The organism is Martinezella paranaensis (genome assembly GCF_014200235.1).
Lineage (GTDB): Bacteria > Pseudomonadota > Alphaproteobacteria > Rhizobiales > Rhizobiaceae > Rhizobium > Rhizobium paranaense.
In genome coordinates this window covers 540,240-768,355 of the sequence record NZ_JACHBI010000001.1, presented here as the reverse complement: position 1 = coordinate 768,355, position 228,116 = coordinate 540,240, and the positions used below count along the sequence as shown (strand labels likewise).

Here is a 228,116-nt window from a genome sequence, read left to right as displayed (position 1 = left end):
GCCTGGCCAACCCAATCGTCGCGTCGGATACGGCCATCGAAACCGAGTTCCGCATCGATCCGCTCGACATCCGCCTCGTTCCAGGCGGCGATATCGGCAAAGCGCAGAATACCGCGCCCGTTCAAAACCTGCTCCAGCTTCGGACCGATGCCCGAAATCCGCTTCAGGTCATCCGTCTTCACGGCGACTTTGCTGCTGCGTGCAGGCGCCGTGGTCGGCTTTGCCGCAACCGGCTTTACGGCAACAACCTTGGCCTTGACTGGGGCCTTCGTGGGCGCCTTTGCCGGCTCCACCTTCACAGCAACGGGTTTCGGCTCGGCCTTCTGCACCCTCGCCGGCTTTACTGTCACCGGTTTGGCAGCAGGCGATGCCTTCACCGGCGTCGCCTCCCCTGCCACTTCGCTCTTTGCCGCCGGCTTTTCTTCCACAGCGACATTGTTCTTCTCGTCCAGCGAACCAGCGAACTTGTTGGTCGCCTCGACCGCGCTTTGCAGCGCGCCGAAGAATGCACCGGCCATTTGCGACGAGAAGCCGAACCCGATTGCGGTCGCCGCAGCAAATGCAGCAGCCGGATGTGCCATTAGCGGATTGATCGACAAGACTGGCGAATTCCGCAGCATATCCGCAGCAATACGGCCGAGATCAGCCGATGCATCGGCCACTCCGCTGTTCTGCCTTGTATCCGTGGTCTTCGCCATCATCGTCCTTACTCGGCCGCTTCCAGCACCGCGCCGTGGCTTGTGGCATTGGCCGTGTATTGGTCAATGCGCTTTTCGATTTCCGGGCGGAAGTTGCGGATCAGACCCTGTACCGGCCATGCGGCGGCGTCGCCGAGCGCACAGATGGTGTGGCCTTCGATCTGCTTCGTCACCTGGAACAGCATGTCGATTTCGCGCTTCTGCGCATTGCCCCGAGCCATACGCTCCAGCACGCGCCACATCCAGCCGGTGCCTTCACGGCACGGCGTGCACTGGCCGCAGCTCTCATGCTTGAAAAAGGCCGAGATACGGGCGATCGCCTTGATGATGTCGGTCGACTTGTCCATGACGATCGCAGCCGCCGTACCGAAGGACGACTTGACTTCGCGCAGACCGTCGAAATCCATCGGACAATCGATGATGTCGGCCGCCGGAACGACCGGGCACGACGCACCGCCGGGAATGACAGCGAGCAGATTGTCCCAGCCGCCACGAATGCCACCGCCGTGCTTCTCGACCAGTTCGCGGAAGGTGATGCCCATCGTTTCTTCGACCGTGCACGGACGATTGACGTGGCCGGAAAGCATGAACAGCTTCGTGCCGACATTGTTCGGACGGCCGAAGGAGGAGAACCAACCGGCACCGCGGCGCAGGATCGTCGGCGCAACGGCGATCGACTCGACGTTGTTGACGGTTGTCGGGCAGCCATAGAGACCCATATTGGCCGGGAATGGCGGCTTCAGGCGCGGCTGGCCCTTCTTGCCTTCCAGGCTTTCGAGCAGCGCGGTTTCTTCGCCGCAGATGTAGGCACCGGCGCCATGATGAACAAAAACATCAAAATCCCAACCGAGCTTATTGTTTTTGCCGAGAAGACCGGCATCGTAGCATTCGTCGATCGCGGCCTGCAGGGCTTCGCGCTCGCGCATATATTCGCCGCGGACATAGATGTACGCCGTGTTCGCACCCATGGCGAAACCGGCGATGACGCAGCCTTCGATCAGCGTATGCGGATCGTGGCGCATGATGTCGCGGTCTTTGCAGGTGCCGGGCTCGGACTCGTCGGCATTGACGACGAGGTAATGCGGACGGCCATCGCTTTCCTTTGGCATGAAGGACCACTTGAGCCCGGTCGGGAAGCCGGCGCCACCGCGGCCGCGCAGGCCCGATGCCTTCATCTCGTTGACGATCCAGTCCCGGCCCTTTTCGAGGATCTGCTTGGTGCCGTCCCAGTGGCCGCGGCTCATCGCGCCTTTCAGGGACTTGTCCTTGAGACCGTAGATATTGGTAAAGATGCGATCCTGATCCTGTAACATACCTTACCTCTTACTCAGCCTTGTCGCCGACAGCCGTATTGTCTTCTTTGGCCGGAGCCGCCTTCGGATGCTCGGCGGGCAGCGCGGTCTTGCCATCGGCCGGGCTCTTCAGCGCCGGATTGGTCTCAGCATCGCTGCTAACGGGCTTGGCTGCCTCGGATGGCGGCAGCACAACCGTTTCGGCGGCAACCTTAGCACCAGCCTTCTTCTTCGTCTTCGTCGCCGGCGAATCCAGAAGCGACGTCAAACCACCTTCCGGTGCGGAGAAAACACGATCAATCTGCGGACCGGTCTGCACTTCGCTGCCCTTGCCTGCGACAAATGCGTCGATGATCTCTTCGAGACGTTCCGGCGTCAGATCCTCATAGGTATCCTTGCCGATCACGACCATCGGTGCGTTGACGCAGGCGCCCTGACATTCGACCTCTTCCCAGGAGAGCGTGCCTTCGGCGTTGCGTTCCAGCGCGTGGTCGGCGATCCGGCTCTTGCAGACCTTCACCAGGCCTTCGGCGCCGCGCAACATGCAGGGCGTCGTGCCGCAGACCTGGATATGGGCGCGGCTGCCAACCGGATGCAGTTGGAACTGCGTGTAGAAGGTGGCGACTTCGAGCGCCCGGATATAAGCCATATCAAGCATATCGGCGATCTTTTCGATGGCCGCCTTGGTGACCCAGCCATCCTGCTCCTGCGCACGCATCATCAGCGGGATGATCGCGGATTGCTGGCGGCCCTCGGGATATTTCTTGATCGTCTTTTCAGCCCAAGCCGTGTTCTCCTGGTTAAAGGCGAAGGCGGCAGGCTGGAATTGATCTTCGGCTAGTCGACGAACGGACATCTTTCACGCCTTATCTCAGTTTAAGGACCCACACCGCGTATCCGTCAGGGACGAAAATTCGCAGGCATAGGCCGACTGGTCTTTCTGCATAAACACAACGAATTTGCCGCCGTTCGGCACGGCGGCCTTTATTTCATAGCCACGCGACACGAGATCGCCCATGGTCGATACCGCGCTCTGCGTAGCCGTATTTCCGCTCTTCGCAACATTCGAGCTTTTCGCATTCGAACCTTGCACGGAGATGCTGGGCAGCGCCTGCGCCTTACCGGCCTGCTGAGCCGAGGCTCCGGAAGCAACGAGAAGCGCAATAGCGATGACCGGCCAAAACTGCATCAGCGGTCCACCTCACCGAACACGATGTCGAGCGAACCGAGCACGGCCGCGACGTCGGCAAGCAGGTGACCGCGGCACATGAAATCCATGGCCTGCAGATGCGCATAGCCCGGAGCGCGGATCTTGCATCGGTACGGCTTGTTCGAACCATCGGAGACGAGGTAGACGCCGAACTCGCCCTTCGGCGCTTCGACGGCGGCATAAACCTCGCCGGCGGGCACATGGTAACCTTCGGTGTAGAGCTTGAAGTGATGGATCAACGCTTCCATCGAGCGCTTCATCTCACCACGCTTCGGCGGCACGACCTTACCATCGAGCGAAGAGACCGGGCCGGTCTTGGCATCGCCGAGCAGGCGATTGACGCACTGCTTCATGATGCGGACGGACTGGCGCATCTCGATCATGCGGATCAGGTAGCGGTCATAGCAGTCACCGTTCTTGCCGATCGGAATATCGAATTCGAGATCAGAATAGCACTCATAGGGCTGCGCGCGACGCAAGTCCCAGGCGGCACCCGAGCCGCGGACCATGACGCCGGAGAAGCCCCAGGCCCAACAGTCTTCGAGCGAGACGACGCCGATGTCGACGTTGCGCTGCTTGAAGATGCGGTTGCCCGTAAGCAGCTCATCGATATCGTCGAGCGCCTTCAGGAAAGGATCGCACCAGTCGCCAATGTCCTGCACCAGCTTTTCCGGCAGGTCCTGGTGAACGCCGCCCGGACGGAAATAGGCAGCATGCATGCGCGAGCCAGAGGCGCGCTCATAAAACACCATCAGCTTTTCGCGCTCTTCAAAGCCCCAGAGCGGCGGCGTCAGCGCGCCAACGTCCATGGCCTGCGTCGTGACGTTCAGCAGATGCGAAAGGATGCGGCCGATTTCGGAATAGAGCACGCGGATCAGCTGACCGCGGATCGGAATTTCGATGCCGAGCAGCTTTTCGACGGCCAGCGCATAGGCATGCTCCTGGTTCATCGGCGCCACGTAATCGAGGCGATCGAAATAAGGAACGGCCTGCAGATAGGTCTTCGTCTCGATCAGCTTTTCCGTGCCGCGATGCAGCAGGCCGATATGGGGATCGACGCGTTCCACAATTTCGCCGTCCAATTCGAGGACAAGACGCAAAACGCCGTGCGCAGCCGGGTGCTGCGGACCGAAATTGATGTTGAAGTTGCGAACGTTGTGTTCTGTCATGGCGGCGATGCTCGCGTTTTCAGATATTCAGAGAATGGCAGGCTTCCGCCCGCCACACGCCATCAAATTATGCCTTCGCCTTCTCGTCACCCGGGAGCACGTAATCCGTGCCTTCCCATGGGGACAAGAAGTCGAAGTTACGGAATTCCTGCTTCAGCTCGACGGGTTCGTAAACCACGCGCTTGGCGGCGTCGTCATAGCGAACTTCGACGAAACCGGTCGTCGGAAAGTCCTTGCGTAGCGGATGGCCTTCGAAGCCGTAGTCGGTCAGCAAGCGACGCAGGTCCGGGTGGCCGGTGAAGAGAACACCGTACATGTCCCAGGTCTCGCGCTCGAACCAATCAGCGCCGGGATAGACGCTGCAGGCCGACGGAACAGGCTGATCTTCGGCGACCGGAACCTTGATGCGGATGCGCAGGTTCTTCTTCGGCGACAGCAGGTGGTAGACGACGTCGAAACGATCGGGACGCTGCGGCCAGTCGACACCGCAAATATCGATCAAGTTGACGAAGCCGCACTTGGCATCATCACGCAGGAACGTCAGCAGCGCGACGACATTTGCGGCTGTCGTCGTCACGTTCAGCTCGCCGTACTTGATCTCGGACGACGAAATCAGAGCACCGCGAACTTCCGTGAGATAGGTGACTAGCTCGTTCAGGGCTTCACTCATATTGCCTTGTCCCCTGCCTTACCGTTCGATCGTGCCGGTGCGCCGGATTTTCTTCTGCAGCAGAAGCACGCCATAGAGCAGCGCCTCCGCCGTGGGAGGACAGCCCGGTATGTAGATGTCGATCGGCACGATGCGGTCGCAGCCGCGCACAACCGAATAGGAATAGTGATAGTAGCCGCCGCCATTGGCGCAGGAGCCCATCGAGATGACGTAACGCGGTTCCGGCATCTGGTCATAGACCTTGCGCAGAGCCGGAGCCATCTTGTTGGTCAGCGTGCCGGCGACGATCATGACGTCGGACTGACGCGGCGAGGCGCGCGGCGCGAAGCCGAAGCGCTCGACGTCGTAACGCGGCATGGAAACCTGCATCATTTCGACGGCGCAGCAGGCGAGACCGAAGGTCATCCACATCAGCGAGCCGGTACGGGCCCAGTTGATCAGCTCGTCGGTCGAGGTGACCAGAAAACCCTTGTCGGCGAGTTCATTGTTGATCTCGCCGAAGAACGGATCGTTGCTGCCGACAGGCTTGCCGGTTGCGGGATCGATGATCCCTTTCGGCTGCGACGCAACGAGTGTCGTGTTGCCTTGAGCTACTCCCATTCGAGCGCTCCCTTCTTCCATTCATAAATAAAGCCGATGGTCAGCACCGCCAGGAACACCATCATCGACCAGAACCCAAACCAGCCGATCGCACCGAAGGATACGGCCCAGGGGAAAAGGAAGGCGACTTCCAGGTCAAAGATGATGAAGAGAATCGACACGAGGTAGAAGCGGATGTCGAACTTCATGCGGGCGTCGTCGAATGCGTTGAAGCCGCACTCGTAGGCCGACAGCTTTTCCGAATCAGGCGCCTTGAAGGCGACGGCAAACGGCGTGATCAACAACGCTAGGCCGATCACCACGGCAATACCAATGAAAATCGCTATCGGAATATAGGAACTGAGCAGTCCAGTCATCATGTCCATCCCTGCTTGCCATGTGCGCCGGGGCGGCGCCTCTGAGCAAATGCCCAAGCCAAGCGAAAGAGCGTTGCAACAGAGCCGTGGTTAGCGCAGCCGGAGCGCGGGCGCAAGCCTTTTGAATATGTCGTTTCAAGCACTACCGAACCGGACTTATCAACAGGCTGTAACGATATCGCGACAAATCCGCGCAAAGGCAAAACGGCTTTCTCGCAGTCGCAGCAAATTGATGATTGATTGTAATGGCTTGAAGCAAATGGCGCGAGTGACGGGGCTCGAACCCGCGACCTCCGGCGTGACAGGCCGGCACTCTAACCGACTGAGCTACACCCGCGCATCGTTTGACCTTTCGGTCGTGCGAAATCCGGCATTATGCTTTGAAATGGCGCGAGTGACGGGGCTCGAACCCGCGACCTCCGGCGTGACAGGCCGGCACTCTAACCGACTGAGCTACACCCGCACTTCATTTCAAGCATTCCGGATGCTTTCGCACCCATCAAAGCGGCCTCGCCGTTCGATGAGCGGCTAACTACGGGGTTCGCGTTTGGGTGTCAAGCAGGTTTAAATACAAATCCATGACAGAGCACGAATTGTTTTCGCGACCGCCGCCGACATGTTTCGGCTCCGTCGATTTGGCATGGCAGGTTCGCGCCCCACGCATTTCAAAAACGGCTCATAAACCCGCCCCGGCCAGGCCTGGCTTTCGCAGCAGTCGCATGTGGCGATATCGTCCACTGATGCCGCGCCATCAAAAAAATCAAAAAATCTTCACAAACACTCTTGCGGTTTTTTGTCGTTCCGCATAGATCACGGCCACCGAAACGCAGCGGTCCAACGCACCGCTTGCTGCAAGGGCGATTAGCTCAGTTGGTAGAGCGCCTCGTTTACACCGAGGATGTCGGGAGTTCGAGTCTCTCATCGCCCACCATTTTTCAGAGATATAACTGATTGATTGAAATAGCGGCTTTCCGGCTACTTGGCAGCGCTTTCTGCGTAGCTATTGATGCCGATGCGCTCTTCAGCGCCCCTCTCAATAATTCCCGGTAATCACGATCGTCAGAAGTACCGCTGAGACAAGCACGAGAGCTGCGATGATCGCCAGCAGCTCCTTCAGCATAAAACGTTGCATCTTGCTGCCATCCATGGCGTTTGCTCCCCCTGCAAACTGCGTATTCGTTCTTTGTCCCAGCATCGAATCGCTGCGTCAAATCCAGTGCGAATCTCGCATAGGCGGACGGCATGTCAATTTTGGGATCAACAGTCAAAACGGTCGCTCTTGTGAGCGGCAGATGAACACCGTCACCCTCCGAGATTGATCAAAACTGCTGACCGGCGACTAAGGAATATTGATCTTTGTCGGCCTTTGCCGTGGCGGCGGGTCGATAAAGGCGGCCGGCAGGTTGACGCTCTGCGATAGCAGGCGTTCGGCGATCTCATCCGCCGCCGCCCGTGCGCCGACTCGGGAGTAGAAATTCCCGCGCACCTGTATGGATGCGGCAAGCAGTTTCAGAAATGCACTGCGAATGTCCACCGATGGCGTCGCCGGATTGTCCCAGAACAGGTCCAGCGGCTTTTGATCGGTCAAGCCTTGGATATCGTAGATAGCCGCTCCAAGGACTTTCACCGGCCTTTCAGCCTGCAGGGCGGAAAGTGCGGCAGTGGAATTGACCGTCACCATGCCCTGGCTTGCCGAGATCAATTTTTCGAGATTACCGCCGTCGATGAAATGGATGCGGGAGGACAGGGCAAGCTTTGCGCCTATGCCGTGGATATAGCCTTTCCAGTCGACAAGCCCATTGTCGAGCGGATGAAGCTTTATCACCAAATGCCTGTCCAGCGCTGCGTGCAAGGCAAACGACTGCATGACCTGCCTGATTGCATCCTGCTGCCGATGGAAGGGCGAGTGCGCGCGCAGTTGATAATCCGTCTGAAGCTGCAGGGGGTAGACGAAGAATCGCGTTTCAGCGGCGATCAACCGCTCGATCGTAGCCTCCGATTCCCGCGCACGCCTGCCGCTCGACGGCAGCCGGCGGAGCCAGCCCGCATATTCCACCAGCGGATGATAGAGCGCATGGCGCCGATAGCCGGGGTAGAGAAACCAAAGAAAAGCACTGGGAAGATTGTAGAGGAGATCGTATGTCGCCTCCGCCAGGAAGCTGTGACTGAACCGGCGGGTCCAATCCGGCTCGGCAAGGCTCGCCGCAGCCTGGACTATATAAAGTGGATCGACGGGAAAATGCGAATTGGATGACATTCCGTCACGCTCGAGCGTCACCCAATCCGGCCGCAGGTATCCCATCTCGACGACGCTGATACTGGCGGCTCGCCGCCTCGCCTCTTCGATGGCGACCTGATGATACGGACGCTCCTCGCCGAGAAGAATCACATCCGTGACCTTATCTGCCTCGATTCGGCGGCGAACATAGCTGCGCCAGCCGGCAAAGCCGCCGCGATAATTGTAGGCTCCGCGGCGGCGCCAGAATATCCAATCGCCCGGGTTCAGGTTGATGCGGATGCAGCGATGGCCCGCGGTCTCCAGCCTTCTGGCGATCTCCATGAAAAGCGGTGAGGACGGCCCCTGCAGGAAAAGAAAGACGCGCTGGGAAGCCGCTGCATCCCCCTGCCCGTCAGCCGTCACTCCGGCACCTCGGTGCTGAGGCCAGCATAGCGCAGCAGCGTGCCGATAAGGTTCCACGGCGCTTCTTCCTGCGGCGGCACCGGCTTTTGCGAGTGCGACCGCGCACGGCCGAGCGGAACGATGATGTAGTCCGTGCGCGGATCCGGAAAGGGATCGGCAAAGGCCTTCAACAGCGGCGCATGATCGCCGTAGAACAACAGCCACACGGGGCGGTCGAGCCGGTCCAGGTGATGCGCGAGATTGCCGAGCGCATGGTCGGCGCGCATCAGCAGCTCACTATAGATATCCACTGGATTCGTCAGGTCGCCGCAACGGCCAGGTTCCCAGGGTCCATGATTCGCCATGGAAGCCACGAAAACGAAGTTTTTGCCGGCGCCTTCCCCGTCGATCGCTCGAATCACGCTTTTCGTCAGCGACAGGTCGCTGACATAAGGGCCATCGCGTTCCGGCCGGTGATCGAATTCGTCCAGCATCATCATCCGATCGAAACCGAGCTGCGGCATGGCCTTGTGGCGCAGGAAAAAAGTCTTGTCGTAAGGGTGGATGAACTGCGTCTTCCAACCCGCCTTCCGCAGCCGTTGCGGCCATACGACATCCTTGTAGTGGCTGGCGCGCAGATAAGGGTAGCTCGCGTCGATATGGACGTTCTCAGGCAACAAACCGCTCAGCACCGCAAATTCGGTGCGCAGCGTATAGCCACCTTCGAAGACGCTCGTCATCCGGCCCCACTGCGCTGCCTGATCCCGCAGCCGGTCCAGATTGGGAAGCTTGACGTTTTCCGCACCAAAATGCCGGAGGTCGATGAAGGATTCGGATTGCCATATGACGATCAACGGCTCGTCGTCGCCATGTTCCCATAGATCATGAAGGGCGGAGATGAAGCGTTCCGATAGCTGGGTGACAATGGCCTCGCGCCTGACGCCAACCCATATGACGAAATGAAAGACGACGGATTCAAAGGTACCGAACCTGACCGTATCCTTCTTGACGTCGACCTTGCCGAGAACATTCTGCGTGAAACGGCAGACGGGTCCGCTGACGGTCCTGCTGAACAAAGCGAGCCAGGGACCGAAGGCAACCGCCAGCATAACGAGAACCCAAAGGAAACCGTTGTGGTCGGGCAGGATCGACGGCTCGAAATACATATAGAGAGCGCTGACGCCGAACACATAGGAAAGCGCGATGATCCAGAAGACGATGTTCAGAGACGTCGCGTAGAAAATCTCTTTGTATTTGAAAACGTCGACCACCAGGGCGATATCGGAGAAGACTAAGGGCTCACGGATGAACTCGAATTTTGCACGCGAAATTCCGGTGAAGATGACGAAGAAACTGATCACGCCCTGCGCACCGTAAATCGGACGCCAGGAAATCGCGAAGAATAGGGCGTAGATGAGAGCGATGACGGGAATTCTTGCCGCCCACTCGAACGCCAGCCGCTTCAAACTTCTCTCTGTATGATTTTGCTTGTTGACTGCAGGAGGCATCGCAAAAGGATCGGTCAGGAAAATGACGACACAGGAAAAAGCGAAGCACGCAACCGTCAAAAGAGCCGGAAAATCATGAAGTTTCAAAACAATACCGTCCAAATGTCATAGTCTGCGGCGGCTTCCCTCAAAAACCGGAAAAAGCCGCCAATTCTCAATTCTATCGTTTTTTACGCGCATCCCATCAGGCGCGCTGAAGCATCACGCGAATTATGGAAACTGCGCTCAACCAAAGCCTTTGTCGGTCGAGCGGGCAAGGCTTTCATCTCGCCCTTCTTCAATTATTTTTCGAAGCTTGCGGAAATACCACCACATCAACAGCGGCTTTATCAACGGGCCGAAATAACCGAGTGCGGTTAGCGACAATCCAAAATGGATTCGGGTCCTGCCGCGGTCGAGGCCGCGGACGATTTTTGCGGCCACGGCTTCGGCACTCCACGGCTTGACCGTGCCCATCAGAAGCTCCGCTTCCGCAGGCCGCATCGACATTTCATGGCTATATTGCGGGGTGAGCGTATCCGGCGGAAAGCAGATGGAGACATCCACTCCCGAAACGGCCGCTTCGGCGCTCAATGCCTCTGCAAAGCCGATCAGTGCCGATTTCGAGGCGCAATAGGCGGTATAGCCGTAAATGCCGATCAAAGCGGCGCCGGAGGAGATCATCATGATCTTGCCGCCACGGCGGGTCTTCATACCCTTGTAGACGGCGCGCACGACATTTGCCGTTCCCAGGAGATTAGTGGCAATCTGCTCGTCGAAAACCGTAGCCGGCATGCTATCGAAAGCAGAAGGCTCTACGATCCCGGCCGACGCGATCAGGAGGTCGCAAGGCCCGAAAGCGCGTTCGCAGATATCAACGGCCTCCGAAACTCGATTGGCGGATGCGACATCGACAGGGGCGATCTGGATGCGAGAAAGATCGGCACCCGGCATGGCCGCAATCTCGATACGCGCCTGTTCCAGACGCCCGGGGTGGCGCGCGAAAAGAGAAACCTTGGCGCCCCTGGTGGCATAGAGCTTGGCGATCGCCAAACCGATCCCGCTTGAGCCTCCGGTGACGATGACATGCATGAGCTGAGCGCCTTAAGGTTATGGCTTACCGACGGCCTGACGCATCGGCAGCAACTGCATCACCTTGTCCATGTCGATGGAGGCCAGGCCGAAATTCCGATCCTTCAAATCTTGAAGTCTCCGAGCAGTGACAGCAACAGAACGGCGGATTTGCTCTTCGGTATGGTTGCAGGTGATGAAGAAGCGCAGACGCGCCATGCCTTCCGGCACGGCCGGATGAATGATAGGCAGCACATTGATGCCTTCGCTCAGCAGATCGTTGGAGAGCTGCACCGCTCGCAGCGAATCGCCGACGATGACAGGAACGACGGAAAAGCCCATGCTCAAACCGGTATCGAGGCCCGCCTCCCTAGCGCATCGCAGAAAGAGGCTGCCGTTGCGCCTGAGCCGGGCTGCCCTGTCCGGTTCGGATTCCAGGATTTGCAGGCCAGCCATGGCCGCCGTCGCCAGAACGGGGGCAAGACCGACACTATAGACAAAGCCACCGGCCTCCGCCTTCAGGATATCGGCGAGCGCGCTACTGCCGGCGATATAGCCGCCGCAGCTCGATGTCGTCTTCGAAAGCGTTCCCATCCAGATGTCGACATCGCGCGGATCGAGGCCGAAATGCTCGAACGTGCCGCGGCCCCTTTCGCCGAGGATGCCGAGCGCATGGGCCTCGTCCACCATCAGCCAGAAACCGTAACGGGCCTTCAGCTCCAGCAGCGCCGGGAGATCGGCGACATCGCCGTCCATGGAATAGATGCCTTCGACAATGACGAGGATACGGCGAAAATCGGAAGACAGCGTTTTCAGGATGCTTTCGAGATTTTCGACGTCATTGTGCTTGAACAGGCGCCGCGCCGCGCCGGAAAGCTTGATGCCGGCAAGGGCGCTGTTGTGGATGAACTCATCGTGGATGACGAGATCCTGTGGCCCCAGCAGACAGCCGATGGTCGCAACGTTGGTCAGGTAGCCGCTGACGAAGCAGACAGCGGCATCGACGCCATAGAGCCTGGCGAGCTGTTGCTCCAGCTCGACATGCACCGGCCGCTCGCCGGCGACAAGGCGGCTGGCGGAAGCGGAGATGCCAAAGCGGTCGATAGCCTCCTTGGCACGGGCTGCCACGAGTGGGTCGGTGTTGGTGGCCAGATAGTCATAGGAGGCGAAATTGACGAATTCCCGCCCGCCCATCTTCGTCGTCGCGCCGGCGGCGGTATCATGCGAGCGGTAGAAGGGATTGACGATGCCGGCCATCTCGCCGGCAATCTTCTGCGTCATGACGCGCTTGTACTCCGGCAAATCCTCGAAGCGCAGGGCTTGGCGAACCGGCTGTTGCGGTTGTCTGTTCAGCCGCTCCACCCGGTTGCGTCCGGAGGATTCATTGGCGCGGCGCATCTGCTCCAGCAAGCTGCTTTTCTTATCGCCGGGCGGCATGTCGTCATTGGCATCCTGCGTCATGACTGTGCGGCTCTCTTCTGCGGCGATTGCAGGGAGTGGCTTTGGACCAACCGGCTGACCACCTGATCCTCGCTCGCCGCCGAAACCTCGCCCCCCCCGCCACTGCGGTTCATGACCCGATCACGCAAGCGGCTGACGACGTCGCTGACCGTCGTCCCCTCCCCGATTCCGCTCAAGGGAATGTCAAAACCGGTCTTCTGCTGGAAACTGATGCCGAGCTCCATCGCCATCAGGCTGTCGAGGCCGATATCTTTCAGCACCTTGTCGGGTGTGATCGTATCTTCGGTCACACGCAGGATCGCAGCAATTTCCGAGGCGACGACAATGTGCAAAGCAGCCTGCGCCTCGTCCTCGGATTTGCCTTTGATCAGCTCGCCCAGATCGATGATATCGCCATCGTTCAGGGAGTTGTGATCGCGCGCGTGGCGCATCAGCGGCTCGAACAGCGACCGGGCGGCAATCGGCAGCATGCGTGCGGCACTCCAATCGATCTCGGCGATCATGACGGCCGCGGCATCGATCTTGCCGGTATCGGCAAGCATGTAGCGTTCGACCTGCTCCAACGCATCGCGCGCCTTTAGGGCGGCCTTGCCGATTCGCTTGGATAGGAGCTCGTTGACCTCGATATTGCGGGCAAGAAATCCCTTGTCCGCAATAGCGCCGAAGCCGATGGCAAGCGCCGGCAGTCCGGCAGCACGGCGTGCACGCGCCAAACCTTCGAGATAGCCGTTTGCGGCGACATAGTTCGCCTGCCCCGGATTGCCGAGCATCGTCGTCGCTGACGAAAACAGCAGGAACAGATCAAGGCGGTCATGCTGAGTCAATCGATGAAGATTGTCGGCGCCTCGGACTTTCACGTCGATGACTGGCCGATTGCGTTCCGGCGTCAGGTTGGCGAGCAGCGCATCATCCAGGACCATGGCAGCATGGATGATGCCCTTCAGCGCACCCTCGGAACGAAGTGAGCCAAGCAGTGCCTCGACAGCGACCTCATCGGTGATATCGCAGACGTGCAGTGTTGCCACGACGCCTTTCTTCTCCCATTCGCCAACGGCCTTCTCCGTCTCCTCATCGGCGACGCCCCGGCGCGAGCACAGCGCAATGCGGCGCGCGCCCTTGGACACCAGCCAGTCGGCCGCCGCAAGACCGAAACCGCCGATGCCGCCAGCCACAAGGAAAATACCGGCGGGATCGAGCCGCAGGGACTTGGCCGGCGCCGGCAAGAGATGATCGACACCAAGAACGGGCGGACGAACGACGATCTTGCCGATATGACCGGCATTTTGCATCAAGCGGAAAGCGCTGCCGATTTCGTCATAGCCGAAGGCACGATAGGGCAGCGGCGTGAGCTTGTGATCGGCAAAGAGCTGACCGATTTCCGCGAAGATCCGCTTCGTCAAGGCGGGAGCGTTGACCAGCAACTGGTCGGCGTCGATGCCGAAATAGCTGATATTGCGGCGGAAAGGGCGCAGCCCGATCTTGCGGTCGGAATAATAGTCGCGCTTACCCAGTTCCAGGAACCGCCCGAACGGCTTGACCAGCTCGATGCTCCGCTCCATCGCTTCGGAAAACAGCGAATTCAGCACGAGATCGACGCCTTCGCCTCCGGTCACATGGCGCACGCCCGCAACGAAATCGAGCGAGCGGGAGTCGAGCACATGGTCGGCGCCGAGCATTTGCAGGAAACGGCGCTTCTCGATCGTGCCGGCGGTGGCGATCACCTTTGCCCCTTTGAACTTGGCGATCTGCAGCGCGGCAAGACCGACGCCGCCAGCGGCACCATGGATCAGGATGGTTTCGCCCGGCTGGATGCGCCCAAGCTCGACCATGGCGTAATAGGCCGTCAGGAAGGCAACGGGCACCGTGGCCGCGGCGAGCGTGTCCATCGTCTCCGGCAGCTTGGTGACGCCGTCGCGGCGCACGCGCACATGGGTCGAAAACGCAGCGGGACCGATGCCCATGACTTTGTCGCCCGGCTGGAGATCGCCGACACCAGAGCCGGTTTGCAGCACGCGACCGGCGAACTCCATGCCGATCGTTGCGCCAGCAAACCCATCCTCCAGCGCCTCTTCCGGCAACAAGCCCATGGCCCACATGACGTCGCGGAAATTGAGGCCGGTCGCTTCGACGGCAATAATGACCTCGTCGTCCGACGGTGCCGGCAAATCCGACGCTTCCCAAACGACGCTGTCCAAGCGGCCGCTCGAATGTTGCCGGATCGTCGCCGCGACAACGTCGCGGCGGTTCATCTCGGTCACCGCAAACGGACCCGCAACGGCCCGGATTTCGCGGATCTCGCCGGTTACCCTGTCGAGCGCCCACTCCCGGTTATTAGTCTCAGCGAAAAGAACGGTCTCAATGGCCGCAATCGCCCACTTGTCGTCCGTTTCGGCATCAAGGAGATGCACGTCGAAGCCGTCATATTCGTTCTGCAGCACGCGCGCGAAGGCCCACAGTCCGGCATTGGCGCTATCAATCCGCTCCTTGGCAAGCGGCGAACCGCCCGGAGCCATGATGACAAGGCGCGGCCTGTCGCCCTCTGCATATCTGATAAGTGTATCGGCCAGCTCTTTGAACACCTCAAGCCGCATCTGCGACGGATCGGACGCGCCGCGGGCGCCCTCCCGTTCCGCCACATAGAGAATGCGGCGCGGATGATGGGACGTCATGACACCGGCGAGGTTCGAAGACCCTGCCCCAACGTCGACAGCGATCACCTGCATATCGGAAAAGCCGATACCCTCTCCGCGCTCGGACAGAACCAAAAGCGGCGCGTCGGCGCTTGATAAAGCAGGCTCGTCTTCGACCTGACCTTCGGATGCAGCCGCCGCGGTGATCAGCCCGCCTTCCGGGAAAACCTGCTCCTCGAGCTGTACCTTGCTGAAACCGAGCACCGCAAGAATATCCTCGACCTGCTGCAAGGTCCCCAATTGGCCGACAGGGAATTCAGACGATTGACTGCCGGCGAACCATCCTTCCGACAGGCCAAAGGCAAAATCGTTGAAGACGCTCGGTGCGCGATCGGCAAACAGGAGTTGTGCACCACGCGCGGCAGCGCTGCGGATGGCGGCTTTCAGCCCATCATCATGCGATAGAAGAAGCTGGCTCTGATCGCCACAGGCAATGATGACGTCGGCGAGCGGTTGATCGCCAAGCCTGCCGGGCTCCGTGACGATGACATGTGCAGCGCCCTCAAAAGCGATTTCAAGCGCGCGGCGCATCTGCTCTCGCGGTTCGGCGATGATCAGGCACGCACCAGCGTTGGCGGCGACCGCTGCCAACCGCTGGCTGAAGGCGGTGGATGTCGAACCAGCTTCCAAAATGTGGCCGATGCTGCCGGGATTGGCCTCGACGGCAGCCACCAGCGCCTCAGCAATCAACGAAAGCCGCTTGCCGCTCAAGGGCGAATGAACAAGCACATGCTCCAGCGTCGCTCCTCCAGCCGCATGAACTGCGGCCTCGGCCTGCTGTTGGCCAAGCACATATTTATGGACAGCGGCCAGACGCTCCAGGGCCTCGCGATAGGCATTGTTGACGAGAATGGCTTCGGCAACCCGGCCGGCATCCTCGCGATAAAGCTCCTGCAGGGCTTCGCTCACCGTCGGCAAGGTAAAATCGAGCGGAATATGCCATCCGCCATCGACACCCGAAGCAATCCCCGCATCCTCGAGAATATAGAGGCAGTTGATCAGAAACGGCCGGAATTCCGGATCGCCGGGAAGGTTTGAAAGCGAGACCGCTCCGTCTCTGCCTGCGACCGTGAGCGCGATCTCGTGGCATGCCCGGTAGATCGCCGCATCGAGAAGCAGGGTCGCATTATTGAGCGAATGATTTCCATCGAGGCGGCGCAGCGGCGAAGCATCCGGCACGACCATGTTCGACACGGACCGACGCCTAAATATCGTCGATGGCACGGTCTCATAGTGGAAGGCGACGGAATCGAGCGTCGTGTGCCGGCGCAGATAGGTGCGGCGGAAGCGGCAATCGTCGAAAACGGCAATCTCATCGCCATCGCCCCCGAACATGCGGAAGCGGGCCTTGATCGAATTATTGCTGAACCGATCGATCTCTATGATCGCTTTGACAACGGGTTTTCTCTTGCCCGCAACTCGCACGGTGCCGAAACGAACCGGAATATAGGGAGCCCCGGCCTCGTCGCCGGACAGTTGATCGAAGAGCGCGACAAGACCGTGAAATGCCGCATCGATCGACATTGGATTGAGGTTGTAGGTCACGAACGGATGGGTGGGCGCGGCAGCCGGCTTGAGGTCCACTTCAATGATATTGCGCCCGAAGGCGACAGCTTTCGACAGAAGCTGGAAATGCGGACCATATTGCAGCCCGAAACGCTCCGCCGTCTCATAGGTCTTCTCGGACGTCAGGACGGATTTCTGTTCCTCGAACCGCCGCGCGGCCTGGTCCTCGGCGCTGCCATTGCCGGTCGGCTTGCGGCCGCGGGCGACTGCATGAACGGTCCAGTCGTCGTTGCTCAGCCGCTCACGCGAGCGGATCTCGATATCACCGGTCTCCGGGGAAAGGATGGTCGACAGTTCCACCATCCGATCCTGGCGCAGCTCCAAGGGTCTGACGATTTCGAGATTGCCGATCTCAACCGCATCCGTCTGGTAATATCGCTGAACAGCGATGACCGCGATCTCGATAAAACCGCTGCCTGGCAGGATCGATTTGCCGTCGACGACATGTTCCGCAAGGTCGGCGAAGAGATGTGCATCCAGATGGTTCTTCCAGGTGGACGCGTTAGGGTCCGTACGCCAGCCGAGCAGAGTATAAGGGCTCTTGCCGTCGCGGCCGAAAATGTCGATTTCGTCCGTTGTCGGCTGCGAACGCAGCCCCACTGGTTCGAACGGCAAAGGCGGCAGCTTGACGAAGGCATTGCGCGTGGCGCTGCCGCGCGAACGCTGCGCCGGCGCACCATGCGCGACAGCGCGCGCAAAGGCCTGCGAAACCGGATCGCGGCCGGAGAGCGCCGGCTCCCGCAGCAATGTCGGTATAGCAATCGCCTGGACGGACGCCTGTTTGGCGATCTCCGTCACATAATTCGACAGGATCGGACGCGGGGCAATTTCAATGAACAGGTTGCACCCCATCGCCATCGCCGCCTGACAGGCGGCCTTGAAAAGCACGGGATCGCGGACGTTTCGCCACCAATATTCTGCGTCCAGCAGATGGCCGTCACAGGCAGCGCCGGTCACCGTCGAAATGAAGGTACCGAGGCCCGCATCCGGCGCAACATCAGGCAGATCGGCCAGAAAGGCATCCTTCGCCCGATCGATGATCGGATGATGGAAGGGATAGTTGATGTCGAGGATATGAGCGACGATCTGCGACTTGCGGGCGGCCTCCCTGAAAGCTTCGATCTCGTCGACGGGACCAGAAATCGTTATCGAATTCGGCGCGTTGATCGCCGCGATGCAGATATTGTGGAGACCGTGCGATTTGGCGAAGGCGAGTGCTGCGTCCTCGTTGAGAACGACCGCTGCCATCTTGCCTTCTCCGGCAAGAAGATCCTGATGCAGCGAACGCTTGGCGACGATCGCGACCGCCTCCGCAGCCGTCAGCGCTTTGGCCGCGTAGGCGGCGGCGATTTCACCCACGGAGTGGCCGAGGACGGCATCGGGCTTCACGCCCAGCGCCGAGAAACAGTCCGACAGGGACGCTTGAATTGCAAAAAGCAGAGGCTGTGCGATCTTGGTGTCGGCGATCTGCAGGGATAGATCGGGAGAAACCAGAATATCCGTCAGCTTCTGGCCGAGATAATATTCGAAGAGTGCGCTGAACGACTGAAAACATTGCCGGAAATGGCTATTTTCCCGATAGGCCTCGATGCCCATGCCCGCCCATTGCGAGCCGTTGCCGGAAAACACGAAAGCGATCTTAACCGCCTGACCCGGCACTTCGCCCACTTCACCGGCGGAATTCTCACCGCCGAGATGCGCATCGATCGCCGCAAGCACTGCGGCGCTGTCTTTGGCCTTGGCCGCGAAGCGGTGGCGCATCGGCTCGCGATTGGCAGCCGCGGACGCGATGATTTGCCGGGCTTCCTTGGGCTCTGCGCGCTCGAGCCGGCTCTTGTAGTCTTCAAGCAGCTTCGAGAGCGCCGAAGCCGTGTGGGCGCTTGCAATGAATGTCGTGCCTTCGCCGCGCAACTGCGGCTCGGGCGGAGCCACCGGATCAGGGTCGCTGATGACGACATGGGCGTTCGTGCCGCCGAAGCCGAAGGAATTGATGCCGGCAAAGCGTGGGCGTTTGGCCGGAAGAAGCTCGACGGCCGATGTGTTGACCCGAACGTTCAAGCCTTCGAAATCGATGGTTTCATTCGGCTGCTGGAAATGCAGCGATGCCGGCAGGAAATTGTTCTCCAGCGCAATCATCGCCTTCAGCAGACCGAAGAGACCAGATGCAGGCTCGGTATGGCCGATATTGGACTTGATCGAGCCGACCGGCACCGGCGCCCGGCGATTCCGGCCGATGACATCGCCGATCGCCCAAATCTCGGCGGGATCGCCCACCTTGGTTCCCGTACCATGGCCTTCGACGAAGGCGACGCGATTGACGTCGATGTTTTGCCCTTCATAGATCGAACGCAGCAAAGCTGCTTGCGCATCGCGCGAGGGCAAGGAAATCCCATTCGTACGGCCAGAGGAGTTCACCCCGACCGCATGAATCCGCGCGTAACTGCGATCCTTCTCGCGCAGAGCGCGATCCGTTCTGCGCAGGACGATGGCAGCGCCGCCTTCGGCGCGAACGTAGCCGCGGCCATTGTCGTCATAGGCGCGGCAAAGCCCTTCCGGCGACAGCATGCGCGCCTGCGAAAAGCCGACGAAGGATAGCGGATGGACCAGAAGGTTGATGCCGCCGACAATCGCCGTATCGATATCGGCGCATTCCAGCGCCCTCACTGCCTGATCGAGCGCCACGAGCGACGATGAACAGGCCGTATCGATCGTCATACTCGGACCACGCAGGCCGAAAATATGCGAAATGCGGTTGGAGACGATCGAGAGCGTGTTGCCCGCCATGAAATATGGGCTGCCGGCGGCCGGATCTTCGGCAGTGAGATTGCCATGGTCAAGCGACGAAGCGCCGACATAGACGCCGACCCTTTCACCCTCGAAGCCGTCGACCGGCAAATTCGCATCTTCCAAAGCCCGCCAGACGAGGTTCAGAAGGATGCGCTGCTGCGGATCCATCTGCATCGCCTCGCGCTGCGAAAGGCCGAAGACCGCTGGATCAAAGGAGTAGATGTCCGCCATGACACCGGCGGCGTAGCTATAAGTCTTTCCTTGCGTGCCGACGACGGGATGCCAAAAACGCGCGAGATCCCAGCGTTCATCGGGTATCCGGGTGACCGTGCAACGTCCTTCCTTGAGGACGAGCTGCAGCTCTTCGATCGAATCTGCCCCCGGGGCAATGCTCGCCCGCCCGATAATTTCAACCGTCATAATCTCTCGGCGTCGTCTTTAAAATTGCATGGGATGAAAGTAGCCATATTTGCTTATCAACCGTTCACACCATAATTGCCTGCGGTTGTCACCTGCAAAAAACCGGGTTCAGAACACCATATTGACAAACAACACTAACATGATCCGGGACGGAATAAGCCTAGCCGGCCACAACCCCTTATAGAAGAACCAGCATCGGAATTTCAAATATACGGAGCAGCTTGCCAGTTCCGATCATTCACTGTCGATCAATAAATTCCCGTCTTTCGACGATGGGTATGTTGACGCGGCCCTTGAAACTCCCGGCAAAGCTATTCAGCGCCACCTGACGATCAAGCCAACGTCATTGTCCCAAGTTGGCGGCCGTCGCAGCGCCCTGGGAGGCTATGTTGAGCGGTGCGCCGACAAGCGTCAGGAATTTCCTGATATCGACCGAGGGATGGCGCGATACATAGATGACGTCGCGGCTCTTGATGGGGAAGGTCTGGCCGACGATGAGGCTGTCGGGATGCGACATGTCGAATTTATAGACGATCGGATAGCGCCCCTTAGAATCCGCCACCATTCCCTTGCGCTCGAGCTCCTGGAAGCGAGCGGCGCCGAGCAGGTTTTGAACGATTTCCGGCTCTTCGTAACGGAACAGGAAGAATCCTTGCGCATTGGCGGCTTCATCGACCGCGCCATGGCCCAAAGCGACAGCCTCCAGCAGATTCAGGTCATTGGCCCCGAACTCAAGACGGCCATCGCCCTTGACGGCACCAAGAAGAGTAAAGGTCCTGGGATCACGCACGAGGAAAATCTGGTCGCCAGGCTGAACATAAATATCTTCAGTGGGATGTTCGATGATCGATTTTAGAAGAACTGTCCCGGTCCTGTTGCCGCGAACCAACGTTACGTATGTCTCATAAGGCTGAGTGACGGGTCCGCCCGCCTTGGCAATCACCTGCGTGATTTTTTCGCCGGTCAAATCCAAGGGAACCAGCGACGGACGGCCGACAGCACCGGAAACAGTCACCGTGCGTGACGATGTGCCCATGCTCGTCACGATGACGTCGGGTTCGACTGCCTTGCTCGCCAGCGCCGCCAGAATCGCCTGACGGGCCTGTTCCAACGTCTTGCCCGCAAATTTGACCGTGCCGGCATAGGGAATGGCCGCGGTCCCATCCGGTTGGACGATAATATCGAGGGACACCTGTTTCGATTGGGCCGTCGAAAACAGGCCGTCGGCGCCTGCCTCGAAGATGGTCACCTTCAGCGAATCGCCGACGCCGATCACGACCCGCCCGACAGGGCCGCCGATCCCGAACCGACGATTGAGCGCGCTAGAAACGTAATCCGAGACAAAGCGCGCCGTACGGCTGTTGATGTCGACGACATCGAAGACGGCCACATTCTTGCGCCCAAGTTCTGCGCCCGATTGCCCGGCATCACCGTCTATCGCACCGGCCAGCGGCCCTTCGCTCGAGACGGAATTACATCCCGCCAGAACCACGCAAACCAGCAACGCCGCCCCTACGCGAATCAATTGAATAACCTCAAAATCAATATCGGCTGGCCTCACCGACTCAGGTCAGGACAGCGCATTATTCATAAAATCCGTCGGCGCCCTGAAAAGCATAATGGGAGCCCCTCAACAAGCCGATTCTGCACGGGTGCCGCGAAAAAATCTGTGTGCGATCCTATGAGCATATTTCTAAACTCACGTTACGGCAGCACACTCTTTGCGATATAGACTGAAAGCAGAAACAAGGCAATTTATACGAGAAATATCTAAGCAAATTAAATTAATAGTCACTGAATGATAAAGGAATCCGTTAAATAACGACATCAAGATATATCTTAAAGCCTCTGCGTCCTATACGACGAATCGGAGCAAGCATCTCTTCCTTTTCATGAGGGCACCCTTGCTTATCATAGCCTTGCGCTCTAAACCGTGGCCAATATTGCGGGTCAAATAAAGCAATCCAAGATTGTTAAAACGATGAATTCATCCTTCGCGGGATTGCCATGATAGCAGGGAAGTTAGGCGCAAGTTTTCGTCGTTACTCAAAGGGTCTCGAAAGAAACCGCAATGTGGATTGCGCCGTCCAACAGGATGCTGTGGTGATTTGACCTCTTCCTCCGGCTTAGAGGCGTGCCCAAAACCGGACCCAAATACCGATGGAAATGAAAGTGCTGTCGATGCTCGGTTTTGCAAAGCGATCCAGAAAAAAGGTGTCCGAGAATTCTCTGGAAGCGATATTTGACCAATACGAGCAGGGCAAACCCGATCATCAGAATGCGATTGATGCCCTTCCCGGCTGGAATAGCGCCTTTCCCGTCGCCCTTAATTTGAATGCCGGAAAACATCATCTTTATGCGGACGACCGAATAGATTGGGCTCTACGGTCATTTGGCTCGATTGCGGGAAAGACGATTTTGGAAGTCGGACCATTGGAGGGGATGCATACCTATATGCTCCACCGCGAGCGTCCGGCGCGAATCGATGCGATTGAGGCAAATCGGCTTTGTTTCCTGCGATGCCTGGTGACAAGGCAGATTCTCGATATCAACACCGCTTCGTTTTTGTTGGGCGATATTCAGGCATGGCTTACCGAACACGACGAGATCTATGATTTCGCCATAGCTTCGGGCGTCCTCTATCACATGGCCGATCCCGGAGAGTTTTTGAGACTGTTGGCCAGCCGCGCGAATGCCATTTTTATCTGGACGCATTTTTTTCTCGAAGAAGCGATGCCGGCGGGCGATGTGCGCCGCAATCCCTTCAGCGGAAAAGTCGAAACGAAGATGATCGAGGGCGTTCCGGTACGCTACTACGAACGCAGCTATCAGCATGCCAACTCGAACGCATCCTTCTGCGGTGGAATGAAGGATCGCCATTTTTGGATGCACAGAGACGATATTTTAACGCTGCTGGAAAAGCTTGGATTCAGCGACATCGTAATCAAGGATCAGGACCTCAGCCATTCCGGCGGACCTTGCTTTTCTTTCTTGGCCCGCAAAGCGCATGCGGCTCCGTGATTGATACGTGGGCCGAAGCTCGGCGCCCGAGAGTATTTTGGATAATCTTAACGTGTTTGAAGGCACCTACGACAATTTGACGGTTCTTGAAGGCCCCCATTCCTTCCCTGCCGGCAAGCTTGAGACGCCGGAGGGCATCCGTGCTGTTTAATCTCGAATATGATCGGGGCACGGTCCTGGAAGGCTATCTCATTCCGGACGGATTTTCTGATCTGCCGCATATCAGGGTGTCCGATGCGGACGGCGAGCTAATGGTCTTACCTTGCGACCAGATCAAGGAGGCGGTTGTCGCTTCGGGCCGACATGAGAACGGGCGGGTAGGCTTCAAGCTGGACACATCGATCATTCCGGATATTGCCGAGCGACATACGCTCATGATCCATGATGCCAAGTCTGGATTGCTGATTTACCGGCGGCCGCAGGTGTCGCAGCCGGTTCCGCTGAAGATCCTGCGGCTGGAAACGCAGCTCCTGCCCATGGCCAAATTCGACTATCGCTGCGGCCGCCATTTCCAATATGAGCTGTCGTCCGTGGAGCGCTTCGGCCATGAAACCGCGCTCCAGGCCTTTCATCTCAATGCCATCCAGTCGATCTACATCAGCGGACGGCTGCTGCTGCGGAACTACGAGGAGTTTCTCGACAAGGGATTCAAGGCCATCGTTCTGCTCACGGACCCCTATTACGAATTGGCGCTGCGCATTTTCCTTTTGAAACGCATGGCAAAGACCCAGATCTCTTTCTTTGGCGACCGGGACAAGATCATCCTGGCGCCGGCGGCGGAACACTTCGCCGAGGTTGATCTCGAAAGCGAGGCATCCCTTAAATCCGCGCTCAAGAAAGCGTCGCAGAATGTCAGAAACGTTCTGCTGTCACCCGTGACCCGCCAATTGGTCGCCAGCACTCCGGAGCAACTCGTCAAGCGTAGCGACGTCGCCGCGGCGATCGACCTGCTTTCACGATTCACCATTGTCGGGCACGATGCCGACAGTTTTCATTTTCAGGACGCGATCGGTGAGCTGCTTGGCATTTCCATCGGCGATCTTCCGCTGCCGTCGCGGCATACCGCTCTGGAGGACGTTGCTACGAGATTACGCACGTTGCATATTGCCGAACTGATACTCGAAGAAGATTTGATTTTTGATCATTATGTGCGTGAGGCGATGAAACCCACCGCGCCGGAATTGCGGAAAGCGAATACAAGCCGACATGCCCAAAATAGCCATTGAAGAGACGATCGATCAGCAATATCCGCGGGCAAAACCGGCACGGCAGATCTTGCCGTCATTGTTTCGGCGACGGCTACCGGAACGGCACCGGCACGATGATCTGGAAGACATCGAATATTTGCCGGTACCCGGCACGCACGAACCAGCACCCCAAGCCGGTGGCAAACCGCCACTGCGGCTCCTCAGCTTTCTGTTGATCGTTATCCTGCCGTTTCTGGCGAGCTTGATCTATTACGTCTTCATCGCCTCGGATCAGTATGTTGCCGAAGCCCGTTTCGCCGTCCGCGCACTCTCCGGCACCAGTTCGGATGATAAGGGCGACGGCAGCGGCGGGTCCGAAAATAGCGGCGGCGCAGCAGGCCTTCTCAACATGCGTTCTGCATCACAGGATGCCTATGTCGTCACGAGCTTCATTCACTCGACCGAGATCCTGAAACGGATCGGCGAGAAACTCGACTATCGATCCATGTTCGCGCGGCAGGATGCGGATTTTCTATCTCGATTCCGCTCCACGCAATCCGATGAGAAGTTCCTGAACTATTGGGAAAATCACGTCAGCGCCTATATTGACGTCTCTTCCGGTATCATCACTTTGAAGGTGCGCGCGTTCACGCCCGATGATTCGGTAAAGCTCTCCGACGCCATCATTCAGGAGAGCGAATCGTTGATCAACGAACTCTCGCAGCGCGCGCGCAATGATATTGTGCAAAGCATGCAGGCGGATGTTGAGAAAAGCGGCAAGGCCTATAACGACACCCTGACCGCGCTCAACCAATTTCAGCATCAATCCGGGCTTCTCAGCCCGGAGGCTCAGGCCAAGGACAGTAGCACGCTGCTGACAGGACTGCTTGCGCAGAAGCTCGAATTCGAAACGCGCCTGTTCGTAATGAAGCAGTCACATGCCAAGGGTTCTCCGACCTATCAGCAGCTCACGCTCGCCCTGCAGAGCCTTGACGCTCAGATCGACAAGAAGAAAGCGGAGCTGACCGGGCCGGAAAATGCCAGTCTTGCCAAAGCGCTGCTGGAATACTCCAAGCTCGACACAAACCGGATGATTGCGGAGAAGCTCTACGAGGCTTCCCAGAAGAACTACGATGCGGTGCTCGCGGAAGCGCTTCGAAAGACGCTTTATTTGGCGGTGTTCGTAAAACCGGCGCTTCCGGACGAAGCTATCTTTCCGCACCGGATCACGACACCGCTGATTATATTGCTTGGCTTAGCCGTTCTCTGGGCAACGCTTTCGTTGATCTGGGCGTCGGTGCAGGATCATCAGATATAGGCGACATGCGCGATGATCCGCTTCAAGAACGTATCGAAACACTTCAAGACCCAGAATACCAAGAAAGTAATCCTGGATCGCGTGAGCTGCGAGTTCATGTCCGGCTATTCCTATGGCCTGCTCGGCGTGAACGGCGCCGGAAAGTCCACGACGATGCGGATGATCGCCGGCACCATGCTGGCAAATTCGGGCAAGATCACCAAGGACGTTCGGGTGTCCTGGCCGTTGGGCCTTTCCAGCGGCTTCAATCCCTATATGACCGGCCGCGCGAATCTTCACTTCGTCGCCCGCGCCTATGGGGAGGATGTCAGGCGCGTCTCCCGTTTTGTCGAAGAGTTCGCGGAACTCGGCGACTATATCAACGCGCCGGTACGCACCTATTCTTCCGGCATGGCGGCCCGATTGGCTTTTGGGCTTTCCATGGCGATCGAATTCGAGTGCTATCTCGTCGACGAGGTTCTGGCCGTCGGCGATGCCCGGTTTCAAGAGCGCTGCCGCGTCGCATTTGACAGCCGACGGAAACATTCCGACATCATCATGATCTCGCACAGCATGAGCATGATCAAATCGCATTGCGACAAGGGAATGGTGCTCGTCGACGGCAGGCTCATATTTTTCGATCAGGTCGAGCAGGCCATCGAAGCCTACTACAGATTGAACAGATAAGATGCGACGGGTTTTCAACTAGGTCCCATATGGCTCACGATACCGGAAAGACATCTGAAACTGTTCAGCTCAGTGCGATCCAGCACAGCCGCGACGTTGCCGCGAAACTGTCGGTGACTGCGCGCAAATTGCGCTTTTCGACATCGAAGCGAAGCCAATTTTACAAAGCAGTTGGATTGCGCCCCCGCCCGATGGAACAAATTCTCGGAAGGGCCATATTGGCTTTTACGGTGTTGTTTCTGGTTATTCCGAACGCCGTTTCGATCTATTACTTCTCACGAATGGCTTCGGATCAATTTCAGTCCGAAACGCGCTTTACCGTCCGGTCGTCGACGCCGGCGCTCGGCAAGGACCAACTGGCCAAGGTAACCGGCCTGCCATCGGCGCAGATCGTTCAGGATACGCTGATCGTTACCAATTTCATTGCCAGCAAGGACATGGTGGCCGCACTCCGGGCCAAAGTCGACTTCCAAAAACTCTATGGAAACCCGGCGATCGATCCGCTGGCGAGACTCAAGCAGGATGCGACTTCGGAGAAGATGCTCGACTACTGGAAGGACATGGTCTCAGTCAAAATCGATGCCAACAGCGGTATCGTGACGGTCAAGGTCCGTGCCTTTTCCGCCGCCGATGCGCAAAAGATATTGCAGGAGGTCGTTGCTGCCTCCGAAGCCGTGGTCAACGACGTCAACAACCGCATCTGGCGCGATGTCATCACGACAGCTCAAACCAATTTGGATAATGCCAAGAATCAACTGCAGAAAGCGCGAGAGCAGCTTCAGCTTGCCCGCAACCAAACGGGCGTCCTCAGTGTCGAGGGATCATCTGCAATCCTCTCTGGCTTGATAGCCAGCGTTCAGACGGACAAGATCAATCTGCAGCAGAAATACGATGCCTTGCTCGGGACGGTGGCGCCCAATGCGCCGCAAATGAAGGTTCTGAAGCGCGAAATCGACAGCAAGCAAAAGCAACTGGACGATCTGAACAGCCAGGTGGCAGGGCAGAATAAATCTGCGCAGAACCTTGCCGACGTGTCGGTCGACATGTCCCAACGACAATTGGAGCAAAGCCTGGCCGAACAGCAATTCGCCACCAGCATGAAAACGCTGGAGCAAGTGCAGTTCGTCAGTAAGCAGCAGCTCCTCTATCTCGACACATTTCTTGCGCCGGACCTGCCGGACGAAGCGGAATATCCCAAACGAGGACTCTGGATCGGCGGTATCTTGGCACTGACCCTGGCAATTTGGGGCATTGTCGTCGGCCTGCTGACAAGCCTGCGAAACCGCCTGGCGTGATCACGCTCCGTCAATCACCCATGCAAAGTCTGCGCGACACCATCTATGGATCAATACCCAGGCCGCAACCTTCCGCTGCGCCTATCGACGGTATTCGCCCGCCCGCGAAACGACTGCTCGTCCTGTCGCGATATCCCAACCCCAGCGTCAGCTACTATCTGGAGGAGCGGAGCAAAGCCCTTGCCGATATTCCCGTTATCGTGAAGGGGCTCGATGACGGATTGGATGACGTCGATTGCGAAGGACTGTTCGTCATCATCTGCCGCTACATCAAGAAGCCGCAACTGCGCTGGCTGGAGCACCGGCAAAAGCGTCTGGCGGGGATAGCCTATTTCGTCGACGACGATATTCCCGCCGTCATCGCGGGCGACGAAGCCAATTGGCTCTATAAATTCCGACTGCTCAATTTCGCTATCCGGCCGCTCCCGCGCCTCAACCGATTGCTTACCCATTTGTGGGCCTCGACCGAGCACCTGGCCGGCACGCTGGCAAAGTCGGGCCATAAGGTCGACATCCTCGCGCCGATGCCATCACCCCTCACCCGCGGATCGGTCGAGAGGAAGGATGAAACTGCGGCGTCGCTGAAGATGGTCTATCATGCGACCGGTATTCACCGTCACGAGCACGAGTTCCTGATGCCGATCGTCAGATCTGCGATGAACAAGCATGGGAATTTGCATTTCGAGGTCTTTGCCGATGGCTACCTTGCGCGTCGATGGTGTCGTCAGAGCATCGAGCCGGCTAGAATGACGATACACCCGCAATTGCCGTGGTCGTCCTACCTCGCAAGGACCACGGACCATGGTTCCGACATTGCCCTGGTGCCGCTCTTGGCGGGAAGGACCAACGACAGCCGCGCCGACACCAAGCGGATCGATATAAGCCGCATGGGAGCCGCCGCCATATTTTCGCAATGCGCGACGTTTGCACGCTGCGCCGTCTCTGGCGAGATTCACATCGGGAACGCGCCGGAGGAATGGCTGATGGCCATCGATCAGCTTGTGGAGGATCGAGACCAGCGAATTGCCGCGCGCAATGCAACACTGCAATCCATAGAAAAAATGCGCCAGAGCGCGACGCCGGCATTTCCAGGCATATGTTTTGACGGGCTTGGTGATATGGCTTGATGGCCAGCCATGGAGACGCTCTCTGTGGCCGGGATTTGGATATTAAGAAATCAATGACACTTAAGATTTTTCCCAATAACGATCTTCGACGCCAGATTTCCGGTGCGGATGCCAATTTATGGACATCCCTTGGCGACGATCCTGCTTTCGAAATTCGCTTTGCGCCCGTCAGAAAGAGGCTTGTCGTCGTTCATATTGCCGGCACCGATGAGCCGATCGACCCGAAGTTCTACGTCAATCGCGGTCGCGGCTTTCGGGAAAAGGATGCGGTCACGCTGTCGGCAGGGCGTCGCTTCATTATTACGGCCGATGTGGGAGCCGTCGGCACCATCTGCTCGCTCCGCGCCGATCCCGCAACTTTCCCGACGACGTTCAGCTTCAACGTTGCGGCTTTTTCTTCGGTGAAATCGGCCGAGAAGCATATTTCAACGCTACTCGGCCCCCATGGGCAAGCGGAACGGGTCGATCTCGGCAAACTGGCGCAGTATTGGACGAAGCTGCCAAAACTGCCCTTCGGAAAACGTTCTAAGAATGCTGCGATAGAATATGCGGAAACAAGTTACCGGCTTGCCGCCGATCTCGCTGCCTCCCCTGTTTCCTCGACGGCTGGGCTATGGCTCAGCGTTGTCGTTCCCGTCTATAACGCTCCGGCACGGTATCTCGACGATCTCCTGAAATCCTTCGAGGCACAAAACCAAGAGGGTACGGAACTCATTCTAAGCGACGACGGATCGACCTCGCTGGAAACACGGCGATGGTTTGAGACGCAGAGACCGAGAGACAATGTCCATTTTGTTCTGAACGAGAAGAACGGTGGCATAGCAGCCGCTACCAACGCCGGACTTTCGCATGCGCGCGGCCTATGGGTCGCTTTCCTCGACCATGACGACGTAATCGCCCCTCATGCCTTCAAGGTCGTGCGGCACACGTTGGAGCAGAATCCGGATGCCAATTTCCTTTATACCGATGAACTGGTTGTCGACGACATGCTGAAGCCCAAGGGGCTGATGTTGAAACCGGCCTATGACCCCGTTCTTCTGACAGGCGTCAACTACATCAATCATTTCTCCATCTACCGCCGTAGCCGGCTTCAGGAGATCGGCTATATCCGCACCGGATATGACGGATCGCAGGATTATGATCTCCTGCTGCGCTATCTGGAAGGACTGCCCGACAATACCATCCTTCACCTGCCCTACCCAGCCTATTGGTGGCGGCGCAATGGCCGCACCTATTCGCGGAAATTCATGGATGCCGCGACGGCCAACGCCAGAAAGGCGCTTGTCGAACGATTTGAGCGTCAACGGCAGCCCGTCCGCGTTGAGGGCGCGCTGACGAATACCCTGCATCGCGTGATGTTCGAGCGTCCGAAGATGTCATGGCCGAAGATATCCATCATCATTCCCAGCAAGGATAGCTTCGACCTGATCTCCAGGGTGTTGAAGGATATCTTCGAGCGAACGGACTATGCCGATTTCGAAGTGCTCGTCATCGACAACGGCTCTTCGGACAAGGCCGTCCTGGATCTCTACGCGCACTACCGCGAAACGCGGCCAGAGTTTTCGGCCTCGATCACGCCTGAACCCTTCAATTTTTCCCGGTCGATCAATCGCGGTTTGCGCGCCGCCAAAGGTGAGCACTATCTGATCCTCAACAATGACGTCGAGATTATCGAGCCCGACTGGCTGAAGGAGATGGTGGCCTGTCTTGCCTATGAAGGGACCGGCATCGTCGGCGCCAAGCTTCTTTATCCGAACGACAAGATCCAACATGCCGGCGTTATTATCGGCTTCGGCGGGTTGGCGGGTCATTGGTATATGAACAAGCCCAAGGATTTCGGCGGGCCGATGAACAGGCTGCACGTCCGCAATTCGATGACCTGCGTGACCGGGGCGGTCATGCTGATTTCCGGCGACTGCGCCGAAGCCATCGACACGTTCGACGAAGAAAATTTCGCCGTCGCCTATAATGACGTCGACTATTGCCTGCGCGCCCACAAGGCGGGGTTTCGCATCATATGGACGCCATTTGCCTGTCTCTACCATCATGAATCGCTTTCACGGGGATCGGACAAATCGGGAGAACGGAAAAAGCGATTTGAGCGGGAAAAAGACAATCTGCGCCGGCTGCACGCGACGCAGACTTTCGAGGACCCGGCGATCAATCCGGCATACAGCCGAGACAAATCGGACCCGAAGATCTTGATGCCAACAAAGCTGCGTATTCCATCGATGTAAGTTTCGGCAGCTATCCCACCTAAGGGAACCGTCGCGTTGTTTTACCCGCGATACTGCTCTTCGGTTACATATTCCATCCAGTCGGCGGCCTTGCCGTCCTGCATCTCCTGAATGGCGATGTGCGTCAGCGCGGTGTCCGGCCCAGCGCCGTGCCAATGCTTTTCGCCCGGAGCGAACCAGAGAACGTCGCCGGTATTGATCTCCCGGATTTCGCCGCCCCAGCTTTGCGCGAGTCCCTTGCCGGAGGTGACGACCAGTGTCTGGCCGAAGGGATGCGTGTGCCAGGCCGTGCGGGCGCCCGGGTCGAAGCTGACATTGACCACCTGGACGCGTGCCGGCGCCTCTGCCTGCATCAATGGTTCCTGACGCACGCCACCGGTAAAATATTCGGCCGGCGCATCGAAGGACGGGCGCGATCCCTTGGGCTTGATCTCCACGGCGTTTCTCCTGCTTCTGCCAGCGCGACGCTTGCCGCGCCTCTTTCTCTGCTGCCAGCCTATGCCATTCGATGACGTCATCCAAGCGACAACACCGACGCTAACGCTCTACAATTGGATCAGATCCAAATCCTTGCCGATCTCCCGTTTGGCAATCTCGACCAGACTCATTTCATGGGTGAAAAGAATGGTTTGGAAACGCTCCGCCGTGCCGGCGAGCGCCTTCAGGCCGGCGCTGACGCGATCATCGTCGAAGGTTTGGAAGATATCGTCGACAATCAGCGGCGCGGGCTCGTTGCGGGACGAATAATCTTCGAGGAAGGCGAGCCGCAGCGCGAGGTAAAGCTGGTCGCCAGTACCCTCGCTCAAGCCATCCAGCGGCACACGCTCGCCGCCGGAGCGCTCCGCCAGCAGTTGCAGAGCATCCCTTTCGTCATGTTCTTCGACCAATCGCGCAAAGCGCTGGCCGGTCAGCAACGAGAACAAATCCCCTGCCCGCGTGATGACGGGATCGGCCTGCTGCTCGCGATAGGCCTCCATCGAGCTTGCCAACATCCGTGCCGCGAGTTTCAGCACCACCCATTGCCGTGCCAGTTCCTTGGCCTCCTGCTCGGCGGAGAGCTTCTCGAACACGGCATGTTCAGCGCTGACGCCGGTCTCCAGGGCGCGCCGCTGGCGCTGGTTTTCCGACAAACGCGCGATCAGTTCGCCATGCGCAGTGAATTGCCGGAGATCTTCGGCGGTCAGCCGCTCGATTTCCAGCTCCGCGGCAACGCGCTCGAAGCCGGCGAGCTGGGTGCGGGTTTCATCTTCGCTGTCGCCGTCGGCCTGCTGGCGGAAACGGTCGCAGCTTTCCATCAGCCTCGTGTTCAGCCGGGCACGTTCGCGCAGGCGTGAGAGCAATGCCGACAGATCGGTATCCTCAGGCAGATCGGCGGTCAGACGGGCAAGATCGGCCATCACTTTTGCAACGGCGTCATCGCAACGGATAGCCTGCGCCTCGGCACGCTGGCGCTCCTCGTCGAGTTGATCGCGCTTCTTTTGGTCACCGCGCGCCGCATTGACGCGGGCGTGCAGCGCTTCGGCTGCGGCATCCGGCGGCAGGTGATCGAGTTCATAGCCGGCAGTTGCGGCAAGCGTGGCAAGCCGGCGCTCGAAATCGGCCATGTCGCGGCGCATGCCGCTGACACGGCGTCGACGGTTGTCATGCTCCGCCAAGACATCCGGAAGCTCCGTCCATGCCTTCAAGGCAGCGGCAGCCATTTCCAGCGTCGCATCTGCAGGAAGACCGAACGGCAGGACAGCTTTGCCGAACGCGTCGCTCCAAGCGGTCTGGCGCCGCTCGATATCTTGCTGCTGTTCGCCAAGACGCGTCAGCCGGTCGCGTGCCGAAGCGATCTCACCTTCGCGCGTGCGGCTTTCATTCCAGCGCTCCGAGAGCAGGCGAAGATGTTTTCGCAATCCTTCCGCCATGGCGCCTGACGGCAGGCGAGCGCTTTTATAGCCTGTGGCGTCAGCGAGATCTTTTAGTGCCGGAGCAACGCGCGCTTCAGCAAGGGTGGCTTCATCCCGCTCGTCCACCAGATCGTGCAGGGCCCGGCACTCCCGCAACAGCCCTTCGACCGCGCGCCGCCATTCCAGCATGGCCGCCGGATCGAGCGCCGCGATAGCGCAGGGCTCGAAAAGCGCCGCAAAGGCGGCGAGCGCCTGCGCCGATGTTTCCTCGTGCTGCCGCAGTCGCCTTACAGCGGCCTCGCGCTCTTGTCGCAGCCGCGCCTGACGCAAAAGATTGTCCGCATGGCGCGAAACCCGGTCTGCATCGCTCAGTGCCGCATCGGCCAGGCGATCCGCTTCCGCAAGGCTCGTCGTGAAACTGGCGATCGCTTTGCCTTCGAGAGCACGGCCACCATCCGCCAATCCATCGCGGATCGATTGCCATAGGACATTGCGCGCGTCCCGAGCGTCGGCGATCTGTTCACGCGTGACGATCGGGCCTGTACGCTCGGCATCCTCCAGCGCCCGCTCGATCTCGGCCAACTGCTCATCATAGACACGTACCTTGTCCGATGCCTCGCGCAGGCTGCCGCGGGCGGCATCAATCGTCTCGCGATGCGTGGCGATCTCGGCTGTGTCCGGCAGCGGTGCGGTGAATAGCGCCTCGACATCGGCGACGGGAGGACGCAGGCGGGCAGCGGCCTCGTGAAGGTTCGTCTCGGCGCGGCGGATCTGTGTCTCCAACGCATCGAGACGGGCAAGGGAAGCCAAGTCACCGCCCAGAGACTCCAGTTGGTCGATATGAGGCCGGGGATCGATCAAACGACCGGCGAGGCCATCCTTTTCCAGCGCCGCGAGCTGCCCGCGCTCGCTCTCCAATTGCTCCGCAATGGCCTGAGCCCGGAGCAGCGATCGCCTGCCCTCTTCCACCAGTTCGGAGAGCCGGGCGCAGTCGGCATCGCTCGGCTGCCGTTTTTCCAACTGCGCAACATCTGAAAAGCCGAGGCGGCGGCCAAGCTGTATGAGCGCCGCGTCATAGCCGGCCAATTCCTGATCGACGCGCGGCAGATCCTGGCGCTGGCTGCGATAGTTGCCGGTATCAGCAAAGAGCTGCGTAATGTCGCCCGATATCTGCAGCAGAGTTTCGTCTATCTCAATCGACGACAGTTCTTCACCGGTGCGCGTGGCCAATTGCTGGGCACGGCGCAGCTCGTCTTCGGCGGCGCGCTTATCGCTCAGGCTTTGCTCCAGCCGGTCCGCAAAACTGTCCGCTATCGCCGAGAGATCGACGAGGCGGTCGAGCGCCGCGATCTCGCCGTCGATTTCGGCCAGCAGCGGCTGCAGCGTCTTCAACCTTTGCAGCCGATCGAGCGCCTGCCGCGTCTCGCGGCGCTGGTCCTGCAGGCGCTCCAGTTCCGTTTCCAGTTCCGTGGCTTCGGCCAGCAGCTTCTTCCAGTCACCCGATTTGAGCTCATTGTCGCGTTCGGCCTTGCGGGCCTCGTCATGGCGGTCCAGTGCCCGGTAGAAGCTGCGATCCTTCGACCGACGCGGCGCGTAGATGCCGTCCGCTTCACCGTCAAGAGACTGCCGCAAGCGAGAGAGGCCGGTGAGGCCGGAGGCGGCGGAAAACAGCAGGCTACCAATCTCTCCGCCGCTATGCAGCATGGCGGTTGCTCCCTGCCGCAATCGGAGAGAATCGAGGCCGAAAGCGCGCTCGAAGACGTCGCGGCTCAAATTGCCGAGAAACAGTGCCAGGGCATCTTCGGCAAGCGGCGCCTCCTTGTCATCGGGAGCGAGCAGAGTGTTCTTGCGCCCGCGGCGGCGTCGGAAAGCGAGCGTCGCACCATCCCGCGCGCTGATTGCCGCGCCGACACGCAGGCTCGTCGGCTCATGCAGGAAGCTTTGTTCGGCCGCAACGGGAAAGCCGAAAAGCAGATCGGAAATGGCGCTGAGCGCCGAGGACTTGCCCGCCTCGTTTGGCCCGTAAATGACATGCAGCTTGGCGCCAACGCGAAAATCGAGCGTGCGCTCGGTCAGCGCGCCGTAGCGGAGAATGTCGAGCCGATCGAAGCGCATGGGTCAGCCTGCCCTCTGCCCGCGCGCCAGCAGCAATTGCCGCGCTTCCTCGATCAACATCTCGACGGTATCATCAAGCGGCAACTCCGCCGCGCCCAGACCGGATGGCAAGCGCATCGCGATCTCGCCGACGAGCTTTTCCGCTTCCGCGACAATATCCGCATCACCCGCATGTTCGGTCAGCAATTGGCCGAGATCGAGCGTGCCATTGGCCTCGACAGCGCTCGCTACGGGCGGCTCCAGCCGCAGTTCCAGCTTCTCCAGCCAGATATCCTCATGCACGCGATGGCACGCCCCCTCGACCTCGTCGCGCCATTGCTGGCGATTGGCCGCAATAGTGCCCTGCAATGGCGTGATGCCCGACAGCCGAACGCGCAGCGCCGTCATGCGTCCCGCCATATTATCGGCAAGTGGCTGCACCGCCTGCTCGATGCGGCGCAGGATTGCGGCCTGGTCATCCTCCGGATCGACGACGATATCGGCCTGCGCGAACCGCGCCTCGTCGACAATCAAGCGCTCGTGGCTGACGCGGCCCTCGTCGACCGTGACCAGCACGGCGCCCTTTGCACCGCGCTCGCGAATGCTGCGGCCCTGCAGGTTGCCGGGGAAAACCACCAGCGGGTCGCTCGCCACCACCTCGTAGTCGTGCACATGGCCGAGCGCCCAATAATCGTAACCGCGCGAACGCAGGTCGTCGACCGAACACGGCGCATAGGGAGCATGCGGCTCGCGGCCGGTCAGCGAGGTATGGAGAATACCGATATTGAACCAGCCGGACACGGGCGCGGGATAGGCAAGCGCCAGATTGTCGTTGGCAGAGCGTTCGGCAAAGCCCTGCCCGTGCAGCGCCACCTGCAAGGCATCCAGCTTAACGGAGCCAGGCTTGTTGGTGGGGAATTCATGGACATTGGCCGGCAGCGTAATGGTCTTGGTGATGACACTCGCCGCGTCGTGATTGCCGCGCAGCAGATAGACCCGGATGCCGGCCCGCTCCAGCCGCGCCATTTCCCGATTGAAGAACAGGCCGATCTTGTTGTCCTTCCAATCGCCGTCATAGACATCGCCGGCAATGAGGAAGAAATCGACCGCTTTCTCGATCGCCAGCCCCACCAGCGTCGAAAAGGCCTTGCGGCTCGCTTCCACGAAGACAGCGGCGACAGAAGCATCTTTCAACGCCAGTCCCTGAAAAGGACTGCCGAGATGCAGATCGGCGGCGTGGATGAAACTGAAAGAGGGCATAAGCTCCGGTCTTCGTCAGATATCTGGCATCTTCTTTTAGGGAAATACGGAGCCGATGAATACCGTGCGGCAGAAGTCATCCAACGCTTTCGTCTATTGCCACGCCCTGTCATCCTCCTATGTCACGCGATTGCGATCCTGCAACTTCGTCCTAAAGCGCATTGCGATCTCTTGGATTCGCTCCTTGCGCTTTAGGCTCTTGATTTTGCGCATGTCGTTATCGCAAAACCGCTACGCACTTTGCGCGACATGCTGAGGCTTGTCGGCACTCTGAGCGGCTGGTAGTGCCTTGGCATTTCATTACGAACGGAGACAATTCCATGAAACATGATGCTTTCGTCCGCACGCCTTTTGTCGTTACGAATGTCGGCTTCGGCGCCTGGCAGATCGGCGGCGCCTGGGGTGATGTCAGCGAGGCCGACGGCCGCGCCGCCTTGAACGCCGCGCTCGACGCCGGCATGACCTTCATCGATACGGCCGACGTCTATGGCGATGGCCGCTCCGAAAAGATCATCGCGGACGTACTGAAAGCTCGTGGCGGCACGCGCCCGATGGTCGCGACCAAGGCCGGTCGGCGGCTCAACCCGCACGTCGCTGACGGTTACACCAAGGCCAATCTCGAAGGCTTCATCGACCGCAGCCTGAAAAACCTCGGCGTCGACAGCCTGGACCTGGTGCAGTTGCATTGCCCGCCGACAGAGGTGCTCTACCGCCCAGAGGTCTTCGTCGGACTCGATGAGCTGCAGAAGGCCGGAAAGATCAAAGGATACGGCGTCAGTGTCTCGAACGTCGAGGAAGCCCTCAAGGCGATCGAATATCCGGGCGTGCTTAGCATCCAGATCATCTACAACATCTTCCGTCAACGTCCCGACCACCTGTTCTTCAAGGAAGCCAGACGCAGGAATGTCGCGGTCATTGCCCGCGTGCCGCTGGCCTCCGGTCTGCTTTCCGGCAAGATCACCCGCGATACCCAGTTTGCCAACGACGACCATCGCAACTTCAACCGCCACGGCGAAGCCTTCGATGTCGGCGAGACCTTTGCCGGCGTGCCGTTCGATGTCGGCCTGCAGGCGGTCGAAGAAGTCCGCAAGCTTATCCCCGCAGGCGCTAGTATGGCCGCTTTTGCACTGCGCTGGATCTTGATGAGCGACGCAGTCACGGTCGTCATCCCCGGCGCCCGCAATGCCGAGCAGGCCAAGGCCAATGCGGCCGCCGCCGACCTTGCACCGCTTTCGGCCGATGTCATGGCGGCAACGCGGGAGATCTACGAACGCCTGATTGCCCCGCACGTCCATCACCGCTGGTAACGGCAGGCGTTTCCGGGAAAATCTGTGGCCGGATGCAGATCCGGCCATAGATTTTTTGTCCAATGGCGGGCGGACGCTGCTTTGACCACCCTCTGGAATTTCGAGCCTCCAATACACACGCAATTGAGATTGCCGGGCAACGAAAGCGGTGCATAAATCACGATCGGACATCGGGCGATGGGGGCTACAAGCACCCTCCAGGCGGAATAGGGAGTTGATATGATCGTTCGTTCCTGGCGGGCCGTCGCTGGCTCTGACGAGGTGCTGGCAGCCTATGCGAAGCATCTTGAGACGACCACTTTTGTTGAAATGGCGCAGCTTCCCGGCCATCTCGGGGCGACCCTCGCCCGCAAGGTTCGAGGCAACGACAATGAATTGGTGGTGATGAGCTTTTGGGCCGATATGGCTTCCGCTGGTCATTTTGGCAAAGGCGATTTTGACGATGCGGTGGTGAAGCCGAGTACGCAGAAGCTTTTGCGCTCCTTCGATTTGAAGGTCGAGTATTTCGAGACCGTGGTTTCGACCGGGCTAGTGTCCGGTCATGATCGTCCCCGCGAGGACGAATAGGCGTCCCTGCCTAAAGCCCTTTTATGATCGCGAGTCGCGCTTCGGGCCGAACACAGCCCGTGGCTTAGATGCGCCAGACGGTCATCGCCGGTTTTGATTGAGTTCTCCGCAGCTCGAAAGAATGTCATCGACAACGGAGGAGAGCTGTGCAGTGGCATCAATGATCCTCGCGTTCCTGGGCTCGTCTTCCTTCGATGCGTGCAGTTGCAAGACTAGCTCTTGTTCGGCCGGCTTGCCGCCAAACTCGTCTTCAGGTCGCTCCGCAAGCCGCCTCTTTAAAGTGACGGCGTCAACATCGAGAACAAATACCTCGTCAAACAGATCAATAAAGCGATGAAAATTTCTTGAGCCGCCGCAGAAGAAGGAGATCGGATGGCTTTTGTCCGCCAGCAGAGATTTGACTTTGTCGACGTCCCAAAGGTGGAGCCTGTGCCGGAAGGCCACATCCAGAATATTCTGGTCTAATGCAGAGCTATCCAGCGGTTCGCCCGTCACGGGATCGCCTTCATAGGCCAATTCACGGTCACCATGAATGACGTGATAACCACGCCGCTGCAGTTCGGTGGCGACCGAGGTCTTGCCAGTCCCGGAAACACCCTCGATCAGATAGTTTCTGACACCCATGTCGCCCTCATTCGATGAGCCGTACGCTCTTTGGAAGTTTTCAATTGCACAAGTTTCGACGGCGTACTTGGTGCGAAAATCCAGGAATGAAAGTCGGCTTCGGGCCGAAAGTCGTCATTGATGGCATTTGCCAGACAAGAACGAAAAAGGGGGTCCGAAATACTTCGAACCCCCCATATCCTCCACCATCGAGCTAAAGCCTCGATAGGCGGGTGAAAACGAGATATCAGCCGTTGACGGCGTCCTTCAGGCCCTTGCCGGGCGTGAACTTCGGCACGTTGCGAGCCGCAATATCAACCTCAGCGCCGGTGGACGGGTTACGACCCTTCGTGGCTGCACGGTGAGAAACGGTGAAGCTGCCGAAACCTGCGAGACGAATGTCGCCGCCCTTCTTCAGTTCAGACTGGACGGTATCGAAAACAGCGTCAACAGCGGAAGCAGCGTCAGCCTTCGTAATACCGGCCTTCTCGGCCACTGCCGACACGAGCTCATTCTTATTCATGTTTCCACCCCTTTCTTGGTATGAAACGACTCATCTTGTAAGCGGGGCGTAGAATACGAATGCTCCAGCCCGCCGCAAACCCCAAAAGCCCTGCAAATCAAGGAAAAGCAAGCGCTGTCAAAAGCTTTTCACAAAAAAAGACCGGCAAAAATGCCGGTCTTTTCTGGTTTTATGTCAATTCGGCGCAAATGAGGCGCAACCACGCTTAGTGGGCGATAGTTGCCCCGACATCGTCGACACCTTCAACCGTTGCGATCACGGGTGTTTCGACGGTGCCGTCCCACTCGATCGGCTCGGGCCTGCGCACCAGCGCATGCTTGATGACCTCGCCCATGCGGGATACCGGGACAATCTCCATGCTGTTCTTCACGTTGTCCGGAATCTCCGCCAGATCCTTGGCGTTTTCCTCCGGAATCAGCACCTTCTTGATGCCGCCGCGAAGCGCTGCAAGCAGCTTTTCCTTCAGGCCGCCGATCGGCAGCACGCGGCCACGCAGCGTGATTTCACCGGTCATGGCGACATCCTTGGAAACCGGGATGCCGGTCATGATCGAGACGATGGCGGTCGCCATGGCAACACCGGCCGAGGGGCCATCCTTCGGTGTCGCACCTTCCGGCACGTGCACGTGGATGTCGCTCTTGTCGAAGAGCGGCGGCTGGACGCCGAAATCGACGGCACGCGAGCGGACATAAGAGGCCGCCGCGGAAATCGATTCCTTCATGACTTCCTTCAGGTTGCCGGTGACCGTCATACGGCCCTTGCCCGGCATCATCACGCCTTCGATCGTCAGCAGCTCGCCGCCGACTTCCGTCCAGGCGAGACCGGTTACGACACCGACCTGATCGTCGCGTTCGGCTTCGCCGTGGCGGAAGCGCGGAACGCCGAGATATTCGTCGATATTCGCAGCGGTGACCGCGACGGACTTGGTCTTGCCCTTGATGATCTCGGTGACCGCCTTGCGGGCGAGCTTCATCAATTCGCGCTCGAAGTTACGCACACCGGCTTCACGGGTATATTGCTGGCTGATCGCCATCAGGGCGTCGTCGCTGACCGAAAATTCATTCGGCTGCAGCGCATGTTCCTTGATGGCCTTCGGCAGCAGGTGCCGCTTGGCGATTTCGCGCTTCTCGTCTTCGGTGTAGCCGGCGATACGGATGATCTCCATGCGGTCCATCAGGGGCGCAGGGATGTTCAGCGTATTCGCCGTCGTGATGAACATCACGTCAGACAGGTCGTATTCGACTTCCAGGTAGTGATCCATGAAGGTCGAGTTCTGCGCCGGGTCCAGCACCTCAAGCAAAGCCGAAGACGGATCGCCGCGATAGTCCTGGCCGAGCTTGTCGATCTCGTCGAGCAGGAAGAGCGGGTTGGACTTCTTCGCCTTCTTCATCGACTGGATGACCTTGCCGGGCATCGAGCCGATATAGGTGCGGCGGTGACCGCGGATTTCGGCTTCGTCACGAACGCCGCCAAGCGCCATGCGGACGTACTCACGGCCGGTCGCCTTGGCGATCGACTGAGCGAGCGAGGTCTTGCCGACGCCCGGAGGGCCAACGAGGCACAGGATCGGGCCCTTGATCTTGGTCGCGCGAGCCTGGACGGCCAGATATTCGACGATGCGCTCCTTGACCTTCTCGAGACCGAAATGATCGGCTTCGAGGATCTTCTCGGCATTGTTCAGATCGGTCTTGATCTTCGACTTCTTGTGCCAGGGGATGCCCAGCAGCCAGTCGAGATAGTTGCGCACGACCGTGGCCTCCGCCGACATCGGGCTCATCTGACGCAGCTTCTTCAGCTCCGCATCGGCCTTTTCCTTGGCTTCCTTGGAGAGCTTCGTCTTGGAGATGCGCTCTTCCAGTTCAGCCATCTCGTCGCGGCCTTCCTCGCCGTCGCCGAGTTCCTTCTGGATCGCCTTCATCTGCTCATTCAGATAGTATTCGCGCTGGGTCTTCTCCATCTGGCGCTTGACGCGCGAGCGGATGCGCTTTTCAACCTGAAGAACCGAAATCTCGCCTTCCATGAAGCCGAGCGCCTTTTCGAGGCGACCCTTGACGCTGGTGGTTTCCAGCATCTCCTGCTTCTCGGTGATCTTGATCGACAGGTGCGAAGCAACGGTATCGGCGAGCTTCGAGTAGTCATCGATCTGGCTGGCTGCACCAACCACTTCCGGCGAAATCTTCTTGTTGAGCTTTACATAGCTTTCGAATTCCGAAACGACCGAGCGGCTCAGTGCTTCCAGTTCGACCGGATCTTCACTCGGCTCATTCAGGACATGGCCGAGGGCTTCATAAAAATCCTCGCGGGCCGTGTAGGAATCGATCTCTGCGCGTGCCCGGCCTTCGACCAGCACCTTGACGGTGCCATCGGGGAGCTTCAGGAGCTGCAGCACATTGGCTACGGTGCCGACCCTGTGGATTGCGTCCGGGGCTGGATCATCGTCGCTGGCGTTGATCTGGGTGACGAGCATGATCTGCTTGTCTGACCCCATCACCTCTTCCAGCGCGCGGATGGACTTCTCCCGTCCGACGAACAGCGGCACGATCATGTGGGGGAAAACCACGATGTCGCGCAATGGCAATACCGGATAGGCAATGCTCTCATTTGCCGCAGACGTTTTCTTAGTCATGTCATTTCCTTTCCGTCGTCCCGTTCCCGGGCTCTCTGCCGGCTTGGAGGGATTAGCCGGCTCTCTCACTTGGGTTAGAAGTGGAGCTTCACATCATTCATTTCAAGTCGTGCAAAACGCGCCGCAGGGTCACGAAACACGCATGTCACGAGGAGGAACGCAACAACAAACACCGGACCCCGGCTACTCGAACATCGCCGGCAATGCGGTTCCCGATGGACCGAAGCCGGACGCAAATCCACATATCCGCCGATGATCCCCAGAATCACGCCATCATGGCCGCGGCAGGCGCTCTTAACAACCGGTTTCGTCGGCGTTCCAGTGAGCTTATCCCGGACTTTATCAGGAAACTGTACGATTTTTCAAATAGAAAGGGGCCCGTCAACGACGAGCCCCGGATTTAGGCCTTAAATCTGGCGATCAGGCGGTAGCGTTGGCCTTTTCTTCCTGCCGGTCCGCGTAGATGTAGAGCGGACGGGCAGAGCCGCGAACGACCTCTTCGGAGATGACCACTTCGCGAACGCCTTCCAGCGCCGGCAAATCGAACATCGTGTCGAGCAGGATCTTTTCCATGATCGAGCGCAGGCCGCGCGCGCCGGTCTTGCGAACAATCGCCTTGCGGGCGATTTCGCGCAGCGCATCCTCGTGGAAGGTCAGCTCGACGTCTTCCATCTCGAACAGGCGCTGGTACTGCTTGACGAGCGCGTTCTTCGGTTCCGACAGGATCTGGATCAGCGCATCCTCGTCCAGGTCTTCCAGCGTCGCCAGAACCGGCAGACGACCGATGAATTCCGGGATCAGGCCGAACTTGACCAGGTCTTCCGGCTCCAGTTCGCGCAGCACTTCGCCGACGCGACGATCGTCAGGCGCCTTGACGGCAGCACTGAAGCCGATCGAGGTCTTTTCGCCGCGGGCGGAGATGATCTTGTCGAGGCCGGCAAAAGCGCCGCCGCAGATGAACAGGATGTTCGTCGTGTCGACCTGCAGGAATTCCTGCTGCGGATGCTTGCGGCCACCCTGCGGAGGAACCGAAGCAACCGTGCCTTCCATGATCTTCAGCAGCGCCTGCTGCACGCCTTCGCCCGACACGTCGCGGGTGATCGACGGATTGTCAGACTTGCGCGAAATCTTGTCGACTTCGTCGATGTAGACGATGCCGCGCTGGGCGCGCTCGACATTGTAGTCGGCAGCCTGCAGCAGCTTCAGGATGATGTTTTCAACATCTTCACCGACGTAGCCGGCTTCGGTCAGCGTCGTCGCGTCAGCCATGGTGAACGGCACGTCGATGATGCGGGCCAGCGTCTGCGCAAGATAGGTCTTGCCGCAGCCGGTCGGGCCGACGAGCATGATGTTCGACTTCGCCAATTCGACATCGCCATTCTTGGACGCATGTGCGAGACGCTTGTAGTGGTTATGAACCGCCACCGACAGGATCTTCTTCGCCTGCCTCTGGCCGATGACGTATTCGTCGAGAACCTTGATGATATCCTGCGGTGTCGGCACGCCGTCACGGGACTTCACCATCGAGGATTTGTTCTCCTCGCGGATGATGTCCATGCACAGCTCGACGCATTCATCGCAGATGAAGACGGTCGGTCCGGCAATAAGCTTCCGGACTTCATGCTGGCTCTTGCCGCAGAATGAACAATACAGGGTATTCTTGGAGTCGCCGCCGTTGCTGCCGCTGACTTTGCTCATATCATTTTCCTTCCAGCACGCCGCTGATTTCCAGATTGAAATCGCGGTCCACTCAATGCGCCCGCCGGACCTGCCCCTCGTTTCATCAGCAGATCGCGGCGCTCTTCGGGGTACTGAACGTAGCCCAGACCACATACCCGGGCTGCGGTGGCAACGAATCCCCCTTCGAATGCCCAATGCTATGTCATAAAATCGCTACATAGCATTAACGCTTACTATTACCGTGTTCTACACCACATTAAACCCCTATTCGATCACAAATGGGATAGAACTGTGGCGTAGAAGACACCGCCCTTGGATAACTCAGGCGGGGGTTTCACCTTCCATTTCAGTACGGGAGGTCAGCACCTTGTCGATCAGACCCCATTCCTTGGCCTCATCGGAGGACATGAAATGGTCACGATCGAGCGTCTGCTCGACCTCTTCGTAGGTTCGGCCGCAATGCTTGACGTAAACTTCATTCAGGCGGCGCTTCATCTTGATGATGTCGCGGGCGTGGCGCTCGATGTCCGAAGCCTGCCCCTGGAAACCGCCGGAAGGCTGGTGAACCATGATGCGCGAATTCGGCGTAGCGAAACGCATGTCCTTGTCGCCAGCCGCGAGCAGCAGCGAGCCCATCGACGCAGCCTGGCCGATGCAAAGCGTCGATACTGCGGGCTTGATGAACTGCATGGTGTCATAAATTGCCATGCCTGCCGTGACGACGCCGCCCGGCGAATTGATGTAGAGCGCGATCTCTTTCTTCGGATTTTCCGCCTCGAGGAAGAGAAGCTGGGCGCAGACCAGCGTCGCCATTTGATCTTCGACCGGGCCCGTCAAGAAGATGATGCGTTCCTTCAGCAGGCGAGAATAGATGTCGTAAGACCGTTCCCCGCGGTTGGTCTGCTCAACAACCATCGGCACCAGAGCCATAGCTGTATCGACTGGATTTCTCATGTGCGTCCTTTACCAAGCTTGCCCCGACGGCGAACTGCCGGGAATCGAATAAAATCCCTTTACCCTACATAGAGTGTCACCGCCCTGCACTTCAAGACGCGCGAAAGGATAACGTCAAAAAGGCCTAATGGCTCAGGAGATGTTGAGGAAGGGTTTCTAACCGCTGATTTCCCCATGCCAATAGATCTGATGATGCGCTGCGCGCGGTCCACCGCTTTTCCAAACCGCAGGGTGAAGGAAAGATGAAGCGCAGACGAGGTTGGCACAGCCTCATTCCCATGCACAGCTAAAATTTACCAACCGACTTAAGGAACTCACCATCTTATTCGGCGATGATGCCTCCATTGCAAGCATTACCGTGTCCTTTGCGCCGACGACATCCGCGCCACGGTAAGGGAGAAACGCATATCGTGCTCAATATCACCACGGGCCTCACCATCTGGTGTTCCGAAGCGTTTACGCTCGCAACCGTGCTTTTCTTTGCCTGGCGGCATGATCGCCAGACGCCCGCCTATTTGATGTGGGCGATGGGCTTCACCGTCAGCGGCGTCGGGTTCGCGTTGGTGGCGGCGCGCGGCTTCATTCCGGATTTCCTGTCGATCGAAGTCGGCAACGGCATTGCCCTGCTCGGCGAAAGCGCCTGGATCGCCGGCTTTTACTGGCTGGACAATCGTAGGCTGGACTGGCGGGCGCTGTTCCCGCCGCTCATCTGGTTTGCCGGCGTCGAACTGCCCTGGATTCACGAGAGCTACGTCAATCGCGTCATCCTTTACGATCTCGCCGGCGCTGTCGGCGCGACGCTGCTCGCCTCTGCGGTTCGTCCCGCGGAAGGCCGACGCGAGGGGGTGCGCGGGCAGCTCGGTTTCGTTTTCATGGCGCTCGCCTGCCTCTGCTTCGCGTCCGCCATGTCGATGACGCTCCTGCGACCCAGCCTTGAGGAAGCTCTGACCTATCGCAGCTACTCCGCCCTTAGCAGCGCGCTGCTGATCACCACGGCAATCGCACTCAGCGGCAGACTGATGATGGAACGATCCGAACGTCGCTGGCGAGCAATCTCCATTACCGATACGCTGACGGGCGTGCTGAACCGACGCGGCCTGCTGGATTATTTCGAGCTTATCGCCGGGAAAACCGACAAGGACTCGCAGAAGATCGCCACGCTGTTGTTCGATCTCGATCACTTCAAAGCGATCAACGATCGTTATGGCCACCAGACAGGCGATATCGTGCTTGCCGAATTCGCCCGCATCGGACGGCAGTTCGTGCCGCGCGGCGGCGCATTCGGCCGCATGGGTGGCGAGGAATTCACCGCCTTCGTCCTCGTCGACGACCAGTCGGAGGCCGAGGCGATCGCCGAGACTATCCGCATGGAATTCTGCCGGGTGCCGCTGCTTGCCGGCCGCTCATTGGTGCCGGCGACCGTCAGTATCGGTCTGGCGATCATGCCGTGCGACACCGCCAACTGGGACCGGCTGGTTTCCGCCGCCGATCGGGCGCTTTATGCCGCCAAGCGCGCCGGCCGCAACTGCACGATCGTCTTCAGCGAAACGGAAGCGGCAACGGCCACGGATACGCCGCCCGATCCCAACGGCGGTGAACTTGTGCCGACGCTCGACGATCAGATCCATGCTCTGCGCCGCCTCGGCACTTTGTCGCGGATGTAATGGCCTTTTCCCAGCCGATTTATTCCGATAATCCTTTCGTCATGACCACATCCTCCGTTTTCTCCATCGATCCCGTCGCGCGTCGCGTGTCCCTCAATGCCCGCGATCCCGCCTTCTACAACAATCCGAACGCCGTCTACACTGCCTTGCATGCCGAATGTCCCACCTTCTATTGGGAACAGCAGCAGCAATGGTATTTCACCGGCTATGATCATGTGAACGGCCTGCTGCGCGACCGCCGCTTCGGCCGGCAGATCCTGCATATCGCCAGCCGCGAAGAACTCGGCCTGCCCGCACCGCAGCCACATCTGAAAAACTTCGACCTTGCCGAACAGCATTCGCTTCTCGAAATCGAACCGCCGGAACACACGCGGCTGAGAACCCTCGTCAATCGCGCTTTCGTCTCGCGTCACGTCGAGAAGATGAAGCCGGAGCTGGCCGAGCTCGCCAACCGGCTGATCGACAATTTCGAGAAAAAAGGCGAAGTCGAACTGCTGTCGGCCTTTGCCGACATCATTCCCGTCACGATGATCGCGCGGATGATCGGCATTCCGGAAGAGATGGGGCCGCAGTTGCTGAAGTGGTCGCATGCCTATGTGCGTATGTACATCTTCGGCCGCACGCCCGAAGATGAGATCGCGGCGGATCAGGCGGCCAAGGAATTTGCCGACTACGTGAAAACAGTCATTCGCGAGCGCCGCGCCAATCCGCGCGACGATCTCCTCACCCATATGATCACCACTGAGCACAAGGGCCAGTATCTGACGGAAGACGAGCTGGTCTCGACGACGATCGTGCTGCTCAATGCCGGCCACGAGGCGACGGTGCACCAGATCGGCAATTCCGTTCGCGTCATCCTGGAGAGCGGCTATGCGCCGGCCGAGCTTTTCAAGGACGAGGCGACAACGGAGCGCACGGTCGAGGAAACCCTGCGGATCTGCGCGCCCGTGCATGTTTTCCAGCGCTGGTGCCTGGAGTCGGCGGAGATCGACGGCGTTTCCTTCGAGCGTGGCGACAAGGCGGCATTGATTCTCGCCGCCGCCAATCTGGACCCCACGAAGTTCTCCGATCCCCTCACCTTCAAGCCCGACCGCAATGAAGCGCCCAACCTCTCCTTCGGCGCCGGCATCCATTTCTGCATCGGTGCGCCGTTGGCGCGGCTGGAATTGAATGCGGTGCTGCCGATCCTGTTCGAGCGCCTGCGCGGCCTGAAGCTCAAGAAGACGCCGGAGGTCAAGGACCTCTATCAATTCCATGGCCTCGACAAGCTGGAATTGAGCTGGTGAGTTAAGTTCGACGACGTCGATGTCGAACGACGCGCCGGGCTCATGAATCATCCCCCAAAACGCAGATGGCGCGCCGGGTGGGCGCGCCATCGCAAAATCACTGGAAGCGGGACGGTGCCGCCTCTTCCGTATCAGCCGTAACGGCCGGTGATGTAGTCTTCCGTGCGCTTGACTTTCGGCGCCTGGAAAATCTGCTCGGTCGGGCCGTATTCGATCAGGTCGCCAAGATACATGAAGGCGGTGTTGTCGGAGATGCGGCTTGCCTGCTGCATGTTGTGCGTCACGATGACGATCGTAAACTCGCCCTTCAACTGCGACACGAGTTCTTCGATCTTAGCGGTCGAGATCGGATCGAGAGCCGAGGTCGGCTCGTCGAGAAGCAGCACGGACGGCTTGACCGCGATGGCGCGGGCGATGCAGAGGCGCTGCTGCTGACCGCCGGAAAGGCCAAGTCCGCTCTGGTGCAGCTTGTCCTTCACTTCGCTCCACAACGCAGTTTCCGTCAGCGCCGCTTCGACGCGAGCGTCCATTTCCGCCTTGGAAATCTTCTCATAGAGCCGGATGCCGAAAGCGACGTTCTCATAGATCGACATCGGGAACGGCGTCGGCTTCTGGAACACCATGCCGACCTTGGCACGCAAATCGTTCAGATCGACGTCCTTCGCAAGGATATTGCGGCCGTCCAGCAGGATCTCGCCCCCAACCGTCTGGCCCGGATAGAGATCATACATCCGATTGAAGGTGCGCAGCAGCGTGGACTTACCGCAACCCGAAGGGCCGATGAAGGCGGTGACCGCATTCTTGCGGATGTTCATATTGACACCCTTCAGAACGCGATGACCGTTCTGATAGGTGAAATCGAGGTTCTTCACCTCAAGTTTCGCGACGCCACCGACACCCGACTGAGAAACGGCGTCCTTCCCCGGCTGTGTGTTGACGCTCTGAAAATTGCTATCGCTCATGTTCATGGTTTCATTCCTATCGTTCGGCGGCTGCGTCACTGGCGGCGCCCACTCAAGACACGGGCAAGGATGTTGAGGGCAAGGATGGCAACGGTGATGATCAGCGCGCCGGCCCAAGCCAATTGTTTGAGATCCTCGCCTGCATCGGCGGCGAGCGTATTGATGGCAACCGGCAGCGTGGCGATTGGACCGGTCAGTCCCGCATTCATGAATTTGCTGTAGCCGGCCGTGAAGAGAAGCGGCGCGGTTTCGCCGCTGATACGGGCTACGGCCAGCAGGATGCCGGTGAGGATGCCCGTCCAGGCGGAACGGTAGATCACCATCATCATGGACTTCCAGCGCGGCGCGCCGAGCGCGGCGGTCGCCTCACGAAGCGCATTTGGCACCAGCATTAGCATGTCCTGCGTCGTGCGATTGACGACCGGGAGAGCGATCAGCGCCAGCGCGAGGATGCCGGCGATGGCAGAGTTGCCGTGCATGGGCACGACCACGGCACCGTAGACGAACACACCGACGATGATCGAGGGTGCGGACAGCAGGATGTCATTGATGAACTTGGCAGCTTCGGCAAGCTTGGTGCCGTTGGCATATTCCACCAGATAGGTGCCGGCGAGAATGCCGATCGGCGCGGCGATCAGGATGGCGGCGCCCGTGACCAGCACAGTGCCGTAGATGGCGTTGATCAGGCCGCCGCGCGAGCCCTGAGCTGGGATCGACATTGTGAAAACGTCGAGGCTGAGCGCCGATACACCGCGATAAACCAGGGTCACAAGGATAACGCTGAGAAAGAATATGCCGAGGATGGCCGCGAGAAAGCACAGGGCCATCATCACCCGGTTCTTCCCATAACGCCTCGACACGAGGTTCTGACGAATTGCATTTTCCATCGGTTTTTCCTCAGAGCGAGTCGCCGCGGCCGATCATCCACCTCGCCAGCGCAAGCACGCAGAAGGAAAGGACGAACAGGAGCAGGCCGAGCGCAATCAGGCTCGACAATTGCAGACCGTCGGCATCGCCGAAGTTATTCGCGATCTGGGCGGAAATGGTGGTGGATGGCGAGATGATCGACGCTTGCAGACGGCTTACCGAGCCTACAACGAAGGTGACGGCCATGGTTTCGCCAAGCGCGCGGCCGAGGCCGAGCATGATGCCGCCAACGAGGCCGCGACGCGTATATGGGATCAGGATGTTACGAGCCACTTCCCATGTGGTCATGCCCATGCCGTAAGCCGATTCACGCAGCATCGGCGGCACGGTGCTGAACACGTCGCGGGCGATCGCGGTGATGAACGGCAGGATCATGACAGCCAGCACGAGGCTTGCCGTCAACAAGCCGACACCCGGCGCCGGCGGCTGGAATAGCAAGCCGATCACCGGCACCTGGCCGATCGTCATCATAAGAAAGGGCAGGACATAATTCTGCATCAGCGGCACGAGAATGAACAGACCGACGATGCCGTAGATAATGGAGGGAACGCCCGCCAGAAGCTCGATGGCCGTGCTGATCGGACGACGCAGGCTACCGGGGCAAAGTTCCGTGAGGAAGATGGCGATGCCGATGCCGAGCGGAACGGCAATCAGCATGGAGATGAACGCACTCACCAGCGTGCCGACCACGGCAGGCACAGCACCGTAGATATCGGCTGGAGCGCTCCACTTCGTGCCCCAAAGGAACGACAATCCGAAGGTCTGGAAGGTCGGCAAGGCATCGATGACAAGAACCGCAAGGATTGCCAGCAGCAGAAGCACGACAAGAGTAGCCGAGCCAAGCGTCATAAAATAGAAAATCCGATCCTGTATCCGGAATTTTCTGGTGGCGGCGGTGGTATCCACAGCCTGGAAGCCAGCCGTCTGAATCGCGTCAGCCATCGATTTCCCCTTGTCCTGTCACGAAAGGCGGACAGGGCTTATACCCTGTCCGCCGCAACTTCTCAGCCAGCACAAATTACTTCGTGCCGAAGTCCTTCTTCCAGGACTCTTCGACAACAGCGGCAACAGTTTCCGGGACCGCCAGATAGGACAGAGCGGTCGCATCCTTCTGACCGTTCTGATAGGCCCACTTGAAGAACTTCAGAGCTTCTTCGTTCTTAGCAGCATCGGCAGGCTTCTTGTAGAGCATAACCCAGGTCGAAGCTGCAATCGGCCAGCTCTTTTCGCCCGGCTGATTGGTGATGATCAGGTTGAAGTTCTTAGCATGAGCCCAATCGGCGTTGGAAGCAGCAGCCTTGAAGGTGTCGAGGCTCGGCTCGATAACCTTGCCGGCAGCATTCTTCATCTTCGCGAAACCGATGTGATTGGCGACGACGTAGGAATATTCAACGTAGGAGATCGAACCAGCGGTCTGGTTGACAGTGGTGGAAACGCCTTCGGAACCCTTGGCGCCGAAGCCGACCGGCCATTCAACTGCCGTGTTCGAACCAACCTTTTCCTTCCACTCCGGCGAAACCTTCGATAGGTAATCGGTGAAGTTGAAGGTCGTGCCCGAGCTGTCGGCACGATAAACGACGGAGATCGCCGTGGAAGGCAGCTTCAGGTCGGGGTTGAGGGCCTTGATGGCCGTGTCGTCCCACTTGGCAATCTTGCCGAGGAAGATGTCGCCCAGCGTCTTGCCGTCGAGAACGAGTTCGCCCGGCTTTACGCCTTCAACGTTATAGGAAACGACGATACCGCCGGAGATCATCGGGAACTGGGCAATGCCGTTCTTCTCGAGGTCAGCGTCGCTCATCGGCTTGTCCGAAGCGCCGAATACGATGGTCTTGTCGAGGAGCTGCTTGATGCCAGCGCCCGAACCAACCGACTGGTAGTTGACGACATTGTTCGTCGCAGCCTTGTAGCCTTCGGCCCACTTGGACAGAACCGGAGCGATGAAGCTCGAGCCGGCGCCCGTGATGTCGGCAGCCGAGGCCGAAACGGCCATAACCGCGATGAAGCCTGCAGTCAGGCAAAGCGAACGAAATTTCTGATTCAACATGATTGAACTCACTTCCTCAAGTGATGAATGAATGGCGAGCAGGAGATAGCGTGGAGCGCCCCATCGGTTCACAACCCCACCTCAATCCCCTGGCGACAGTGATGGCTCTAATCTCGCAGTGTTTCAGTTTGATGACAGTTTGGTGAAAGGCCAGTGACACAACTTACAGCAATAGGAATGGCTGATTGCGCTGGCTCTGCCGCGAATGCCTGTCTGCATCCAATGGCGCCGACCTTTCCGGTTTGAAGCGATCGGTTTTGCGGCGGAATCCGCACGGCCTTCAGAGACGGATCACATAATCCTTTCGAGTCGTTTCAATGACTTCCCACGTCCCTTTGAAGCCGGGTCTCAGAATCATGCGATCGCCGGCGCGCAGATGAAAAGTCTCGCCGTTTTCGGCGGTCATCACCGAATAGCCCGAAAGGATATGGAAATACTCCCACTCGTCATAGACGATTTGCCATTTGCCAGGCGTCGCCTCCCATATGCCGGCATAGAGGCCGCCATCGGCTTCCTCGACACTCCAGGTCCGGAACCCTGGCGCACCGGAAAGGATGCGATCGGCGGCAGGAGCTCCGGTTTCCGGCTCGATGCCGTCGGTGTCCAATCGTAAATATGTTGTCATAAATCCTCCGTCCCTATCAGGAAACGCTCGCGTATCACACCTTCGCCAGCGCCTGCTCGAGGTCGGCGATGATGTCCTTGACGTCCTCGATACCAATCGACAGGCGGACGACATCAGGACCGGCGCCGGCGGCGATTTTCTGCTCGTCGGTGAGCTGTTTGTGCGTCGTCGAGGCGGGATGGATGACCAACGAGCGCGTGTCGCCGATATTGGCGAGATGGGAAAAGAGCTCCAGGCCCTCCACCAATCCCTTGCCTGCTTCATAGCCGCCCTTCAAACCGAAGGTGAAGACAGAACCCGCCCCCTTGGGCGAATAGCGCTGTTGCAGCGCATGGTTCGGGTCGTCCTCAAGACCGGCATAGTTCACCCAGGCCACCTTGTCCTGCTGTTTCAGCCAGCGTGCGACGGCGATCGCATTGTCGGAATGGCGCTGCATGCGCAGCGGCAGCGTCTCGATGCCCGTAAGAAGCAGGAAGGCGTTGAAAGGGGAAATGGCGGGGCCGAGATCGCGCAGGCCGAGGACGCGGCAGGCTATGGCGAAGGCGAAATTGCCGAAGGTCGCGTGCAGCACGATGCCGTTATATTCCGGCCTCGGCGTCGACAGCATCGGATAGTTACCTGAAGCAGACCAGTCGAAGGTGCCGCCATCAATGATCATGCCGCCCATGGAATTGCCGTGGCCGCCAATGAATTTGGTTAGGGAATGCACGACGATGTCGGCGCCATGTTCCAGCGGCCGGATGAGATAGGGACTGGCCATGGTATTGTCGACGATCAGCGGCAGGCCATGTCTGCGGGCAACGGCGGCGATCGCCTCGATGTCAACGAAGGTGCCGCCCGGATTGGCAAGGCTTTCAATGAAGATGCCGCGGGTACGGCTGTCGATCTGAGCTTCGAACGTCGCGGGATCGGCGGAGTCGGCCCAGCGAACGTGCCAATCGAAATTCTGGAAGGAATGACCGAACTGGTTGACCGAGCCGCCGTAGAGCCGCCTGGCAGCGACGAAATTGTCGCCGGGCTGCATGATGGTATGGAAAACGATCATCTGGGCGGCATGGCCGGAGGCGACAGCAAGGCCCGCCGTGCCGCCTTCGAGAGCGGCCACCCGCTCTTCAAGCACGGCTTGGGTCGGGTTCATGATGCGCGTGTAGATATTGCCGAACTGCTGCAGCCCGAAGAGCGCGGCGGCGTGGTCCGCATCCTGAAAGACGAAGGAAGTGGTCTGATAGATCGGCGTCGCGCGGGCGCCCGTCGTCGGGTCCGGCTGCGCGCCTGCATGGATTGCCAGCGTGTCGAAACCCGGATTATTCGTCGCCATACTCTCTTCTCCCGCCCCTGTTGTGACGGGAGGATCATAACGTCTCAGGTTTGAAAGTTAACCGCGAACTTTGCCGAGCTTTTCCACCCAAGTGAAAAACCTGCCATCTTTCAGCGATATCGCATGTCAGGTTTTTCGCAGTCGGAGGCGCTCTGCCGGCGTCAGGCGACCAGCCGCGGATATTCGATGGCCGGGCAGCGGTCCATGACGACCTTGACGCCGGCCGCTTCCGCTCTCGCCGCGGCGGCATCGTCTCGCACGCCGAGCTGGCCCCAGATGACCGGTGGCCGCGGCTCGATCATGATTGTCTCTTCGACCACCGATCGCAGATATTCCGGCGCGCGGAAGACATCGACCATGTCGACCGGCTCGGGAATATCGGCCAGATGACCAAAAACCCACTGTCCGAGGATTTCCTTGCCGGCCTGTCCGGGATTGACTGGAATAACGCGATAGCCTCGCGCCATCAGATAGGCCATGACGCCGTTGCTTGGGCGCGCGGGATTGGGCGATGCGCCAACAAGCGCGATTGTCCGCACGGATAAAAGGATATCGGCGATATAAGAATCCTCATAACGGTCATGGTTCATCACACAGCCTCCCATTGGATCAAACTTGCGTTTTGCCACAAATCCGGAAACCACGGCCGCGGCTTTCGCGTATATATAAGCATTATAACAATTTCGAGGAGGATTGCTCCGATGAAAAAATTCGTGCTGCTGAGCCTGCTGATCGCCTCCGCCGCCACACCGGCCCTGGCGATCTCGCGTTACAACTCCATGTCCTTCACCTGTGGTGAGGCCAGGGCGATCATCAACCGCGAACGGGCCGTCATCATGCGCTATCCATCCACCAGGGTACGCAACATGACGCTTTACGATCGCGTCGTCTCCGACAGCAATGCCTGCGACCCCGGCTATTATGCCTACCAGGACTATATGCCGACCAAGGACAGAGCCAATTGCCCCGTCTATACGTGCCGGCCGTCGACCGATTTCGACGACGATGATTTGCTCTTCCCGCACCACCGATAGCCGTGCGGCAAGACAGGTTGTCCCTCTTTCACGCGAGATGTGGCTCAGCCTATCAGAACCATCTCATCTGCGACGCAGAGTAGGCTCCTGCGCCTCCGATTGCTTTAAGCGACTGGAAGTAGCGGGATTCTCCGCGTTACAATTTTCCGTCTTAGTCAATGATACTACGATAACACCCTCACAGCGCTTTGAATGTTACTAAAATAACCTTGCGCCGTGCGTTCACCCGGCATGCAATTTTTGTTCTCGCTTCATTCTCCCATAAATTAGAAACACCTCATGGTTGCGCGAATAATTCGAACAAACAGAGAACACACAACCGCGCTTTTCGATTGAATTTCTTGAGAGAAAGAACAGCCAGAAGCATAAAAACCCACACATTTTGTTGCTTTTCGGTGCATTGAGGGTCAAATGGCGCCTGCATGCCCACAAATCGTCAAATCCTTGCTCGTTGCCGTGCAATCCCGAGGTCTCCGTGTCCGCTGACGTTATCGCTCTCGTTCTCTTCGGCGCGCTGCTGCATGCAACGTGGAACGCCATCATCAAGGCTGGAACGGACAAGTCGCTGGATGCAGCGATGGTCGCGGCCGGCGGCGCGGTAACCGCCCTGCCCTTTCTGCCCTTTCTGCCATTGCCGGCTTCGGCCGCCTGGCCATTCATCGGTGCGTCGGCGATCCTGCAGTTCGCTTATTTTCAATTGGTGGCCGCAGCCTATCGCGCCGGCGACATCGGTCTCGTCTATCCGCTGATGCGCGGGGTGGCGCCAATGATCATCGTGGCGACCAGCGGCTTCATCCTGCATGAGGCGCTGTCCGGCGGCGCGCTGCTCGGCACGATGACGATCTGCGCCGGGATATTGACGCTTGCCTTCGAAGCCCGGAAGGGCGGCCGGCAGGCCATTGTGCTCGCTCTGTCCAACGCGGTTGTTATCGCCACCTATACCTATGTCGACGGCATCGGCGCGCGCCTTTCCGGCAATTCCATATCCTATACACTGTGGATGTCGCTCCTGCCGCCGGTCCTGTTGTTTACGTGGGCGATCTCACGGCGCGGGGTCTCCGTTGTCGCCGCCCATGTCCGCTATAACTGGTGGCGCGGCCTGATCGGCGGTGGCGGCTCGCTGACATCCTACGGCCTGGCATTGTGGGCGATGACGAAGGCACCCGTCGCCATGGTGGCGGCGTTGCGCGAGACATCGATCCTGTTCGCGCTGGTGATTTCGGTGGTCATCCTGAAGGAGCGATCGAGCGTCTGGCGCTATGTGGCGGGTGCCATTATTGCAGGGGGCGTATTGGTTCTGAGACTGGCTTAGGGACAAGAAATATGGGGTATCAAAATACCTCATATTTAACCTATTGATTTTCATTATGAATTTTTCAGATCACAAAATCCGCTCTTATTGACCTCCTCACCCATTCCCTTTATAAGCCGCCCCAGATCGCAGCCTTTCCGGGCTGCTTTCTTTTTGGCGCGCGTTTCGCTCGCCAAACCAAGCAACAAGAAACGCCCTGATGCCTTCGGGCCCGGGGATCCAAAAGAGAGTATTCAACATGGCTACCTTCTCCCAGAAGCCTGCAGAGGTGGAGAAGAAGTGGGTTCTCATCGACGCCGAAGGGCTCGTCGTTGGCCGTCTCGCTTCTATCATCGCAATGCGTCTGCGCGGCAAGCATAAGGCTACCTTCACGCCGCACGTCGACGACGGCGACAATGTCATCGTTATCAATGCCGACAAGGTCGTCTTCACCGGCAAGAAGTACGAAGACAAGGTTTACTACTGGCACACCGGTTATGCCGGCGGCATCAAGGAGCGCACCGCTCGCCAGATCATCGAAGGCCGCTTCCCGGAGCGTGTTCTCGAGAAGGCTGTCGAACGCATGGTTCCGCGCGGCCCGCTCGGCCGTCGCCAGATGAAGAACCTGCGCGTCTACGCCGGCTCCAACCATCCCCATGAAGCCCAGCAGCCGGTCGTTCTCGACGTGGCCAAGCTGAACAAGAAGAACGTAAGGAGCGCCTGATAATGGCTGATCTCTCTTCCCTGAAGGATCTCGGCACGGCATCGGAAGCTGCTGCTCCGGTTCACGTCCGCAAGGTCGACTCGCTTGGCCGTTCCTACGCGACCGGCAAGCGCAAAGACGCCGTCGCCCGCGTTTGGGTCAAGGCGGGCTCCGGCAAGATCATCGTCAACGGCAAGGACTACACGGCATACTTCGCCCGTCCGGTTCTGCAGATGATCCTGCGTCAGCCGATCGTCGCTGCTGCCCGTGACGGCCAGTTCGACATCGTTGCCACCGTCGCCGGCGGCGGTCTTTCCGGCCAGGCCGGTGCCGTTCGCCACGGCCTGTCCAAGGCGCTGACCTACTTCGAGCCGGGCCTGCGCTCGGTCCTGAAGAAGGGCGGCTTCCTGACCCGCGACAGCCGCGTTGTCGAACGCAAGAAGTACGGCCGCGCCAAGGCACGTCGTTCGTTCCAGTTCTCCAAGCGTTAATCGCTTATCCGAGATCGGATTTTGGAAAGGCCGGGTTCGCCCGGCCTTTTTTCGTTTATGTGCAGTTGTCAGAACTGCAGTGTCCTCGGCGGCCGATGTTCCACATTGAGATGTGTCAGCGCTTTTTTCTCTGTTATCGTATGATCGACTAGGTTAGAGCGGAATAGGAACCATGCAGGGGCAGACATGAGATCCACGGGATTGGGTTTGGTCTCTTCGCTGGCATTCTCAGCCCTCTACGCAACCGCGGCTTTTTCAGCGGATGCCGTTACGACGATTGAGGCAACACCGGTCCCCATGGAAAGCATGCGGGATTTCCTGCAAGCCAATCCGGGCTGTCACGAATTTACCGATCAATGTTCGATTTGTGCTGTTGTCGACGGCAAAGCGCAATGTTCGACGCCGCAAATCGCCTGCGTGAAGCAAGCGTATCGATGCACGGTTCCACCAAGCAAATAGGCGTTCGTTGTCGCTCCCATGCTTGCATGCCGCACCCATGCTCTCTACTTCTCTTCACCTCGGGAGACACCCTATGACACGTGATCGCGCATCGCCTTTTGCCGCCACGCCGAAGCCGCCCTATTACATCGTCTCGTTTTCCTCCATCCGTACGGAGGGCGATCAGGGCTATGGGGCCATGGGAGAGAAAATGGAGGCGCTGGCGCTCGCCCAGGACGGCTGCTTCGGCCTTGAGAGCGCCAGACGCAGCGATGGCTTCGGCATCACCATTTCCTTCTGGCGGGACGAAAAAAGCATTCTGGCCTGGAAGAATGTCGTCTCGCACATGGCAGCCCAGAAGCTTGGGCGCGAGCGCTGGTACGAGCAATACCAAGTCCGTGTCGCCCGGGTCGAGCGGGCCTATAGTTTCCATGCGAACGAAGGAGAATCCTTTGCCGAGCACGTCGATTGATCACGCCTTTTCAGCAACGAGCCTGAGGTCGGCAGCCAGCGACCCGACATTTGCGGGGGCGCTCTCCTTCATGCGCCGGCGCTTCACCAAGTCGCTCGACGGCGTCGACGCCGTCGTCTGGGGCATTCCCTTCGATGCGGCGACATCCAATCGGCCTGGAACGCGCTTCGGGCCGCAGGCGATCCGTCGCGCCTCCGCGATCTTCGACAATGATCCGCAATATCCTTTCCACCGCGACCTCTTCGCCGAAATGGCCGTCATCGATTATGGCGATTGCCTGCTCGACTACGGCAACCATCAGGAGACGCCGGCGGAGATCGAGCGGCAAGCGAACACGATCCTCGACAGCGGCGCCTTTTTGCTCACGCTCGGCGGCGACCATTTCGTCACCTGGCCATTGCTGAAGGCGCATGCGGCCAAACATGGCCCCTTGGCGCTGGTGCAGTTCGACGCGCATCAGGACACTTGGTTCGACGACGGCAAACGGATCGATCATGGCTCCTTCGTTGCGCGCGCCGCCCGTGACGGCCTGATCGATGTCAATCGCTCCATCCAGATCGGCATTCGCACGCATGCGCCAGAGGATTACGGCATTCGGCTTCTCTACGGCCATGAAGTCGAGGCTATGAGCGCGGCCGACATTGCGTCGACGATCATTTCCCACACCAAAGGCGCGCCCGCTTACCTGACCTTCGATATCGACTGCCTCGATCCGGCCTATGCACCCGGTACCGGAACGCCGGTAGCCGGTGGCCCGTCGAGTGCGAAAATCCTTTCGGTGCTGCAGCGGCTGCATCAGCTCGACATCAGGGGAGCGGACGTCGTCGAAGTTTCCCCGGCCTATGACCATGCCGACATCACCGCCATTGCGGGGGCGACAGTGGCAATGTATATGCTCGGTCTCCACGCTGAAAGGCGTGCAGCAGGTCGCTAAGGCATGATCCCGAAAAGTGAGAAGCGGTTTTCGGACGAGATCATGCCCGCTCGAAAACTGCTGTTATCATTTTGAATCAACTCCATGGCAAACTGAGTCCGGAAACACTCTGAACCTATTGAAAGAGCAGGAATAAAATGGCACCGAAAATCTTCATCGACGGCGAACACGGAACCACGGGCTTGCAGATCCGCACGCGCATGGCAGACCGCCGCGATGTCGAGCTTCTGTCCATTCCGGAAGCCGAGCGCCGCAATGCCGCGATGCGCGAAGACATGCTGAACAGCGCCGATATCGCCATCCTCTGCCTGCCCGACGATGCGTCGAAGGAAGCGGTAAAGATGGTTTCGGCGAACAACAAAGTCCGCGTCATCGACACCTCGACCGCCTATCGCGTCAATCCCGGCTGGGCCTATGGCTTTGCCGAGATGGACAAGGAGCAGGGCGACAAGATCAAGGCCGCCCGTTTCGTCGCCAATCCCGGCTGCTATCCGACCGGCGCCATCGGCCTCATCCGGCCGCTGCGTGCTGCCGGCATTCTGCCGGACGGCTATCCTGTCACCATCAATGCCGTTTCCGGTTATACCGGCGGCGGCAAGCAGATGATCGCGCAGATCGAAAATGCCGATCATCCCGATGCAATCACCGCGCCGCATTTCCTTTACGGCCTGCCGCTGACCCACAAGCATGTGCCCGAGATGACGGCGCATGGCCTGCTTGACCGCGCGCCGATCTTCTCGCCGTCGGTCGGCAAGTTCCCGCAGGGCATGATCGTGCAGGTGCCGTTGCACCTTGACAATCTTGCCGAAGGCGCGACGCTGGAGAGCATCCATGCTGCGCTTGTGGCCCACTATGCCGGTCAGGACATCGTGCAGGTCGTCCCGCTGGCGGAGAGCCGCGCTTTGCCGCGCGTCGACGCCGTCGAACTGGCCGGCAAGGATACGATGAAGCTGTTCGTATTCGGCACGCCGGGTAGCACCCAGGTCAATCTCGTCGCTCTGCTCGACAATCTCGGCAAGGGTGCTTCGGGCGCTGCGGTCCAGAACATGGACCTGATGCTGAGCGCCTGACGTTTCAGCCTGATCAATAGTCAAAAACCAAAGAAGCCCAGCCGATCGCCTTATCGAGGTCGATCGGCTGGGCTCGATTTATTGCGGGCTGAAATCAGCTCCAGGCACCTGCCCTTAGGGCATCCTGGACCATTCGCGATAACGATTTGACATGCGACGCAGGCGTTGATCCGTCCGATCCGCCCCTTTCGCGCATTTTATAATACTTAATTAGCAATTATTAATTTTTGGTCACAAATCAGCCCTTATCGCCTGCTTTTCGGCTTTCGCCGCCGCAACAATCGCGGGCTTTGGCAAAAAGACAATTCCAAGATCGGGTCGGCGTAAAGGAATTGGTTACCATAATTCGGCATGCTTTCCGACAGTCGGCAAAGTGACGGCCGGACGCAGATTTCGCGTCCCGGCGTAAGCACATTTGTGAGCCGGCGTGGTGCGTATGTAGTTTGGATAACGAGTATCATGGCGTTTGCGACCGAGACGTTCGGTAATATCAATTCCCGTTCCGGCCATGCTTCCCGCCGGAAGAAATCTCCAGGGATCAGTCCCGGTACCGCCATCACTGGCGTCGCAGTGGTGGTTTTTGCTTGGGTGGCCGCGACGCTGATCACCACCCAATCGATAGTCCTGTCCCTCCCCGGTGCGGATACTACGCTGCAGGATTCGCTGACCCCGAGAGCATCCGCCTTCATCGTGCCGCAGGGGTACATCCCGCATGCGGCGCGCCTTGCCAGTCAGACCGCGCCCATGGGCGGAAGAGCACGGGTAAGCGGTATGTCCGCCGATGCGGAGAGGCAGGAGGCCATAGCACGTTCCAAAGCGATCCTGGCGCGCGGGCTGGTCAAGCAGCAATTGGCAAGCGCGCTATCGCAGCAGGCCTCGGATCTCGCACGGACTCAGACGGCTTCGGCCGTTGCCAAGAACGACGCACCGGTGTCGCCGGAAACGGTTGCGCATCTGCGCGACGCCACCGCCCTCGCCCTGACGAATGCCGGGAAATCTGTCATGCAGAGCGAGATCGCAGGAGCGGCCGTCTCGATCACGGCCCTCGGCGGTTCCATGCCGCGGTCGGCAGAAGTTGCACTGGGCAAACCCGCAATCCAAGCCGCAGGGCCAAATTTGGCTGCCCTGGATCATCCGGCCAAGGACAGTCTGCCGATCGCAGCGTCCGCAAGCGATGCGGCGCCCACGGAGATGGCATCGGCCGCTCCGTCGGCTGGAGCGATCGACCGTGCGGTTGCGGAAAGCCTCGCGACGACTGCTTCCAGCGATTCGGCTTCGCAGCCTTTCGACATCATCCCAATGCCACGTCCGGATCAGACGGACGCCGGAACCATCGACCTCGCAGAAGCGGAAGACGCGTCTGTTGTCGAGGAACTACCCAGTGTAGTGCCGCTGCCGCGTCCGGCCCATGTCGTTGCAAGGGTCACCGCCTCGGACGCAAGCACGCAGGACGCTGCTGACGAAGCTGACACCTCGCCCACCCGCGCGCTGGCCTATGCCAAGCCGGAGGAAGAGGTCAAGCGGTCACGGCCGTTCCTCAACCCGTTCGCCGCCGTTACCCCGCGCGGCGGAACCGCCATCTACGATATCTCGGCCGGAACCGTCTACCTGCCGGGCGGCGAACGCCTCGAGGCCCATTCCGGCCTCGGTCACATGCGTGACAATCCCCAATATGTCGACCGCAAGAACACCGGCCCGACGCCGCCTGAAACTTATAACCTGACATATCGGGAAAGCCTGTTCCATGGCGTGCAGGCACTGCGCCTGACACCCGCAAACGGCGCCCGCGTCTATGGTCGCGTCGGCTTGCTGGCTCACACGTATATGCTCAGAAGCGGCCGCGGAGAATCGAATGGCTGCGTGGTCTTTAAGGATTACAGCCGCTTCCTGGCAGCCTTCAAGCGCGGTGAGATCAAGCGTATCCAGGTGGTAGCGCGTCTGTCGTCGGCGCCCAGCAATGTTGCGTCGCGCTGAGTTTAGCGAAACACAAGGGCGAGGCGATCATTCGCCTCAGTTCCCCACGGTGATGACGGTCTGGTGCGGATATTCGCCATAGAAACCGCGCCAATTGGCAATGGCGAAGCCGAAGACGATGAGAGCGCCGGCCTGATGGGCCAATGCCAGATGCAGCGGCACCTCCATGAGCAGCGTCGAAATGCCGAGGATCGCCTGGATCAGCACCAGCACGAACAACACGACCGAACGGCGGGCATGCGTCGTCTGTGCGGCAGCGCGCAGCGAGATGATCATGTTGATGGCAACCACAGTGAAAAGCGCATAGGCGCCGAGGCGGTGGACATATTGCACCATCTTCGGGTTCTCGAAGAAATTGATCCAACCCGGCGATTGCGCAAACAGCCCTCCCGGCACCACCGCGCCATCCATCAGCGGCCAGGTATTATAGGAGAGGCCGGCGTCGAGGCCGGCCACCAGCGCGCCGAGATAGATCTGGAACAGCGCCATGAAAGTGATGAGGCCGGCAAGCTTTGCCGAATAGCGCGTCGGCGTCGGATCGTTCGAGTGCGGCGACAGCGCCCGCATGAACCACATGCAGGCGGCAAAGATCAGGCAGGCCGTAACGAGGTGGGTGGCGAGACGATATTGGCTGACATCGGTGCGCGCTTCCAGGCCGGATGATACCATCCACCAGCCGATCGCGCCCTGCAGGCCGCCGAGTACGAAAATGCCGCCGAGCGGCAGCCATAGCTTGCGCTCGACGCGGCCGGTCAAAACGAAGAACAGCAACGGCACGCCGAAGATGACGCCCATGCCGCGGGCAAGCAGCCGATGCGCCCATTCCCACCAGAAGATGCCTTTGAACTCATCGACCGTCATGTCCTTGTTCAACTGCTGGAACTGCGGGATGCGTTTGTAGAGGTCGAATTCCTCCTGCCATTCCTGCGCATTGAGCGGCGGGATGACACCATGGATCGGCTGCCATTCGGTGATCGACAGGCCGGAATTGGTCAGGCGCGTCGCGCCCCCGACGAGCACCAGAGCAAAAAGCGCCAGAAGCACACAGGCAAGCCAGATGCGGATGGCGCGGCGATTGCGGTCCTGGCGGGCCACTTCGTTCAAAACGGCCTGTTCCGACGTGAAATTAGCGACAACCATGGGATCTCCCTTCAATCCGGCTGTTGATTTGCCTGATAGGGGCGTGCAAAACAAGTCCCGAGACTTTGCGGCATGCCGTCGCGGCACGCCGTTGAGAGAGGAGAGACTGCCCTTGCCCCTTCGCCTGCGCAAATTCATCGGGATGATTCTGCTCGTCCTGCTGGTCGTCATCTATGCGATCGTGGCGATGATCGTGGCGGTGCGTACGCTTGGCGATCAGCCAGGCTGGGTGCAGTTCCTCTATTTCGCCGCCAGCGGCCTCATCTGGATACTGCCAGCCATGGGCATCATCAAATGGATGGCCGGGCCTCGCCCGCAATAGGTGTCGACCTATCCAAGCGATTTCGAATTTACGTGGAGATAACCGTGATCAATGGGAAATCCGCCTGATCTTCTCGCCTTAAACCAAAAATAAGCCGCCTGCCCTGAAGACTGCGTGCAAATGCTGTCCGATTGGAGACGCCGAAATGCAGGCGCAGAAGGTGCAAACGCAGAAGCTCGATATCGCAGCCATTCCCGTTGCGGGTGCGGCAGGCGACGGCATGCGCGTCGACATCTTCGACAGCATGGCGCCGTTGGAGGCCGAGTGGCGGGCGCTGGAGCAAGACGATCTCGCCTCGTTTCATCAGAGCTACGACTGGTGCGCCGCCTGGGTCGAGACCTTTCGGTATCCGCTGGCCATCGTCCGCGGCTCTTTCAATGGCCGCACCGCCTTTATCCTGCCTCTCGAAATCATCCGCAGTCACGGCATCCGCCGCGCCGAATTCATCGGCGCCCGTCATAGCAACATCAATACCGGCCTGTTCTCCAGCGAATTTCTCGAAACAGCGGAGAATGGCTTTTCGGCATCGCAGCAGGCAGAGATTGCACGGGCGCTGCAGGGCAAGGCCGACCTGATGCTCCTGCGCAACGTGCCTTTGGACTGGCGCGGCCGCAAAAGCCCCCTCGCCTCGATGCCCGCCGTCGAGAACCAGAACCATGCCTTTCAATTGCCTTTCCTGGGCGCCTTCGAAGCGACCCTGAAGCAGGTGAATGCGAAACGGCGACGCAAGAAATTCAACCACCAGTCCCGTCTTCTCAACGAGAAAGGCGGTTACGAATATGTGATCGCGGCTCCCGATCAGCGGGATGATCTTCTTGACCTTTTCTTCCGGCAAAAAGCGGTCCGCTTCGAAGCGGCTGGCCTGCCGGACGTGTTCCAGGATGCGCCGACCCAAGCTGTGCTGCACAGGCTGCTGGAGCTGGGCAACAAGGAGCGATCCTATGCTGCGCTGGAGATGCATGCCCTACGGCTGAAGGGCGAGCACGAAGGACACATCCCCGCCGTAGCTGCTCTCTCGCGCAAGGGCGATCATGTCATCTGCCAGTTTGCCTCGATCGACGAGGCGCTGGTTCCCGAAGCGAGCCCTGGTGAACTGCTGTTCTGGCTGATGATCGAACGGCTTCATCGCGAGGGTGCCGCCGTCTTCGATTTCGGCATCGGCGACCAGAACTACAAACGCTCCTGGTGCCCGATGGAAACGACGCAGCATGACCTGATCCTGCCGGTTTCCGGGATCGGCCATGCGGCGGCTTTCGCGCAACGGGGGATGACGCGCGCCAAGGCGGCCATCAAGACCAATCCGCAGCTCTATGGATTGATCCAGCGGCTGCGAGCGCGGCAAAGCGGCAAAGAGACCTCAGCCGCAGAGGCCGAGAAGGATTGATCAGGCCGCGTGCTGACGCGCGTCGGGGCCATGTTCCTCACGCCAGCCGGACATCAGGATGATGTGCTCATAGCCAGCCTTCTGGAATTCCGTCATTGCCGTCATGAACTGGTTCTCGTCCGGTTCGGGCATGGAGAGAATGATTTCCGTATCCTTGCTGCGCGTCAGTCTCGCAACCCCCGAGACGTCGGCGGCGCCGCATTCGACCAGGACGATATCATAGGCCGAGCCGAGTGCGTCGAGGATCAGGGACAGGCGGTCAGCGCCGCGCATGGCCCGGCCAAGGTCGCTGGTGCCCTGCGGCACGAGATGGGCATCGGAAAGGCGGTCGGGATGAATGGTATCGGCAAAGGCAGCCTCACCGCAAAGCAGATCGGTTACTCCGGAAAGACCTGCACTTTCGGCCATCAGGCGCGAGGGGCAGCCCGTTCCGGTCATATCGACCAGGACGATGCGGCGTCCGGCATCGGCGATGGTGCGAGCCAGCATCACGGTTGCCGTGGACCCATTGTCACCAGTCGGCGATATGGCGATAGCGAGGCGGGAGTCGCGTTCGATCAGATAATCGGCGACCGACTGGATGGAAAAATCCTCTTCGTCTTCCGCCTCTTCCGGTGGATGGCCAAGATCGACCGCTTTTTCCATCTCCTGCGCCAACGCCTCATCGGCAGCAACGGAGAGCAAGCTTGCCGGCACGTCGCCTTGACGCGCTGCGGGGACAAGTTTGGCGGGAGCGGCTTCGATTGCGGTTTCCGAACGAGCGGTTTCCTTGCGGGCCGGGGCTTCACGCTCGACCGGGCCGACCGGACGCAACGCGCGGCCGCTGAAGAGTTCGGCCAGCATGATGACAATGGAGGTCAGAATAAAGGTTGCAAGCGTGGCGACGACGACGATCGGACCGATCTTCGGGAAATAGGGATCAACCGGTTCGACGGCCTGGGAGACCACGCGGGCATCCGCCGGGCTCGAATTCTTATCGACGCGGGAAGCGGCCTCACGGTAGCGCGCGAGATAGGTTTCCAGCAATTGACGCTCCGCGGCCGCCTCGCGCTCCAGCGCATTGAGGCCGACTGCGTCTTCCCCTGCCCTGGCGCTGTCGGCCTTCAACGTGTTCGACTGGCCGAGGAGCTGCTGCTCGCGCAGTTGTGCCACCTTGGCTTCATTCTCGATGCTGGCAAGGATCTTCTTTGTTTCACGGTCGATCTGCTGACGGATGTCGGCAAGCTGGGCGCGCAGGCTCTTCAGCCGCGGGTGGCCCTCCATCAACGTCGTCGAGAGATCCGAGATCTGCGATTCCAGGCTGGACTCCGTCGCCTTCAGTCGCTGGATAGTCTGCGAGCTTGAAACATCGGCGAGCGTATCGGTGGAACGGCCGGTGGCGAGCGCGTTGCGCACGGCCTGAGCCCGCGCCTCGGCATTGGCCCTTTCGCCGCGCACCTGCGCCAATTGGCCGGAAATATCGGCAAGCTGCTGCGTCGCGAAAGTATTGTTGTCGCTGGTCTGCAGCAGGCCGTTGGCAGAGCGATAGTCGGCGACCTTCTTCTCGGCTTCGTTGACCTTGTTGCGCAGGTTGGCGATCTCGGGCTCCAGCCAGCGCGTCGCCTCGCTGTTGGAATCAAGCTTGGCGCCGCTCTGCATCGATAGGTAGACCTGCGCCATGGCGTTCGGAACGCTGGCCGCCAGATCCGGATCGCGGGAGGTGAAGCTGATGCCGATGACGCGCGAGCTGTTGATCTGATAGACCTGAAGCTTATTGGTGAAGGCGTCGAGCATCCGCTCTTCCGGCGCCTTGTCGAGCGGGCTCTTTTTCAGGTGCAGCATGACAAGAATGTCGGAAAAGGCCGAGCTCTTGGTGGCGGCATCGAACTCGGGGCGCTCGTAGAGCTTCAGGTTGGTAATCACCTGCTTGATGAGATCGGCCGATTGCAGGATCTGTACCTGGCTCGCAATGTTGAGTTCATCGAGCAGCGGAGCGGAGCTGGCATCATTATTCTGTGTCGTGGTTGCAAAAGCCGGGGCGCGCTGTTCGATCAAAATGCGCGTTTCGCTGCGGTATTCCGGCGAGACGATCTTGGCAACCGCAAAGGCCAGGCAAGCGCCGACCAACGTGATGGCGATAACGCGCACACGGCGCTGCCAAACGGCGCGAAAAAGCTGCGCGAGGTCAATATCGACATCCTGCTGGCTGCTGTTGACGCCGGGCATATACAAGAACTCCGTAATATAAAGCCGAATTAAGCGTAAACGACTATGGTAACCCAACCGTTAATAGTATTTCCTGTGTATTATTTTCGTAATTACTAATAAAGAACGTGGAATTTTTCTTCCTCTTTACCGACCGTTAACCCTAACGGATCGATAACGACGACAGTGATTTTCCTCTCCTGTGAGCGCGAAATGCCCTTCGCAACGCCAAAGATTGTCCTGGCACTCGGCATTGCTGCCGTGAGCGCTGCGCTCAGTGGCTGCAACACCTATCAGCCGGCACCGAAAGCCTTCAGTGAAGCAACGATCCAGCCCTATACGCTGGACAGCGGCGACCGTCTGCGCGTCACCGTCTTCGACCAGCAAGGCTTGACGAATACCTATACGGTCGACCAGGCCGGCTACATCGCCTTCCCGCTGATCGGCCAGGTCCCTGCCCGCGGCCGCACGCTGCAGCAACTCTCCGGCCAGATCGCGCAAAAACTTCGTCAAGGCTATATCCGCGATCCCGACGTCACCATCGACGTCGACCGCTACCGCTCCGTCTATATCATGGGCGAAGTCGGCCAGCCTGGTCAGTATTCCTACGTGCCCGGCATGACCATTCAGAACGCCATCGCGGTTGCCGGCGGCTTCAGCAGCCGCGCGAACCAGTCCAATGCCGACGTTACCCGCAAGATCAATGGCCATGTCATGACCGGGCGGGTGGGCATCTCCGATCCTGTGCTCGCGGGCGACACGATCTATGTCCGCGAACGGCTATTCTGACCGTTTCCGATCATGGCAAGACCGCTCCGCATCCTTCATTGCTTCAGGTCTCCGGTCGGCGGGATATTCCGCCATGTCCGCGATCTGGCGGAGGAACAGAGCAAGGCCGGACATGCGGTCGGCATTCTCTGCGACAGCCTCACCGGCGGGGCGCATGAGGACCGGCTGTTCGACGATGTCAGACCGTTCCTCGCGCTCGGCGTGACGCGCCTGCCGATCCGACGTCAGATCAGCCTGTCGGACGCTACGACGCTCTGGGACAGCTACAACAAAGTCAAAAGTTTGCGGCCGGATGTGCTGCATGGGCACGGCGCCAAGGGCGGCCTGCTTGCACGCATCCTCGGCTCAGCCTTGCGGGTGAACAGGTATCGCGTTGCCCGCCTTTATACCGCGCATGGCGGCAGCCTGCATTTCTCGCGCCTCTCGCCACAAGGCCTGCTGGTGCACAGCTTGGAGCGGCTGCTGGAATTTCTGACCGACGGATTGATCTTCATCTGCGAATTCGAGCGCCGAAGTTACGAAAGCAAAATCGGCAAACCGCGGACGCGCACCGTGATGATCTACAACGGCATCAGCGGGCGCGATTTTCGGAACATACCCACCCGATCGGACTCGGTGCACTTCGTCTACATCGGCATGCTCCGGGACCTGAAGGGTCCCGATCTGTTTGTGGATGCCTTTGCCAAGACCGAACGGCGGATCGGCCGGCCTCTCTCCGCTCTGATGATCGGCGACGGACCGGACAAGGACAAATACCGTACCATGATGATCCAGCGCGGCCTTGGTCATCGCATCGGCATGTTGCCGGCCATGCGCGTGCATGAAGCCTTCGCCATGTCGCAGAATGTCGTCGTCCCCTCCCGCGCCGAAGCCATGCCCTATATCGTGCTGGAAGCCCTGGCTGCCGAGAAGACGGTGATCGCCTCGCGCGTCGGCGGCATTGCCGAAGCGCTTGGTGAGCAAAGCCCTGCGCTCGCCGAGGCAGGCAATGCCGACGACCTTGCGCGCGTCATGGCGGCGGCGATCAGCGAGCCGCAATGGCGTCAGCAGACCATGCCGAATCTCGACAGAATCCGGTCAGCATTTTCGGCATCGGTCATGGCGCGAGATACTGTCGACTTATATTATGATATACTTGAATTAGACGGCAAACATTAGAATACAAGCAAGTGTTGTAAACGTTTATTAGCTCATATCTGCTAGGCCATCTCCGGTAACGACCGGATGAATTGCCATGAACCATATTGAAGAGTCCGAGCAATTTAACTTGGACAATATTCGCAAGCAGGTCTCGGAAATTCGCACTCGCGGCACTGAGGAACAGAGCGGCGATCAGGCCAGCGACATCAATGCCTATGCCCGCCAGATCGCCGAGCAATTTCGTGAGAGCAATCAGACGCCGGCAATCATCATCGGGCAATATCGGCTCTTCGAATTCCTGTCATTGCTTGCGGTAGGGCTTGCGGTTCTCTTCTTCCAGACCACACCCGGCATCCACCCCTTCCTGTCGCAGGCGGCGGTGACAATAGCGCTTTGCGGTCTCGCCATCGTCTTCCTGCAAGTCGCTGACGCCTATCAAATCCCGGTCCTGCGCGCGCCGCACCGTTTCCCGCAGCGCATCCTGGCGTCATGGGTGGCCGCGTTTGCGGTTATGGTTCTTGCTCTCCTGCCCTTCGATATCAACCATGTCTATTCGATCCACGCTCTCGGGATCTGGCTTGTTGCCGGCACGGCCTTCCTCGTCGCCGCGCGCGCGGTGTTCGCCTATGGCATCCGCAACTGGGCCCGCAATGGCCTCATGGAAAGACGCGCCGTCATCGTCGGCGGTGGCGAGCCGGCCAAGGAACTGATCCGCGCGCTGGAGCATCAATCCGACAACGATATCCGCATCTGCGGCATCTTCGACGATCGCGGCGAGAAGCGCTCGCCCGTGATGGTCGCCGGCTACCCGAAACTCGGCACCGTCGCCGAACTGGTCGAATTCGCCCGGCTGACTCGCGTCGACATGCTGATCATCGCTCTGCCGATCAGTGCAGAGGAGCGTATTCTGCAGCTCCTCAGAAAGCTTTGGGTACTGCCCGTCGACATCCGACTGGCGGCGCATGCCAACAAGTTGCGCTTCCGCCCGCGTTCCTATTCGCATGTCGGCGCGGTGCCCATGCTCGACATCTTCAACAAGCCGATCCGTGATTGGGATGGCGTTGCCAAGCGCATCTTCGATGTCTTCTTCAGTCTGCTGGCGCTCTGCCTGCTCTGGCCGATCATGCTTGGCGCCGCAATCGCCGTGAAGACCACGTCGAAGGGACCGGTCTTCTTCATGCAGAAGCGCCATGGCTTCAACAACGAGATCATCAAGGTCTTCAAGTTCCGCTCGATGTACACCAATATGAGCGACCCGACGGCCCGCAATGCCGTCACGAAGAACGATCCGCGCGTCACGCCGGTTGGACGCTTCATCCGCAAGACCTCGATCGACGAACTGCCCCAGCTCTTCAACGTGTTGCTAGGCGGTCTGTCGCTTGTCGGCCCGCGTCCGCATGCCGTATTGGCGGCAAGTCACAATCGCGTTTATGCCGACGTGGTCGAAGGCTATTTCGCCCGCCATCGCGTGAAGCCCGGCGTTACGGGCTGGGCGCAGATCAACGGCTGGCGCGGCGAGATCGACAGCGACGACAAAATCAAGTTCCGCACGGCTTACGATCTCTACTACATCGAGAACTGGTCGCTGTACTTCGATCTGAAGATCCTGTTCCTGACGCCCTTCCGTCTCCTCAACACGGAAAACGCCTATTGACCGCGATCGATCTCTCCTATCGGCGCGTCGACCGGCCTCAGCTCGCAACATTGCGCCTGATCGGCACGGCTTGCGTCGCTTTCGGGGTCTTTCTGTCAGGTTTCGTCATCGCCGAGCCGGCGCCCTATGAGCTTTGGGTCGCATTCCTCATCGGCACATGGTTCATCCTTGGGCTGAAGATCTCGCGCAATGTCGCACCGCTTCTGGCGCTGTTCCTGACGTTCAACGTCGGCGGCATGCTGTCGCTGACGCAGATGCGCGACCTCGGCGCGAACTCCCATCTCGACGGACCGATCTATATCGCTGTCTCGACCTTCCTGGCGCTGAGCTCGGTCTTCTATGCTGCGATCATCGAAGACAGCGAAAAGCGGTTGAAGCTGATCTTCAATACTTGGGTCATCGCTGCGCTGATCACCGCGAGCCTCGGCATTCTCGGCTACTTCCACGCCTTTCCGGGCGCTGAAATCTTCACCCGCTATGACCGCGCCATGGGCGTGTTCCAGGACCCGAACGTCTTTGGTCCCTATCTGGTGACACCAACCATCTATCTCATGCACGGCATCCTGATCGGTGACCTGAAGAAGGCGCCGATCAAGGGGCTGTGCTTGGCCGTGCTGGCCTTCGGCATCTTCCTCTCCTTCTCGCGCGCTGCCTGGGGATTGTTCTCCTTCGCGTCGGCGATGCTGATCTTCTGCATGCTGCTGAAACACCGCAGCAATGCCTTCCGGCTGCGCATTCTGGTGATGTCGCTGACGGCAATCCTTCTGATGGTCCTCCTCCTGATCATCGCGCTGCAGTTCCATCAGGTGAGCGACCTGTTCTCGACGCGCACACAGCTCGTGCAGGACTACGATGGCGGCCATCTCGGCCGTTTCGAGCGTCATCGCATCGGCTTCATGCTGTCGATGGAACGGCCGCTCGGTATTGGACCACTCGTCTTTTCCACCCTGTTTCGCGAGGACGAGCACAATATCTGGCTGAAAACACTGACCACCTATGGCTGGCTCGGCTTTTTCTGCTGGGTCAGCATGATCTGCTGGACCGTCTATATCGGCTTCCGCAACTTTTTGAAGGAACGCCCCTGGCAGCCCTACTTGATGATCGCCTGGATCGTCATTCTCGGCCATGTCGGCATCGGCAACGTCATCGACACCGATCATTGGCGCCATCTCTACATGCTGATCGGCATCGTCTGGGGCTGCGGGGCGCTTGAACAACATTATCAGCGCAGCTTGGCCCGAAGGGAAGCAGCACCGTGACTATCAATGTCGGCATCAAACGCCTGTCGCTGCTGCAAGTTCTCGAGCCAAGCGGCGGCGGTTCCGGGCGGCATTTCCTCGATCTCTGCCGCGCCATGCAGCGTCGCGGCCATTCGGTGACGGCGATCTATTCGCCTTTGCGCGCCGAAGCGGCTTTCGTGGCTGAACTGGAGGGCATGGGTCTCGACAGCGTCATCTCGCTCGCCATGCGGCGCGCGCCGGGCCCATGGGATATCACCGCTTGGTGGCAAATTCGCAAGATCGTCGCCCAGCACGGGCCGTTTCATCTGATCCATGGCCACAGCTCCAAAGCCGGAGCGCTGACGCGGCTGAGATTGCCGGGCCCGCATATCCCGGTGCTCTACACGCCGCATGCCTTTCGCACCATGGATCCGACGCTCGGGTCCAAAGGCCGGATGATCTATGGCGGCATCGAGAGGCTGCTCGGCAACTGGCTGTCCGACCGGCTGATCTGCGTGTCTCGCGATGAATACAATCACGCGCTGTCGATCGGCATTCCGGAGGAGCGGCTGCGTATCGTCGTCAACGGCGTCAGCGCGCCTCCATCAGGCCAACGCGCCGCTATCCGCGCGCGTTATGGGATACCGCAGGACGCCCTGCTCTTTGGTTTCGTCGGCCGGCTGACGCCGCAGAAGGCGCCGCAGCGACTGGTCGAAGCCTTTGCCCTCATTGCCGCGGACTTGCCGCAAGCGCGTCTGCTGATGATCGGGATCGGCGAGTTGGCCGGCACTGTCGGCGATATGATCAAGGCCGCCGGCTTGGAAGACCGCGCCCATCTCGATAGCTCTATCCCCGGCGCCACCGCCGTCGACGCCTTCGATGTCGTCGTCATGCCGAGCCGCTATGAGGCCATGTCCTATGTCATGCTCGAGGCTGCGGCCGGCGGCAAGCCATTGCTGTTGACCGATGTCGGCGGCGCGCGCACGGTGATCGAGCCCGGCAAGAACGGCTATATCGTTCCCAACAGCGACGATCCCGCGGAGCTGGCCGCGGCGATGACGCGCTTTGCCGATCCGAAATTGCTGCGAAGCTTCACCGCCGAGGCCCGGCGGCGCAAGGATGGCTATACGCTCGCCGGCATGGCCGATGCGACAGAGGCAATCTACTTCGAATTGCTCGGCTATCGCGTTCCTAACTTCCTAAGAACGCCGGAAAAAATCGCGCTGCGCAGCGCGTCGTGAAGACCGCGACCTCATTTTAAGTTCGCGCGTGATTCCAACCTGAAAATCGGTTCCGATTTTCAGGTTTATGCGCTAAATTTCAGAGATGATCACATCAGCGCAACTACGCGGCGCACGCGCCATGCTCGGACTGACGACTGAGACGCTTGCCGCCGAGAGCCACCTCTCTGTAACGACGATTGAAACGCTGGAAAGCGACGTCAGCCTGGCGGATGCTAAGGCGCTTGTCGCCCTGCGTGGCGCCCTCGAAGCCCATGGCATATCGTTCCTCGCCAGCGGGAGCGACGAAGCCGGCGGCGCCGGCATTCGCTTCAAGCATTGGGCGGAAGATGGCGGCATCCGGCCGGAAAACCTGAACGCCACCAACGACGACTGAGGCTTGGAGCAATTCCAGGAAAACTGCGCAGCGGTTTTCCGTCCTGGAATTGCGTAAAAACAATAGGCTAGAGCGATTCCGCGAAGCTCTGAACCGGTCTAGGCCAGCCCCCAATTCCGAACCAGTTGCTCCGGCGCGGAGAGAGCCGCGGGCAAGATGAAGCGTTCGGTATCGTTGGCTGGCTCCCTGCCCTCGGCGACGGGACAGATCGGCAGGCCATGGCCGAAGTCGTTCAAGGTCACCAGCTCCAGCACCACATCGCCATAGTCATTGCGCCATTCGCGCCGCTCGCCGCCTTCGAACAGGCGCAACCGACCCTTGGTCTGTGGACGCTCATGCACGGCCAGCCACTGCGCCACCGACGCTTCGGCATTGCCGAACGAAACGACGTCATCATCGGTGCCATGCCAGATGGAGACCGCTGGAAAACGATCAGCATCCGGCGAAACTTCACGAACGAGTTCGGCCCATTTTTCAGCCGGGCGTGCGGCGGCTCTCTTCATCACATCCAGCGCGGACATGGCATCGCGGGCAGCGCCGAAGGGCAGACCGCCGATGACGGCGCCGGCAGCAAACAGCTCCGGATAGGTGGCAAGCAACGCCGAAGCCATGGCGCCGCCGGCCGATAGGCCCATGACGAAGATCTTGCTGTCGTCGATAGCATGCAGCCGGCGGCTGAAATCAATCATCTCGCGGATCGAACCCAGCTCGCCGCGATCGCGGGTCACCAGGCTCGGGCGGAACCAATTGAAACAGAGATTGGCATTGTTGGACTGCTTCTGCTCGGCATAGAGCACGGCGAAACCGTGCTGGCGCGCCAAGGCCGTCCAGCCGCTGGCGCGATCGAAATCCTCGGCATTCTGATGACAGCCATGCAAGACAACGACGAGCGGCATCGGACCTTTGACGCCCGTCGGCACATATTCCAGCATACGTAGATCGCCAGGGTTGCGCCCGAACCACAGAACCTCCGTCAGACGCTGCGGCGCGAGCTGCGTGGGGACGCGCCGGCGTGCCGGCTGCGATCGCGGCCGCGTCACGGGGAATTTAAGCTGTGGCAGCTCAACGGAATCAACGAGCAAACGGCGAAGCCGGCTCGGAACTTTGAAATTCATCATAGACCTTTCAAATTATCCGCGCCCACCGTAATTGACTTTATTTGGCGGGCGGGCCGCACATCGACCCCGCGGGGCAACGAGATCGAGCAATCGACTCTCCTTGTGCGATGCAGCAAATATAAGGCGGCGACACGCATTCGAGCAGGCACAAAGCGTCATTGCTGCTATGTGAAATCGGCTTAAATCGATTAGATGCCTGGTGGAAAAGGCGTCAGAGATAGGCTTTCGCAAGCGCGAGGAGCTTTGCATCCTCTTTCACGCCCTGACGATAGAGCTGTATCATCAGGGCACCCAGGCGTTCGGCTTCCTGGCTGCGGAGACTGATGCCGCGATCCACACAGACGGCACCCAATACCTTTTCCAAACGATCCAAATCGTCGGAAAACAAGGGTAAATCCTGTGGATGGATGGAGGTTTCTAACATGGCGCCGCCTCGTCCGTCGGGCAGCACGCAGATAAACTCGCCGGTGCCCGTTTGTTAAACCGACGATACAGAAAGTGACTATGCGCCCTGCCCAGAGGCTTGGCAAGCGAGGTTTTATGGGAACGGCTCTTTATCTTGAAGCGCTGCCGATTCGGAGAAATATGCTCCGCAATTCTCACAAGATTACAATTTTAAGTTACCCCATCACTAAGCCTTCACCGATGCCTGAGATAAGGGTTGGAAACGGAGGCCTACCGATGAACAAGCGCCTGATCTCGGCGACACTTTGCATGCTTCTGCTCGGCGCTGCAGGCCCGGCCCTTTCACAATCCTTTTCGGGATTGCCGCTGCGTGGTCAGCACCAGATTCCCGATGGCTATATCTCCGTGCAATCTGGGATATCGCTTTCCATCCCGATCGCTGATGGCAACGATGAAAAGCAGCAGCAGGATGCAATCAAATCCTTCTATCGCATTGCTGCCAGCAACTGCGCCGTACTGCTGGACACCATTGCCGACGATTGCCAGATTACCGGCCTTTCCAGCAACACCGATGCCACCAATATCGACGGCCGCGGGCAGAAGCTGATGGTGCGTGGTCAAATCACCATGGCGATCAAGCTGAAGCCTGCCGCCGGCGCAGGGAAGTGAATAAGGGTTCCGTGTGGCCACTCGGCAACGGGAAGCCAACGGATCGGTAAGAAATCTTGGCGATAATTTCCTCGCAATAGAGGAATGAAGCCATGGCAAAAGCGAAACGACGCACGCGGCGCAAGCCACAGCCTAAATCGGGCAATTCGATGTGGCTATGGGGCATGGTCGGTCTAGCGACAGTGGCCGGCATGTACGCCTATGAGCATCGCCGGGATATGCCTTCACTGCAGGCCCCTTCATTGCAGGCCTATGCCGGCGCCGCCGGCGTTCGGCATGTGCCGCAGGAGGCGCCGGTGCCGACTACCAAACCGAAGGTCAAAACGGCTGCCGTCATTCCCGAACGTCCGGCTTCGACGCTGCCGGTCCCTCCAAACGTAATCCCCGTTGCCATGCCGGCGAATCGGATGCTGGCCGCAGCCGCACCCGAAACCGGTGGACGGTTCGGCCTTTGCGGCGGCGAAACCGGCATCAACTGCGTCGTCGACGGCAACACCTTCTGGCAGAATGGTATCAAGATCCGCCTGGCGGACATCGATGTGCCTGACCTCGAGCCATCGCATTGCGCCGGCGAACGGCAAAAGGCCACCGCCGCGAAGCTGCGGCTGCAGGCCCTTCTCAACAACGACACCTTCGTGCTCTCCGGCAGCGGACGCGGCGACGATCAGCACGGCGGCAAATTCCGCATCGCCATGCGCGCCGGCCGATCCATCGGCGATCAGTTGGTTGCGGAAGGACTGGCCCGCCGCTGGACGGGGCAAGCAACGTCGTGGTGCAGCTAAGTCAATAAGATTTGGCTAGGATTTCAAGGAGATGAATGGTCCTGGCGAGCTGGACCACTAACAGCAGAAAGGCCGAACGATGTCCTCGCCGGCCTTCCTTGCTCCATTTCGATGCTGCCGGTACATCCGCGGTCAGCAATCAGAACTGGTTCATGAGCGAAGTATGGCGCTTCTGCGGGATTGTGCAATAGGTAAATCGGAGTAGGACGGTCGAAGGGCCGCCGTCCTCAGTGCTTCAGAAAGATCTAAGCAGGGATAGTTGTCACAGGTGAGGACGTTTCCGAACGTCGCGGCTTGACTATATTTCCGGCTGTAAAGACTTCAGCCAAATCACTTATCTGGGGCTAAGTGATTGATTTTAATGGTCGGGGCGACTGGACTCGAACCAGCGACCCCTTGACCCCCAGTCAAGTGCGCTACCGGGCTGCGCTACGCCCCGACCTGCCTAAAAGGCCTGATCCTGTTAGACTTTCGGGCATGGCAGCGCAAGAGGTAAAATCGCAGGTCCGGATAAAAATGGTATCGCGAACGCGAAAAGCCCTCGCTCTGCTGATCACCTGCATGCCCGCCGCGGCCCGTGGCTTGGCTGATATGTATTGTCCGAGGCGCGGTATGACGGGTAGCGGTCGGCACAGGCTTGCGCATGGCTGTCGTAATAGCCTTCCGTGCGCTGCCTGTTGAAGAGCGTGCCGGTCACGAAAGACTTGAACAGCACACCGCTGTCGGAATTGTCGTCATAGTAACCGTCGAAACCATGGAATTTATGGCCTTCGTGCCATTGGTTATGGCTGTGGTGTCCATGGTCGTGGACCTGGATGATGTCGGATTGCTCCGGCACCGAGAGCGCCGGCATGGTGATGGCGTCAGCCGGCATAGCGGCGCTTGCTGCCAGCAATGCACTAAAACCCACGACAGCCATCGATCTTGTGATCGTTCGCATCTGTGACTCCTTCGAATTCCAACGGCGGCAGATCAAGCAAATCTGCGTGAAAAATCTTGCCGCAGGCCACTCCGGCATTACTTCTATATAATGGCTTCGAGCCGCGCTCACAGATGCCTTTCTGCCTTTCTTCTCCAACGGATTTTCTTTGAATAAGAAGTGATTAGAAAGTTACGGCGATGAAGTCCCTGATTGCCTTTCTGCTATGTGCGCCGCTGCTTGCCGCGTGCACCACAACCGAACAATCTCTGCAGCCAATTCCCGGCAGCATCACCTATCGCGGCCAGCCGCAATTGAAGCTGACGCTATCGCCTCCAGGCACCCGTTTGCCGCACCATTTCGTCAATCAGTGGGGCCAGGATGTCTACGAAACTTACATCATCCAGCCCGATCGCAGCCTGAAGCTCGTCAGCAGGGAAACGATGACCCGGCCGTTCTAGCGACGGAGAGTTTTGGGCAATTGCTCGGCAAAGGCGTAGAAGCTGCGCCGCTTCATCTCGCGGGGTATTTTAGCTGTATTGAATGCCAGCAATAAATAAATACAATCCGCCGGTCGGGGATTACAATCGTCTGTGGCAACCGCAGTGGCGCAGACGGCTAGATCAGCGGGAAAAGCCTATGTTTTTCAAAATGATAAGCATATCTCTCCTCACCGTCGGCATGGTCACGACGGCAATGGCGGCGTCAAGCGGTCATGGCGGTGATCGCGGCGGCTGGGGCGACAGCCCGGGCGCAGACGACCCCGGCAACTATCGCAACACCATTGTCGGTGATCGCAACACGAGCAGCGCAGTGGAAAAAGACCCCAATGCGTGCTGGACGCTACCGCGCTCCGCTGATGGCAAATCGATCGTTGCGCCGAGCGAGGCGAACCCCACCGTCCCGCGCAAGTGCAACTGAGCCGGTGGGCAGCCGATCAGTGTCTTCGGGTGGCTTTTATCTCACCGCACCTGATCGAGTAGGCGCTTGCATTCCAGCAGGTCGTAAAGCGTTTCCTGCAGCAGCGCCCGATCTTCCTTGCCGACGCTCGACTTGCCGATGGAAACGTCGGGAGCCTCGTCTTCACCGGCGACGAAGTTGAAGAAGCGGCGACTGATCGGCGCTTTGGGACGGCCGACGATTTGGTCGTCGTCTGGCGAGCCGACGCGCGGCTCGGCTACGGCCGGCTCTTGCGTGGTAGCTAGCGCCTCGACGCTTGCGAGATCGCCATGACCGACGGCGATGACGAATTTGTTGCCGTTGGTCTTCAGAAGCTTCTGAACGCCTTTGATCGTATAGCCATGGTCATAAAGCAAATGGCGGATGCCGTTCAGGAGGTCGACGTCCTCAGGGCGATAGTAGCGCCGGCCGCCGCCGCGCTTCATCGGCTTGATCTGCGGGAAACGGGTTTCCCAGAAACGCAGGACATGCTGGGGCAGATCAAGGTCTTCCGCGACTTCGCTGATCGTGCGAAATGCATCCGGGCTCTTGTCCATCGTCATACTCCCACACCATGACCGCGGCGCTATCAGGCCAAATCATGCGAAACCGCATATCCGCACCGCAGCTCATCGCGATACGACTCATCATATTTCAACGGTTTGCGGGGAGAAATTCAAGTCGTCTCTTCAGCTCTTTCGCAAGCAAGCCGAAAAATAACCGCGAATAACCTGGAAAACAGCGCGCCGATGCGCACGGCACCGGCTCCGCCAATGTCTGTTTTGCTGGATCAGGAAACGGGATTTACCGGCCGGGCTTTCGCCTTGCGGCTGGCATGGGCTTTCAGGATGCGCGTCTTGAGGACGTTGGACGCCTTGAACGTCATGACACGGCGCGGAGAGATCGGCACTTCTTCGCCGGTCTTCGGATTTCGACCGATGCGTTCGTTCTTGTCGCGCACCTGAAACGTCGCGAAGGAGGAGAGTTTTACAGTTTCGCCACGCACGATGGCGTTGCAAATTTCGTCGATCACCGTTTCGACCAGTTCCGCCGATTCAGTCCGGGACAGACCGACTTTCCGGAATACCGACTCTGCCAAGTCCGCGCGCGTCACTGTCTTGCCGGTCATAGTTCCCCGCCCATATTGCTACGTAATTATATTCAAGCTGCAAGAGACTATTGCCCTTGCACCAAACGGTCAAGCTCTTGTTAGGAATCGGATTTTAGAGACGAGGCCTACCAGCGCACCAGGACGGCGCCCCAGGTAAAACCGCCGCCCATGGCTTCCAGCATCACCAGATCGCCCTTCTTGATCCGGCCGTCGCCTGCCGCTACGGCAAGCGCGAGCGGGATCGAGGCTGCTGAAGTATTGCCATGGAGATCCACGGTAACCACAACCTTCTCGGGAGCAATTCCGAGCTTTTTAGCCGACCCGTCGATGATGCGGCGGTTCGCCTGATGCGGCACCAGCCAGTCGAGATCATCGGCCGTCACTTTTGCCGCTTCGAAGGTGGCCTGGATGACATCGGTGATCATGCCGACGGCATGTTTGAACACTTCCCGGCCCGCCATATGCAACACGCCGACCGTTCCTGTCGAGGAAGGGCCGCCGTCGACGTAAAGCTTGTCCTTGTGTGCACCGTCGGAGCGCAGGCTGGCCGTCAGCACGCCGCGATCGCTGCTGGCGCCGGTCCCCTCGCCCGCTTCGAGGATGAGCGCACCGGCGCCGTCGCCGAAGAGGACGCAGGTCGTGCGGTCCGTCCAGTCGAGAATGCGGGAGAATGTTTCGGCGCCGATGACAAGCACGCGCTTGGCGACGCCGCCACGAATGTAAGCGTCGGCTGTCGTCACCGCATAGACGAAGCCCGAACACACGGCCTGGAGATCGAAGGCGAAGCCATGATGCATGCCCAGACGGTTCTGGATGTTCACCGCGGTGGCGGGAAAGGTATTGTCCGGCGTCGAGGTGGCGACGATGATCAGGTCGATATCGTCAGTCGTGAGGCCGGCATTGGCAAGGGCTGACCGCGCCGCCTGCTCACCGAGCGAGGCAGTGGTCTCACCTTCGCCGGCAATGTAACGCTGGCGGATGCCGGTGCGCTGGACAATCCAGTCGTCGCTCGTGTCGACGACTTGCTCCAAATCGCGATTGGTCATGACGCGCTTGGGAAGCGCCGATCCAAATCCGCGAACAACTGAACGGATCATTCTTGTTATACCCCGTCGCTCATGCCGCTTCCGGTCCGATCGGCGGCTGCCGTTTGGCATGATATTTTTTCAGATCGTTGTCGATTTTTTGGGTGAGGCCATTCTTGGCCATGTCATAGCCGACATCGATGGCGGCCGCGAAGGCCTCGGCGTTGGCGCCACCGTGGCTCTTGATGACGATGCCGTTGAGGCCGAGGAAGACGCCGCCGTTGACCTTGCTCGGATCAAGCTTCTCGCGCAGCAGATCGAAGGCGCCCTTGGCGAAGATATAGCCTATGCGGGCCAGCAGCGTCCGGCTCATGGCCGCGCGTAGATAAGCGCCGATCTGCTTTGCCGTACCCTCGGCCGCCTTCAATGCGATATTGCCGGAAAAACCCTCCGTCACGACCACATCGACCGTACCCTTGCCGATATCGTCGCCCTCGACGAAGCCGAAATATTCGAGCGATTCGAGGTTGGCTTCGCGGATCAGGCGGCCGGCTTCCTTGACGTCTTCCTGGCCCTTGATTTCTTCGACGCCGACATTCAGGAGACCAATGGTCGGCCGTTCGATTTCGAAGAGTGCGCGCGCCATGGCACCACCCATCAGGGCGAAATCCAGCAATTGCTGTGAATCGGCGCCGATGGTCGCGCCGACATCGAGCACGATGCTTTCGCCGCGCAGCGTCGGCCAGATCGCGGCGATCGCGGGACGTTCGATGTTGGCCATGGTGCGCAAACAGAACTTCGCCATGGCCATCAGCGCACCGGTATTGCCGGCGGAAACGACGACATCTGCATCGCCGACCTTCACCGCCTCGATCGAGCGCCACATGCTGGAGATATAGCGGCCGCGGCGCAGGGCCTGGCTCGGCTTTTCATCCATGCTGATGGCGACATCGCATTCGTGAAAGACGGATTTTTCCCGAAGTTTCGGATATTTGCCGAGGATCGCTTCGCAACGATCCTTCTGGCCGTACATGACGAACGTAATATCGGGATGCCTATCCAGCGCCTTGGCCGCGCCAGGAATGACAACCTCAGGGCCGAAGTCGCCACCCATTAGGTCAAGAGAAATTCTGATCACGCGTCCCTAGTCCTTTTTGTCCGCCGGACCCGGCGAATTTGGCGTCAAAATACCGGTTTCTCCTCGCGTTACAACTGAATTGTGTTCAATTGCCAGAGGGGTCTATTCCTTTTTCCAGTCTTTCAGGACAGCGAAAGGCGACGGTTTCTTGTCATCTTCGCCACTGTCCTCGATGTGGCCTTCGAACTCGATCCCGGGCTTGCGCGGATAGGGATCGATGGCAAGCGCTGCAAATTCTGCGACGACGGCGCCGGCATCGATCGTATCACCGGTGAAGGTTTCCGGAAGATCCGGACCGTCGGGATCGAGCACCATTTCGCCGGCATCCAAGGCCGGCGCCCGGGCCAGCTTCGAATCCTCGGGGATGAAAATGTGTTCGAAATCCTCGTCGATCTCCGATTCGACCGGCTCCAGCGTGACCACGCAAGCCTGAACGATCTTCGCGTGGACATTGCCCTTGATGCGGACACCGTCGCGCTTCCAGCGGGAGATCTTCAATTCCGCTGTGAGTTTCTCGACGGAAAGTACGTCCCAAAGCGCGGCCAAGCCGACAAGCTCTCTCTTGTCGGCCTCGAGATGCACGTCCACCGGGTTGGCGGAGATGTGGCCGACCTTCACGGGATAGGAAAAGGGTGTTTCGTCGGAGTTGGGTCTTTTCATTTTTGTCTCCTAAAGTACGTCTTTGCCGATATCGGATGCGGCCTTGCCGATCTCGGGTGGCTGCGGGAGCGTTGCGGAGCCGGTGGCGATCTCGGTTTCCGCGATCCCCGACAGATGCGCCTCGGCGGTCATCATCCAATCCGCCAGGCCGATCATCGAGGGAGCTTCCTCGCCTGCCTTGGGATAGATATTGCGCCGGAGGGCAGCGGCCAGTGCGTCACGGTCGTTCCCGTCCATCGCGGCAGCGTAGCTTTCCAGCCGTCCGTAAAACATGCCGGCCAGTTTCTTCATCCGCTTCGGTACGCTGTTATCGCCAATTCCGAGTTCGCGGATCGAATAATCGATATCCTCAAAAAAGGCATCGACGATTTCCTGCGCAAGCTCCTGACCGCTGGTTTCCGAAGAACGTGTACGGCGGAAAAACAGGATCATCACCGCCGACAGCAGCTCGAAACGCCCCATGACCGAATCCGGCACATCGTAGTCCGTATAGAAAACCGGCTGGCGCGCCATCGAGGTCAGGGTGTCATATTGCCTGACGACGATGATCTGGTTGTGATTTCTTTTGCGGAAGAGCCCAAAAATCATGAAAATTCCCGGAATTGGCTCATTCAGAGCGCCCCGTTGCGCTTGGCCTTGTTGCATCCACTTGAAAGCTGGTTTACCGAAGCAGGCGCGAATTGCAATGCCGTTTGTGCCCGCTTCAAAGGTCCCGCCCCAAGCCGTCGTCACTCCCGTGCATGATTGGTTATGAAGAGTGCCGAACAACATCGCTGTGTCTTCCGCAATCGCGGAATGGCCACAATGATGTGCACAGCAAGGTCACATCGGCCGTTCGGCCATCGGTTTGATTCATTAGGGGAGATGAGATGTCGTTGACGAGACGGTATTTCAAGTCTGACAGGACTTTCATCAGCAGTGCCGCTATCGCTCTGGTGATTGCCACCGCGGGGCTCGCGGGCTGCCAGACCAGCGAGGTCATGAACAACGGCTACATCTTCGACCAGCAATCGCTCAATCTCGTGCCTGTCGGCTCGAGCCGCGAGCAGGTGCTGCTTTCGCTCGGCACGCCGTCGACGACGGCGACCTTCGATGGCGAAGTCTTCTATTACATCTCCCAGAAGCGCACGCGCGCTGTGGCCTTCATGAAGCCGAAGCTGGTCGACCAGAACATCCTGGCGATTTATTTCGACAAGGACGGCATTGTGAAGCAGGAAGCCAACTACACGCTGAAGGACGGCAAGGTCTTCGACATGATCAGCCGCACGACGCCAACCGGCGGCCGCGACATGACCTTCCTACAACAGATCCTGCAGGGCGGCGGCAACGGCATCAACGGCGCGAAGAACTTCCTCAACAACCTCAACGCCGGCCAGTAAACCGGCGAGATCACATCAAAAAACCCGCGAAGCGCAGGCTTCGCGGGTTTTTCATTTGTATGACGCCCTCGCCCTTATCCGGCGAGAATGGCCAGCAGCAGCAGCGCGACGATATTGGTGATCTTGATCGCCGGATTGACGGCGGGGCCGGCCGTGTCCTTGTAGGGATCGCCGACGGTATCACCCGTGACGGAAGCCTTGTGCGCCTCCGAACCCTTCAGGTGACGCACGCCGTCCTTGTCGACAAAACCGTCTTCGAAGCTCTTCTTGGCATTGTCCCAGGCACCGCCGCCCGACGTCATGGAAATGGCGACGAACAGGCCGTTGATGATGACGCCCAGCAAGGAAGCGCCGAGCGCAGCAAAGGCCGACGCTTTCGAGCCGGAGATCAGCAGCACGCCGAAATAGACGACGATCGGTGCCAGTACCGGCAGCAGCGACGGAACGATCATCTCACGAATGGCGGCCTTGGTCAGAAGGTCGACCGCGCGGCCGTAATCGGGACGCTCAGTGCCCTTCATGATACCCGGCTTTTCGCGGAACTGCTTGCGCACCTCTTCGACGATCGCACCGGCCGCGCGGCCGACGGCCGTCATGGCGATGCCGCCGAAAAGATAGGGAATCAGACCACCGAACAACAGGCCGGCGACGACGTAGGGGTTGGAGAGATCGAAGGAAATCGTGCCCACATCTTTGAAATAAGGGAATAGGTCGCCATGGGCCGCGAAATATTTCAAGTCGTTCGAATAGGCCGCGAAGAGCACCAGCGCTCCGAGGCCGGCCGAGCCGATGGCATAGCCTTTCGTCACCGCTTTGGTGGTATTGCCAACCGCATCCAGCGCATCGGTCGATTTGCGCACTTCTGGCGGAAGATGCGACATTTCGGCGATGCCGCCGGCGTTGTCGGTGACCGGACCGAAGGCGTCGAGCGCAACGATCATGCCAGCAAGGCCGAGCATGGCGGTGACCGCAATGCCGATGCCGAATAGGCCGCCGAGCTGATAGGTGGCCAGAATGCCGCCGACGATGACTATTGCTGGCAGCGCCGTCGATTCGAGTGAAACGGCGAGGCCCTGGATGACGTTGGTGCCATGGCCGGTGACCGAGGCCTGGGCGATGGAATTGACCGGGCGCTTGTTGGTGCCGGTGTAATATTCAGTGATGACGACGATCAGCGCCGTGACGATCAGACCGACGATACCGCAGGCGAACAGCTTCGCGCCGGTGACTTCGTAGCCTGCGGCGGCGCCAACCGAACCCCAGCCGACGGTCAGCGACGTGGCGACCCCGAGACCGATGATCGACAGGAGGCCCGTGGCAATCAGGCCCTTGTAAAGCGCGCCCATGATCGAGCCGTTTGCGCCGAGCTTGACGAAGAAGGTGCCGATGATCGAGGTGATGATGCAGGTGCCGCAGACGGCCAGCGGATAGATCATGGCCGAGGCGAGAGCCGGCGTGCCGGCAAAGAAGATTGCAGCCAGAACCATGGTGGCCACGACGGAGACCGCATAGGTTTCGAAGAGGTCGGCAGCCATGCCGGCGCAGTCGCCGACATTGTCGCCGACGTTATCGGCGATGGTTGCGGGATTGCGCGGATCGTCTTCGGGAATGCCTGCTTCCACCTTGCCGACGAGGTCGCCGCCGACATCCGCACCCTTGGTGAAGATACCGCCGCCGAGACGAGCGAAGATCGAAATCAGCGAAGCGCCGAAACCGAGCGCCACCAACGCATCGATGACGTCGCGCGAGCCCGGCTCATGGCCGAGAATGCCGGTCAGCACATAGAAATAGATGGAGACGCCGAGCAGAGCGAGGCCGGCGACCAGCATGCCGGTGATGGCGCCGGACTTGAAAGCGATGTCGAGACCGGCCGACAGGCTATGCGAGGAGGCCTGCGCGGTGCGGACATTGGCGCGCACGGAGACATGCATGCCGATAAAACCGGCGGCACCAGATAGAATGGCGCCGATCAGGAAACCGATGGCGGCTTCGCCCGACAGGAGCAGCCAGGCCAGGATGAAAACGATGACGCCGACAATGGCAATGGTTCTGTATTGACGCGCCAGATAGGCTTGCGCGCCTTCTCGGATATAGCCTGCAATTTCCTGCATGCGTGCGTTACCCTGATCGGCGGCAAGCACCGACCGGGTTGCCCAGACGGCGTAGATCACCGAGAGCAGTCCGCACGCGATCACTCCTAAAAGAATCGACATTTCGCTTTTTCCCTCCAAAAAAGCCGGCGGTTCACTCCCCCTCCGGCCGCCCGCGACAACGGCCGCCCCCTCCTCCAAAGGGGGTCGGCAAATGTGCAAGGCGAGATTGCGTTTGGGAAAACGTCGCGTCAAGACCGCCCGCGGGTAAAACACCCGAAGGAGGTTCAAAAGAATGTCGCTTGGTGAAATGAGGCGCGAGCGAAGGAAACGAAAATGGCCGGGATCAAGAACCGGCCTGTCATCGGACCTTATTTCTTGGCTTCGCCGCGGACCTGCTTGGCGATTCGATCGAGCACGGCATTGACGAGCTTCGGCTCATCCTCTTCAAAAAAGGCGTGAGCGATCTCGACATATTCGGTGACGATGACCGGGACCGGCACGTCCTTTCGGTCGAGAAGCTCGAAAGTGCCGGCACGCAGGATGGCGCGCACGGTGCTGTCGAGGCGCGACAATGCCCAATCATCCTGCAGGGCGGAGCCGATCAGCGGATCGAGCCGGGTCTGCTCGCGCACGACGCCGGAGACGATGGAGCGGAACCAGGATGCGTCGGCCTTCAGATAGGTCTCGCCGTCCAGCTCCTGTCCGAGACGGTGCGCCTCATATTCGGCCACCACCTCCAACACGCCAGTACCGCCGATATCCATCTGATAGAGCGCCTGAACGGCGGCAAGGCGTGCTGCGCCCCGCTGGTTCGCGGTCTTTGCCGGTCGCTCGTTATCCTGATTGCTCATGTATTATGCACCCAACTTCTCTTTCAGCGCGATCATGGTCAGCGCCGCACGGGCAGCGAAGCCGCCCTTGTCCTTGTCCGAACGGCGCGCACGCGCCCAAGCCTGCTCGTCATTCTCGACGGTGAGGATACCATTGCCGATCGCGAGGGATTCGCTGACAGCCAGATCCATCAGCGCACGCGAGGATTCATTGGCGACGATATCGAAATGATAGGTCTCGCCGCGGATAACCATTCCGAGAGCGACATAGCCGTCATAAACAACGTTACCATTGTCGCCGCCATCGAGCGCCATGGCAATCGCAGCAGGAATCTCCAGGGCGCCGGGCACGGTGACGATGTCATAGCTCGCGCCCGCCTCGTCGAGAGCGGTCTTGGCGCCGTCGAGCAGAGCATCGGCCATATCGTCATAGAAGCGAGCTTCGACGATAAGGATATGAGCATTGGAAGAGCTGGTCATACATCACCTGCGATTTGAGAGGGCGCGGCACCTTGTTAGGCCGGGTCAAACCACGGCGGGCCGCACTTGGCAAGTGTTTTTCGGATGCCTGCGCTGATTCTAACTCCGATTTGAGGAACATTGATCTGTGCCAGAAATTGTATCTTCCGCCAGCTCACTCGCTTCGCTAATAATTTGGTCCTGGCAGGGAGAAACCCGATGGCAGAGAAAACAAGACACGCTGTCAACCTTGGCGAGCTACAGCTCGATCATTGGCAGCAGGGAGATTTTTTTGCGGGCAGTGATGTCTCCTTCGGGGCTCTGCTCGGGCTGAAGGATCTCGGCATCAGCTACAATGAAGTGCCGCCTGGCAAATCCGGCTGTCCATTTCACAATCATCACGTCGAAGAAGAGCTCTTCGTCATCCTCGACGGCGAAGGCGAATATCGCATTGGGAGCGAGCGTATCCTGGTCGCGAAGGGCGATGTATTGGGGGCACCCGCCGGTGGGCATGACACCGCCCATCAGCTCATCAATATCGGCCCGGGCGTGCTGATCTATCTCGTCATCTCGACCAAGGCCCCAACAGAGATCGTCGAATATCCGGACTCCGGCAAGTTCATGGCGAAAACCAATCGGGCCGGCGAGGCGCCGCGGCGCTTCAGCTTCATCGGACGCGAAGGCGGTGCGGTGGATTATTGGGACGGTGAACCGGGAGCATAAACGGATGCGCATGAATGCAGAAATGGCAGACAAGAAGGAAGCCGCTCCCGCCATGACCATAATTCCGACATTGATGACCGAACGCCTCATCCTCCGCTCTCATCGATTGGAGGATTTCGAAGAATATACCGCCTTCTGGTCGCAGGAGGACCTTGTCCGTTATATCGGCGGCGAGACCTCGACGCGCGAACAGGCCTGGTCGCGAATGTTGCGTTATGCCGGCATGTGGCATCATCTGGGTTTCGGTTTCTTTGCTGTCGAAGAGCGTCATAGCGGCCGCTTCATCGGTGAAGTCGGCTTCCTCGACCTGCATCGCGACATGTACCCGACCACTACGGAAGGCACTTTGGAAGCTGGTTGGGGGATCACACCGGCGCTGCAGGGCAAAGGCTATGCGACGGAAGCCGTCAGCGCGGCAATCGCCTGGGCCGAAGAGACATTCCCAGGCCGACGCATGACCTGCATCATCGACCCGGAAAACGCGCCATCACAGCGCGTCGCCGAAAAGGTCGGCTTCCGCCGGATCGGCGAAGTGTTCTACAAGGACAAGCCCAACGTCATGTTCGAGCGGTAATGGCGGAAAGGTCGGTATCTGCAAGGATATCGACGGCACGGTCGAAGATTTTCTGATCGACGTGTCCCGCCCCCGGAACGATTTCCAGCTTCCAGGCAAGGGCCTGATCGAGCTCGCTGGAGATTTGTTTGCAGAGCTCGTAGTGCCACAATCCGCGAGCAAGGCGATGAGGGCCTTGCGCCATAGCCTCTTCAGTGCGGGGAAGATCGAATGCGGTGCTGTCCGCGTCCGCTTCGCCGAGCAAGATCGTCAGCCGCCGTCCGAAATATCGTCTCAGAAAGCTTTCATCCAGATCAAGGCCACCCATGCCACTGGGGTAATCGCGCTTCAGGTCCGGCAACATGTAGATGCCGCAGTTGGAAGCGATTGCTTGATCGACTGCGGTGGCTTGGTTGAGAGCGAGATATCGCAATACGAACTGCGAGCCCGCGGAATTGCCGAACATTCCAAATGTGCTGCGGCTGGAGTTCAATCCGCTTCGAACATATTGGAATAACCGATCGATAATGCCGAACGTCCAGTGCTCCCGTGCCAAGACGATTTTGCGTGGCGGCGCGAGCCTGACATTGCCGTAGTTGTAGGCATAGAAGTCGGGGAACGCATCGCTGTCAAATTCCGGCACCAAGACGATCATCCCATGCTGATCCGCTTGCTTTGCCAGCACATCCCTAAAGTCCGATGCCGCGCGATCAAGCCCATGAAGGGCAATGACAAAGCGGGGATTTGGAACCGATGTCTTTGGCCGGAAATAGAAGATCCTCATTGAGCGTCGCGAGCCTGCGGCTTGATCGGAGAACACAAAATGCCCGGAACCTTCGCCCATTTGAAAGCTGCTCATCTCTATTCCCTTGGAAATTCATAGGTCGTCTTAAAGCAACTCGCGACTATTGCTGATCAAGCGATTTTGCATCCTGTATTGGCGACCGCAGAATAGGGAATTTTGCCATTGCCGCAATGACAGTTCAGAGCGCAATCCAGCCGCTCGTAGTCTTGCGTGGTAGTCAGTAGCTTTGCAGGATAACTCCGACAAAAAAGCCGCCATCGAACTGATGGCGGCGGATAATGCGCGCGATTGAGGGCGTCTTGGATCAGCTTTCGCGCGCGACCGGGAATTCCGCCAGCCGGGCGGCGTAGCGGGCCATGGTGTCGACTTCGAAATTGACGAAGTCGCCGGCCTTGCGTTCGCCCCAGGTCGTGACCTCCAGCGTGTGGCGGATCAGGAGTACGTCGAAATCGGTGCCGTCGACGGCGTTGACCGTCAGTGACGTGCCGTCGAGCGCGATCGAGCCCTTGGGAGCGACGAATTTGGCGAGATGGGAGGGAGCACGCAGGCGAAAGCGGGTGGCGTCGCCTTCCGTCGTCACAGACAGGATCTCCGCCTTGCCGTCGACATGGCCGGAGACGATGTGGCCGCCGAGTTCATCGCCGATCTTCAGCGAGCGCTCTAGATTGATACTGCTGCCGGCCTCCCAGGTGCCGATGGTGGTCAGCCGCAAGGCTTCTTCCCAGGCCTCCACTTCGAACCAGCGGCCGTTGCTGCCGGCTTCGGGCAGGCCGGTCACCGTCAAGCAGATTCCGGAATGGGAGATCGAGGCACCCATATCGATCGTTGCCGGATCGTAATTGGTGGCGACGCGCAGCTTGATGCCTTCTTTGAGAGGGGAAACGGATTCGACCTTGCCGATATCGGTGACAATTCCGGTAAACATCAAAAACCTCTTTCAAATTCGTCGCAGCGATCATCGCCAAACTGGCTCGCGCGGATATGCCTGAAACTGGGTGGGATATTGGTCTTCGTGATCGGCGATTCAATACCGCCCTCGCCGATCGTCGCCGGCCCCTGGTACAGAAGGATGCGGTCGACGAGATCGGCGGCAAGAAAGCGCTGCGCCGTCCTTGCGCCGCCCTCGACCAGCAGAGAGGAGATGCCGCGCGTTCCCAGCGCTTCAAGCAGTTCCCCCGGTTCGCCGGAATTGGATTGCAGCACTTCGGCGCCTGCGGCATCCAGCGCGGCGCGGCGGCCCAGGAAGGCCTTGTCGGTATTCTCATCAAAGGGCGGCGGATCACCGGCGACGACCATGAGACCATACTGAGACGCCGTCTTTACAAGCTTGCTGCCGAGCGGAAGCTGAAGCTGGTCGTCGATGACGATGCGCAATGGGCTACGGCTTTCCAGCCCCGGGAGACGACAGGTCAATTCCGGATCGTCTGCCATCGCCGTGCCGATGCCGACGAGAATGGCGTCACTTTCGGCTCTGAGCACCTGTACCTGAGCGCGGGCGATATCGCCGGTGATGCGCACCTGTCCTTCGCCTGTCTTGCCAATCATCCCATCTGCCGAAACAGCAAGCTTGAGAGTCACATACGGCCGGTTTCTCGTCTGACGCGTGAGGTAGCCGGCAAGCGCGCGCTTGCCTTCCTCCTCGAGAATACCGGCATCAACCTCGATCCCCGCATCTCGCAGCAGCGCGATGCCGCGGCCGGAAACGCGTTGATCGGGATCGGTGACGCTGATGACGACGCGGGCGACGCCGTAGGCGATAAGCGCCTCGGCGCAGGGCGGCGTCTTGCCGTGGTGGGAACAGGGTTCGAGCGTGACGTAAGCCGTGGCTCCCCTCGCCGCCTCGCCGGCCTCGGCCAAAGCCTGCGGCTCGGCATGCGGCCTGCCGCTAAGCGCGGTCACGGCGCGGCCGATGACGGCACCATCCTTGACGATCAGGCACCCGACGGATGGGTTGGTTGAGGTAAGCCCCAGATGCGTGCGCGACAGACGGATCGCCGCGGCCATGAAACGCTCGTCTTCAGGCCGGAGCGCCATGGTCAGGGGTCCAGCGGATCGCGGGCGATCTTGGCGTTGATCTCGGTAATCACCTGCTCGAAATCCTCCGCATGCGAGAAATCGCGATAGACGGAAGCATAGCGCACGAAGGCGACATCATCGAGGCTCTTCAAGGCTTCGAGCACCTGCAGGCCGATCTGTTCCGAGCTGATTTCCGTCTCGCCGGAGCTTTCCAGGCGGCGGACGATGCCGGAGACGGCACGTTCGATGCGATCACGGTCGACGGGGCGTTTGCGCAGCGCGATCTCGAAGGAGCGCACCAACTTGTCCCGGTCGAACGGCACTTTGCGGCCGGTCTTCTTGATGACCATCAGCTCGCGCAGTTGCACGCGCTCGAAGGTCGTGAAGCGGCCGCCGCAATCCGGACAAATACGCCGACGGCGGATGGACGTGTTGTCCTCCGCCGGGCGTGAATCCTTGACCTGGGTATCTTCCGAACCGCAATAAGGGCAGCGCATGCGCTCTCCTTAGCCCATGTAACCATACATGGGGAAGCGGCCAGTGAGGTTGACCACCTTTTCGCGCACTGCAGCCTCGACGGCGGCATTGCCTTCGTCGGAATTGGCGACCTTCAGACCGTCAAGCACTTCGATGATCAGATTGCCGATCTCGCGGAATTCGGCTTCCTTAAAGCCGCGCGTCGTGCCGGCCGGGGTGCCGAGACGGACGCCGGAGGTGACGAAAGGCTTTTCCGGATCGAAGGGGATGCCGTTCTTGTTGCAGGTCACATAGGCGCGACCGAGAGCTGCTTCGGCGCGCTTGCCGGTCGCGTTCTTCTTGCGCAGGTCGACCAGCATCAGGTGGTTGTCCGTGCCGCCGGAGACGACGTCGACGCCACCCGCGATCAGGGTTTCGGCGAGCGCCTTGGCGTTCTTGACGATCTGCGCCGCGTAGTCCTTGAACTCCGGCTTCAGTGCTTCGCCGAATGCCACGGCCTTTGCAGCGATGACATGCATCAGCGGGCCGCCCTGCAGGCCCGGGAAGACTGCGGAATTGAGCTTTTTCGCCAGATCCTCGTCATTGGTGAGGATCATGCCGCCGCGCGGGCCGCGCAGCGACTTGTGGGTCGTGGTCGTGGCAACATGGCAATGCGGGAACGGCGACGGATGCTGGCCGCCGGCAACGAGGCCAGCGATGTGAGCCATGTCCACCATCAGGTAAGCACCGACGCTGTCGGCAATCTCGCGGAAGCGCTTCCAATCCCAGATGCGGGAATAGGCGGTGCCGCCGGCGATGATCAGCTTCGGCTTGTGCTGCTCGGCCTTGCGCTGCACTTCGTCCATGTCGAGCAGGTTGTCGCCTTCGCGCACGCCGTAGGAAACGACGTTGAACCACTTGCCGGACATGTTGACCGGCGAGCCGTGCGTCAGGTGACCACCCGAGTTGAGGTCGAGGCCCATGAAGGTGTCGCCCGGCTGCAGCAGTGCCAGGAAGACCGCCTGGTTCATCTGCGAACCGGAATTCGGCTGGACGTTGGCGAAATTAACGCCGAACAGCTTCTTGGCGCGCTCGATGGCGAGTTCTTCGGCGATATCGACGAACTGGCAGCCGCCATAGTAGCGCTTGCCCGGATATCCCTCAGCATATTTGTTCGTCATGATCGAGCCCTGCGCTTCCAATACGGCGCGGGAAACGATGTTTTCCGAGGCAATCAGTTCGATCTCATGCCGCTGACGACCTAATTCCTTGCCGATCGCGCCAAAGATTTCCGCATCGGTATCTGCGAGCGAGCGATTGAAGAAAAGTTCGGTTGAAGCATTGGTCATCGTAGGAGCTCCTGAACGGGCCGGAACGGCAATGGAGACGGTATTAGCGTCAGGGTCGCACAAGAGCAATACAATCAGCGACATTTGCTGGGCATTCTACGATGAGGACCCCAGCAAAGAAAAAAGCCGCATCAGAGGACGCGGCTTTCTATGGCTATCGTCGCTGTGGCGCCGGGTTATTGAACCGGCTGCTCCATGCCCTGCGTCGTATCGAGCGCGAGCTGGGAATTGCCGTCGAGCTGATAGATATCGTCGCGGAACTGAACGATGCCGTTGCCGGCGCCCCATGCGGAGATATAGACGAAATAGACCGGAACTTCCGTCGCCAATGTGATCGGCGTGTTGACGCGCGTGGAAATCACCTGCTCGATGTGCTGGCGCGGCCAGCCCGGCGTTTCGGCAAGCAGCCAGTTCGTCAGATCGCGCACGTTCTGCACGCGCACGCAGCCCGAGCTGTCGAAGCGCATCAGCTTGTTGAACAGGCCCTGTTCGGGGGTGTCGTGCATATATTCGTTGTTGGGGTTGTGGAAGTTGATCTTCGTGGACGCCATGGCGTTGTTCTTGCCCGGGTCCTGGCGGAACATCAAATCCGGCGCCCTGTCCGAATTCCAGTCGATCGTCTCAGGCGCAACTTCCTGGCCCTTGCCGTCGAGCAGGCGGATATTGTTCTTCGTCAGGTAGGTCGGATCCTTGCGCATCAGCGGCACGATGTCCTTGACGATGATCGAGCGCGGCGCCGTCCAGTACGGGTTGAGAATGACCTCGTAGATCTTCGAATTGATAAGGTGAGTCGGGCGTGAGATGCGGCCGACAATCGCCTCGTGACGCAGCGCCACCTGACCGTCCTCAACGGCTTCGATATAGGTCGCCGGAACATTGACCATGACGTGACGGCGGCCGAGATCGGCCGGGAACGTCTGCAGGCGAACGAGATTGGTGTTCAATTGCTGCAGGCGGACTTCGGCGGGGATATTCATTGCCTTCAGCGTGAATTCGCCGATAACGCCATCCGGCGGCAGGCCGTGGCGGGCCTGAAAGCGCTTGACGGCGCCGTCGACGTAGGAATCGAATGCCGAGGACATGCCGGCTTCCTTCGGCAGGTCGCCGGTGACCATCAAACGCTGGCGAAGCGCCTGCACGGAAGGATCGGTGACGCCAAGCTGGAGCTGTTGCTCACCGGGATTGATCTGCGGCCAGCCGCCATTGGCAGCGATGCTCTGATACTGGGCGATCGCCTGCTGGATGTTCGGTACGGAATTAGGCCCAAGGATCGGCGTGTTGGAAACAACCGCAGCGGCGGTACGCGCGGCGGCCTTCGCATCGAACTGATCGTCCCAGTTGCCGCGAGCGCGATTGTTGATCAGCGCATCAAGAGGCGTCTGGTCCTGTGCAAAGGCCGGGGCTGCCAAAGCGGCCACGCCAAAAGTTGCCGCAGACCGCAGGAAGGAGCGGCGCGAGAAGGGTTCAATTCCGGTTTTCTTCGACATATCCCACCGTTCGACGCTGCGACCAAATTCATCCGCAGCCAAGAGAGAAAGCAGTAAATTACTGCAGCTCGCGCCAAGTAACGCAGCTCTGTGTCGATCCGTTGCCCTTAACGCACCACTAAAAATTCGCTCCGGACCATCACAATATTGCGAGCCCAAAGCGCTAAGGCATGAAGATCAAGACTTGAAAAGCGCCGTTTGCCGTTCGTTTCCGCTGTCATAGCAATATGGCCAATTCGTGTCGTCCGGCATGAAACTTGCTTTGGCCTGCCGTAACGGAAGAAGTACCATTTTGCGTTGCTAAAATACCACTAAATGAAAGTGGTTCATAGCGTTTGCTGATCCGGCGTCAATGGCGCAGATGCAGCATCCACAGTGTGCACCGCAACGTCGCGGCGGGGGCGTGGCAAAAAGCGCACAATTGTAAGCCGGTAAAAAGTTCAAGCCAGACACGCAGGGAAACGTGTCCGGCTTGCTTTTACTGGAGGGTCAAGCGGCAACTCCGCCGCGGTGATTCACAGACGGTACAAAATCTGGTCGTTCCAGAAACGGTCGAGGCGCTGCAGGAGCTTGTTCATCTGGGTGAACTCGTCGGTGCCGATGCCGCCGACCTTGTCGATGGAGGCGATGTGGCGCTCGTAGAGTTTGGCGACGGTTTCGGCGATGTCCTGGCCGGTTTCCGTCAAGCTGATGCGGACCGAGCGGCGGTCGATGCGCGAGCGTTGATGGTTGATGAAGCCGAGGTCGACCAGCTTCTTGACGTTATAGGAAACGTTGGAGCCGAGGTAGAAACCGCGAGAGCGCAGTTCGCCGGCAGTCAGCTCGGAATTGCCGATGTTGAAGAGGAGCAGTGCCTGGACGGCGTTGACGTCGTCGCGGCCTTGGCGGTCGAATTCGTCCTTGATAACATCGAGGAGACGGCGGTGGAGGCGCTCCACCAGGTGGAGCGATTCCATATACAGACCACGGATATCTTCGATCTGCTGGTCCCGAGCATTCGCAACTGCCTGCGGCTTGATTTTCGTGTTCATCATGACTTGGCCTCACTGTTTTGTTTGGCGGTGTCGTTTTCTTCCCGCCTTGAGTGAGACCCTATCGAATACACATAAAATTCTACTTAAACTGCAGGCTTAACAGCACCTTACCAGGAACTCTTGGTGTCTCAGGGTAAATCAACCATTACCTGTTGCTCGCGCCGGCGCTTCTCCAGCCACAGCAAAATACGGAAAATACAGTAGAGCACGGCGACGCCTGCGTGCAGGATTACGATCAATGGATTGGAGCCGAAAATCTGTGGCCAGAGGCCATACATCAGCGCTTGGCTGCCGGCCGCCAGCACCCAGATCACCGGCCCCCAGGAGACCGTCAGCCACAGGCCGAGGGCCGCGACGGGGAAGACCACGGCAAGGCCTGCGCCTGCCACCTTCCAGGGCAGATTGAGGAGATCGAAACGTGCCTGGCCGGCCAGCGAATAGCCGACCAGCATCGACCAATACTGCAGGCCAAGCCAGAAACAGGCGATCGCAATCAGCCGCAGGAACAAGACGAACAGGATATCCGTCAGCGTGCTCTTGGGTATGGTCGGAGAATCGGGTTCCATGCGCGAACAATAAGTAGAAGGCCAAGGGCTCGCCAGCGCTATAATGGCTGCGGCCTTTCGCCGGGTTTTGTTTCCTGGGGACAGCGTGATAGGTACGCTGCCGATACATTAAGGCCATAGATAGACTAAAAAGGATGGCGGCACCATGCAGGACAAGACGCATCTTGTTGACGAGATCACCGGGCACCGGCGCATGCGGCGTAACCGCAAGGCTGATTGGACACGCCGCCTGGTGCAGGAAAACCGCCTGACCGTCGACGACCTGATCTGGCCGATCTTCCTGATTCCCGGCAGCGGCATCGCCGAGCCGATCCCGGCCATGCCCGGCGTCAATCGCATGACCGTGGACAAGGCCGTGGAAGCCGCAAAAGAAGCGGCCGACCTCGGTATTCCAGCGCTCGCCACCTTCCCCAATATCGAAATGGAGCTGCGGGACGAGACCGGCTCGAACAGCCTGGAAAAGAACAACCTCATCAATCTTGCTACCGCGGCCATCAAGAAGGCCGTGCCGAATATCGGCGTCATCACCGACGTCGCCCTCGATCCCTTCACCAGCCACGGCCATGACGGCATTCTGCGCGGCAATGAGATCGTCAATGACGAAACCGTCGAACAGGTGGCGCAGGCTGCGATCTATCAGGCAGATGCCGGTGCCGATATCATCGCGCCATCGGAAATGATGGATGGGCGCATCGGCGTGATCCGTCACGCGCTCGATGCGGCCGGTCACCAGAGCGTCGGCATCATGAGCTATGCCACCAAGTTCAGCTCCGCCTTCTACGGCCCCTATCGCGAGGCGATCTCGACCGGCGGCCTGCTGAAGGGCGACAAGAAAACCTATTATATCGACCCGGCCAACGGCACCGAGGCGGTGCGCGATGCCGCGCTCGACGTCGAAGAAGGCGCCGATATGCTGATGGTCAAGCCCGGCCTGCCCTATCTCGACATCTGTTGGCGGCTGAAGGAGGCATTCGGCCTGCCGACCTTTGCCTATCAGGTCTCTGGCGAATATTCGATGATTAAAGCCGCCGCGGCCAATGGCTGGATCGATGGCGAAAGGGTGATGCTGGAAACGTTGCTCGCCTTCAAGCGCGCCGGCTGCGACGGCATTCTCACCTATTTCGCACCGGAAGTGGCGAGACTGCTGGCAAAGAGGTAATTACCGGCCACAAAGCTTATTGCATTTGCCGGACCTCACACCATATGTTCGGCAAATGTTTCCTACTGCGCCGCGCATCCTGCTGGATGCACAAAAGTCGCAATGGGAATCTTTAACTGCGCATCAGCCTTTCCTTAAATCGGAACGATTGAAGGGGTTATGCGCGAAGGAGAAAGACGATGAGCCTGAACCCAACCCCGCTTTATGCAGCACCGGACGACTGGCGCGCCTATAGCGGTGTGCTGAGCCGGCGCATCTTCGCCTTCATCCTTGACTATGTCATCGTCGGCCTGCTCTGCATACCGGCCGCGGTTGTGCTGTTCTTTGTCTCGATCCTGACGCTTGGGTTGGGCTTCGTGCTCTACCCTGCCCTCTTTCTCATCGTTGCGGGCCTCTATTTCGGCTGGACGCTCGGCGGACCGCATCAGGCCTCGCTCGGCATGCGCGCCATGGGCATCGCCATGGTGCGGATAGACGGCCGGCGGATGGATTTTCTGACCGCGATCGTGCATCTGGCGCTGTTCTGGATCCTGAACTCCGTCCTGACGCCGCTCATCCTGCTTGCAGGCCTGTTCATCGAACGCAGCCGGCTGGTGCATGACCTGCTCCTCGGCACGGTCATCGTCCGAACGGCGTAACCTTGGCTATTCCGCTCAACGTCGTACCAACGATTTGGTTGTCCACCCTATCACCCTAACGAAGCCCGCTTGTTTCTGAAGAAGCTGGGAAACTATGACCTTGGACGAAGGACATAGTTGACGTTTTCTAAACTTGGGCCATGCTTGTGAGAAGTCGAATGCCGAATGGAAGGTTGATCAACGGCAGATGAACACGCAGTCGACGCCATCCCCGCAGTTTTATCTGACGGCACCGGCCGCCTGCCCGTACCTGCCGCGTGAGATGGAGCGTAAAGTCTTCACCCATCTCGTCGGGCCGCGCGCAGCGGAAATGAACGATATATTGACCCAGGGCGGCTTTCGTCGCTCGCAGAACATCGCTTATCGCCCCGCTTGCGAATCCTGCCGCGCCTGCATTTCCGTTCGCATTCTCGCTCAGGAATTCGAGCCCAGCCGGTCGATGAAACGCGTCCTGTCGTCCAATAGCGATATTATCGCCACCGAATTTCCGGCGCAGCCGTCCAGCGAGCAATATTCCCTCTTCCGCCGCTATCTCGATTATCGCCATCAGCAGGGCGGCATGTCCGACATGACCGTGCTCGACTATGCGATCATGGTCGAGGACACCCACGTCAACACCCGCATCATCGAATATCGCCGGCGCGAAGAAGGCTCCGGGCTGGAGCAGCGGCCGAAAGGCGAGCTGCTGGCGGCGGCATTGACCGACGTGATGAGCGACGGGCTGTCAATGGTCTATTCCTATTTCAATCCCGATCTCGACCAACGTTCGCTCGGCACCTTCATGATCCTCGATCATATCAAGCGGACCAAGGCGCTCGGGCTGCCGCATGTCTATCTCGGCTATTGGGTCAAGGGCTCTCGCAAGATGGACTACAAGACACGGTTTCAGCCACAGGAGCATCTGACCCCGCGCGGCTGGGAACGCTTCAATCCCGCCGATGTCAGCGAAGATCCCTCTCGCTAAATGGTCTCCCATCTCTCGGATCACAGAAAAGGCTTGTTGCTGGCCACCATCGGCGGGCTCACGCTGTCGATGGACATCCCGCTGATTCGGCTTTCGAGCGGCGATGTCTGGTCCGTGCTGTCGGCGCGCAGCCTTGCGACGATCGTCGTGGCGCTTATCGCTCTGGTCGTCATCCGCCGGGTTACAGGATCGCTGCGCAACACGCTGCCGGGCTGGATCGGACTTCCCGTCGGCCTCTTTTACGGCCTGACGACCATCACCTTTCTCCTCGCCATCTACTATACGACGGCGGCGAATGTGGTGTTCATCATCGCTCTCAATCCGATGTTTGCGGCACTTCTCTCCTGGATTTTCCTGAAGGAGCGCCCCGCTCTTTCCACCATCGTCACCATGATCGCAATGATCTTTGGCGTCGGCCTGATCGTGCGGGATGGCATGGAGGGCGGTCATTTCCTCGGCGATGCGCTGTCGGTTCTTGCTTCTTTTTCCATCGCCTGCGCCATCACGATCGCCAGAGCTTCGCGCAAGGATATGGGCTTCGCGTCTCTATTGTCCGCCATTATCCCGGCTGCAGTGGGACTTTACCATGTCATGCCTTCGGGCATCGTGATCGATCATCCCGGCTGGATCCTGCTCGATGGGGCGATCCTGATGCCCCTCTCCTTCTGGTGCCTCGCCACCGGCACACGCTTTCTCTCGGCGCCGGAAGTGGCGATGTTCTATCTGCTGGAAACGATCCTGGCTCCGATCTGGGTCTGGCTGATCTTCGCCGAAGCGCCAAGCAACATGACGCTCGCCGGCGGACTGGTGCTGATTCTAGCGCTGGCAGCGCATTCGTTATGGCAGGTGCGTGTCAGGGCAAGAATGGCGGCGGCGGGGTAACGAACTCCATATTGCGGCAGCCAATTCCAGATCTTTTGCTTTCGCTCAGAGCATTCCTCGCTGCAATCGGCCTACCGGGTCGATTGCTCGATTTTGCCCTACTGACCTCAGCCAGAGAACCTGCCGCTTCTGGGGAAGCCCTTCGGCACCGTACGGCCGGCCGAGGCGCGATCGCCGAGCCATTCTATCAGCTCGTCCTTGGTCTTGGTGAAGGTGCGGCCGGCGCTGTCTTCCCATGTCAGGCCGTCGGCGATGGCGAAGCACTTGATATCGCCGACGCCGCCATCCTTGTAGCGCTGCAGGCGCACGCCCTTGCCGCGCGACATTTCCGGGATCTGCGATAGCGAGAACACCACCATCTTGCGGTTCTCGCCGACGACGGCGACGTGATCGCCCGAGACCGGCACGAGCAGCTTCGTCTCATCCGGTGTCGTCAAGTTCATGATCTGCTTGCCCTTGCGGGTGTTGGCGACCAGTTCCACTTCCGGCACGATAAAGCCGTTGCCGGCGGTTGAGACGACCAGTTGCTTGCGCTGCGGATCGTGGACGAAGGCAGTCAGCACGTCCTGATCGTTTTCCATGTCGACCATGATGCGCAGCGGCTCGCCGTGGCCACGGCCGCCGGGCAGCTTGTCGCCGCCGAGCGTATAGGCCTTGCCGCCGGTGGTGACGATCAGGATCTTGTCGGTCGTCTGCGCCGGGAATGCCACCTTCAGCCCGTCGCCCTCCTTGAAGGTGAGCGTCGACGTATCGGAGATGTGACCCTTCAGCGCGCGAATCCAGCCCTTTTCCGAGACGACGACGGTGATCGGCTCCTTCTCGATCATCGCCTGCTGGATCGCAGCATCGTCGGCTTCGGGCGCTTCGGCGAACTGCGTGCGGCGGCGGCCGATCTCGGTCGCCTTGGCAAATTTCTTCTTCACCTCGCCGATTTCCCAGGCGACCGTCTGCCACTGCTTTTCTTCGGAAGCGAGCAAAGCCTCGATATCGGCCTTCTCCTTGGTCAGGCCGTCGAATTCCTTGCGGATCTCGAATTCTTCGAGTTTGCGCAGAGAGCGCAGCCGCATGTTGAGGATCGCTTCGACCTGATTGTCCGTCAGACCGAACCGCTCCATCATGACGGGCTTCGGCTCATCCTCCTCGCGGATGATGGCGATGACCTCATCGATGTTGAGGTAGGCAATCAGGAAGCCGCCGAGGATTTCCAGGCGTTTTTCGATTGCCGCGAGCCGGAAGCGCGAGCGGCGCAGCAAAACTTCCCGCCGGTGATCCAGCCACTCCTTCAGCACGTCGTTCAGCGCCATGACCTTCGGGATGCGGCCCATGGACAGAACGTTCATGTTGAGCGGGAAGCGGCTTTCCAGCTCTGTCAGCTTGAACATCGATTCCATCAGGATCATCGGATCGACGGTGCGGCTCTTCGGTATGAGAACGACGCGGATATCCTCGGCGGATTCATCGCGAACATCTTCAAGCAGCGGCAGTTTGCGCGCCAGCAGCAGCTCGGCGATCTTTTCGATCAGCCGCGACTTCTGCACCTGGAATGGAATTTCGGTAATGACGATCTGATAGCCGCCGCGGCCGAGATCTTCCGTTTCCCATTTGGCGCGAACGCGGAAGCCGCCGCGGCCGGTCTTGTAGCTTTCGATGATGCTGTCGCGATCGTCGATGATGATGCCGCCGGTCGGGAAATCCGGGCCGGGAATGAACTCCACCAGCTTTTCGACGGTCGCGTCGCGATCGCGGATCAGGTGCAGGGCCGCATCACAAAGTTCGTGGGCGTTGTGCGGCGGGATGGAGGTCGCCATGCCGACAGCGATGCCCGAGGAGCCGTTGGCGAGCAGGTTCGGGAAAGCGCCGGGCAGGACGACCGGCTCGGAATTCGACTCGTCGTAGGTATCGCGGAAATCCACGGCATCCTGATCGATGCCTTCGAGCAGCAGTTCGGAGACCGCCGTCATCTTGGATTCAGTGTAACGCATGGCGGCGGGGCTATCGCCGTCGATATTGCCGAAATTGCCCTGGCCGTTGACCAGCGTGTAGCGCTGCGAGAAATCCTGCGCAAGGCGGGCGAGCGCGTCGTAGATCGACTGGTCGCCATGCGGGTGATAGTTACCCATCACCTCGCCGACGATCTTGGCGCATTTGCGGAAGGCGGCGGTGGGGCGCAGTCCCATCTCGCTCATCGCATAAACAATGCGGCGATGGACCGGCTTCAGGCCGTCGCGAACATCCGGCAGGGCGCGATGCATGATCGTCGACAAAGCATAGGCCAGGTAGCGCTCTTCGAGCGCGGCCTTGAGATCGACCGGAAGAATGCTGTCATCGTCGCCGCCACCGGGCGGTAAAAGATTTTGTCCCATGGCCCTTGACTAGCGGAGAAGCCGATTCCCGGCAAGAAATCAGTGGAAAGCACTTGTGGATGACGTCTCAGTTCAGACATGATTTGACGTAACGTCAGACACAATTCTCATACATATATTTGCCATCGCCATTGCCATTGGAATTTTAGGCGAACGTGAATATAACTCGCGGCAGTACACGCTAAATATGTACACCCGCCTACACCAGCTCAATGAGGAAAAGCCACCATGACTTTTTATCGGACAACACGGCTGATGCTGTCCAGTGCCGCCTTACTGTCTTTCGCCAGCTCCGCCTTTGCGCTCGACGGTAACGATCTCCTAAAGAAGATCAATGACGTCTACGCTCAGCAAGGCGGTTCCATCGCGGCCGACAGCATCGATGTCAGCGGTACGACGGTGACGCTGAAAGGCATCAGCGTCAAAGCGGCCAGCGCGTCCGATGGCGTCAAGCTGGGTGACGTCACAATGACCGGCGTCACAGAAGCGGGTGGTGGCTACACGGTCGATCAGATCGCCTTTCCGGACGTTGCCACGACCAAGGACGGCGTCACCATTGCAGCTTCCGACCTCAAGATAAATGGGATCGAAATCCCGGCCGACGTCAACAAGGGCGATATCGATTCGCTGCTGTTCTACAAGAGCGCGCATGCCGGCTCCCTCTCCTTCACCCAGGACGGTACCCAGGTCTTCTCGATCGCCAACGCCGACGCCACGATGAACAAGCGCGCCGACAAGTCCGGTGTCGACTTCGATGCCCAGGTGAACGGCGTCAAGGCCGACCTCAGCAAGGTCAACGATCCGCAGGCCAAAGAAGCGATCAGCCAGCTCAACCTGCAGCAGCTCAACGGCAAGATCGCTATGAAGGGTAGCTGGGAGATCGCGCCGGGTACGATCGACATCACCGAATATTCCTTCGACTTCAAGGATGTGGGCAAGCTGAACATCGCGCTCAGCCTTTCCGGCTATACGCCTGCCTTCGCCAAGTCGCTTCAGGACGCGCTCAAGACCGTTCGCTCCAATCCAAACCAGCAGGATGCTCAGCAATCCGCCGGTCTTGCCATGCTCGGTCTTATGCAGCAGCTAACCTTCAACAGCGCGCAAATCCGCTTCGACGATAGCTCGATCACGTCCCGCGTGCTCGACTTTGCCGGCAAGCAACAGGGCGTTTCCGGCAAGCAGTTGGCCGACACGCTGAAGGCAATGACGCCGATCATGATGGCGCAGCTCAACATTCCGGAGCTGCAGAACGCCGTTTCCGCCGCCGTCAGCGCCTATCTCGACAACCCGAAGAGCCTGACGGTCAAGGCTTCGCCGGACAAGCCGGTGCCGCTGCCGATGATCATCGGCGCCGCCATGGGCGCTCCGCAGTCGATCCCGCAGGTCATCGGCCTCAAGGTTTCGTCCAACGATTGATCGAAGCTTCGATCCTGATCATCAGCAACCCGGCGATTTCGGTCGCCGGGTTTTTCATGTGCCCCATGCGGCCGCCATTGGCTGAACTTGATGATCAACAAAAAACCCAGCGACCGAAATCGCCGGGTTTTGTATGTCCATCGAAGCCTGTAGAGACCTCAGTCCTTCTTCACCGGCGGCACCGGGCGGATCGCCAGTTCGCGCAATTGCGTCGGCGTTGCCGCTGAGGGAGCGCCCATCAAGAGGTCCTGCGCCTGCTGGTTCATCGGGAACAGCGAGATTTCGCGCAGGTTCTTGGCGCCGACCAGCAGCATGATGATGCGGTCGATACCGAAGGCAGCGCCACCATGCGGAGGCGCGCCGTACTGGAAGGCGCGGTAGAGGCCGCCGAAGCGTTCTTCCACATCAGCCTGGCTGAGCCCGACCTTTTCAAAGGCGGCGACCATGGTTTCCGGCGACTGGTTACGGATCGAACCTGAGGCGATTTCGAAGCCGTTGCAGACGGCGTCGTATTGGAAGGCCTTGATCGTCAGCGGATCTTGGTTCTGGAGCGCCTCAAGACCGCCCTGCGGCATCGAGAACGGGTTGTGTGCGAAATCGACCTTCTTTTCTTCTTCGCTCCATTCGAAGAACGGGAAGTCGACGATCCAGCAAAGCTCGAAACGATCGCGGTCGACCAGGTTCAGTTCCTCGCCGGCCCTGGTGCGGGCTTCGCCGGCAAACTTGTAGAACTTGTCCGGATCGCCGGCGACAAAGAAGCAGGCATCGCCATCGCCGAGACCGAGCTGGGTGCGGATCGCGTCGGTGCGCTCCTCGCCAATGTTCTTGGCAAGTGGGCCGGCACCTTCGAGCTTCTCGCCTTCCTTGCGCCAGAAGATATAGCCGAGGCCAGGCTGGCCCTGGCTCTGCGCCCAGGCGTTCATGCGGTCGCAGAACGCTCTCGAGCCACCGGTCTTGGCCGGGATCGCCCAGACCTGCACCTTCGGGTTCGAGGCGATCATGTTGGCGAAGACCTTGAAGCCGGAGCCGGCGAAATGCTCGGTGACGGCTTCCATGACGATCGGGTTGCGCAGGTCCGGCTTGTCGGAGCCATACTTGCGGATGGCTTCGTCATAAGGAATGCGCGGCCATTCCTTGGTGACCGGCTTGCCTTCGGCAAACTCTTCGAACACCTGGGTCATCAGTGGGCCCATCGTGTTCCAGACGTCCTCCTGGGTGACGAAGCTCATTTCAAGGTCGAGCTGATAGAATTCGCCCGGCAGACGGTCGGCGCGCGGGTCTTCGTCACGGAAGCACGGCGCGATCTGGAAGTAACGGTCGAAGCCAGCGACCATCAGGAGCTGCTTATACTGCTGCGGCGCCTGCGGTAGGGCATAGAACGTGCCGGGATGGATACGGCTCGGCACCAGGAAGTCGCGCGCGCCCTCCGGCGACGATGCCGTCAAGATTGGCGTGGTGTATTCGGTGAAGCCGACTTCGCCCATATGGCGGCGCATGGAGGAGATAACCTGCGTGCGCTTGACGATGTTCCGGTGCAGCGTTTCGCGACGCAGATCGAGGAAGCGGTACTTCAGGCGCACGTCTTCCGGATAGTCCGGCTCGCCGAACACCGGCAGCGGCAATTCCTTGGCGGCGGAGAGCACTTCGATCTCCTGCGCGTAAAGCTCGATCTCGCCCGTCGGCATGTTCTTGTTGATCGTGTCTTCGGTACGGGCCTTCACGAGGCCATCGATGCGGATGACCCACTCGCCGCGCACGGTCTCGGCCAGCTTGAAGGCCGGAGAATCCGGATCGGCGACGACCTGGGTGATGCCATAGTGATCGCGCAGGTCGATGAAGAGCACGCCACCATGATCTCGGACGCGATGAACCCAGCCGGAGATGCGGACGGTCGAACCGACGTCGGACTTGCGCAGGGCGGCGCATGTGTGGCTGCGATAGCGATGCATAGTATATATCCTGGACTTGGCGGACGGCGGCGAATGCGGACGAAAGCCCCTCGCCTGCCGACGAGAAAATCGGGCGGAAAAGCGCATGGTGCGCCTGATTTGTCAAGGCTCGAACGCCTGCGAGTCGGTTTAAAGCTGCTTTCGTGAACTCGCAACATCGACAGCCGGAGGTAGGGATGCGGCAATTCAGCCACCCCAGCGCTATTGCTGAACACCACAGTCAACTTTAAACAGACTTACCTACCCCCGCGCCCTCGGAGCCTCACATGCCCATCCTTACCCGCCGCAATCTTTTGAAAGCCTCCGCCGTTGCCGGTGCCTATGGTGTGGGGCTTGGCATCGCCAGCAGGTTTGGCGGCACAGCGGTAGCGGCGCCGGAACCGCAGGTGTTCAAGGCCGCGAAGATCCAAGCCAATTTGATGGATGCCGGAGCGACCAAGGATGTTCTGACCTATGGTGACGCCGGCATGCCGCCGGTCGTGCGCATGAAGAAGGGCGAGCCCTTCGCCGCTCGCCTGATTAACGGCATCGACGATCCGACGACGATCCACTGGCACGGCATCCGCCTGCCGAACAAGATGGATGGCGTGCCCTTCCTGACGCAGCCTTACGTCTATACCGGCGATCACTTCGATTACGCCTTCACGCCTCCGGACGCCGGTACATTCTGGTATCATCCGCATTGCAATACACTGATCCAGATGGGACACGGCATGACGGGCATCATCGTCGTGGAAAATCCGAAGGACCCGGCATTCGATTCGGAATTGGTTCTCAATCTGCGCGACTGGCGGCTGGGTGGCGACGGCCAGTTCATTGCTCCATTCCGCCCGCGCGATACCGCCAAGTCGGGCACCTATGGGACGGTGCGGACGGCCAACTGGCAGCAGCAGCCGCAATATGACGCGCCCTCCGGCGGATTGGTGCGCCTGCGCCTCGCCATCACCGACGTCACGCGCATCTATTCTTTCCGCGTGGATGGAGCCGAGGCGACGGTGATCGCCATCGACGGCAATCCGGTGCCGCAGCGCTTCCCGCTCGACTTGCTGCAGCTCGGGCCTGGTCAGCGTCTGGAATTGGCCGTGCGCATGCCCGATGACGAAGGCGCGATCGTCAAGCTGGAGGATATCAGGGGCACCGATCCGAAAGTGCTCGCGACGCTACGTTCGGTCGGCAGCTCGCTGAAGCGCGATGTTCGCGATCTGGCGCCTCTCGAAGACAATCCAGTCGCCAAGGCCGATATCGGCTCGGCGGCGCATATTCCGCTGATCCTCAGCGCTACCGCGGAGAACACCGCCGACAACAGCATTTGCGGCTCGCTAGGCTACAGCTTCTGGGCCATCAACAAGGTGCCATGGCCGGGCGACTCGTCCGATCCGACTGCGCCGCTCGCCGAATTGAAGCTCGGCAAGAGCTATGTCATCGACATGGAAAACGTGACGCCGCATACGCATCCGATTCATCTGCACGGCATGAGCTTCACCGTGCTCTCCTCTTCGACGCGCCAGGTGCAGCCGTTCGTCTCCGACACCTACCTGATCCAGCCCAATGAAAAGGTGCAGCTCGGCTTCGTCGCCGACAATCCCGGCGACTGGGTGTTGCATTGCCACATCATCGAACATCAGAAGACGGGCATGACCAGTTATGTGCGTGTAGCTTAACCATGGTCGCAAACGTGCCCTATGCTCGCGCAATGCAAGCTATATGCTTTCAGCGATTATACTTAAAAGCGGTGTCAGCCCGGAGCTTCCCCTTTCGACGTATTGACATATCCGGTTGAAAGGAGAAGGAAGGTTAACGAACTATTTTACCATGAATGTGTTGAGATGATCGAAACTACCGCCCAATTGGAGGCGGCCTGCCAAGAGCTGGCCAAGTCAGAATTCATTACCATCGACACCGAATTCCTGCGAGAGACGACCTTCTGGCCGGAGCTTTGCCTGATCCAGATGGCGAGCCCCACGACCGAAGTGCTGGTCGATCCGCTGGCCAAGGGCCTGGACCTGAAGCCTTTTTTTGAGCTGATGGCCAATCCCGCCGTCATGAAGGTGTTCCACGCCGCACGCCAGGACATCGAAATCATCTTCAATCGCGGCAACCTCATCCCGCATCCGATCTTCGACACGCAGGTCGCCGCCATGGTCTGCGGCTTCGGCGACTCGGTCTCCTACGATCAGCTCGTCAGCCGCATCAAGAACGTCCATATCGACAAGTCCTCGCGCTTTACCGACTGGAGCCGCCGGCCGCTGTCGGAGAAACAGCTCGATTATGCGCTTGCCGACGTCACCCATCTGCGCGATGTCTATCTTTCGCTGAAGGAGCAGCTCGAGCGCGAAGGCCGCGCTTCCTGGCTGCTTGAGGAAATGGCGATCCTCGAAGCGCGCGAAACCTACGACCTGCATCCGGATGATGCCTGGCAGCGGCTGAAGATGCGGCTGCGCAAGCCGCAGGAACTGGCCGTGTTGAAATACGTCGCCGCCTGGCGCGAACGCGAGGCGCGCGCCCGCAACGTGCCGCGCGCCCGCGTGCTGAAAGACGATGGCATCTACGAAATCGCCCAGCAGCAGCCAAAGGACATGGAAGCGCTGGGACGCCTGCGCACGATCCCGAAGGGTTGGGAGCGATCCGCCTCCGGCGCTGCCGTATTGGAGGCAATCACTCAGGCCCTGGCATTGCCCAAGGCCGAGATGCCGCATGTGCCGCGTCATCAGCAGGCGCCGGAAGGCACGGCCGCAGCGGCCGAATTGCTGAAGGTTCTGCTGAAGTTGATCGCCGAGAAACACGGCGTCGCCCCGAAGGTCATCGCCAACAGCGAAGATCTGGACAAGATCGCCGCCGAAGGTGAGAAAGCGGAAGTGGCCGCCCTGACCGGCTGGCGACGTGATCTTTTCGGCGATACGGCGCTGCAGCTTATCCAGGGCCAGGTGGCCTTGCGCTTCGTCGGCAAGCGGGTCGAGACGGTCAGCCTGTAGCCCCAACGACCTTGGCGGACACGCGACGATGCCGACGATTTGGCGGTTGCGTGCCATCCAAAAATAGCGATGCTGGTTGCGAACGCGATTGTGCCGCACATCCGACAGAATGGGCCCTTAGCGCAATCACATATTCGATGGCGCACGGGTCTTTTCTCAAACCAATCCTGGTTTGGGGGCATGCGCCGGCTCTTGGCGGATCGGCAGCATGGGAAGATTCCCTTCGGCGCTTAACTGGATTTTGACCGCGGCCGTTGTCGCCGTCAGCGGCATCCTCTATGGCAGGCTGTTTTTCCACGAGGCGCCGCTGTATATCGGTGCAATCTATGCATTGTTCTGCGGCATGCCGGCGCTTGCCTTCGAACGCCGCATGATCCTGCCACGCTTGAACCATTGGATGCATCGCCTGCCCACGCCGGCCTTTATCGTCTCGGCCTTGGTCGTCGATTTCGCCTTGATCGCCATCGGCTTTGCGATGGCCGGCGGCCTGATGAAATCCCTGCACCTGATTACGGATAGCTGGGCTGACGTCATGCTGCTGAAGATAAATGTCTACATCTATGCCGTCATGGTGACCGCGATCATTATTTTCGTCGGGCGCGTGCGGGAACTGCTTGGCCGCGACGTCTTCCTCAGCCTGTTGACCGGCCGCTATCGTAATCCGGTGCAGGAAGAGCGTGTATTTCTCTTCATTGACCTCGTCGGTTCGACGGCTTTTGCTGAAGAGCATGGCGACCTCAGGACGCAGCAATTCCTGGGCTCGGTATTCAGTGCGCTCGCTGAGCCGGTGCGGCGACACAAGGGCGCGATCGATGACTATATCGGCGACGCCGCCATCATCACCTGGCCGCTCCAACGCGGCGTGAAGAATGCGCGCTGCATTCGCTGCGTTTTCGAAATCCTCGCCGATATCGAGGCGAATGCGGAAACATGGTTGAAATCCTATGGCAGGGTGCCGCGTCTGAGGGCAGCCTTGCATGGCGGCGGCATCGTCACTGCCGAAATCGGCATCGACCACCACAAGATCGCCTATTTCGGCGACACGGTGAACACCACCGCGAGGCTGGAATCTCTATGCAAGACGCTGGATCGCCAGGTGCTGATCTCGGCCGACCTTGCAAGACGGATCGAGCTTCCCGACGACATCGCAAAGGAAGACCTCGGCGACCATGCCGTTCGCGGCCGCGACCAGACGCTTGGGGTGATTGCCCTGCATATGGCGAGACAGCAGACGCGGAAGGCGATAGCCAACGGGCAGTAAGGCACGGAGTCATCATCGTCCGTTGCCTATTGCCCAAAACCTACATTCTATCGGTTGTCCACAGTCACCAAAGCTTCACGTGGACGTTAATTCACCGCCATAGCTCGCCTGTTAAGCGAGGGTTGTTTGCCAATCCCCGCCAACAACGTGACACGATGACCCGAATTCTTTTCGCTTCCACGGCACTTTTTGTTCTGATTGCCGCCGCGGCCCATGCCGATGAAACACAGTTTCCCGCCAAGCTGACCTCGCAGGCCATTCTGCCGGCCAACACCATTATCGCTGCGCCGGCCGATGCACCGGATTTCCTGAAGACCTCCGGCAAGTTCACGACGCCGGATCGCAAGCGCACCGAGGCGCTCGGCACGGTTCCGGGCAAGGACGGCGCCCGCGTGACCGATCTGAAGCTGCCTTTCAACGGCCAGGCGATCCAGGGCTTTTCCGGGATCAAGGCGATGCCGGACGGTAGCTTCTGGACGCTGACCGACAACGGCTTCGGCTCCAAGCAGAATTCGAGCGACGCCATGCTCTTCCTGCACCAGCTCAAATTCGACTGGAACAATGGCAAAGTCGACGTCGTCAAGAACCTGTTCCTGTCCGACCCGAACAAGAAGGCCCCCTTCCCGATCGTCCTCGAAGGCACGGATACCCGCTATCTTACCGGCGCCGACTTCGACATCGAGTCGATCCAACCGGTCGCCGAGGGCTTCTGGATCGGTGATGAATTCGGTCCCTACCTCCTGAAATTCGACACGAATGGCCACCTGACCGACGTTTTCCCGACCACACTCAATGGCAAGCCGGTCATGTCTCCCGACAATGCCCTGCTGCAACTGCCCGGCAATCCGACGCAGAAAATGCCGGCCTTCAACTTGAGGCGCTCCGGTGGCTTCGAAGGTCTTGCCATGTCCAAGGATGGCACCAAGCTTTACGGCCTGCTGGAAGGCGCGATCTATCAGGATGACGGTCAGATGGAGAGCGTCGACGGTCATACGGCAATCCGCGTTATCGAATTCGACGTCGCCTCGAAGAGCTGGACCGGCCATAGCTGGCTTTATCCGTTTGCCGACAAGGGCACCTCGATCGGCGATTTCAACATGCTCGACGAAACCACGGCCCTGGTGATCGAGCGCGACAACGGCGCCGGCACGAAGGACAAGGCCTGCGCCGATCCGAAGCAGCCGAAGCCGGATTGCTTCGAGGCTCCGGCCGAGCTGAAGCGCGTCTACAAGATCGAATTCAACGACGCCAATGCCGGCAAGGCTGTCCGCAAGATCGGCTATATCGATCTACTGCACATCGAAGATCCGGACCACAAGCGTCGCCAGGGCGGCGGTGAAGGCTTTTACGACATGCCCTTCGTTACCATCGAAAACGTCGACCGAGTCGATGCCACCCATATCATCATCGGCAACGACAATAACCTGCCCTTCTCGGCCGGCCGCGCTGTCGACAAGGCAGACGACAACGAGTTCAGCATTCTTGAAGTCGGTGATTTCCTGAACGCGAAATAACAGAAATGTTGGACCTTCTCCCCACGGGGAGAAGGTTTTCCTACTCGAACCGGAAAGCTAGCCGTCTATTCGTCAGCCGGCCCAGTTGCTGCAGCCGGCCTTCCAGCCGTTCGCCGGCGAAGTCGTGGTATTCGGCGGGGACGACAAATTCGAGATCCAGGTCCGGGCTCGGCGAACGTCGAAATGTCAGGGCGCGAACGACGCCCGGCATGGAAGCCGAGAAGAGATAGACGACGCGCAGCAGGCCCCCGAGCAGTTTGGCGCGCTCGACGAGTTGCGGTGTGGCGATTGCCGCCAGCGGTTCTGTGGCGCCGTCATCGTGAAGGCCCTCGAAACGATAGTAGTTGGCGAGCGCGATAAAGGCGCGGCCGGCATGGGTGATGCCGACGAAGGACGTGTGGGCAATGATGTTCAATGCCTGCAGGCCGCGATAATCGGGGTGGGCACGCCAACTGATATCGGCAAGCAAGCAAGCGGCCTGGCGATAGCGGCTCTCCTCCTCCGTCTCGGTCACGCCGAAGAACGGCATCATGCGACCGGTCCACTCGGCAAGCTCGCGAGCATGCTCCGGCGAGCGGGCACGCAGGATGGCAAGTTCGCCGGCGGCGACCAGCAACGGGTCACTATGGCGCTCGGCCTCGGTCAGCAGCGAATAGAGGTAGCCCTCTCGCACGCCCTGGGCCGAGAAGGAGATGATGGAGGGCCTCATTTCCGCCAGCACCTCACGCATGGCCACGGCGCCGAAGGGCAGCAGCAAGCGGCGATGCTTGGAGATGGCCAGCAATGCGGGCTCTTTCGATTCCTTGGCTTCGCTGATCTGATCGAGGAAACGCATCATCTCGTCCAGCGGCACCTCGTAGCCCTGCATCATGTGCAGTGCATATTTACGCATTTCCATGTGCAGCTTGGCGATGTTTCGCCACGTGCCGCCGACTGCGTAAAAGGTGCGTCCCTCGCCATTGCTCAGCAATTTCGCCGTTTTGACATGCTTGCGGGCAAAGCTGCGCGCCCTGGCGAGTGAGCCGTTGGCATATTCCGAAAGCCTGAGGCCGCCGAGCGGCAGGGTGATGCCCTTGCCGATCTCCTTGCCCTTGATGTCGATGAGTTCGAGCGAACCGCCACCAAGGTCGCCGGCAATGCCGTCCGGGCTGAAAAAGCCGCTGATGATGCCAAGCGCAGAAAAACGCGCTTCTTCCTCGCCCGAAAGCACCCGCACCTTGCGCTGCAGGATCGATTCCGCCTGATGGATGAATTCCGGACCGTTGCTTGCCTCACGGGCAGCGGCCGTCGCCAGAACATAGATGGTCGATGCGCGCGCCTGATCGGACAGCGCCTTGAAGCGATGCAGGGCTGAAAGCGCGCGCGCGACGCTCTCCTCGTCCATCCTACCGGTCAGTGCTATGCCTTTGCCAAGGCCGCAAAGCACTTTCTCGTTGAAAAGAATGGTCGGCGACCGCGAGTGGCCTTCATAGACGACAAGACGGACCGAGTTCGATCCGATATCGACAACGGAGACAGGGGCTATACCGGGAAGGCGCCCCTGGGCTTCTGATTCAACCATGCAGGTCCAGTTATATTTTGCGGCCCGACAACAGCCCGGCGATCAGTTTCGGCGCACTGGATTTCAGAGCTTCACCACGGCCCGACAGGCTGGGATTGGTCATGAAATACTGCTGCGCGTTGAATGGCTCCTCACCCTTGCGCACCTCCATGCGCCGCGAAGTACCGTCCGGCAATATCTCGTAGCTCTGCTGATTGTCAATGATATTGCCCAGCATGATCTGCGAAAGCACTTGCTCATGCACGGTCTTATTGGTCAGCGGAACGAGGGTTTCGACGCGGCGGTCAAGGTTTCTCGGCATCATGTCGGCCGAGCCGATATAGACCAGCGCCTTCTCCGACGGCAGGCCTTGGCCATTGCCGAAGCAGAAGATGCGGCTGTGTTCGAGGAAGCGGCCGACGATGGACTTGACGCGGATATTCTCCGAAAGCCCCGGCACCTGCGGACGCAGGCAGCAGATGCCGCGAATGACGAGATCAATCTCGACGCCGGCGTTGCTGGCGCGATAGAGCGCATCGATGATATCGGGATCCACCAGCGAATTCATCTTCATCCAGATCGCCGCCGGCTGGCCGTTTCTGGCGTGCTCGATCTCCTCCTCGATGTGCTGGAGGATGCGCGAGCGGAGCGTATAGGGCGAAACTGCGATCTTCATGCCCTCTTCCGGCTCACCGTAACCGGTGATGAAGTTGAAGATGTTCGCCATGTCGTGGGCGATCTTTGGATCGCAGGTGAAATAGGAAAGGTCCGTGTAGATCTTGGCGGTGATCGGGTGGTAGTTGCCGGTGCCGAGGTGGCAATAGGTGCGCAGCTTGCCGTCTTCACGACGCACGACCATCGACATCTTCGCATGCGTCTTGAGCTCGATGAAGCCGAAGACGACCTGCACGCCGGCGCGTTCCAAATCGCGTGCCCAGCGAATGTTCGCCTCTTCATCAAAGCGAGCCTTGAGCTCGACCAGCGCCGTGACCGATTTGCCCATATCGGCAGCATCGATCAGCGCCCGCACGATCGGGCTGTCGTTGGAGGTGCGATAAAGCGTCTGCTTTATCGCCAGAACGTCAGGATCGCGCGCAGCCTGGAGAAGGAACTGGACCACAACGTCGAAGGATTCATAAGGATGGTGGACCACCATGTCCTTTTCGCGGATCGCGGCGAAACAATCGCCGGCATGTTCGCGGACGCGCTCAGGAAATCGGGCATTGTAAGGCTCGAAGCGTAGATCGTCGCGCGGCGCCTTGGCGATTTCGGACAATGTGTTGAGAGCCAGCAGGCCCGGCAGAACGGCGATGCGGTTTTCCGGTACGTTCAGCGATTCCACGACGAACTGGCGCAGCTCCAGCGGCATTTCCGAGTCGGTCTCGATGCGGATCACCGAGCCGCGGCGGCGGCGCTTCAGCGCTGTTTCGAAGAAACGCACCAGATCTTCGGCTTCTTCTTCGACTTCGATATCGCTGTCTCGGATGATGCGGAAGGTACCCGAACCCTTCACCTCATAGCCTGGATAGAGCCGGTGAATGAAGATATTCACGACATCTTCAAGCGTGATGTAGCGAATAACGTTGCTGGCGTCCGGCAAACGGACGAAGCGGTCGAGCGCCGGCGGCAGACGCAGCAGCGCCGTCATCGGCTCGCGGCCGTTCATGCTGTTCAGTTGCAGCGCGATCGAGAAGCCGAGGTTCGGAATGAACGGGAACGGATGCGCCGGGTCGATGGATAGCGGCGTCAGAACCGGAAAGATCGCCTGATCGAATTCGTTGGCAAGCCACTGCTTGTCGACCTCGGAAAGCGCCGGCGGGCGGACGATCAGAATGTCTTCCTTGGCAAGATACTGCTGCAGCACGGCAAGCGACGCCTGCTGCTCCATCTGCAAATTGTCGATTTCGCGCAGGATGTCGTCGAGCTGTTCGGCCGGTGTCTTACCGTCCGGAGTGCGCATCAGAATCTTCTGGCGGACCTGGCCTTCGAGGCCGGCGACGCGCACCATGAAGAACTCATCGAGGTTGGCGGCGGAAATGGAAAGGAAACGGATGCGCTCCAGAAGCGGATGCGCCGTGTTCAGGGTTTCCTCAAGAACGCGGCGATTGAACTGCAGCCAGGAGAATTCGCGATTGATGAAGCGCTCGGGGCTGGTCAGCAACTCGTTGATCGGCGGCGCGGCCTCCGGGGCTTGCTGATTGGCGTCCTGATGTTCCGTTAATGCCGAGTCCATGTTCCACCTGCCCTATCTTAGAACCTTGCGCCACGTATAGCAGTTTGACGACGGAACTGTGACAGTTTCCCGATCGGTCAATCGGCCGGGGCGGAATTACCCAATTCGTTCAATACTTCAGCGGCCAAAATGCGTGTTATCCTGGTGCCACGGCCGAGCGCGAGGCGGTCCAGCCGGTCGACGATCAACTGGGCGGCATTCAGCGAACGCTCCATGCGATTGACGATATAGAGCACAAGTTTGTCATCGATATAAAGCTGGCGGTCGGCGAAGAGCTTTACGATCACCTGCGACAACAATTCCTCATCCGGTTCGCCGATCTCGACCACCGTTGCCGCCTTCAGTCGCGAGCGCAGATCGGGCAGCGTTACCGGCCAGGACATCGGCCAGAGCCTGCTGGTCATCAGTAAGCCCGTGCCGTTTTCCCTAACGCTGTTGATGACGTGGAAAAGCTCGGTGTCGTCGAAGCCCAGGCGATCGACGTCCTCGAAGATGACCGGACTGTTCGCGGCCGCTACTGCCGCTCCGGAGCCGGCTTTCGGATGAATGGCGATTGCGCCACTCCTCTCGCGCCAGATACTGGCAAGATGCGATTTTCCCGAACCGACCGGCCCGGCGAGAATGACGACCGGCGACGGCCAGTGCGGCCATGAATCGACTATCTTTACTGCCGCGCTCAAGGGATCGGCGACCAGCAGATCATCGCGGCCGGTCGCTGCGTCGTGCGTAAAAGCCAGGGGTAGCTGTTCGGCGGGCTTGCGCCTCAAATCAGCGTTCTTCGCGTCGGTCATGCTATTTGTTCTCAGAACTGCCGGCCTTGGTTTTGCGCGTCTTGCCGGCTTCCGAGCGTCCATAATAGAGGTCGCTTTGAAGGTAGCGCGAAAGGGCGAAACGGACAAGGACGCCACACGCGGCCGCGGCCGGAACGGCGACCAGCAGACCGACGAAACCAAAGAGCGCGCCGAAGGCAAAAAGGGCGAACATCAGCCAGACCGGATGCAGGCCGACGCTTTCGCCGACCAGCTTCGGCTGCAGCACGTTGCCTTCCAGGAACTGGCCAGTGAAAAAGACGGCCAGCGTGAGGCCGACCCAGAGATAATCCGGCCAGAACTGCACCAGGGCGACGCTCAGCGCCAGGAAGAGACCGACGAGCGAACCGACATAGGGGATGAAGCTGATCATGCCGGCGAACAGACCGATCAACAGGCCGAAGTTCAGACCCACCAGCGACAGGCCGACACCGTAATAGACGCCCAAGATGATGCAGAGCGAGCCCTGGCCGCGGATGAAGCCGGCGATCGCCTGATCCACCTCCCGGGCGATCTGGCGCACGGTCGAGACATGATCGCGCGGAATCCAGGCATCGACCTTGGCGATCATGCGGTCCCAGTCGAGCAATATATAGAAGGCGACGACGGGAGTGACGATCATCAGCGAAATGATGTTGACCAGCGTCTTGCCGGAACTCCAGATCTGCGCAAACAGGCCGCCGACGAAGCTCAGGCCGTCAGACAAAATGTTGGAGAAATTATCCTTGATGGCGCCGAGCTGATCGCGAATCCAAACCGGCAGCATCGTCGTCTGGGTATGGGCGATGAACTTCTGGAATTGCTGCACATAGCCCGGTATATGTTGAATGAAATCATTGAACTGGTTGATGATGATCGGAATGAAGATCGTCAGCGCCAATGCAAAGACCAGCACGAAGGCAACGAGGATCACCACCGTCGCCATGAAGCGGCTGAGACCGATCCTTTCCAGCCGATCGGCGACCGGATCAAGGAAATAGGCAACCGACATGCCGGCGATGAAGGGCAAGAGAATCGAGCTGAAGAGATAGAGAAAAACGATGAAGGCGACGAGCACGAGCACCCAGAAGATGACCTGGCGCTTGAGGCTCGCTCCGCTGACTTGTTGCTCCATCGACTTCCCCATTCTTCGCCGCCTGTTGCCGCCCGCTTAGGACATAGGATGACGCCGCAATTATGGTCAAGCCTACGGCCGGAAATCGGCCTTGGAGCGCTGTGAAGCGGGGAAAATCGAGGGTTTGCCTGCGCTAGCGCCTTGCATAAAGGTTCCTGTCATGCAATGGCGACCCGATTAAAATTGTTCCAATTGGAACGATGGCCACCGGAGGCGAAAGCATGAGCCAGTCTGGAAAAAACGGTCTGACCTATAGCGACGCGGGCGTCGATATCGATGCCGGCAATCTGCTGGTCGAAAAGATCAAGCCGGCGGTTCGTTCGACCCGCCGCCCCGGCGCCGACGGCGAAATCGGCGGCTTCGGCGGCCTCTTCGACCTGAAGGCGGCGGGCTTCACCGATCCGGTGCTGGTGGCCGCCAATGACGGCGTCGGCACGAAGCTGAAGATCGCCATCGACGCGAATTATCACGACACCGTCGGCATCGATCTCGTTGCCATGTGCGTCAACGATCTCGTGGTACAAGGCGCCGAGCCACTGTTCTTCCTCGACTACTTTGCGACCGGCAAGCTCGATCCCGATCAGGGTGCTGCGATCGTCGGCGGCATTGCGGCCGGCTGCCGCGAGGCGGGCTGCGCGCTGATCGGCGGCGAGACGGCGGAAATGCCGGGCATGTATTCCGATGGTGACTACGATTTGGCCGGCTTCGCCGTGGGCGCGGCCGAGCGCGGGCAGCTTCTGCCCTCCGGCGACATTGCCGAGGGTGACGTCATTCTCGGCCTCGCCTCCTCCGGCGTGCATTCCAACGGTTTCTCACTGGTGCGCAAGATCGTCAGCCTCTCCGGCCTTGGTTGGGATGCGCCAGCCCCCTTCGCCGATGGCAAGGCGCTCGGCGAAGCCCTGCTGACGCCGACGCGCATCTATGTGAAGCCGCTTTTGAAGGCGATCCGCGAGACCCGGGCCATCAAGGCACTCGCCCACATCACCGGCGGCGGCTTCCCGGAGAATATTCCGCGGGTACTGCCGAAGCATCTTGCGGCAGAGATCGACTTGGCGGCCGTCAAGGTTCCGCCGGTCTTCTCCTGGCTTGCCAAAACGGGCGGCGTCGAGGCCAAGGAAATGCTGCGCACCTTCAACTGCGGCATCGGCATGATCGCCGTCGTCGCGGCCGAGAATGTCGAGGCCGTCAAGGCAGCGCTTGAGGCAGAAGGCGAAAGCATCGTTACGCTGGGCCGTATGATCGCCCGCGACGAAGGCGCTGCCGGCACCGTCTACAAGGGCACGCTGGCGATATGAGTTCGGCCCGCAAACGCGTCGTCGTCTTCATCTCGGGCAGCGGCTCCAACATGATGGCGCTGGTCAAGGCTGCTGCGGCGTCGGATTATCCGGCCGAGATCGTCGGTGTGATCTCCGACAAAGCGGATGCCGGCGGTTTGGCGAAAGCCGCTGCAGAGGGCATCGCCACCTTCGCCTTCGTGCGCAAGGATTTTGCCAGCAAGGACGCACATGAGGAGGCGATCCTCGCGCAGCTCAATGCACTATCGCCCGACATCATCTGCCTTGCCGGCTATATGCGCCTGCTCTCCGGCCGCTTCATCCAGCGCTACGAAGGCCGGATCATCAATATCCACCCCTCGCTGCTGCCGCTTTTTCCCGGCCTGCATACACACCAGCGTGCCATCGATGCAGGCCAGCGGATCGCCGGCTGCACCGTGCATTTCGTCACCGAAGGCATGGACGAAGGCCCAGCGATCGGCCAGGCTGCCGTGCCGGTGCTGACCGACGATACGGCCGAAACGCTTGCCGCCCGCGTGCTGACGATCGAGCATCAGCTCTATCCGCAGTCGCTCCGATTGCTGGCGCAAGGCAAGGTGCGCATGGAGGGTGGCAAGGCAATTGCTGCCGCCAAGACACCCGTCGCCCGCGGGGCCCAGATCATGTCACTACTCGGTGATATCAGCCAGATCTAACCGCGTTTCCTTTACGCAGCCATCGCCATCAAGGGATGAAGCGTGCCGTCGCTGTAGACGACGCGTCCGTTGCGGAAGGTTGCGCGGATGCGGTGAACGGCGCCATGCTCGACGGCCACCAGATCGGCCTTCTGGCCGACGGCGATCTCGCCGCGATCCGTGAGACCCGCAGCACGCGCGGCACCAGCGGTCGCCATGGCCACGGCTGCCGGGAGACCGCCACTGGCTACGTCAGCGATCTTGAAGATCGCCGGCACGAAGGCGGCCGGGTGATAATCGGCGGCGATGATGCCAAGCAGGCTGGCGCCGGCGGCTTCGAGCGCGCTCAAATTTCCGGACATGGACTGGCCGCGCAAGGCATTCGGCGCGCCCATCAGCGTCCAGAGGCCGCGACGGCGGGCCTCTTCGGCAGCCGGCAGCGTCACCGGGAACTCGCTGATCGTGACACCGAGATCGAACATTTCGGCTACTTTTTCCGCGCTGTCATCGTCATGAGAGGCGAGCGACAGCTTGTGCTTCAAGGACAGGCCGACGATATCGCGGAGCTTGTGTTCGATATCCGGGTCCTGCCGCATCGCGATGCGTCGCGCCAGCACTTCCTCGGCAGCTTCGCGGGTGATGCCGCGACGCTCGGACATGCTGAGGATATAACTTTCGATATCGTTGTATTGCCCCTGCCCCGGCGTATGGTCCGTCAGCGACACCATATCGACGAAACCATCTTCCAGCAGCCGCTCCAGCGTCGGTGCCGCGCCGATGTTGGTGATCTCGTAGCGCGCGTGAACGCGGTGGTCGATCAGCAGATGGTCGCGCAGGCTGTTGATGCCCTTGATCACCGCCGAGGTGGTTTCCAGCGAGCGCACGTGGCCATAGACACTTTCGGTGGCGAAGGAAACGGCGGCATAGGCGGTGGTGACACCGGCTGCGGCGAGCTTCTTGTCGAGTTCATGAATACCGAAATCGATCGGCATCGTCGCATTCGGCCGCGGCGCGATTTCGCGCTCGATCATGTCGCCGTGCAGATCGACGAAGCCCGGCATCATCAGCCGTCCGCCGCCATCGAATGTCGGAGCCTCCACCAACTCGGGCCGGATCTCGGCGATCACGCCATCCTCAATACGAACAGAGCCTTGATCGACGACTTCATCGGGAAGAACAAGCGTGAAATTGCTGAGCCACATCGGCTTTCTCCTCAAATAGCGTCAATCGTTTTGGAGGTATGGTAGTCCGGACCTATTCCGGCAAGCGCTCCTCGGTAGTCGCGATTCGTGACATCATAATGAAAGCTACGGCATTGATTTTGGCAGCGCTTGCGCGCTTCCGAACGGCCTATTTCAGGCTTGCCCTGTTCAAGATCGCCCACTGCAACAGCATGATCGTCTTGGCGTCGTAGATCTCGCCGGCTTCGATCATCGCCATGGTTTCGGTGAGCGGTACTTCGAGAACCTCGATATCCTCATGTTCATGGGCAAGCCCGCCGCCGTCACCGATGCGGTCCGCCGTATCGACCACAGCGGCAAAGAAATGGATGATCTCGGTGACAGCGCCCGGCGAGGTGAATGCCTTGAACAGAAAACGGACCTCACGAACACGGAAGCCGGTTTCCTCCATTGCCTCGCGGCGGATCGCCTCTTCCGGGTGATCGCCATCGAGCAAGCCGGCCGGTACTTCGATCATCCAGGCGGGAAAGCCGGTGAGATGGGCAGGCAGACGGAACTGCCGCACAAGGATGACCTTTTCGCGCTTGGGGTCGTAGAGCAGGATGCAGGCGGCCGGCGTGCGGTGATAGATTTCCCGCTTCACCCGATGCGTCTCGCCCGCCGAATCCGTGTAGTCGATGTCGAAGGTGCTGAGCCGCGTCCATTGGTCGGAAAGCGTCTTCTCGCTGACGATCTCGACCTTCGCCTTGTCGAACTTGTTCATGCTCTATCCCTGCGCAACCAAACCTTGTTATCGTGGACGGCAGCGCCGCCATAGGGGGCGACGGGATCGGCGCCGGTCAGAACATTGATCCCTTCGCCATCGACATGCGCCTTGTTCGGCCACAGACCTTCGGCGATCAGCACGCCGGGCTTCACTTCGGTCGTGATGCGCGCATGAATGCGGATATCGCCTCTGAGATTGCCGAGCTGAACGAGGTCGCCATGGGCGATGTCCAACGCCGCCGCATCCGCCGGATTGATCATCACTTCCGGGCGGCCTTCCTTCTGGCGGGAGGTCTTCGTTTCCGCAAAGCTCGAATTCAAGAAATTGCGCGAGGGCGATGTGGCAAGCCGGAACGGATGATCGGAATCGGCAACTTCGATGACGTCGACCTGATCCGGAAATTGCGGCAGCTCGACATGCGGCCCAAGCAGGCCGACGGCCTCCGGCGGCCGGTTCGGGGCCGGCTGGTTGCTCCAGTCGGGACGGAAGCGGAACTTGCCGTCGGGATGGGCAAAACCGTTGAGGAAATGCGCGTCCTCGAAAGCTGGCTGCCGATCGAACCATTTATACTCGAGAAAATGATCGTAATCCGGCAGGGCGCTTCGCTCCAGAATACGATCGATCATCTCGCGGGCCGAAAATCCGAAGCCGGGACGATCGGCGACGCCGAGGCGCTTGGCCAGTTCCTCGATGACGAAGAGATTGCTGCGGACCGTCGATGGCGGCTCGACCAGCTTGGGGCCAAGCAGGATGTGGTTCTGCCCGCCGGCGCGGTAGATGTCGTTATGCTCGACGAACATGGTGGCGGGGATGACGATATCGGCCATTTCAGCGGTATCGGTCATGAACTGTTCGTGCACGGCGACGAAGAGATCGTTACGGGCAAAGCCGCGCTTCACCAGCCGCTGTTCCGGCGCGATGTTTACCGGATTGGTGTTCTGGATCAGCATGGCCGTCACAGGCCCACGATGGCGCAAAGCGACGGCGTCGCCGGTCAGCGCCCGGCCGATCTGCGACTGGTCGATCATGCGGATATCAGCGTCCAGCATCGAGCGGCCTGTCAGCTCGCTCGAATCCATGCGGAAGATATCGCTGTTAGAATGGAAAGCGCCGCCGCCTTCATATTGCCAGGAGCCGAGCACGGTGGCGATGGAAGCTGCCGCGTGCATCGCCACCGCACCGTTGCGCTGACGGGTGAAGCCGTAGCCGAGACGGAAATAGGTCTTCTTTGTCGTCCCGACGAGTTTGGCGAAGGCTTCGATCTCATCGACGGACAGGCCGGTGATTACAGCCGCCCATTCCGGCGTCTTGGCCTTGAGATGCGCTTCAAGACCGGCCGGGTCATCGGCATATTTCGCCATATAGGCGCGATCGGCATAACCGTCGCGGAAGGCGATATGCATGACGGCGCAGGCGAGCGCGGCATCCGTACCCGGCTTGACGATCAGCGCCATATCGGCCTGCTTCATCGTCGGATTGTCGTAGATATCGATGACGACGATCTTGGCGCCGCGCTCTTTGCGCGACTTCACCGCATGGGTCATCACGTTGACCTGGGTCGCGACCGCGTTGGTGCCCCATATGACCACGCAATCGGTACGGCCCATCTCGCGCGGATCGGGACCGCGCAGCGTACCCGTCGCCATGGTGAAGCCCGTCCAGGCGGGGTTCGTGCAGATCGAGGAAAAGAAGCCGGAATAGCGCTTGGCATGGCGCAGGCGATTGATGGAATCGCGCTGAACCCAGCCCATGGTGCCGGCGTAGTAATAGGGCCAGACCGACTCGCTACCATCTTTTGCCTCAGCCTTGACGAAAGCATTGGCGATTTCATCCAGCGCGTCGTCCCAGGAGATTTCCTGCCAGCGGCCCTCTCCCTTGGCGCCGGCGCGGCGCAGCGGCTTCATCAGGCGATCCGGATGGTAAAGCCGCTCGGCGTAGCGGGCGACCTTGGCGCAGATGACGCCCGACGTGTAGGAATGGTCACCCGCGCCGCGCACGCGGCCGATCCGGCCATCCTCCGTCAGATCGATCTCCAGCGCGCAGGTGGAGGGACAGTCATGCGGACAGGCTGTGTGTCCGATCCGCGATTTGGCGTGAATAGGGGTCGCAATGTTCATAGCGTTTGTATATTTCATGCCTTGTCCGGCCAAAAGGCATAATCTGGCCCATCGCAACAATTCATGCGGACTTCACCGACAATGAACTATCGGCATATCTATCACGCGGGCAATTTCGCCGATGTGCTGAAGCACGCGGTGCTTGCCCGTCTCGTCCGCTATCTGCAGAACAAGGACAAGGCCTTCCGCGTCCTCGATACTCACGCCGGCATCGGCCTCTACGACCTCTCCTCGGAAGAAGCGCAGAAAACCGGCGAATGGCTAGACGGGATCGGCCGGCTGCTGGAGGCCGAGCTCGTGCCGCAAGTGGCCGATCTGCTGGAGCCCTATCTGACCGCGGTCCGAGAACTCAATCCCGAAGGCGGCATCCGGCTCTATCCCGGCTCGCCGAAGCTTGCCCGCATGCTCTTCCGTCCACAGGACCGGCTGTCGGCGATGGAGCTGCATCCGGAAGATTTCCAGCGGCTGCATCGTTTGTTCGAGGGCGATCACCACGCACGCATCACCGAACTCGACGGCTGGCTGGCGCTGGGTGCGCATCTGCCGCCGAAGGAGAAGCGCGGCATCGTGCTCGTCGATCCGCCTTTCGAAGAGGACGGCGAATATGAGCGGCTGGTGGATGGCCTTGCGAAGGCCTGGCGCCGCTTTCCCGGCGGCACCTATTGCCTCTGGTATCCGCTCAAGAAGGATGCGCCGATCAAGGCTTTTCACGAGGCGCTGCAGGCATTGGAGATCCCCAAGATGCTCTGCGCCGAACTGACGGTCAAAAGCGATCGCGGCTTCACCGGACTGACGGGCTCCGGTCTCATTATCGTCAACCCGCCATTTACGCTGAAGGACGAGCTGCATGCATTGCTGCCCGCTCTGAAGGATATGCTGGCGCAGGACCGCTTCGCCTCGCAACGTGCCTTCTGGCTGCGGGGCGAACATTGATCTTTCTTTCGCACATCGCACAGGTGATCCCATGAAGCTTCTCTGCTCGCCCCCTTCCCCCTTTTCCAGCAAGGTGCGGATGGCAGCCCGCTATCTCGGCATTGAACTCACCGAAATCCACGTCGACACCAATGCCGGCCCGGCAGTGCTGGTCGACAATAATCCGCTCGGTAAGATCCCGACGCTGCTGACGAAAGACGGCGTATCGATCTTCGACAGCCGCGCGATCATGCATCATTTCGATCGGCAGAAGGGCAAGAGGCTTTATCCCGCCAAGGATGGCAAGCGCACGGAGGCCGAGGTGCTGGAAGCGCTTTGCGACGGCACCAACGAATGCCTCTTGTCGATCGTTTACGAGCGGCGCCTGCGCGATCAGGACAAGCAGCACCAACCTTGGATCGACCGGCAGTGGACGAAGGCGAGCCGCACGCTCGCCCATCTCAACGCCGAACCGCCGAAGATCGGTAAGAAGCTGCATGGCGGGCATTTCGCACTCGCGTCCCTGCTCGGCTATCTGCAACTGCGCTTTGAGGGACAGTGGGAAGCGGACCACGCCGACCTGATCGATTGGGCGCGCAAATTCGAAAAGCATTTTCCGGCCTATCAGACGATGAAGCCTCGGCAGGCCTAAAGCGCATCGCAATCTCTAGGATTCGCTCCTTGCGCTTTAGGTCTTTGATTTTGCGCATGTCGTTATCGCAAAACCGCTGCGCACTTTTGCGCGACATGCTTTAGCTCTGACGGACAGCGTCGGTCTTCACGAAATCGACGAAAGCGCGGAGGGCCGTCGGCGACTGCCGGCGACTCGGATAATAGAGGAAGAAGCCGGGATAATACGGGCACCAGTCCTCCAGCACGCGGATCAGCCGGCCATCCTGCAAAGCCGGCAGCGCGTGATCTTCAAACAAGAACGCAAGTCCGGAGCCGTTGACGGCGGCGTCTAACATTATGTCGAGATCGCCGAGTGTCAGCGGTCCCTGCACCTCGATCTCCAGCTCGATGCCGCCACGTTCGAACTCCCAGCGATAATAGGTGCCGCTCGGGAAACGGTAGCGGATGCAGGGGTGATCTTTCAGATCATGCGGCGTGACCGGTTTGGGGAAACGCTGAAAATGTTCCGGCGAGCCGACGATCGCCGTTCGCTGGCGCGGGCCAATAGCGATGGCGATCATGTCGGCGGCAACGCTTTCGCCGAACCGTATGCCGGCGTCGAAACCGCCGGAGACCGTGTCCACGAGCGCATCGTCCACCACGATCTCCATTTCGACGGCCGGATAGGCCCTCAAGAATCGTGACACGATCGGCAACAGCACCATCTTGGCGGCGGGGCGCGGCGTGTTGATGCGCAGCTTGCCGTAGGGCTGCCCGCGGAATTTATCGAGATCCTCCAGTGCATCGTCGATATCGAGGAAAGCCGGGCGAATGCGGTCGAACAGGCGCTCGCCGGCCTCCGTCAACCCGACGCCGCGGGTGGTGCGATTGACCAGCCGCACATCCAGCCGCTCCTCGATCGACCGCAGCGAATGGCTGAGCGCGGAAGGCGTCACGCCGAGTTCCACCGCGGCTTTGCGAAAGCTGCGATGTTGGGCGATCGCCAGGAAGATTGCCAGATCGGTCGAACGGACACGTCGCATTGATGAGATTTTCTCAGCACTTCATGGAGGAGAAAGTAGATTATCTCAACGACGCCATCAAGCTACCTTTCTCCTGCAAGCCAATTCCACCCACGGAATTGCAAACCCACAAAGGAGAAAGTCATGCGCGTTTGGTTCATTACGGGCGCATCCCGCGGCTTCGGCGCCCTCATTGCTCAGGAAGCCCTCACCGCTGGCGACGCCGTCGTTGCCACGGCCCGCAACCCCGCCGGCCTGGCCGAGAAGTTCGGCAATCATCCGAACCTGCTGCCCGTCGCCCTCGACGTTTCGAATGAAGCCCAGGCCCATGAGGCTGCAGCGGAAGCCGTCAAGCGCTTCGGCAGGATCGACATCCTTCTCAACAATGCCGGCTACGGGCTGCTGGGTGCGGTGGAAGAGGCAACCGCCGAAGAGATCGAGAAGCTCTATGCCACGAACGTCTTCGGTCTCTTGAAGGTCACGCGCGCCGTGCTGCCGCATATGCGCCGGCAGCGTTCGGGTCAAGTGATCAACATGTCCTCGGTCGGCGGCTATCAGAGCTTTGCGGGTTGGGGTATCTATTGCTCGACGAAGTTCGCGGTCGAAGGGCTCTCCGAGGCAATGGCGGCGGAATTGCAGCCGCTCGGCATCAAGGTCACCGTCGTCGAACCCGGTTTCTTCCGGACCGACTTCCTCGACGAAAGCTCACTCGCCGTCAGCCCGAGCTCGATTGCCGACTATAAGGACACGCCAGTCGGCGCGATGCGCGATTTCGCAGCCGGTCACAATCACGGCCAGCCCGGCGATCCCGCACGGCTTGCAAAGTCGATGATCACGCTTGCACATTCGGCCAACCCGCCGCTGCGCATGCCATTCGGCACCGACACGATCGGCGCGATCGAGACGAAGAATGAGTATGTCGCCAAGGAACTGGCCGGCTGGCGTGAACTGGCCGCCTCGACGGACTTCCCGAAGGACGCTGCCTAAATATTCAGAACCATGAAACGGAAAAAGCCGGGGCGCGAACCCCGGCTTTCGTCAGATTATGCCATCAAATTATTAGAACTTGACGCCGATACCGACCTTAACGCTCTGCTCGTCGTAGCCGCGCGAGAAGCTGCCGGAGTCGAGGTTGAAGTCCTTCTTGCCGTAGTCGGTGTAACGGTATTCGAGACGAGCCGTGATGTTGTTGGTGATGAAGGTTTCAGCACCTGCACCGACCGTGTAGCCAACAGCCGTCTTGCTTTCAGACGAGGTAGCGTCTTCAAGCTTGTTCTGGCCGATTGCCAGACCGGCCGTGCCGTACAGCATGAACGGGTTGAAGTCGTAACCGATACGGCCGCGAACGGAGCCGTTTACGCCGTTTTTGGCAGTGAGACCATTGCGGGTCGAGTCGGAGTCGGCATAGCCGAGGTCACCTTCAACGCCGTATACGATCTGACCCTGCTGCCAGTTGTAGCCGGTGAAAGCGTCACCGCCAAAGGCGTAGGAGTTGCCGTTGTGGTTGAAGTGACCGGCATTCCAGTCGCCAGCGCCACCGATGTAGAAACCGGACCAGTTGTTGACAACCGGCGGAGCTTCCTGAGCGACGGGCGGCTGCGGAACCTGCTCCACAGCGTCGGCTGCATGAGCCGCCGTGAAGCCGCCGAGAGCAAAACCAGAGACCATGAGGGTCGTGATGAGAGTACGCATACTTTTCTCCTTTCAGTCCCGTGTTCTTCGTCTACTGATGACCTCGAAGCACCACGAGCAATTACAAGATGTCCCTCCCGGATCGGGACTGAAATTGGAATGCAATTGAGGAATTCGAAGAGCTAAAATATGATATCATTGTGGCACAGAGGTGGCTGAATTTCGATGTTGCTTCAGCGCAACAGAGGAATTGTTAACCATAATGAGTGGTTAAAGCATGTATACTTATTTTTATCGAAATATAACTGAAGCTTTACATAAGTCATTGCTACCGACTGTCGTGCAGGACACACCTTTTCATATGGTGTATCGGCGCCCTATATGAGTGCGAGTTGGGTAATGGCGACGAAAAGGCAACATCTTGAGCCAGGAAAAACTACGCACCGCGCTGATAACGGGTGCATCAAAAAGAATAGGCCGGGCGATCGCTGAGGATTTGTCGGCTAACGGCTTTGCAGTCGCGCTGCATGCCAATCAATCGCTGGACGAGGCAGCCGAAGTCGTGGCGAAATTGCGGCAACGGGGCAGAAAGGCGATTGCGATCAAGGCCGACCTGCAAAATTCGGCGGAGACATCGACGCTGATCGAAAGGGCTGTTGCAGAGCTTGGACCGCTGGATCTTCTCGTCAACAACGCCTCGGTTTTCCGGGGTGATTCTGCCGATCGTTTCGACGCCGAGGCTTTCGACGCGCATTTTGCCGTGCATGTCCGTGCGCCCTCGATCCTTGCTGCGGATTTCGCACGGCAGCTTCCGAAGGGTATCCCGGGGCTGGTCGTCAATATTATCGACCAGCGCGTCTGGGCGCTGAACCCGCGCTTCTATTCCTATACGCTGTCGAAGGCCGCCCTGTGGACGGCGACCCAGACGATGGCGCAGAGCTTTGCGCCTGATATCCGCGTCAATGCCATCGGCCCGGGTCCGACGGTGCGCAGCGTCCGCCAGACGGAAGAGGACTTCCAGGCGCAGATCGATGGTCTCATATTGAAGGCAGCGCCCGGGCTCGACGAATTCGGTCGCACCGTCCGCTTTCTTTTTGACACGCCTTCGATCACGGGCCAAATGATAGCGCTCGATGGCGGCCAGCATCTTGCCTGGGAAACGCCTGACGTGTCGGAGAGCATGGAATGAACGGACGAAAGCTGCCCGACGGCGGCATTCTCTATGACGAATCAGAGGACATTGAAGACGACGTCGAGGTGGAAGGCGATGCTGGCCCCTCCCCCGCTGTGCCGGTCGACTGGAACGAAGGCGGCAAGAACGAGACCGGCCTTCGGGGCGCGGAGCTGATTGCCGAATTCGTCAAGCGGCTGCCGAACAATCCCGGCGTCTATCGCATGTTCAATGAAAATGGCGACGTGCTCTATGTCGGCAAGGCGCGTAGCCTGAAGAAGCGTGTCGCCAATTATGCGATGGGCCGGGTGCATTCCAATCGCATCGCCCGCATGGTGCGCGAAACCGCCAATATGGAGTTCGTCACCACCCGCACCGAGACCGAAGCGCTGCTGCTGGAAGCGAATCTGATCAAGCGCTTACGGCCACGTTTCAATGTATTGCTGCGGGACGACAAGTCCTTTCCTTATATTCTCATCACCGGCGATCATCGGGCACCGGCGATCTTCAAGCATCGCGGCGCGCGTGCCCGCAAGGGAGAATATTTCGGCCCCTTCGCCTCGGCGGGCGCCGTTGGCCGCACTATCAATTCGCTGCAACGCGCCTTCCTGATCCGCACCTGCACCGATAGCGTTTTCGAGACACGCACGAGGCCCTGCCTGCTCTATCAGATCAAGCGCTGTTCTGGCCCCTGCACCTACGAGATCAGCGATCAAGGCTATGCGGAGCTGGTTCAGGAGGCGAAGGACTTCCTCTCCGGCAAGAGTCAGAACGTCAAGGCGCACATGGCGGAAGCGATGAATGCTGCTGCCGAAGACCTCGATTTCGAACGTGCCGCCGTCTATCGCGACCGGCTGGCGGCGCTGTCGCATGTGCAGAGCCATCAGGGTATCAATCCCGCCGGCGTCGAGGAGGCCGATGTCTTCGCCATCCATCACGAAGGCGGCATCTCCTGCATCCAGGTCTTCTTCTTCCGTACCGGCCAGAACTGGGGTAACCGCGCCTATTTCCCGAAAGCCGACCCATCGCTTTCCGGTGCCGAGGTGCTGAATGCGTTTCTGGCGCAATTCTACGACGACAAGCCCGTGCCGAGGCAGATCCTGTTGTCGGAGACGGTCGAGGAGATCGAGCTGCTGGCGGCCGCGCTTGGCGAAAAAGCAGGTCACAAGGTGACGATCCTTGTTCCGCAGCGTGGCGAGAAGCGCGATCTGGTCGATCATGTCGTCGCCAATGCCCGCGAGGCGCATGGCCGCAAGCTTGCCGAGACCGCCTCGCAATCGCGGCTGCTCGAAGGCTTCAGGGAAACATTCCAGCTTTCCTACGTGCCGCAACGCATCGAGATCTATGATAACTCGCACATCATGGGCACGAATGCAGTCGGCGGCATGGTCGTGGCCGGGCCGGAAGGGTTCGTTAAAGGCCAGTACCGGAAGTTCAACATCAAATCGACCGATATCACGCCTGGCGATGACTTCGGCATGATGCGCGAAGTCATGACCCGGCGTTTCTCTCGCCTACTGAAGGAAGAGGGCAAACCCGATCGCAGCCCCACTGCGGAAACCACGGCCGTCGATGCTGCGGATCAGCCCTTTCCCGCCTGGCCGGATGTGATCCTTATCGATGGCGGTCAGGGGCAAATGACGGCGGTGCGCGCCATTCTCGAAGAGCTCGGAATTACCGACAGCGTCATCGCCATCGGTGTCGCCAAGGGTGTCGACCGCGACGCCGGGCGCGAGCGCTTCTTTCCGCCCGCCCGCGAGAGCTTCACCCTGCCGCCGCGCGATCCCGTGCTCTACTTTATTCAGCGCATGCGCGACGAGGCGCATCGTTTCGCCATCGGCTCGCACCGGGCACGACGCAAGAAGGAGATGGTGAAAAACCCGCTGGACGAAATCGGCGGCATCGGCCCTTCGCGCAAGCGGGCGCTGCTACAGCATTTCGGCACCGCCAAGGCCGTGTCGCGCGCGGCGCTGTCCGACCTGATGGCCGTCGAAGGCATTTCCGAAGCCGTGGCGCGGCAGGTCTATAACCATTTTCACGAGGACGCCGCGAAATAGGAAAAGCTGGTCGCAAATTCCACGTAATGGCGGTGAAAAAACAGAAACAATATTGACGGCAAGCTCCTCAAACCGCCATCTAAGGCATGATCCCAAGAGGTGCGGGACGGTTTTTGGATAAGATCATGCTAAATCAAATAGCTGGAACGAGATGACGCCTTGGGGAAGGCCATTTTGGTCCAGCGAAACAACTGAAACGAAACGATTTCCATGGCTTCGCGCGCATATAGCATTCCCAATCTGCTCACCTATGGCCGCATTCTCTGCGTGCCATTGATCGTCCTGTGCTTCTTCATCGAAGGCAAACTGGAAGGGTCCGATTTCGCGCGCTGGGTCGCGCTCTGGATCTTCATCATCGCCTCGATCACCGACTTTCTGGATGGCTATCTCGCGCGCATCTGGAATCAGACCTCGAATATCGGCCGCATGCTGGACCCGATCGCCGACAAGCTGCTGGTCTCCGCGATCCTGCTGCTGGTCGCCGCCGACGGCACGATCGCCGGCTGGTCGCTCTGGGCGGCCATCATCATCCTTTGCCGCGAAATCCTCGTCTCGGGCCTGCGTGAGTATCTGGCGGCACTGAAGGTCAGCGTGCCGGTAACGCGCATCGCCAAATGGAAGACGACCGCGCAGCTCGTCGCCATCGCCTTCCTGCTGGCTGGGCCGGCAGGCGACAAGGTGTTACCCTATACAACGGAGATCGGCATCGTCCTGCTCTGGGTCGCAGCGCTGCTGACCATCTACACCGGCTACGACTATTTCCGCGCCGGTTTGAAGCATGTCGTGGATGAGGAATGATGACGAAGCTCGTTTATTTCGCCTGGGTACGCGAACGGATCGGCAAGGGTGAGGAAGAGATTTCGCTCCCCGCCGAAGTGATCACCGTCGGCGATCTCCTGAATCATTTGAAGAGCTTGGGCGAGGAATACGAGACGGCACTTCAGTTTCCGGAGACGATCCGCGTCGCCATCAATATGGAGCATGCCGACCATGACGAGCCGATCGCTGGAGCCCGCGAGATCGGGCTCTTTCCGCCGATGACGGGTGGGTGAGGAGCGGTCGGGCAAAGCCCGAGCAATCGATCCATCCAGTGAATCGATTGCAGCGACGAACGCTCCTTCGGCAGGCTCAGGACGCCCTAGCGAAGGGCTGGGAGTCTCGGCAAACTCTTTCAGAGGGCGATAGGAAATTGCCAATGATTGCACCATTCGTCAAAGTCCAGCGGGAGGATTTCGACCTTCAGGCCGAAATCGACCGCCTGACAGGAGGGCGTCATGATATCGGCGCGGTCGTCACCTTTTCCGGCCTCTGCCGCGACGAGGGCGGAGCGCTCGGTGCACTGGAACTCGAACATTATCCCGGCATGGCGGAAGCGGAGATCACCCGCATCGCGACGGTCGCCATCGAACGCTTCGAGCTTCGCGGCCTGACCGCCATTCATCGCTACGGCAAAATTGCGCCTGGAGAGAACATCGTTCTCGTCATCGCCGCCGCCTCGCATCGGCAAGCCGCCTTCGACGGCGCCAATTTCCTCATGGATTTCCTGAAGACTTCGGCGCCGTTCTGGAAGAAGGAACATGCGAAAGACGGCAAGGAAGGCGATTGGGTTTCGGCCAAGGATGCGGACGATGCCGCGTGGGCCAAATGGACCGACGAAAACTGATCCTTACGGAACCACGCGCTCTCGCCGGCTCAACACCAGCAGCAGGACGAGCAGCGAGAAGATCACGAAATCGCGCCACAGGAATGGCCCGTAGGCGCCCCACATGGTTTCGAACAGGCCGAGCAACGCCGCTCCGCCGGCTGATTTCAGCGGATCGGAATAGCCGCCGACAGCGGCAATCATCAGCACTTTCAGGCCGAACATCAGACCGGCACCGAAATCCATCGTGCCGTAATAGCAGGTCGCCAGCAGGCCGCAGGCCGTTGCGACCAATGCCGAGGCGACATAGGCCAGGAGGAAGACCCGATTGGCGCTTGTGCCGCAGAGCTCGGCAGCCAGTGCATCATCCGTCACCGCCCGCCAGATGCGGCCCCATCCGGTATATCTCAGCACATAGGTTCCTCCGAGGATGACCAGAACCATCAGCGCCGTATTGAGGAGTTGGATCTCGGTCAACGTGACGCGGAAATCGCCGCTATCCCAGAAGACGATCATGTCATTCAGGAAAGGCGGCAGCCAGATGCCGCGCGTATTGGAGGCCAGCCGCGCCGTCTCCATCAATATGATCATCATGCCAAGCGCTGCGACGATGATCGTATTGGGCGATTTGCGCGACAGCGGCAGCATGACCGAGCGGCCGATGAGAAGGCTCGTCCCCAACGTATAGACAAGCGCGACGGCACCACCGAAGGCGAGTGCGGCCGGCAGAATGAGAAACATCCTCGTGTAGCCGACGTCCGTGAACAGGACCAGCATCTGACCGGAGAAGGCGAAAAGCGCGCCATAGGTGATATCCGCCCGCTTCATCACACCGAAGGCAACGGCATAGCCGAAAGCCAGCGCCGCATAGAGTGCTGCGAGCGGAACGGCATTCGCCAATTGCTGCAGGAGATAGGCCATAGAACCTCCGGATGTCGATGAATAGTAACTAGTAAAATCCATTTTACCAGTTATAATTTTGAGCATGAGTTTTTCCTGGACCCCACATCGGTTTTCCGGCGGCGCACTGGCGCTGGACGTCGCCAACAGCGTTATAATGCGCCACGACGACGAGCGGCGCATCGATCGTTTCGAGGCGCTGGGGCAGATGGAAAGTTTTCCGAAAGCGGCGGTCAACTTCTGCGCCGAACGTACTTTGTTCGGCGATATCTTGCCGGTGCAGCAAGAGAATAAGTCCGGCTTCATCGATCTGCGTGAGGCGATCGACGGCTATTTTCGCGCCCGCGTTCTCGACCGTGATGCTGACGCGCTGCTCGCCGATCTATTGGAGGCGCAGTCGAAGGTGCTGCGGCGGGCCGCCTCGCCCGATGGGCTCGATGCCGCAACGGTGCATTCGACGCTGCGGCTCCTTGCCATGCCCGATCCGGACCGCATGAAAATCTGCCGCAACTGCGGCTGGCTGTTTATCGACCGCAGCAAGAACAAAAGCCGGGCCTGGTGCGACATGGCGGTCTGCGGCAACCGCGCCAAGGCAAACCGGCACTATCGCCGCAAGAAGGAGGAGAGTGCACCATGAGAACCCAGGCGATCGTTTTGATGGCCGCACTTGCGGGCCTTGCACTTGCCGGCTGCCAGCGGCAGGCGGAAAACGGTCCGACCGAACTCAGCGGCCGGCTCTTCGTCTTCAACTATCGCGTCGCGACTGCGAGCTACATGATCACGCTGAAGAAGATCGCGCCGATCCCGGAAGGCACGACGGCAGTCGCGGAGTTCGAAAATCCGATGGGTGGCGATCCCCTGGTGGTGCGGGAGAAGATCTACACGTTCTGGGACAAGATCACGCTCGAAAGCCCGGATCTGCACTGCGTGCGCAAGGACCGCCCCTATTCCGTCTCGATCAAGCTGGTCGATGCCAGCGACAAGACCATCCAGAGCATCAAGACCGAGGTGAAATCCGATCTCGACCAGACCGTGCTGCCGACGAGGCCGCTTGTGGTCGGCCCGAGTTACACGAAGAACCCGGATGTCTTCAAAGCCGACGGCAGCATCGACTATGGGCACGACGAAGCCTGTCCGGCATGAAAAAAGCCGAGGCACAAGACCCCGGCTTTCTTCTATCAATTCAATCTCTTCAGCGCGAAGGCTGGGTGATTGATTCAGCCGACGATTTCGGTTTCGGAGAACCAGTAGGCGATTTCAATCGCAGCGGTTTCCGGAGCGTCCGAGCCGTGAACGGAGTTTTCGCCGATCGACAGAGCGTGGATCTTGCGGATCGTGCCTTCGGCAGCGTTGGCCGGGTTGGTCGCCCCCATGATTTCGCGGTTCTTCAGGATGGCGCCTTCGCCTTCCAGAACCTGAACGACGGTCGGGCCGGAGATCATGCCTTCGACGAGTTCGCCGAAGAAGGGACGGTCCTTGTGAACAGCGTAGAAGCCTTCGGCTTCGCGCTTGCTCATCCAAACGCGCTTGGAAGCGATGACGCGCAGGCCATTGTCCTCAAAAATCTTGGTGATGGCGCCGGTCAGGTTACGCTTGGTTGCGTCCGGCTTGATCATCGAAAAAGTGCGTTCAATCGCCATGGGTCAATTCCTTGTCGTCAGAGAAAAGTGGGCGGTCTTTACCCGCCCCACAGCCTGAAAACAAGGGGGACGCGCCAATTTCACGCGGCTGTCACAGTCCGGATGCCCGATTCGGAGCGAGGCCGAAGGCCAGTTGGGCAATCCCATCAGCAAATTTTGTGGGCGCCATCAGCCCCATTTACGCCTTTCTATTCTAGGCTTGCTTCATTGTTCCTGGAGGAAGATGAGGATGCAGAGGCATTACAGAATGCTCGCCGACTACAACCGCTGGGCCAACGCCCTGCTTTACGATGCCGCCGCCCAACTCAGCGACGCCGAATATCGCGAGAACCGCGGCGCATTTTTCGGCTCGCTGCATGGCACGCTCAATCATATCCTGGTCGGCGATCGCGCTTGGATGCATCGTTTCACCGGCACAGGAGACATGCCGACGGCCTTGGACATCATATTGCACGACACTCTCGAGGATCTTCGTGCCGCTCGGGTGGTTGAAGACCAGCGCATCATCGATTGGGGAGATACGCTCGATAGTGACGTACTTGCTGCAGACATCATCTACACCCCTATCATCCAGCCGGGGACCACCATTACCCATCCGTTGGGGCCAGCCGTCGCGCACTTCTTCAACCACCAGACCCACCATCGTGGCCAATGCCATATGATACTGACAGTGATGGGCAAACCATCGCTGGGTCTCGATCTGATTTATTTCCTGCGCACGGATGGGACGCGTTGGATGTGAAGCGTGGCGCGAGCCGACCTTTCCCCAATACAGTTTGGCGTTGTTCGACTGTCTAATTTTGTTGCAAGATAACGTCGGTATGAACGGTCCGTTCATGTTGCCTTAACCTGCGCCCCTGCAAATTCAGCAAATATATCAGTTCGCGGGTGAGCAGAGAGTAGGCATGAAGAGTTCGCAGGCACGTGTTTCGGCATATCCCATCGGCAATGACGACAGCGAGGCGGCCACCGACCTCGAGATGATCGGTCGCCATATGGCCAAGCTGAAGGTGAAGGCGCTGCCGCGCAACTACCAGCTCTTCCATGAAGCGCTCCACGGCTCGGATCGCCGGATCGCCAACGAGATCGCAGCGCTCGGCCCCTCCCCTTCGCAAGCCAGTCTCGACGATATCGGCTTGAAACATCGCCTCGTCAGCCATTGCAGCCTGGTCGCCCGGAAATCCGAGGCCGATGCGGCCGAGATGCTGCGCGAAGTGGCCGAGCAACTGGCCGAGGGGCTGATGAGGAAACAGAGCTTTGCCCGCGAGATCGAAACGACGCCGCATGTCGCCGCCGCCATGGACAGCCTCAATGCGTCGCTGAGCAATCTGCTGCTCTACGAAACAGAACTGACGGAGAGGCTGAGGGACTGCGCGGGCCTGCCGCCGCAAGCGCGCGGCACCCGCGTCTAAGCTCTCCGGCTCTTGCCTTCGGCGCGGAGTTCGGCCAAAACCGCGCCATGATTTCGATTTCCGAACTTTCCGCCCGCATTGCCGGCCGCCTCCTCATCGACCATGCCAGCGTGACGCTTCCGGCGGGCACCAAAGCGGGGCTTGTTGGCAAGAACGGCGCCGGCAAGTCGACGCTATTCCGCGTGATCACCGGCGATCTCGCCGCCGAAAGCGGCTCGGTCTCCATTCCGCGCAATGCTCGCATCGGCCAGGTGGCGCAGGAAGCGCCAGGGACCGAGGAGCCGCTGATCGAGATCGTTCTGAAGGCCGATAAGGAACGCTCCGCTCTGCTTGCGGAAGCCGAAACGGCGACCGATCCACATCGCATCGCCGACATCCAGACGCGCCTTGCCGATATCGGCGCCCATTCGGCCGAAGCGCGCGCCGCCAGTATTCTCGCCGGCCTCGGTTTCGACCATGAAGCCCAGCATCGCCCCGCCTCCTCCTTTTCCGGCGGCTGGCGTATGCGCGTGGCGCTCGCGGCAGTGCTGTTCTCCGAGCCGGACCTGCTGCTGCTCGACGAGCCGACCAACTATCTCGACCTCGAAGGCACGCTCTGGCTGGAAGATTATATCCGCCGCTATCCGCACACGGTCATCATCATCTCGCATGACCGCGACCTGTTGAACACGGCTGTCAATTCGATCGTCCATCTCGACCAGAAGAAGCTCACCTTCTATCGCGGCTCCTACGACCAGTTCGAGCGGCAGAAGGCGGAGGCCAACGAGTTGCAGATGAAGGCGAAGGCGAAGAACGAGGCGGCGCGCAAGCACCTGCAGAGTTTCATCGACCGCTTCAAGGCCAAGGCGACGAAGGCCCGTCAGGCACAATCGCGCGTCAAGGCGCTGGAGCGCATGGGCACGGTTGCCGCCGTCATCGAAGATCATGTGATGGGCTTCAGCTTTCCCGAGCCGGAAAAGCAGGCGGCATCGCCGATCATCGCCGTCACCGGCGGCGCGGTCGGCTACGAGCCCAGCAAGCCGATCCTGAAGCGCCTCAATCTGCGCATCGACGCCGATGACCGCATCGCCCTGCTCGGCTCCAACGGCAACGGCAAATCCACCTTCGCGAAATTCGTCTCCGGCCGCCTCGATGCCGAAAGCGGCGATGTGAAGCTGGCGCCGAACCTGAAGATCGGCTTCTTTGCCCAGCATCAGCTCGACGACCTCGTGCCCAACCAGACCGCCGTCGAGCATGTGCGCCGCCGCATGCCCGACGCGCCGGAGGCAAAGGTACGCGCCCGTGTCGCCCAGATGGGCCTTGCGACCGAGAAGATGGACACGCAGGTGAAGGACCTCTCCGGTGGCGAAAAGGCGCGGCTGCTGATGGGGCTTGCCGCTTTCGATGCACCGAACCTTCTGATCCTCGACGAACCGACCAACCATCTCGACATCGACAGTCGCAATGCGCTGATCCAGGCGCTGAATGACTATTCCGGCGCGGTCATCCTGATCTCGCACGACCGCCATCTCATCGAGGCGACGGTCGACCGGCTGTGGCTGGTGGGCGACGGCACGGTTTCCACCTTCGACGGCGACCTGGAAGATTATCGCAGCCTCGTCGTCGCCAGCCCGAAGCCGAGGGACGACAAGGGCAAGATCAACGGCGCCGACGATTCCGTCTCCAAGGCGGATCAACGAAAACTCAATGCCGACCGCCGCGCCTCGCTCGCGCCGCTCAAGAAAAAGATCAACGAAATCGAATCCTTGACCGGCAAGCTGGAGAAACTGATTCAGGCGCTTGATGCGGAACTTGCAGATCCTGCCCTCTATGAGAAGGCACCCGCCAAGGCCGCCGAGAAAGCCAAACAGCGCTCCGACGCGGCGGAAAAGCTAGCCGTCGCCGAAGAGCAATGGCTGGAGCTTTCGTCTGAATATGAAACCGGGATGGCTGGTTAAAACATCCCGTTTTCGAGTGAAAGCACCCGAAAACGGATAATATGCCTATATTTCAAAGCGTTATAGAAATCCTTGCTCGTTCGAATGAACGCGTGGCGCTCTAAAAACGGTTAATTCCTGTGGCATCCGTGCGTCAAAACTAACCGATCATTAACCATAATCGGAAAAAATGCGCCCAACATTCATTAATGTATTGTTGAGCGATTCCGATGACCTTCCGTCTTCTCCTGGCCGGCTTTGCCGTGTCCTTATCTCTTGCCGGCTGCGCAACCAAACCGGGCGGCGACGCGTCGCTGAAGACGAGTTTTGCTGCGGAAGAGCCGCACCGTAAGCCGTTGAAGGCAAGCGACCCCGTCGACATGGAGCCAACGAAATGGGCTGGCGCCGAGCTTGAAACTCGAGAAACGGGCGATACCGGCGGCCCGCATCACCTGGTCGGGCGGACCTTGGAAGTGTCCTCGCTGCACGATCTCAAGCTGGATGACAGGGAAGTCATTCTTAGCTTCGACGACGGTCCGGCGCCGGGCAAGACGGAGCGCATCCTCTCCACGCTCGACAAATTCGGCGTCAAGGCGACGTTCATGATGGTTGGCGAGATGGCGGAAGCGCACCCGGCCACCGCCCGCAAGGTCTTAGCCGACGGAGACACGATCGGCAGCCATACCTTCCGCCATCCCGATCTCGACAAGATGAGCTTCGACATGGCGATGGCCGAGATCACCCGCGGCGAACATGCTGTCGCCAAGGTCATCGGTACGGATGTTTCCTTCTTCCGCTTCCCCTACCTCGCCGATTCCAAGCGCCTGCGTACCGCCGTCGCCATGCGTGATCTCGTCATCATGGATGTGGATATCGACAGCAAGGACTATTTCAACTCGTCGCCGTCAGCCGTTGTAACCCGCACCATGAACCAGTTGCACCAGCGCGGCCGCGGCATCATCCTGATGCACGACATCCATCAGCGCACGGCCACCATGCTGCCGACCCTTCTGACGCGCCTCGAAAGAGAGGGCTACAAGGTCGTGACGCTGAAGTACAAGGGCACCTCCGCGCCTGCAACTAACCTGATCGCCCAGGCCAGCGCCAGGGTTGTGCGCTGAGGCGGGATAAACGCCAGAAAACTGCATAATGGAACACATTCGGGGAAGCACTGTTGCTTCCCCGAATGTATTTTGATTTGATTATATTTGAGTCACATCATCAATCGCATATCAGGCCCCTTATGAACCTCCATCTCGAGCATGACGACGATCCACTGACACTGCAATTCGTCGCTGAAAGGGATGCACAGTCTGAACAGACTCTGATGACGCCTGAGTTCGAGGTGGATAGCGCGGCAATCAAGGCTCTGATCGAGCGGAAAGACCGGCTGATCCAGGTGGTGCGCCGCGGCAAGTGGCTGTTCGACTTCCACCGCAGCGCGGATCATCCCCTCGGCATGTGGTTCCGATTGCCCGCCAATGTCGCCCCTTCGCCCGACGCGCCCTGGGAGCCGATCTTCGATCTCGACGCTTTCTGCGCATCAGAAAACAAGCTTTGGCTTTGGCGCGGCGCAATCACCTGTCCTTGGGAACCGACGCGGGTCTTGCTTTGCCTCTCCGACGGCGGCTCCGATCTTGGACGCCTGCTAGAGTTCGATTGCGAAACCAAGAGCATCGTCGAAGGCGGCTTCGACACGCCGCCGACGCGTTGCCACGCCACCTGGCTCAGCCGCGACGAAATCGCCTATTTCGGCTCGATCGACCGCCTCTCCTCGACGCGCTCCGGCTGGCCTCGCGTCGGCCGTCGTCTGAAACGCGGCCAGCCACCAGCAAAGGCCCCCCTGCTCTACGCCACCGCTGACACCGACGTCTACGGCTCCTGCCTGGTCTTCGATCCCGTGCTCGCCGGCACAGCAAAGAAAGGTACGGCCAAGCCGATCCGCCTGTTCATCTCCGGCCACGAAATCGGCAACTCCAGCGTCTTCATCAAGGAGGAGGATTTTTCGCTGCGGCGGATCGATCTGCCGAGGGACATCGACGTCCAGCTCAGCTATTCCTATTGTCTCTGGCTCGCCAAGACCGACGAGCGCATACCCGCCGGCAGCCTTGCGCTGCAACCCTTGCCGCGGCAGGCCGGCGATCCCGGCGCCGAGGCGATGCGCATATTGTTTTCACCCGGCGAGCGGCAGTCGGTGTCGCAATTCCTGCTGATGCGCGAATGGTGCGTCTTCGTCGTCTCCGACAACTTGCAGCCCCGCCTTTTCGTCTTCGACTTGACCAGGGCGGATGCCGAGATCCAGGAAATCGCGCTGCCGGCAGATGTCCAGACGGTAACGGTCTGGCCGCTTTATTCCGATCTCCATCTCGGCGACGACACGCTGCAGGTCTATGGCGAAGGCTTCCTGCAGCCGCCCTCCTGCTACCGTCTGGAACTGGCTGACCGCAGAAAGCTGCTCGAACTTATTCACACGGCGAGCTCCCCGGCCTATTTCGATAGCGACGGCATGACCTCGGAATTGCTCGAGGCGACTTCCGAAGACGGCACGAAGGTGCCGTACCGTCTGGTATTGCCGAAGACATGGACCCAAGGCGAACTGCCGGTGCTGATGTACGGCTATGGCGGCTTCTATTTCTCGGTCCGTCCGCAATATTCCGGCGTCACCGGCCGCTGGCTGGAACAGGGCGGCGCCTATGTGCAAGCCTATATCCGCGGCGGCGGCGAACTCGGCCCCAACTGGCATCGTTCCGCCAAGGGCCATGGCCGCCACCGGGCTTTTGCCGATTTTGTTGCCGTCGCCCGCGATCTCGTCGCTCGCGGTTATACCAAGCCGTCGCGCATAGCTGCCAATGGCGGCAGCAATGGCGGGCTGCTGACCGGCGTGATGCTAACGCGCTATCCGCGAGACTTCGGCGCGATCTGGTGTCAGGTGCCGGTGCTCGACATGAGCCGCTTTCATGTCTTCCCGGCCGGCAAGGCCTGGATCGACGAATATGGCGATCCCGACGACCAGGCGGATCGGGACTATCTGCTTTCCTATTCGCCGCTGCACAATCTCAAGCCGGCTTCGGAGATCACCTATCCGCCCATCTATATCGAGAGCTCCAGCAATGACGACCGGGTTCATCCCTCGCATGCGCGGCGCTTTGCGGCACGCATGGAGGAACTCGGCCATCATCCGCTGTTCCACGAATTCCACTCGGGCGGCCATGGGGGCGACGGCGCGTCGACGCAGCTCGCGGCGCGCATCGCGCTGGGCTACAGTTTCCTTCGGGAGACGATCATGAAGCCGCGCGAGAATTGAGTTCAGCGCTTCAGGCATCCGGTGGATCGCTCGCATTTACGCTTGCCGGTCTTGCCCACCCGCTGCATTCTGATAAAAGATCACGCAATAATCATACTAATCGAGAGACACCCCATGTCCCCCATCAACCTCGCCATCGTCGGCGTCGGCAAAATTGTCCGCGATCAGCATCTTCCTTCCATCGCGAACAATTCAGATTTCAAACTGATCGCCACGGCGAGCCGTCACGGCACGGTGGACGGCATCCCGGCCTTCACCAGCATCGAGGCTATGCTGGATGCCGTTCCGGGGATCGATGCCGTCTCGCTCTGCATGCCGCCGCAATATCGCTACGAGGCAGCCTATAAGGCTCTCGAAGCCGGCAAGCATGTCTTCCTGGAAAAGCCGCCGGGCGCCACGCTGAGCGAAGTTGCCGATCTCGAAGCGCTCGCAAAGGCAAAGGGCGTTTCTCTCTTCGCAAGCTGGCATTCGCGTTATGCGCCGGCCGTCGAGGCTGCAAAGGCTTTCCTCGCCGGCACGACGATCAAGAGCGCCCATGTCATCTGGAAGGAAGACGTGCGCCATTGGCATCCGAATCAGGAATGGATCTGGCAGGCCGGCGGCCTCGGCGTCTTCGATCCCGGCATCAATGCGCTGTCGATCGTCACCCACATCCTGCCGCCGCTGTTCCTGACGGGCGCAGTGCTGGAATTCCCCGAAAACCGCGATTCACCAATTGCGGCCGACCTGCAGTTCAAGAGTGGCCAGGGACTTCCTGTCCATGCGGAATTCGACTGGCGCCAGACCGGTAAGCAGAGCTGGGATATCGTCGCAGAAACCGAAGCCGGCCAGATGGTGCTCTCCGAGGGCGGCTCGAAGCTTTCCGTGAACGGCGCTTTGACGTTCACCGCCCCCGAGGCTGAGTATCCTTCGCTCTATCGCCGCTTCGCCGAGATCGTCAAAGCCGGCACGTCGGATGTCGACCTGGCCCCGCTTCGCCACGTCGCCGACGCCTTCATGCTCGGCAAGCGCAAGTTCGTCGAGGCTTTCCACGATTGAGATAGGCAGGAGGCGCGCCTACCGTGAGCGCGCCTCTTCGCACAACTGGCTCCGTGGTCACCTCGCCCCGAGGTGCGGAGGTTGCAGGCGAGCCTCAAGGGGCAAGGGCGGATAGCGACAATCTCGCCCTAGACGATTCCGTCACTAGAGCCGTAATCAAACTCCATCACGCCTTCTTTTCCCAGCGTCCATCCTGCGTCTGCTGCCAATAGGTGAGGTTATGCCCCTCGCCCTTCAGCTTCTTCCACTGCGCGCGGGCACCTTCCAACTGCTCCTGGTCGTAGCCGTCGAACATGAAAACAACGCGCTGGTAATTCTCGATATCCGAGGCTTCGGCGCCATCGACGAAGAAGCGGACCGTGGCGTTGTTGGCGTTGTCAGGCGAGACAGTCAGCAGCACCGGCTGCTTATCCGGCATTTCTCCATCATCCGTGCCATGCGGCAGAAAACTGTCTTCGCGATAGGTCCAGAGATGTGCGTCGAGAGCATCCCGCCGCGCCGCTTCGCGCGCCTGGATGGCGACCTGCCACCCGCGCTCGACGCTTTTGTCGATCAGCGGCGGCAGGGCATCTTCCAGCTTCGATTCGGTCAGGTGATAGAAGAGAACGTCGGTCATGCCGTTCCTTCTATCTCAAACGCTTTCGAAGGTCACGATTCGTAGTTCTGGCGAACCAGCTCATCGAGCAGGCGTACGCCGAAACCCGAGCCCCAGGACTGATTGATCTCATCCTGGATCGAGCCCATGGCCGTGCCAGCAATGTCGAGATGTGCCCAGGGCGTTTCCTGAACGAAACGCTTGAGGAACTGCGCGGCAGTGATCGAGCCGGCATGGCGCCCGCCGGTGTTTTTCATGTCGGCGAACTTGCTGTCGATCATCTTGTCATAGTCCTTGCCAAGCGGCAGGCGCCACAGGCGCTCGTTGGTGGCAAGGCCGGCGGCGGTCAGTTCGTTTGCCAACTTTTCATCATTGCTGAACAGGCCTGCATGTAGATTGCCGAGCGCCACGAGAATGGCTCCGGTCAACGTCGCGAGGTTGATCATGAACTGCGGCTTGAAGCGGTCATTGGTGTACCAGAGCGCATCGCAGAGTACGAGCCGGCCTTCGGCATCCGTATTGATCACTTCGATCGTCTGACCGGACATGGAGGTGACGATATCGCCAGGACGCTGGGCATTGCCGTCGGGCATGTTTTCGACTAGGCCGATGACGCCGATGGCATTGACCTTGGCTTCGCGCGCGGCGAGCGCATGCATCAGGCCTGTCACGGCGGCAGCCCCGCCCATATCGCCCTTCATATCCTCCATGCCGGCAGCCGGCTTGATGGAAATGCCGCCAGTGTCGAACACCACGCCCTTGCCGATGAAGGCAACCGGCTTGTCCTTCGGTTTGCCGCCCTTCCACTGCATGATCACCAGGCGCGGCGGACGCACGGAACCCTGCGCTACGCCAAGCAGTGCACCCATGCCGAGCCGGCGCATTTCCCGCTCCGTCAGGATCTCCACTTCGACGCCGAGCTTTTCCAGCCCCTTGGCTTTGGCGGCAAACTCGACCGGGCCGAGAACATTCGGCGGCTCGTTGACGAGATCGCGAGCCAGAATCACGCCGTCGGCAATCGCTTCCGATGCGGCGAAGAGCTTCTTGGCGGCAACGGCATTCGAGGTGACGATGGTCACCTTGACGGACTTCGGCGTGCCGTTCTTGTCCTCGTCGTCGTTCTTCTTGGTCTTGTAGGTATCGAAGCTGTAGGCGCGCAATAGCATGCCGAGGGCGAAATCGGCGGCCGCCTTGGCCTCAGCGCCAGGCACATCGATGAAGATCGCAGCCTTGTCGACATTGCGAATTTTCGCAGCCGCGCCGCCGCCGAGCTTCAGCCAGTCATGCGCACTCAGTTCCTTCGCCTTACCGGTGCCGATAACGATGATCCGGTCGACCGGCGCGCCTTCGGGCGCGACGATATCGAGGCTGCTCAAGCCTTTGGCTGTGAACCGGGCGATCCGTGCGGCCTTGGCGAAAACATTCGCCGGATCGGCGCTTTCGGCCCCTGCCGGCAACTCGCTATCCGTGTCTTTCAGGAGAATGGCCAAACCGCCATTCAGCCGGACCGATTTAGCAAAGGAAATCTCGAATTTCACAGACATTTCTGCTCCGATAAACGCGTAGTGCAAAATAGAATTATACACTCCCGATCATTCAAGGTTTCCCTATCAAATACAAGCTTTTGGCGAAGCATTCCCCGAAGAAACACCTCTGAGGCCTTCAAATCCCTGTCATCGATCGCCGCTAGTTTGCCGACGCATGTATTGGGTATCGCCGCCTGCGCGGCGCGATCATCTATCGGAACATCGCCTTGATCATAGACTTCACCAGCTTCGATCGCCGGGATCGTTTCCCCGAAATCCTGCGACCGCGCACGGCAGGCGATGCTTTCGTCTTTCTCTTTTGCCTCTGGTGGATACTGCTTGGGCTGTTTTCAATTCTTCCGCAGATCGATCTTGCCGTCGCCAATGTGTTTTTCCTGCCGGAGCAATGCGTCCTTCCCATCAGGCCCGGCCAGGTCTGTGGTATTTTTCCTTATAATGACGATCCGCACATGCGCCTGCTCAGGGAGATTTTCTTTCAGGTTCCCTATGTCGTCGCGATTGCTCTCTGTTGGATGCTGGTCCTGTGCTGGCAGCAGCATGGCGCAACCTTCAAGACGCTGCGTGCCCGCAATCTGAAAATCGCGCTTGGCTCACTGCTTCTCGGCCCAGTGCTGATCGTCAATCTCTGGCTCAAGGCCTTTTCCGGCCGCCCTCGGCCACGACAGACCGACCTCTTCGGCGGCCTGCTCGATTTCGTTCACGCCGGTTCCTTTGCCGGAAAATGCGCCAGCAACTGCTCCTTCATTTCCGGCGAAGCGGCCGCTGCCGGCTGGCTGTTTTGCCTGATCTTCATCATACCGCAGCCTGCGCGGACGGCCCTTGCCCTGCCGATCGCAGCCATCTCGATTCTTATTCCGGCTTTAAGAGTGGCTTTCGGCGGTCACTACCTCTCGGATGCCGTTTTGGGCTGGCTTTCCTCGCTTGTCATATTCTCCGCTCTCATGGCGTTATCCCAAACGACACACAGCAGAAGAAATTCAGAAAATTAACGAATTTTTTGCGAGTGGGCTGTCGCCAAAAAAACGCAAACGGCGTAGAGGAGGATGAATCTCTGCCGGCTCACACCGCGGAGTGTTGCGTTTAAGGGCCGGCATGAAGTTATTCGAAACATATATCGTACGGCGTGTCGGCATGATGTTCCTGGTAGCGCTGCTGCCGGTGCTCGCCATCATCTGGACGACCCAGGTGTTGCAGCGCATCAATCTCGTGACCGATAGCGGCCAGTCGATTGGCTCATTTGCCAAGCTCGCGACGCTCATCCTGCCGACGATCATCCCCGTGGTCCTGCCTTTTGCTCTGGTGATCGGCATTACGCAGACGCTGACGGCGATGAACAGCGATTCGGAGCTGACCGTCATGGAGGCGGCAGGCGCACGACGCAGCATCATCATCCGCCCGATCATGATTCTCGCGATAGCTATCAGCGTTTTCTCATTCGTCGTCGACAATATGGTCGAGCCGAAGGCGCGCGTCGCCGCCCGCGAGATGGTCGCCGAAGCCTATGCCGACCTGCTCTCGACCGTTATCGAAGAGAAGAATTTCCGGCGTATCGAAGACGGGCTTTATGTGCAGATCACCCAGCGCATGTCGGGACGAATCCTGAAGGGCCTGTTCGTGGTGGATTCGCGCGATCCTGGCTTCGATCTCATCTATTACGCCAAGGAAGGCGCCGTCGATGCGAGCGGCACGTCGCTGCTGATGAAGGACGGTGAAGTTCACCGCAAGACGCCTGACGGCAACGTCTCCGTCATCAAATTCGACTCCTATTCCTTCGATCTTTCCGACATGACGCAGAGCCGCGGCCAAGCAACGCTGCGCGCCGGCGACCGTGGTCTCGGCTTCCTGCTCAATCCGGACCCGAACGATGCGGATTATAAAGCAAAACCAGGCGGCTATCGCTCGGAACTACACCGGCGTCTTACCGACTGGGCATTGCCCGCAATCTTTGCCCTGATATCCCTGGTCATCGCCGGCGATGCGCGATCCCATCGCGAGGCCCGGCTGCATCCGATGGTGTCGGCGCTTACGATTGCTTTTGCCTTGCGCTGGGCGGATTTCTATGCGGCAAACCAGATTGAGAATGCCCCCTATTTCATCGGCGTCCTCTACGCGGCCAACATCGGCGCGGCCCTGATTGCAATCGCCCTGCTGTTCAGGAACCGGAAGATGTCGATGCCGACGTCGATCCGCAACCGCTTCAGTAGCTGGCGGCAGAAGATTCAAGATCGCATGCCGGCGCCCGGCGGCTCCAATGGGGGCAGCGCATGATCTTCAATACGCTCGGCCGCTACTTCTTCATGCGTTACGTCGTGACGACCTTCTGGTTTTTCCTCGGCGTGATCTCGATCGTTTATCTCGTCGACTTCAGCGAGACCGCCGGAAGGCTTGCGGGCCTTCCCGGATACACGGTCAGGGTAGGTTTGCTGATGACGGCCGTCAGACTGCCGTTCATCCTGCAGCAGACAGTGCCGTTCATTGCCCTCTTCGTCGGCATGACGGTGCTGATCGCGCTCAACCGGCGTCGTGAACTCGTGATTGCGCGTGCCGCCGGCATCTCCGTTTGGCAATTCATGACGCCCTTCGTGGTCGGCGCCTTCTTTGTCGGCCTCCTGACCATGTTTGCCCTCAATCCGGTTGCGGCATGGGGACAAAAGCAGGCGGAAACGATGGAAGCCGACCTGCGCGGCGACCCGTCCTATCACAACACACTTTCCATCCCGTGGCTGCGCCAATCGAATGGCAAAGACGACATCATCATTGGCGCCAAGGCCGTTCTCGACAACGGCACGACGCTGATGAACGTTGTCTTTATCCACTTTGATTCACAGGGGAATATCGTTCTCAGGCAGGACGCCCAGTCGGCAAAGTTGGAAAATGGTTACTGGCTTCTTAACGGTGTTGTCGAGCGCAGCCCGGGCGAAATTCCCGTTCATAAAAACACGACACAGGTTCGTACGAATCTGAAACAGGATTTCGTTTCAGAGCGTTTGGCGCAGCCTGAAACCATTGCTTTTTATGATCTTTCTAATCGAATACAGATAGCAAAGTCTTTTGGCATCTCAACCAAAGCTCTTGAGACCCAATTTCACTCCCTGCTGTCGCAGCCATTCCTTTTGGTGGCGATGACTCTGATCGCAGCCACCGTCTCGTTAAAATTCAGTAGATTCAACCAATCGCGCTCCGTGATTCTGGGTGGAATCCTCTCAGGCTTCGTGCTTTATGTTGTCACCGTGCTGGTAAAGGCATTCGGGAGCAGCGGAGTGGTTCCTCCTTTCGTGGCGACATGGATACCCGTGATCGTCGCTTTGGCATTCGGAGCAACGATCCTGCTTCATCAGGAGGACGGCTAAGTGGCGGCAGGCAACCGCAAGAGTATCAGGGAATTTGTCGCTGCCCTCGTCATGGGCGCGGCTGCGTATGCATTTGTCATGAGCCCGGTCGTAGCTTACGCCCAGGACAACAATAATAACGGCGGCGCCGGCGCTGCGACCTCTCCCGTCAAGGTCAAAGTACCGGAAGGCTCCAAGCTGATCCTTTCGTCGAACGAATTGGTCTATAATAAGGATACGCAAATCGTTACCGCCAGCGGTGCGGTTCAGATCAACTATGGCGGCTACAAGATGGTCGCGCAAAAGGTTGAATATAATCAAAAAAGCGGGCGCATGACGGCGATCGGCAATGTCGAGCTGATCAGCCCGGACGGCAACCGTATGTACGGTGACAAAATGGATGTCACCGACAGTTTCTCCGACGGTTTCGTCAACGCTCTGCGCATCGAAATGCCTGACAATACCCGCATGGCCGCCGAAAAGGGCGAACGTGTCGGCGGTAATCAGTTGATCCTGACGAAGGGTGTCTACACCGCCTGTCTGCCGTGCTCCGAGCAGGGCCGCGCGCCGCTGTGGCAGGTCAAGGCTCAGCGCGTGGTGCAGAACGGCGTGACGCATACCGTCCGTCTCGAGCATGCCCGCTTCGAACTGTTCGGCCAGCCGATCGCCTACGTTCCGTGGATCGAAGTTCCAGACAATACGGTGAAGCGCAAGTCGGGCTTCCTGTTTCCGTCGATGAGCATCTCGGAGAACCTCGGCTTTGGCCTGAAGGTTCCTTACTACTACGTCATCTCGCCGAGCATGGACGCGACGATCAGCGCTACCGGCTATACAAGCCAAGGCCTGCTGCTCGAAGGCGAATTCCGGCAACGGTTTGAAAACGGTACGCATATTCTGCGCGTTGCCGGTATCAACCAGATGAGCCCCGATCAGTTCACCGCCAATACCAGTGATGCTGAGCACAAGACTCGCGGCGTGATCGCGTCGAAGGCTGATTTCAAAATCAATCCTCGCTGGACATTCGGCTGGGATGTCATGGCGCAAAGCGACAATAACTTTTCGCGCACCTACGGCTTGCAAGGCCTCAGCCAGAGCACGCACACGAACGACATCTATTTGACGGGTCTCGGCAAGCGCAATTATTTCGATATGCGCGCCTTCTACTATGACATTCAGGATGCCGATAACAACAGCACTGCTGAAAAGCAGCAAGCCGTGGTCTATCCGAGCCTCGATTATCACTATGTCGATCCGAACTCGGTGTATGGCGGCGAATTGTCCGCGACCATGAACTTCACGCATTTGTCGCGTGACAAGGCGTCAACGCTCGACAACGTCGCCAGTCTCGGCGACGCAAGCCTGAACGACCGTTTCCTTGGTCTTTCCGGAAGCTATACGCGTCTTACGACCGAGCTACAGTGGCAACGTACCTTCACGACCGATCAGGGTTTGGTCTTGACTCCGCTTGCCGCAGCTCGTGGCGACGTTTTTGGCCTAGATATGGATCCGCCTAACGGCGACTATTCCGGCAACTACGACACCAGCGACTATGCGACACGCGGTATGGTGACGGCTGGCCTCGAAGCCAAGTACCCGTTCCTCATCACCACGAGCAACAGCACGCATGTGTTCGAGCCGATCGCGCAAGTCTATGTGCGCCCTGATGAGCAACTTGCGGGGCGTCTGCCGAACGAAGATGCGCAGAGCTTTGTTTTCGATGCGACCAACCTGTTCGATCGCGACAAATTCTCCGGCTTCGACCGTGTAGAAGGCGGCACTCGTGCCAACGTGGGCTGGCGCTATACGGGCAGCTTCGACAGTGGCTATAAGTTGCAGCACATCTTCGGCCAATCTTACCAGCTTGCCGGACGAAACTCCTTCGCAACCGACGATCTGGTCGGTGCCGGTTCGGATTCGGGGCTTGAAACCACCCGCTCCGACTATGTGACGATGTTCGGCCTCACCACGCCGCAGGGCATCTCGCTTTCGCAGTCCTACCGCTTCGACGAAAAGGATTTTGCATTCCGTCGCGGCGATACCCAGGTCGGCTATGCGAACGACGCCTTCCAGACGTCGGTGACCTACACCCATATCGCCGCTCAGCCGCAATATGGCTTCACCTCGGATCAGGACGAAATCCAGACCCGCGCACAGATCAAGTTCAAGAACTATTGGTCCGTCTTCGGTACGGTCAGCTATGATCTCAATGACAGCGAGATCACCCGCCAGGGCATCGGTCTGTCCTATGAGGATGAATGCACGATCTTCAGCGTCTCCTTCCTGGATAAGAAGGATTCGACGAACCAATCGGGCAGCGACTGGTCTATCGGCGCCCGCATAACGTTCCGTACGCTCGGCGACGTCAATCTTGGCAACGTTCAGGACGCTACGTTCTGATCACTCAAATCCAAAAGGGCCGGCTCTGAAGCCGGCCCTTTTGCTTTGAATGGATCGCATTTCCCTCCGCGTCATTGTTTCGCCGCAAGGATTTTGCAATTCGTCGTGCTTGTTGTAGATATTGGCGCGAAATTGCCGTATTGCGCCAAGGGCGTCCCAATGTGACGCGATGCGGACAAAGACCTTTGGGAAGGGGTAATTGATGTTCTCTGGAAAGACACCGATGCGCGCTGCGCTATTCGGCGCCGTAGCGTTGGTTATGGCCTCTTTCGCAATACCAAGCAGCGATGTTGCCTTCGCGGCAAGTGAGGTGAAGGTCGTCGTCAACAACACGGTGATCACATCGGGCGATATCGCCAAGCGCGTCAACTTCCTGAAATTGCAGCACGCGAAAGGTGACCTCAACAAGCTGGCGCAGCAGCAGCTCGTCGATGAGACGCTCAAGCGCGCGGAAATCTCCCGCGTCCGCATGTCGGTATCGACGACAGATGTCGACAACGCCTTCGCCCGCTTTGCCGCCAGCAACAAAATGTCGCCGCAGCAGCTTGGACAGATCCTGGACAAGATGGGCGTCACCGTCGACCACTTCAAATCCTATATCGCCATTTCCATGAGCTGGCCGCGCGTCGTCAATGCCCGCTTCGGCTCGAGCGGCGGCCGCATGTCGAATGACGACCTCGTGACGCGCATGACGGAAAACAAGACGAAGCCGGTCACGACGGAATATTTCCTGAAGCAGATGGTCTTCGTCGTTCCGAGTGCAAAGCGCAACGCCATTCTCGGCAAACGCAAGGCCGAAGCGGAAGCCTCGCGAGCGAAGTTCCCCGGTTGCGACCAAGCCAAGGTCTTTGCCGCGACCATGCATGACGTCTCCGTTCAGGATCTCGGCCGCGTGCTCGCCCCCGACCTTCCGGAAGCTTGGAAGCCGCTGCTGGAGAAGGCAAAGGGTAACACGACCGATGCGATCGTGACCGATCGTGGCGTTGAATATGTTGCCATCTGCTCGCAGCGCCAGGTGAACGACGACATTGCCGCAGCAGCCGTTTTCCGCGCAGAAGATCTCGGCAAGTCGAATGCCCAGGGCGTTAGCGCCAACGACAAGAAGTACATCGACGAACTGCGCTCCAAGGCGCAGATCCTCTATCGCTGATCGTCCCGATGCCCTCGCGCCCTTCCCACCCCCTTGCACTCACGCAAGGGGATCCCGCAGGTATCGGACCCGACATCACGCTCGCCGCCTGGCTGCGCCGCGGCGAGTTTGGTTTGCCCCCCTTTCTGTTTCTCGGCGATCCCAACGTTCTTTCGGCACGAGCGCTTCAGTTGAATCTGACCGTGCCGCTTCGGGAAACTGATGCGTCGACTGCCCTCGATGCCTTTGCCGATGCCTTGCCGGTGCTGCCGATCGCCGCCGGCATGGATGTGGTTGCCGGTGAACCGCATGTCGCGACAGCTAAGGCGACGATTGCCGCCATTGAGATGGCGGTTTCGCTCAGCATGAAGGGAGAGACCGCCGCGGTCGTGACCAACCCAATCGCCAAGTCGGTCCTTTATGACGCCGGCTTCGGCTTTCCCGGCCATACCGAGTTCCTCGCCGATCTCGCGACACACGCGACCGGCAAACCGGTGATGCCGGTAATGCTGCTGGCCGGGCCCAAATTGCGGGCGATACCCGTCACCATCCACATTCCGCTGAAGGATGTCCCGCAGGCGCTGACCTCGGATCTCATCATCGAGACCTGCCGGATCACCAACCACGACCTCAAGACGCGTTTCGGCATCGCGAAGCCGCGGCTGGCCGTTGCCGGCCTCAACCCCCATGCTGGCGAGAGCGGCGCGATCGGCAAGGAAGATGAGGAGATCATCCGTCCGGCGATCGACGTGCTGCGCAATGAAGGCATCGATGCCTTTGGCCCCCTCCCCGCCGACACGATGTTCCACGACGATGCGCGCCGTCGCTACGATGTCGCCATCTGCATGTATCACGATCAGGCTTTGATTCCGGCCAAGGCGCTCGGCTTCGACGATTCCGTCAATGTCACGCTAGGCCTTCCCTTTGTCCGCACCTCGCCGGACCACGGCACGGCCTTCGGCATTGCCGGCAAGGGTATCGCCAAGGAAGACAGTCTCGTGGCAGCGCTCAAGCTCGCGAGCCAGATCAGCCGCGCGACGGGAAGCAGTCACTGATGGCCGCACTCGATGGTCTGCCGCCGCTTCGCGATGTAATCCAGCGCCATGGCCTCGACGCGCGCAAGGCGCTCGGCCAAAACTTTCTGCTCGATCTTAATCTGACACAAAAGGTTGCCCGCACCGCCGGATCACTGGAGGGCGTCACCGTCTTCGAAGTCGGCCCGGGACCTGGTGGGCTGACGCGTGCCATCCTTGCGCTCGGCGCCGCCAAGGTCATCGCCGTGGAGCGCGACGCGCGCTGCCTGCCGGCGCTCGCCGAGATCGCCGATCACTATCCCGGCCGGCTGGATGTCATCGAGGGCGATGCGCTGAAGACGGATTTTGCGGCGCTGGCGCCCGAAGGGCCGGTCAAGATCATTGCAAACCTGCCCTACAATGTCGGCACACAGTTGCTGGTGAACTGGCTACTCCCTGGCCATTGGCCACCCTTCTGGCAGTCCTTGACGCTGATGTTCCAGAAAGAGGTCGGCCAGCGGATCGTTGCCGACGAGGATGACGATCACTACGGCCGTCTCGGCGTTCTCTGCGGCTGGCGCACGAACGCACACATGGCTTTCGACGTACCGCCGCAGGCCTTCACGCCGCCGCCGAAAGTCACCTCGACGGTCGTCCATCTAACGCCCAAGGAAAACCCGATCCCCTGTTCCGTCGACAAGCTGGAAAAGATAACGCACGCCGCCTTCGGCCAACGGCGCAAGATGCTGCGCCAAAGCCTTAAGCCGCTCGGGGGCGAAGTACTGCTGCTGAAAGCCGATATCGACCCTCAGCGACGCGCTGAAACGCTCTCCGTCGAAGAGTTCTGCCGGCTGGCGAACTCTCTCTGATTGCCATTTACAGCTTCGGCGTTTCTTCCAACAGGCCGCGAACGAAGTCGAACATGCCGTGGCGGCGGTCGCGGCGCAGGCGCTCTGCCTTGACGATCGACTGAACCGCGTCGAAAGCGGCGTTCAGATCATCGTTGATGATGACATAGTCATACTCGCGCCAATGGGCGATCTCGGCCCTGGAATTGGCAAGCCGCGTGGCGATCACCTCTTCGGAATCCTCGGCGCGGCGGTGCAGACGCGATTGCAGCTCCGTCATGGTGGGCGGCAGCACGAAGATCGAGACGACATCGGCGGGCATCTTTTCCTGCAGTTGCTGCGCGCCCTGCCAGTCGATATCGAAGAGCATATCGCGGCCCTCGGACATCGCCGTTTCCACCGGCTCGCGCGGCGTGCCGTAGAAATTACCGTGCACCTCAGCCCATTCCAGCAGGGAGTCGGAATCGCGTAGCCGCTCGAATTCCCGCAGCGAGACAAAATGATAGTGCACGCCGGCAATCTCGCTCGGCCGCCGTTGCCGCGTCGTCACACTGACGGAAAGACCGATCTGCTTATCGGTTTCCAGCAGCGTGCGCGCGATCGTCGATTTCCCCGCGCCTGACGGCGAGGAAATGGCGAGCATCAGCCCCCGGCGGGCAATCGGAATGGATGTGGATGTCGCCGGCTTCATGGCCTACTCCAAATTCTGGACCTGTTCGCGGAACTGGTCAATGACCACCTTCAGTTCGATGCCGGCGGCGGTGACCGCTGCGGCATTCGACTTCGAACAGATAGTATTCGATTCCCGGTTAAATTCCTGTGCAAGGAAATCAAGCTTGCGTCCGATCGGTCCGCCCTTGGCGATAAGGTCGCGGGCGGCCGTTACATGCGCCTTTAGCCGGTCGATTTCTTCGCGCAGATCGGCTCTGGTGGCGATGAGAGCGGCCTCGGCATGCAGCCGATCGCGATCCAGACCGGAAGTGCCGTCCAGCAGCATGGCAACCTGTGCTGCCAGCCTGGCGGCGATTTCCTGCGGCGATCGCGATGGATCGCTCTCAACCGTCGCCGTCAGCGTCTCGATGACGCCGACATGACCGAGCAGGATTTGCCCAAGCGCCTGTCCTTCCCGACGGCGCATGTCGCTGAGATCGCCGAGCGCGGCTTCCAGACCCGCCATGACCTCTCCGTCGCGCGCGGCAAGCGCTTCTTCGCTCTCCTCGGCTTCCTTGAACTCGACTATGCCGCGGATGGCCAGCAGCGTGTCCAGCCGCAACGGCGCGGGATCGATGACGCCGGAGAGCTGACCGCGCAGTGCCAGCACCGTTGCCAGTGCGTCCTGATTGACCACCGCCTCGACGCGGCTTTCATCGACGGATAGAGAAAGACCGACCTGCAGATTGCCGCGCGAAAACCGGTCAGTGATGAGCTTGCGCACATCGGTTTCCAGACGCTCCAACCCCTGCGGCAGGCGCAGGCGGAAATCGAGGCCCTTGCCGTTGACCGATCGCAATTCCCATGCCCAGCGAGAGCGCCCACTCGTTCCCTCACGCCGGGCGAAACCGGTCATGGACTGCAATGCCATGCAAGCCTCCGATAGTTCTCGTCCACAATCGCTCAACGATCATGGACCATCAATGCAAATGAGACTACGCCGCGCGTCCCATAGGAAGCACGGCGCAGCAGAGATCAGTTCGTCTTCTTTTTCTGCTGTGTGCCGGAGGGGGGCGTACCGGCCGTGGTGCCGCTATCTTCCGGCTGACCGTCAACGGCGATCGCGCTGGGGTCCTCGCCCTTTTCCGCGACGAGCTTGCGCCAGCGTTTGACGTTGGCGTTGTGATCTTCCAGCGTCGCGGCGAAGACGTGGCCGCCCGAGCCATCAGCAACGAAATAGAGATCCTGTGTCTTCCAAGGATTGGCAACTGCATCGAGCGCATCCTTGCCCGGATTGGCGATCGGCGTCGGCGGCAGGCCCTTGATGATGTAGGTATTGTAGGCCGTTTCTTTTTTGAGGTCCGATTGGAAGATCGGGCGATCCGCCGGCTTGCCGTCGCCACCAAAGAGGCCATAGATGACCGTCGGATCGGATTGCAGGCGCATGCCCTTGCCGAGGCGGTTGAGGAAGACGGACGCCACATGAGCGCGCTCATCGGCAAGCCCGGTCTCCTTTTCAACGATCGACGCCAGGGTGATCAGTTCCTGCTTGTTCGTCAGCGGCAGCGACTGATCGCGCTTGTCCCAAATCTCATCGACCAGCTTTTCCTGCGCGGCCTTCATCTGATCGATGATTTCCGTACGCTTGGCGCCGCGCGTGAATTTATAGGTATTGGGTTCCAAGCTGCCCTCTGGCGGCAAGGCCGACGGCAGATCGCCTTCCAGCACCGGGTCCGCCTGCAGCTTGTTGAATATTTGCCGCACGGTCAGGCCTTCCGGCAAGGTAACCGAATAGAGGATCGATTTGCCGGATTTCAACAGCTCCATGATGTCCTTCATGGAGGCGCCGGCCTTGATCTCATATTCGCCGGATCGCAACGTCTCGCCATTGTGCAGATAGGTTGCCGTCAGATAGCGGAAGATACGGGCATCGGAGATAATGTTGCTGGCTTCCAGCCGGCTCGAAATCTCGGCCAGGCCCGCGCCGTTGCGCACGATGAAATTGGAGTTGGTCGCCAGCGGCCCGGGGCTCTGATAGGCGGAGATGGCGTAATAGGTGCCGACGAGCGCGAGAACGATCACGAAGACGACCAGCGTCATCAGAAAGTTCAGGAAAATCACCATCTGGCTGCGGGCTTTGCGGGAACGCTTCGGCGGATCCGGAACACGCTCCGGACGCAGAGCTTCATTGGCCGATTTCGGGATAATCGGCCCCTTCTGCCCGTTCGGAGTTCCATTGTTCTGGTTCGTATCGCTCACCGGCAGTCCCTTCATTTGTCATTGCCTGCTCTTTGACCAAGCAATGCGGCAAAAAACAGGTTCAGAAGATAAAGCGGAGCCTTGTGAAGATCCGCTTTCGACCGATCAGACATTGCTGCGGCGCATCCATGGGATACGCAAGACGCGCAGCAACATTCAAGGATGGCGCATAGTCTCGCCGGAAAGCACTCCCGCTTTCCGGAATTACGCGCTTTTATTATGCCTCATAGCGACGCAGGACAAGTGATGCGTTCGTACCGCCGAATCCAAAGGAGTTCGACAGTGCAACATTGATGTCCCGCTTGCGGGCCTTATGCGGAACGAGATCGATGGCTGTCTCGCGCTCCGGATTATCGAGGTTCAGCGTCGGCGGCGCGATATTGTCGCGAATGGCAAGCGTCGAGAAGATAGCCTCAATCGCGCCAGCCGCCCCCAGGAGATGGCCGGTCGCCGACTTGGTCGACGACATCGAAATCTTGGAAGCGGCATTGCCAACCAGCCGCTCGACAGCGCCAAGCTCGATCGTATCGGCCATGGTCGAGGTGCCATGCGCATTGATGTAGTCCACATCCGCCGGCGTCAAACCGGCACGCTTCAGGGCCGAAGTCATGCAGCGGAACGCGCCCTCGCCATCCTCGGACGGGGCAGTAATGTGATGGGCGTCGCCGGAAAGGCCGTACCCGACCACTTCGGCGTAAATCTTGGCGCCGCGTGCCTTGGCATGTTCCAGCTCTTCGAGAACGACGATGCCGGCGCCCTCGCCCATGACGAAGCCGTCACGGTCACGATCGTAGGGGCGCGAAGCCTTCTGCGGGTTGTCGTTGTAATCGGTCGACAGCGCCTTGCAGGCGGCAAAGCCGGCGAGCGAGATACGGCAGACCGGAGCCTCGGCGCCGCCGGCGACCATGACGTCGGCATCGCCGAGCATGATCAAACGGGCAGCATCGCCGATCGCATGTGCGCCGGTCGAGCAGGCCGTGACGACGGCGTGGTTCGGACCGCGCAGCTTGTGGCGGATCGAGACCTGGCCGGAAACGAGATTGATGAGGCGTCCGGGAATGAAGAAAGGCGAGATGCGGCGCGGACCCTTATCACGCAGCGTATAACCGGCTTCAACGATGCCTTCGAGGCCGCCGATGCCGGAGCCGATCATGACGCCGGTTGCGATCTGGTCTTCATCGGAGGTCGGATGCCAACCGGCATCCTTCAGCGCCATATCGGCTGCTGCCATGCCGTAGATGATGAAAGGATCGACCTTTCGCTGTTCCTTCGGCTCCATCCAGTCGTCGGCATTGAACGTGCCGTCGCTGCCATCGCCGACCGGAACGCGGCACGCGATTTTCGCGGCGAGATCCTCGACTTCGAATTCCGTCACAAGACGAGCGCCGTTGTGCCCGGCGATCAAGCGCGACCAGGACACCTCAGTGCCACAGCCCAAAGGTGATACCATGCCGGTACCCGTGATAACGACACGTCTCATCGCCCGCAGACCCCCGTCTTTTTATAATGCCATGCGTATGAATATGATCCGTCCGACCCGGCCGGACGAAATAGGGCGGACTCAGAGAGCCCGCCCGTCACAAAGTGCAAAGGATTAGGCCTGAGCCTTCTCAATGAACTTTACCGCATCGCCGACCGTCAGGATCGAGTCGGCAGCGTCGTCAGGAATTTCAACGCCGAATTCTTCTTCGAAGGCCATGACCAGTTCGACGGTGTCGAGCGAGTCCGCGCCCAGGTCGTCGATGAAGCTTGCGCTTTCAACAACCTTGTCGGCGTCGACGCCAAGATGATCAATAACAATTTTCTTTACGCGTTCTGCGATATCGCTCATGTCGGTTTCCTCGACCTTATTTATGTCCTGATCAGAATGCCGTGTGACATCCCTACCCTGTTCAAGCCTGCAACGCCTGCATGGCGCGGCTGGCAAACCCGTTCAACCCGGCCTTCACATCTGGTCCGGCCGCCATACACGCGGCCCGGTCCGTCTGCATTTTCGGGACGACTGATCACAGTCATGGCCCGCTTAACACGGTTTAAGTCTGTCGCAAAGCCAGAAAATCGCCGCTTCCAGGTTGCTCAACATGCTATTGGAGGGGAAAGTTCCCCCCAATAGACTTTTCCTTTTTTAGATCATTGCCATGCCACCGTTGACGTGGATCGTCTGGCCGGTGACGTAGCTTGCTTCGGAGGAGGCGAGATAGGCGACGGCGGATGCAACTTCGGCACCGTTGCCCATGCGCTTCATGGGAATAGCGCCCATGATCGCCTCTTTCTGCTTGTCGTTCAGCTTGCCGGTCATGGCGCTCTCGATGAAGCCGGGAGCGACGCAGTTGACAGTCACGTTGCGGGTCGCGATCTCTTGCGCCAGCGACTTGGTGAAGCCGATCATGCCGGCCTTGGAGGCGCAGTAATTGGCCTGGCCGGGATTGCCGGTGATGCCGACGACGGAGGTGATGTTGATGATGCGGCCATAGCGGCGGCGCATCATCGGATGGGTCAACTCGCGCGTCAGGCGGAAGACCGCCGTCAGATTGACTTCCAGAACCGCATCCCAGTCCTCGTCGCTCATGCGCACAAACAGACCGTCCTTGGTGATGCCGGCATTGTTGACGAGGATGTCGACGCCGCCGAGTTCTTCTTCGGCCTTGGCACCGAGCGCCTTGACCTCATCGCGATCGGACAGGTTAGCCGGAAAGATCTTGACGCGGTCGCCAAGTTCGGCGGCCAGAGCCTCGAGCTTCTCAACGCGCGTGCCGTGCAGGCCGACGATGGCGCCCTGCTTATGCAGCAGTCTTGCGATCTCTTCGCCGATACCACCGGAAGAGCCGGTTACCAGGGCCTTGCGGCCAGTCAAATCGAGCATTTGATGTCCCTCGTTCCTTAATTTCTGTATCAGCCAAGCAGGCCGGCGAGAGTGGTGTCGATATCGGCCGCCGTGTTGACGGCGATACCGTTCACCGATTTGTCGATGCGCCGGGCAAGGCCTGTCAGCACCTTGCCAGCGCCGATTTCATACAATGTTGTCACATTGTTGGCGGCAAACCATTCCACGGTCTCGCGCCAACGGACCTGGCCCGTCACCTGCGCAACCAGCAGATCGGCGATCTCACCGGCGTCCTTCACCGGCGCCGCGCGGACATTGGCGACGACAGGCACGACGGGATCGGATTTTGCAACCTCTGCCAGAGCCGCGCGCATCGCCTCGGCGGCGGGCGCCATCAGCGACGAATGGAAGGGTGCGGAAACAGGCAGGAGGATGGCGCGCTTGGCACCCTTGGCGGTCGCAAGCTCGGCAGCCTTTTCGACCGGGGCCTTTTCACCGGAAATGACGATCTGACCGCCGCCATTGTCATTGGCGATCTGACATGCGCCGATCGCCGAAGCCTCGGTGCAAACCGCGACGACGTCGGCATGTTCCAGGCCGATGATGGCCGCCATGGCGCCAACGCCCACCGGAACCGCCGCCTGCATGGCATTGCCGCGAATGCGCAGCAGCCGCGCCGTATCGGCGAGCGAGAAAGTGCCCGCAGCGCAAAGCGCCGAATATTCGCCGAGCGAATGACCGGCGACATAGGCAACCTTGCTCTTCAGATCGAGGCCGCGCGCTTGGAGAACGCGCATGACGGCGATCGACACGGCCATCAACGCCGGCTGCGCATTCGCCGTCAGCGTCAGCCTATCGTCCGGGCCGTTGAAGATGATGTCGGAAAGCTTTTCACCGAGCGCTTCGTCGACTTCCTCGAAGACGGCGCGCGCTTCGGCGAAGTTGTCGGCCAGATCCTTGCCCATGCCGACGGCCTGGCTACCCTGACCGGGAAATGTGAAAGCAACAGTCATTATATCAAGCTTCCTTCGGGGGTCGTTTCGCTTCCCAATGACATTGTTTGCGGTGGAGTCAATAGCGCAGCCCCTGCAGTCCCTGCCTTTTGCGTGTGCGAAACATCTCGATTTTCTTCTTGCGCTTGCTCATTTCCGACCTAGATTTGGAGCATCCTTCCCCCACCACCTTTTCCGCAAGCATCAAGGTTTTCCCATGCAGTATAAGAATTTAGGCCGCACCGATATTTCCGTTTCACAGATTTGCCTGGGGACGATGACCTGGGGCACACAGAACAGCGAAGCCGAGGCGCACGAGCAGATGGATTATGCGCTTCACAAGGGCGTCAATTTCTTCGACACGGCTGAAATGTATCCGACGACGCCGGTCGGCCCGGAGACTCAGGGCCGCACCGAGGAATGTATCGGCACCTGGTTCGAAAAGACCGGCAAGCGCGGGGACGTCGTGCTTGCCACCAAGGTCGCCGGGCCTGGTCGTGACTATCTGCGCGGCGGCCAGGGCGCGGATGCCGCCAATATCCGCGCGGCAATCGACAGCAGCCTGAAGCGGCTGAAAACCGACTATATCGATCTTTATCAGGTGCATTGGCCGAACCGCGGTCATTTCCACTTCCGTCAGAACTGGCGCTACAACCCCTTCACCCAGGATCGCGAGAAAACGGTCGCCAATATCGCCGAAATCCTGGAGACGATGGGTGAGCTGGTGAAGGCCGGCAAGATCCGCGCCATCGGCCTCTCCAACGAGACGACCTGGGGCATCCAGAAATACCTGACGATCGCCGAACAGAAGGGCCTGCCGCGCGTCGTCTCGACGCAGAACGAATATAATCTGCTCTACCGCCACTTCGATCTCGATCTCGCCGAACTGTCGCACCACGAAGATGTTGGCCTGCTCGCCTATTCGCCGCTCGCCGGTGGTATTCTCAGCGGCAAATATGTCGGCGGCGCACGCCCTGCCGGCTCGCGTGGCTCGATCAATCCCGACATCGGCGGCCGTCTGCAGCCGCTGCAGGAGCCGCCGGTCAAGGCCTATCTGGAGATCGCCGCCAAATATAATCTCGACCCTGCCAAGCTGGCGCTCGCCTATTGCCTGACCAAGCCCTTCATGACCTCCGTCATCATCGGCGCGACATCGATGGCCCAGCTCGAAACCGACATCGCTTCCGCCTATGTCACGCTGCCGGAAGAGGCAATTGCCGAGATTGAAAAGGTACACCGGCTGTATCCGATGCCGATGTAATGCCTCGTGAAAGCGCCTTGCCTCGGTGGCAGGGCGCGACGACCGGCGAAATATGACCTCTGATGTAATTGAGACACGTCCGACCGGCGCGTAACTTTGGGGCATCTCCACGAGAGATAGGCACCGAACCGGTGCCGCAGAGGAATAGACATCAAGCGCCTTCGGTTTGACCCCGGGGCGCTGCAGCCTCTTATTGCCCTAAGCACACGTCCGGAGACAGACGATGAATGAGATGATTTTCAGCAAACGTGAAACCCCAGGCTGGCTGCTGGCCTTCTGGAAGGAGATTGACGACAAGACCTTCGGCAGTGGCTTCGACTGCTTTACGGAAGACGCCACCGCAAATTTGGGCGTCGCCGAATGGAAGGGCCGCGAGACTATCCGCGAAAGCCTGCGCGCGTTCATCGACACCGGATTTACCGCCCTCCATGATGTGACGGAATATTGGGACGGCGGGCTCCTCAAGATCTTCCGTGGCTTCGTTACCATGACACCGAACGATCCTAACCACCCCGTCGTCAAGCCCGTCATGACGCACTTCTTCTACATGGACGAGGCTGATCACACCAAGGTGCGTCATTGGTTCGGTTCGGTGGGGCCAGTGCAATTCTAACCTTCGCATGCCAGACATAAGATGCCGTGCGCGGCCGCCTTTTTAGAGGAAGTCGCCACGGCACAGTTCACACGGAGACCCTCCATGACGAACAGCAACACAGCCCTATCGGTCTCGAAACAGCTCAGCCCGTTGCTGCGCCACTGGCGGGAGGTGCGCGGCAAAAGCCAGCTCGACCTTTCAATGGATACGGGTGTTTCGCAACGTCACATCAGCTTCGTTGAAAGCGGCCGCAGCGTTCCCAGCCGCCAGAGGCTGCTGACCGTTGCGGAAGCGCTCGATGTGCCGTTCCGCGAGCGCAACACTCTGTTGCTCGCCGCTGGCTACGCCCCGATCTATTCGGAGGATTCCTGGGACGCGCCGGAAATGCAGCCCGTCGCGGATGCTCTGCGGCGCATGCTGCGTCAGCACGAACCTTTCCCCGCAATCGTCATGGATCGCTATTGGAACGTTCTGATGTCCAATACGGCCACGCTCCGTTTCTTCAATTGCTTCGTCGATATGGCGGCGCGCAAATCGCCACGCAACCTGCTGCATTTGATGTTCGATCCCGCTGGGATGCGCCCCTTCATTGATAACTGGGCGGAGACATCGAGAAGCTTGCTGGCGCGCGTTCATCGTGAGTCCATCGGCCGGGTCGTCGATGACAAAACTCGGGAACTGCTGAAAACGCTGCTCGCTTATCCCGACGTCGATTTCGACCGGAAAGCGCTCACCGCACCCGGCAGCACACCCGTCGTTCCATTGACCTTTGTGAAGGATGGCCAGAGCCTCAACTTCTTTTCATTGGTAACGACAGTCGGCACCCCGATGACCATCGCGTCGCAGGAGCTCAGGCTCGAATGCATGTTCCCGACGGATCAGCAGACCGAACATCTCTATGCCGACATGATGAAGGGTGCGCCGATGCCGATATTTCCCAAGGATCACTAGCAAATCCATTCGTCTTCAAGCGTCTGCACCGCCCTTGTTGTGAGCGAGCCTGCCCCCTACATGCTGTTGCATGAGGACGTTCCGCGATAGGATGCGCCTGCTCAATCTCCGCCTCCGGTGAGGCAGGCCATGCAACCAAAGGAGAGACCGATGCAAGAGCCCCTCGTCGTCCGCCAGGAAAGGCGCATCCCGGCACCGCCCGCAGCCGTGTTCGCCCTCCTGACCGATCCGGAAAAGATTCTGCGCTGGATGGGTACGGAGGCACAGATCGAGCCTCAGCCCGAAGGACTCTATCTCGTCAACGTCACTGGCGCTCGCTTCGCCCGCGGTTCGTTCCGCGAGGTGGTGCCGGTACACCGCCTGGCCTACAGCTTCGGCTGGGATGGCAGCGAGGTGGTCCCCCCGGGATCGAGCCTGGTCGAGATAGACCTCATCGAGCAGCCGGACGGAACGCTGCTACGTCTGACCCACACCGGCCTGCCCAATGCCGAACAATGCGCTGGCCATTCTGAAGGCTGGGCTCACTACCTCGGCCGGCTGTCCGAAGCCGCAGCCGGGCGTGATCCGGGTCCCGACCCTATGGCTGGCAGAATGTGACAGCCTTCCGTTCCTGAATGCGTCGGTCCTGAGCACTGCCGGGGACTGTCATCACACGCAGAAGCACCATCGCAACGGCGGATGACAGCCTGCGGCTGCCATGGCATGATCAGACATGGATTTGCCCCTCCCCCTTGCCTGGCTGGTTGATGAGGCCGATGCCTCTCCTGGCCCTGAACGGTTCCTGGCCGAGCTCGGCCGCCGGCTGCTGGCCGACGGCCTGCCACTTGCCGGAGGAGCCCTGTCGCTCGCGGTGCCGCATCCGATCATCGCCCGGCGCATCTGGCTGTGGCGGGCGGAAACCGGGGCAGTGATCGAGGCGCTGGGTTTCGTCGGCGGCCCACCCAGTCAAGCCGGCCACGATTGGCTGGCCGGGCTTGGCCCCATGCATGAAGACACGGTGGGTTCGGCCGCGGACAGCCCGGTGCTGGGTTGGGCGGGGCTCCGGCCATTCGACCCTAGCGAGGCCGGTCGGCTGCGGGAGACGGCGCGCTTCGCCGCAGCCCCCTTGAGCGCCCTGGCTTCGCGGGCGGCGTTGGCAGCGCTACTCGAGGCCTATCTCGGCCGGCGCAGTGCGGCGCGGGTCCAAGCCGGCGCGCTGCGCCGCGGCACGGGGGAAACCATCCGAGCCGCATTGCTCTGCGCCGATCTGCGCGATTTCACCGCTTTGTCCGAGGCGACGGAGCCGGCGGCGATGATCGCTTCCCTCGACGCCTGGTTCGACCGCGTTGCCGGAGCGGTGCACGCTTTCGGAGGCGAGGTGCTGAAATTCATCGGCGACGGCGCGTTGGCGATTTTCCCGGTCACAAGCACACCGGGCGAAGCCTGTGAGGCGGCGCTGCGCGCGGTCGCCGCCGCCCGCGCCGGCATGGTTCATCTCGATACGGTGCGGCAAGCGCAGGGGCTGCCGCCGCTGCCCTTTGGCGCGGCATTGCATTTCGGCGAGATGTTGTGGGGCAATATCGGCGCGGCCGACCGGCTGGACTTTACCGCGATCGGCCCGGCGGTCAATCTGGTGAGCCGGCTCGAAGGCCTGTGCAAGCCGCTTGGCCGCAGCGTGCTCATCTCCGGCGCCGTTGCGGCGCAGACGACAACCCCCTTGATCCCCTTGGGCGAGCATCCGTTGCGCGGCATCGCCGACCCCTGCGCGGTCTTCACCTTGCCGGAGAATTGAGGCCGCCTGCCTTGGTCCAGGCAGGAGTGTCCGCTGTCGGACTGCGCAATTCGCCCCTTGCCTTTCGCGCAAAAATCCGTATAAGCCGCCCTGTTCGCAACCCGGTCTTCTGGCTGGTGGCTGAACGGAGGGCCGGTTTTCTTCTCAGAAAATCGTTCGGAACGGAAGCGTTCCAGCCTCCCGTGTCTCCGCTCTCGACCGTCTCGGAAACGCTTTTCTTGCTTAGGGTCACCCCTCTCAGGAGCAGTCGTTGAGGCTTAGCCGCCGAATATCGGGTTCAGACCAACGCAAGAAAGGCAAAGCTATCCATGGCTCTTTACGAACATGTATTCCTTGCCCGACAGGATATTTCCGCTCAGCAGGTCGACGCCCTCGTAGAACAGTACAAGGGTGTTATCGAAGCTAACGGCGGTAAAGTCGGGCGTATCGAAAACTGGGGCCTCAAGTCCCTCACCTACCGCATCAAGAAGAACCGCAAGGCTCATTACGCCCTGATGGACATTGATGCACCGGCCGCTGCGATCCAGGAAATGGAACGCCAGATGCGCATCAGCGAAGACGTCCTGCGTTACATGACGATCGCTGTTGAAAAGCACGAAGAAGGCCCGTCTGCCATGATGCAGAAGCGCGACCGTGACGACCGTCCGCGCCGTGATGGCGACCGTCCGGAGCGCAGCTTCGGCGATCGTGGTCCGCGCCCGGATCGTGGTGACCGCGAAGATCGTCCGCGCCGTCCGCGCGAAGACCGCGTATAAGGAGATTTGAGAATGTCTGAAGTTTCCTCCGCACCGGTCCGCCGTCCGTTCCATCGCCGCCGCAAGACCTGCCCGTTCTCGGGCGCCAATGCGCCGCGCATCGACTACAAGGACGTCCGTCTCCTGCAGCGTTACATTTCCGAGCGCGGCAAGATCGTTCCGTCCCGCATCACGGCCGTTTCCCAGAAGAAGCAGCGCGAGCTCGCTCAGGCGATCAAGCGCGCCCGTTTCCTCGGCCTGCTGCCCTACGTCGTCGCTTAATAGCGGCCGACGCAGAATGAATTAGAGGGAAGGCAGCAATGCCTTCCCTTCTCCCTTTCGCGATGGGCGCGGATCGGAACCTTGAAACCCCATGTTGGGGACGGCTTTCAGGCCCGAGTGGCGAAGGCATCCTCTAACTGCTCGATACGAAGCAGGACAGCGACGTGAAAAAGTTGAACGCAAAAGAGCTTGGCATCGGCGCGCTCGCCGGTCTAACCGCCGCCCTACTCGTGTATGGCGCGACGGTGCAGCCATGGCTGTTCATCCTGTTCGGCGCGCTTTCCGCTCTTCCGATCCTCATCGTCGGCCTCGGCTGGGGCAATATCGCTGTTGTCACCGCCGTCGTGACGGCTGGCCTTGTCGGCGCCGTCGGCTATTCGTTGCCATTCGGGCTTTTTGTCGTGCTGCTGGCGCTGATTCCGGCCTGGCTCAGCCATCTTGCCAATCTGGCGCGCCCAGCCTCCGAACTCGGCGGTCCCGACCATCTGATGGCCTGGTATCCGCTGTCTGATATCATGCTGCATCTCTGCGGCCTGGCGGCCGTCGTCATCGTCGTCGCCGGCGCGGTCATGGGATATGGCTCGGACCTGATCGGCCAAGTCGTCGATCTCTATGTCACCGTCATGCAGGATCAGCAGCCTACGATGCCGCTCGATCCAGTAGCGATCGCCAAGACGAAATCCTTCATGCTCTACGCCGTGCCGGTCGTCTGGGGTATCGTCTGGGTTCTGATGCTGCTGGCCGCCTACTATATCGCCACCCGCATCGTTGCGGCATCGAGCCGCAATCTGCGTCCGCGCGAAGATATTCCGTCGGCGCTGCGCATGAACCGGAACGCAATCTTCGTCTTTCTCGCCGCCATCGTCGCCCTCTTTTTCGGGGGCACCCCGGCATTGATCGGCGCGGCGGCCGTTGGCGCGTTCGGCGCAGGCTTTCTCGTCTCCGGCTTTGCGGCGCTCCACTACCGCACCCGTGGCAAGGACTGGCGGGTGCCCGTTCTGGTCCTCTGCTACCTGACGTCGCTCATACTGACGTTGCCCGCCTTCATCGTCCTCATTCTCGGTCTTGCCGATACACGCAAAGCGATCGCCCTGACCCCGAACAAGAATACCGATAATTCCAAACAACCAGACACGAAAATCTGACATCAGAAAGGAACAACAAAATGGAAGTCATTCTCCTCGAGCGCATCTCCAAGCTCGGCCAGATGGGCGAAGTGGTTAAGGTTCGCGACGGCTTTGCCCGTAACTACCTGCTGCCGCTCGGCAAGGCACTGCGCGCCAACCCCGCTAACAAGGCTCGCTTCGAAGCCGAACGTGCAACGCTGGAAGCCCGTAACCTCGAGCGCCGCAGCGAAGCTCAGAAGGTTGCCGACGTTCTCGGTGGCAAGTCCTTCATCGTCGTTCGCTCGGCTGGCGAAACCGGCCAGTTGTACGGTTCGGTCGCCGCTCGCGACGTCGTTGAAATCCTCGCAGCGGAAGGCTTCAACATCGGCCGCAACCAGGTTCACCTGAACACGCCGATCAAGGCGATTGGCCTGCACAACGTTGTAATCGCGCTTCACGCCGAAGTCGAAATCCACGTCGAGCTGAACGTTGCCCGTTCCGCTGAAGAAGCCGAGCGTCAGGCCAAGGGCGAAACGCTCACCTCCGCTGACGCCATCTACGGCGTTGACGAAGACGCCCTGCGTCCGGAAGACTTCTTCGATCCGGAAGCTGACGGCAACGCCGAAGACGAAGCTTGATTCAAGCCTTCGCATCGGCTGCGAACATGAGAAAGCCTGGGTCTCGCGACCCAGGCTTTTTGTTTGACTGCAAGGGTTTACCGACGCTTGCCCGTCCGCGTCTCAATTCTCCGCCGTATCCTGCACCGGCGCCGAATTCTTGTCGACGGAGACGACCACCGACATGCCGGGCGCCAGATCTTGCGCCTCGGGCTGATTTTCGTCGATCTTAACGCGGACGCCGACGCGCTGCGCCACTTTGGTGAAATTGCCCGTTGCGTTGTCGGGTCTGATAACGGCGAATTCCGAGCCCGCCGCCGGCGAAAAGCGCTGGATATGGCCCTTGAGCTCGCGATGACCGAGCGCATCGACCGAGATTGTTACGGGTTGGCCGACCTTCATGCCGTCGAGCTGGGTTTCCTTGAAATTGGCGATGACCCAGACATCTTTCGGAACCAGTCCCATAAGCTGCGTGCCCGGCGTCACGTATTGGCCGAGGCGTACGCCGACTTCGCCGACGCGGCCGTCGCGTGGCGCGACGATCGTCGCATTCTGAAGATCGATCTCCGCGAGCTGCACGGCGGCCTCCGCGCCACTGACGCCGGCCTCCAGCGAGGCACGGTTGACGATGATCGTCGTCAGATTCTGCTGCGATACGTCAAGGCCGGCCTTCGCCTGATTGACGGCCGCCTTAGCCTGTTCCAGCGTCGCCTGTGCCTGCTCCGAATCGCTGGTCGTCGACACGCCCTTGGCCACCAGCGTCGCCACGCGATCCCAGGCAAGCTGGGCGCGCTTCATGGCCGCGTTGGCACTATCGACCTGAGCCTGGCTGGAGGCGATGCCGGCGCGTGCCGCCTGCTCCTGCTGCTGCGAATTGGCAAGCGCCGCCTTCTGGCCGTCCAGCGTCGCGCGCGCCTGCGCCACCTTCTGCCGATAGATGCGATCGTCGATCTTCGTCAGCACGTCGCCCTGTTTGACGAGCTTGTAATCCCTGATCGGAACATCCGTAATATAACCGCTAACCTGCGGGCTGATCGTCGTGACGTAGCCTCTGACATAGGCATCATCGGTCGTCTCGACGGAACTTTGGAAAGGTGGCAGGTGCCAGGCATAGAGCACCAGCATGACGCCGCCGACACCGGCGAGGACGGCGATAACTTCGATGGGGGAGCGAACGAGCCTCGACATGGAGCTATTTCATATCCTCACGGGTTGGAAGCCGCGGTCTGCGGCCGATCGTCGGCGAGCCGCGCTTTGATGAAACGGTAGAATACATGCAGCGAAAGAGCAGCAAGCGACACGACCGCGATGACACCGGCAACAAAGAAGGCATCGCTATAGGCGAGCGTATTGGCCTCGCGGGTGACCTGCACGCCGAGTAGCGCCAACCCCTCGCCCTTCAGCAAAGCGCTGTCGCCGATCACCTTGCCATAAGACGCAGAAAGCTGGCTGACGCGCTGGGCGACGACAGGGTGAGTCAGCAACACATGTTCGGTCAGCACGGCGGAATGGAATTTTTCGCGGATGGTGATCAGCGTGCCGTAGAAGGCAGAGCCGATCAGGCCGCCGATGCTTTGCGTGAAGGTGAAGACCACGAAGAAGGTCACCAGATACGGTGCACCTCTCGCAAAGGCCGCCTTGAAGCCCGCGGACATGGACGGCGGCAGGAAAAGGGCTGCGCCGGCCGCCACCAGTGCCTGGCTAAGATACATCTGTTCGGGCCGGGTCAGCGTCGTAACCTGGGCATCCATGAAGGAGCCAGCCGCCATCATGACGAGAGCGACGAACTGGATCTGCCAACTCAAGCCGTAGCTCATCAGCACCGTGCAGATCAGACCGCCGATGATGGAGAAAGCAAGGATGATCCAGTAGAGCATCGCGAGCTGATCGTAGAGCAGACCAACGGCATTCTGATAGAAGGTCATGATGACCGAGGTCTGCTCGCCGGCAATCATGCGGAAGACCAGGAGAATGCCCGTCAGGTGCAATATCTCGGAGCTGAGCAGCCAGCGGACATCGATCAGTGGCGTCGGCCGCCGCAGTTCGATGACGGCGGCAAGCGTCAAAGTGGCGATGCTGACGGCCAGCAGCACGCCGAGCCATGGCACTTCCAGCCACCAATACAGTCGCCCGACGGAAAGAACGATTGCAAGACAGCCGAAACCGACGGCGACCAGCAGGTAGCTGATGATATCTCCGAAGACGATCACCTTCACTCTCGGCGGCGGCGTCAGAGGCAGCAGATAGATGATCGGCATCACCAGCAGCGCCAGTGCCATTTCCAAGGTATAGAGCCCGCGCCACTCGCCGTAATCGAGAAGCGATGGCGAGACGAGGCGAGTGATGGGCGCGGCCAGTAGCGTATTCATCATCGCCAGGCTGACGCCGATCGTCAGCTTCTTGGCCGGTTCGAAAGCTTCCAGCATGTAGAGGAAACCAAGCGTCGACAGCGGTGCCGCCGCGATGCCGCTCAAAAAGCGGACGACGATGGCCGAATGCAGGTCGGAGACGAAGAGATTGAGCAGCGAGGCGACGACGAAGCCGAGAATGCTGACTTCGGCAAAATTGCGCACGCCGTATTGCAGGCGGATCTTCACCAGCGCAATGGCGAGGCTGACATTCGGCGCCATATAGGCTGCCGACAGCCACACGGATTCGGTGGTCGTGGCGGCGATGCTTCCCTGGATCTGCGTGAGATTGGCGAAGGCGAGATTAAGACCAAGGCCCTGTGTCAAGAAGAACATGACGGAGGCGCCGATATAAAGCGGGACCTTCCATCGCGGCACGGGCGGCGGGGCGGCAGGCGCGGCGACATTGGCTTCCGCATTGATCGGGGCCGGCTCGCCGCTCATACGCTACCTCATGACTTGCCCACGTTCTGTAGATTGGCGGTCATGGCGCGGATGACCTTGAGGGCCATGCCGACATCCTCGTCCGAAATCCCCTGCAGGATATCCGCACGCACGCCGGTGGCAAGAGCCTCAACTTCGGCCGCCACCACTTTTCCGGATTCGGTCATGAATATCTGCTTGGCGCGCCGGTCCGACAGCACCGCGCGGCGCTCGATGAAGCTCTGTGCTTCCATGGCGTCGAGGATACGCACCAGGGTCGGAGTCTCAAGCTCCAGCTCGTCGGCGAGTTCGCGCTGATTGATGCCATCGCGCTTGGAAAGCTTATGGAAAACCCGGGCTCTGGCCAATGTCATACCGTGCTCACGCACCAGACCGTCGAACGCCGCCCTCAGCTTCCGATTAAAAGCGGAAAGCTCGTCGAACAGTTCTCGGCGTGATGGCGCACCAGACATTATTGCTGCTTTATACTATTAGTATCCTACCCTATTTCAAGGAGATAGCGGGGTTCTCACATCTTTTCAAGCGCGATTGCCGCCCCGCCGGGTTTCAACCGGGACAGATCGGGCTAAAATCATCCATAGAGGTTTTTGTATGTGATTCGCGTGTCGGACATTGCGTTGCAAAGTGGCGACAAAGGCTTTTTTTCCTTCGGAGCGTTTGTCCCTGTGGACGAGTGGAACAACGTGAATAGCTCGAACGAACCAGCGCCCTGCGGCACGCCACGACCCTTCGGCAATTGACCGTGACACGGGATCGTCGCAAACCAATCGGCACTCAAGAATACGAAGAGACGGAAAATGAACGAAGCTGCGCGAAAGATCGCCGCCATTGCTCCCGCCGACGCGCACTACCGCGAAGCGCCCAATAATATCGAGGCCGAACAGGCCCTGCTCGGCGCTATCCTCGTCAACAATGACGCCTACTACCGTGTCTCCGATTTTCTGAAACCCATTCATCTCTACGAGCCGCTGCACCGGAAAATCTTCGAGGTGGCGGGCGATATCATTCGCATGGGCAAGACAGCCAATCCGGTGACGATCAAGACTTTCCTGCCGGCCGAAGAGAAAGTCGGCGACATGACGGTGGCGCAATATCTCGCCCGTCTCGCGACCGAAGCCGTTTCGATCATCAACGCCGAAGACTACGGCCGCGCCATCTACGATCTGGCGCTGCGCCGCGCGCTGATCACCATCGGCGAGGACATGGTCAACATCGCCTTTGACGCACCGCTCGACATGCCGCCGCAGACGCAGATCGAGGATACGGAGCGCCGGCTGTTCGAACTTGCGGAAAACGGCCGCTACGACGGCGGCTTCCAGGCCTTCAACGACGCCGTGGCGCTGGCGATCGACATGGCGGCCGTCGCAAAGGAGCGCGACGGCGGTCTATCCGGCATTTCCACCGGCATTCACTCGCTCGACAGCAAGATGGGCGGCCTGCAGCGCTCGGACTTGATCATCCTCGCCGGCCGTCCCGGCATGGGCAAGACCTCGCTCGCCACCAATATCGCCTATAATATCGCCGCCGCCTATGAAGGCGAAGTGCAGTCGGACGGCTCCACAAAGGCGAAGAACGGCGGCGTCGTCGGCTTCTATTCGCTGGAAATGTCGTCCGAACAGCTCGCCACCCGTATCATTTCCGAGCAGACGGAAGTCTCCTCATCGAAGATCCGCCGCGGCGACATCAACGATGCCGATTTCGAAAAGCTGGTTGCCTGCTCGATGATGATGCAGAAGGTGCCGCTCTATATCGACCAGACCGGCGGCATCTCCATTGCTCAGCTTTCCGCGCGTGCGCGGCGCCTGAAGCGCCAGCGCGGCCTCGACGTTCTGGTGGTGGACTACGTTCAGCTCATGACCGGCTCCGGCAAATCGAACGAGAACCGCGTCCAGGAAATCACCCAGATCACCACCGGCCTGAAGGCGCTCGGCAAGGAGCTGAATGTTCCGATCATCGCGCTCTCCCAGCTCTCGCGTGCCGTCGAAAGCCGCGACGACAAGCGGCCGCAGCTCTCGGACCTGCGTGAATCCGGCTCCATCGAGCAGGACGCCGACGTGGTGCTCTTCGTGTTCCGTGAGGAATATTACGTCAAGAACTCCGAACCGCGCGATCCAGCCGATCCGAAATATGCGGAATGGGAAGCCCTGTTCGACAAGGTGAAAGGCACGGCCGACGTCATCATCGCCAAGCAGCGTCACGGACCGACAGGCACGGTGAAGCTCGCCTTCCAGTCGGAATTCACGCGCTTCGCCGATCTCGCCGACTCGTCCTTCCTGCAATATGAAGAGCACTGATGGAGGTATCTGCTGCGCATATGTGCAGTGCAGCACTTTCTCTTTCCATCGATGATCAGTATTCTGGCCGGAGCAGCATCCCCTCCGGCCATTTTTTGTTCAGGCGGTTCCATGACAGATAGTTTCGAAGACAATGACGCTTTCGCTTCTGCCGGCCTTCGGCTGACGGTCGATTTGGGAGCAGTGGTCGAGAACTGGCTCGATATGGCCCGCCGCTCCGGCAGGGCCCGCACCGGAGCCGCGGTGAAAGCCGACGCTTACGGCCTGGGGATCGAAGATGTCGGCGAGGCGCTTTATATCGCCGGCGCCCGCGATTTCTTCGTCGCCACCGCTGAAGAGGGCGTGACGCTTCGGCTCTACGCCCCGGATGCCCGCATCTTCGTACTCTGCGGCATCTGGCCTGGGACAGAGCGACTGTTTTTCGAAAACGATCTTGTGCCCGTCATCGCTTCCGAAGAGCAATTGACCTTCTGGATGTCGGTGCTAGCGGATTATGGCGACTACCCTTGCGCGCTGCAGGTCGATACCGGCTTCAACCGGCTGGGACTTCAGGCAGAGGACGCCATTGCGCTCGCCAATGATGTCTCGCGCCCCGCGAGTTTTGCGCCCGTCCTAGTGATGAGCCACCTTGCCTGCGGCGACGACCCCGCCAATGCGATGAACAGGCAACAGCTCGAGGCGTTCCGCAACGTCAGCGCCGCCTTCGAAGGCATCGAGGCGAGCTTTGCCAACTCGGCCGGCATCTTCCTCGGCCCCGAATATCATTTCGATCTCACTCGCCCAGGCATCGCCCTTTATGGCGGCCAGGCGGTGAACGGAACGGCGAACCCGATGCGGCCGGTCGCAACGGCCGAGGCCCGCATCATTCAGACCCGCACGGTCAAGGCCGGCGAGAGGGTCAGTTACGGCGGGGCGCTGGAGCTCACCCGCGACAGTCGGCTCGCCGTCGTCTCGGCCGGTTATGCCGACGGCTATATGCGCAGCCAATCGAGCGGCGGCGTGCCGCTGCGCCAGACGGGCATTGCCGGCGGCCAGGGCTTCGTCGCCGGGCACAAGGTGCCAGTTGCCGGCCGCATCACCATGGACCTGACGATCTTCGACGTGACCGACGTCCCCGAAAAACTGGTCCGCGCCGGCGACTATATCGAGCTCTTCGGCAAGAATATCCTCGTTGACGACGCTGCCCGCGCCGCCGGGACGATCGGCTACGAGATGCTGACCGGCCTGGGGCTGAGACATGAGCGCCGGTATGTTTTTGAAGAGACTGACGAGTAGCGGCTCAACGCACGCTGACCGCCAAGCGGACGCCCAGCGCTACGAACAATGTTCCAAGCCCCCGGTCCAGCCACAGGCCCGCGTTTCGGTTGCGCCGTAGCGCCTCGGCAAGGCGACCTCCGAGAAGAATGAGCGGTGGCTCGATGAAGGCGGCAACCACGATGATGAGGCTGCCGTGGAGCAAGAGCTGCGCCCAGACCGGGCCAGCCCCTTCAACGACGAATTGCGGCAGGAACGCGAGAAAGAAGATGGCCACTTTCGGGTTGAGCAGCGAAACCAGGATACCTTGCCGGTAGATGCGGCTCCAGGGCAATGCTTTGCCGGCTTCCGTGATCCAGGCGCCTTCACCCTTCGAGCGCAGTGCCTGTATTCCAAGCCAGATGAGATAGGCGGCGCCGGCCCATTTGACCGTCGAGAACGCGATGGCCGAGGCCGCCAATATTGCCGATAGCCCGGCTGCGGCCATCAGCACATGCAGGCAGGCGCCGCTCCATATGCCGAACAATGCGGCAAAGCCGGAGCGTCTGCCGCTTCTGATCGTGTGGCCGAGAATGAAGGCGATGTCCGGCCCCGGCGACAGATTGAGCAGGACGGCGGCCGAAAGAAACGCGATCCAATGCGCAAGCGTATAGTCGAACATCCGTCACCATCGATCGAAAACCCGGCATAAAGGCTGACACAATCGCCGCTGATACGGAAATCATTAGTTTTGATCTGTTGGGAAAGACATTATCTGACAGCCAGCCGCGATTCGCGGCGAACAGCGAGGCACTAGAGCAATTCCAGGAAAAGTGCGAAGCGGTTTTCCGTCCGGAATGCGTAAAAACAAAGAGATGGAGCGGGGAAAGCGATTCCTGAAACGCTAAACCGCTCTATAAATTGAGAACAGCATCCGATGGCAAAAGCCCGTACACAATTCGTCTGCCAGAACTGCGGCACGGTCCATAACCGCTGGGCGGGCAAATGCGATGGTTGCGGTGCATGGAACACCATCGTCGAAGAAGACCCGATGGGTGGCATCGGCGGCGGCCCCGCCAAGGTGCCGAAGAAGGGCCGGCCGGTGACACTGACGGCGCTGTCGGGCGAGATCGAGGAAGCGCCACGCATCCACACCGGCATCTCCGAACTCGATCGGGCGACCGGCGGCGGCTTCGTGCGGGGCTCGGCGGTGCTGGTCGGCGGCGATCCCGGCATCGGCAAGTCGACGCTATTGATGCAGGCAGCCGCCGCCCTTTCCCGACGCGGGCACAAGATCGTCTACGTCTCCGGCGAAGAGGCGGTGGCGCAGGTTCGGCTTCGCGCCCAGCGGCTGAACGCCGCCAACACGGATGTGCTGCTCGCGGCCGAAACCAATGTCGAGGATATCCTGGCGACGCTCGCCGAAGGCAAGCGGCCGGACCTCGTCATCATCGATTCCATCCAGACGCTGTGGAGCGAGCTTGCCGAATCGGCACCCGGGACGGTGACGCAGGTGCGCACCGGCGTACAGGCGATGATCCGCTTCGCCAAGCAGACGGGCGCCGCGATGGTATTGGTCGGCCACGTCACCAAGGACGGCCAGATCGCCGGTCCGCGCGTCGTCGAACATATGGTCGACGCCGTTCTCTATTTCGAAGGCGATCGCGGCCATCATTACCGCATCCTGCGCACGGTGAAGAATCGCTTCGGCCCGACCGACGAAATCGGCGTCTTCGAAATGTCCGACAAAGGCCTGCGGGAAGTGGCCAATCCATCCGAACTTTTCCTCGGCGAGCGCAATTCCAAATCGCCAGGCGCGGCCGTCTTTGCCGGCATGGAGGGCACCCGGCCGGTGCTGGTCGAGGTGCAGGCGCTGGTTGCTCCGACATCGCTCGGCACGCCGCGCCGTGCTGTCGTCGGCTGGGATTCGGCGAGGCTATCGATGATTCTCGCGGTTCTCGAAGCGCATTGCGGCGTTCGGCTCGGCCAGCACGATGTTTACCTCAATATTGCCGGCGGCTATCGTATTTCTGAGCCGGCTGCGGACCTCGCGGTCGCCTCTGCACTGGTTTCATCCCTGGCCGGTCTTGCCCTTCCCGCAGATTGCGTCTATTTCGGCGAAGTCAGCCTGTCGGGCGCCGTCCGGCCGGTTGCGCACACCGCTCAGCGCCTCAAGGAAGCCGAGAAGCTGGGATTTTCTGCAGCGCTTCTCCCCACCGCCTCCTCCGACCTGCCGAAAGGCAATGGCGGACGCTGGAGCGAGATCGATGGCCTGCCGGATCTGGTGGCGCGCATAGCCGGATCGAAGGGCGCGCTCAAGCGCGCGGAAGACGAAGACTGAGCCTTACTTGAACCGTTCTTGACGGGGCGAAAGGCGCATATTTGAGGCCGATGGCAGCCATGCTTGGCATGGCAAGTCTTGGAGTGGATTATACATGCCCATTACGATTTTCGACGGTATTGTTATCGGCGTTATTTTGTTCTCCGCCGTTCTGGCCATGGTCCGCGGCTTTTCCCGCGAAATTCTCTCGATCGTCAGTTGGGGCGGCTCGGCCGTCGCTGCCTACTATCTTTATTCGCTGCTCGTGCCTTATGCGATGCACTACACAGCGGACGTTCGCATCGCGACGATCGCGTCGGCCGCTGTCATCTTCCTGATCGCGCTGATCATCATTTCCTTCATTACGATCAGGATCGCGGATTTCATCATCGACAGCCGCATCGGCGCGCTCGATCGTACGCTCGGCTTTCTCTTCGGGGCCGCCCGCGGCTTGCTGCTGATGGTCGTCGTCGTTGCCTTCTGGAACTGGCTGGTCGCGCCGGCCGCTCGCCCGGATTGGGTCAACAACGCCAAGTCCAAGCCTTTCCTCGATTCGATGGTCGAAAAGCTCAAATCCGCGCTTCCGGAAAACATTCAGGCGATGCTTCCGGCCGAGATCATCAACAAGATCGCGCCGAACCAGCAGCAGCAATCGCAGCCGCAGGATGGCACGACGAACGACGCGGCACCGTCCGATGACGCGCCCGCGCCGCAGACGAACAATTAACAGTGCGTTTACAGGCTTGACCCGCGGGGCGATAATCGCCATGTGAACGGCACGAAATCCGAAGATCCGGCCCGATATTCTTTCCGGCCGGATTTTCAGTTATTTTTGCATTCAGTCGCGATGCCGCCTGACCGGTCCCATGTTGAGAGCAAAGGCCTGCAGCCATGAACCATTCCCCTTCCATCGAGAATGATATCGACGGCGACACGCTGCATGAGGAATGCGGTGTATTCGGCATTCTCGGCCACCCCGACGCGGCAACGCTGACGGCGCTCGGCCTGCACGCTTTGCAGCATCGCGGTCAGGAAGCGGCCGGCATCGTCTCCTTCGATGGCCAGCGCTTTCATTCGGAGCGCCGCATGGGCCTTGTCGGCGATCACTATACCGACCCTGCCACCCTGGCCCGGCTGCCCGGCGACCGTTCGATCGGCCATGTACGTTATTCGACCACGGGCGAGACGATCCTGCGTAACGTCCAGCCGCTGTTTGCCGAGCTGGAAGTTGGTGGCATCGCCATCGCCCACAACGGCAATTTCACCAACGGCCTGACCATGCGCCGGCAATTGATCGCCGACGGCGCCATCTGTCAGTCGACGTCGGACACGGAAGTCGTTCTCCATCTCATCGCCCGCTCCAAGCATCCCTCTTCCTCCGACCGCTTCATCGACGCGATCCGCCAGATGGAAGGCGGCTATTCGATGCTGGCCATGACGCGCACCAAGCTGATCGCAGCCCGCGATCCGATCGGCATCCGGCCGCTGGTGATGGGCGAACTCGACGGCAAGCCGATTTTCTGCTCGGAGACCTGTGCTCTCGACATCATTGGTGCGAAATACGTCCGCGACGTTGAAAACGGCGAAGTCGTCATCTGCGAGATCCAGCCCGACGGCTCGATCACCATCGATGCCCGCAAGCCCGAGGTTTCCCGCCCCGAGCGTCTCTGCCTGTTCGAATATGTCTATTTCGCCCGCCCCGATTCCGTCGTCGGCGGCCGCAACGTCTATGTCGCCCGCAAGAACATGGGCATCAACCTTGCCAAGGAAGCGCCTGTCGCGGCTGACGTCGTCGTACCGGTGCCGGATGGCGGCACGCCGGCGGCCATCGGCTATGCCCAGGCAAGCGGCATTCCCTTCGAGCTCGGCATCATCCGAAACCACTATGTCGGCCGCACCTTCATCGAGCCGACACAGCAGATCCGCGCTTTCGGCGTGAAGCTGAAGCACTCCGCCAACCGCGCCATCATTGCCGGCAAGCGCGTTGTCCTTGTCGACGATTCCATCGTACGCGGCACCACGTCGGTGAAGATCGTGCAGATGATCCGCGAGGCCGGCGCCAGCGAAGTGCACATCCGTGTCGCCAGCCCAATGATCTATCATCCGGACTTCTACGGCATCGATACGCCGGATGCCGACAAGCTACTCGCCAATCAGTACAACAGCCTGAAAGCCATGTGCGATTACATCGGCGCGGATTCGCTCGAATTCCTGTCGATCGACGGTCTTTACCAGGCTGTCGGCGGCGAGAGCCGGGACAATGCGCAGCCGCAGTTCACCGACCACTATTTCACCGGCGATTATCCGACGCGCCTGCTCGACAAGGAAAGCACCAGCAATGTGCGCAAGCTTTCCGTGCTCGCCAGCAACGGCTGACACGGGGCTTTTCGCCGCTCACCTTTTCCAGCGCATTCGGACCAAGACAGCATGAGCATAGACCTCACGAACAAAATCGCCCTGGTTACCGGCGCGTCGCGCGGTATTGGTTATTTCACCGCGCTGGAGCTCGCCAAGGCAGGCGCGCATGTGATTGCCTGCGCCCGCACGGTGGGTGGCCTTGAAGAGCTCGACGACGCCATCAAGGCTGTCGGCGGATCGGCAACGCTGGTGCCCTTCGATCTTGCCGATATGGCCGCGATCGATGCACTTGGCGGGTCTATCTTCGAGCGCTGGGGCAAGCTCGATATCCTCGTCGCCAATGCCGGCGTCCTCGGCGTCATCTCGCCGATCGGCCATGTCGAAGCCAAGGTCTTCGAAAAGGTGATGACCATCAACGTCACCGCCACCTGGCGGCTGATCCGTTCGGTCGAGCCGCTGCTGATGCGCGCTGACGCAGGCCGCGCCATCATCCTGTCATCGGCCGCAGCCCATCGCTGCCGGCCGTTCTGGGGTCCCTATTCGGCATCCAAGGCGGCCGTCGAGGCGCTTGCCCGCACTTGGGCCGGTGAAACCCAGAGCACGGCGCTGCGGATCACCAGCGTCGACCCAGGCGCCACTCGCACCGCAATGCGCGCCCAGGCAATGCCCGGCGAAGATCCGGACACGCTGCCGCATCCCAGTGATGTAGCACAAGCCATCCTGCCGCTCGCCGGTCCCGATGTCACTGAAACCGGCAAACTCTTTGTCATTAGCGAGAACAAGCTCGTCGACTACCGGATGCCGGAATAACATTACCTTCTCCCGGGGGGAGAAGGATGCGTGCAGTGCGGGTCGAGGGGGCGTTGCACCCGTAAGGGGATTGCCTTTCGCTTGCCGCTCAACGCCCTGTCTCGCCGCGCTCGACAGCCCCCTCATCCGCCCTTCAGGCACCTTCTCCCCGACGGGGAGAAGGGGACACTCCCCCCTTGACCAATCACCGTAGTCGCGCGATAAAGCCCGCCATGAAAACGGTTATCTGCATTATCTGCCGGAAGATTATTCGCTAGCGTTCCGCTGGCCTGGCCGTTTTCGTCTCCCAAAATCCAAGATGACAAACGTCCGGCCTGCCGGTGACGATATTTTTTCGGATTTATGCCTTTGGGAGAGTGAAATGGGCACCGAGCCGCACCTGAAATTTTACAACACGCTGACGCGCGAAAAGGTCGACTTCAAGCCGATCGACCGCGAGAACGTCCGCCTGTATGTCTGCGGCCCGACGGTCTATGATTTCGCCCATATCGGCAATGCCCGCCCGGCCATCGTCTTCGACGTGCTCTTCCGGCTGCTGCGGCAGATCTATGGCGAAAGCCACGTCACCTACGTGCGCAACATCACCGACGTTGACGACAAGATCAACGCGCGGGCCTTGCGTGATCATCCCGGTTTGCCGCTCAACGAAGCGATCCGCCTGGTCACCGAGAAGACCGAAACGCAATATCGCCAAGACGCGATCGCGCTCGGCTCCCTTGAGCCGACAGTGCAGCCGCGGGCGACGGAAAACATCGCGCAGATGATCGAGATCATCGAAAAGCTGATCGCCAAGGGCCATGCCTATCAGGCGGCTGGAGAAGTGCTGTTCGATACCAAATCCATGGTGGATTACGGCCAGCTCTCCAAGCGCAACCTCGATGAGCAGCAAGCCGGCGCCCGCGTCGCCGTCGAAGAACACAAGAAGAGCCCGGGCGACTTCGTGCTCTGGAAGCTGTCTGACGAGAACGAGCCTGGCTGGGAGAGCCCCTGGGGTCGTGGCCGTCCGGGCTGGCATATCGAATGCTCCGCCATGAGCGGGCGCTATCTCGGCGATGTCTTCGACATTCATGGCGGCGGTTTGGACCTGATCTTTCCGCACCATGAAAACGAGATCGCCCAATCGCGTTGCGCCCATGGCACGGATGTCATGGCGAATATCTGGATGCATAACGGCTTCCTGCAGGTCGAAGGCCGCAAGATGTCGAAGTCGGAAGGCAATTTCGTCACCATCTACGAGCTGCTGCACACCGAAAAACTCGGCGGCCGCGTCTGGCCGGGCGCGGTATTGCGGCTTGCCATGCTGATGACGCATTACCGCGAGCCGATCGACTTTTCCGTGAAGCGTCTGGAAGAGGCTGAGCGGCTTCTGGCCAAATGGCCGGCGGCTGACATCGGCGATGCAACGCCGGATGCCGCCATCGTGGCGGCACTCGCCGACGATCTCAACACCGTCGCCGCCATCCAGGCACTGCATGCCCTGGCGCAGGCCGCCAATGCCGATCCCAGCGTCCTGCCCACTTTCGCCGCAAGCGCAGCACTTCTCGGCCTGTTGCCCGAGAAAGTGGAGGTGGATGACGCAGTCGTCGCGGAAATCAACAGGCGCGTTCAGGCGCGGCTGGAATTGCTGAAGGCGAAGAACTTTGCCGAAGCAGACAAAATCCGCGAGGTGCTTTTGGCTGAGGGCATTCAGTTGAAGGACGGCAAGGACCCGGCGACCGGTGAGCGGACAACGACGTGGGAGGTCAAGCGGTGAGTGAAACCTACACCGGTGGCTGTCAATGCGGTGCGGTTCGTTTCCGGGTGCGGGGCGAGCTCAAAGACGCATCGATCTGTCATTGCCGCATGTGCCAGAAGGCCTTCGGTGCCTATTATGCGCCGCTGGTTTCGACCCGCGGCGCTGAGCTTGTCTGGACGCGGGGAGAGCGCAAGAAATTCCGGTCGTCGAATTTCGTCGAGCGCGGCTTTTGTGGCGATTGCGGTACGCCGTTGACCTATGAGGCGCCCGATGGCGTGGCGGTCGCGGCGGGTGCTTTCGATGATCCGTCGCTGTTGCCGCCGGTGGTGCAGTTCGGCATGGAAGGCAAGATAGATTTCGTCGACAGGCTGCATCTGCTGCCAGGGCATCGGACGGAAGAGGATGCGGAACAGGCGCCCTTCGTGCTGGAGATCGTGTCCCACCAGCATCCGGATCACGAGACGGCAATATGGCCACCGGAAACAGGCAAATGACAATCGCGGAGGGATATAGCGGCGGATGCCAGTGCGGCGCGGTCCGTTACCGCGCGGCCGGTCCAATCGGCTACCCTCATCTCTGCCATTGCCGCATGTGCCAGAAGGCTTCGGGCAATTACGCCCTGCCGCTCGGCAGCGTCCAACGCGCTGATTTCGAGCTGACGCGCGGCGAACCCTCGTGGTTTCACTCGTCCGACCTCGTGCGCCGCGGCTTTTGCAACGCTTGCGGTACGCCGTTATTCTACGACATTCCGGGCACGGATTTCATTAATCTGACGCTCGGCTCCCTCGACAAACCGATGGCGGTGCAGCCTGTTGCCCAATCGAACCCCGCGGGAAAAATGTCATGGTTCCATACGCTCGATGGGCTGCCGATGGAACCAGATAGTGATGGTTCCGACCGTGCCTTGACGATCCGGTCATCCAACCATCAGCATCCCGATCACGATACCCAAACCTGGCCACAGGAGAAGAGCCATGACTGAAGCCATCCGAAGCGGAGGATGCCAATGCGGCGCGGTGCGGTTCCGCATTCGCGGTCAGCTCGGCCGCCCATCGATCTGCCATTGCCGTATGTGCCAGAAGCAGTTCGGCAACTTCTTCTCAGCCCTGGTCACGGCGCCGGATGACGGCCTGGAATGGACGCGGGGGGAGCCGACCTATTTCCAGTCTTCCGTCAACATCGATCGCGGCTTCTGCAAGAATTGCGGCACGCCGCTGACCTACCGCCATCCCGGCGGACTGGAGATCGCCATCGGCGCCTTCGACGAGCGCGACGATTTGGCGCCGCAGATCCAGGTCAATTACGCCTCGCGCCTGCCTTGGGTCGACACCATATTCGAGCAGCCGGTCCATCAGGATCCGGATTTCTATGCACGGCAGGAGCAGATCATCTCCTTCCAGCATCCCGATCACGATACGGACGTCTGGCCTGCCGAGGGGCTGAAAATATGACGGAAATATTGCGTACGCTTTATCCGGAAATCCAACCCTATGCCTCCGGTCATCTCGATGTCGGTGACGGCCATGTCGTCTATTGGGAACGCGTTGGCACGCCCGGGGCGAAGCCTGCCGTTTTCCTGCATGGTGGCCCAGGCGGCGGCATCTCGCCGACGCATCGCCGCCTGTTCGATCCGGCGCTTTACGACATAACCCTGTTGGATCAACGCGGCTGCGGCAAGTCGACGCCGCATGCCGGCCTCGAAGCCAACACCACCTGGCATCTGGTCGCCGACATCGAGCGGCTGCGCGAGATGGCCGGCGTGGACAAGTGGCTGGTATTCGGCGGCTCCTGGGGGTCGACGCTGGCGCTTGCCTATTCCGGAAAGCATCCGGAGCGGGTTTCCGAACTGGTTGTGCGCGGCATCTACACGCTGACCAAGGCCGAGCTTGACTGGTATTATCAGTTCGGTGTCTCGGAAATGTTCCCGGACAAATGGGAGCGCTTCATCGCGCAGATCCCGCCGGAAGAGCGTCACGAAATGATGTTTGCCTATCACCGCCGGCTGACACACGAGGACAAGGCCGTGCGCCTCGAGGCCGCAAAGGCCTGGGCAATCTGGGAGGGCGAGACGATTACCCTGTTGCCGGACCCGGCGACCAGTGGGCCGTTCGAAGACGCGGAATATGCGCATGCCTTTGCGCGCATCGAAAACCACTTCTTCGTCAATGCCGGCTGGATGGAGGAAGGCCAGCTCCTCGGAGATGCCCACAAGCTGAAGGACATCCCTGGCGTCATCGTCCACGGCCGCTACGACATGCCCTGCCCGGCGAAATACGCCTGGGCTCTGCACAAGGCTTGGCCGAAAGCGGAGTTCCACCTGATCGAAGGGGCCGGCCACGCCTTTTCCGAACCGGGGATACTGGACCAGTTGATCCGCGCGACGGATAAGTTTGCCGGGAAAATTTGATCCCGGCAGGCCCCTCACCCAAGCCCTCTCCTTGTTAACGCGGAGAGGGAGCGACTGAGCAAGAAGAAACCGGCTCGCCGGAGGAAACAGAATGACACGCGAAAAAATCTATCTCTTCGACACGACCTTGCGCGATGGGCAGCAGACGCCCGGCATCGACTTTTCGGTCGAGGACAAGATTTCCATCGCCACCATGCTGGACGAATTCGGCCTCGACTATGTCGAAGGCGGTTATCCCGGCGCCAATCCGACCGATACCGCTTTCTTCAATGAAAAGCGGACGCAGACCGCCTCCTTCGTCGCCTTCGGCATGACCAAGCGCGCCGGCGTTTCAGCCTCCAACGATCCCGGTCTTGCCAGCCTTCTGCAGGCAAAGGCCGACGCCATCTGTTTCGTCGCCAAGAGTTGGGATTATCACGTCAAGGTCGCTCTCGGCTGCACCAACGAGGAAAATCTCGAATGCATCGCCGAAAGCGTCAAAGCCGCGATCGCAGCCGGCAAGGAAGCGCTGGTCGACTGCGAGCATTTCTTCGACGGCTACAAGGCCAATCCGAGCTATGCGCTGGCCTGTGCCAAGACGGCCTATGAGGCCGGTGCGCGCTGGGTCGTGCTCTGCGACACCAATGGCGGCACGCAGCCGCCGGAAGTGCGCGCCATCGTCGAAGCCGTGATCGCCGAGGGCGTACCCGGCGACTGTCTTGGCATCCATGCCCACAACGACACCGGTCAGGCGGTGGCCAATTCACTCGCCGCCGTCGAGGCCGGCGTGCGGCAGATCCAGGGCACGCTGAACGGCGTCGGCGAGCGCTGCGGCAATGCCAATCTGATCACGCTGATCCCGACGTTGGCGCTGAAAAGGGCCTATGGCGAGCGCTTCGAAACGGCGATCGATGGCGAACGGCTACTTGGCCTGACCAGCCTGTCGCACGCCTTCGACGAGCTGCTGAACCGCTCGCCGGACCATCAGGCTCCCTATGTCGGTGCCTCGGCCTTTGCGACAAAGGCCGGTATCCATGCCTCGGCATTGCTGAAGGACCCGCGCACCTACGAGCATGTGCCGCCGGAAAGCGTCGGCAATTTCCGCAAGGTCATGGTGTCAGACCAAGGCGGCAAGTCGAATTTCATCAATGCGCTCAAGCGACGCGGCATCGAGGTCGGCAAGGACGATCCGAAGCTCGATCGGCTGATCCAGATCGTCAAGGAGCGCGAAGCATCCGGTTACGCTTACGAAGGCGCCGATGCCAGCTTCGAGCTCCTGGCCCGCCGCACCCTCGGCACAATCCCAGAATTCTTCGCGATCGACGGCTTCCGCGTCATGGTCGAGCGTCGCTTCGACTCCCACGGCCGGGTGAAGATCGTCTCGGAAGCGGTGGTCAAGCTCATCATCGACGGCCAGACCATCATGTCCGTCGCCGAAGGCGATGGCCCGGTCAACGCGCTCGACCTAGCCCTGCGCAAGGACTTCGGCAAATACCAGCATGAAATCGACGACCTTGTGCTCGCCGACTTCAAGGTGCGTATCCTCAATGGCGGCACGGAAGCCATAACCCGCGTTCTGATCGAATCCACCGACAGCAGCGGGGTACGCTGGTGGACGGTCGGCGTTTCGGAAAACATCATCGACGCCTCCTTCCAGGCGTTGATGGATTCCGTCATCTACAAGCTGATGAAGAACCGGCACATGGCCGGCAAGATCGCGGCGGAGTGATCCGCCGCCCATCAAAAACCTTGACGATGCCGTCAAGGAAATGAATTGGCACCACAACCCGCATTGGAGTAAGCCCGTCGTAAAAGAAAATAGAACGGCGGGAAATACCAATGGCTACCGATACGGTCGCACCTGAGATCAAGAACGAGGACAGCGCACGCGGATTCGGTTTCGTGCTGACGGCCTATCTGCTCTGGGGCGTCCTGCCGCTCTACATGAAGGCCATGGCGCATATCCCGGCCATGGAGGTCATTGCCCACCGCATCCTGTGGTCGGTTCCGGTCGCCGGCGCCGTGCTGCTGGCACTCGGCCGCATGGGCGACGTGAAGGCAGCGCTCGGCAACCCGCGCACGCTCGCCATGGCGTCGGTGACGGCGATGCTGATTACCATCAATTGGGGCACTTATGTCTGGGCGATCGGCGCAGGACATTCGCTCGATGCGGCCCTCGGCTACTTCATCAATCCACTATTCAGCATCGCGCTCGGCGCTTTGCTGCTGAAGGAGAGGCTTGCGCCGGTGCAGATCGTCGCGATCGGCCTTGCGGGCGCAGCGGTCGTCATCCTGACCGTCGAAGCCGGCACCCTGCCCTGGGTGGCGCTGTCGCTGACGTTCTCCTGGGGTTTCTACGGCTTTTTCCGCAAGACGCTACCGGTCGGGCCGAATCAGGGCTTCTTCCTCGAGGTACTGCTGCTCTGCATCCCCGCGCTGCTTTACATCATCTATCTGGAGACGCGCGGCGAAGGCCATCTCTATCGCACCGGCGTCTCGGATATGGCGCTGCTGCTCGGTTGCGGTTTCGTAACCGCCCTGCCGCTGATGATCTTCGCCAATGGAGCGAAGCTTCTCAGGCTCTCCACCATCGGCATCATGCAGTATATCGTGCCGACCATGGTTTTCCTCATCGCCGTCTTCCTGTTCAGGGAGCCTTTCGGCACGACGCAGATGATTGCCTTCTCCCTGATCTGGGCGGGGCTGGCGCTTTATAGCTGGTCGATGCTGCGTCAGAGCCGGGCGCGCTAACCACAAGACACGGTTAGCAAATCTCTAGTCAGAGCTTTGCGATGACGGCCTCTTCGCCGCCGCGTGATCCCACGGTTTCGGCGGCATGCTTGCGGATCGCCGGGATGATGTCGGCGACCTGGTCGATGACCAGCGGCTGCACGCGATGGGCGGTGTGGACGAAGCCTTCCTCCGTCATATGACGAATTAGCTCCATCATCGGATTCCAGAAACCGTTGATATTGGCGAAGACCATCGGCTTTTCGTGGCGGCCGAGCTGGCCCCAGGTCATGATCTCGACGATTTCTTCCAGCGTACCGATGCCGCCCGGCAGCGCCACGAAAGCGTCGGCGCGCTCGAACATGGTGTGTTTGCGCGTATGCATGTCCGGAGTTATGATTAGCTCGTCCAATTGGCCGAGCGAATGGCGCGTCGCTTCCATGTCAACGAGGAACTCCGGAATGATGCCGGTGACCTGACCACCATGCGACAGGACGCCGCTCGCGACAGCGCCCATGATGCCTTTCGTGCCGCCGCCATAGACCAGGCGCAACCCGCTCTCGGCGATGTTCTTGCCCAGCTCACGGCCCGCAGCCATGTGAGAAGGATCGCGACCCGGCCTGGAGCCGCAATAGACGCAGATGGATCGAATTGGCACAGAATCGTCAGTCATGAATGCAAACAACTATGCTGCAAGTGCTCAGTCAAGAATTTTCAAAAGAAAACTTGTGCCAGAGCACGCTGAAATGACTGAGAAAGCTTGTAAAAGCAGGCGAAATCGTTAGCAATTTCAAGAGTGGAGATGACTCCGCCGCTTGGAGATAAATGATGATGAAGAACCGTGCCGGCTTGCTGGCTCTGTTGGTACTGGTAGTTGCGACTATCCTGATGGTCTTCTTTGTGATGCCGCGCATCAACGGCGATAAGAAGTCGATCGGTGATGCCATCAATCAGGCGAGCGACGCGGTGAAGAACACCATCACTGAGAATGGCCAAAAGGCTGATGACGCCGCGAAAAAGGCCGGTGAAGCAACGCAGGGTGCCGCGGCGACAGCAACCAACGCTGCCGATGTCACGAAGAAGCTTACCGATCTCGGCACCACGGCCGTCGCCTCTCTTTCCGATCTCAAGGCGCTCTTCAAGGACGGCAAGGGGCCGACGGAGGATGTCTTCACCTCGGCCAAGACGAAGGTGATCACTGCGCTGCAGGCGATCGTTGGTTTTGCCGCTCCCCAAGGCACGGATGCTGCAACGACCGCCGTGGTCGACAAGGCACATGACGGCGCCGGCAAGGCACTGGCCATCATCCAATCGCTTCCGGAGAACATTGCCGATGCCACCGCGGCAATCGACAAGGCGCGGGCAGCGCTGACCGGCCAGAGTGCTCCGCAGACGCAAGCCGCGGGACCGGTCACTCCCTCCTTCGACGTGCTGCGTGTCGAGCCGGATGGCTCCACCGTTATTGCAGGTTCGGCGGAGCCCAATTCCAAGCTGGAGATCGTCGACGGCGACAAGGTGGTGACGACAACCGAAGTCGGCCCAAGCGGCGACTTCGCCGCCGTGCTCGACAATCCGCTTCCGCCAGGCGATCACGAACTGGTGCTGCGCGCAACCGGCAAGGACGGCAAGGCCGTCACTTCGGAGGAAGTTGCTACCGTCTCGGTCCCGAAGGACGACAAGAGCCAGCTTCTCGCCATGGTTTCCAAGCCTGGCACGGCAAGCCGCATCATCACCGCGCCGTCGGCCAAACAAGGGCGCGTCGCGTCGGATGAGCAGACACCAGCGGCCAATACGCCCGCAAACGGCACAGGCGGCGCGACCGCCACCGATGGCACCGGCGCCAAACCGCAGGACAACACTGCCGTCGCCTCCGCCAATACGGCTAGCGACGCTGGGACCGCGCCTGCAACGACGACGGGTAGCCAGCCCGAAGTCATGGTCAATGCAGTCGAAATCGAAAACAATCATATCTTCGTTGCCGGCACGACAAAGCCGAATGTCAAGGTTCGCGCCTATGCCGACGACAAGCTGATCGGCGAGATCGTAGCGGGAGCCGACGGCCATTTCGTCGTCGACGGCACGATGCCGCTGACGGTCGGCGACCACAAGATCCGCGTTGACGTCCTCGACGGCGCCGGCAAGGTCACAGTGCGCACCAGCGTCAATTTCACCCGCCCAGAAGGCAATCAGGTGACGGTCGCGGCGCAAACCCCGGCGGCTGCCGGCGGCAGCGGCAACGCCTCGGCCCCCACCATGGTTCCGCTCGATGAAGGTGAGCTTGGCAAGCTGCGGGAGAACACAGCCAAGGCTTTCGCCCTGCTGAAGGACCTTTTTGCCAATGGCAAGCAGCCGAGTGCAGAACAACTCGCCGCCGCCCGCTCGGGGACTGAAATTGCTCTGAAATCACTTTCGGAATTCCGTCCGGCGATCGATGCCAGCCCGGCGCTGAAACAGGCTGCAGCCGACGCGGCAAGTGCGGCTGGCCGGGCGCTGGCAGCGCTGCAGGCTCTGCCGAAGGATTCGAAGTCGGTCGGTGATGGACTGCCTAATCTCGAACAGATGATCGCCGCCGTCACCAAGCCCCAGAATGCCACCCCGGCACCGGCGAGCGCCGAAGCCTCCTCCAGCGGTAGCGGCCCCAAGACTCTGCAGCAGGCACCGCTTTCGCAAGATACAAATGCGGTCATCATTCGCCGCGGCGATACGCTCTGGCAGATCTCCCGCCGCACCTATGGCGCTGGCGTGCGCTACACGACGATCTATCTCGCCAATGAGGACAAGATCAACAATCCGGACCGCATCCTGCCCGGCCAGGTCTTCGGCCTGCCGAAGGACGCGCTGCCGAATGCGGAAGAACTGCACCGCAAGCGGCTTTCAGGCAGCCATCTTTAAAGGTTCACCTCTCACATCAGGAGGCCAGGCGCAATCAACGCCTGGCCTCTGCTTTTACCCGACATAAAAATAGTATAAGCCTCCCGCCGACCCCCATTGCCCCGCTCATCACCTGACGGGGCCTCCCAGCCAGGCTGTGCGTGCGCCTTTGCCCGGCTGGCTCAGATATTCGCCGGAGACGGACATGGCAGACCGCAAGAAGACAATATCGGCGGATTCCAGCAATCCGTTGAATACGATCGTCAATCTCTGGCCCTACATGTGGCCGGCGGGACGCATGGACCTGAAGATGCGGGTTGTCTGGGCAACCGTCTATCTGTTGATCTCGAAATTCGTCCTGCTGCTGGTTCCCTATTTCTTCAAGTGGTCCGTCGATGCCCTGAACGGCAAGCTCGACATGCAGGGGATCCTGCCGGCCTTCATGGTGGGCGCCATCGCGCTGATCGTTGCCACCAACGTCACGCGCCTCATCCAGCTCGGCCTCAACCAATTGCGCGACTCGCTCTTTGCCAGCGTCGGCCAATATGCCGTGCGCCAGCTCGCCTACCGGACTTTCGTGCACATGCACGAGTTATCGTTGCGCTTCCATCTCGAGCGTAAGACCGGCGGACTGTCGCGCATCATCGAACGCGGCACCAAGGGCATCGAGACGATCGTCCGCTTCACCATTCTCAACACGGTCCCGACTTTCGTCGAATTCCTGCTGACCGCGGTTATCTTCTGGCGCGGCTACGGTTTTTCCTATCTCGCCATCACGGCGGTCACGGTCTGGCTCTACATCTGGTTCACCGTCCGGGCGAGCGACTGGCGCATCTCCATCCGCCGTTCGATGAACGAGAGCGACACCGATGCCAACACCAAGGCGATTGATTCGCTTCTGAACTTCGAAACGGTCAAATATTTCGGCAACGAGGAAATGGAAGCCCGGCGCTTCGATCAATCGATGTCGCGCTATGAGAAGGCCGCCACCGATGTCTGGACTTCGCTCGGCTGGTTGAACTTTGGTCAAGGCTTGATCTTCGGTCTCGGCACCACGGTCATGCTCGTCTTTTCCGGCTGGGCTGTGCTCAACGGGCATCAGACGGTCGGCGACTTCGTCTTCATCAACTCGATGCTGCTGCAGCTTTCGGTGCCGCTGAACTTCATCGGCTTCGTCTATCGCGAAATCCGCCAAGGTCTGACCGATATCGAAGAGATGTTCGATCTGCTGGAAGTCAAGCCCGAGGTGACGGACGCTCCCGGCGCCAGGGACCTGGCCATCGGCAACGGCGCCATCTCCTTCAAGGACGTGCATTTCGCCTATGATGCTGCCCGTCCGATCCTGAAGGGCATTTCCTTCGAGGTGCCGGCCGGCAAGACGGTCGCCGTTGTCGGCCCTTCGGGCGCCGGAAAATCGACCCTGTCTCGGCTTCTCTACCGCTTTTACGACGTACAGAACGGCACGATCACCATCGACGGCCAGGATCTGCGCACGGTGACGCAGAAGAGCCTACGCAAGGTGATCGGCATGGTGCCGCAGGACACGGTGCTCTTCAACGACACCATCGCCTACAATATCCGCTACGGCCGTCCGGCTGCGAGCGAGGACGAGGTGACGACCGCGGCGGAGATCGCCCAGATCGGCGACTTCATCCGCCATCTGCCCGAGGGCTTCGAGACCAAGGTCGGCGAGCGCGGCCTGAAACTCTCCGGCGGCGAGAAGCAGCGCGTCGCCATTGCCCGTACCATCCTCAAGGCGCCGCCCGTGCTTATCCTCGATGAGGCGACCTCAGCCCTGGACACGACGACCGAACGGGAAATCCAGGCGGCACTGGATGTCGTCTCCAAGAACCGCACGACACTGGTCATCGCCCACCGGCTCTCCACCGTCATCGGCGCCGACGAGATCATCGTGTTGAAAAGCGGCGAGATCGCCGAGCGCGGCACGCATGCCGCCCTTCTGGAGCAGAACGGCCTCTATGCCTCAATGTGGAACCGCCAGCGCGAGGCGACACAGGCGGAAGAACATCTGAAGCAGGTGCGCGAGAGCGACGAACTCGGCGTAGTCAACCGGCTGGCGCCCGCGAACTGAAGAATGGCGGCGTAGCGACGTTGCGGACTTCGCTTGTCACGCAGTTGAGATGACAGCTTGATAGGTACGGGTTCTCACATCAAGGGAGCCCCAAATGCGTAATTTCGCCAAAGCTTTAACGCTGTTGCTCGTCGTTGGCGTCGCCTCGCCGGTTTTTGCCGGTGATGCCAAGCCGTTTGCCGATGCCAAGGAGATCAACCTCCTCAACCTGCTGCCGCCGCCGCCGGCCAATGATTCGGCGCAGATGAAGGCCGAACTCGGCGAAATCCTGACAATCCAGGTTACCCGCACGCCGGAAATGGCGGCTCGTGCCGTTGCCGATGCGGAAGAGAACGTCTGGCGCTTCTCCGACGTCATCGACAATCCGAAATTCACCAAGGAAAACCTGCCGAAGTTCTCGGCATTCTTCGATCGCGTCGTCGAGACCGAAGGCGCCGTCGTCGATCCGGCCAAGGATGTCTGGAAACGTCCGCGTCCGCATCTCTACAGCGATCTCGTAAAGCCAATCGTACCCTTGTCCAAGTCCGGCTCCTATCCATCCGGCCACGCCACGGTCGGCACGCTGATGGGCATTGTGCTCGCAAATATGGTGCCGGAGAAGCGCGCCACCATCATGGCCCGCGCCTGGGAATACGGTCACAACCGCGTTGTCGGCGGCATCCATTACGCCTCCGACATCGAAGCCGCTCACATCGCAGGCACCGTCATCGCCGAAACCATCATGACGCATGACGACTACAAGAGCGAATATGAAGGCGCCAAGGCCGAGCTGCGCGCCACTCTCGGCCTCTAAATTCCGCCCTATGATCGAAGGTCATGAAAGGCCGCCGCTTCCCGTCGGCGGCCTTTTCTTTGCGCCCGGTGCGAGTTTCCACAGGCAACGCTTTTCAACGCTACGGATCGTTGGCATCTTGGCCCCGCGCGGATTGCGCTGGGGGCGAGCGTGCGAAAGCATTGCCCATGACAGAGTTTGCCTGTAGTCACGCTCAACGAGTATTCAGAGCAAGACCGCTTATCTTGCTTTCATTCTTTGGACTGGCATGATCTCGTCCGACAACCGGATCGCGGTTTTTGGTGAGGGTGCCCTAACGGAGTAGGCCGTAGATGAGCTTGTTGAACAGTGTACGCAACGTCATCGTCCCAGTGCACAAGGAAGGCTATCCCTTTGTCGCGGGTTTCTTTGTTGCGTCGCTGGTTCTCGGCTGGATCTTCAAGCCGCTTTTTTGGATCGGTTTGATCTTCACGCTCTGGTGCGCCTATTTCTTCCGCGATCCAGAGCGCATGACGCCGCAGGACGACGATCTCGTCGTATCGCCCGCCGATGGCAAGGTCTCCGGCGTGCAGATGGTGACGCCGCCGGCTGAGCTCAATCTCGGCCACGAGCCGATGCTGCGCGTTTCGATTTTCATGAACGTCTTCGATTGCCATGTGAACCGCTCGCCGATGCGCGGCCGCATCACCACTGTCGCCTATCGCCAGGGCAGCTTCCTCAATGCGGAGCTGGACAAGGCAAGCGAACAGAACGAGCGCAATGGCCTCGTCATCGAGACAAAGCATGGCGAGATCGGTGTGGTGCAGATTGCCGGCCTCGTCGCCCGCCGCATCCTCTGCTTCGTCAACGAGAACGAGCCGCTCGACGCCGGCGAGCGTATCGGCCTGATCCGATTCGGTTCACGCCTCGATGTGTTCCTGCCGGCTGAAGCGGCAGCGCGCGTTGCAGTCGGCCAAAGGGCAATCGCCGGCGAAACCGTCATTGCCGAATTCGGCTCGCTGAAGGGCCCCATTATTAGCCGCCGTAGCTGAGCCCGGAGAAAACGAGCGAGATGAAGACGCCTTTTCCGCCCTTCGAGCCGCATGGTCCCAATGACGAGGCGCGCGGGCCGCGCCTGCGGGAAATCCCGCTGCGGCTGATGGTGCCGAACATGATCACGGTGCTGGCGATCTGCGCCGGCCTGACCGGCATCCGCCTCGCCTTCGAAAATCGGTACGAGCTCGCCGTTGTGGCCGTGCTGGTTGCCGCTTTCCTCGACGGCATCGACGGACGTGTGGCGCGGCTGATGAAGGCCACATCCAAGTTCGGCGCGCAGATGGATTCGCTTGCCGACATCGTCAACTTCGGTGTCGCGCCGGCGCTCGTGGTTTACGTCTTCCTGCTGGATCAGGCACGCTCGCTCGGCTGGATCGCGGCGTTGATTTACACCATTGCGGCCGGTCTGCGGCTCGCACGCTTCAACGTCATGGCGGAGCGGGAGAACAAGGCGTCCTGGCAGTCTGAATATTTTGTCGGCGTGCCGGCGCCGGCCGGGGCGATGCTGGTGTTGCTGCCTGTCTATCTCGGCTTCCTGGGCCTAACGCCCACCAAGACATTCGCCTATTGGGGTGCGGCCTACACCGTGCTGATCGGCTTCCTGCTGGTCAGCCGCCTGCCCGTCTGGTCCGGAAAAACGGAAAGCAGCCGCATCCGCCGCGACCTGGTGCTGCCGATCATGCTTGCCCTCGTCGTCTATGTGGCGCTGCTGATGAGCTATACCTGGCATGTCATGGTGGTCACCGTCGTTGCCTATCTCCTGTCGTTGCCGTTGGGCGCCCGTTCCTGGACGCGCAAATACGGCACCTTCACCATCAACGGCCCGGCCGATCCTGACGTCGACGATTCAAACGACGACATCGGCCGGCATATCTAACCCAAATCAGGGACGATCTGGCGGCGACGGTCATGGATTGCCGCCAAGAATCGAAGACGGCTGCTGCGACAAAAGGTCATGCGGCCCCTATCGCCTCTGCGATGAGATTCGGCCACGCCGAACGCAACTAATTAACGAAAAATAAACAACTAAATTAGATATAGTTTGCGTTAAATTTCGCGTAAGCCTCGCGAAATATGGTCGGTGTTTACAAAAGCTGATCGGCAAATGCCTTTGATTTGTCATGTTTTATGACAAAACAACGAGGCGGGGCCGTGAATCAAAAGACACCCTAGGGAACACGTTGAGAAGTAACACATGACCAAGAAAAAAGACGAAACTGTACAACCGCAAGCAAAGATCGACCCGACCTTGCTTTATCGTCCGCTTGGCCTCAAAGCCGTCCTGGCAGCACATCTGATGCTGAAAACCAAGCCGCTGAAGAAGAAGATCGCCTAAGCTTGCAGCATCTGCCAATGACCCCGCTGGTTGAACACCGGGGTTCATGGCAGCGCCGATTCGAATGAATGCCGTTCAGAGGAGGCTCAACTGGCCGTCGCCGGGATCCGGCTTCTTCGACGGCTTGGCCAGAGGTTCGATTGTTACCGCCACCTGCAGCTCCGGCCCCATATTGGCGACCTTGTTGACGCGGTCCGAAACCGGAATCGCCTCAAAAAAATCTTCCTGAACCGGCACCATCAGATCCAGGACCTCACGCGGCTCCTGCGTCTTGCAATCGAGCCAGCGCGTAAAATCTTCCGGCTTGATGACAACGGGCATTCGGTCATGAATGGGACGCATTGTTCGGTTCGCCGACGTCGTCAGGATCGCGCCGGTATCGACTTCGGAACCATCAGCCGATGACCAGGTCTCCATCAAGCCGGCAAAGGCGATGACGCCGCCATGGCGCGGACGGATCCAATAGGCCTGCGATTTCTCGCCGCTTTCCTTCGACGGGCGATGCCATTCATAAAATCCCGACGCCGGAATCAGGATGCGCCGATGACGCATAGCCGCCCGGAACGAGGCCTTGCCAATCGCGGTTTCCGCCCGGGCATTGATCAGCAGCGGAAACTCCTTGGGATCCTTCACCCAGGCCGGCGTAAAACCCCAGCGGACGAGCAGCGCGCGGCGATCCGGCAAATTGCTGCCCCGCTCCTGCCGATCGCCTGAAACGACGACCAGGATCGGCTGCGTCGGGGCAATGTTGAAGCGCGCGGGAAAGTCTTCGTGCTCGAGATAACCGAGCAATTCCCGTACCTTCTTCTCCGTTTCCGTCAATGCAAATCGTCCGCACATGCAGCTTGTGTTGCACCCGTAAGGCGCCGGGTCAAGGTGAAGGTCAGTTGCGAGGGCCGAAGAGAATGATGGTTGCGCCTGCAAGGCAAACGGCCGCGCCGGAAAGATCCCAACGGTCCGGCGGCCGTCCTTCGACCAGCCACAGCCAGAGAATGGAGGCGACGATATAGACGCCGCCATAGGCGGCAAAGGTGCGACCCGCCGCATCGCTCGGCACCAGCGTCAGCAGCCAGGCAAAAAGTGCCAGCGACACTAGGCCTGGAGCAAGCCACCAGATCGGCTTTGCCAGCCGCAGCCATGCCCAGAAGGCGAAACAGCCGGCGATTTCGGCCAGCGCGGCGAGCGCGTAAAGTCCATAGGTCATCATGATTTCGGCGGCCTGGTTGGCGGACCCGAATCGCCGCCATTCTCATTTGCGAGTAAAAGGGCTTCCCTCTCGGACGACAAGGGCCCTATCTTATGGAGTTGAAAGCCCCCGCACGCCTATTCGTCGCCCGATATCCTCATCTGAACCAAACCTGGCCCAATGATCTCTATTCCTCGCCCCGCCTCTTCCGCCATCCTCGAACGTGACGGCCGGTTCCTGCTGGTGCTGCGGCGCAATCCGCCATCCGCCGATATGTATGCCTTTCCCGGCGGGCGCGCCGAAGATGGCGAGATGCCGGCGGAAACAGCATTGCGGGAGTTCTGGGAAGAGACCGGAATCACCGCCCGAAACCCCCGCCTGTTCGAGACCTACGACCTCAGGAGCCATGCAGCAGATGGGAGGCTCGTCAGTCATTTCGTTCTGTCGGTTTTTCTGGTCGATGCCGACGCGGATGTGGTTGTCGAGGCTGCCGATGATGCCGCCGCGATCGGCTGGTATTCTCTCGAAGATATCCGCGCCCTGCCCGTTCCGGCGAGCGTGCTCGAATGCGCCGAACGGCTGACGATGGCTCGAACCCGATGAGGCTTCCGGGGCTCCCGCGTTAACGATGCAAAGCAATAACGGCGTGGAAAGTGGCATTTTCGCCTTGTTACCGTCACTCTTGCCATATCAACTAGGCGTATGAATCATTGCCGCCTCATCAACCTGCTTCCGATCTGCGCCGCGCTTGCGGCCGCATTTCCGGCCTTTGCGCAGCCGACGGCGGCTGTTCCGGCGGTGCAGGCGCCCAGCGACACCGGCGATGCCGAGCGGCCGACGCCCTATGACGATCAACTGTCGCGGCTCGCCGAAATTCTTGGCTCGATCCACTATCTGCGCAATCTCTGCAACACCGGAAAAGAGGATTCCTGGCGCGCCGACATGCAGCGTCTGCTCGACACGGAGACGAAAGACGAGCCGAAACGCAGGGAAAAACTGACCGCCTCGTTCAACCGAGGATATAGATCCTTCGCATCGGTTTACACGGATTGCACGCCGCAGGCCATCGTGGCAGAGGAGCGATACCGTAACGAAGGTGCAACACTTGCCGCAGAAATAACCGCTCGCTTTGGAAATTGACGATTTATTAACCCCTTTTCGTGCCGAGCCGTGTCGTTTTAGGAAAAGGCTGATAAAGTCGTTAATCAAGCGGTAAGGACATGGACGTCTCGAGGAACGAAACAATGGAACCAAGCCTGAACGACATCGACGACATGATTGTCCACGAAAAAAGGCAGGCGGCGCTGGAATACCAGAACGAGGCCTGGGCCGATGGCATGGCTGATGGTATCGAGCCGGAAATCATCGCCGACGCTGCAATTGCCCATGCCATTCGCGAGACTATTCGCATTCAAGGAGAACAGGGCGCGGAAGCCTTGCTCGAATCACTTAGGGACCGCATGCTTGCTGGTGAATTCTCTCCGAACCGCACCCTGCAATAACAGCCAGAGATCCCTATGCACACCGTACCGGGCAATGAGTTTCGACGTTCCATTGCCTCGCTTGCCGTAGCGACCATGTTTTTCGGCAGCCTCGCCCTCCCTTTGCCGGCTCTTGCCTTCTCCCAGCTCAATCCGTCGGCTAACCAGCCGGGCGTCGCCGGGAAATCTGCGCAGCAGCGCAATGACAAGCCGGTCGAAGAGGCGCTGGAGGCGCCCTCGAAAACAATTCCCATGCCCGATCCGCTGGTCAACAACCAGGCTGGACAGAGCGGCGGCACCGCATCCGGAAATGCCTCGAATGGCGGCAAACAGGCGGAAATTCTCTTCGATATCAGCAAGGCGCCCGAGCCGGTACGCAAGCTGCGCGAAGCGATCGTCGAGGCGGCCGCCTCCGGTGATCTCGAGCGTCTGCGTCCACTGATGAATGTCGGTGGCGGCCTCAAGCAGACGCAGGTGACGGCGGATGATCCGACCGAAGACCCGATCAAGACGCTGCATGACCTTTCCGGCGACCCCGACGGCATCGAGATCCTCTCCATTCTGCTCGACATCATGTCGACCGGTTTTGCCCATACCGGCCAGGGCACACCGGATGAAATGTATGTCTGGCCCTATTTCGCCGAAAAAGACATCAAGTCCCTGACCGCGCCTGAGAAGGTCGATCTGATGCGCATCGTCACCGCCGGCGATTACTCCGACATGCTGGAATTCGGCGGCTATAATTTCTACCGCGTCGGCATCACGCCCGATGGTAGATGGAAATTCTTTACTTCGGGCGAATGATCCGGACGCAGAACTTGCGGTTCCCGACCAGAGGCCTTACCTCTGAGCGACAGGGCAAATTAGCGGGTCCACAATGCCAGCCGTATTCCTCAGAGATCGCTCCTTTCTCCGCGTCACCGGCGCGGATGCCGAGTCTTTTCTGCACAATCTCATCACTACCGATCTCGCCTCGCTCGGCACGGACGAGGCTCGTCCCGGCGCACTGCTGACGCCGCAAGGCAAGATCCTGTTCGACTTCATGATCTGGCGGGATGGTCCGGGCTTTCTGCTGGAGACCGACGCGGAACAGCGAGACGGCCTTTTGAAGCGGCTCACCATGTACCGGCTGCGCGCACCGGTCGATTTCGCTGCGATCGACACCGAAGGCGTCACCGTCGCCTGGGACGAGAATACGGCCGAAAGCCATAGGGATAGCCGTTTCGCCAAGGCAGGGATCACGCTGACGCGCACTCCCGGCCAGCACGGCGACGACGCCGAGACGCTCCATAGGACGCTGCGCATTGCCAATGGCATCGCCGTTTCCGGCCCGGATTTCGCCCTGCAGGACGCTTTTCCGCATGATGTGATGATGGATATCAACGGCGGCCTCGGCTTCCGCAAGGGCTGCTATGTCGGGCAGGAAGTGGTTTCCCGCATGCAACATCGCGGCACCGCAAGGCGGCGGGTCGTCATCGTGTCCGGTGGTGCCGATCTGCCAGCCACTGGTACCGAATTGACCGCCAGCGGCAAGCCGATCGGCACACTTGGTTCCATTGATGGCGCCAAGGGCCTCGCCATCGTCCGCATCGACCGCGCCGGTGAAGCTATGGCGGCCGGCACGCCGATCCTGGCGGCGGATCGCGAAGTTTCGCTCACGTTACCGCCGTGGTCCGGCCTCTCCTTCCCCACGCAGACCGATGAGGCTTCGGCATGACAGCCGGCAATACCGCGCGCGCCTGGCAGCGCATGCTGTCCGGCCGCAGGCTGGATCTGCTCGACCCCTCGCCGCTCGACGTCGAGATCAGCGATATCGCCCATGGGCTTGCCCGCGTGGCACGCTGGAACGGGCAGACCTCCGGGGATCATGCCTTTTCGGTGGCGCAACACAGTCTCGTGGTGGAGACGATCTTCCGCCATCTCAATCGAGCGACGCCGGACGAGATGTTGGCGGCGCTGCTGCACGATGCCCCCGAATATGTCATCGGCGACATGATCTCGCCGTTCAAATCCGTGGTCGGCGGGGACTATAAGGTGGTGGAGAAGCGCCTGGAGGCCGCCATCTACAGGCGTTTTGCTCTGCCGCCGCATTGCAGCCCGGAGCTGAAGGATAAGATCAAGAAGGCCGATACGGTTTCCGCTTATTTCGAAGCGACATTGCTTGCCGGTTTCACCCCGCAGGAAGCGCGCAAATTCTTCGGCCAACCGCGCAGCATCACGCGTGAGATGTTGCCGATCGAGCCGATGCCGGCGGTCGAAGCGCAGCGGCTTTTCCTGGCGCGCTTCGAGGCGATCGAGGCCGAACGCACCGCCGTGAGAGCCGACGCATGACCACGATCGTCGTATCGCCGCTGGCACGCATCGCAGAAATGGCCGTTCGTCACGGCGCATCCGAAATGATCAGCCTGATGGCAAAGGAACAAACGTTTCACCGGCCGGCCGTGATCAAGGCGGAACGGCATCTGCTGCTTGGCATGAACGACATCAGCTTTGCCGGCACCGGCGATCTCGTCGCTCCGCAGGAGACGCATGTCCACGACATCATCGATTTCGCCAGAAGCTGGGACCGCACCGCGCCGCTGCTGATTCATTGCTGGATGGGCGTGTCACGATCCCCGGCGGCGGCGCTGATCGCTGCGCTTGCCGTCCATCCCGAAACGGACGATCTGGCGCTTGTCCATCTCCTGCGCACCGCCTCGCCCTATGCGACGCCGAATACACGGCTGATTATGATCGGCGACCAGATGCTTGACCGCAAAGGCCGGCTCGTCGACGCCGTCAAGGCGATCGGCCGTGGTGCGGATGCGGACGGCAATGCGCCCTTCGTCCTGTCGCTGTCGCCGGACATCGGCGTCAGATGAAAACGGAGACTGCGCTCGCGCAATCTCCGTCCATTTGCAGTCCTTGCGAAACGGCCGATCAAGCGGCAACGCTGTCGGACGAATCAGGAGCGTATTGACCGTAGGTATTCTGGTAGGCATTCATCGAGGCCTCCATCTCGCGGATGAAGACTTCCAACGCGTTCTCATTGGAATTGCTGCCGGTGGTAGTGCTGTCGCTCGTGCCGCTGGAAGTTTGTCCCGTAGACGATGTGCCGGCGGTGGACGAATTCGTAGCGGTCTGACCACCGCTACCGTTGCTCTGCTGCATCTGCAGCAGCATGGACGCCAGATTGCCCGAGAAGGCATCCGTAGCGCTCGAATCGCTGCTGTCGTCACTGCTTTCGTCGGCAAGAACGCTTGCAGACAGAAGACCGGATTGCGCTGCTTCCTGCAGTTCCTGAGCGTCCACAACGCCGTCATGATTTTTATCAAGGGGACTGTACGAGGCAGCGCTCATGCTGCTTCCAACTGAAGAAATACCACTCATCCAAATCTCCTGGAGTAAACGCCGTCGGGCGTTTTCGGTGAGACGCAGTACGCTCGTTGAAATGGCAATTGGGATAGCCGATTTTCGAAGACGGTCAAAGATAGTTGTCAATTGACTATTAACCCCAATTGACAGGCCGCGAATCATATTGGCGATGAGCCTCTGCGAACGAGGGACAACCGCTGCTTGGCAAAGTTCCCGACGAATGGGCGAATCACCTCTGTGCAAGGTTATTCGATGACCGCGCAAGCCAGCCGTTTACCAGCACCGCCAACGGGTTGGCTGCGGTAATCATCCGACTCCGCATGGATCATCAGCGTTCGGCCGCGAATGCCGCTTTTGCCGTCCAGCAACACCATGCCATTGAAGACTTGCGCCCTGAGCTTGCCGTCCTGGTCGACATATTGGTTGGGCATATCGCCGGCATGCGGGCCATTAGCCGCAAGCAAGCCGTGCTCGGCATTGGTAGGATTGAAATGACCGCCGGCCGATTCGAACCCGTGCGTATGGTCGCAATGATTGTTCTCATGGATATGGAAGGCAACCCAGCGATTGGCCGGCAGACCGGAAACGTCGAGTTCGATCATAACGCCCGCCTTCCCCTCAGTCAGGACCGCCCGTCCCGCCTGCTTGCCGTCGAGGCCGACAAAATTGGCAATTGCCGTCTGCTTGTCCTGCGCGGTCGCAGGCAGAGCCGCCACCAAGGTCAGAGCCGCAGCAATAAGGATAGATCTCATGGAGCATTCCTCCCGTTTGAGTCGTGAATGCAACGCATCACAGGGTCGGGTGTTCCCGCGAAGAGAGAAATGAGCAGGCCCAAACCGCAAAACAACCCGCCATTGTCCAGCGGGCCGTTGCGATAATTTGGGAAAGACGGCCGCTCAGGCGGCCATGCTATCCGTGTCGTATTGGCCGTAAGTGCTGTTATAGGCATCCATCGGCGTCAGCGTACCGAGGTCGAAAGCACTGCTGGCCTGAGACATTTCGCCCGTCATCACGCCACCGGTGGGCATTTGCATGAGCTTTGCCATCAGGCTGCCCATTGCGCCATTCGCGCTACCGCTATCGACTGCATCGGTTTCGAGAATACCCGGGCGCTCGTCGGCTTCGCGCTCTTCCTGGCTCAAAACACCGTCGCCATTCGCATCGAGCCGCGAAAGCGTACCGCGATAAGGATAGGTACTGTTGGATATGGAAGATACATGGGACATACAAACCTCCTAGGGTCAGGAGCCGCCTCATGCGACGTCGTTTGTACGCAATACGTTCTGGTTAACTATTGGCGTTGATAGGCTGATTTGCCGCGCGGGTAAAGACGAATTGTTAATGGGTATTAACAATAGTTTGCGAGTTATGAATCCTAATTTTCTAATAGAATGATGAAGGTGGGCGGTGCAGCGCGTGCCACTTCTCCTCGGGTAATCGCCTGGAATCATAGAGGAAATCGACCGCCTTACCCTTCCTGTCCTGCTCATTTCGTATAATGTGGCGACAGAAGCCCATGGAGGGGACATGACGGAACTGCTGCTGATCGTGATTGTGGTCGTGGGCATTTTGATCCTGCGCAGCTACAACCAAAGGCTACAACGGCTGGAAAGCCGCGTTCTGGAGCTGCAAAACGCGCTTGCCGGCCAAGTGCTGGCGGTTGGTGTGCGCGAATCAGCAACAGCGGCAGAGCCTACTGAAGAAGCCATTCAGCCCTCCGAAAGCGCAACGGAATCATCCGTTGAAACAGTCGCAGAACCTGCGGTGGAAGAGGAAGATACTGCTCTCGCTGCACGCGGCAGCCTGGAAGCAACCGAGGATGTAGTCGCCCCAGCCCTTGCCCGGGAGGATGAAAGCCTGGAGAGCACCATCGGCGCCCGTTGGGCTGTCTGGGTGGGCGGCATTGCTCTGGCGCTCGGCGGCATCTTCCTGGTCAAGTATTCGATCGAAAGCGGTCTGCTCAGCCCCGCCGTGCGGCTGGTGCTTGCCGCGATCTTCGGCTTGGTGCTCGTCGCTGCCGGCGAAATTATCCGGCGCCGCTCCGAACCTGTGCTGGCCAACACCTTCCAGAACGCGATGATCCCTGGCGTGCTGACGGCGGCGGGCGTCGTCGCGCTGTTCGGCTCAACCTATGCCGCCCACGGCATTTACGGCTTCATCGGACCGGCCACCGCCTTCGTCCTCCTGGGGCTGATTTCGCTCGCCACGCTTGGCCTGTCGCTGCTGCATGGGCAAGCGCTTGCAGGTCTCGGGCTCCTGGCTTCCATGATCACGCCGGTGCTCGTCGCGCCAGCGGCGCCGAATCCCTGGACGTTCTTCGGCTATCTCGTCTTCACCTGGCTCGCCACCATCGCCGCCTCGCGGCTGCGCCGCTGGCACACCGTACCCTCCTTTGCCAATGCCCTACTCAGCATCTGGCCGCTGCTTTACATCTTCAACAGCGAAGTGGTCGACTTGGCGCCGGTTACCCTGACCATGCTGGCAATGATGGCCGGCACGATTTTCATTTGGCCGGGACGCTATGAAGTCACCGCAACGAGTGAGGAAAGCACTGTCCGGTCGGACGAGATCGAAGAACGCCCGGCCTTATCACCGGCCAGCCATTGGGCAACATTCCTGGCGCGCGCGCCGCTTGGAATGACGCTGACGGCATCCGTAGGCAGCGCCGTGGTGGCTCTGTCTCTCCTGGCTTACAGCCTTTTGTACGCCTACCCGCTGCCGGACGCGTCCTTCCACTTTGCGGCAATTGTTGCAACTATTGCCGCCTTCGGGGCCAGCCGTGTGCATGCGGCCTGGGCTGCAATTCTGTCGGCCCTCGCCGCCGGCTTTGGCATGTTCCTCGCTCTGATGCAGCCGGAGATCGGTGCGGAGCTGAATGTAGCGCAGATCGTTCCGGCCTTGTCCCACCTTGTCGTCTATGACGGTCTCGGCCTCGGCGCGGTTTTCGTCATCGTCGGCTTCTTCTTTCTCAAGCGTTTTGGCGAAAGCGAGAAGCCCTTTGCGGCTCTGTGGAGCGTCATCATGGTTGCCACGCCGCTGACGATCGCCGTGATCAGCTATGTCACCTTCGGCAACTGGACGCGTGACTCGCTGCATGGGCTCTATGGCATCGTGCTTGCTATCGCCCTGATAACACTCGCCGAATTGCAGTATCGCCGATCCGCGGAAAACATGGCCTTGCCGACCAATGTTTTGGCGGCAGGTTCCTTCGCGGCCTTGGTCTTCGCCCTGCATACGCTTGCTCATGACGCTATTCCAACGATGCTGCTGCCCGTGCTTGGCATGGCCTTTCTGCTCGCCGGGCGCGCCCGCTCCTGGCCAGTCCTGCCATGGACGATGGTCGCGGCGCTGATCATCACCCTCGGGCGCATTGCCTGGCAACCGACCATCGTCGATCCGGGCGAGCTCGGCACGACACCGATATTCAATATGCTGCTTGCCGGTTACGGTATCCCGGCGGTGCTCGCCGTCTGGGCTGCCTTCGAGGTTCGCCATTCGCCAGACCTCAGGCTGCGCAATGCTCTGCAGGCGCTTGCGAGCTTCCTGGTGTTGCTGACCATCGCCATCCTGGTGCGCCATGCGATGAACGGCGGCGTCTTGAATGCAAACGTTCCGACGCTCGGCGAACAATCGATCTACACATTGCTGGCAATTGGCGCCTCCGCGACGCTGATGGCGCTTGATCTCAGCGCATCGAGCCTCGTCTTCCGTTATGGCGGAATGGCGCTCGGCGTCCTCTCTGTTACTTTGATCCTGACGCTGCATCTGATCGGGCTCAATCCGTTCATGACAGGTGAAAGCACGGGTCGGATTCCTTTCTTCAATCTGCTGCTGCTCGGCTATCTTCTGCCGGCGATCGCCTATGGCGGCTTGGCGGCTTATGCCCGAGGCAAGCGGCCCCTGCCCTATGTGACGATGTTGGCCGTCGCCGGCGCGGTTATGGCCTTTGCCTGGGCGACGCTGTCGGTGCGCCGCTTCTGGCAGGGCGAATACATCCCGTTCTGGAACGGTTTCATCCAGGGGGAAGTCTATTCCTATTCCGTCGTCTGGCTGCTGATCGGCATCGCCCTTCTTTGGCTAGGAGCGCGTCTCGAAGCTCGCAGCCTGCGTATCGCTTCGGCCGCGCTGGTGTTCGTCGCTGTCGTGAAGGTCTTTCTGATCGACATGTCAAACCTCGAAGGCTTCCTGCGGGCGCTATCCTTCATCGGCCTCGGCGCGGTGCTGATCGGCATCGGCCTGTTCTACCAAAAGGTCCTGACCGGCAAGAAAGCGACGGAATGATTGCGGCGAATCTCTGTGCTCGGTAGGAACGCACGAGATCATTCCGACAGATCATTCCGACATGGGGCCGAAGATGGATATCAACAGTATGGCGCGGGCGTTCGCCCCGTTCGAAACGCTGGCTGCGCAGCTCATTCCACATGCGGCTGATGGCGACGACGGCTCGCACGACGTCGCCCACATCCTGCGGGTCTTCAAGAATGCCATGTCCATCCAGGCTGAAGAAGGCGGCGATGCCCGCATCCTCGCCGCCGCGGTATTGCTGCATGACTGCGTCGCGGTGGAGAAGAATTCGCCGCATCGCGCCCAGGCATCGAGGCTGGCGGCCGAAAAGGCTTCCGGCATCCTGAGGGAGCTTGGATGGGCTGGCGAAGATATCGCCGCCGTAGCGCACGCCATCATCACGCACAGCTTCTCCGCCAATATTCCGCCGGAAACGCTGGAGGCGAAAATGCTGCAGGATGCCGACCGGCTGGATGCGATCGGCATGGTCGGCGCTGCCCGTTGTTTCTATATTGCGGGCCGCCTGGGCTCCGGCCTCTACGATCCATTCGACCCGCTTGCCACCGAGCGGCCGCTCGACGACAAGCGCTTCGCCATTGACCATTTCGAGACAAAGCTGTTCAAACTGGCGGACGGGTTCCAGACCGAAACCGGCCGGAAATTTGCCGGCGAGCGGCATGATCGGTTGAAGACGATCCTGGCAATGTTCATCGACGAAATCTGAGGGCTATTCATGCAGGTCAGCGATCTCTTCATCTATCCGCTCAAGAGCGCGCGCGGCATTGCCATTCCATCCGCCACGATCGACGCCTTCGGCCTGATCGGCGATCGTCGCGCCATGCTGGTCGAACCATCAGGCCATTTCATCACGCAACGCGAAATGCAGGATCTTGCCCGCATCGACATCCAGCCCGGTCCTTCCTATCTGCGCCTGAAAATGGAGGGCAAGGCCGACATCATCGTGCCACCGCCGCACCCGGACCACCGCATGGATGTCGTCGTCTGGAAATCGACGGTCAACGCTTCCGTCGCCGATGAGGAGACAAACAACGCGCTGTCCGCCTCGCTCGGTCGCGACGTCAAGATGGTCTTCTTTGACAGGCTTGCGAAGCGCGTCGCCAATCCGGAATGGGCCGGCAGTGACACGCCGGTCACCTTTACCGACGGATACCAGATCCTGATCACCACCACCGGCTCGCTGAAGGCGCTCAATGCCGATCTTGCCGCCCATGGCGAAGGTTCGGTCGGCATGGAGCGCTTTCGCCCCAACATCGTTATCGACTGCGATGAAGAATGGCCGGAGGACCGCTGGGCGGCGATCGAGATCGGCGGCATTCGCCTCGATCTCGTCAAGCCATGCGCCCGTTGCATCATGACGACGCAGGACCAGAAGACCGGTTCGCGCGAGGTACCGAACCCCATGCCTGCCATGGGCCGCGTCCGCATGTCCGCCGACCGCCGCGTCCCCGGCCCGCTCTTCGGCTGGAACGCCGTGCCGCGCGGCGAAGGCTCGGTAAAGATCGGCGATACGGTGACTGTGATCGAGGAGCGGCCGGAGGGCTGGGCATTCAAGCGGCGATAGTCGTTCCACCGTTTGTTTAGCTTGCGGACCCAAGGTAGCAGGCGCATGCTGATCGCTCATTTTGAACCCGTCGGTTGCGGCTGAACCGGCCGTGGCGCACGGGGTTTGACGAGGTGCGTCCGATGGAGTGCGCCGGCTGCGGTTTCGATATTCAAAGCGGCTTTGCGTTCTGTCCGCGATGCGGCGCAAAGCAGCCTATCTCCTGCGCTGCCTGCGGCTATCCCTGCCAGCCTGATTTTGCCTTCTGCCCCAGATGCGGCGGCGCGATTTCCGACAAAGCCCCACCCGCAGCCAAGCCGACCATCGAGGCTGCACCGGCAAAATCCGAGGACGATGCCGACCGGCGGCCGGTGACCGTGCTTTTTGCGGATCTCTGCGGCTTCACGACGCTGAGCGAGCAGATCGACCCCGAAGTCATGCGGGTGCTGCAGAACGAATTGTTCGAAGAGATGACCCAGGCAGTTGAGGCCTATGGCGGCTTCGTGGACAAATTCGTCGGCGATGCGCTGCTGGCGCTGTTCGGTGCGCCGGTCGCTCATGAAGACGATCCGGTGCGGGCGCTCAATGCCGCGCTCAACATGATCGATCGGGCAACGCAGGTCGGCGAGCGCTGGCAAGCGCGCGCCGGCGTGCCGTTGCGCCTGCATATCGGCATCAATAGCGGCCCCGTCGTCACCGGCGGGTTCGGCGCCGTCAGCACCAAATCCTATTCCGTGACAGGCGACACGGTGAATACCGCCCAACGTCTGCAATCCATGGCGGGCGAAAACGATATCCTCGTCGGGCCGCTAACCTACCGCCTCACCCGCCATGCCTTCGCCTTCGACAGCCTCGGCGCCCAAGCCTTGCGCGGCAAAAGCGGCAATGTGCTTGTCCATCGGCTGACGGGACCACTGGAAGCGCCGCATACGGCGCGCGGGCTCGAGAGTTTTGGCCTTCAGGCGCCGATGATCGGACGGGATACGGAATTGTCGCGGCTGCTGACCTGCCTCGACCTTGCCTGTGGCGGTGCGGCACAGCTTGTCCGCCTTATCGGCGAGGCGGGTATCGGCAAGTCGCGGCTTGTCAATGAATTCATCGGCATAGCCGGCAATGCAGCTCGCTACCAGGGCCTCGCCATTCGCAAGGCGACTTGCTCCCCCCTCGGCGAACAGTCCTACGGCACGCTTGCCGCGGTCGTGCGCAGCGCCTACGGCATCGGCGAGCGGGACGATCTCGACAGGACACGACAATTGCTGGCGACGGGATTTCGCGCACTCGATCTCACGCAGGAGGATATTGACGGGCTTTTGCCGCTCTTTCTGCACGTCCTCGGCCTCGGCGACCTCAGCGGAGCGCTGCGGCATATCGAGCCGGAACAGTTGCGGCGGCAGATCTTCTATGCGGTCCGCACCGTCTTCGAGCGGCGGCTGGCGCAGGGTCCCCTGCTGCTTGTGATCGAGGATCTACATTGGGCCGACGCCGCCTCGCTGGAAGTGCTTCGCTTCATGATGGATCGGCTGGAACGCAGCCGGCTGATGCTGCTTGCGATCTACCGGCCGACATCGCAGATCGACCCGCTCGATTCCAATCGCGTCAGCGTCACCGTACAACGTCTTGGCCCGCTCAACGCAGCCGACGGGCAGAAGCTGCTCGCCGCTTTCTTCGGGGAAAGTCATGCCAAGCTGCCGGTCGCGATGCGCAAGCGCATCCTTGAGCGCGCCGGCGGCAATCCGCTCTTCATCGAAGAGATTCTTCGCGGATTGATCGATATGGGCAGGCTGCACAATGACGGTCAGCGCTGGCAAGTGGCGGCGGAAGATACGGATGTCGATATTCCGGTCAATCTGCAGGCCCTCTTGCTTGCCCGCGTCGATCGCCTGCCGCAGGAAATCAGACGGTTGGCGCAGGAGGCGGCGGTGGTCGGCCCGAAGTTCGACACCGCCCTGCTCCGCACCGTCGCCAGCGATCCGGCTGCCATCGATGCCGGGTTGGATTATCTCTGCGATGCCAACATCATCGAGGAATTGCGCGGGCCTGATGCCGGTGCTTCTCCCACCTATCGTTTCAGCCAGTCCCTGCTGCACGACGTCATCTACCATAATCTCCTGCAGCAACGGCGCATGGAGCTTCATCGCCGGATCGGCGGGGTTCTGGAACGCCAATATGGCGCAGCACCCGACCGGCCCGAGCATCTGGCCCAGCTCGGCCATCACTTCAGCCTCACCACAGAGAAGGCGAAGGGGGCCAGCTATCTGATGGCCGCCGGCGATCTGGCACGCAAGACCTACGCCAATGATGACGCGATGCGCCTCTACCGCCAGGCGCTTGCCGCCTTCGCGAACGAGCCTGGGGTGGCGCCGGAGCAATTGGCGCTCCTGGAGCGTCTTGCCGATCTCTGCGGCCCGGCCGGTCACCGCGACGCCGCCTTGAATCATTATCAGCGAGCGCTGGCGATGCATCGCACCGGAGACGATCGGATCGCGGCGGCGAGGATATTGCGCAAGATCGGCCGACTGCACCACGAAGCGGGGCGCCGCGATCAGGCCGAGGCGCATTGTGCTGAAGCCGAAGCCATGATCGCGACGATCGATGCGCCGGTCGAGCATGCACATCTCCTGCAGGAGCGCGGCCATCTGGCCTTCCGCATGGGCGACCAGGCCGCCGCCGCAGAATGGGCGACGCAGGCCCTGCAACGGCTGCAAACGCTGCCCATCGACGGAACGACCGAGGCCGGACGAGAGGCAGCGCGCGCGATGGCGGAGGCGCTGAACACTAAAGGCGCAGCACTTGCGCGGCTCGGCCGCCGTCGCGATGCCGTGCAGGAAGTGGAGCGCAGCCTCACTGTTGCCGAAAAGGCCGATCTGCAAAGTGCCGCCTGTCGCGCCTACTCCAATCTCGGTGTGCTTTACACGATTGTCGATCCGGCCAACGCCATCAAGGTCTGCCGGCGCGGGCTGGAAGTGGCGACCCGCATCGGCGATCTCGGCTTCCAGGCGCGCCTTCTTGCCAACCTCGCCGTTTCCTGCTGCACCTTTACCGACCGCTGCGCCGCCGAGGGTGTGCCGGCAGCGGAGAAGGCGGTGGAAATCGACCGCGCGCTCGATCAGCGCGACCATCTCTCCGTGCCCTTGATCGTCCTCGCGCAGATTCATCAATGCCACGGGCAGCCGAAGCTAGCCCGTAAGTATTACGAGGAAGCCCTTGAGGTAGCTAAGGAAATTGACGAGCCGCAACTGCTCTTTCCGTGCTATGATGGCTTGGCGACGCTGAGCCTTGAACATGATGACATGGATGAGGCGGAACGGTATTTCACGCTGGCACAGGATGTGTGCACACGCCACAACCTCGATCCGGGCACACTCGTCGTATTGCCGTTTCTCGACTGACCGTCCCTATCGTGACGATCGCCGGAAAACCAGTGGGAGAATCTATTCAAGCATATAGAGGGAGGAATGAAGATGCAGGAGAACCACGCCGAAAGACCATTGCAGCCTGGAGATCGCGCACCGAATGTCGTGCTGGATGCGATCACCCGCCAGGGCAAGATCGCCATCGACGACTTTCGCGGCCAGAGACCGGTGTTTGTCGGGCTGTTCCGCGGACTGCATTGCCCCTTCTGTCGCCGGCAGATCGCCGCCATGGCCGAACTCACCGATGCGTTGCAGGAAAAGGGCATCGACAGCCTGACCGTCGTTAATACGCCGATCGACCGCGCCCGCCTCTACTTCCGATATCATCCGCTTCCCAATCTGCTGGCCGCCTCCGATCCGGAGCGGGTATCGCACAAGGCCTTCGGCCTGCCGAATATTCAGTTCACCGAAGCCGAGAATAACTGGCCGCACAAGGTCAGCATGGATGCGGTGATGTCGATGCGCATCGATATGCCGGGCGAGCTCCCAGAACCTATGAATCCGATCGCCGCGATGGAATACCTCGACAAGGCGGACGGCTATGAAGTCACCGAGGATGACAAGCGGATGATCGCCACCGGTGAAGGCCAGCTTGTCGGCGAATTCCTGCTTGATCGGGATGGCGTCATCCGCTGGTGCTTCACGGAAGTCGAAGAGGCCGGCCGTCATATGTTCGGCGTCCCCGCCCCAAGAGAGGTGATGTCGGCAGCATCGAACATGGCTATTTGAAGCGATCGCTCTTTCAGCTCCGAATCATATTTTGAGCATGATCCCATCCGCGCGCGGTCGGGATCATGCTCTATCTTTTTGCGGCTATGGTCGGCCGCTCCTGCGGCGCTTCCAAGGTGGCCGCATTCAGCGCTTTCAACGCGGCCTGGATGAAACCGTCGCGCGCGGCTGCGATCTCTATGCCGCGCGGTTCGTAGACATGGCGATGCAGGAAAAAGCCGGTCAAGCGGAAGGCAGCAGCGAGGCTTTCCCCATCCGCCGCCTCGACGGCGCCGGCGGCAAGGAACGGCGGCAGCGCCAGCATCTTGTCGGCCCAGGGCAGACCGGCGGCACGGCAAACGGCACGCCCGGTTTTCGGCGACACAAAGGCGAGATCGTCGCGCACGCCCGTCGCCGCACACTCGGTCAGATCAAGGCCGAAACCGAGATCGTTGAGCACCGCCAACTCGAAGCGGACGAAAAGTTCACCGGCGTCCATGGGGTTCTGCAGGTTTTCGAGAATGACGTTCAGCGCATCATAGAGATGTGGATGCGGGTCGCGCTCAGGCAGCAGGCGGAGCACTGCGCCCATGGCCTGCACGCCATAGACGGCGGTCGCCGTCTCCATCAGCCGCGCCGCCCGCAACCGTACCGGCTCCATGCGGAACTCGCCGAGATGCTCGTGCAGCCGCGCCCGCCAGGTCACTTCGACCAGATTGCCCGCCTGTAGCACCGGCTGCATGGCGCGTGACCGGCCGGAGCGCACCAATCCCATATGCCGGCCACGATCACGCGTCATCACCTCGGCAATGACACTGGTCTCGCCGAGGCGTTTGACGCCCAAGATGATCGCCTGATCCTGCCACTGCATCGGCCGGTTCGTCCCACAGAATGTCGTGATTCGAGTTTAGGACAAACGGCAGGCGCTGTCACATGTCAGACGATCAGCGAGAGCGCGCCGCGATCGCAAAATCGCTACACACTTTGGCGCGACAGACTTTAGGGCTGGCTGCTTGATGGGTCGTCCACCGATGCCAGCCTGTCGACGAATGCCCACATAGCGGCCTCGTCGAAAGGCTTGTTGAGCAACGGCACATGCCGCATGTCCGGCGGGAAATCGAGCGTATCAGGATAGCCGCTGACGAAACCGAAGGCGATGCCGCGCTCTACCAGCAACCGGGCAAAGCCGAAACTCATCGACTCCCCCAGATTGACGTCCAGCATCGCAAAATCATAACGCTCCGTATGAATTGCGTTCACCGCCTGCTCGAGGTTCGAGGCGATTTCCACCTCCTTGACCCCGATGAGACGCAGGATTTCCTCCGCCTCCATGGCAATGATCAGATTGTCTTCCAAAATGAGAACGCGCTGAACCGTCATATCAGCGCCATCCCCGCATGCCTGCGCCAAGCGGCGCCGTGCCCCGTAAACATTCCCACATCTATCCCTCCGGCGCCGATCATCGGCCCGTGTTGAATGAATGGTATTCCCCCATCCGTGTTGGCTAGATCTCATGTGACATGACCTTGCCCTGACCCGCTTCGCACTTTTTGTCTCGCGGGACTATGGGCTCGTCAACGTGCTCCAATCGCTTTTGCCGCCGCGGTTAGTAAAAGGTGAAACTGGTCGAAAAGTGACGAAAATGTAGTCTATGCTGATACACCGGCCATGAACATTTAAAAATGACATGTGGCAGCCACATCAATGCCGCCGTCTCAGATGAACGGCCGCCTGCCCGAATCCAAGCCGTCCCATTTGGCGAGAGCGGCGAGTCCTTTACCGTTCAGCACGTCGCAGCCGCGCTCCTGCCAGCGGATCATTCCGCGTTCCGACAGTTTTTTCAATGTTTTGTTCGTATGAACGATGGAGAGGCCAAGCGTGTCGGCAATGTGCTGCTGCGTGATCGGAATGCCCTTGCTGCCATCGAAGAGATGCAGGGCACCGGCCCGTTGATGCAGATAGGCGAGCAGATAAGCGGCTCTTTCCAGCGCGGACCGGCGACCGATGCTTAAGAGATGTTCGTCCAAAATACGTTCTTCCCGCGCAGCGATCCAGGTGAGATCGAAGGCGAGCGACGGATGCTTGTTATAGAGCGCCATCAATTCCGCACGCTCGAAAACACAGAGCGAGACCGGCGACAAAGCCTCGGTCGAATGCTGCATCTCGCCCATGATCGAGCCCTGCAGGCCGATGAGGTCGCCGGGCATCACATAGTTGAGAATCTGCCGGCGCCCGTCCTCGAGGGTTTTATAGCGAAAGCCCCAGCCGGACAGAATCGTGAAGAGATGAGCACTGTGGGCGCCCTCCAGGAAGATCGTCGCACCGGGATCGACGACGAGTTCACCCTTCTTGAAATCCGCGACGAAACCCAGTTCCTCACGACTGAATTCGCGGAAATGCGGCAAACGCCGCAGCGGACAGAGCTGGCACGGCGTTTTCTCTTTGTGCGTCGTCGTGGTCTTGACCATTCACGCCCCTTGGATCGCGCCGGTTGAGGCGATCTTTCCGATGGCTGTCGTGAGGTAAGCCACTCAACGGGAAATCGTTCCGTCAGCGCGGAAACTCAAGTCCCATTTCGCGGAAGCGTTCGGGATCGTCGCCCCAATTCTCACGCACTTTGACGAAGAGGAAGAGGTGCACCGGCTGTTCGAGAATTTCGGACAGCTCCTTGCGTGAGGCCGTCGAAATCGCCTTGATCGTCTCGCCTGATTTGCCGAGGGCGATCTTCTTCTGGCTTTCGCGCTCGACATAGATCACTTGCTCGATGCGAACGGACCCGTCCTTGCGCTCTTCCCATTTTTCCGTCTCGACATGCGAGGAATAGGGAAGCTCCTGATGCAGGCGCAGGAACAGCTTTTCGCGGGTTATTTCGGCGGCGAGCTGACGCATCGGCAGGTCCGAAATCTGGTCTTCGGGATAATACCACGGACCTTCCGGCAGGGTCTTTGCCAGATAGTTCATGACATCGTCGCAGCCCGAACCGTTTTCGGCCGAAATCATGAAGGTCTGGTCGAAGGTGATCTTCTCGTTGGCGGCGGCGGCAAGCGCCAGCAGGTCCTCGCGGCGAACACGGTCGATCTTGTTCAAAACAAGGATTTTCGGCTGGGAAACTTCCTTCAGCCCTTCGAGAATGGCTTCGGCATCGCCGCGTATTCCCCGCTCGCTGTCGATCAGCAGCATGATGAGATCCGCATCCTTGGCGCCGCCCCAGGCTGACGTCACCATGGCGCGATCAAGGCGCCGGCGCGGCTTGAAGATGCCGGGCGTATCCATGAAGACGATCTGCGCATTGTCATGGATGGCGATGCCGCGCACGATGGCGCGCGTCGTCTGCACCTTGTGGCTGACGATCGACACTTTGGCGCCGACGAGCCGGTTGACAAGCGTCGACTTGCCCGCATTGGTCGGGCCTATGAGGGCCACGAAACCCGAATGGGTTGGGCCGATATTTTCAGCCGCACCTTCGCCGGCCAGATCTTCCTGATTGGTCATTTCTTCCGTCATTTCTAGGCTGTCATTTTCATTTCTGAATAGACTGGGACTGCCATACACCTTCGCGCTCCAAAATCCGTGTCGCGGCCACCTGTTCGGCGGCGCGCTTGGAGCGCTCTATACCGGTCTCGGGCGCGGTTCCCGCCACCTCCACCGTTACCGTGAAGCGGGGATCATGATCCGGTCCGCTGCGGTCATCAACCCTGTAAACGGGTGTGACGCCGAATTTCGCATGCGCCCATTCCTGCAATTCCGTCTTGGCGTCGCGTCTGGCGCCGTCCGGACGAATAGCGCGGCGTTCCCAATAGCGCAGAATGAATTTGCGCGCCACTTCGAGGCCGCCATCGAGATAGAGCGCTGCAATAAGGCTTTCCACGACATCGGCACGCACGTTCAGCATACGCTTGCCGGTCAACTTCTTCACATCGGCGCCCGTGCGGATGAAGAGATGCAGTTGCATTTCGTCGGCGACTTCGGCGCAGGTCTCGGCGCTGACAAGCTGGTTGAGGCGCACCGAGAGCTCGCCCTCGGTCGCTGTGCCAAAGGTCTGAAAAAGGAGCTCGGCGATGCACAGGCCGAGAACCCGGTCGCCGAGAAATTCCAGCCGCTCGTAATTGCCGGCCTTGTGCGTTCGGGCGCTGGCATGCGTCAGCGCCCAGTCGAGGCGCCCCTTCTCGGCGAATTCGTGGCCTATGACGGCTTCAAGCCTGACACGATCCGCCTGCGGGAGCGTCTGCGTCTTCGTCATTCGACAACCTTGAAGAGGCGGTCCCAACGCATGTTGGTCGGCCATTTCCAGATTTCGCGGAACGAGGTGTCGTGGCCGAGCGAGAAGAAGATAACGCTGGCACGGCCGATCAGGTTCTCAGCCGGCACATAACCGACATCGAAACGGCTGTCGTCGGAATTGTCGCGGTTGTCGCCCATCATGAAATAGTTGCCTGGCGGCACGACATATTCCTGCGTGTTGTCACCACGCGACGTCTGCGACAGGTCCAGCGTGTCGTAGACCTTGCCGGTATCCGGCAGGCGCTCGCTGTAAACGGGGATATCGTCGCCCGGCTCCTGGCTGTAATCCGAAGCGAAGGTTCCGTGCGGCTGACGCGGGACGGCCTGGCCGTTGATGTAGAGGATATCGTTCTTCATCTGGATACGGTCACCCGGCAGACCGATGACGCGCTTGATATAGTCGACATCCGGATTCGGCGGGAAGCGGAAGACCACCACATCGCCGCGCTTCGGTTCGCTGCCGAAGATACGGCCACTGAACAGATCCGGCGAGAAAGGCAGAGAATATTTCGAATAGCCGTAAGCGAACTTATTGACGAAGATGTAGTCGCCAACAAGAAGCGTAGGCATCATCGAGCCGGACGGAATGGTGAAGGGTTGAAATAGCACCGTGCGGATGATCATGGCCAGGACCAGAGCCTGTACGATGACCTTTATATTTTCCCACAGGACATTCTGCTGTTTTTCGGCTTTCTCGGACACGCAGTCTTATTCCTTTTTCGCACCCCACCGGCGCACTTCACTTTCAGGCACTCTCTATCCGCTTCATACCACGGCGGCAATGGCGCAGGTATTAAAAGCGACACACGGTCGTCATTCAGCCCGCAATCGGCAGTGCTTCGATGATCACGAAGGCCTGAGCGAGAGGAAAATCATCGGTTATCGTCAAATGAATGGCGGCGCGATGATTTTCCGGCAGCATCGCGGCCAATCTTTTGGCGGCACCGCCCGTCAAATGCATGGTTGGCTTGCCGCTCGGCAGGTTGACGACACCCATGTCGCGCCAGAATACGCCCTGCGCCAGACCTGTGCCAAGCGCCTTCGAGCAGGCTTCCTTGGCGGCGAAGCGCTTGGCGTATGACGCAGCCTTGTTCTTGCGCCCTTCGGATTTGGCGCGCTCGATGTCGGTGAAACAGCGCTCGGTGAACCGAGTGCCGAAACGTTCGATCGACTTTTCGACGCGGCGGATATCGATCAGGTCACTGCCGATGCCGATGATCATGAAAAGGCCCTCCAGCCGGCCGCCGCGACGTCGCGTTCCGTCAGACGCTCGATGCGTTCTCGGCAAGGGCCAGGCGTTCGCGCGCCCGCTCCATCAGCCGGGCCTTGCGGCGGGTCTTGAAGCTCTTCACGCCATAATAGGTCAGTGCATAGACGACGACGCCGGAGACGATTGCCGGCGGAATGCCGCCAATCAGCATCGGCTTCAGGATCGGGTCCCAAAGCTGCAGGAGATCGCCCTTATGCCACAGCGCCGGCAAATCGATGCCGCCACTCTGGCCGCTGTCGCGCGCCAGGATCAGATGACCGATTTCCCAGGTGAGGCCCCAGATGAAAGGATAGGTGATGGGATTGCCGGCCGCCAGACAACCAAGCGCGGCCGCAATCACGTTGCCGCCTATGACATAGGCGATGATGATCGCCATGATGACGTGCACGCCGATGAAGGGTGTCCAGGACACGACGATGCCCGCGGCAAAGCCAGCGGCCACCGAATGCGGCGAAGCGGCAAGGCGCACCAAGCGCTTTCCAAAATATTGGAACGAACGAACGAAACCTTTGCGGGGCCAAAGGTGCTCCCGCAATTTTTCACTCAAGGTCAGTGGTTTTCGGCGGCGAAATAACATGCGGCTTATCTAGTGCAGGGAGGGCCGTCATGACAAGGGCGGCGAAGCATATCATGCGTCGATTATCCGACCGCAGCGCCTATATACTCTCCAGAGTGCCACACGTTCAACGAATAGAAACAGGCCGCTCTGGCTTTATTTGACGCGAATCATCCTGCCTGTTTTCGGCGGGACGCTCCAAGGGCGTGGCAACAGGCACGCCCCTTCCCACTTTGGAAGTATTGTCAGCGATTAACGCTGGCGAAAGATGCCCTGATCGACCTGACGCTGACGATATTCAAGATCAAAACGGTCGTGCGAGCCATTCAGGTAGGCCATTTCACGTTCTTGAGCACTCGGAACGCGCAGGGCGCGGGCGATTTTCTTGATCGGACCAAACATTGTCTTCTCTCTTCTCTGTTTCGTTTCTTCGATAACCAGAAGATAGGCATGACAAAAGTTAATTACCACAGCTCATAAATAGAGGCAGCCATGCAAATGGCGCATGCCTTCGCCAGAATCCACGCGAAGTTGACCATAAAATGATCACAAACTATGCAATTTGCCGCAATCGAAGCCGGGAAGGCTAATTATTCGTAAAGCCGCTTCACGGTGGCGATGCAATCGAGCTCCTTAAGCTGCACCAGGAGCTGATTGAGCTGGCGCAAATCCCAGACTTCGACATCCAGCGCCATCTCGGTAAAGTCGGCGGCAACGCGCACCGTGTTGAGAAGGCGGATGTTGACGTCGATATCGGCGACCGTCTGCGCGACCTTGGCAAGCGTGCCCGGCTCGTTCAACGCATTGATCAGAATGCGCGCGGTGAAGCGGGACTTGTTGGCCTCATCCAGATCCCAGCGCACGTCGATCCAGCGTTCGGGCTGGTCGTCGAAACGCTGCAGGACCGGCGACTGGATAGGATAGATGGTGATGCCCTTGCCCTTTTCCATGATGCCCACGATACGGTCGCCGGGAACGGCGCCGGTCGGGGCGAAATGCACCTCGACATCCGCCGCGAGACCGCGGATCGGCAAGGCATCGACGCCCTCGACGCTGGCGGCGAGATCGGCCTTGGTCTTGCCGGGGATCTTGAAGATCATGCCCGCTGCGCTGCGGACGTTGAACCAGCCTTCGTCGCCGGCGGGCTTGATCGTAACGCGCTCATCCTGATGGTCGGGATAGACGGCACGCAACACATCGAGAGAGGACATCTCCCCTCGCCCGACGGCGGCAATCGCGTCCTCGACATCCTTCTGGCCGAGGCGGTGCAGCGCCGGCTTCAGCGCTTCCCGCGAAAAGACCTTGCCGGCGCGCTCGAAGGTGCGCTCCAGAATGCGATGGCCGAGGCCGGCATATTGCTTGCGGATGGCAAGCCGGGTTGCGCGGCGGATGGCGGCGCGCGCCTTGCCGGTCACGACAATCTCTTCCCAGGCGGCCGGCGGCACCTGCACGCCGGAGCGGATGATCTCGACTTCGTCACCATTGGTCAGACGCGTCACCAGCGGCATGATGCGACCGTTGATCTTGGCGCCAACAGTGGTGTCGCCGATATTGGTATGCACGGCATAGGCAAAATCGATCGGCGTTGCGCCGCGCGGCAGGGCGATCAGCTTACCCTTCGGCGTGAAGCAGAAGACCTGATCCTGAAAAAGTTCCAGCTTGGTGTGTTCGAGGAATTCTTCGGGGCTGTCGCCTTCGGCCAGCGCCTCGATGGTATGGCGCAGCCAGGAATAGGCATTGCTTTCGCGCGACAGCAGCTCACCGTCGCCGTTATTGTTGGTGCCGTCCTTATAGAGCGTATGGGCAGCGATGCCGAATTCGGCGATCTCATGCATGCGCTTGGTGCGGATCTGCAGCTCGATGCGCTGGCTGGACGGACCAACGATGGTGGTGTGCAGCGAACGGTAGTCGTTCTGCTTCGGCGTGGAAATATAATCCTTGAACCGGCCAGGCACGACGCGCCAGCGCGTATGTACGATGCCGAGTGCGCGATAGCAGGAAGGAACATCGTCGACAAGCAGGCGGAAACCATAGACGTCGGAGAGCTGTTCGAAGGAAAGCGACTTCGACTGCATTTTGCGGAAGACCGAATAGGGCTTCTTCTGCCTGCCCTTGACCATGGCATTGGCGAGGCCGTTGGCGACCAGCAGGTCGCGCAGTTCCGTCTCGATCTTCTTCACCAGGCCTTCGTTGCGCCGCGACAGTTCTTCGAGGCGCTTGGTGACCGTGTCATGCGCCTCCGGATTGATGTGGCGGAAGGAAAGCTCCTCCAGCTCTTCACGCATATCCTGCATACCCATGCGGCCGGCAAGCGGCGCATAAATATCCATCGTCTCTTCGGAAATGCGGGCGCGCTTTTCCGGCGACATATGGTCGAGCGTGCGCATATTGTGCAGGCGGTCGGCCAGTTTGACTAGGAGAACGCGGACGTCGTCGGAAATGGCGAGCAGCAGCTTACGGAGATTTTCAGCCTGCTTCGCCTTCTTGGTGACGAGGTCGAGCTTCTTGATCTTGGTCAGACCTTCGACTAGCCGGCCGATATCCTCGCCGAACAGTTCGTCGATTTCAGCCCGCGTCGCGGTCGTGTCTTCAATCGTATCGTGGAGGAGAGCGACAGCGATCGTCGATTCATCCAGACGCATGTCAGTCAGGATGGCGGCAACTTCGAGAGGATGGGAAATATAGGGATCGCCGCTGGCGCGCTTCTGCTGCCCATGCTTCTGCATCGCATAAACATAGGCCTTGTTGAGAAGCGCTTCATTGGCATCGGGCTTGTATTTCTGCACACGCTCGACAAGCTCGTACTGCCGCATCATTCCCAAGCTACTCCCGCAAAATAAAAGCGCGCCAGTCATACGACCGGCGCACGCATTATTTCATCATATCGCTCTTGGTTAGAGCATCAAGCGTGACGATCAGTAATCGTCGCTTTTTTCTGGCGGAACAAGGCCTTCGATACCGGCAAGAAGCTCTTCTTCCGACATCTGGTCGAAAGTAACGGCTTCCGGCTGATCTTCTTCCTCGTCGCCCGAAGCCGAAGCAGTGCCGCCAGCGGCCAGCAGGCTTGCCGGATCGGGCTCGGGCTCATCGACTTCGACGTGCTTCTGCAGCGAGTGGATCAGATCTTCCTTCAGATCATCGGGAGACAGGGTCTCGTCGGCGATTTCGCGCAGCGCGACGACAGGGTTCTTGTCGTTGTCGCGGTCGATGGTGATCGAGGAACCCTGCGAAATCAGGCGAGCACGATGGCTGGCAAGCAGCACGAGCTCGAACCGGTTCTCTACTTTATCAATGCAATCTTCTACTGTGACACGGGCCATTGCCTGTCCTTTGCGGTCGTGATGTCGTCATCATGTCTCGGAGTAGCACGCCCGATACAAGCAAACGATGGCAAATTCAAGTTTTTCCTGCTTCAGGGCTGCCAATCCCTCCACAATGGGCTAAAATTCATTAGACAAATTACGTATTCAACCTACAGTTGCTTGGAATATCATAAATCGTGCCCTAAATCTCGGATATATGAATAATTCATAAAGTAATACGAATTATTCTTGGGCGTCATACAAGTCATTGTTTTGACTGCATTTTGGGTAAAAGTAATTGCGTTTTGGTAACAATGGATATGTAAGCGATGTTCGACCCACGCGAAAAAATTGCACTTTTTATAGACGGCGCCAATCTTTACGCTGCATCGAAAAGTCTTGGTTTTGATATCGATTATCGCAAGCTGCTGAAGGCCTTCCAGAAGCGCGGATATCTGCTTCGGGCTTATTACTACACCGCACTTATCGAAGACCAGGAATATTCCTCGATCCGGCCGCTCATCGATTGGCTTGACTACAACGGCTACAAGGTCATTACCAAGCCGGCGAAGGAATTCACCGACTCCATGGGCCGCCGCAAGATCAAAGGCAACATGGACATCGAGCTGGCAATCGACGCCATGGAACAGTCGGAAACCGTCGATCATCTGGTCATCTTTTCCGGAGACGGCGATTTCACCACCCTGGTGGAAGCATTGCAGCGCCGCGGCCGCAAAGTGTCCGTCATCTCTACGATGGCCACACAACCGCCGATGATCGCCGACGACCTACGTCGTCAGGCCGATCACTTCATCGATCTGGTATCGCTGAAGGCGGAAATCGGCCGCGACCCCTCCGAGCGCCCGCAGCGCCCGGTCGAACCGGCGCCTGCCGTCGAGGTCGACGAGTAATCGAAGAAATGCGGAGCTTCATCTCGCCGGTAAGGCCGAGATGAAGCTCCGCATTTGCTTATTTCACCCATTATCCTTGAGCAGCCGGCTCTTCTGCCGGTTCCAGTCGCGTTCCTTCTCGGATTCGCGCTTGTCGTGGATCTTCTTGCCCTTGGCGAGAGCCAACTCCAGCTTGGCGCGGCCGCTATCGTTGAAATAGATCTTCAGCGGGATCAGCGTCATGCCTTCGCGATTGACGGCTGAACGCAGCCGGCCGATCTCCCGGCCGGAGAGCAAAAGCTTGCGGCGGCGGCGCGGCTCATGATTGAAGCGGTTTGCCTGCAGATATTCCGGCAGATAGGAATTGATCAGCCAGATCTCGCCATCCTCATCGGAGGCATAGGATTCAGCGATATTAGCCTTGCCTTCGCGCAGCGATTTGACCTCCGTGCCTTTCAGCACGAGCCCTGCCTCGTAGGTATCGATGATCTCGTAGTTGAAGCGTGCCTTGCGGTTTTCCGCGACAATCTTCTTCACCACACGTTGGCTGCCTTTGGGTGCCATGGTTCTTCTTCTTTTTCGTACATCAATTCCGGCAGCGGCCACCGGCGATAAGGTTTCAAACCTTAAATAAGCGAGACCGCCCTCCTTGTGAAGAGAGCGGTCTCGATAGAGGATTTCATGAGCGCGTTGGCGTGCCGTCAGTTCAACAGGCCGGCATGGCGCATGGCGGCGTCGATGGCCGCCTCCGTGCCGGGCTCCAGTGTCGAGAGTAGCGGCGAGCGCACATTGCGGCTCATCCGGCCAAGCCGGGAAAGGCCGTATTTCGCACCGCAGAGGCCCGGTTCCATGAAGATCGCCTTATGCAGCGGCATCAGGCGATCCTGATAGTCCAGCGCCTTGGCATAGTCGCCGGCAAGCGTCGCCGCCTGGAATTCGGCACAGAGGCGCGGCGCGACATTGGCGGTCACCGAGATACAGCCGACGCCGCCATGGGCATTGAAGCCAAGCGCCGTCGCATCCTCGCCGGAAAGCTGGCGGAAGTCGTTGCCGCAGGTGATGCGCTGTTCGGAAACGCGTTCGATCTTGCCCGTTGCATCCTTGACACCGACGATATTGGAATGCGCCTTGGCAAGCGCGCCCATCGTCTCAGGCGTCATGTCGACGACCGAACGGCCGGGAATATTGTAGATATAGATCGGTAGCTTCACCGCTTCGGCTATGGCCGAAAAATGTGCGTAAAGCCCCTTCTGCGTCGGCTTATTATAATAGGGTGTGACGACCAGAACCGCGTTGGCGCCGACCTTCTCGGCATGCAGGGCAAGCTCGATCGCTTCGCGGGTATTGTTGGAGCCGGCGCCGGCCATGACCGGCACGCGCTTGCCAGCCACCTCGATGCAAAGTTCGACGACGCGCTTATGCTCATCATGCGACAGGGTCGGCGATTCACCCGTCGTGCCGACGGGAACGAGCCCGCTGCTGCCCTCTTTGATCTGCCAATCGACATGGGAAGCGAAGGATGCTTCATCCACCTTGCCGGCGTCAGTGAAGGGCGTAACGAGTGCGGGAATGGACCCCTGGAACATGCAAGTCTCCTCGCGGCGCCGCTTTCATGCTTCAGCCGCAATCCATGGTTATGAATCCGCGCACCATAGAGCGCCCACTTGACGGCGACAAGCGCGCTTTCGATGGTAAAGGGCAGTTTCCGATATCATAATTGATTGAAATTCGGGCCAACGCTAAGGTTTCGTTAATATAAACTTCGGCAAATGGAGGGGGCCTGTTTTTTGTTGTGAGTAGCCGGATGAAAAGACCTGTCGTGATCTTGACCGCTATGGGCATGGCGGTCGCGTGGAGCGCTTTTGCCTCACAGCTTCCTGGCGAACAGACAGCAACCCAAGAAACGACCGATGTGGCGATGACCGTGCCGGATCCGTTGAATACCGGATCTATCCCGCGCGGCTCTGCGATTGCTCCCGTCAGCGGCGACCTGAAAGCCGGTCTCGACGCCCTCACCGGCAAGAACCCGATGCAGGCGCTCGCCATCCGCAACAGCATGAGCCAGGGCACGCTCGATCGCCACATTCTGACCTGGGCAATCGCCACGTCCGGCCAGCCCGGTGTTCCCTCCGGCGAAATCGCCGCAGCGGCGCGTGAACTTGCCGGTTGGCCGGGCCTCGCCAGCCTGCGCGGCAATTCCGAACGCGCGCTTTACACTGAAAATCCGCCGGCCGATCAAGTGCTTGCCGCCTTTGGCAATACGCAGCCGGAAACTCCGGAAGGCGCGGTTATCCTGTCGCGCGCGCTGGTTTCGCGCGGTTCATCGGCGCAAGCCGCCAAGCTTATCCGCAGGATCTGGCGCAATGAGGGGCTAGACAAGCCCTTCGAAGACAAGATCCTTGCCGAATTCTCCAGCCTTCTGACGCCTGCCGATCACAAGGCGCGCATGGACTATCTGCTTTATCGCGGCCGCACCGCCCAGGCGAAGCGTTTCGGCGATCTCGGCAAGGCGCAATCACTCTATAAGACCTGGGCGGCGATCAACAATCGCTCCGCCAATGCCGGGACTTTGCTGGCCACCATCGATCCGCAATGGCGCAAGGACCCTGCCTATCTCTTCATGCAGGTCGAGAACCTGCGTCGCCAGGACAAATATGACGATGCCGCCAATCTTCTGATGCAGATGCCGCGCGACCGCAGCGTACTCGTCAATGCCAGCCAATGGTGGGATGAACAGCGCATCGTCAGCCGCGGCCTGGTGGATCAAGGCGAATTCAAAGCAGCGTATCGCGTCGTCGACGCCAATGTTGCAGAGAGCCCGCAGGATGTCGGCGAGGCGGAATTCCACGCCGGCTGGTATGCGCTGCGCGGAATGCAGGACGGAGCGACAGCCGCAACGCATTTCCGCAAGATTCTGCAGGTGTCGAACGGCCCGATCTCGATGTCGCGCGCCTGGTATTGGCTTGGCCGCTCCACCGAAGCGGGCGGGCCTGGCAGGGCGGCGGATTTTTATGCCAAGGCAGCCTCCTACCCGAGCACATTCTATGGTCAGCTCGCGGCCGAAAAATTGGGCCGGCGGACGCTGAACGTCACCTACCCCTCGCCAACGACAGAAGACCGGCAGCGCTTCCAAGCGCGCGAAGCCGTCCGGGCCATCGCGCATCTCGAAGTGGCAGGTCATGGCTGGCGGGCTGACGCCCTTTATCGAGCGCTGGCCAAACAATTGCAGAGCCCCGGTGAAATCGCCATGCTGGCGGCACAGGCCGAGCGCTCCGGCAATCATCAGCTTTCCTTGCAGGTCGGCAAGATCGCCTATGGCCGCGGCGTCGATGTCGCAGCCCTTGCCTTCCCCATCGGCGTCATTCCCGACAGTGCCAATATTTCCGGCTCCGGCAAGGCGCTCGCCTACGCCATCGCCCGGCAGGAAAGCGCCTTCAACCCGGCAGCAGTCTCCTCCGCCAATGCGCGCGGTCTGCTGCAGCTTCTGCCGAAGACAGCCAAGGCCGTCGCCGGCCGTCACGGCATCGCCTATTCCGCTGACAAGCTGACGCAGGATGCCGGCTACAACGCCACGCTTGGAGCGCATTATCTTGGCGAGCAGATCGATGCCTTCGGCGGCTCCTACATTCTGACCTTCATTGCTTACAATGCCGGCCCGAACAAGGTTCCGGAGTGGGTCAACCGCTACGGCGATCCGCGCGGCAAATCGATCGACGATGTCGTCGACTGGATCGAGCGCATCCCCTTCCCTGAAACGCGCAACTATGTCCAGCGCGTCATGGAGAATTATCAGGTCTACAAGGCCCGACTTGGGCAGAAGACTGATATCGAGCACGATCTGATCGACGGACGCGGCTGAGTTCCGCACCGGCACAGGCGCGATTGTTCAAAACGATGAAATCGCGTTACATCCCTCGTGAAACGCCATTCACGAGGGCTATCCATGCGCAATGACGATGAAAGCGGCTTTGTCAGCAGAACAATTTCGGCGCCGGACGGGCTAAGGCTCTACGCACGCGATTACGGTGGCGATTCGTCGAGCTCAAGCCTGCCGCCGATCGTTTGTCTGCCGGGTCTGACCCGCAACTCTCGGGACTTTCACGATCTGGCGCTGCTTCTATCGCGTGATCCGGTGGCACCGCGCAGGGTGATTACGCTCGATTTCCGTGGGCGCGGATTGTCGGCCTGGGACGACGACAAAAGCCACTACAATCTCGCCGTCGAGGCCCAGGATGTGCTCGCAACGTGCGTCGCCCTCGACATACCGAAAGCCGTCTTCATCGGCACGTCACGCGGCGGTCTCGTCCTGCATCTGCTGGCCGCAAGCCATCCCGATATCCTGAAGGCCGTCATTCTCAACGACATCGGTCCCGTTTTGGAAAAAGAAGGGCTCGGCAATATCCGCGACTATCTGAACCGAGACAGGAAGCCGACCGATTGGAACGAGGCTGTCGCAATCCTCAAGGAAAATCACGGCTGTGCTTTCACAGCGCTGACGGAAGACGATTGGCATGACATGGCGCGGGCGATCTATACGGTCAGCGATGGAAAAGTCCTTGCCGATTTCGATCCCGCTATTGCCGCGCAAATGAAGTCGCTCGACCTTGAAGCGCCGCTGCCGGATCTCTGGCCGCAGTTCGAAGCGTTTCAGACGATTCCCTTGATGGTGATTCGCGGCGAGAATTCGAAACTGCTGGCGGCAGCGACCGTCCAGGAGATGGCAAGGCGGCATCCGGGCTTGGCGACACGGATCGCCGTCGGGCAAGGACATGCCCCCATCCTGCATCTCGCAGATATTCCGGCGGCAATCCGGCATTTTCTCGCAACCATCTAAGCCCTCGCATAGCACCACCGACATGCCCGGCGGAAAAAGAAAAGGCCCGGTTGGGAAAACCGGGCCAATCCCTTCTGATCGGAGGTCGGATCAGAGTGTAGGCTATGTCAAATTCGGTTTTGAAAACCGAATTAGAAGCTGCGCTGGAAGCGGAGGATACCGGCCCACTGATCCTGGTTCACAGAATCGAAGTTGGTGTAGGTAACTTCCGGCTCGATGAGCAGGTTCTTAACCGGGTTGAACTTGAGGTTCGTCGTGGCTTCGAAGATCTTCGAGTCGGTGTAAGCGAGCTGGAGGTTCCACTTCAGCTTGTCGTTGATCGGAACGCCAACGCCACCCCAAACAGCCCAGTCACCCCAGCCGCAGAGATCGCCACGGCCAACCGGGCAAGCAGATGCGTTCAGGTTCGAACCAGCGTACTGGTTCAGCTTGTCGCCGTCGGTGTTCCAGCCGCCCATCAAGAAGGCAGTGAAGGCGCCGAAGTCGGCGTCGACGCGAGCCTTGATGGCGCCTTCTTCGACGATCGAGTCGTAACCGCCGACAACCTTGAAGCCGAAGCCGCCGACCTTGTAGCCAACACCGGCAACAACGTTCGGTGCATAGTGGTCAGCCTTGGACTGAACCCAAGCACCGCCGTAGGAAGACGAATCCGAACCGGAGTTGGAGTCTTCGAGCGAGACGACAGCCTTGAAGCCGTTGCCTGCGTCATAGTTGTAGGTGATCTGGTTGAGTTCGTACGGGCCGTCATAGACCACGTCGTCGTTGATGACGTCGCCGGCATAACCTGCGAACAGGTTGTACTGCGAGTCCTGCTTACCAACCAGGAAACCGCCGAGGCTGATGTTAGCCCAGAGCAGCTTGGTGGTCGTAGCGTTGCCGTCGTTCCAGTCGAAACGGTAGACGGTGTTGGTCTTCAGCGGACCGTATTCGGTGTCCGTTGCGGTGTCGACGCTGAGCTGAGCGCGGGTGTGCCAGTAGGTGCCGCGGTCGCCGCCCGGGCCTGGATTGTAGGCGTTGTACCAGCCGCCTTCGGTACGGACCATGCCGCCGATCTTGAGGCAGGTTTCGGTGCCCGGAATGAAGAAGTAGCCAGCGCCATAAGCGTCGCAGATGCGAACGTATTCAAGCGGCTCCGGCTCGGCAGCAACGACGGCATCGGCTGCATGAGCACCGGAAACTGCTGCCAGCGCAGCAGCGGAGCCGAGAAGAAGGCTCTTGATGTTCATAATAACTCCAGTTCTAAATATCGATTAGGTATGAGAATTCGCGCCGAGAAATCGACGGGCCCTACCCCACCCTGTGTTCAAAGTTGACCCCTGATCTGGGAGAACCAAGACGATAAGTCTCGCTTCCGATTTGCGAACCTACAGATCGAATTTTTCAGAGCAATATCAGAGACAAACTATAATCATATGTGACGTTCGTTTCGAATTTCGCGTTGCACAAAAATCACGTCGCAAAACTGTCACATAGTTTCCAAGTTTTAAAATCGGACTCTACTTGGCATTACTCTCAAAAAACACTCAAGTTGCAAATCTATACTTAATTAGCATATTCTAAAGTTGGAAAATAATATTCAGCGTCTCTCCGGTATTCGAAACAACCGCGATCGACGGGCACAGAATGCAAAAAGCCCGGCTCGAAAGCCGGGCTTTTCGTCACAAATGTGACAATCAGATTTTGACCGAGGTCAAATCAGATTAGAAAGTGCGCTCGAAGCGGAGGATACCAGCCCACTGGTCTTCGTTGATCGAATCCCAGTTGGTGTAGGATACTTCCGGCTCGATGAGCAGGTTCTTAACCGGGTTCCACTTGATGTTCGTCGTAGCGGCGAAGATCTTGGAGTCGGTGTAAGCGAGCTGCAGGTTCCACTTCAGCTTGTCGTTGATCGGAACGCCAACGCCGCCCCAAACTGCCCAGTCGCCCCAGCCGATGTCAGCAGCGTCGCCGCCACCGTTCGAGCCAGCGTACTTGTTCAGCTTGTCGCCGTCCGTGTTCCAGCCGCCCATCAAGAAGGCAGAGAAGACGCCGAAGTCAGCATCGACGCGAGCCTTGATAGCGCCTTCTTCGACGATGGAGTCATAACCACCGACGACCTTGAAGGACCATGCACCAGCCTTGTAGCCAGCACCGGCAACGACGTCCGGAGCGTAGTGATCCGAGCTGTCTTCGCCGTTAGAGCCATGTGCGCCAACGCCAGAGTTGCTGTCTTCCAACGAGATCACAGCCGTGAAGCCGTTGCCGGCGTCGTAGTTGTAGGTGATCTGGTTGAGTTCGTACGGGCCGTCATAGACCACGTCGTCGTTGATGACGTCGCCAGCGTAACCAGTGAACTGGTTGAACCAGGAGTCCGTCTTACCAACGGTGAAGCCGCCGAGGCTGATGTATGCCCAGAGAAGGTTCGTGCTCGTGGAGCCGCCTTCCTGCCAATCCCAACGCAGGATGGTGTTGGTCTTCAGCGGACCATATTCGGTGTCGGTCGCCGTGTTGATGTTGAGCTCAGCACGGGTATGCCAAAGCGTGCCACGAACGTTGTTCGGGTTGTAAGCGTCGTACCATTCACCTTCCGTACGAACCTTACCGCCGATCTTGAGGCAGGTTTCGGTGCCCGGAATGAAGAAGTAGCCTGCACCGTATGCGTCGCAGATGCGAACGTATTCGAGCGGCTCCGGCTCAGCGGCAACAACAGCGTCAGCCGCGTGAGCACCGGAAACTGCTGCGAGGGCAGCAGCGGAGCCGAGAAGAAGGCTCTTGATGTTCATTATTGACCTCCAGTCAAAGTTTCAATCGAGAATGAGAACTACCCGAAGGCATTCCCTGCCCCATCCTCGTGTTTCAAGAAGTGGACGATCAATCGCCCTCGCTTCCGAGATTGAAAATACAAGACGCGAACTGTCACGCAATCTACATCTTACCGGAAAGGGGGATTTGCGTGAGCCTTCCCTAATTCCTGTTGCCGAAAGGACACAAGTCCACGATGCGGATGCTCCATTTCTTTATATTCTGTTAAGAAATCCCTTACGGTACCGGCACTTACAGGCCAATTCTCAATGAGGACGCGGCGACAGGCCCGGCCGTCACAATGGCCGATTCAGGGCAAATCCATGGCTGCCGCGACGTGATGTTCGCCATTTCGGCATTTGCCGGGATAGCTATCAACAGTGCGGAACAAGCGAATCCACCTTCGCCATCTCAACATGGCATCGCGAGTCGATGATTCCGCCGTCGCCGATTCGATCGAGAATCGGCAGCGCCGATTATTTGCCAGCAAGATTGCAGCGGAATGACAAAAGAGAATCGAATGCGGACGAGATTGAGAGACGTCCTGCTTCATACCGCAAATTTGGACGGACTTGTTCTGCGCTGCGCGTGCGGGCGGAATTGCCCGACCTGAGAGATACGGAACGTTCTGTACCGTTGCTGGATGGCGAAGGAATGAGCGACGATTGCCGGGGGGGGGGGGGGGGGGGGCCGCAACCACGCCCAAGGCCGGCGGCAAGATCGTAAAAAAATACAAAAAAGAGAGGCCGGAGG

General features: G+C 59.8%; 209 protein-coding genes, 4 tRNA genes and 1 pseudogene (1 of these 214 only partly in view). 112 read left to right on the top strand and 102 right to left on the bottom strand.

Features of this window, described 5'->3' with window-relative positions:
* The 10 genes and pseudogenes from GGD50_RS03710 to GGD50_RS03665 form a co-directional block, all read right to left on the bottom strand.
* A protein-coding gene (locus tag GGD50_RS03710; RefSeq protein ID WP_107108115.1) for an NADH-quinone oxidoreductase subunit E crosses the window boundary here: on the bottom strand, nt 1-698 show its 5' portion. The gene continues 31 nt to the left of window position 1, outside the view; 698 of the gene's 729 nt are visible here — the first part of the coding sequence; its start codon is at nt 696-698; its stop codon lies beyond the left edge, outside the window.
* A gap of 8 nt (nt 699-706) precedes the next feature.
* Nucleotides 707-2,011 (bottom strand): NADH-quinone oxidoreductase subunit NuoF, encoded by a 1,305-nt coding sequence (gene nuoF / locus GGD50_RS03705; protein WP_028754009.1) that lies wholly within the window; start codon nt 2,009-2,011, stop codon nt 707-709.
* Nucleotides 2,012-2,066: 55 nt separating this feature from the next.
* Nucleotides 2,067-2,846, bottom strand: a pseudogene (nuoE, locus tag GGD50_RS03700) (NADH-quinone oxidoreductase subunit NuoE); the annotation flags it as partial.
* A gap of 15 nt (nt 2,847-2,861) precedes the next feature.
* Complete coding sequence (locus tag GGD50_RS03695) at nt 2,862-3,179, bottom strand: hypothetical protein (protein WP_107107738.1); 318 nt, start codon at nt 3,177-3,179, stop codon at nt 2,862-2,864.
* Nucleotides 3,179-4,369, bottom strand: a complete 1,191-nt coding sequence (locus GGD50_RS03690) for an NADH-quinone oxidoreductase subunit D (protein ID WP_107107737.1) — start codon at nt 4,367-4,369, stop codon at nt 3,179-3,181. Before GGD50_RS03690 ends, GGD50_RS03695 begins: the two co-directional genes overlap by 1 nt.
* A gap of 67 nt (nt 4,370-4,436) precedes the next feature.
* Nucleotides 4,437-5,039, bottom strand: coding sequence for an NADH-quinone oxidoreductase subunit C (locus tag GGD50_RS03685; protein WP_107107736.1), 603 nt, complete (start codon nt 5,037-5,039; stop codon nt 4,437-4,439).
* An 18-nt stretch (nt 5,040-5,057) separates the two neighbouring features.
* On the bottom strand, nt 5,058-5,639 hold the full coding sequence (locus GGD50_RS03680; protein ID WP_107107735.1) for a NuoB/complex I 20 kDa subunit family protein: 582 nt from the start codon (nt 5,637-5,639) through the stop codon (nt 5,058-5,060).
* Nucleotides 5,630-5,995: an NADH-quinone oxidoreductase subunit A gene (locus GGD50_RS03675; RefSeq protein WP_028754004.1), complete on the bottom strand. Its 366-nt coding sequence runs from the start codon at nt 5,993-5,995 to the stop codon at nt 5,630-5,632. The genes GGD50_RS03680 and GGD50_RS03675 overlap by 10 nt, the downstream gene beginning before the upstream one ends.
* 260 nt (nt 5,996-6,255) lie before the next feature.
* Nucleotides 6,256-6,332, bottom strand: a tRNA-Asp gene (locus GGD50_RS03670).
* Between the two features lie 49 nt (nt 6,333-6,381).
* A tRNA-Asp gene (locus GGD50_RS03665) sits at nt 6,382-6,458 on the bottom strand.
* Nucleotides 6,459-6,850: 392 nt separating this feature from the next.
* Between GGD50_RS03665 and GGD50_RS03660 the strand changes: the two genes are divergently transcribed.
* Nucleotides 6,851-6,926: transfer RNA gene (locus GGD50_RS03660), tRNA-Val, on the top strand.
* 408 nt (nt 6,927-7,334) lie between these two features.
* Here the strand turns inward: GGD50_RS03660 and GGD50_RS03655 are convergent.
* The 6 genes from GGD50_RS03655 to GGD50_RS03630 all read right to left on the bottom strand — a co-directional run bounded on the left by GGD50_RS03655 (nt 7,335) and on the right by GGD50_RS03630 (nt 21,619).
* Nucleotides 7,335-8,636, bottom strand: coding sequence for a capsule biosynthesis protein (locus GGD50_RS03655; protein WP_181316031.1), 1,302 nt, complete (start codon nt 8,634-8,636; stop codon nt 7,335-7,337).
* Nucleotides 8,633-10,210 (bottom strand): LTA synthase family protein, encoded by a 1,578-nt coding sequence (locus GGD50_RS03650; RefSeq protein ID WP_107108113.1) that lies wholly within the window; start codon nt 10,208-10,210, stop codon nt 8,633-8,635. The genes GGD50_RS03655 and GGD50_RS03650 overlap by 4 nt, the downstream gene beginning before the upstream one ends.
* Before the next feature lie 138 nt (nt 10,211-10,348).
* On the bottom strand, nt 10,349-11,194 hold the full coding sequence (locus GGD50_RS03645; protein WP_107107734.1) for an SDR family oxidoreductase: 846 nt from the start codon (nt 11,192-11,194) through the stop codon (nt 10,349-10,351).
* An 18-nt stretch (nt 11,195-11,212) separates the two neighbouring features.
* Nucleotides 11,213-12,634 (bottom strand): aminotransferase class I/II-fold pyridoxal phosphate-dependent enzyme, encoded by a 1,422-nt coding sequence (locus tag GGD50_RS03640; protein WP_107107733.1) that lies wholly within the window; start codon nt 12,632-12,634, stop codon nt 11,213-11,215.
* The gene (locus GGD50_RS03635) at nt 12,631-20,097 is read right to left on the bottom strand and encodes a type I polyketide synthase (RefSeq protein ID WP_107107732.1); all 7,467 of its coding nucleotides are present in this window, start codon (nt 20,095-20,097) and stop codon (nt 12,631-12,633) included. The genes GGD50_RS03640 and GGD50_RS03635 overlap by 4 nt, the downstream gene beginning before the upstream one ends.
* Nucleotides 20,098-20,440: 343 nt before the next feature.
* Nucleotides 20,441-21,619, bottom strand: coding sequence for a polysaccharide biosynthesis/export family protein (locus GGD50_RS03630; RefSeq protein ID WP_107108112.1), 1,179 nt, complete (start codon nt 21,617-21,619; stop codon nt 20,441-20,443).
* 638 nt (nt 21,620-22,257) lie between these two features.
* Here GGD50_RS03630 and GGD50_RS03625 point away from each other — a divergent pair.
* From GGD50_RS03625 to GGD50_RS03595, 7 genes are all read left to right on the top strand, one after another.
* Entirely contained in the window at nt 22,258-23,118 is an 861-nt protein-coding gene (locus tag GGD50_RS03625) for a class I SAM-dependent methyltransferase (protein WP_245407447.1), read from the top strand.
* A 140-nt stretch (nt 23,119-23,258) separates the two neighbouring features.
* Nucleotides 23,259-24,344, top strand: coding sequence for a hypothetical protein (locus GGD50_RS03620; RefSeq protein ID WP_107107731.1), 1,086 nt, complete (start codon nt 23,259-23,261; stop codon nt 24,342-24,344).
* A complete protein-coding gene (locus tag GGD50_RS03615; protein ID WP_107107730.1) occupies nt 24,325-25,623 on the top strand; it encodes a KpsE/RkpR family capsule polysaccharide export protein in 1,299 nt (432 codons plus the stop codon). The genes GGD50_RS03620 and GGD50_RS03615 overlap by 20 nt, the downstream gene beginning before the upstream one ends.
* Before the next feature lie 12 nt (nt 25,624-25,635).
* Nucleotides 25,636-26,289, top strand: a complete 654-nt coding sequence (locus GGD50_RS03610) for an ABC transporter ATP-binding protein (RefSeq protein ID WP_107107729.1) — start codon at nt 25,636-25,638, stop codon at nt 26,287-26,289.
* A 218-nt stretch (nt 26,290-26,507) separates the two neighbouring features.
* Nucleotides 26,508-27,584: a KpsE/RkpR family capsule polysaccharide export protein gene (locus GGD50_RS03605; RefSeq protein WP_246451043.1), complete on the top strand. Its 1,077-nt coding sequence runs from the start codon at nt 26,508-26,510 to the stop codon at nt 27,582-27,584.
* Entirely contained in the window at nt 27,581-28,711 is a 1,131-nt protein-coding gene (locus GGD50_RS03600) for a hypothetical protein (RefSeq protein ID WP_245407445.1), read from the top strand. The genes GGD50_RS03605 and GGD50_RS03600 overlap by 4 nt, the downstream gene beginning before the upstream one ends.
* Nucleotides 28,712-28,764: 53 nt before the next feature.
* The gene (locus GGD50_RS03595; protein ID WP_107107726.1) at nt 28,765-30,948 is read left to right on the top strand and encodes a glycosyltransferase family 2 protein; all 2,184 of its coding nucleotides are present in this window, start codon (nt 28,765-28,767) and stop codon (nt 30,946-30,948) included.
* Nucleotides 30,949-30,989: 41 nt separating this feature from the next.
* Here GGD50_RS03595 and GGD50_RS03590 read toward each other — a convergent pair whose 3' ends face one another.
* From GGD50_RS03590 to GGD50_RS03580, 3 genes are all read right to left on the bottom strand, one after another.
* Entirely contained in the window at nt 30,990-31,385 is a 396-nt protein-coding gene (locus GGD50_RS03590) for a (R)-mandelonitrile lyase (RefSeq protein ID WP_107107725.1), read from the bottom strand.
* 108 nt (nt 31,386-31,493) lie between these two features.
* Entirely contained in the window at nt 31,494-34,955 is a 3,462-nt protein-coding gene (locus GGD50_RS03585) for an ATP-binding protein (RefSeq protein WP_107107724.1), read from the bottom strand.
* A gap of 3 nt (nt 34,956-34,958) precedes the next feature.
* Nucleotides 34,959-36,194 (bottom strand): metallophosphoesterase family protein, encoded by a 1,236-nt coding sequence (locus GGD50_RS03580; protein WP_107107723.1) that lies wholly within the window; start codon nt 36,192-36,194, stop codon nt 34,959-34,961.
* Nucleotides 36,195-36,514: 320 nt separating this feature from the next.
* On the opposite strand from GGD50_RS03580, the gene GGD50_RS03575 reads away from it, so the two are divergent.
* Both GGD50_RS03575 and GGD50_RS03570 read left to right on the top strand, forming a co-directional pair.
* Complete coding sequence (locus GGD50_RS03575; protein ID WP_107107722.1) at nt 36,515-37,501, top strand: aldo/keto reductase; 987 nt, start codon at nt 36,515-36,517, stop codon at nt 37,499-37,501.
* Nucleotides 37,502-37,720: 219 nt separating this feature from the next.
* The gene (locus GGD50_RS03570; RefSeq protein ID WP_107107721.1) at nt 37,721-38,068 is read left to right on the top strand and encodes an antibiotic biosynthesis monooxygenase; all 348 of its coding nucleotides are present in this window, start codon (nt 37,721-37,723) and stop codon (nt 38,066-38,068) included.
* 81 nt (nt 38,069-38,149) lie between these two features.
* Here GGD50_RS03570 and GGD50_RS03565 read toward each other — a convergent pair whose 3' ends face one another.
* The 5 genes from GGD50_RS03565 to clpP form a co-directional block, all read right to left on the bottom strand.
* Nucleotides 38,150-38,692 carry an AAA family ATPase gene (locus GGD50_RS03565; RefSeq protein ID WP_107107720.1) on the bottom strand — a complete coding sequence of 181 codons (543 nt, stop codon included), beginning with the start codon at nt 38,690-38,692 and terminating at the stop codon, nt 38,150-38,152.
* Nucleotides 38,693-38,918: 226 nt separating this feature from the next.
* On the bottom strand, nt 38,919-39,194 hold the full coding sequence (gene hupB, locus GGD50_RS03560) for a DNA-binding protein HupB (protein WP_104822664.1): 276 nt from the start codon (nt 39,192-39,194) through the stop codon (nt 38,919-38,921).
* Between the two features lie 205 nt (nt 39,195-39,399).
* Entirely contained in the window at nt 39,400-41,820 is a 2,421-nt protein-coding gene (lon, locus tag GGD50_RS03555) for an endopeptidase La (RefSeq protein WP_107107719.1), read from the bottom strand.
* A 420-nt stretch (nt 41,821-42,240) separates the two neighbouring features.
* Nucleotides 42,241-43,518 carry an ATP-dependent Clp protease ATP-binding subunit ClpX gene (gene clpX, locus GGD50_RS03550; RefSeq protein WP_028753990.1) on the bottom strand — a complete coding sequence of 426 codons (1,278 nt, stop codon included), beginning with the start codon at nt 43,516-43,518 and terminating at the stop codon, nt 42,241-42,243.
* 303 nt (nt 43,519-43,821) lie between these two features.
* Nucleotides 43,822-44,454: an ATP-dependent Clp endopeptidase proteolytic subunit ClpP gene (gene clpP, locus GGD50_RS03545; protein ID WP_104822662.1), complete on the bottom strand. Its 633-nt coding sequence runs from the start codon at nt 44,452-44,454 to the stop codon at nt 43,822-43,824.
* A 410-nt stretch (nt 44,455-44,864) separates the two neighbouring features.
* Here clpP and GGD50_RS33330 point away from each other — a divergent pair, with 410 nt between their 5' ends.
* Nucleotides 44,865-46,118 carry a GGDEF domain-containing protein gene (locus GGD50_RS33330; protein WP_107107717.1) on the top strand — a complete coding sequence of 418 codons (1,254 nt, stop codon included), beginning with the start codon at nt 44,865-44,867 and terminating at the stop codon, nt 46,116-46,118.
* Nucleotides 46,119-46,159: 41 nt separating this feature from the next.
* Nucleotides 46,160-47,404 (top strand): cytochrome P450, encoded by a 1,245-nt coding sequence (locus tag GGD50_RS03535; protein ID WP_107108110.1) that lies wholly within the window; start codon nt 46,160-46,162, stop codon nt 47,402-47,404.
* 131 nt (nt 47,405-47,535) lie between these two features.
* On the opposite strand, the gene pstB is transcribed toward GGD50_RS03535, so the two are convergent.
* The 7 genes from pstB to GGD50_RS03500 all read right to left on the bottom strand — a co-directional run bounded on the left by pstB (nt 47,536) and on the right by GGD50_RS03500 (nt 53,870).
* Nucleotides 47,536-48,372 carry a phosphate ABC transporter ATP-binding protein PstB gene (gene pstB, locus GGD50_RS03530; protein WP_107107716.1) on the bottom strand — a complete coding sequence of 279 codons (837 nt, stop codon included), beginning with the start codon at nt 48,370-48,372 and terminating at the stop codon, nt 47,536-47,538.
* A gap of 29 nt (nt 48,373-48,401) precedes the next feature.
* Nucleotides 48,402-49,253, bottom strand: a complete 852-nt coding sequence (pstA, locus tag GGD50_RS03525) for a phosphate ABC transporter permease PstA (RefSeq protein WP_107107715.1) — start codon at nt 49,251-49,253, stop codon at nt 48,402-48,404.
* Nucleotides 49,254-49,263: 10 nt separating this feature from the next.
* A complete protein-coding gene (gene pstC, locus GGD50_RS03520) occupies nt 49,264-50,235 on the bottom strand; it encodes a phosphate ABC transporter permease subunit PstC (RefSeq protein WP_107107714.1) in 972 nt (323 codons plus the stop codon).
* A 76-nt stretch (nt 50,236-50,311) separates the two neighbouring features.
* Nucleotides 50,312-51,283, bottom strand: a complete 972-nt coding sequence (gene pstS / locus GGD50_RS03515) for a phosphate ABC transporter substrate-binding protein PstS (protein WP_245407464.1) — start codon at nt 51,281-51,283, stop codon at nt 50,312-50,314.
* A 334-nt stretch (nt 51,284-51,617) separates the two neighbouring features.
* Entirely contained in the window at nt 51,618-51,962 is a 345-nt protein-coding gene (locus GGD50_RS03510; RefSeq protein ID WP_107107712.1) for a cupin domain-containing protein, read from the bottom strand.
* Between the two features lie 34 nt (nt 51,963-51,996).
* On the bottom strand, nt 51,997-53,280 hold the full coding sequence (locus tag GGD50_RS03505; protein WP_107107711.1) for an O-acetylhomoserine aminocarboxypropyltransferase: 1,284 nt from the start codon (nt 53,278-53,280) through the stop codon (nt 51,997-51,999).
* A gap of 161 nt (nt 53,281-53,441) precedes the next feature.
* On the bottom strand, nt 53,442-53,870 hold the full coding sequence (locus GGD50_RS03500; protein WP_028753980.1) for a CoA-binding protein: 429 nt from the start codon (nt 53,868-53,870) through the stop codon (nt 53,442-53,444).
* Nucleotides 53,871-53,981: 111 nt separating this feature from the next.
* On the opposite strand from GGD50_RS03500, the gene GGD50_RS03495 reads away from it, so the two are divergent.
* The 8 genes from GGD50_RS03495 to GGD50_RS03460 all read left to right on the top strand — a co-directional run bounded on the left by GGD50_RS03495 (nt 53,982) and on the right by GGD50_RS03460 (nt 61,687).
* Nucleotides 53,982-54,314: a hypothetical protein gene (locus GGD50_RS03495; RefSeq protein WP_107107710.1), complete on the top strand. Its 333-nt coding sequence runs from the start codon at nt 53,982-53,984 to the stop codon at nt 54,312-54,314.
* A gap of 475 nt (nt 54,315-54,789) precedes the next feature.
* Complete coding sequence (locus tag GGD50_RS03490) at nt 54,790-55,626, top strand: EamA family transporter (protein ID WP_107107709.1); 837 nt, start codon at nt 54,790-54,792, stop codon at nt 55,624-55,626.
* A gap of 238 nt (nt 55,627-55,864) precedes the next feature.
* Nucleotides 55,865-56,329, top strand: a complete 465-nt coding sequence (gene rplM / locus GGD50_RS03485; RefSeq protein WP_028753977.1) for a 50S ribosomal protein L13 — start codon at nt 55,865-55,867, stop codon at nt 56,327-56,329.
* A gap of 2 nt (nt 56,330-56,331) precedes the next feature.
* The gene (gene rpsI, locus GGD50_RS03480) at nt 56,332-56,799 is read left to right on the top strand and encodes a 30S ribosomal protein S9 (protein WP_028753976.1); all 468 of its coding nucleotides are present in this window, start codon (nt 56,332-56,334) and stop codon (nt 56,797-56,799) included.
* 532 nt (nt 56,800-57,331) lie between these two features.
* On the top strand, nt 57,332-57,709 hold the full coding sequence (locus tag GGD50_RS03475; RefSeq protein WP_107107708.1) for an antibiotic biosynthesis monooxygenase family protein: 378 nt from the start codon (nt 57,332-57,334) through the stop codon (nt 57,707-57,709).
* Complete coding sequence (gene speB, locus GGD50_RS03470; protein WP_107107707.1) at nt 57,690-58,643, top strand: agmatinase; 954 nt, start codon at nt 57,690-57,692, stop codon at nt 58,641-58,643. The genes GGD50_RS03475 and speB overlap by 20 nt, the downstream gene beginning before the upstream one ends.
* A gap of 137 nt (nt 58,644-58,780) precedes the next feature.
* Nucleotides 58,781-59,713, top strand: a complete 933-nt coding sequence (gene argC / locus GGD50_RS03465) for an N-acetyl-gamma-glutamyl-phosphate reductase (RefSeq protein ID WP_107107706.1) — start codon at nt 58,781-58,783, stop codon at nt 59,711-59,713.
* A gap of 459 nt (nt 59,714-60,172) precedes the next feature.
* Nucleotides 60,173-61,687, top strand: a complete 1,515-nt coding sequence (locus GGD50_RS03460) for a DUF2778 domain-containing protein (protein WP_107107705.1) — start codon at nt 60,173-60,175, stop codon at nt 61,685-61,687.
* 36 nt (nt 61,688-61,723) lie between these two features.
* On the opposite strand, the gene GGD50_RS03455 is transcribed toward GGD50_RS03460, so the two are convergent.
* On the bottom strand, nt 61,724-62,827 hold the full coding sequence (locus tag GGD50_RS03455; protein WP_107107704.1) for a COX15/CtaA family protein: 1,104 nt from the start codon (nt 62,825-62,827) through the stop codon (nt 61,724-61,726).
* 112 nt (nt 62,828-62,939) lie between these two features.
* Between GGD50_RS03455 and GGD50_RS03450 the strand changes: the two genes are divergently transcribed.
* Both GGD50_RS03450 and GGD50_RS03445 read left to right on the top strand, forming a co-directional pair.
* Nucleotides 62,940-63,149: a DUF2842 domain-containing protein gene (locus GGD50_RS03450; RefSeq protein ID WP_107107703.1), complete on the top strand. Its 210-nt coding sequence runs from the start codon at nt 62,940-62,942 to the stop codon at nt 63,147-63,149.
* A gap of 160 nt (nt 63,150-63,309) precedes the next feature.
* Nucleotides 63,310-64,533 carry a GNAT family N-acetyltransferase gene (locus GGD50_RS03445; RefSeq protein WP_414124662.1) on the top strand — a complete coding sequence of 408 codons (1,224 nt, stop codon included), beginning with the start codon at nt 63,310-63,312 and terminating at the stop codon, nt 64,531-64,533.
* On the opposite strand, the gene GGD50_RS03440 is transcribed toward GGD50_RS03445, so the two are convergent.
* Complete coding sequence (locus GGD50_RS03440; protein ID WP_107107701.1) at nt 64,534-66,738, bottom strand: GumC family protein; 2,205 nt, start codon at nt 66,736-66,738, stop codon at nt 64,534-64,536.
* Between the two features lie 192 nt (nt 66,739-66,930).
* Between GGD50_RS03440 and GGD50_RS03435 the strand changes: the two genes are divergently transcribed.
* The 6 genes from GGD50_RS03435 (at nt 66,931) to GGD50_RS03410 (ending at nt 73,137) form a co-directional block, all read left to right on the top strand.
* Nucleotides 66,931-67,506, top strand: coding sequence for a polysaccharide biosynthesis/export family protein (locus GGD50_RS03435; protein WP_107107700.1), 576 nt, complete (start codon nt 66,931-66,933; stop codon nt 67,504-67,506).
* A gap of 12 nt (nt 67,507-67,518) precedes the next feature.
* Nucleotides 67,519-68,664: a glycosyltransferase family 4 protein gene (locus tag GGD50_RS03430; RefSeq protein ID WP_107107699.1), complete on the top strand. Its 1,146-nt coding sequence runs from the start codon at nt 67,519-67,521 to the stop codon at nt 68,662-68,664.
* Between the two features lie 76 nt (nt 68,665-68,740).
* A complete protein-coding gene (locus GGD50_RS03425) occupies nt 68,741-70,300 on the top strand; it encodes an undecaprenyl-phosphate glucose phosphotransferase (RefSeq protein ID WP_107107698.1) in 1,560 nt (519 codons plus the stop codon).
* Nucleotides 70,297-71,559 (top strand): O-antigen ligase family protein, encoded by a 1,263-nt coding sequence (locus tag GGD50_RS03420; RefSeq protein WP_107107697.1) that lies wholly within the window; start codon nt 70,297-70,299, stop codon nt 71,557-71,559. Before GGD50_RS03425 ends, GGD50_RS03420 begins: the two co-directional genes overlap by 4 nt.
* Complete coding sequence (locus GGD50_RS03415) at nt 71,556-72,761, top strand: glycosyltransferase family 4 protein (RefSeq protein ID WP_107107696.1); 1,206 nt, start codon at nt 71,556-71,558, stop codon at nt 72,759-72,761. Before GGD50_RS03420 ends, GGD50_RS03415 begins: the two co-directional genes overlap by 4 nt.
* An 85-nt stretch (nt 72,762-72,846) precedes the next feature.
* The gene (locus GGD50_RS03410; protein WP_107107695.1) at nt 72,847-73,137 is read left to right on the top strand and encodes a helix-turn-helix domain-containing protein; all 291 of its coding nucleotides are present in this window, start codon (nt 72,847-72,849) and stop codon (nt 73,135-73,137) included.
* 98 nt (nt 73,138-73,235) lie between these two features.
* Here GGD50_RS03410 and GGD50_RS03405 read toward each other — a convergent pair whose 3' ends face one another.
* Both GGD50_RS03405 and GGD50_RS03400 read right to left on the bottom strand, forming a co-directional pair.
* Nucleotides 73,236-74,252: an extracellular catalytic domain type 1 short-chain-length polyhydroxyalkanoate depolymerase gene (locus tag GGD50_RS03405; protein ID WP_107108109.1), complete on the bottom strand. Its 1,017-nt coding sequence runs from the start codon at nt 74,250-74,252 to the stop codon at nt 73,236-73,238.
* A 214-nt stretch (nt 74,253-74,466) separates the two neighbouring features.
* On the bottom strand, nt 74,467-74,679 hold the full coding sequence (locus GGD50_RS03400; protein ID WP_107107694.1) for a hypothetical protein: 213 nt from the start codon (nt 74,677-74,679) through the stop codon (nt 74,467-74,469).
* Between the two features lie 257 nt (nt 74,680-74,936).
* Here GGD50_RS03400 and GGD50_RS03395 point away from each other — a divergent pair, with 257 nt between their 5' ends.
* Nucleotides 74,937-75,329, top strand: coding sequence for a hypothetical protein (locus GGD50_RS03395; RefSeq protein WP_107107693.1), 393 nt, complete (start codon nt 74,937-74,939; stop codon nt 75,327-75,329).
* 92 nt (nt 75,330-75,421) lie between these two features.
* Entirely contained in the window at nt 75,422-76,111 is a 690-nt protein-coding gene (locus GGD50_RS03390; RefSeq protein WP_107107692.1) for a thermonuclease family protein, read from the top strand.
* Nucleotides 76,112-76,473: 362 nt separating this feature from the next.
* Here GGD50_RS03390 and GGD50_RS03385 read toward each other — a convergent pair.
* Both GGD50_RS03385 and GGD50_RS03380 read right to left on the bottom strand, forming a co-directional pair.
* A tRNA-Pro gene (locus GGD50_RS03385) sits at nt 76,474-76,550 on the bottom strand.
* A 114-nt stretch (nt 76,551-76,664) separates the two neighbouring features.
* Nucleotides 76,665-77,051 (bottom strand): BA14K family protein, encoded by a 387-nt coding sequence (locus tag GGD50_RS03380; RefSeq protein WP_107107691.1) that lies wholly within the window; start codon nt 77,049-77,051, stop codon nt 76,665-76,667.
* A gap of 179 nt (nt 77,052-77,230) precedes the next feature.
* On the opposite strand from GGD50_RS03380, the gene GGD50_RS03375 reads away from it, so the two are divergent.
* On the top strand, nt 77,231-77,491 hold the full coding sequence (locus tag GGD50_RS03375) for a hypothetical protein (RefSeq protein ID WP_107107690.1): 261 nt from the start codon (nt 77,231-77,233) through the stop codon (nt 77,489-77,491).
* 178 nt (nt 77,492-77,669) lie between these two features.
* Nucleotides 77,670-77,951: a hypothetical protein gene (locus GGD50_RS03370; protein WP_107107689.1), complete on the top strand. Its 282-nt coding sequence runs from the start codon at nt 77,670-77,672 to the stop codon at nt 77,949-77,951.
* Nucleotides 77,952-77,992: 41 nt separating this feature from the next.
* Here the strand turns inward: GGD50_RS03370 and GGD50_RS03365 are convergent, their stop codons facing one another.
* The 6 genes from GGD50_RS03365 to GGD50_RS03340 all read right to left on the bottom strand — a co-directional run bounded on the left by GGD50_RS03365 (nt 77,993) and on the right by GGD50_RS03340 (nt 82,548).
* A complete protein-coding gene (locus GGD50_RS03365; protein ID WP_107107688.1) occupies nt 77,993-78,532 on the bottom strand; it encodes a MerR family transcriptional regulator in 540 nt (179 codons plus the stop codon).
* 227 nt (nt 78,533-78,759) lie between these two features.
* Nucleotides 78,760-79,098 carry an integration host factor subunit alpha gene (locus tag GGD50_RS03360; protein WP_107107687.1) on the bottom strand — a complete coding sequence of 113 codons (339 nt, stop codon included), beginning with the start codon at nt 79,096-79,098 and terminating at the stop codon, nt 78,760-78,762.
* A gap of 107 nt (nt 79,099-79,205) precedes the next feature.
* Nucleotides 79,206-80,177, bottom strand: coding sequence for a beta-ketoacyl-ACP synthase III (locus tag GGD50_RS03355; RefSeq protein WP_107107686.1), 972 nt, complete (start codon nt 80,175-80,177; stop codon nt 79,206-79,208).
* Nucleotides 80,178-80,196: 19 nt separating this feature from the next.
* Nucleotides 80,197-81,243: a phosphate acyltransferase PlsX gene (plsX, locus tag GGD50_RS03350; protein ID WP_107107685.1), complete on the bottom strand. Its 1,047-nt coding sequence runs from the start codon at nt 81,241-81,243 to the stop codon at nt 80,197-80,199.
* Nucleotides 81,244-81,345: 102 nt separating this feature from the next.
* On the bottom strand, nt 81,346-81,903 hold the full coding sequence (locus tag GGD50_RS03345; protein WP_107107684.1) for a YceD family protein: 558 nt from the start codon (nt 81,901-81,903) through the stop codon (nt 81,346-81,348).
* 9 nt (nt 81,904-81,912) lie between these two features.
* A complete protein-coding gene (locus GGD50_RS03340; RefSeq protein WP_181316029.1) occupies nt 81,913-82,548 on the bottom strand; it encodes a ubiquinol-cytochrome C chaperone family protein in 636 nt (211 codons plus the stop codon).
* A gap of 224 nt (nt 82,549-82,772) precedes the next feature.
* On the opposite strand from GGD50_RS03340, the gene GGD50_RS03335 reads away from it, so the two are divergent.
* Nucleotides 82,773-83,282: an outer membrane protein assembly factor BamE gene (locus GGD50_RS03335; RefSeq protein ID WP_107107682.1), complete on the top strand. Its 510-nt coding sequence runs from the start codon at nt 82,773-82,775 to the stop codon at nt 83,280-83,282.
* Nucleotides 83,283-83,356: 74 nt separating this feature from the next.
* On the opposite strand, the gene GGD50_RS03330 is transcribed toward GGD50_RS03335, so the two are convergent.
* From GGD50_RS03330 to ribH, 3 genes are all read right to left on the bottom strand, one after another.
* A complete protein-coding gene (locus tag GGD50_RS03330; RefSeq protein WP_107107681.1) occupies nt 83,357-85,495 on the bottom strand; it encodes a sodium-translocating pyrophosphatase in 2,139 nt (712 codons plus the stop codon).
* A gap of 248 nt (nt 85,496-85,743) precedes the next feature.
* Entirely contained in the window at nt 85,744-86,226 is a 483-nt protein-coding gene (nusB, locus tag GGD50_RS03325; RefSeq protein ID WP_107107680.1) for a transcription antitermination factor NusB, read from the bottom strand.
* A 3-nt stretch (nt 86,227-86,229) separates the two neighbouring features.
* Entirely contained in the window at nt 86,230-86,685 is a 456-nt protein-coding gene (ribH, locus tag GGD50_RS03320) for a 6,7-dimethyl-8-ribityllumazine synthase (RefSeq protein WP_107107679.1), read from the bottom strand.
* A 198-nt stretch (nt 86,686-86,883) separates the two neighbouring features.
* Here ribH and GGD50_RS03315 point away from each other — a divergent pair, with 198 nt between their 5' ends.
* Together GGD50_RS03315 and GGD50_RS03310 are read left to right on the top strand one after the other, a co-directional pair.
* Nucleotides 86,884-87,387 carry a cupin domain-containing protein gene (locus GGD50_RS03315; RefSeq protein ID WP_107107678.1) on the top strand — a complete coding sequence of 168 codons (504 nt, stop codon included), beginning with the start codon at nt 86,884-86,886 and terminating at the stop codon, nt 87,385-87,387.
* A 4-nt stretch (nt 87,388-87,391) separates the two neighbouring features.
* The gene (locus GGD50_RS03310; protein ID WP_107107677.1) at nt 87,392-87,961 is read left to right on the top strand and encodes a GNAT family N-acetyltransferase; all 570 of its coding nucleotides are present in this window, start codon (nt 87,392-87,394) and stop codon (nt 87,959-87,961) included.
* Here GGD50_RS03310 and GGD50_RS03305 read toward each other — a convergent pair.
* From GGD50_RS03305 to GGD50_RS03270, 8 genes are all read right to left on the bottom strand, one after another.
* Complete coding sequence (locus GGD50_RS03305; protein WP_107107676.1) at nt 87,945-88,799, bottom strand: alpha/beta hydrolase family protein; 855 nt, start codon at nt 88,797-88,799, stop codon at nt 87,945-87,947. The two genes, GGD50_RS03310 and GGD50_RS03305, sit on opposite strands and share 17 nt — an antisense overlap.
* A gap of 250 nt (nt 88,800-89,049) precedes the next feature.
* Nucleotides 89,050-89,670, bottom strand: a complete 621-nt coding sequence (locus GGD50_RS03300; protein ID WP_107107675.1) for a riboflavin synthase — start codon at nt 89,668-89,670, stop codon at nt 89,050-89,052.
* On the bottom strand, nt 89,670-90,779 hold the full coding sequence (gene ribD, locus GGD50_RS03295) for a bifunctional diaminohydroxyphosphoribosylaminopyrimidine deaminase/5-amino-6-(5-phosphoribosylamino)uracil reductase RibD (RefSeq protein ID WP_107107674.1): 1,110 nt from the start codon (nt 90,777-90,779) through the stop codon (nt 89,670-89,672). The genes GGD50_RS03300 and ribD overlap by 1 nt, the downstream gene beginning before the upstream one ends.
* A gap of 2 nt (nt 90,780-90,781) precedes the next feature.
* Nucleotides 90,782-91,258: a transcriptional regulator NrdR gene (nrdR, locus tag GGD50_RS03290; protein ID WP_028753312.1), complete on the bottom strand. Its 477-nt coding sequence runs from the start codon at nt 91,256-91,258 to the stop codon at nt 90,782-90,784.
* A 9-nt stretch (nt 91,259-91,267) separates the two neighbouring features.
* Nucleotides 91,268-92,566 (bottom strand): serine hydroxymethyltransferase, encoded by a 1,299-nt coding sequence (glyA, locus tag GGD50_RS03285; RefSeq protein ID WP_107107673.1) that lies wholly within the window; start codon nt 92,564-92,566, stop codon nt 91,268-91,270.
* A gap of 176 nt (nt 92,567-92,742) precedes the next feature.
* Nucleotides 92,743-94,053 (bottom strand): L,D-transpeptidase family protein, encoded by a 1,311-nt coding sequence (locus tag GGD50_RS03280; RefSeq protein ID WP_107107672.1) that lies wholly within the window; start codon nt 94,051-94,053, stop codon nt 92,743-92,745.
* 515 nt (nt 94,054-94,568) lie between these two features.
* Nucleotides 94,569-95,084, bottom strand: a complete 516-nt coding sequence (ldtR, locus tag GGD50_RS03275; RefSeq protein ID WP_028753315.1) for a transcriptional regulator LdtR — start codon at nt 95,082-95,084, stop codon at nt 94,569-94,571.
* 131 nt (nt 95,085-95,215) lie between these two features.
* On the bottom strand, nt 95,216-95,653 hold the full coding sequence (locus GGD50_RS03270; protein ID WP_107107671.1) for a DUF6163 family protein: 438 nt from the start codon (nt 95,651-95,653) through the stop codon (nt 95,216-95,218).
* Nucleotides 95,654-95,798: 145 nt separating this feature from the next.
* Between GGD50_RS03270 and hemB the strand changes: the two genes are divergently transcribed.
* The 4 genes from hemB to GGD50_RS03250 all read left to right on the top strand — a co-directional run bounded on the left by hemB (nt 95,799) and on the right by GGD50_RS03250 (nt 99,296).
* Nucleotides 95,799-96,812 carry a porphobilinogen synthase gene (gene hemB / locus GGD50_RS03265; RefSeq protein WP_107107670.1) on the top strand — a complete coding sequence of 338 codons (1,014 nt, stop codon included), beginning with the start codon at nt 95,799-95,801 and terminating at the stop codon, nt 96,810-96,812.
* A gap of 179 nt (nt 96,813-96,991) precedes the next feature.
* Nucleotides 96,992-97,450 carry an RDD family protein gene (locus GGD50_RS03260; protein ID WP_107107669.1) on the top strand — a complete coding sequence of 153 codons (459 nt, stop codon included), beginning with the start codon at nt 96,992-96,994 and terminating at the stop codon, nt 97,448-97,450.
* A 187-nt stretch (nt 97,451-97,637) separates the two neighbouring features.
* A complete protein-coding gene (locus GGD50_RS03255; RefSeq protein ID WP_107107668.1) occupies nt 97,638-98,414 on the top strand; it encodes an arginyltransferase in 777 nt (258 codons plus the stop codon).
* Nucleotides 98,415-99,296: a DMT family transporter gene (locus tag GGD50_RS03250; RefSeq protein ID WP_107107667.1), complete on the top strand. Its 882-nt coding sequence runs from the start codon at nt 98,415-98,417 to the stop codon at nt 99,294-99,296.
* 107 nt (nt 99,297-99,403) lie between these two features.
* On the opposite strand, the gene parC is transcribed toward GGD50_RS03250, so the two are convergent.
* Entirely contained in the window at nt 99,404-101,659 is a 2,256-nt protein-coding gene (gene parC, locus GGD50_RS03245; RefSeq protein WP_107107666.1) for a DNA topoisomerase IV subunit A, read from the bottom strand.
* Nucleotides 101,660-101,887: 228 nt separating this feature from the next.
* Here parC and GGD50_RS03240 point away from each other — a divergent pair, with 228 nt between their 5' ends.
* The gene (locus GGD50_RS03240; RefSeq protein WP_107107665.1) at nt 101,888-103,075 is read left to right on the top strand and encodes a hypothetical protein; all 1,188 of its coding nucleotides are present in this window, start codon (nt 101,888-101,890) and stop codon (nt 103,073-103,075) included.
* Between the two features lie 158 nt (nt 103,076-103,233).
* Here the strand turns inward: GGD50_RS03240 and aspS are convergent, their stop codons facing one another.
* Complete coding sequence (gene aspS / locus GGD50_RS03235; RefSeq protein ID WP_107107664.1) at nt 103,234-105,024, bottom strand: aspartate--tRNA ligase; 1,791 nt, start codon at nt 105,022-105,024, stop codon at nt 103,234-103,236.
* A 266-nt stretch (nt 105,025-105,290) separates the two neighbouring features.
* On the opposite strand from aspS, the gene GGD50_RS03230 reads away from it, so the two are divergent.
* From GGD50_RS03230 to GGD50_RS03215, 4 genes are all read left to right on the top strand, one after another.
* Nucleotides 105,291-106,685: a multicopper oxidase family protein gene (locus GGD50_RS03230; protein WP_107107663.1), complete on the top strand. Its 1,395-nt coding sequence runs from the start codon at nt 105,291-105,293 to the stop codon at nt 106,683-106,685.
* 165 nt (nt 106,686-106,850) lie between these two features.
* Complete coding sequence (gene rnd, locus GGD50_RS03225; RefSeq protein WP_107107662.1) at nt 106,851-107,996, top strand: ribonuclease D; 1,146 nt, start codon at nt 106,851-106,853, stop codon at nt 107,994-107,996.
* A gap of 208 nt (nt 107,997-108,204) precedes the next feature.
* Entirely contained in the window at nt 108,205-109,257 is a 1,053-nt protein-coding gene (locus tag GGD50_RS03220; RefSeq protein ID WP_107107661.1) for an adenylate/guanylate cyclase domain-containing protein, read from the top strand.
* A gap of 155 nt (nt 109,258-109,412) precedes the next feature.
* A complete protein-coding gene (locus tag GGD50_RS03215) occupies nt 109,413-110,771 on the top strand; it encodes an esterase-like activity of phytase family protein (protein ID WP_107107660.1) in 1,359 nt (452 codons plus the stop codon).
* 40 nt (nt 110,772-110,811) lie between these two features.
* Here GGD50_RS03215 and ppx read toward each other — a convergent pair whose 3' ends face one another.
* From ppx to GGD50_RS03195, 4 genes are all read right to left on the bottom strand, one after another.
* The gene (gene ppx / locus GGD50_RS03210; protein ID WP_107107659.1) at nt 110,812-112,332 is read right to left on the bottom strand and encodes an exopolyphosphatase; all 1,521 of its coding nucleotides are present in this window, start codon (nt 112,330-112,332) and stop codon (nt 110,812-110,814) included.
* Between the two features lie 10 nt (nt 112,333-112,342).
* A complete protein-coding gene (locus tag GGD50_RS03205; RefSeq protein WP_107107658.1) occupies nt 112,343-114,544 on the bottom strand; it encodes an RNA degradosome polyphosphate kinase in 2,202 nt (733 codons plus the stop codon).
* A gap of 77 nt (nt 114,545-114,621) precedes the next feature.
* A complete protein-coding gene (gene hdaA, locus GGD50_RS03200) occupies nt 114,622-115,335 on the bottom strand; it encodes a DnaA regulatory inactivator HdaA (RefSeq protein ID WP_107107657.1) in 714 nt (237 codons plus the stop codon).
* A 1-nt stretch (nt 115,336) separates the two neighbouring features.
* A complete protein-coding gene (locus GGD50_RS03195) occupies nt 115,337-116,467 on the bottom strand; it encodes an AI-2E family transporter (protein WP_107107656.1) in 1,131 nt (376 codons plus the stop codon).
* A 221-nt stretch (nt 116,468-116,688) separates the two neighbouring features.
* Between GGD50_RS03195 and purM the strand changes: the two genes are divergently transcribed.
* Complete coding sequence (gene purM, locus GGD50_RS03190) at nt 116,689-117,762, top strand: phosphoribosylformylglycinamidine cyclo-ligase (RefSeq protein ID WP_107108108.1); 1,074 nt, start codon at nt 116,689-116,691, stop codon at nt 117,760-117,762.
* Nucleotides 117,759-118,436 (top strand): phosphoribosylglycinamide formyltransferase, encoded by a 678-nt coding sequence (gene purN, locus GGD50_RS03185; RefSeq protein WP_107107655.1) that lies wholly within the window; start codon nt 117,759-117,761, stop codon nt 118,434-118,436. Before purM ends, purN begins: the two co-directional genes overlap by 4 nt.
* A gap of 11 nt (nt 118,437-118,447) precedes the next feature.
* On the opposite strand, the gene GGD50_RS03180 is transcribed toward purN, so the two are convergent.
* From GGD50_RS03180 to GGD50_RS03170, 3 genes are all read right to left on the bottom strand, one after another.
* Nucleotides 118,448-119,617 (bottom strand): alpha-D-ribose 1-methylphosphonate 5-triphosphate diphosphatase, encoded by a 1,170-nt coding sequence (locus tag GGD50_RS03180; protein ID WP_107107654.1) that lies wholly within the window; start codon nt 119,615-119,617, stop codon nt 118,448-118,450.
* 148 nt (nt 119,618-119,765) lie between these two features.
* The gene (locus GGD50_RS03175) at nt 119,766-120,359 is read right to left on the bottom strand and encodes an NUDIX domain-containing protein (protein ID WP_107107653.1); all 594 of its coding nucleotides are present in this window, start codon (nt 120,357-120,359) and stop codon (nt 119,766-119,768) included.
* The gene (locus GGD50_RS03170; protein ID WP_107107652.1) at nt 120,356-122,497 is read right to left on the bottom strand and encodes a molybdopterin-containing oxidoreductase family protein; all 2,142 of its coding nucleotides are present in this window, start codon (nt 122,495-122,497) and stop codon (nt 120,356-120,358) included. The genes GGD50_RS03175 and GGD50_RS03170 overlap by 4 nt, the downstream gene beginning before the upstream one ends.
* 63 nt (nt 122,498-122,560) lie before the next feature.
* On the opposite strand from GGD50_RS03170, the gene GGD50_RS03165 reads away from it, so the two are divergent.
* On the top strand, nt 122,561-123,412 hold the full coding sequence (locus GGD50_RS03165; protein WP_107107651.1) for a 23S rRNA (adenine(2030)-N(6))-methyltransferase RlmJ: 852 nt from the start codon (nt 122,561-122,563) through the stop codon (nt 123,410-123,412).
* Nucleotides 123,413-123,443: 31 nt separating this feature from the next.
* Nucleotides 123,444-124,043, top strand: coding sequence for a glutathione S-transferase (locus GGD50_RS03160; RefSeq protein ID WP_107107650.1), 600 nt, complete (start codon nt 123,444-123,446; stop codon nt 124,041-124,043).
* Nucleotides 124,044-124,143: 100 nt separating this feature from the next.
* On the opposite strand, the gene GGD50_RS03155 is transcribed toward GGD50_RS03160, so the two are convergent.
* On the bottom strand, nt 124,144-125,046 hold the full coding sequence (locus GGD50_RS03155; RefSeq protein WP_107107649.1) for a LysR family transcriptional regulator: 903 nt from the start codon (nt 125,044-125,046) through the stop codon (nt 124,144-124,146).
* Between the two features lie 123 nt (nt 125,047-125,169).
* Here GGD50_RS03155 and GGD50_RS03150 point away from each other — a divergent pair, with 123 nt between their 5' ends.
* A complete protein-coding gene (locus tag GGD50_RS03150; RefSeq protein WP_107107648.1) occupies nt 125,170-126,012 on the top strand; it encodes an oxidoreductase in 843 nt (280 codons plus the stop codon).
* Between the two features lie 72 nt (nt 126,013-126,084).
* Here the strand turns inward: GGD50_RS03150 and GGD50_RS03145 are convergent, their stop codons facing one another.
* Nucleotides 126,085-126,717 (bottom strand): outer membrane protein, encoded by a 633-nt coding sequence (locus tag GGD50_RS03145; protein ID WP_107107647.1) that lies wholly within the window; start codon nt 126,715-126,717, stop codon nt 126,085-126,087.
* A gap of 361 nt (nt 126,718-127,078) precedes the next feature.
* Here GGD50_RS03145 and GGD50_RS03140 point away from each other — a divergent pair, with 361 nt between their 5' ends.
* From GGD50_RS03140 to GGD50_RS03120, 5 genes are all read left to right on the top strand, one after another.
* On the top strand, nt 127,079-127,846 hold the full coding sequence (locus tag GGD50_RS03140) for an SDR family oxidoreductase (RefSeq protein WP_107107646.1): 768 nt from the start codon (nt 127,079-127,081) through the stop codon (nt 127,844-127,846).
* Nucleotides 127,843-129,885: an excinuclease ABC subunit UvrC gene (gene uvrC, locus GGD50_RS03135; protein ID WP_107107645.1), complete on the top strand. Its 2,043-nt coding sequence runs from the start codon at nt 127,843-127,845 to the stop codon at nt 129,883-129,885. The genes GGD50_RS03140 and uvrC overlap by 4 nt, the downstream gene beginning before the upstream one ends.
* 210 nt (nt 129,886-130,095) lie before the next feature.
* Complete coding sequence (gene pgsA, locus GGD50_RS03130; RefSeq protein WP_107107644.1) at nt 130,096-130,683, top strand: CDP-diacylglycerol--glycerol-3-phosphate 3-phosphatidyltransferase; 588 nt, start codon at nt 130,096-130,098, stop codon at nt 130,681-130,683.
* Nucleotides 130,683-130,937 carry a molybdopterin converting factor subunit 1 gene (moaD, locus tag GGD50_RS03125; RefSeq protein WP_107108107.1) on the top strand — a complete coding sequence of 85 codons (255 nt, stop codon included), beginning with the start codon at nt 130,683-130,685 and terminating at the stop codon, nt 130,935-130,937. The genes pgsA and moaD overlap by 1 nt, the downstream gene beginning before the upstream one ends.
* 143 nt (nt 130,938-131,080) lie before the next feature.
* Nucleotides 131,081-131,548 (top strand): molybdenum cofactor biosynthesis protein MoaE, encoded by a 468-nt coding sequence (locus tag GGD50_RS03120; RefSeq protein WP_107107643.1) that lies wholly within the window; start codon nt 131,081-131,083, stop codon nt 131,546-131,548.
* A gap of 3 nt (nt 131,549-131,551) precedes the next feature.
* On the opposite strand, the gene GGD50_RS03115 is transcribed toward GGD50_RS03120, so the two are convergent.
* On the bottom strand, nt 131,552-132,448 hold the full coding sequence (locus GGD50_RS03115) for a branched-chain amino acid ABC transporter permease (RefSeq protein WP_107107642.1): 897 nt from the start codon (nt 132,446-132,448) through the stop codon (nt 131,552-131,554).
* A 64-nt stretch (nt 132,449-132,512) separates the two neighbouring features.
* Between GGD50_RS03115 and GGD50_RS03110 the strand changes: the two genes are divergently transcribed.
* Together GGD50_RS03110 and GGD50_RS03105 are read left to right on the top strand one after the other, a co-directional pair.
* Nucleotides 132,513-133,064 (top strand): CGNR zinc finger domain-containing protein, encoded by a 552-nt coding sequence (locus GGD50_RS03110; RefSeq protein WP_107107641.1) that lies wholly within the window; start codon nt 132,513-132,515, stop codon nt 133,062-133,064.
* Nucleotides 133,061-133,570, top strand: a complete 510-nt coding sequence (locus tag GGD50_RS03105; protein WP_107107640.1) for a hypothetical protein — start codon at nt 133,061-133,063, stop codon at nt 133,568-133,570. The genes GGD50_RS03110 and GGD50_RS03105 overlap by 4 nt, the downstream gene beginning before the upstream one ends.
* 74 nt (nt 133,571-133,644) lie before the next feature.
* Here the strand turns inward: GGD50_RS03105 and ndk are convergent, their stop codons facing one another.
* Nucleotides 133,645-134,067, bottom strand: coding sequence for a nucleoside-diphosphate kinase (ndk, locus tag GGD50_RS03100; protein ID WP_107107639.1), 423 nt, complete (start codon nt 134,065-134,067; stop codon nt 133,645-133,647).
* Nucleotides 134,068-134,296: 229 nt separating this feature from the next.
* Between ndk and GGD50_RS03095 the strand changes: the two genes are divergently transcribed.
* The 6 genes from GGD50_RS03095 (at nt 134,297) to GGD50_RS03070 (ending at nt 141,737) form a co-directional block, all read left to right on the top strand.
* A complete protein-coding gene (locus GGD50_RS03095) occupies nt 134,297-134,809 on the top strand; it encodes a DinB family protein (protein WP_107107638.1) in 513 nt (170 codons plus the stop codon).
* Between the two features lie 163 nt (nt 134,810-134,972).
* Nucleotides 134,973-135,479 (top strand): hypothetical protein, encoded by a 507-nt coding sequence (locus GGD50_RS03090; protein ID WP_107107637.1) that lies wholly within the window; start codon nt 134,973-134,975, stop codon nt 135,477-135,479.
* A gap of 47 nt (nt 135,480-135,526) precedes the next feature.
* The gene (locus GGD50_RS03085; protein ID WP_107107636.1) at nt 135,527-137,416 is read left to right on the top strand and encodes an ABC-F family ATP-binding cassette domain-containing protein; all 1,890 of its coding nucleotides are present in this window, start codon (nt 135,527-135,529) and stop codon (nt 137,414-137,416) included.
* Between the two features lie 209 nt (nt 137,417-137,625).
* Nucleotides 137,626-138,516 (top strand): polysaccharide deacetylase family protein, encoded by an 891-nt coding sequence (locus GGD50_RS03080; protein ID WP_107107635.1) that lies wholly within the window; start codon nt 137,626-137,628, stop codon nt 138,514-138,516.
* 122 nt (nt 138,517-138,638) lie between these two features.
* Nucleotides 138,639-140,699, top strand: coding sequence for a prolyl oligopeptidase family serine peptidase (locus tag GGD50_RS03075; RefSeq protein ID WP_107107634.1), 2,061 nt, complete (start codon nt 138,639-138,641; stop codon nt 140,697-140,699).
* A 114-nt stretch (nt 140,700-140,813) separates the two neighbouring features.
* Entirely contained in the window at nt 140,814-141,737 is a 924-nt protein-coding gene (locus tag GGD50_RS03070) for a Gfo/Idh/MocA family protein (RefSeq protein WP_107107633.1), read from the top strand.
* A 166-nt stretch (nt 141,738-141,903) separates the two neighbouring features.
* On the opposite strand, the gene GGD50_RS03065 is transcribed toward GGD50_RS03070, so the two are convergent.
* A complete protein-coding gene (locus tag GGD50_RS03065) occupies nt 141,904-142,353 on the bottom strand; it encodes a DNA polymerase III subunit chi (protein ID WP_107107632.1) in 450 nt (149 codons plus the stop codon).
* A 32-nt stretch (nt 142,354-142,385) separates the two neighbouring features.
* Nucleotides 142,386-143,876, bottom strand: coding sequence for a leucyl aminopeptidase (locus GGD50_RS03060; protein WP_107107631.1), 1,491 nt, complete (start codon nt 143,874-143,876; stop codon nt 142,386-142,388).
* 209 nt (nt 143,877-144,085) lie between these two features.
* Between GGD50_RS03060 and GGD50_RS03055 the strand changes: the two genes are divergently transcribed.
* The 7 genes from GGD50_RS03055 to rsmA all read left to right on the top strand — a co-directional run bounded on the left by GGD50_RS03055 (nt 144,086) and on the right by rsmA (nt 152,616).
* Nucleotides 144,086-144,868: a phosphatase PAP2 family protein gene (locus GGD50_RS03055; RefSeq protein ID WP_107107630.1), complete on the top strand. Its 783-nt coding sequence runs from the start codon at nt 144,086-144,088 to the stop codon at nt 144,866-144,868.
* Between the two features lie 103 nt (nt 144,869-144,971).
* The gene (locus GGD50_RS03050; protein ID WP_107107629.1) at nt 144,972-146,147 is read left to right on the top strand and encodes an LptF/LptG family permease; all 1,176 of its coding nucleotides are present in this window, start codon (nt 144,972-144,974) and stop codon (nt 146,145-146,147) included.
* Nucleotides 146,144-147,229, top strand: a complete 1,086-nt coding sequence (gene lptG, locus GGD50_RS03045; RefSeq protein WP_107107628.1) for an LPS export ABC transporter permease LptG — start codon at nt 146,144-146,146, stop codon at nt 147,227-147,229. The genes GGD50_RS03050 and lptG overlap by 4 nt, the downstream gene beginning before the upstream one ends.
* Complete coding sequence (locus tag GGD50_RS03040; RefSeq protein WP_107107627.1) at nt 147,230-149,605, top strand: LPS-assembly protein LptD; 2,376 nt, start codon at nt 147,230-147,232, stop codon at nt 149,603-149,605.
* Between the two features lie 259 nt (nt 149,606-149,864).
* Nucleotides 149,865-150,755 (top strand): SurA N-terminal domain-containing protein, encoded by an 891-nt coding sequence (locus tag GGD50_RS03035; protein WP_245407463.1) that lies wholly within the window; start codon nt 149,865-149,867, stop codon nt 150,753-150,755.
* An 8-nt stretch (nt 150,756-150,763) separates the two neighbouring features.
* On the top strand, nt 150,764-151,789 hold the full coding sequence (gene pdxA / locus GGD50_RS03030; protein ID WP_107107625.1) for a 4-hydroxythreonine-4-phosphate dehydrogenase PdxA: 1,026 nt from the start codon (nt 150,764-150,766) through the stop codon (nt 151,787-151,789).
* Nucleotides 151,789-152,616 (top strand): 16S rRNA (adenine(1518)-N(6)/adenine(1519)-N(6))-dimethyltransferase RsmA, encoded by an 828-nt coding sequence (rsmA, locus tag GGD50_RS03025; protein ID WP_107107624.1) that lies wholly within the window; start codon nt 151,789-151,791, stop codon nt 152,614-152,616. The genes pdxA and rsmA overlap by 1 nt, the downstream gene beginning before the upstream one ends.
* A 7-nt stretch (nt 152,617-152,623) precedes the next feature.
* Here rsmA and gmk read toward each other — a convergent pair whose 3' ends face one another.
* The 7 genes from gmk to fabD form a co-directional block, all read right to left on the bottom strand.
* On the bottom strand, nt 152,624-153,286 hold the full coding sequence (gene gmk, locus GGD50_RS03020; RefSeq protein WP_107107623.1) for a guanylate kinase: 663 nt from the start codon (nt 153,284-153,286) through the stop codon (nt 152,624-152,626).
* 3 nt (nt 153,287-153,289) lie between these two features.
* On the bottom strand, nt 153,290-154,177 hold the full coding sequence (locus tag GGD50_RS03015; protein WP_107107622.1) for a YicC/YloC family endoribonuclease: 888 nt from the start codon (nt 154,175-154,177) through the stop codon (nt 153,290-153,292).
* 104 nt (nt 154,178-154,281) lie between these two features.
* A complete protein-coding gene (mltG, locus tag GGD50_RS03010) occupies nt 154,282-155,505 on the bottom strand; it encodes an endolytic transglycosylase MltG (protein WP_107108106.1) in 1,224 nt (407 codons plus the stop codon).
* A 217-nt stretch (nt 155,506-155,722) separates the two neighbouring features.
* Nucleotides 155,723-156,985, bottom strand: coding sequence for a beta-ketoacyl-ACP synthase II (gene fabF, locus GGD50_RS03005; RefSeq protein WP_107107621.1), 1,263 nt, complete (start codon nt 156,983-156,985; stop codon nt 155,723-155,725).
* Between the two features lie 114 nt (nt 156,986-157,099).
* The gene (locus GGD50_RS03000) at nt 157,100-157,336 is read right to left on the bottom strand and encodes an acyl carrier protein (RefSeq protein WP_003547058.1); all 237 of its coding nucleotides are present in this window, start codon (nt 157,334-157,336) and stop codon (nt 157,100-157,102) included.
* Nucleotides 157,337-157,630: 294 nt separating this feature from the next.
* Nucleotides 157,631-158,368, bottom strand: coding sequence for a 3-oxoacyl-[acyl-carrier-protein] reductase (fabG, locus tag GGD50_RS02995; RefSeq protein WP_107107620.1), 738 nt, complete (start codon nt 158,366-158,368; stop codon nt 157,631-157,633).
* Between the two features lie 29 nt (nt 158,369-158,397).
* Nucleotides 158,398-159,342, bottom strand: a complete 945-nt coding sequence (fabD, locus tag GGD50_RS02990; RefSeq protein WP_107107619.1) for an ACP S-malonyltransferase — start codon at nt 159,340-159,342, stop codon at nt 158,398-158,400.
* A 196-nt stretch (nt 159,343-159,538) separates the two neighbouring features.
* Between fabD and GGD50_RS02985 the strand changes: the two genes are divergently transcribed.
* The 9 genes from GGD50_RS02985 to rplI all read left to right on the top strand — a co-directional run bounded on the left by GGD50_RS02985 (nt 159,539) and on the right by rplI (nt 166,659).
* Nucleotides 159,539-160,582 carry an aldo/keto reductase gene (locus GGD50_RS02985; RefSeq protein WP_107107618.1) on the top strand — a complete coding sequence of 348 codons (1,044 nt, stop codon included), beginning with the start codon at nt 159,539-159,541 and terminating at the stop codon, nt 160,580-160,582.
* Between the two features lie 223 nt (nt 160,583-160,805).
* Nucleotides 160,806-161,195, top strand: a complete 390-nt coding sequence (locus GGD50_RS02980; protein WP_107107617.1) for a hypothetical protein — start codon at nt 160,806-160,808, stop codon at nt 161,193-161,195.
* Between the two features lie 84 nt (nt 161,196-161,279).
* Complete coding sequence (locus GGD50_RS02975; RefSeq protein ID WP_107107616.1) at nt 161,280-162,128, top strand: helix-turn-helix domain-containing protein; 849 nt, start codon at nt 161,280-161,282, stop codon at nt 162,126-162,128.
* 150 nt (nt 162,129-162,278) lie between these two features.
* Nucleotides 162,279-162,725, top strand: a complete 447-nt coding sequence (locus tag GGD50_RS02970) for an SRPBCC family protein (protein ID WP_107107615.1) — start codon at nt 162,279-162,281, stop codon at nt 162,723-162,725.
* 115 nt (nt 162,726-162,840) lie between these two features.
* Nucleotides 162,841-163,899, top strand: a complete 1,059-nt coding sequence (locus GGD50_RS02965; RefSeq protein ID WP_107107614.1) for an adenylate/guanylate cyclase domain-containing protein — start codon at nt 162,841-162,843, stop codon at nt 163,897-163,899.
* Nucleotides 163,900-164,207: 308 nt separating this feature from the next.
* Entirely contained in the window at nt 164,208-164,654 is a 447-nt protein-coding gene (rpsF, locus tag GGD50_RS02960) for a 30S ribosomal protein S6 (protein ID WP_028753379.1), read from the top strand.
* 12 nt (nt 164,655-164,666) lie between these two features.
* The gene (rpsR, locus tag GGD50_RS02955; protein ID WP_004122103.1) at nt 164,667-164,915 is read left to right on the top strand and encodes a 30S ribosomal protein S18; all 249 of its coding nucleotides are present in this window, start codon (nt 164,667-164,669) and stop codon (nt 164,913-164,915) included.
* 164 nt (nt 164,916-165,079) lie between these two features.
* Nucleotides 165,080-166,060, top strand: coding sequence for a DUF2232 domain-containing protein (locus GGD50_RS02950; protein ID WP_107107613.1), 981 nt, complete (start codon nt 165,080-165,082; stop codon nt 166,058-166,060).
* A 20-nt stretch (nt 166,061-166,080) separates the two neighbouring features.
* A complete protein-coding gene (gene rplI, locus GGD50_RS02945) occupies nt 166,081-166,659 on the top strand; it encodes a 50S ribosomal protein L9 (protein ID WP_107107612.1) in 579 nt (192 codons plus the stop codon).
* 102 nt (nt 166,660-166,761) lie between these two features.
* Here rplI and GGD50_RS02940 read toward each other — a convergent pair whose 3' ends face one another.
* From GGD50_RS02940 to GGD50_RS02930, 3 genes are read right to left on the bottom strand one after another with little or no spacing between them, the layout of a single operon-like run.
* The gene (locus GGD50_RS02940) at nt 166,762-167,826 is read right to left on the bottom strand and encodes an HlyD family secretion protein (RefSeq protein ID WP_107107611.1); all 1,065 of its coding nucleotides are present in this window, start codon (nt 167,824-167,826) and stop codon (nt 166,762-166,764) included.
* A gap of 17 nt (nt 167,827-167,843) precedes the next feature.
* A complete protein-coding gene (locus GGD50_RS02935; RefSeq protein ID WP_107107610.1) occupies nt 167,844-169,490 on the bottom strand; it encodes an MFS transporter in 1,647 nt (548 codons plus the stop codon).
* Between the two features lie 8 nt (nt 169,491-169,498).
* Nucleotides 169,499-169,942, bottom strand: a complete 444-nt coding sequence (locus tag GGD50_RS02930; protein ID WP_107107609.1) for a MarR family winged helix-turn-helix transcriptional regulator — start codon at nt 169,940-169,942, stop codon at nt 169,499-169,501.
* A gap of 345 nt (nt 169,943-170,287) precedes the next feature.
* Between GGD50_RS02930 and GGD50_RS02925 the strand changes: the two genes are divergently transcribed.
* Entirely contained in the window at nt 170,288-171,784 is a 1,497-nt protein-coding gene (locus tag GGD50_RS02925) for a replicative DNA helicase (RefSeq protein WP_028753385.1), read from the top strand.
* A 111-nt stretch (nt 171,785-171,895) separates the two neighbouring features.
* Entirely contained in the window at nt 171,896-173,059 is a 1,164-nt protein-coding gene (gene alr, locus GGD50_RS02920; RefSeq protein WP_107107608.1) for an alanine racemase, read from the top strand.
* A gap of 4 nt (nt 173,060-173,063) precedes the next feature.
* On the opposite strand, the gene GGD50_RS02915 is transcribed toward alr, so the two are convergent.
* Nucleotides 173,064-173,699: a LysE family translocator gene (locus GGD50_RS02915; RefSeq protein WP_107107607.1), complete on the bottom strand. Its 636-nt coding sequence runs from the start codon at nt 173,697-173,699 to the stop codon at nt 173,064-173,066.
* Between the two features lie 255 nt (nt 173,700-173,954).
* Here GGD50_RS02915 and radA point away from each other — a divergent pair, with 255 nt between their 5' ends.
* The 11 genes from radA (at nt 173,955) to rarD (ending at nt 185,377) form a co-directional block, all read left to right on the top strand.
* The gene (gene radA / locus GGD50_RS02910; protein ID WP_107107606.1) at nt 173,955-175,358 is read left to right on the top strand and encodes a DNA repair protein RadA; all 1,404 of its coding nucleotides are present in this window, start codon (nt 173,955-173,957) and stop codon (nt 175,356-175,358) included.
* A gap of 94 nt (nt 175,359-175,452) precedes the next feature.
* Complete coding sequence (locus tag GGD50_RS02905) at nt 175,453-176,064, top strand: CvpA family protein (RefSeq protein ID WP_107107605.1); 612 nt, start codon at nt 175,453-175,455, stop codon at nt 176,062-176,064.
* A 164-nt stretch (nt 176,065-176,228) separates the two neighbouring features.
* On the top strand, nt 176,229-177,713 hold the full coding sequence (purF, locus tag GGD50_RS02900) for an amidophosphoribosyltransferase (protein ID WP_107107604.1): 1,485 nt from the start codon (nt 176,229-176,231) through the stop codon (nt 177,711-177,713).
* Nucleotides 177,714-177,764: 51 nt separating this feature from the next.
* Nucleotides 177,765-178,505, top strand: a complete 741-nt coding sequence (locus GGD50_RS02895; protein ID WP_107107603.1) for an SDR family NAD(P)-dependent oxidoreductase — start codon at nt 177,765-177,767, stop codon at nt 178,503-178,505.
* Nucleotides 178,506-178,866: 361 nt separating this feature from the next.
* On the top strand, nt 178,867-180,258 hold the full coding sequence (gene cysS, locus GGD50_RS02890; RefSeq protein WP_107107602.1) for a cysteine--tRNA ligase: 1,392 nt from the start codon (nt 178,867-178,869) through the stop codon (nt 180,256-180,258).
* Nucleotides 180,255-180,734, top strand: a complete 480-nt coding sequence (locus tag GGD50_RS02885) for a GFA family protein (protein ID WP_107107601.1) — start codon at nt 180,255-180,257, stop codon at nt 180,732-180,734. Before cysS ends, GGD50_RS02885 begins: the two co-directional genes overlap by 4 nt.
* Nucleotides 180,731-181,222 (top strand): GFA family protein, encoded by a 492-nt coding sequence (locus GGD50_RS02880; protein ID WP_107107600.1) that lies wholly within the window; start codon nt 180,731-180,733, stop codon nt 181,220-181,222. Before GGD50_RS02885 ends, GGD50_RS02880 begins: the two co-directional genes overlap by 4 nt.
* Nucleotides 181,215-181,691 carry a GFA family protein gene (locus tag GGD50_RS02875; protein ID WP_107107599.1) on the top strand — a complete coding sequence of 159 codons (477 nt, stop codon included), beginning with the start codon at nt 181,215-181,217 and terminating at the stop codon, nt 181,689-181,691. The genes GGD50_RS02880 and GGD50_RS02875 overlap by 8 nt, the downstream gene beginning before the upstream one ends.
* On the top strand, nt 181,688-182,647 hold the full coding sequence (gene pip, locus GGD50_RS02870) for a prolyl aminopeptidase (protein ID WP_107107598.1): 960 nt from the start codon (nt 181,688-181,690) through the stop codon (nt 182,645-182,647). The genes GGD50_RS02875 and pip overlap by 4 nt, the downstream gene beginning before the upstream one ends.
* 91 nt (nt 182,648-182,738) lie before the next feature.
* Nucleotides 182,739-184,355: a citramalate synthase gene (cimA, locus tag GGD50_RS02865; RefSeq protein WP_107107597.1), complete on the top strand. Its 1,617-nt coding sequence runs from the start codon at nt 182,739-182,741 to the stop codon at nt 184,353-184,355.
* A gap of 110 nt (nt 184,356-184,465) precedes the next feature.
* Nucleotides 184,466-185,377 carry an EamA family transporter RarD gene (rarD, locus tag GGD50_RS02860; protein ID WP_107107596.1) on the top strand — a complete coding sequence of 304 codons (912 nt, stop codon included), beginning with the start codon at nt 184,466-184,468 and terminating at the stop codon, nt 185,375-185,377.
* Between the two features lie 28 nt (nt 185,378-185,405).
* Here rarD and GGD50_RS02855 read toward each other — a convergent pair whose 3' ends face one another.
* Nucleotides 185,406-186,029 carry an LOG family protein gene (locus GGD50_RS02855; RefSeq protein WP_107108105.1) on the bottom strand — a complete coding sequence of 208 codons (624 nt, stop codon included), beginning with the start codon at nt 186,027-186,029 and terminating at the stop codon, nt 185,406-185,408.
* Nucleotides 186,030-186,184: 155 nt separating this feature from the next.
* Here GGD50_RS02855 and GGD50_RS02850 point away from each other — a divergent pair, with 155 nt between their 5' ends.
* The 6 genes from GGD50_RS02850 to GGD50_RS02825 all read left to right on the top strand — a co-directional run bounded on the left by GGD50_RS02850 (nt 186,185) and on the right by GGD50_RS02825 (nt 193,462).
* Nucleotides 186,185-188,248, top strand: a complete 2,064-nt coding sequence (locus tag GGD50_RS02850; protein ID WP_107107595.1) for a LysM peptidoglycan-binding domain-containing protein — start codon at nt 186,185-186,187, stop codon at nt 188,246-188,248.
* A 184-nt stretch (nt 188,249-188,432) separates the two neighbouring features.
* Nucleotides 188,433-190,319, top strand: a complete 1,887-nt coding sequence (locus GGD50_RS02845) for an ABCB family ABC transporter ATP-binding protein/permease (protein WP_107107594.1) — start codon at nt 188,433-188,435, stop codon at nt 190,317-190,319.
* Between the two features lie 94 nt (nt 190,320-190,413).
* A complete protein-coding gene (locus GGD50_RS02840; protein WP_107107593.1) occupies nt 190,414-191,112 on the top strand; it encodes an acid phosphatase in 699 nt (232 codons plus the stop codon).
* Between the two features lie 311 nt (nt 191,113-191,423).
* Nucleotides 191,424-192,122, top strand: a complete 699-nt coding sequence (locus GGD50_RS02835; RefSeq protein WP_107107592.1) for a phosphatidylserine decarboxylase — start codon at nt 191,424-191,426, stop codon at nt 192,120-192,122.
* A gap of 20 nt (nt 192,123-192,142) precedes the next feature.
* Nucleotides 192,143-193,003 (top strand): CDP-diacylglycerol--serine O-phosphatidyltransferase, encoded by an 861-nt coding sequence (gene pssA, locus GGD50_RS02830; RefSeq protein WP_028753405.1) that lies wholly within the window; start codon nt 192,143-192,145, stop codon nt 193,001-193,003.
* 318 nt (nt 193,004-193,321) lie between these two features.
* The gene (locus GGD50_RS02825) at nt 193,322-193,462 is read left to right on the top strand and encodes a hypothetical protein (protein ID WP_172831040.1); all 141 of its coding nucleotides are present in this window, start codon (nt 193,322-193,324) and stop codon (nt 193,460-193,462) included.
* Between the two features lie 75 nt (nt 193,463-193,537).
* On the opposite strand, the gene GGD50_RS02820 is transcribed toward GGD50_RS02825, so the two are convergent.
* On the bottom strand, nt 193,538-194,302 hold the full coding sequence (locus GGD50_RS02820) for an SOS response-associated peptidase (RefSeq protein WP_107107591.1): 765 nt from the start codon (nt 194,300-194,302) through the stop codon (nt 193,538-193,540).
* A gap of 43 nt (nt 194,303-194,345) precedes the next feature.
* Nucleotides 194,346-194,666: a YnfA family protein gene (locus tag GGD50_RS02815; protein WP_107107590.1), complete on the bottom strand. Its 321-nt coding sequence runs from the start codon at nt 194,664-194,666 to the stop codon at nt 194,346-194,348.
* Nucleotides 194,667-194,828: 162 nt separating this feature from the next.
* On the opposite strand from GGD50_RS02815, the gene GGD50_RS02810 reads away from it, so the two are divergent.
* The 7 genes from GGD50_RS02810 (at nt 194,829) to GGD50_RS02780 (ending at nt 198,990) form a co-directional block, all read left to right on the top strand.
* Nucleotides 194,829-195,251, top strand: a complete 423-nt coding sequence (locus tag GGD50_RS02810; protein WP_107107589.1) for an NUDIX hydrolase — start codon at nt 194,829-194,831, stop codon at nt 195,249-195,251.
* A 99-nt stretch (nt 195,252-195,350) separates the two neighbouring features.
* Nucleotides 195,351-195,788, top strand: a complete 438-nt coding sequence (locus GGD50_RS02805) for a TIGR02301 family protein (RefSeq protein ID WP_107107588.1) — start codon at nt 195,351-195,353, stop codon at nt 195,786-195,788.
* Between the two features lie 104 nt (nt 195,789-195,892).
* A complete protein-coding gene (locus GGD50_RS02800) occupies nt 195,893-196,150 on the top strand; it encodes a hypothetical protein (RefSeq protein WP_028753410.1) in 258 nt (85 codons plus the stop codon).
* A 15-nt stretch (nt 196,151-196,165) separates the two neighbouring features.
* A complete protein-coding gene (locus tag GGD50_RS02795) occupies nt 196,166-196,933 on the top strand; it encodes a hypothetical protein (RefSeq protein WP_107107587.1) in 768 nt (255 codons plus the stop codon).
* A 73-nt stretch (nt 196,934-197,006) separates the two neighbouring features.
* The gene (gene ygfZ / locus GGD50_RS02790) at nt 197,007-197,846 is read left to right on the top strand and encodes a CAF17-like 4Fe-4S cluster assembly/insertion protein YgfZ (RefSeq protein WP_107107586.1); all 840 of its coding nucleotides are present in this window, start codon (nt 197,007-197,009) and stop codon (nt 197,844-197,846) included.
* On the top strand, nt 197,843-198,460 hold the full coding sequence (locus tag GGD50_RS02785; protein ID WP_107107585.1) for a YfbR-like 5'-deoxynucleotidase: 618 nt from the start codon (nt 197,843-197,845) through the stop codon (nt 198,458-198,460). The genes ygfZ and GGD50_RS02785 overlap by 4 nt, the downstream gene beginning before the upstream one ends.
* Nucleotides 198,457-198,990 (top strand): tyrosine phosphatase family protein, encoded by a 534-nt coding sequence (locus GGD50_RS02780; RefSeq protein ID WP_107107584.1) that lies wholly within the window; start codon nt 198,457-198,459, stop codon nt 198,988-198,990. The genes GGD50_RS02785 and GGD50_RS02780 overlap by 4 nt, the downstream gene beginning before the upstream one ends.
* A gap of 58 nt (nt 198,991-199,048) precedes the next feature.
* On the opposite strand, the gene GGD50_RS02775 is transcribed toward GGD50_RS02780, so the two are convergent.
* From GGD50_RS02775 to GGD50_RS02765, 3 genes are all read right to left on the bottom strand, one after another.
* Nucleotides 199,049-199,498, bottom strand: coding sequence for a hypothetical protein (locus GGD50_RS02775; protein WP_107107583.1), 450 nt, complete (start codon nt 199,496-199,498; stop codon nt 199,049-199,051).
* Nucleotides 199,499-199,728: 230 nt separating this feature from the next.
* Nucleotides 199,729-200,235, bottom strand: coding sequence for a superoxide dismutase family protein (locus tag GGD50_RS02770; protein WP_107107582.1), 507 nt, complete (start codon nt 200,233-200,235; stop codon nt 199,729-199,731).
* 144 nt (nt 200,236-200,379) lie between these two features.
* The gene (locus GGD50_RS02765) at nt 200,380-200,709 is read right to left on the bottom strand and encodes a hypothetical protein (protein WP_107107581.1); all 330 of its coding nucleotides are present in this window, start codon (nt 200,707-200,709) and stop codon (nt 200,380-200,382) included.
* Nucleotides 200,710-201,010: 301 nt separating this feature from the next.
* Between GGD50_RS02765 and GGD50_RS02760 the strand changes: the two genes are divergently transcribed.
* From GGD50_RS02760 to GGD50_RS02740, 5 genes are all read left to right on the top strand, one after another.
* A complete protein-coding gene (locus tag GGD50_RS02760; RefSeq protein WP_107107580.1) occupies nt 201,011-203,764 on the top strand; it encodes a DUF2339 domain-containing protein in 2,754 nt (917 codons plus the stop codon).
* A 73-nt stretch (nt 203,765-203,837) separates the two neighbouring features.
* Nucleotides 203,838-204,491, top strand: a complete 654-nt coding sequence (locus tag GGD50_RS02755) for an HD domain-containing protein (RefSeq protein ID WP_181316027.1) — start codon at nt 203,838-203,840, stop codon at nt 204,489-204,491.
* A 9-nt stretch (nt 204,492-204,500) separates the two neighbouring features.
* On the top strand, nt 204,501-205,349 hold the full coding sequence (locus GGD50_RS02750) for an MOSC domain-containing protein (RefSeq protein ID WP_107107579.1): 849 nt from the start codon (nt 204,501-204,503) through the stop codon (nt 205,347-205,349).
* 122 nt (nt 205,350-205,471) lie between these two features.
* Nucleotides 205,472-208,717, top strand: a complete 3,246-nt coding sequence (locus tag GGD50_RS02745) for an adenylate/guanylate cyclase domain-containing protein (protein ID WP_107107578.1) — start codon at nt 205,472-205,474, stop codon at nt 208,715-208,717.
* 72 nt (nt 208,718-208,789) lie between these two features.
* Nucleotides 208,790-209,470, top strand: coding sequence for a peroxiredoxin-like family protein (locus tag GGD50_RS02740; protein WP_107108103.1), 681 nt, complete (start codon nt 208,790-208,792; stop codon nt 209,468-209,470).
* 70 nt (nt 209,471-209,540) lie between these two features.
* Here GGD50_RS02740 and recO read toward each other — a convergent pair whose 3' ends face one another.
* From recO to rpoZ, 11 genes are all read right to left on the bottom strand, one after another.
* The gene (recO, locus tag GGD50_RS02735; RefSeq protein ID WP_107107577.1) at nt 209,541-210,320 is read right to left on the bottom strand and encodes a DNA repair protein RecO; all 780 of its coding nucleotides are present in this window, start codon (nt 210,318-210,320) and stop codon (nt 209,541-209,543) included.
* A gap of 128 nt (nt 210,321-210,448) precedes the next feature.
* The gene (locus tag GGD50_RS02730) at nt 210,449-210,964 is read right to left on the bottom strand and encodes a response regulator (RefSeq protein WP_245407443.1); all 516 of its coding nucleotides are present in this window, start codon (nt 210,962-210,964) and stop codon (nt 210,449-210,451) included.
* Between the two features lie 200 nt (nt 210,965-211,164).
* Nucleotides 211,165-211,917, bottom strand: coding sequence for a Crp/Fnr family transcriptional regulator (locus tag GGD50_RS02725; protein WP_107107575.1), 753 nt, complete (start codon nt 211,915-211,917; stop codon nt 211,165-211,167).
* 82 nt (nt 211,918-211,999) lie between these two features.
* Nucleotides 212,000-212,941 (bottom strand): GTPase Era, encoded by a 942-nt coding sequence (era, locus tag GGD50_RS02720; protein ID WP_107108102.1) that lies wholly within the window; start codon nt 212,939-212,941, stop codon nt 212,000-212,002.
* Nucleotides 212,942-212,969: 28 nt separating this feature from the next.
* On the bottom strand, nt 212,970-213,689 hold the full coding sequence (rnc, locus tag GGD50_RS02715; RefSeq protein WP_107107574.1) for a ribonuclease III: 720 nt from the start codon (nt 213,687-213,689) through the stop codon (nt 212,970-212,972).
* On the bottom strand, nt 213,686-214,432 hold the full coding sequence (gene lepB / locus GGD50_RS02710) for a signal peptidase I (RefSeq protein ID WP_107107573.1): 747 nt from the start codon (nt 214,430-214,432) through the stop codon (nt 213,686-213,688). The genes rnc and lepB overlap by 4 nt, the downstream gene beginning before the upstream one ends.
* Nucleotides 214,433-214,547: 115 nt before the next feature.
* Nucleotides 214,548-214,952, bottom strand: coding sequence for a holo-ACP synthase (gene acpS, locus GGD50_RS02705; RefSeq protein ID WP_107107572.1), 405 nt, complete (start codon nt 214,950-214,952; stop codon nt 214,548-214,550).
* 40 nt (nt 214,953-214,992) lie between these two features.
* Nucleotides 214,993-215,577, bottom strand: a complete 585-nt coding sequence (locus tag GGD50_RS02700; RefSeq protein WP_107107571.1) for a DUF2062 domain-containing protein — start codon at nt 215,575-215,577, stop codon at nt 214,993-214,995.
* 231 nt (nt 215,578-215,808) lie between these two features.
* Nucleotides 215,809-215,958: a DUF3563 family protein gene (locus tag GGD50_RS02695; RefSeq protein WP_107107570.1), complete on the bottom strand. Its 150-nt coding sequence runs from the start codon at nt 215,956-215,958 to the stop codon at nt 215,809-215,811.
* A 188-nt stretch (nt 215,959-216,146) separates the two neighbouring features.
* Complete coding sequence (locus GGD50_RS02690; RefSeq protein ID WP_107107569.1) at nt 216,147-218,372, bottom strand: RelA/SpoT family protein; 2,226 nt, start codon at nt 218,370-218,372, stop codon at nt 216,147-216,149.
* 99 nt (nt 218,373-218,471) lie between these two features.
* Nucleotides 218,472-218,876: a DNA-directed RNA polymerase subunit omega gene (rpoZ, locus tag GGD50_RS02685; RefSeq protein WP_028753431.1), complete on the bottom strand. Its 405-nt coding sequence runs from the start codon at nt 218,874-218,876 to the stop codon at nt 218,472-218,474.
* Between the two features lie 311 nt (nt 218,877-219,187).
* Between rpoZ and GGD50_RS02680 the strand changes: the two genes are divergently transcribed.
* Nucleotides 219,188-219,769 carry a LabA-like NYN domain-containing protein gene (locus GGD50_RS02680; protein ID WP_028753432.1) on the top strand — a complete coding sequence of 194 codons (582 nt, stop codon included), beginning with the start codon at nt 219,188-219,190 and terminating at the stop codon, nt 219,767-219,769.
* 63 nt (nt 219,770-219,832) lie between these two features.
* On the opposite strand, the gene smpB is transcribed toward GGD50_RS02680, so the two are convergent.
* Together smpB and dapA are read right to left on the bottom strand one after the other, a co-directional pair.
* Nucleotides 219,833-220,312, bottom strand: a complete 480-nt coding sequence (gene smpB, locus GGD50_RS02675) for an SsrA-binding protein SmpB (protein WP_107107568.1) — start codon at nt 220,310-220,312, stop codon at nt 219,833-219,835.
* A 137-nt stretch (nt 220,313-220,449) separates the two neighbouring features.
* On the bottom strand, nt 220,450-221,334 hold the full coding sequence (gene dapA / locus GGD50_RS02670; RefSeq protein WP_107107567.1) for a 4-hydroxy-tetrahydrodipicolinate synthase: 885 nt from the start codon (nt 221,332-221,334) through the stop codon (nt 220,450-220,452).
* A 218-nt stretch (nt 221,335-221,552) separates the two neighbouring features.
* Here dapA and GGD50_RS02665 point away from each other — a divergent pair, with 218 nt between their 5' ends.
* Together GGD50_RS02665 and GGD50_RS02660 are read left to right on the top strand one after the other, a co-directional pair.
* Nucleotides 221,553-223,607, top strand: coding sequence for a lytic transglycosylase domain-containing protein (locus GGD50_RS02665; protein ID WP_107107566.1), 2,055 nt, complete (start codon nt 221,553-221,555; stop codon nt 223,605-223,607).
* Between the two features lie 84 nt (nt 223,608-223,691).
* Nucleotides 223,692-224,582, top strand: a complete 891-nt coding sequence (locus GGD50_RS02660) for an alpha/beta fold hydrolase (RefSeq protein WP_107107565.1) — start codon at nt 223,692-223,694, stop codon at nt 224,580-224,582.
* 131 nt (nt 224,583-224,713) lie between these two features.
* Here GGD50_RS02660 and GGD50_RS02655 read toward each other — a convergent pair whose 3' ends face one another.
* The 3 genes from GGD50_RS02655 to GGD50_RS32535 form a co-directional block, all read right to left on the bottom strand.
* Complete coding sequence (locus tag GGD50_RS02655) at nt 224,714-225,808, bottom strand: porin (protein ID WP_107107564.1); 1,095 nt, start codon at nt 225,806-225,808, stop codon at nt 224,714-224,716.
* Nucleotides 225,809-226,282: 474 nt separating this feature from the next.
* The gene (locus tag GGD50_RS02650) at nt 226,283-227,344 is read right to left on the bottom strand and encodes a porin (RefSeq protein WP_107107563.1); all 1,062 of its coding nucleotides are present in this window, start codon (nt 227,342-227,344) and stop codon (nt 226,283-226,285) included.
* 329 nt (nt 227,345-227,673) lie between these two features.
* Nucleotides 227,674-228,116: hypothetical protein (locus tag GGD50_RS32535; RefSeq protein WP_210318715.1), on the bottom strand; the 443-nt coding region annotated here is incomplete at its 5' end.

What these genes read in the sequence shown, in the direction of transcription:
- pstB (WP_107107716.1), bottom strand. Translation starts at nt 48,372, where the DNA reads ATGAACATGAGCGATAGCAATTTTCAGAGCGTCAACACACAGCCGGGG.
- fabD (WP_107107619.1), bottom strand. Translation starts at nt 159,342, where the DNA reads ATGACTGTTGCTTTCACATTTCCCGGTCAGGGTAGCCAGGCCGTCGGC.
- GGD50_RS02970 (WP_107107615.1), top strand. Translation starts at nt 162,279, where the DNA reads ATGCAAGAGCCCCTCGTCGTCCGCCAGGAAAGGCGCATCCCGGCACCG.
- GGD50_RS03310 (WP_107107677.1), top strand. Translation starts at nt 87,392, where the DNA reads ATGCGCATGAATGCAGAAATGGCAGACAAGAAGGAAGCCGCTCCCGCC.
- GGD50_RS02825 (WP_172831040.1), top strand. Translation starts at nt 193,322, where the DNA reads ATGACCAAGAAAAAAGACGAAACTGTACAACCGCAAGCAAAGATCGAC.
- GGD50_RS02755 (WP_181316027.1), top strand. Translation starts at nt 203,838, where the DNA reads ATGGATATCAACAGTATGGCGCGGGCGTTCGCCCCGTTCGAAACGCTG.
- GGD50_RS03015 (WP_107107622.1), bottom strand. Translation starts at nt 154,177, where the DNA reads ATGGCATTGCAGTCCATGACCGGTTTCGCCCGGCGTGAGGGAACGAGT.
- GGD50_RS03000 (WP_003547058.1), bottom strand. Translation starts at nt 157,336, where the DNA reads ATGAGCGATATCGCAGAACGCGTAAAGAAAATTGTTATTGATCATCTT.
- GGD50_RS03495 (WP_107107710.1), top strand. Translation starts at nt 53,982, where the DNA reads ATGAAAAAATTCGTGCTGCTGAGCCTGCTGATCGCCTCCGCCGCCACA.
- GGD50_RS03150 (WP_107107648.1), top strand. Translation starts at nt 125,170, where the DNA reads ATGCGCGTTTGGTTCATTACGGGCGCATCCCGCGGCTTCGGCGCCCTC.
- GGD50_RS03240 (WP_107107665.1), top strand. Translation starts at nt 101,888, where the DNA reads ATGACTTTTTATCGGACAACACGGCTGATGCTGTCCAGTGCCGCCTTA.
- GGD50_RS02750 (WP_107107579.1), top strand. Translation starts at nt 204,501, where the DNA reads ATGCAGGTCAGCGATCTCTTCATCTATCCGCTCAAGAGCGCGCGCGGC.
- GGD50_RS03475 (WP_107107708.1), top strand. Translation starts at nt 57,332, where the DNA reads ATGACACGTGATCGCGCATCGCCTTTTGCCGCCACGCCGAAGCCGCCC.
- ygfZ (WP_107107586.1), top strand. Translation starts at nt 197,007, where the DNA reads ATGCCAGCCGTATTCCTCAGAGATCGCTCCTTTCTCCGCGTCACCGGC.
- GGD50_RS02730 (WP_245407443.1), bottom strand. Translation starts at nt 210,964, where the DNA reads ATGAGATCTAGCCAACACGGATGGGGGAATACCATTCATTCAACACGG.
- hemB (WP_107107670.1), top strand. Translation starts at nt 95,799, where the DNA reads ATGCAGGACAAGACGCATCTTGTTGACGAGATCACCGGGCACCGGCGC.
- recO (WP_107107577.1), bottom strand. Translation starts at nt 210,320, where the DNA reads ATGCAGTGGCAGGATCAGGCGATCATCTTGGGCGTCAAACGCCTCGGC.
- GGD50_RS03035 (WP_245407463.1), top strand. Translation starts at nt 149,865, where the DNA reads ATGGCCTCTTTCGCAATACCAAGCAGCGATGTTGCCTTCGCGGCAAGT.
- GGD50_RS03565 (WP_107107720.1), bottom strand. Translation starts at nt 38,692, where the DNA reads ATGGGTGTCAGAAACTATCTGATCGAGGGTGTTTCCGGGACTGGCAAG.
- GGD50_RS03205 (WP_107107658.1), bottom strand. Translation starts at nt 114,544, where the DNA reads ATGGACTCGGCATTAACGGAACATCAGGACGCCAATCAGCAAGCCCCG.
- GGD50_RS03280 (WP_107107672.1), bottom strand. Translation starts at nt 94,053, where the DNA reads ATGTCGAAGAAAACCGGAATTGAACCCTTCTCGCGCCGCTCCTTCCTG.
- GGD50_RS03160 (WP_107107650.1), top strand. Translation starts at nt 123,444, where the DNA reads ATGAAGCTTCTCTGCTCGCCCCCTTCCCCCTTTTCCAGCAAGGTGCGG.
- GGD50_RS02845 (WP_107107594.1), top strand. Translation starts at nt 188,433, where the DNA reads ATGGCAGACCGCAAGAAGACAATATCGGCGGATTCCAGCAATCCGTTG.
- GGD50_RS03270 (WP_107107671.1), bottom strand. Translation starts at nt 95,653, where the DNA reads ATGGAACCCGATTCTCCGACCATACCCAAGAGCACGCTGACGGATATC.
- rpsI (WP_028753976.1), top strand. Translation starts at nt 56,332, where the DNA reads ATGGCTGATCTCTCTTCCCTGAAGGATCTCGGCACGGCATCGGAAGCT.
- GGD50_RS03570 (WP_107107721.1), top strand. Translation starts at nt 37,721, where the DNA reads ATGATCGTTCGTTCCTGGCGGGCCGTCGCTGGCTCTGACGAGGTGCTG.
- GGD50_RS03535 (WP_107108110.1), top strand. Translation starts at nt 46,160, where the DNA reads ATGACCACATCCTCCGTTTTCTCCATCGATCCCGTCGCGCGTCGCGTG.
- GGD50_RS03505 (WP_107107711.1), bottom strand. Translation starts at nt 53,280, where the DNA reads ATGGCGACGAATAATCCGGGTTTCGACACGCTGGCAATCCATGCAGGC.
- GGD50_RS03080 (WP_107107635.1), top strand. Translation starts at nt 137,626, where the DNA reads ATGACCTTCCGTCTTCTCCTGGCCGGCTTTGCCGTGTCCTTATCTCTT.
- GGD50_RS03340 (WP_181316029.1), bottom strand. Translation starts at nt 82,548, where the DNA reads ATGCAACAAGGCCAAGCGCAACGGGGCGCTCTGAATGAGCCAATTCCG.
- aspS (WP_107107664.1), bottom strand. Translation starts at nt 105,024, where the DNA reads ATGCATCGCTATCGCAGCCACACATGCGCCGCCCTGCGCAAGTCCGAC.
- GGD50_RS02850 (WP_107107595.1), top strand. Translation starts at nt 186,185, where the DNA reads ATGATGAAGAACCGTGCCGGCTTGCTGGCTCTGTTGGTACTGGTAGTT.
- GGD50_RS02975 (WP_107107616.1), top strand. Translation starts at nt 161,280, where the DNA reads ATGACGAACAGCAACACAGCCCTATCGGTCTCGAAACAGCTCAGCCCG.
- rpoZ (WP_028753431.1), bottom strand. Translation starts at nt 218,876, where the DNA reads ATGGCCCGTGTCACAGTAGAAGATTGCATTGATAAAGTAGAGAACCGG.
- fabF (WP_107107621.1), bottom strand. Translation starts at nt 156,985, where the DNA reads ATGAGACGTGTCGTTATCACGGGTACCGGCATGGTATCACCTTTGGGC.
- nrdR (WP_028753312.1), bottom strand. Translation starts at nt 91,258, where the DNA reads ATGCGCTGCCCTTATTGCGGTTCGGAAGATACCCAGGTCAAGGATTCA.
- GGD50_RS03075 (WP_107107634.1), top strand. Translation starts at nt 138,639, where the DNA reads ATGAACCTCCATCTCGAGCATGACGACGATCCACTGACACTGCAATTC.
- GGD50_RS03575 (WP_107107722.1), top strand. Translation starts at nt 36,515, where the DNA reads ATGAAACATGATGCTTTCGTCCGCACGCCTTTTGTCGTTACGAATGTC.
- GGD50_RS02930 (WP_107107609.1), bottom strand. Translation starts at nt 169,942, where the DNA reads ATGTCTGGTGCGCCATCACGCCGAGAACTGTTCGACGAGCTTTCCGCT.
- GGD50_RS03375 (WP_107107690.1), top strand. Translation starts at nt 77,231, where the DNA reads ATGAAGTCCCTGATTGCCTTTCTGCTATGTGCGCCGCTGCTTGCCGCG.
- cimA (WP_107107597.1), top strand. Translation starts at nt 182,739, where the DNA reads ATGACACGCGAAAAAATCTATCTCTTCGACACGACCTTGCGCGATGGG.
- GGD50_RS03640 (WP_107107733.1), bottom strand. Translation starts at nt 12,634, where the DNA reads ATGACGCAGGATGCCAATGACGACATGCCGCCCGGCGATAAGAAAAGC.
- GGD50_RS03685 (WP_107107736.1), bottom strand. Translation starts at nt 5,039, where the DNA reads ATGAGTGAAGCCCTGAACGAGCTAGTCACCTATCTCACGGAAGTTCGC.
- GGD50_RS02805 (WP_107107588.1), top strand. Translation starts at nt 195,351, where the DNA reads ATGAATCATTGCCGCCTCATCAACCTGCTTCCGATCTGCGCCGCGCTT.
- acpS (WP_107107572.1), bottom strand. Translation starts at nt 214,952, where the DNA reads ATGATCATCGGCATCGGCAGTGACCTGATCGATATCCGCCGCGTCGAA.
- GGD50_RS02840 (WP_107107593.1), top strand. Translation starts at nt 190,414, where the DNA reads ATGCGTAATTTCGCCAAAGCTTTAACGCTGTTGCTCGTCGTTGGCGTC.
- GGD50_RS03405 (WP_107108109.1), bottom strand. Translation starts at nt 74,252, where the DNA reads ATGAATTTCAAAGTTCCGAGCCGGCTTCGCCGTTTGCTCGTTGATTCC.
- GGD50_RS03625 (WP_245407447.1), top strand. Translation starts at nt 22,258, where the DNA reads ATGGAAATGAAAGTGCTGTCGATGCTCGGTTTTGCAAAGCGATCCAGA.
- GGD50_RS02700 (WP_107107571.1), bottom strand. Translation starts at nt 215,577, where the DNA reads ATGTTATTTCGCCGCCGAAAACCACTGACCTTGAGTGAAAAATTGCGG.
- GGD50_RS03595 (WP_107107726.1), top strand. Translation starts at nt 28,765, where the DNA reads ATGACACTTAAGATTTTTCCCAATAACGATCTTCGACGCCAGATTTCC.
- lptG (WP_107107628.1), top strand. Translation starts at nt 146,144, where the DNA reads ATGATCTTCAATACGCTCGGCCGCTACTTCTTCATGCGTTACGTCGTG.
- GGD50_RS03170 (WP_107107652.1), bottom strand. Translation starts at nt 122,497, where the DNA reads ATGAAATATACAAACGCTATGAACATTGCGACCCCTATTCACGCCAAA.
- pgsA (WP_107107644.1), top strand. Translation starts at nt 130,096, where the DNA reads ATGGCTTCGCGCGCATATAGCATTCCCAATCTGCTCACCTATGGCCGC.
- GGD50_RS03615 (WP_107107730.1), top strand. Translation starts at nt 24,325, where the DNA reads ATGCCCAAAATAGCCATTGAAGAGACGATCGATCAGCAATATCCGCGG.
- GGD50_RS03345 (WP_107107684.1), bottom strand. Translation starts at nt 81,903, where the DNA reads ATGAAAAGACCCAACTCCGACGAAACACCCTTTTCCTATCCCGTGAAG.
- GGD50_RS02725 (WP_107107575.1), bottom strand. Translation starts at nt 211,917, where the DNA reads ATGGTCAAGACCACGACGACGCACAAAGAGAAAACGCCGTGCCAGCTC.
- GGD50_RS03680 (WP_107107735.1), bottom strand. Translation starts at nt 5,639, where the DNA reads ATGGGAGTAGCTCAAGGCAACACGACACTCGTTGCGTCGCAGCCGAAA.
- GGD50_RS03090 (WP_107107637.1), top strand. Translation starts at nt 134,973, where the DNA reads ATGAAGAGTTCGCAGGCACGTGTTTCGGCATATCCCATCGGCAATGAC.
- GGD50_RS03315 (WP_107107678.1), top strand. Translation starts at nt 86,884, where the DNA reads ATGGCAGAGAAAACAAGACACGCTGTCAACCTTGGCGAGCTACAGCTC.
- ppx (WP_107107659.1), bottom strand. Translation starts at nt 112,332, where the DNA reads ATGGTTGAATCAGAAGCCCAGGGGCGCCTTCCCGGTATAGCCCCTGTC.
- pssA (WP_028753405.1), top strand. Translation starts at nt 192,143, where the DNA reads ATGAAGACGCCTTTTCCGCCCTTCGAGCCGCATGGTCCCAATGACGAG.
- hdaA (WP_107107657.1), bottom strand. Translation starts at nt 115,335, where the DNA reads ATGACCGACGCGAAGAACGCTGATTTGAGGCGCAAGCCCGCCGAACAG.
- GGD50_RS03220 (WP_107107661.1), top strand. Translation starts at nt 108,205, where the DNA reads ATGGGAAGATTCCCTTCGGCGCTTAACTGGATTTTGACCGCGGCCGTT.
- nusB (WP_107107680.1), bottom strand. Translation starts at nt 86,226, where the DNA reads ATGAGCAATCAGGATAACGAGCGACCGGCAAAGACCGCGAACCAGCGG.
- argC (WP_107107706.1), top strand. Translation starts at nt 58,781, where the DNA reads ATGGCACCGAAAATCTTCATCGACGGCGAACACGGAACCACGGGCTTG.
- GGD50_RS02965 (WP_107107614.1), top strand. Translation starts at nt 162,841, where the DNA reads ATGGATTTGCCCCTCCCCCTTGCCTGGCTGGTTGATGAGGCCGATGCC.
- GGD50_RS03335 (WP_107107682.1), top strand. Translation starts at nt 82,773, where the DNA reads ATGTCGTTGACGAGACGGTATTTCAAGTCTGACAGGACTTTCATCAGC.
- rarD (WP_107107596.1), top strand. Translation starts at nt 184,466, where the DNA reads ATGGCTACCGATACGGTCGCACCTGAGATCAAGAACGAGGACAGCGCA.
- GGD50_RS02985 (WP_107107618.1), top strand. Translation starts at nt 159,539, where the DNA reads ATGCAGTATAAGAATTTAGGCCGCACCGATATTTCCGTTTCACAGATT.
- GGD50_RS02815 (WP_107107590.1), bottom strand. Translation starts at nt 194,666, where the DNA reads ATGACCTATGGACTTTACGCGCTCGCCGCGCTGGCCGAAATCGCCGGC.
- GGD50_RS02905 (WP_107107605.1), top strand. Translation starts at nt 175,453, where the DNA reads ATGCCCATTACGATTTTCGACGGTATTGTTATCGGCGTTATTTTGTTC.
- uvrC (WP_107107645.1), top strand. Translation starts at nt 127,843, where the DNA reads ATGAACGGACGAAAGCTGCCCGACGGCGGCATTCTCTATGACGAATCA.
- GGD50_RS03230 (WP_107107663.1), top strand. Translation starts at nt 105,291, where the DNA reads ATGCCCATCCTTACCCGCCGCAATCTTTTGAAAGCCTCCGCCGTTGCC.
- GGD50_RS02935 (WP_107107610.1), bottom strand. Translation starts at nt 169,490, where the DNA reads ATGAGCGGCGAGCCGGCCCCGATCAATGCGGAAGCCAATGTCGCCGCG.
- GGD50_RS02650 (WP_107107563.1), bottom strand. Translation starts at nt 227,344, where the DNA reads ATGAACATCAAGAGCCTTCTTCTCGGCTCCGCTGCTGCCCTCGCAGCA.
- ldtR (WP_028753315.1), bottom strand. Translation starts at nt 95,084, where the DNA reads ATGAACACGAAAATCAAGCCGCAGGCAGTTGCGAATGCTCGGGACCAG.
- GGD50_RS02915 (WP_107107607.1), bottom strand. Translation starts at nt 173,699, where the DNA reads ATGTTCGACTATACGCTTGCGCATTGGATCGCGTTTCTTTCGGCCGCC.
- ribD (WP_107107674.1), bottom strand. Translation starts at nt 90,779, where the DNA reads ATGGCGCTCCGGCCTGAAGACGAGCGTTTCATGGCCGCGGCGATCCGT.
- GGD50_RS02800 (WP_028753410.1), top strand. Translation starts at nt 195,893, where the DNA reads ATGGAACCAAGCCTGAACGACATCGACGACATGATTGTCCACGAAAAA.
- GGD50_RS02780 (WP_107107584.1), top strand. Translation starts at nt 198,457, where the DNA reads ATGACCACGATCGTCGTATCGCCGCTGGCACGCATCGCAGAAATGGCC.
- GGD50_RS03645 (WP_107107734.1), bottom strand. Translation starts at nt 11,194, where the DNA reads ATGCATGTCATCGTCACCGGAGGCTCAAGCGGGATCGGTTTGGCGATC.
- GGD50_RS03120 (WP_107107643.1), top strand. Translation starts at nt 131,081, where the DNA reads ATGATTGCACCATTCGTCAAAGTCCAGCGGGAGGATTTCGACCTTCAG.
- GGD50_RS02795 (WP_107107587.1), top strand. Translation starts at nt 196,166, where the DNA reads ATGCACACCGTACCGGGCAATGAGTTTCGACGTTCCATTGCCTCGCTT.
- purM (WP_107108108.1), top strand. Translation starts at nt 116,689, where the DNA reads ATGAGCCAGTCTGGAAAAAACGGTCTGACCTATAGCGACGCGGGCGTC.
- parC (WP_107107666.1), bottom strand. Translation starts at nt 101,659, where the DNA reads ATGGGACAAAATCTTTTACCGCCCGGTGGCGGCGACGATGACAGCATT.
- GGD50_RS02940 (WP_107107611.1), bottom strand. Translation starts at nt 167,826, where the DNA reads ATGTCGAGGCTCGTTCGCTCCCCCATCGAAGTTATCGCCGTCCTCGCC.
- GGD50_RS03435 (WP_107107700.1), top strand. Translation starts at nt 66,931, where the DNA reads ATGCCCTTCGCAACGCCAAAGATTGTCCTGGCACTCGGCATTGCTGCC.
- dapA (WP_107107567.1), bottom strand. Translation starts at nt 221,334, where the DNA reads ATGTTCCAGGGGTCCATTCCCGCACTCGTTACGCCCTTCACTGACGCC.
- GGD50_RS03425 (WP_107107698.1), top strand. Translation starts at nt 68,741, where the DNA reads ATGAACCATATTGAAGAGTCCGAGCAATTTAACTTGGACAATATTCGC.
- GGD50_RS02820 (WP_107107591.1), bottom strand. Translation starts at nt 194,302, where the DNA reads ATGTGCGGACGATTTGCATTGACGGAAACGGAGAAGAAGGTACGGGAA.
- fabG (WP_107107620.1), bottom strand. Translation starts at nt 158,368, where the DNA reads ATGCTCGATTTGACTGGCCGCAAGGCCCTGGTAACCGGCTCTTCCGGT.
- gmk (WP_107107623.1), bottom strand. Translation starts at nt 153,286, where the DNA reads ATGAAGCCGGCGACATCCACATCCATTCCGATTGCCCGCCGGGGGCTG.
- GGD50_RS03580 (WP_107107723.1), bottom strand. Translation starts at nt 36,194, where the DNA reads ATGCCCTCTTTCAGTTTCATCCACGCCGCCGATCTGCATCTCGGCAGT.
- GGD50_RS02660 (WP_107107565.1), top strand. Translation starts at nt 223,692, where the DNA reads ATGCGCAATGACGATGAAAGCGGCTTTGTCAGCAGAACAATTTCGGCG.
- GGD50_RS03155 (WP_107107649.1), bottom strand. Translation starts at nt 125,046, where the DNA reads ATGCGACGTGTCCGTTCGACCGATCTGGCAATCTTCCTGGCGATCGCC.
- pstS (WP_245407464.1), bottom strand. Translation starts at nt 51,283, where the DNA reads ATGGCCGTTTCGGCCTCGGCTGCCGACATCACGGGCGCCGGCTCGAGC.
- pstC (WP_107107714.1), bottom strand. Translation starts at nt 50,235, where the DNA reads ATGGCTGACGCGATTCAGACGGCTGGCTTCCAGGCTGTGGATACCACC.
- GGD50_RS03330 (WP_107107681.1), bottom strand. Translation starts at nt 85,495, where the DNA reads ATGTCGATTCTTTTAGGAGTGATCGCGTGCGGACTGCTCTCGGTGATC.
- pdxA (WP_107107625.1), top strand. Translation starts at nt 150,764, where the DNA reads ATGCCCTCGCGCCCTTCCCACCCCCTTGCACTCACGCAAGGGGATCCC.
- GGD50_RS03370 (WP_107107689.1), top strand. Translation starts at nt 77,670, where the DNA reads ATGTTTTTCAAAATGATAAGCATATCTCTCCTCACCGTCGGCATGGTC.
- rplI (WP_107107612.1), top strand. Translation starts at nt 166,081, where the DNA reads ATGGAAGTCATTCTCCTCGAGCGCATCTCCAAGCTCGGCCAGATGGGC.
- GGD50_RS02925 (WP_028753385.1), top strand. Translation starts at nt 170,288, where the DNA reads ATGAACGAAGCTGCGCGAAAGATCGCCGCCATTGCTCCCGCCGACGCG.
- GGD50_RS03460 (WP_107107705.1), top strand. Translation starts at nt 60,173, where the DNA reads ATGGCGTTTGCGACCGAGACGTTCGGTAATATCAATTCCCGTTCCGGC.
- nuoF (WP_028754009.1), bottom strand. Translation starts at nt 2,011, where the DNA reads ATGTTACAGGATCAGGATCGCATCTTTACCAATATCTACGGTCTCAAG.
- GGD50_RS03400 (WP_107107694.1), bottom strand. Translation starts at nt 74,679, where the DNA reads ATGTTAGAAACCTCCATCCATCCACAGGATTTACCCTTGTTTTCCGAC.
- GGD50_RS03065 (WP_107107632.1), bottom strand. Translation starts at nt 142,353, where the DNA reads ATGACCGACGTTCTCTTCTATCACCTGACCGAATCGAAGCTGGAAGAT.
- GGD50_RS03695 (WP_107107738.1), bottom strand. Translation starts at nt 3,179, where the DNA reads ATGCAGTTTTGGCCGGTCATCGCTATTGCGCTTCTCGTTGCTTCCGGA.
- GGD50_RS03195 (WP_107107656.1), bottom strand. Translation starts at nt 116,467, where the DNA reads ATGGAGCAACAAGTCAGCGGAGCGAGCCTCAAGCGCCAGGTCATCTTC.
- GGD50_RS03510 (WP_107107712.1), bottom strand. Translation starts at nt 51,962, where the DNA reads ATGACAACATATTTACGATTGGACACCGACGGCATCGAGCCGGAAACC.
- GGD50_RS03260 (WP_107107669.1), top strand. Translation starts at nt 96,992, where the DNA reads ATGAGCCTGAACCCAACCCCGCTTTATGCAGCACCGGACGACTGGCGC.
- GGD50_RS02875 (WP_107107599.1), top strand. Translation starts at nt 181,215, where the DNA reads ATGACTGAAGCCATCCGAAGCGGAGGATGCCAATGCGGCGCGGTGCGG.
- GGD50_RS02810 (WP_107107589.1), top strand. Translation starts at nt 194,829, where the DNA reads ATGATCTCTATTCCTCGCCCCGCCTCTTCCGCCATCCTCGAACGTGAC.
- GGD50_RS03635 (WP_107107732.1), bottom strand. Translation starts at nt 20,097, where the DNA reads ATGACGGTTGAAATTATCGGGCGGGCGAGCATTGCCCCGGGGGCAGAT.
- GGD50_RS03070 (WP_107107633.1), top strand. Translation starts at nt 140,814, where the DNA reads ATGTCCCCCATCAACCTCGCCATCGTCGGCGTCGGCAAAATTGTCCGC.
- GGD50_RS03255 (WP_107107668.1), top strand. Translation starts at nt 97,638, where the DNA reads ATGAACACGCAGTCGACGCCATCCCCGCAGTTTTATCTGACGGCACCG.
- GGD50_RS03585 (WP_107107724.1), bottom strand. Translation starts at nt 34,955, where the DNA reads ATGCGCTTCGATCGGCTCGACATTCTCCGCTACGGCGCGCTGACCGAG.
- hupB (WP_104822664.1), bottom strand. Translation starts at nt 39,194, where the DNA reads ATGAATAAGAATGAGCTCGTGTCGGCAGTGGCCGAGAAGGCCGGTATT.
- pip (WP_107107598.1), top strand. Translation starts at nt 181,688, where the DNA reads ATGACGGAAATATTGCGTACGCTTTATCCGGAAATCCAACCCTATGCC.
- GGD50_RS03430 (WP_107107699.1), top strand. Translation starts at nt 67,519, where the DNA reads ATGGCAAGACCGCTCCGCATCCTTCATTGCTTCAGGTCTCCGGTCGGC.
- GGD50_RS03355 (WP_107107686.1), bottom strand. Translation starts at nt 80,177, where the DNA reads ATGATCCGTTCAGTTGTTCGCGGATTTGGATCGGCGCTTCCCAAGCGC.
- GGD50_RS02785 (WP_107107585.1), top strand. Translation starts at nt 197,843, where the DNA reads ATGACAGCCGGCAATACCGCGCGCGCCTGGCAGCGCATGCTGTCCGGC.
- GGD50_RS02980 (WP_107107617.1), top strand. Translation starts at nt 160,806, where the DNA reads ATGAATGAGATGATTTTCAGCAAACGTGAAACCCCAGGCTGGCTGCTG.
- GGD50_RS03110 (WP_107107641.1), top strand. Translation starts at nt 132,513, where the DNA reads ATGAGTTTTTCCTGGACCCCACATCGGTTTTCCGGCGGCGCACTGGCG.
- GGD50_RS03145 (WP_107107647.1), bottom strand. Translation starts at nt 126,717, where the DNA reads ATGCGTACTCTCATCACGACCCTCATGGTCTCTGGTTTTGCTCTCGGC.
- GGD50_RS02745 (WP_107107578.1), top strand. Translation starts at nt 205,472, where the DNA reads ATGGAGTGCGCCGGCTGCGGTTTCGATATTCAAAGCGGCTTTGCGTTC.
- GGD50_RS03690 (WP_107107737.1), bottom strand. Translation starts at nt 4,369, where the DNA reads ATGACAGAACACAACGTTCGCAACTTCAACATCAATTTCGGTCCGCAG.
- purN (WP_107107655.1), top strand. Translation starts at nt 117,759, where the DNA reads ATGAGTTCGGCCCGCAAACGCGTCGTCGTCTTCATCTCGGGCAGCGGC.
- GGD50_RS03305 (WP_107107676.1), bottom strand. Translation starts at nt 88,799, where the DNA reads ATGAGCAGCTTTCAAATGGGCGAAGGTTCCGGGCATTTTGTGTTCTCC.
- GGD50_RS03180 (WP_107107654.1), bottom strand. Translation starts at nt 119,617, where the DNA reads ATGTGGCTCAGCAATTTCACGCTTGTTCTTCCCGATGAAGTCGTCGAT.
- rsmA (WP_107107624.1), top strand. Translation starts at nt 151,789, where the DNA reads ATGGCCGCACTCGATGGTCTGCCGCCGCTTCGCGATGTAATCCAGCGC.
- rpsR (WP_004122103.1), top strand. Translation starts at nt 164,667, where the DNA reads ATGTCTGAAGTTTCCTCCGCACCGGTCCGCCGTCCGTTCCATCGCCGC.
- clpP (WP_104822662.1), bottom strand. Translation starts at nt 44,454, where the DNA reads ATGAGAAATCCAGTCGATACAGCTATGGCTCTGGTGCCGATGGTTGTT.
- rnd (WP_107107662.1), top strand. Translation starts at nt 106,851, where the DNA reads ATGATCGAAACTACCGCCCAATTGGAGGCGGCCTGCCAAGAGCTGGCC.
- GGD50_RS03365 (WP_107107688.1), bottom strand. Translation starts at nt 78,532, where the DNA reads ATGACGATGGACAAGAGCCCGGATGCATTTCGCACGATCAGCGAAGTC.
- GGD50_RS02770 (WP_107107582.1), bottom strand. Translation starts at nt 200,235, where the DNA reads ATGAGATCTATCCTTATTGCTGCGGCTCTGACCTTGGTGGCGGCTCTG.
- GGD50_RS03440 (WP_107107701.1), bottom strand. Translation starts at nt 66,738, where the DNA reads ATGCCCGGCGTCAACAGCAGCCAGCAGGATGTCGATATTGACCTCGCG.
- alr (WP_107107608.1), top strand. Translation starts at nt 171,896, where the DNA reads ATGACAGATAGTTTCGAAGACAATGACGCTTTCGCTTCTGCCGGCCTT.
- clpX (WP_028753990.1), bottom strand. Translation starts at nt 43,518, where the DNA reads ATGAGCAAAGTCAGCGGCAGCAACGGCGGCGACTCCAAGAATACCCTG.
- smpB (WP_107107568.1), bottom strand. Translation starts at nt 220,312, where the DNA reads ATGGCACCCAAAGGCAGCCAACGTGTGGTGAAGAAGATTGTCGCGGAA.
- rnc (WP_107107574.1), bottom strand. Translation starts at nt 213,689, where the DNA reads ATGACGAAGACGCAGACGCTCCCGCAGGCGGATCGTGTCAGGCTTGAA.
- purF (WP_107107604.1), top strand. Translation starts at nt 176,229, where the DNA reads ATGAACCATTCCCCTTCCATCGAGAATGATATCGACGGCGACACGCTG.
- GGD50_RS02880 (WP_107107600.1), top strand. Translation starts at nt 180,731, where the DNA reads ATGACAATCGCGGAGGGATATAGCGGCGGATGCCAGTGCGGCGCGGTC.
- GGD50_RS03175 (WP_107107653.1), bottom strand. Translation starts at nt 120,359, where the DNA reads ATGAACAAGTTCGACAAGGCGAAGGTCGAGATCGTCAGCGAGAAGACG.
- GGD50_RS03395 (WP_107107693.1), top strand. Translation starts at nt 74,937, where the DNA reads ATGAACAAGCGCCTGATCTCGGCGACACTTTGCATGCTTCTGCTCGGC.
- GGD50_RS03115 (WP_107107642.1), bottom strand. Translation starts at nt 132,448, where the DNA reads ATGGCCTATCTCCTGCAGCAATTGGCGAATGCCGTTCCGCTCGCAGCA.
- GGD50_RS02765 (WP_107107581.1), bottom strand. Translation starts at nt 200,709, where the DNA reads ATGTCCCATGTATCTTCCATATCCAACAGTACCTATCCTTATCGCGGT.
- era (WP_107108102.1), bottom strand. Translation starts at nt 212,941, where the DNA reads ATGACCAATCAGGAAGATCTGGCCGGCGAAGGTGCGGCTGAAAATATC.
- cysS (WP_107107602.1), top strand. Translation starts at nt 178,867, where the DNA reads ATGGGCACCGAGCCGCACCTGAAATTTTACAACACGCTGACGCGCGAA.
- moaD (WP_107108107.1), top strand. Translation starts at nt 130,683, where the DNA reads ATGACGAAGCTCGTTTATTTCGCCTGGGTACGCGAACGGATCGGCAAG.
- GGD50_RS03095 (WP_107107638.1), top strand. Translation starts at nt 134,297, where the DNA reads ATGCAGAGGCATTACAGAATGCTCGCCGACTACAACCGCTGGGCCAAC.
- GGD50_RS03050 (WP_107107629.1), top strand. Translation starts at nt 144,972, where the DNA reads ATGAAGTTATTCGAAACATATATCGTACGGCGTGTCGGCATGATGTTC.
- GGD50_RS02775 (WP_107107583.1), bottom strand. Translation starts at nt 199,498, where the DNA reads ATGAGTGGTATTTCTTCAGTTGGAAGCAGCATGAGCGCTGCCTCGTAC.
- GGD50_RS03455 (WP_107107704.1), bottom strand. Translation starts at nt 62,827, where the DNA reads ATGGTTGTCGCTAATTTCACGTCGGAACAGGCCGTTTTGAACGAAGTG.
- GGD50_RS02895 (WP_107107603.1), top strand. Translation starts at nt 177,765, where the DNA reads ATGAGCATAGACCTCACGAACAAAATCGCCCTGGTTACCGGCGCGTCG.
- GGD50_RS02690 (WP_107107569.1), bottom strand. Translation starts at nt 218,372, where the DNA reads ATGATGCGGCAGTACGAGCTTGTCGAGCGTGTGCAGAAATACAAGCCC.
- GGD50_RS03360 (WP_107107687.1), bottom strand. Translation starts at nt 79,098, where the DNA reads ATGACCGGCAAGACAGTGACGCGCGCGGACTTGGCAGAGTCGGTATTC.
- GGD50_RS02740 (WP_107108103.1), top strand. Translation starts at nt 208,790, where the DNA reads ATGCAGGAGAACCACGCCGAAAGACCATTGCAGCCTGGAGATCGCGCA.
- GGD50_RS03610 (WP_107107729.1), top strand. Translation starts at nt 25,636, where the DNA reads ATGATCCGCTTCAAGAACGTATCGAAACACTTCAAGACCCAGAATACC.
- GGD50_RS03165 (WP_107107651.1), top strand. Translation starts at nt 122,561, where the DNA reads ATGAACTATCGGCATATCTATCACGCGGGCAATTTCGCCGATGTGCTG.
- GGD50_RS03390 (WP_107107692.1), top strand. Translation starts at nt 75,422, where the DNA reads ATGGCAAAAGCGAAACGACGCACGCGGCGCAAGCCACAGCCTAAATCG.
- ribH (WP_107107679.1), bottom strand. Translation starts at nt 86,685, where the DNA reads ATGACCAGCTCTTCCAATGCTCATATCCTTATCGTCGAAGCTCGCTTC.
- GGD50_RS03675 (WP_028754004.1), bottom strand. Translation starts at nt 5,995, where the DNA reads ATGACTGGACTGCTCAGTTCCTATATTCCGATAGCGATTTTCATTGGT.
- ndk (WP_107107639.1), bottom strand. Translation starts at nt 134,067, where the DNA reads ATGGCGATTGAACGCACTTTTTCGATGATCAAGCCGGACGCAACCAAG.
- GGD50_RS03105 (WP_107107640.1), top strand. Translation starts at nt 133,061, where the DNA reads ATGAGAACCCAGGCGATCGTTTTGATGGCCGCACTTGCGGGCCTTGCA.
- rplM (WP_028753977.1), top strand. Translation starts at nt 55,865, where the DNA reads ATGGCTACCTTCTCCCAGAAGCCTGCAGAGGTGGAGAAGAAGTGGGTT.
- GGD50_RS03300 (WP_107107675.1), bottom strand. Translation starts at nt 89,670, where the DNA reads ATGTTTACCGGAATTGTCACCGATATCGGCAAGGTCGAATCCGTTTCC.
- GGD50_RS02835 (WP_107107592.1), top strand. Translation starts at nt 191,424, where the DNA reads ATGAGCTTGTTGAACAGTGTACGCAACGTCATCGTCCCAGTGCACAAG.
- glyA (WP_107107673.1), bottom strand. Translation starts at nt 92,566, where the DNA reads ATGACCAATGCTTCAACCGAACTTTTCTTCAATCGCTCGCTCGCAGAT.
- GGD50_RS03085 (WP_107107636.1), top strand. Translation starts at nt 135,527, where the DNA reads ATGATTTCGATTTCCGAACTTTCCGCCCGCATTGCCGGCCGCCTCCTC.
- GGD50_RS03380 (WP_107107691.1), bottom strand. Translation starts at nt 77,051, where the DNA reads ATGCGAACGATCACAAGATCGATGGCTGTCGTGGGTTTTAGTGCATTG.
- lon (WP_107107719.1), bottom strand. Translation starts at nt 41,820, where the DNA reads ATGACTAAGAAAACGTCTGCGGCAAATGAGAGCATTGCCTATCCGGTA.
- GGD50_RS02665 (WP_107107566.1), top strand. Translation starts at nt 221,553, where the DNA reads ATGAAAAGACCTGTCGTGATCTTGACCGCTATGGGCATGGCGGTCGCG.
- rpsF (WP_028753379.1), top strand. Translation starts at nt 164,208, where the DNA reads ATGGCTCTTTACGAACATGTATTCCTTGCCCGACAGGATATTTCCGCT.
- GGD50_RS03060 (WP_107107631.1), bottom strand. Translation starts at nt 143,876, where the DNA reads ATGTCTGTGAAATTCGAGATTTCCTTTGCTAAATCGGTCCGGCTGAAT.
- GGD50_RS03250 (WP_107107667.1), top strand. Translation starts at nt 98,415, where the DNA reads ATGGTCTCCCATCTCTCGGATCACAGAAAAGGCTTGTTGCTGGCCACC.
- GGD50_RS02760 (WP_107107580.1), top strand. Translation starts at nt 201,011, where the DNA reads ATGACGGAACTGCTGCTGATCGTGATTGTGGTCGTGGGCATTTTGATC.
- radA (WP_107107606.1), top strand. Translation starts at nt 173,955, where the DNA reads ATGGCAAAAGCCCGTACACAATTCGTCTGCCAGAACTGCGGCACGGTC.
- GGD50_RS02680 (WP_028753432.1), top strand. Translation starts at nt 219,188, where the DNA reads ATGTTCGACCCACGCGAAAAAATTGCACTTTTTATAGACGGCGCCAAT.
- GGD50_RS02855 (WP_107108105.1), bottom strand. Translation starts at nt 186,029, where the DNA reads ATGACTGACGATTCTGTGCCAATTCGATCCATCTGCGTCTATTGCGGC.
- GGD50_RS02655 (WP_107107564.1), bottom strand. Translation starts at nt 225,808, where the DNA reads ATGAACATCAAGAGCCTTCTTCTCGGCTCCGCTGCTGCGCTGGCAGCA.
- GGD50_RS03410 (WP_107107695.1), top strand. Translation starts at nt 72,847, where the DNA reads ATGATCACATCAGCGCAACTACGCGGCGCACGCGCCATGCTCGGACTG.
- GGD50_RS02695 (WP_107107570.1), bottom strand. Translation starts at nt 215,958, where the DNA reads ATGTTTGGTCCGATCAAGAAAATCGCCCGCGCCCTGCGCGTTCCGAGT.
- GGD50_RS03500 (WP_028753980.1), bottom strand. Translation starts at nt 53,870, where the DNA reads ATGAACCATGACCGTTATGAGGATTCTTATATCGCCGATATCCTTTTA.
- GGD50_RS03215 (WP_107107660.1), top strand. Translation starts at nt 109,413, where the DNA reads ATGACCCGAATTCTTTTCGCTTCCACGGCACTTTTTGTTCTGATTGCC.
- pstA (WP_107107715.1), bottom strand. Translation starts at nt 49,253, where the DNA reads ATGGAAAATGCAATTCGTCAGAACCTCGTGTCGAGGCGTTATGGGAAG.